This window comes from Bacillus sp. CR71 (assembly GCF_003429245.1).
GTDB lineage: Bacteria > Bacillota > Bacilli > Bacillales > Bacillaceae_G > Bacillus_A > Bacillus_A thuringiensis_S.
Genome location: NZ_CP031748.1, coordinates 2,474,694 through 2,694,193, shown reverse-complemented (window position 1 = coordinate 2,694,193; position 219,500 = coordinate 2,474,694). Strand labels below are relative to the sequence as shown.

The window sequence follows — 219,500 nt, the reverse complement described above, 5'->3', positions numbered from 1 at the left end:
TTTTTTTGTAAATGTGGAACAACTTTATTGTTTAGGTTGTCTATTAAGTATTACAGCATGAAGAAAGGAATAATTAGTATGAAAAATTACTAATAAGTCTATTTATAATTTTAATATGAGTCATTATACAGTTTAGTATTTCTAATGTAAGCAACAAAAAAATAGAGAGAAAAATAAGAAAGGCGATTTATCAATTACTGGGCTGTATCCTACCCCAAAAACAAAAATTTTATCTCTTGACAGTTATTTATGTAAATTCAGCTCGTATTTTTGAATGACATGACGATTTTATCTTATTCAGCCTTGTTTAAAATTACTTCCCTAACGAATAAATCCTACATCTTTTGCGAGCCTTTGAAGATCCAAAGCTCGATTGTTGTATTAGTAATCACTATATAAAATGCATATGTACAAAATTATATTCATAAAAACAGAGGTGTAAAATGAACATTATTTTCAATTTAATTGCTAGTTATGCGATTCCTACGATACTACTCACACTCTTGTTACTATTTGTATTTGTTTTTAGTTATTTTGTAGTATACAAAAAGATATGTAAAAGAGAAAAAAAACTAACTGTAAAACAAATTATATTGTTTGTTTTAATAACAGGATACTATTCCCTTGCATTATCAGCTACTTCACTTGGTCGTTCAGATGATATGGCCTTTGCAAGAACCATTGATTTTGATGTACTTAGTATTTATAAAAAAGCATGGAATACATTTTCATTTACTTCCTTTTTCCATATCATTGTGAATATAGGTATGCTTTTTCCTTTAGGAATTTTATTCCCTTTATTTAGTAAGGTTTTTCAAAAAACAAAATGGATGTTAATCATCTCAATTATAGCAAGTTTATTGATTGAAATTCTTGAATTTACACTGCAACGAGGAAGTATGGAACTAGCAGATTTACTTCATAATACTTTAGGCATGATGCTAGGATATTCTGTGTTAAACATAGTTCTTATATTTTTGAAAAAAAATGAAACAGATACAAAAATAATTAAATATTTATACCTTCCCATTACAGTAAGTTTCGTCGCACTCGGAATAATAATTTCGTATCAAATAAAGGAATTTGGAAATATGCCTATTGATCCCATTACAAAAAATGATATGTCTCAAGTTACTATAAAAACATCAATAGAGTTAAAAGACGCAGAGAAAAAAATGCCTGTTTACAAATATTACGGTACAAAAAAATCACATGTTCGAGATGTTGAGATTCTTTCTCCAAAGGAAGCATTTCAAAAACTGAAACAAGGAGAATTTGATTCTATTGGATCTTTCAAAGCAGGTGATACATTATTCATCACAAAATATAATATAGATTACTATACTGATACAAAAGGCTTCTCACAGCCTATATATGTTTTTAAAGTTCACTTAAATGATAGGGATAGTTGGTTTCAACCTATTTCCGCAAAGAAATAACGTAAATTTGGTTTTGTTGCAAAGATTTTTAAGAAATAAACAGAGACCTGAATGTATGAAGAAATATTATGAAGGGCATGAGGATTGGTATGAAAATGAGACGGAAGCAATTAAGCAACGATATGAGTGGTTAGAAGAAACTTGCCGACTTGAAATGAAATCGTTTGAAGAATTGCAATATAAACGAATTACTGGAACGGATGGAGAAAAAAGATTCATTAATGACATTGATGATTATTTTAAACATTATGGTATAGAAACTTATGATATGGATTGGGTAGAAAAAGAATGTGTAAACGTGACGTTCTTCTTCATTTTAGATGAAGCTAAACAGTATCAAAAATATTATCCTCATAATCTTGGGAAATCAAGAGTATCTTGTACAGCTCTCCTTATACCTAATTATAAATGTTTATGTTCAATCTTAGATTTCCTGCTTGTAGGAATAAAATGATCTTGAACAAAGTTTATATAAATAATCCTATAAACCATTGCAATATAAAATACTGCACAAAAGAAGATTAAAATGTATTTAAATGTCTTGTTTATATTGGTACCTTCCTAAAAGGAACTAATTTGGATTTTAATATTGTATGTAAAAAGGAAAGGATAGTTGAACAGGAGAGTATACCTGTTTACATCTATCCTTTTTTACAACAATATGACCACATTTACTACTACAACAAATTTTCATATAGTTATTGAACTATTTTTTGAATAACTAAATTAACCTCTTCGTTAACTTTAATTTCGAATAAATGGTCCCCTTCACCTTCAATTGGATCAACTACATCTTCATTAAAAGATTCAGCATGTTGTCTACCATGTCTATTAAACTAACAGTTTTTATTTTCCCTGATTCTTTTCCATACCTAAGGTACCCAAAAGTTCACTGGATTCCCGAGGCTACTATCCACATTTGTGTCTCTAAAAAGACTTTTTGTGCCACTAGACGTAACTGTAGATTCCTGAACAAGAAAAATCATGAAAATACACACAAAGTTAGATTATCATCCATTACATTACTGTTTTGCTTCGTTCAAATAGAAAAACTCGGAAGAACGCCACTTGTTCGATATCTCCTCAATGTGATAAGGTGTCGTTCTGCAGCATCCGCCTATTAAACGTGCACCTGCTTGGTACCATTCTTTAGATTGAATATCCAACGTGTTACATTGTTCATGACCATGCCATGTTTTTGTTTCTGGATTATAAGTTTCACCAGAGTTTGGATAAACAATAATTGGTTTTTTTGTGTTTGCCCTCAACTCTTGGATTGCACCAGTCACAACAGTTACGGGTGCACAATTGATGCCTATCGCTACAATTTGTTCACTTTTCTCAAAAACTCGTGCACACTCCGCTAGTTTCATACCTTCACTAATCTCTTTTTCATTTTTTAGCGAAAAGGAAAGCCACGCATATGTTTCTGGAAACTCACGCAATAATGTATCTAATACTCTTGCTTCTTGCAGGCAAGGGATCGTTTCAAATGCCAATAGATCTGCACCTGCTTCGATTAACGCAGACATTCTCGAACGGTGAAAGTCTGCTAATGTTTTATCTGTCACAACATAGTTGCCTACATACTCTGAACCATCTGCAAGGTAAGCTCCGTACGGACCAACTGATGCAACAACCAATGGTTTAGGCCTATTCGTTTGCGTATTTTCCTTCCAAAAATCATCTCTTGCCTTTCTTGCAAGTAACACCGTTTTCTTAATTAATTCCAAAGCTTCCTGTTCTTGTATTCCACGCGCGGAAAACCCACTAATAGTAGCTTGATAGCTTGCTGTTATGGCACAGTCTGCTCCAGCACGAAAATAGTCCGAATGCACCTGATAAATTAGTTCCGGGTTTTCTAGTAACACACGTGCCGACCAAAGGGGATCGTCCAAATTACATCCATGCGCCTCCAATTCAGTAGCTAATGCTCCGTCAAGAAGCATAATGGAATATTGGGATAAAATAGCATCAATTGGGTTGATTTTGTTCGACATAATCTACACCCCTCTTTTTTAGATTTTTTGTTAGATAATAACTTCCATAGCAAAACAAAATAAACGGTATGCCGCAATATAAGGCAATTCTCTGTGTTGGATCGAATGCAATTCCAATGCACGATGCCAGACAAAGGATAAAAGAAGCAATTGGTACTAATGGATATAGTGGTGTGCGATAAATCAAGTCCTTTTCAGAATTTCCTTCTTTCAAAAATTGTCTGCGAAATAGGAACTGAGAAGCGCTAATACTCATCCAAACTATAACTACTGCTAGACCGGAAATGGAAACAAGTACGATATAGACAGTATCTGGTGCCACAATACTTGAGAGCAAAGCCAAAGCTCCACCCATCATACTGAAAATGACGGCGTTGATTGGAACACCTTGCTTCGTCATTTTCCCAAAAATCGGGGATATCGTATTCTTATTAGCAAGCGACCAAAGCATTCTAGAAGAGGCATAAAGGCCTGAGTTTGCCGCAGATAAAATGGCTGTTAAGATAACGAAATTCATTATGTCAGCTGAATATGGCACACCAATTCGTTCTAGAACTGCAACAAAAGGGCTCTCTAATACCCCTGCATCGGAAATAGGCAATAACGTAGATAAAACAACAATCGTTCCTACAAAAAAGATGATCAATCTCCACAGAGTAGTTCGAATGGCCTTCGGTATCATTTTTTCTGGGTTCGCTGTTTCTCCAGCTGCAATGCCTATTAATTCTGTTCCCGAAAAAGCAAAATTAACCGCAAGCATGGTCATCATAATGGCCGTAGCACCATGAGGAAATAAACCGCCACTTGTAAAATTAGAAAAGAATGGTGCTGCTTTTGAATGAGTCATTGGAAGAAACCCTAGCATTGCTGCTACTCCTAAAACAATAAAAATCACAATAGCTATAACCTTTATCGATGAAAACCAAAATTCGGATTCGGCGAAAAATTTAACAGTCAGGACATTTAATACAAAGATCAAAATGGCAAAAAGAGCACTCCATACCCAAATATTAACCGATGGAAACCATCGCTTCATAAGTAATCCTGCGGCTGTAAATTCAGACCCTAAAGCAACAGTCCAAGTTAACCAATACAACCAGGCTACTGTATACCCTGTACCAGGTCCAATGTATTTAACTGCATAACTATGAAATGCGCCCGTTTCAGGCATATGTACGGAAAGCTCGCCTAAACATAGCATAACTAGATAAACTACTAGCGCACCAATCAGATAGGATAGAATTGTTCCAAACGGGCCAGCTTGTTGAATAGTGTAACCCGAGCTTAAGAATAAGCCAGTTCCAATCACCCCACCAAGTGATAGCATGACTAAATGACGTGCTTGCATTTTCCTTTGAAATTCTCTCCCATTTTTGTTCTCCATTTCTACTCTCCTTTAGTTACTATCCAGAAAAAACAAAAACGCACTCTAAAAAAGAGGGCGTTACTGACAAATAAAAACGGAAGCTCTCATCTATCAGGATTATCACCCGCTGGAATTAGCACAGTGTCTACTTAAGCAGACCTGTTGCTGAGGTTTCATAAGGCCAGTCCCTCCACCTCTCTGGATAAGAAATATTTTTTTATAACCTTATCAATCCATTTAATAACTGTCAAGATAATTCTGTTTTTTTGAAAAATATCTATTGTAGAAATACAAAAAATAGAGTATTACTATAACTGCAACCCACTCCTTCTCGGGTATTATTTAAAAATCGAACATACAAAACCTGATTTATTTATGATACGGTTCACAAGCACTTCCTCAAAATTTAATGCACTTCTAAATATCTTCTTACTTCTTTGGCTATGGGGTCACCATACATAACCATCAACTCAGGTGATTTTAATACCCTCAAATATCAAAAAAACGTTATCTTTTCTAAACAAGCTAAATTAGAATGGATGATGTTTTCTTATGAATCTCTCGATTCAAGATGAATTATTACCATTTGCAGAATAATTACAACGATATGTTACACCTGTATTCTTAGAAGAACTTGCAAGAGAAATAGGATTTATAAGGCGAAGACTTAAGTTTTCTGGATCAGAATTAGCTGCTATTTTCATTTGGATTAGTCAACGGGCGGCAAGTGATTCCTTGGTTCGATTATGAGTGGGCTTCATGCAGCGGCAGGGCTTAGCCCTGAGGGACTTAATAAAACTCCTGTTGAAGTTTCTAATTGACTACAAAGTTGAGTAATAGAGGTAGTAGCGGTTTGTTGATTTAACCATACACACAAATATAAAAAATGATGCCCATGGCACTTGCGTTCTCATTTCATTCCGCCTGCTTCCTATAGCTAATTGATTAAGTGTAGTGGGAAACATATATCGATATAAATCTTTAGCAAATAAAGACAACTTTTGTTTTTGATAAATATTTATAAAAAGCACGTCACCTTTTCTCATTAACATAAGTGAATAGTAACGTGCTTTTAACTTCAAGAATAGTCTAAATCCTTAAGTTGATGGATGTGGGGTACCACCACATGCCCATCAAGCTAAAAATGGATTTTCTATGAAATTCCATTTTTTTGTTGTGCCACTATTACCGTTTCTGTTTCGTTATCAGATAAGCTCAAATTTCTTCCGCATCTTAAAGTGGAACAAATTTATTACTTAAATTGTCTATTTAGTACCCTTTTTAAATATGAATATATTTCTTAAAGTGACTTCAATAATTTTAAGTAAATCAAAAGGAGAATTGAAAGGCAGGAGAATATAGCATGTCAGAAAATTATCGTTCTCGAGAGGAGCGACGACAAGTTAAAAAGAACAAACAGCCAGCAGCTAAAAAACAAAAACCAAAAGGCAAGACATCATTTTTTCGTAAGTTTTTAATTAGTTGTTTATTAGTTGGTATTGTAGGGTTAGTCACAGGGGTTGCTACTTTTTTCGTTATGATCAAAGATGCGCCAAAACTCGAGAAAGCAAAACTTGTTAATCCGTTATCCTCAAAAATTTATGATAAAGATGGGAAATTGATATATGAATATGGGAAAGAAAAACGAACGAATATTATGTATGGTCAAATTCCTAAGTTAGTAGAAAATGCGTTTTTAGCGACAGAAGATGCACGTTTTTACGAGCACAGTGGCGTAGATTTTAAAGGTACTGCACGTGCAGTTTTAGTCAGCCTAAAAGGGGATTACGGCTCTCAAGGTGGAAGTACGATTACGCAGCAAGTTATTAAAAATTATTTCTTATCGATGGAAAAAACGTCAAAGAGAAAGGCACAAGAAATATATTTAGCGTATAAGCTAGAACAACAGTATTCAAAACATGAAATTTTAGAAATGTATTTAAATAAAGTTTACTTAGGTAACCGTTCATACGGAATTGCAACAGCAGTACAAAATTACTATGGTAAGGAATTGAGAGATTTAACACTACCAGAAGTTGCAATGCTTGCTGGCTTAATGAAAGCGCCTAATAACTATGATCCAACGAAAGAACAAAATATCAAAAAAGCAACAGAAAGAAGAAATGTTGTACTTCAATTAATGAATCGACATGGTTATATTACAAAAAAGGAAATGGAAGACGCATCAAAAATTCCAGTAACAGAAGGACTTAAGAAAGCAACTGAACAAAAAGAAATGCCATATCCTGCTTTTATGGATGCGGTTGTGAAAGAAGTTGAAAAAGAAATGCCAGATGCAAATATTGGATCTGACGGTTTAGAAATTTATACAACATTAGATCCAAAGGCACAGGATTTTGCGGACAAGCTTTTAAATAGCGGTATTATTAATTATCCAAATGAGAAATTCCAAGGGGCTTTCACATTTATGGATACGAAAACAGGAGAAGTACGTGCAATTGGTAGTGGACGTGGTGAAAATAAAGCTGTTTTTAAAGGACATAATATTGCAATTGAATTAAATCGCTCAGCAGGTTCCACGATGAAACCAATTTTTGATTACGCTCCTGCAATTGAATATTTAAAATGGGCTACTTACCATCAAATTGATGACTCTCCATATAAGTATTCAACAGGACAAGAAGTTAGAAATGCAGATAGAAAGCATTTAGGACCAATTACAATGCGTGATGCATTGAAAACTTCCCGAAATATCCCGGCTATTAAAACTGCAAAAGAAGTAGGAATTAATAAATCAAAAGCTTTCTCTGAAAAGCTAGGTATTACATTTAATGTAGCACCGACCGAATCAACAGCGATTGGTACAAATGAAGCGTCACCAACTGAAATTGCAGGCGCTTATGCGGCATTTGGTAATGATGGTAAGTACACGAAACCACATTTTGTTAAGAAAATCGTTTATCCAGATGGTAAATCAAAAAGCTTTGAGCAAAAGCCAAAACGAGTTATGAAGGATTCTACAGCATATATGATTACTGATATGCTTCGTACTTTTGTTTCATCTGGATTGGGTACAGCAGCTAATATAGGTTCTTTAGATGTAGCCGGTAAAACAGGGACAACAAACTATTCTTTAGAACAAATAGCACAATATAATTTACCAGAAAGTGCTAATCGTGATAGTTGGTTTGCTGGTTATACACCACAATATACGATGGCTGTATGGACCGGATATACAAAGGATAGTAAAGATGATTATATTAGTAGTAAAAATACGAAAATAGCTCAATTGATTTTTAAAGAAATGATGAGTAAGTTTGCTACAGATAAATCGCAATTTAAAATGCCGAACAGTGTGGTTCAAGAAGATAGCGAATTACGTATTAAAGGTGAGAAGCGTGATACTTCTCCAAATGCGAAAATAGCCAATACGACTGAACAGCCAAATGAAAATAAGCAAAAAGAAAAGCAAAAGAAACAAGAAGAATTAAAGAAACCAGAAGATCAAAAGCAAAGTGAGCCAAACAACGGTAGTGGCGAAGGAAATACAAAACCGCCAAACAACGGTAGTGGCGAAGGAAATACAAAACCGCCAAACAACGGTAGTGGCGAAGGAAATACAAAGCCGCCAAACAACGGTAGTGGCGAAGGAAATACAAAGCCGCCAAACAGTGGTAGTGGCGAAGGAAATACAAAGCCACCAAACAATGGTAGTGGCGAAGGAAATACAAAGCCACCAAACAATGGGGAGGGTCATGGAACGCCAATGCAACCAAGTAATGATGGGAATTCAGGAGAGAATCCAGCCAATAATGGTTAATAAGTAATATGAAAATATTGTTGGTCCTTTGCAAATTTAAAAAAAGCATAAATATATTAGTAAATGAGGAACAACGTTTAGGAAGTAGCTAGTAGTCGTTGAAGTACATGGTAAGTCGAAAGGGTGAAGTCTCTTTATATAGTACCTTTTAAATGAAAAATGCGCTATTCTTTCTACAGAATTATAGGAAAGGATGGCATTTTTCTATGTATTTATCGATTCGAGATGAATTTCACTTCTTTGGTGAATCTCTACATATTCTTCAACAACTTGCAAACAAGACAGGTCGTTATATTAAACTACGTGCATTAAGCGAGGTAAACAATAATCCATGGACAAGTGCGGCTGAAATCAATTTATTTGGAGTGACTCAATGATATATTTGTAAGTAGCTATTTAAATCATTGATACACTATTTCAAAAGGTTATCATCTGCTGAGAGTTCCGTTCGGCATTTGATAACCTTTTTATCCTATACTAGTCAATATGTAAAAGAAAACCTCGGATTGATAAAATTCACTTTCTTAGTTTAATAGTGAAACCAGTTCGGTTTTATTTCGTATTCAAATCTTTCAATTACCTAAACTTGAATTTGCATAAAATTAGCTTGATAACGATACCACTGTATACATTATAAATTGCTAATTTTTACATAATTGTGTACAAAATTTCAAGTTTTATTTTGTCTATTTTTTCTGAATAATACATATTGACAAAATAATAGTAGCGATATAGAATTGGTTTTGTTCACTGGTGAACATTATGTATTTTTTTGTTTAGTATTATTTTTATTCACCATTTCTAACATCAAGATATTCTATCTCTTTTTTTTGTAGTTTGAAATATTATTGGTTACTTAAAATCAACAAAACGGTTTATATTGATAAAATTATTTAAAGGGATGATTGTATGACGAATGCTATAGCGGTAAGAAATGTACGAAAGTTTAGTTCTCAACCCTTATCTACTAATTGTGCCAAAACAAGAAAATCTAAAATAAGAAAATGATTTATCATAAAGAATTAATAGTATATAGAATGTACAGTTAAATTATTATCCATAATAAAATTATGGTAAATTAAAAGGTAGTTGTAATATATTGTTTCTTTTTTAGTTTTCAATAAGAGATATTAGATTTAGTTAAGTAATAAAAAAAGTGTAGAAAGGTTTTATTTCTACGCTTTTTTTATTTGATATCAAATTTATTGCTATTCTAAATTTTTTATATAAGATTTTACAGCTTGCAATAGAAATTCTTCCTGTCCCATACCTGCATCCGCTGCCATTTGCACTACTTTTTGCTTGAATTCATAATCTGCATGAAAAGTTAATGGCTCTACATTACTTTTAAAGTAAACTCCCTCTACATGTGGAAGAATAGTACCTGATTTCATATGAGAATATAAGTATTTAATCTCTTCTTGAAACTGTAATGGATCAACTTGTAATACGAAAGGTTTAATTTCTAATTTAATAGTATCAGATGAAATACTCAATCGCATATTTGTGACACCTAGCTCTTTGTAAAATAAATTTATTAGATTATAAGTAATGGAATTAAATAGCTGAGGTTTTTTAAATGAAAAAGATAAATACCCTCGTTTGGTAATTACAGCTTGTTTATGGAAAGGTTCAAAGGAGTAATTATGTTCCTTATAAGTGGATAGAGGGAAAATTTCTTCGTCTTCTGTAAGAATCTTGCCGTCTGCTCCATTGATTTCTATTACCCTAGCTATTTTTCCGGTATGTTGATGTGTTAATAATTGATATAAATATATCTCTTCTTGTTGAATCTTAGTAATGAATGTTTTTCGCTCTTTTGTTTTAGTTTTTTCATAATCAAGCATAAAAATCTCTAGCTCTTCTTCATCGATAAGATAGACTTGTTTTCCACGTTTTTCTACCATTGTCGCGGGTAATTTTCCAGATTTGATGTATGTAAAGATAGTAGATGGTGCAACATTAAGAATTTCAGCTACTTCTTTCGTGCTAAGGCCTTTAACCTCATTTTTATTTTTTAAACGTTCAATGTCCTCTAAATAGAAAATCTTACTACCAAATTGCTTCCAGTTATCTTTATATACACATTCTATAAATCCATCTTTTTCTTTTTTTAAAATTGTTTGTACCGTTACTCCCAATAAGTCGGCTGCCTCTTTTGTCGTTACAGTAGGTTTGGTAATGAACAATAAATCTTGTGTCATGCAAGGACACCTCCATAACTATTGTTTGCTAGTAATTTAGATATGTATATATCATAACAGAATATGACTTACATTTAAAATAAGAAATAGAATTTATCAAAGTTCTTATAAGATTTTATAGTTTAATAAAGTTTTATAGTTAATTTAACAGTATATAAGTTTTTAAAGGGAATTGGTTAATTATTAAACAACATCTATTCACTAAAAAATTATAAAAAAACATAAGTATAGGATAATAGAGAAGAATGTGGGATTCTTACAGAAAGAAAATGAATTATCATTTGTATAATGTATAGAAGTAAAATAAAATGGTAAGTAAGGTTAATAAAGATTGTTATATTCATAATCATCAATAGGAAGGGTGAATTCGAAAAATGGATAAACAAAATAAAAAAGAGAACTTACCTATAACAATGAATCAAAGTGAAGATATAGATACATATGTAGAAAATATAAGAGATATGGTTCCATTCCTGCATGATAGTCGTTATATAGATAAATTGGAAGAGAAGATGGAGGTTGCAGAAAAAGAGGGAAAGAGTAAATATACGTATTTAAGTGATCTGGAAGTCATTTATCATTTTGTACATTTACAAAAAGATATGGATGATAAGAAGAATAGAAAAGAGGATACGAAAAAGAGTTATGTTTCCGAAATCTTATCATTTTGTCAGTGCATGGTGCAACATGCAGAGGAGTTCGAATTGAATGGGGAAGAGGTACAGCAAAATGATTCGTTATTGAAAACATTACATCCTTGGCATATTCGTAAATATAATGCTTGGTTGAAGCAGGTAGAGAACGGTAGAAATGGGGATACTTACGCGGTCGCAACACTTGCAAAAAAATCAGTACTTATACGTTCTTTTTTAAAGCACCTTCATGTATTTGCTTATATTGAAAAACCTCTTCATGAAGAACTGCAGCGCGCAAATGTAAATGAACAGGACCGCCCAAACCGGGACCTATCCTATGATGAAGTGATGAAAATCTTAGGGTTTTATAAAGAGCAAGGGCATTTAGTAAACTATACAATTTTACTAGCTCTAGCAAGTACCGGTGCAAGAATTCAAGAATTGTGCACCGCGAGAGTGAAAGACTTACATTATGACGGAAAGTATTGGTTAAAAGTCACAGGAAAAGGGAATAAAGTACGTGAACTTTTCATTCCTGAGCATTTATTCCAATGTATTAGCGAAATGAGACGGAGAAGAGGATTCCAAACTGTATTGAATCGTGGAGATGAAAGTCCTGTATTTATCAATCAAAGAGGAAACTTTTATAATTCCAAAACGTTATCAAACCAGGTAACAGATATGATAAAAAAGACAAATTTAGATTTTCTACAGTATCGTGAAAATCCTGTAACGGCACATACATTCCGTCATGCTTTTGCAATCATGGCAGTTGAACAAGGAAATGCGGATCTATACCATTTAATGCAAACACTTGGGCATGAAAATATTCAAACAACAAAGATCTATTTAGAGAAGCATATGAAACGAAAGAATAACGTGGGGACTACATTTGCAGATATGTTGGTGTGAATTTTTAATATGAACAATTATTTAATTATGTCTTTTTTACATAATTAAATACACATTATTTAACGTGTAAGGAGGATTTAATTATAATAACTCAAGAATCTACACATTAAGAAATGACCTAGAAAAATCAATAAAGGTAGAGTCCTGGCGTTTATTTAGAGAAGAAATGAATGTGTTAGGAATTCAGGATTCAGATGTGTTTCAAATTCAGTTAGTGGAATATGGTAAAGAGAGAATGAAAAAGAGTTCTCCTAAAAATAATAGAAGAAAATAGTTTACTTACGTATAAATATCATAATTAAGCACATGTTATATACAAATATAGTGGAGGTGCAATTATGAATATTCAAAGACGCGAAAGTAACACAAATGAAATTCTTATCTCTGCTGCAGCAAGTGCTATTGAACAAATGAAGTATGAAATTGCCCGTGAATTAGGAGTCACACTAGGACCTGATACATCATCACGTGCAAATGGGTCTGTCGGTGGAGAAATTACAAAGCGCTTAGTTCGAATGGCTGAGGAACAATTATCAGGACAACACAGATTACATTAAGATAAAATAATAAAAGGAAAAAGGATCCCCTAAGACGAATCTTTTTCCTTTTATTTACACAAAATCTAAAAATAAGTTTTTAAAACATTAAAACGGGCACTCAGATTCATTTATAAGAGTTTTTATTTGTTATGACAATGAAATAAGTATAGAAATTAATTAAACCCTCTAAAAGTAACCTGAGATCTATTAAACGTTATTTTGCCTAAAATTTATATTTTTTATTGTTTTAATTTCATTTTTTCTTCAGCTATTTCTATAAGTGCTAAACCTAGTGCTGGACCAACTATCTTTAAAAGTATTCCCACAATTTTTATTTTCCTCATTATTATTCCCTCACATTCTATTATTTTTATAATTTTAATTCATTAATACCATCAAAAATTTCAGAGGCATATTCTTTAATTAATGAATACTCTTTGGCATGATAAATTTTATAAAATCTTTCATCTATATATTTAAATGTATTTAAATAGTATTCTAACTGTTCATCAAAGAATATTATAATTTCTTTGTAACCATTCACTGATGGCATACCTTCAAACATTTCAATATTCGTCTTACAATCAAGAAAATTAAATTCTAAAAAGTCAATAATTTGTACTATTTTATATCCCTTGAATGATTTCCTTTGATATTTTTTCTTCTCTGACTCACTTGCATTTTCACATATACCAAAGATTTCCCTCATAAAACATATAGTTTTGTTATCGGCACAATCAAGAGCTTGTGTTCTTAATATATTTTCTTTTCTAATTTGTCCTTCTTTAGTAGTTTCATCGATTTCTTCTAACAACCATTTAGCTTCTACTAATAAATTTGTCTCAGCTGCTCTTCTTGTCTCTATAAATAGTAGAAAATCTAAGATAGCGGATCCTTTCAATACACGTGTTCTTAGTTCGTTGTATTTAGGGTTATTAAACATAACATCGCCTCTCTATAAATAAATTGTAGAACGAAATATTGAAAAAAAAAAGAATTGGTTACTTTGGTAACCAATTCTTTGATATGAGAAACGAAAAGTAATGATAGTTCAATTGGAATTTTGCTACAATGGACTTTAAGAGAATACTTAAACCTGAGAACATGTAGGAAGAAAGCTTTGAATGGTGTGAAAAAATCGCTTGGAATAGGACTGAAAATGGAGGGACTAATTTGTTTACATCTCTTGTCTTCGATATTGATGGTACAATTTTAGATACTGAAAAAGCAATATTAAAATCGCTACAAAGGATTTTGAAAGAAGAATTAAATGAAGATTATACATTAGATGCGTTGGGCTTTGCATTGGGTATCCCTGGGAAGGAAGCTTTAAAAAAATTGAATGTGCCTAATATAGACGTTATCGATCCAAAATGGAGTAAAGCTGTATTAGATTATAATCATGAAGTTTCCGTGTTCAAGTCACTTGAAGATATCATTGGTATGTTGTCACTAAGTAATATAAAACTAGGTATTGTGACGTCGAAAACTAAACAGGAATTAATAGACGAATTTGAGCCATTTGGTTTAAGTAGTTATTTTGAATATACAATTTGCGCATGTGATACAGATAAGCATAAACCAGACCCTGAACCTTTATTGGGGTACGGCAACGATTCGTTACTTTTGGAGCCACTGAGGAAAAATATACTTTATAATCCTATTTTTATAGATTTTTGTATTCGGTAGTAACAAAAATGGACGTTTATGTTACAAATAGAACCACTAAGGCTGAATCCTAAATTCATCTATAAGTGATATGGAGTATTTTGTATTAACACCTCTTTTCGGAGGGCGAAATTATCCGAATTAGGAATAAATAGGGGGTTTCTGCTCAATTTCCCTTTTTCGAAGATGTGCAAAATACCTACATTAGATTTTTAAATTTGGGAGGGAAAATAGAGTGGGGCATGAAATAAGTTATTTGATTTCAGAAATGAATAAGCAAGGGATTTCAAATGAACATATAGAATCAATGAAAGAACGGATAATGCAAAGCTCAAAAAATTATGAATTTCATTACGATAAGGTAAATGAAAATAAAGAGCCTAGTCTTGTTGATGTAAATAAGATTAAAGGAATTGATACAGGATGGTGTACAGCAAATAGATCAATTTATGAACTGTTTTTTTCTGTATTAAGTGAATTTCCAACAAATAATCAAAGGCTTGATGGTCGAAAGATAGGCCAAAATATAAATAATCTTATAGAAAATGGGGTTCAATCCCAATATGATTTTTATGCAAATAAAATGGGAAACGAATCAATAGTTGACCTTCCTAGGTTTGTTCATTACATAGATGACGATATTTATTTTACGGTTTCTGATGCAACGCATAGAACAGTGAGTGCTATAATGTTTGATGCTCCTAAGATGATGGGATATGTCACTACTTATAAGAAAAATATTGTTAAATACAATAATTATTTAACACATAAAGATTCTGTATATAAGTGGAAAACTTTTTTAAATACAGAATTTAATCGCATCACAATAACCCGTACTCCTACAGATAAGTATAGTTATGATGGGGAATATGAGATTCGATTAAAAGAATTTCCTAAAAAACAATTATATTTTAAATTTAGTACTCCAATCGTTACAGAAACTTATGAAAATATAATTGATAACACTTTGTTTGAAGAAGAGAGAAACCATATCGAAGAATTAATACAAAAGTTGCAGCAGATAGAAAAGCGTTTATCTGAAAGTTCGATCGATATTGGGGTTTTGCCGTTATTACTACGTTTCATGAAGAAAATAAATTTCAACTTGGGATACTACCTTTTCTATGCGTTATATAAGAAAGCAGTGTATTTGGATATAGATGATCCATCTGATGTTACAAGATGGAAAATACACAAAATTATTCGCAATGAAGTTATGATTGACAATTTTCCGAGAAAATGATGTTTTTAATTAGTTTTACAAAATACACAAAATGTTAAACTCAAAAAAAACAGTTATTTCATGTGGGGTATGGCAACGATTACTTCTTTTTTGAGTCACTCATCATTTTTTTAACAAAAAGGTTTAAAGTCAATAATGTTACGAATTATTTTTGATACAGTATTTTGTTACAGCTAATTCAACAGTTAAGAAATTTATATTTTTAAATTTTCCTCAGTGGCTTCAAAAGTAACGAATCGTTGCCGCACCCCTTATGGATTTGGAACGAATGTTACGGGAAAATTAGATACATATGAACCTTTTGTTAATATGGCAATGGCTGCTAACCATATAAAAGTATGAGAACAATTAGTATTTTAAAGCTTCTAGGTTTATGGTCCAGTATAATTAAGTTGAAAAATCTCTAGTGGAGCAAAAGTAATACAGATATTTTTATAGTGATGAAATTCATTTTTGTTTTGAGCTCGACTGGTTTTGTTAGCTTAATAGTGTTACGTTTGTACTTTAATAATATGCTTCGTTAAAGTGCAGGGAAAAAGGAAGTGAAAAATATGGATAAATACACTGAAGAGCAATTTATATATTTTACAACTAAATTGAACCAATTGGAGTCTGTAAAAGAGAACCAGGAAACATATTGGTATGAATATAGAAAGTTACAAGACTGGTTGCAAGAACAGCAACTAAGTACTAGTTTTATTAGATGGGTTGAAGGGAGAATGAAGAAATAATTATTAATTTATTTTTTAGAAATATCCCTTATAGTATCATGATAAAACTGTATTTAATTAATAAATAGGGTAAGTGGGCATCCAGAGGGATGCTTTTTCTTTTGGCATAAAATCATACGCTTCTTCATAATAAGCCCCATAGCTTCAATTACAGCCTCTTTAATATTATCTGGAAGCTCATTTGGATTACTCCATCTCTCTACGTATAACTATAATTGGATACAATGTTTAACTATCATTGGGATTCCAGCTATTGCTCAAATGATTTTCTTTCTAATATTTAAAAATATTCATATGGGATACATACTTCACTTCAATTACAATTTAATCATTATACTTTTTAACTATATAGCTTCAATTTACCACTAAAAATAAAAGAAAAGGCACCCCTGCTGCAAGGTACCTTTTCTAAGGGGTATAACTCATTAACTAAGCGGCCGTTGGTTAAGTATACCGCCTAGACTATTACATGAGTTATGTTTTTATTATACATTGATCATATCAAAAATATTATCATTAGTGAAATTAACTTTTATTATTTTTTAATTTTAAAGCTGCCACCATAATAATTATGTTTATCAATTTTCATAACATCTACAAATAATCCTAGCTTATAAACTGATGTAATAAGTGTTACAAAGCTCCCATAAATATGCGCAGTACCAGAATCATAATTTGTTTTTTAACTTTGTGAGATAGTTTTAGAGACAAAAATAATAGAAATGGAAAAAGAAAGGATACAAGCAATCTATATACGTCCTAATGTAATGTATATATTGCATTTATTTTGTTTATAATTTAATATATAGAATATAAGATAAAAAAAGTAAAGATTACCTTTACAAACGGGGTGTATTTAATGTCAGTAAGCAAAATAAAAATTGCAAGAACAGAAAAGGGGCTAACTCAACAAGAATTAGCTGGGCTTGTAAATGTTACCCGACAAACAATTGGCCTTATTGAACTTAATAAATACAATCCATCTTTAAAGCTTTGTATTGATATAGCTAAATCACTCGATAAAACTTTAGATGAATTATTTTGGGAGGAAAAATAGAATGGAAAAATTTAAAAATTTGTTTTCACTCAGTACACATTCAGATGAAAGAATTAAACAAGTCGAAATGAAAATTTGGGCTCAATCTGGAATTGTGGTTTTATTGCTAGCCTTCTTAGATTTAATAATAAGGGGCGTATACTTACAAAGACCGTTTCTAGAATGGGCTACAGCTCTTGGTATCATTATCTGTTATATGGTATTCTTCTTTATTAGATCCATTTTAGCTGGTGTTTACGAACCAGAAATCGATAACAAGGAAAAATTAAAACAAAAATTAAAAGCTAAATTATCTTATACTCTTATTTTATCTTTTTCTGGTGTAGCCTACACTACATATCATAATCAATTACCTCAAGATATTGTTGGATGGATCTTAGTATGTATTAAGTTTATTCTACTTGTTACTATTTTGTTTGGTATTCAATATTTTATTACTGTATTAGCATGGAATAAATCCAATAAAATTTAATAAGTATAGACAAAAAAGCTTATCTTTTAATACATAATGATAAGCTTTTTATTATTTTCTTCATCTCTTTTTCGTTTTAGGGGATATTTTGTTTTGTCAGCTTGCTAGCGATGTGGCGCGCCCCTAAATGCTTTGAAAATCCGTATTGAATTAACACTAAAAAGAATCTATTTTGAAAAAAATTAATCATAATAGATTCCAATTTTCAAATTCTGATTGTAGATTTTATGAAAAAATTGATCAAAACACATGAATATATTAATTACAAAAGTTGACTTACTTGTACTAGAATTATTCTATTCTTCAAACCAAAACAGAGTCTCGATAGGCGCTTCTAAAACTTTTGCGATATCATAAGTAAGTTTGAATGAAGGGTTATATTTTCCGTTTTCGAGATTGCCAATTGTTTCTCTTCTAACCCCAACCTTATTAGCTAAATCTTCCTGAGACATATTTAACTTTACTCTATATTCTTTCATTCGAGTTTTAAGTGGCATCTTGCATTCCTTTCTTTTCCCTACGCTCAAATATTTCTAAGTTAATTAAGAAGGTACCTAATGGTGCAAAAACTGAAATAATAACAAGGAAACGGATTATATGTAGATTTTCAAAAATAAATATACTCAAAACTAGTATGATACCTAGCACCAATGCTACGAAAAAAGCTCTTGTAGCAGAGATGCGAACATGTAGTATAAAAAGCTCATCTGGTACCACTTTTGCATATGCAAAGAAGAAAAAGAAATTGAATAGGAGACCTGCCCACGTAATATCACCTAAAAATGAGAAAGGTGCCAAAAACCCTAAAAAACCGATAAATCCTAAATAAGCCATTTTATTTTTCATACAATCCTCCTACGTGATATATTTCGCTCTATATGTTAAAAATATATCACGTAGTTTTGCAAATTGAAAGGACTTACAACATTACAAATTTGTTTTAAATTGACAGTAAAACCACAAAAAGATACGTGAAATTGCCGCTAACAGCACCCTTCAAAAGAATCGTTATAACAAAAAACTCACAATATTGATACAATATCATTATTAAATGAAATCAAGAGAAAACAAAATATAAATTTAGGAGGAGAAATACTTTGGAAATAGATCAAATAAAAAATATCCTAAGAAAAAGAGCAACTATCTTTCAAACAGGAGGAAAAAGGCCCGATTTATCTATAAATGAAAGTTGGATTGGAAAGATTCACTATTCATTACCAAATGAAACTTACCCAATTGACCGCTATGGAGAAAAAATGTATGCGATCATGATGCTTAATTTAACTCAAATACCTTTTCTTCCAGAAGCAGTAAAAGATTTGAAAGCCATCGCAGTATTTCTCTCTCCAAACTTTGCTAAAGATTTGTCCAACTTATCGAGGAATTTTTGTATTAGAGAATATGATTCTTTAGAGGAACTAGTACCCAATGAGATGTCACTTACGTTTCCAAATCTAAAACCTTTTCCCTTAATCCCTAGATTAGTAACTGATGAGTTTCCACAATGGGATACGGAAGATTTTCCAAACAACATTCAAGATAGAATTTTAGAACTTGAAAACACAATTGATATTGAATACTACGAGGATATTTTTGAAGAAAATTATTACATACATAAATTAGGTGGCTATGCTTCTTTTGCCCAATCAGGCATCCAATGGCCGGCGGATTATGAATTTGTTTTTCAAATAACAGAAGATCCAAAAGCACATTTAAAGATGATTCATGGTGGCGGAATTTATTTTGCTAAAAATAGTACAACAAATGATTGGATTGCACACTGTGATTTCTTATAGGAATAAGAAATAAAGTAACGTTTTCTTATGTGAAATCTTGCTTAGCTTATATTCTCGTTAAAATGTTGGCGGTATGTCTATAAAACTACACACTTTAATGGATTAAAAGGAAAAAGAGAATTTACAATGAAGAAATATGTCAAATTAGAGGTGTCAGCTAGACCACCTAGTCTCATTGGTTAAAAGAACTTGAATAAAGTTCTTTTTTTATTTCTAATTAATGCCAATAGTGACACTTCATACCTAGAATCGTTTCCTTATCCCTATAATGGTTCTTTCATTAATAATACTCTAGTTAATAAATATCTTGAAAATAAATTGTTAAATTTATCAATTTGATAACCTAATCCCACAGAGTAGTAAAGGATGAACAATTAGACATGCTCATAATACGATCTACGTAAAAAGGCGAAAAGCCTATCTCTTGTGTTGATAAAGCTGTAGAAATATAAAACAGAATATTCTGTTTTATATTTCTACAACTTCAAGATATTTACATATTTAGGAAACAAAGTTATGTTTGTGATGATATACAATAAATGGAGGGAAGGGATCTTATTATGTTTAAAAAAGTAGCATTAGGGATTTCGTCGTTAGCAATCACTACATTTGTAAGTTTAGGAATGGCAACAGAGGCATCTGCTGGTCCTGCAGCACCATTGTCTTCCTTAAATGTTGTACAAGTAGAGTCTGAGCAAGGTGGGGTAGAGACAATCAATACTAATAGCTTTAGTACAACAAGGAACCATGGAGGAAGTTACCTATATATTTACACAAAAGAAATTGGATATGGACAAAATCCGATTGCAAAAATGAATGGTTCAGCAGTAAAGAGTGTTGGCTCAACTGTAATTGGCGGCAACCCAATTGTTGGTTGGTATTATAAGTGGGATGCATCTGGACATCAACAGGGGACATTTGAATATCAAAAAACCTCTATTAATTTCCCATTCAATACAATGCGCACTTCACTTTATATACAATAAATAACCAGGGGTAAATTATAGGAATAACTATTAAGGTACGAGTTCTAATGGGGTAGTTTATTCTTTGAATTGAATACTATTTCTATAATAATACTTTTCTATTGTTTTATGACTATGTTACCCATTTGTAAAAGTTCATAGTCATGATAGCTCTACGGATCTATATAAACATAGTTTTGGAGAATGGAAACCTTTAATTTTAAAAAAATACAGAATAAGAGGAGTTTTAGTATGAAAAAACAAAGTCTAGCTATAGCTACTATTCTATCATTAGGTTTAACTGTATTTGGTGGTACTACCTCTACATTTGCGATGACTGAGCCAAATGATAATGTGACGTTTCAATTTACATCAAAATATATAGGAAATATACCGTCAAAGCCCAAGGACTGTAATAATGTAGACAAATATAAGCTGTGTACAAACAAAGAAGAAGCTGATGCTTGGGGAAAAAAACAATTTAGTAAGTGGAGTAAAGAAGAGAAATCTGCCATAAGAGATTATACAAAAAATGCAAGGCCGTATAATGAATTCTTAAGAACGCATGCGGGTAAATTAGATTCTGATCTTACAATGAAGAAAAAAATTGAATCCTTAGATAAAGCATTAAATAGAAAAGAGGCAAAAATGAATGACAATATAAAAGTGTATCGAGGGGATGATGCATGGATTTTTGGAAAGGAGTATGATAATTCCATAATAAAAAATGGCAAGGTTGATAGGGAGAAATTCAAGGAAATACAAAAAAAATTCCAAGGAAAAACAATAACTGAGTTTGGATATATAAGTACTTCTATACTTATTGATGCCGGATATGCCAAAACAAGACCAGTTATGACAGAATTTAAGGTAGGCTCTGGGACTCATGGTGCTTATATGAATTCAGATGACTTGACTGCATATCCAGGGCAATACGAATTATTATTGCCAAGAAATACCGTCTATAAAATTGAAAAAATATATATAGCTATAGATAACAATACCCAAAAAGAACAAATAAAGGTGGAGGCTACAATTAAATAAATCTAATGAAGTTAAATTTTTAAAAATAAAGTGATTCAGAATAACTATATAAATCCGAATACGCAACGCATGTAAATAATCCAAATAAAAACCGTAAAGATTTCTAATCTTTACGGTTTTTATCATTTTAGCCAAGAAGACTCCTTCCTCAAGGAGCGTGAAGGGTTACAGCCCAGTGAGTAGGCGGGAGATGAATTGGCTTCGAACAAGGGATGGCAGGGATCCATCTTAATTGTTCGACATATATAAAATGTTACTTTGCTATCTATCGAATATATTTTAGATAAGTTTAATTTGATATTCTTGAAGCCAGCTATTCACTTGAAGTAGATAATCAATTAAACCTCTAGCCTCATTACCAGTAATGATTTCATCTGTACCTAGTGCAATTGCACGAACCTTTTCTACGTTAATAAGAGGTAGAATAGGAGAGGTATTATCGTTTAATACATCTAGCATCCATACACTAATTCCTTGTAAATAGGCGTTATCTTTTGTACTTGGATATGCACTTTTTTTACGATAACATACATCTGTGGGAAGAACAGTTTGGAAAGCTCGACGTAAAATTCCCTTTTCAATATTATCGATACTTTTTATTTCAAACGGTACATTCCAGAGATATTCAACCAGTCTATAATCACAAAATGGAACACGTACTTCAAAACCTGTCATCATGCTAGTACGATCTTTTCTCTCTAACATAAAAGGTAGGAATCGCGTAATAAACATATAAGACATTTGACGTTGTTTTGCTTGTAAATCATTTTCTCCTTCTAAAAAGGGTATTTCATTTACAGCTTCTTGAAAACGTTGTTTTTGATAGTTGATAGGATTTATTTTTGTTTTTAAGTCTTCTGATAAAATTTCTGTAATATAAGAATAGTTTACATTCCAAGGGAAAATATCCGCTTTTAAAAACTCTTCTTGATGGAACCAAGGATATCCAGAAAAAACTTCATCGGCTGATTCTCCTGAAAGGGCTACTGTAGCATCTTTTTTCATTTCTTTAAAGAGAAGATACAAAGATGTTTCAAATTCCCCAACACCTGGTAAGTCACGAGCCCTCATTGGAATTAATAAATGTTCAATGAGCTTTTCAGATCCTAATTCAAAAGAATGATGTTGTGTTCCAACATGCTCAGATACACGTTGTACCCAAGGTTCATCCCGATCACGGCGAAGAAAATCTTCTTCGAAATCTCGTTCTTCATTTGTAAAAGTTAGAGAATAAGTATGAAGTGTCTTTCCGATTTGTTTGAATTCATTTCCTGCTAATCCAGTTAAACCACTGGAATCTAAACCTCCTGATAACATTGTAACCACGGGTCTATCGGCAACTAATTGTCGTTTCACTGTATCCTCTAAAATAGATTGAATTGTATTAACTGTAGTATTTATATCATCTGTATGTGGTTTGCTTTCTAGCTTCCAGTATTGCTTACTTTCAGTTTTATTAGAAGTAAACAGAATGTAGTGTCCTCCGCGCACTTCATGTAAATCTTTAAATACTGCATGACCAGGTGTTCGCATTGGACCAAGGCAGAAGATTTCGGAAAGTCCTTCTGTATCCACTTCTGCTTGTACATTTGGATGAGAAAGTAATACTTTTATTTCAGATCCGAAGATAATCGAATTATCACGTTGTGCAAAAAAGAGTGGTTTCACCCCTAAATGATCACGGGCTAACATGAGTCGTTGTAATTTCTCGTCCCAAATACCAAAGGCGAAAATCCCGTTAAGGTGTTGTACACAATCTTCTCTCCATTCTAGATATGCGTGTAATAATACCTCGGTATCTGATTTTGTTTGAAATACATGGCCCAAATGCTCTAGTTCAATACGTAGCTCTTGGTAGTTATAAATTTCTCCATTAAATGTTAGTGAAACAGTTGTCTCCCCATCCTTATACAACATGGGTTGTAGACCACCTTGAGGATCAATTACAATAAGGCGACGATGACCAAAAGCTGCATGTTTAGAGAACCAAAATCCTTCTGCATCTGGTCCACGATGTATAATAGAATTTGTCATGTTTTTTAAAGTTTCTTTTTGTTTAGAAAGGTCCATTGACCAATCAACCCATCCCGCTATTCCGCACATATATAATACCTACTTTCCATTTGATTAGTAAACATCATAGTATTTCTATAAATTTTTTGTTTAGTAATAAGTTTTTAATCATATTAATAATGCTTATTTAAATGGTGCATATCCTGGATTTTTCGTTGTTTTTAGTTGCATTGCCTGCTATCTCTGGATACCAGCTAATAGGTGTATCAACAATTGCAAATATCCGTATTCCATAATCGTCTTACTCTAAAGTTGCTGATTTTGTCATCATAATAACAGCACCCTTTGAAACAGGATAAGCATAAGTACCTATTGATGCTAGAAAACTAAAAACAGAGGCAATATTAATAATTACACCATGAAGATGTAATTCACGCGTTTTTTAGCGGTGCCAATAATACCATAGGTTCCGCCGTGTTGATTGATATAAATGATACGATGGTAATCATCCAAGTCATGTTCTAAAACAGCAGTGGGATAGCCAATACCGGCATTGTTAAACATAATGAAAATTCTTTCAAAAGCTTGAACAGTTTTTTCTATTAATCACTCAGTTCCTTTAAACTTTGAAACAATTGTTTTTATAACAATCGATCCTCCAATATTTTCCTGGATGGCTATAGCGGTTGCATTACCTAGCTCCACATTAAAATTAGCTATTACAACTTGATTTCCTTTTGAGCAAACTTTTATGTAGTTTCTTTACCAATTCTTCTGTCTCAACCAGTGATAAAAGCGACTCTTCTCGGGTTTAGTGTTATCCATCTCCTTTATTTTTATATAATGAATGTTAAATGTGTTTATACAAAATTGTTATTAATTGAAAGATTAATAACAACTATCTGTATTGTAACTCTATTTATAATTCATTAAAATTTAGATATATTTACTAATAATTAAGTAAATCTTAATAAAGGGAGTATTAAGATGAATTTTGAACAAATGGAGTATATCGTAGCGGTAGCGAATACTGGATCATTTACCAAGGCTGCACTCCAGTCTCACGTTACTTTATCAGCAATTAGTCAATCTATTTCCTTGTTAGAAAATGAACTGGGAGTAAAACTCTTCGCACGTTCACGAGGGTTGGGGGCAGTTCCGACTTCCGAGGGGAAATCGATTATAAAAAAAGCTAGTGATATTCTACTGCAAGTAAAAGAATTGAAAGAAGAAGCGCAAATCTACAATCATACTTTAAACGGGGAGTTAAGAATTGCGACAATCCCTGGACCTATGCATGTACTAATAAATATAATTTCGACATTCAAAAAGGAGCATCCTTATGTAAATATAAAGGTTTATGAAAAAGATCATAAAAAAATACTAGAAGACCTTCAAAAAGGCGAGATTGATATTGGATTTATTGCATCATCAGAGAAGTTTAGAGAGAGGCACAATAATTTTACATTTAAAAAAATAATAGACGTTAAAATAGTTGTGGGAGTTAATAAAAATTCTCCACTCGCATTAGAGAAAATCCTTGTACCAGAACAGTTAGTAAATCAGGCTTTGGTTTTATATGATGATGAATACATTCGGGATAGCATTAATAAGTTATTTTCTAAGTATGGGAATGTGGATATATTATTCATCTCTAATAATACGCAAGCAATAGAAAATGCAGTGAAGCAAGAACTTGCTATTACAATTGGATTGGATTATTCATTCAAACATAATCTATTAAATAATCAAAAAGAAATGGTTTCTATTGTATTAGATGTACCTAACCTTGAGCCTCTTTCTTATGGATGGGTCCTTAGTAACGACAAGCAACCTTCAAACATACTATTGAGGTTCATTAATAAGCTTCAGTTTGAGTAGAAGATTGGTTTAAATTGCAATTCATTTAATATAAAATGCCCCCACTGATAGTTGTGGGGGTATTTGAAATTCTATTGTTTTAATGTTTATACTAGAAAGTTCTTACTTCATGCCATAAATAGTAGTTTTTTAAAATCATTCAACTTTATTTTCAAATCTTTACATTTTTCTCTTTCGTCATACTCAATGTAAGCTATGTGACCATCGGGGCGAATTAAAATGACAACTATATTTTTTAACTGAGAATCCTGTATTTCACCTACAACCACCTTTATGTGCGAATCAATGTTCATTTTATCTATTTCTTCTTTATAAGAAGGAGGTATTAATAAAATATATTTACTATCTTGCATCAATTCAAAGAGTTTATGAGTTTTCTTATTTTGAGAAGAAATAGTAAGATTTGTGCATCTTTTCCCTATCAATGGATTCCTTTCTTTCGTATGCATAGAGGAATATTTAACCCCTAAGCCACTTATTCTTTTAGCTAAATCTTGATTTACCTCTGGGTATGTGAGTAAATGCGAGAATAATTCTCTTAATTCTATACCTGCATTTGAAAAGTTTATCATTAATTGTTCTTGTGCTTGTACTTCCTTGAAAAATTGTCTTCCCACAGCATGTCGTTCAATATGATAACTTTCTAATAGGCTTTCATATTTTTTTTGTTTTATAGCGAGTCCCAATTTCCATCCTAAATTAAAAGCGTCTTGTAAGCCTACATTCAAACCTTGTCCTCCTGCAGGAAAATGGATATGCGCTGCATCACCTGCCAAGAATACACGTTTATGTTGATAAGTATTTGCTAGTTTGGTTGCATTTCCAAAACGAGAAAGCCATATTGAGCTTTTAATTTGAATATGTTCACCTGTAATACTATAAATACTATCTATAAGCTCTTTTTCTGTGACAGCAACATGAACAGGTATTGTCTGATTCTTAGGATCTACAATTGCAAAGCGAAATACATTAGGTGCAATAGGTACCATTATTAGTATCCCATTTATATTAGATGTAGAAAAAAATGGGTTATTTGGTACATCTTCTAAAATGACATCGCCTAATATAGCGGTAGTTGTTGTATCTGTTCCATTAAAAGGTATATGTGATAACTCACGAACTAGACTTCTTGCGCCATCACCGCCTACTACATATGGAACTTCTATTTTATATATTGTTTCTCCTTGTTCTATTTCTAGTTGTACGAATGTTTCATACTGTTTTAAATCTTTTAAAGTATGACCACGTTTAATGTCTACACCTAATTCTAACGCACGCTCTTCTAATATTTCTTCTGTAATAGATTGGGGAATAAAAAGTGTATATGGAAAATCGGTATCTAAATTTTTAAAGTTTAATCTTGTATCTAGGGCAGCAAAATGGCTTGTATCTAATTTCTTCCCTCTAGATAAAAAGCGATTTTCAATACCTCTCATAGCCATTAATTCTAAGGAGCGGGGGTGAAGTGTGAGTGCTCTAGAATTTCTTATCCGATTTAATCTTCTCTCTAAAACGACAACTTTTACACCTTGAATAGCTAATTCACATGCTGTCATAAGTCCAACCGGGCCACCGCCAACTACCGCTACATCATAATAATTTTCCATGTCATGCCCTCCATTTTTTTACGTAATTAAGAGCTAATATAAGAATTTGCACAATGGATTTGTAAACGATATCTATTGTGCAAATATAATTATACTCCATTTTAGTTTCCTCGGAAACTAAAATGAGATATCTTGAGATATTCCCTATATCAAACATTGGATATGAAGGTTAATTGGACTCAATATGAGAAAGATAATAAGGTAATCTATTTCTAATTATCTAAAAGAAAGGGGATGTGATTAAGATGAATAATACATATAATGAAAAGACGCATACAGCGATTAAACAATTATTAAAAAAGTTTTCACCAAAAGCTCCTGGCTTTGCATATATTGCTAGTTTTGATAGCGGAGTAACGTATAAAGGTACAGTTGGCTTAGCTTCTATAGAGGAAAATCTGCCGATAACCACAAAGAGCGTTTTTAATATCGCCTCAGTTTCTAAACAATTTACAGCGTTTTCTATATTGCTCTTAGAACAAGAGGGAAGATTGAGTTTAGATGATTCAATTGTAAAGTTTGTCCCTTTTATAGGAACATATGCTGAACCTGTAACATTGAGACATCTAATTCATCATACTGGTGGGCTAGTTGATTATATGGCATTGGCTGAAGCAGCAAATATTAAATTTACTGATACATTAACTGTGGAAGAATCACTAAAACACCTAAATGGTCATCAAATTGCAAGGTTCCCAGTGGGCACAAAATTTGAGTATAGCAATACAGGATATTTTTTATTATCACAAGTGGTAGAGAAGGTAAGTGGCAAGTCTCTACTTCAGTTTACAAAGGAGCGTATTTTTGATCCTTTACATATGAAAGACACAACAATTGTAGATTACTACCCAACTACTATACCAATTACTAGTGGGTATTCGAAGAATGAGCAAGGAACATATAAAATCTATGAAAGCCCTTGGGAACATACAGGTGATGGGGCAGTACATGCAACAGTTGAAGACCTGGTAAAGTGGGGAGAAAATCTAACTACAGGTACCGTTGGTGGAAAAGAACTTGTTAAAAAAATGAGCGAAATAGGTCCGGAAATTTCTCCAACTGGGGAGACGATTATTGATAATGAAGAGTATGCTTTTGGGCTAAGGCTTGCAGAAGGGTTTAACTGTCGATACTTGGAACATTCAGGTAGCTGGGCAGGTTATCGTTCATACTTCATGCGATTTCCAAAAGAATATTTGTCTGTTGTTGTACTAAGTAACTATGATGAATTTGACTCTAAAAAATATGCTAATGAAATAGCAGGAATTGTTTTAGAAAAGTAAAAAAATAGGGCTTAGAAGACAGTATCTAGATTAGGGTAACCTCACGTTGTTTTAGGTTTAATTGATTTTGAGAACGGAAGGCAAGCATAAGTTTATGCTTGCCTTTTTTCGTATTAAAATGAACATAAATATTTAAATAGAAAATACTAATTATGTGTGAAGTTAAAATTCAATTTTATATTATTTACAAAAATATTTATGAGGCATCTATTTTCTTATCTCATTAGGAGGACATGAAAGTCTATACTTATGTTAATTTCTTTCATTCTTATGTTGATGGGCATAGGAAGGGATTTCACAAATATAAAATAAGATTGACAACGCAAGATTACAAGTGTAATATTCAGTTACAGATTACAAACGTAATCCAAAGGAGGTGTAATATAAACTAATGAAAGAATTACCTAAAATTTCAGAAGCTGAGTTAGAAGTAATGAAAGTACTGTGGTCAAAATCTCCACAAACGGCAAATGAAGTGATTGAAGAGTTGGAGAAGAATATGGATTGGAAACCCAAAACGATTCGAACACTAATTAATCGATTAGTTCACAAAGAAGCAGTTGCTTACCATCAAGATAAAGGGCGAATGTACGCTTATTATCCTTTGGTTTCGCAAGATAGTTATTTACAAGTAGAAACAAAATCTTTGCTTAAACGTTTCTATGGTGCAGCATTTAAACCTTTACTGGTAAATTTCTTGAAAGAAGAAAAGCTGTCTTCAGAAGACATTAACGAGCTTAAACGTATCCTGGATGAGAAAACTGAGGAAAATCAGAGGAAGGATAGATGATAATGATAGAACTGTTTATAAATGTCTATCTGCCTCATTTTTTTGATTGGTTGATAGAGACCTCTATTATGGCTAGTATATTAGTGGTCCTAATCTTATGTATTAAGGTTTTGTTTAGAAATAAATTAACTCCACGTTGGCAATACATGCTATGGATGATATTAATTATAAGACTTATTTTACCCTGGTCGCCAGATAGTTCCTATAGTATTTATTCTGTTCTTACTTACAAGAATGATGATGCATTCCTTTCTAGCCAAAACCCCGTAGCTATTTTTCTTTCAAAAGAACACATGGAAGAATTGAAAGGTATAGACGATACAAAGGTTCTCACAAAAGAAGATACTTCTACCTCAAGTTCAACACAAACTGTTCAGGCAAACAAGATACAAACACACAGTAATGAAAAACAGGATGATGAGACGGTTCCATTCTATACAATCTGTATATACATTTGGCTTACTGGCGTTATCCTTCTAAGTGTTGCTACATTTATTATGAACAGGCGTTTATTACTTTACATAAAAAAACAACCTGTTATTACAGATGAAAAGATTGTCCAGATTTTTGAAGAGTGTAAGCAAACTATGTCTGTTCGACAAGAGATCCCTCTACTTGTATCTGGAAAGGTTTCCAGTCCAACAGTGTTCGAATTTATTCGGCCTAAGTTGCTGTTGTCAACTGTACATATGGAAATATTAGAAGAACAACAATTACGGTATATTTTTCATCATGAATTAGCTCACATCAAGCGAAGAGATGTTGGTGTGAACTGGCTAATGCATGGTTTACTCATTTTAAATTGGTTTAATCCTATTCTTTGGTATGCCTACTCATGTATGCGGGAAGATCAAGAACTAGCATGCGATGCATTAGCTCTTACATGTATTAATTCAGAGGAACAAATTGCGTATGGCCATACTATTATTAGCCTTTTGGAACATTATTCAGGTTATTATCAAGTACCCGGTATGGCGAATTTTAGTAAAAACAAAAGAATGTTAAAAAGGAGAATTCTAATGATTAAAAAATTCCAAAGAAAATCATATCGCTGGTCTGCGCTAGGAGCTGTGGCAGTTATTGCAGTATCATCTGTGTCCTTATTAAATGCTCGTGCTGATATGCCAACTAACTCTAAGAAACAACAAATAGAAGAGAAAAATAGTATGAAAGAATTAAAAACACAACCCGATAACTCTTTGCAGCAAATAGTTGAAAAAATGATTGGTACAAAAGAACAGGCAGAAGCAGAATTTTTAATTACCGAAGGAGAGTACAATATTTTCCTTACAGAACTTGGAGTGGCGCGAAAGCTGTTTACGAAAGAAGAATTTAAACGGTTTATTGAATTAGAAACAGAGTCATATACTTTGAGTAAAAAAATAAGGTTAGTGGGGAATCCTGACAAATTAGAGCCAGAGGAACAGAACAAATTTAAGGAAAATGAAAAAGAAATTGAACCATTTAGAAGGAAAATTTATTCGGATTTTAGATTAACTAAAAAGGAAGCACAGAAGTATCTTGATTTTCAAATTAAGACACCACCTGTTGTAGTAAATGAGTTTAAACTAGCTGGTGAAGAAGTTCAAACTTCGTTGTTTCCTGGTAGGAAGAATCCCGTTATTGTTTCTGAATATCACAGAGGAGATTCGTTGTCTTGGTATGTTGTGAATCAATCTGTAGTTAGAGATAAAGAAGAAAATCCATTTTACGGGATAATGGAAGAGAGTGAAAAGGTAACAAATTATAAATTAGAAGGTGCAAACATTACTTTTGCAGAATCGTCTGAAAGTAATACGAAGTATATGGAAGGAATTGTTCCTGCAAAAGGAAAGAATAGCGCTTATCAAGTCATATTACTTGCAAATGATGTTAGTAAAGAAGAATTAGAGAAAGTTATGCTGTCCTATATAAAATAAAAAATAGAGTCTAAGGATCCTGTTCCTGAGGCTCTATTTTTTATTTTAGAAAGAATCATTCTACGCGAATGTACAAAAAACTCTCTGTTTATTAATAGAATTACAATTAAAAATCATAATAAAGATGTATGTAGATATATATAACTAAAACAATTATCTTATAAAAAAGTATTCACTTTCTTGTCTAAAAAGTATCCATTTTCATGTCTTTGTACAAGAAACGAATGTAGCATAACAAACTACATATTTCTTTTCAATTTTTCAAAGTATTTTTTATTTAGGAGAATAATAATGAATTAACAAGTTAAAAATATATTGAATTAAGTAGGAAACAGGATGTAAGATGCTTAGGGGGAAAATTGAATACTACTTATAAGATCTGATTGATTATTAAAAGTCATATAAACAAGTACACTAGTGTAATACTGCTTTAGGAGGACGTGTGTAAGACTGAACTTCCCTTTAAAGATTGCAATGGTGCACTTCAAAATTCAAAGTATATAATCATGTCAGATAAAAGCACTTCCTATTGCACTTTTCATTGAAAGTTGTAATAGGAAGTGAAGATTACTTGAGAGTTGAAAAACATCGAGAAACTACATATTAAAGGAGCGAACAATGAAAAATCCAATTGAATTGATCACTCATCCACCATTTAACCCTATTCAAGATGAGCTCTATAACCCATTTGATTTACTTAAGGACTTTGATCCGCACAATCCGTTAAGTTTAGCTACAACACCTGATTTCCAGAGATATATATATTGTGTGCAACAAGGACGTACCACCATCTCAGACCCTTATGCGGCTATGATGGAAGCGATGCATGACACTTCCATTGGGAGGGGATTGAACGCATTTCTGAAAAGTGAGATGCAGGCAGGGCGGCATCCTTTCGCAATAATGGGAGGACATCGGGAGCCACGCGGCAGCAAGATATATCGCGAGGTTGCACGAATTGCTCAACTGCTTTCTGAATCTGGTTTTATCGTTGCTAGTGGAGGTGGACCAGGTTGCATGGAAGCGACCCATCTTGGTGCACTTTACGCAGGACGCCCAGCAGATTCACTTACTTCCACCATCAATAAATTGGCGGAAGGACCATATGCCAAATTGCTCAAGAACTCAAGGGCCAGATTACCCCACTCAATCGTAGTTTAGCTGTGCCAACTTGGCATTATGGTCATGAACCTTTTACGCCGTTTGCGACTCATGTCGCGAAATACTTCCTCAACAGCACAAGGGAGGACGTCCTTCTGGCACTCGCTTCATGCGGTATAGTTTATTCTGAAGGGCGGGGAGGTACTATCCAAGAAGTCTTCCAAGACGCAGCGCAAGTTTTTTACCGTGGCAAAGAAACTCCGATTACTTCAATGTTGTTTCTTGATAGCAAGTTTTGGACACTGCCGGAAGTCCCAGATGGCAAGATACACATGCAAGTGATGGATTTGCTTCAGCAACTCTTCGTAGCTACGGGGAACATGACGGAGGAGGAATTCAATCGCTATGTTCGCCTAGTCGATGATGCTAATGAAGCAGTAAACATAATCATTGAAAATGCGCCGTCCACCAGCCAAGTCGTTCAAAAACTTAAAAAGATTAACATCAACAGGATTAACCCAAACTCACGATAGAAAGAGTTGCAATATGGGGTCAAAAGTAGATTGAACAAATGATAGATTGAAAGTTTCCGATAAGGGCTCACCATACATGCCCACCGCCTCAAGTACCAAAAACGTCATCTTTTCTCAACAAGCTGGATGAGAAAAGATGACGTTTTTAATCCTCCGATTTAAAATGAATTCACTTCTATTTTTAAAATAAGTAGCTAGAGACATGGGATTTATAAAATAAATACGTAATTTTTTAGTCAAGAAATCCCTTAGTCCAATCATGTAGTAAATTTCAAGTAGCCACTGGTACTCTCCTTAGCTTTAAGAGCTTAAATTTTAAATTAACCCACATGTTCAGTAGGATTAAATATCATTTAGAAAAACTACAGGTTTAACAAAGTTTGAGCAAATGATAATAGGAAATTATTCTACCCAACAACTGTTGGATAAACAAGTCGTTTCCGCAGCTGGATTTATGCCACAGTTAATTGTAAATGGAGAAAAAATGATTACAGAAGGAGACGGTGGTTGGGGTTCGGCTCCAAGAAGTATTATGGCCCAAAAAGAAGATGGTACAATTATGTTTCTAGTTATTGACGGTAGACAGACGCATAGTATAGGAGCTACGTTAAAAGGGTGTCAAGATATTCTATATGAAAAAGGAGCTATAAATGCAATGGCAATGGATGGAGGTTCTTCTGCTACGCTATATTTAGGAGGCAAGGTTATAAACTCACCTTCTACATTATCTCATGAAGATCGTTATTTACCGAATGCTTGGGTGGTAACAGCAAATCCGAAACAGAAAATAAATATGACGATAGATGAGGAAAAAGTAAATCTCAAAACATTTAATGAAATTGATACGAATATATTAACGAATTTATAAATTTCTTAAATACTATTTAAGAAATATTGAAATTCGTAAAAAGAAATGAGGCTATCTTATTGCCTATGTTTTTATAGAGAAATTATTTAATAAGTTTGAAATGACTTTACAACAGAACTGAAAATTTATCAACATAATAAAAGAGCCTATTTTAAAAATAAAATAGGCTCTTTTATTAATTTTACTTATCGATTAGTTCATCTAGAGAAGCTCTTGCTTCTTGTTCAGACATGAAGAAAATTCTTCTTTCAATTGGTACACTTAAGTATTTGTTAGGGGCAAAGACTTCCTTTGTATGAGAATCTACTACCCACTTAGTTGGTGCTCTATGAGAAATTCTATTTCTAAATTCAAATGGCAATTCCTCTAATGGGGAATTAGGATTCCAGATACCTTGTTTTTGATTTTTTGCTTGTACCAAAACATTCTGATATTCACCAAAATGGCTTAAATTGGGGTAAATAAAATAAGTTACTGCATAACCTTTTCGTATCATTTCTTTATTAATATCTAGATCACTTTTATAAATATGAGCCAAAAGTCGACCGAATTGGTCTTTTGGTTCTGTTCCTAATTCTATTTTTATGGTTGTTCCAACTGGTAAGAGTTGAGATAAATAATTTGTAGCTGCATATGCATGTGATCCCTGATTTCTTCCTTGAAAATTTGTTTCTGGTGTATCAATAGATAATAACCTAACATTTCTTGATCCCAGAATAGGGTGGTTTAACCGAACGGTATCACCATCTACTACTTTTTGAACTTTTGCAGTATAAACTTGTGCGCTAACTGTTGGTAAATCTAACATGAAAATTATAGTTATAAACATAATAGCTATACTTTTTTGTAAAAACTTGTTCATAATTATTCCCTCCAATTAAAATATAGTCTGAATTAGTTTGTTACGGTTAATAATCTCTATACAATCAATAAGTTGCTAAAATAAGTTGATTCTAATTTGAATATTAATTCAATACAAAAATATCTTAATGTTTATTTTATATGCCCTGCAATGAAATATTACAAGCTGATACGAATGGAAATGATTTAACTTTTTAAAACGCTGAGGCAAATAAGGATAATAGGATTAGCATTTTTAAGTATGTGGCTAATACATCAGAATGGCCTAGGAGTATATTCTACCATCCAAAAGTTTTTATGAGATTTCTTTTATAGTAAGAGTAAGCTTTTAGATTAACTGCTATCTTAGCTTGAATAAAAATAAAAATATGACACATCCTATTGTTTGAATTCTTCAAGTTAACTATAAATTTTTGCACTTTCGCATCATAGCTTTGTGCAACAGGAGAAAGATAATTATGACAAGAAAAAAACATATAATCATTATTCATGGAAGATCTACAAAACCACAACAATCTATAAAGCAAACTTTAGTTAATAACGCTCTAATAAATGGAATCCAGCGAATAAATAAAAAAATGGCAAAAGCAATTGAAGTTGGTGATGTAAAAGTAACGGTTGTATACTATGGTGATATTTTAAACCAGATATTGGTGAAAAATAGACCGGAATTAAAAAAAGAACTTGTTTGGATTCCAGATAATTGGTATGTTCCAAATAATACTTACAACAAACCCTTACAAAAACTAATAAAACGACCCCTTGAAAAGCACACAAAAGAAGATTATGATCGATTAATTGAAAAACAAGAAATTATAAAATTTGGTGATGATTTAGCTACAATTGCGAGCCCCTTCTTATCTTTAATTGGAATAACTCAAAAAGTAATAAATAAACTCCTTCCAGATTTAGGTTCTTATCTAACTAGCAGGGTAGTAGGGTCGCAAATTCGTGAACGTTTGCAACCAATTTTAAGGGAATCTTTATTAGCAAATGATGATATTGCCTTAATATCACATAGCATGGGATGCATGGTTTCTTATGACGTTTTATGGAAGTTTTCTAGGATGAGTGAATATAAAGATTTGTGGGAGAAAAAAATTTCATTGTGGATGACATTAGGTAATCCATTAGGCGAGCCTGCAGTGAAAAAAAGTCTCTATGATTCAAACGAACCAAATGATGGAATGTACCCAACTAACATTATGAATTGGATTAATATTCGAGCTGTAGATGATTTTGTAGCACATGATGGTGACATAAAGGATGATTTTCATCAAATGCTTGAGAGGAATCTTCTTAGAAGTATTACAGATGAGCCTGAAATCTACACATTTTGGGTAGATGAGAAAGGGAAATGTAACCCCCATAAATTATATGGATATTTGAATCATCCTGTTGTATCAGAAAAAGTACTTGATTGGTTACAAAATTAGTTGTAAAAGTCTTGTGCTATTAAAGGTGAGATACGTAATTTATAAATCCTGAACCATTCAAGAAAAACAGTGTTAATCTTTTACCATCAGGGAAGAGTAATATATTCTTCTCAACACTTTCAAAAAAATTTTATAATTACTTGGTTATTAGCTAAAACGTTTAATTTTCAGTAGTTGTTTGTGTATGATTGCAAACTATTATTGGATAGCCTCGATTATTTGTATACCGTAATTGAGATTTCAAAGCTAAAAAGATAGCAACTCAATAATTATTTATATATTAAATTTTAATTTTTTCAAATGACACTTCCCGTTGCGCTTTCAATTTTGCAAAAATATAATTTTCTTTTTGAAATTTTGCAATAGAACCATTTCTAAGTGAAAAGTAATTACAAAAGAATTTTTTTTTGTTAATTGGATAATACTAAATGTAGTTTTGAATTGCGAAATCTTGATTTTATGAAAGGAAGAAAAAATGCCTACATTAAAAGAACAAGTTAAGCAAATATGTAATCGACTTTCTCCGCATGGTTGGGGGAAACTATTTTATGATAAACATGGATTGGATATTTCAGCTCAAGATTTAGAAGTGGAGTTACTAAGGGAGTTGAAAATTGACAGAACTGCTAGAGGGTTTGAAGATTTTGCCTATGAAGGAAGGAGAGGTATTGAACCAGGACAACCTGCAAGGAGTTTGCTTTATCATGCACTTGCTTCACCCAATGTGACTATAGGAGTAGATGGCTCGCAATTAGAAGTGTTTCCTACGTTAGCAGAACTTGAGATTATAGAGAACTATGTTTTTGGTATTAAGCCACCTTCTAAATCTGATCTTATTTCACGTGTAGGGGATGAATTAGCACTTGTAGTCTTTGCAACTGAATATCGACCTGCACCGGAAACTGTTCATCGCAAGCATGCAGATTTATGTTTTTCTCGTACTGGTGTGGCACGAGTTGGAACAGCAGCTCCTCTTTATCATCCACCAAATAGAGGCTTTCTTCCTTTTATAGAAGGAAATGATTTTGCCTTCCGTGTTTTACCTGCTCGTTATTCAGTTTATATCGCGGTTAAACGTTTAGGAAATGAAAATGAATTTGGTCCGATGCGTTTTAATAAACATCACGAGGAAGAAGAAAAGAATGACATGGAGAGAGAATTCTGGGTTCCTATTCATAAAGTTTTTAGTGGTACAGAATGTATCAAAGATTATGATTTACATGTAACTTTAGAAGCACATCATGTTAATGAAAAGTTATATCGCGTACATCAAGAATTAAACAAAAAGTACGATAATGAACCGGAGTATTATGAATATAATAACAAAACTTTCCCTTTTATAATTAAAGATGGAATCGCTGAATTTTCCGATGAAACTAATTTTGGTTCTAATGTCCTTGTACCCATTCCACATTCTAGGTTAGTAGAAATAGCGAAAGATAATGATAAGATATTTACTTTTAATGTTCCTAAAGAACTTGAAACTTTTTATGGAAGCTTGTTGATTAATAGTCATAATGGACGGCATCGTTCAGCACCTGAATATGTTCATGTTCATCATGCTATTGTGGATGGGAAACCTAAAAGTTTTAATGATATGGATTATGATGAAGTTAAAAGCATGAAAATCAATGGATACAATGCGCCATATTATATAGACTATACAGGAGATGGATGGATTGGGGCTGTATGCAAAGGATTAGATAATGAATTGCATACAGCGTATTCAGCTTATTCTTTGGTAACGGCACCAGATTTTTTCCCAAATTGTGATCAATGGGAACTGTTGGAGTGGGGACAATCACTTCCTAAGTCTTTGCAAAATTATCTTTGGGAAATAGACCCGTATACCTTGTCGGATAATAGAGTTGCGGCCAATCTTGAGTTGAAAGAAGCCAATTTTATAGAATCGGATGATACAATGACGGCAATCATATCTTTACCTTATGGGGAGCCTGCACAAGCCACAAATATTAATGTATTAAGAACAACTAGGCATTCCTATTTACCAGATGCGGCATCTGGTGTCTTTGCACCAGGATGGGATGTGAGTGTAGACCAAAGTGACCATGATGTAGAATTTCTTGCAGCTTATGGTCTTGGTAGTCCATTCCCTGAAGATTCAAAACTTTGTGCAGCACTTAGTACATTTTGGCCTGCAGTTGCTCCAGATGCAGCACGTACATTCGAACAACCATATCCTTCAGTCAGCCCTCTTACAGATGAAGAGATTGGACAAGTAGGAAATCTTCCTTGGGATGGAGTAATAGGACCTAAAGTCATTTCAAAGAATGGGGAAGAATTTATTGAATATCCTACAATGGAGTACGTAAATTATATTGATAATGCACTGGAAAATAAATTTACTCTGTCACTTACAGGTCTTGTTGATACTAAGGAATATGCAAATCGAGTGCTCAACATGGCATTTGTTTATAAATTTTTAGGGGTTAAGTTAGAAGGGTTAGATCGGAATACTTTACGTGGACGCAGAGAAATAACTAGAAGAAAAGGGGAATGGAGGGTTTTATCATTCCAAAAAGTTTCTTCTTCTAACGATGAATTAAAAACAGCTCAATCTCAGACTGGTACTATACTAACAGAAAATATCTATCGTTTTGAAATTTATAAAAATGATGCACAACCTATTATGGTGAATTCTGTGAAAGCTAGATTTAAAATTAAAGAAAAATCTATAATTTTTATTGATGAAAAAAATATCCTATTTAAAAAAGGAAACGAAAAGTGGGATTGCGAGAATGTTAAGTTCCTCTAATTATGACATTATTATTGTTGGAGGTGGTCCAGCTGGAGTTGCTGCTGCTATTTCCTGTATTCAAAAAGGGTTAAGCGTAGTTATAGTCGAGGGAGAAAAGTTTCCACGTTATCGACCAGGGGAAACACTTCATCCGGGAATTGAGCCTCTTTTAATGAAGTTAGGTGTTTGGGAGAAAATGAAAAAAATTGGACTTCTTCGTCATAAAGGAAATTGGATAAAGTGGGATAGCAAACTTTACTTCGCTCCCTTTGGTTCAGACGAGAATGGCCCATGGCATGGTATTCAAGTTTGGCGTGCCAATTTTGATGATATTTTATTAAAACATGCAATGTCTTTAGGGGTAAAGGTAATTCAGCCTTGTCATGCATTACGTCCAATTTTAAAGGAAAATCGTGTTATAGGTTTAGTAATCCCTAATAATGAGTTACGTGCATCATACCTGATAGATGCAACTGGGAGAAGACAATGGTTAGCTCAACAGTTGGGGCTCAAAATTGAAAAATATTCACCCCAACTTATTGCACGTTTTGGATATGTGCAAGGTAAATGTCCTCCTCGAGATGATGCACCAGCTATAATTGCAGACATTAAAGGTTGGACATGGACGGCTAAGGTTCGCCCTAAAGTCTACCAATGGACACGATTGTCTGTCGCTAAAGAAAGTTTAGAAAAAAGTTGGCTTCCTGAGGAATTCCAAGGACTTACTCCTCTAGGAAAATTGAGTGGAGCAGATGTGACGTGGAGAGCGACTACTCAACCTGGAGGACCAGGGTATTTCTTAGTTGGAGATGCTGCTACTGTACTTGATCCATCCTCTTCACATGGTGTTCTCAAAGCTATTATGAATGGGATGATGGTGGGATACTTGGCCACGAAAGTATTGAAAGAAAATCAAAACGAAGAAAGTATAATTCAAAGTTATAACCATTGGATATATAATTGGTTCATACACGATGTCGAAAAACTCAGGGAACTATACTCTCTTTGGCCTAACTTTGAGAATGATTATAAAAATAATGTAAAATCAAATATATAATCTTATATCATTAAAATTGCTGATAATCAGAATAATTTGTTGATTAGAGGGTTATTTAACCACCTGTGGCTTATAGAATTAAACCAATAGGTAGTTTAAGAAGTTTGATGGATCCATAATAGAGCTCTCAAAATAAAAAACTGCACATTTTAATCTAGACACGTTAATTTTCTCGTTTTAGATTATTTGTATGAGTTTGGGTCGTATCATAGGAGAATAAATTATTATACTTTAAATCCTATTTAAAGAACTTGAAAGGACATCTCATATGTGTCCTTTCAAGTTCTCTATAAAATGTAAAGGAAACTTAGTATAAACTAATTCTTTAGGTAAATATTATTTAATAATACATTCACTATTAAGAAAAATGTAATTGCAAGAGAAAATTAGCGTGTTTAACAAATTTGTAAATAAACATAAACCAAAGTTTATGGACTTATTGTATATTAGTTGTTGGGTGAACATAAACCTCATGTTTTTCAAGAATTCAGATACATCACGATAACTCAAAGAAAAATGATAATATCAACCAATTTCTACTAATATAAAGTTTTGAGTATAGAAAATAACACTAATATTCAAATTAATGGCAAAAGAACAGTTAAAGGGGATGGATTAATGGACGATTTTCTCAAGCAATTTACAGCAGTTAATCGCTATTCTATAGCGGAGGGATTTGAAGGCGGATTTCTCTCAGGTGATTCAACCAAATCTGAATTCTATTGGAACGTTGGGATAATGAGAATTAATAAAAATTCTGAAAGTATCGTACCTAAAGAAATAGAAGAAACAGATGCTTTTCGGCTTACTAATGTAGAAGACATGATTAAAAAGGTAAATCAACTCCCAGGAATAGGAGAGGAATTTATTGGTGCCATTCCTACTTTTGAACAAGGAACGCATAATGGAATAGTAACTAACGGTGTCATTTTCATTCGAGAAAATGCAGCAGATTTGATAAGTGTTCCTGTATTAACACTTAAAAATTATGCTCAAGATATCACAACTTCTGTAAAATCTAGGTTTTTCGCAGTAAATAGGTATTTGCATGATTTAGGCACACACCCAGGTGGTTTTCCTACTTTTAGTGAAGAATCATTATTGAATGATGAAGACTCAATTAACTTAATAGCTTTTAAAGAAGGATACTGTAGTCATGAAGGGATTCCAGATATACATTTTAATGCTCAATTTTACGAATATCATGATTTTACATGGGATAATGAATTTATTATTCGAAAGGCAATTAACGAGGTAATAAGGTCATTTTCAGCATCTCCTTTTCTAAAAGATGATGAAAAATTAGCTTTAACAGAAGCATTAAAAACCAATATGTTAATCTATCCAGAAACTGATCCTACTTTAAATGGAGGTGCTTTAGGAAACAAAATAACTCTCAATTTAAATACACTTCTAAGTAGTAATAATGGTTTTACGGAATTGTGTCGGACTACTATTCATGAATTTATGCACGTTGCTGGTTACAGCCACATTAATAAACTCAATTCATTTCAAAACTATGCAGGTTGTGGTTGTACAGGATTAACAGTAGGTGTTCCATTAGAAGCATTAAAGTATTGGACTAGTGTACCCTTAAAAGCAGAATGTACTTTTGGTAATGTACAGTCTGATCATATTTAAAGCTTATTTTATCATTGTCACAACTATGTATTTTCGAATTAATTCTTATATAACATTTTAATAATGTATTTTTATTAGTATCATTGCTATAAAATAATACCTCCACTAGGCGCTTTTTATTGTATTACTCACCTAGAAAGAAATTAATCTAATCTAAAAAAAATACGAATAATGACAATTACTTTACTTTTTACAGGTATATCAAGCAATAGAATTCAATTGGAGTTAAAATTTAGAAAATATGTTTGGAGTATTTCTAGTTATGAATTTCAAATAAAAAACAACCATGAGTGAATATGTATTTGATATTGAGAGGTATCTAATTAGTATACCTACTATTGCAGCTGCACCACATTTTAAAATTAAGTGTTAATCTATGAAAACGCTATTGAAAAATTAGTTCCTAAAAATCCTTAGGATTTTAGTTACACTTTAAGGGATGGCTTCCCGTTCAAAGTAAAAAATATAGTAGACCATAGTAGATTATGCTGAAAAAATGATAATCTGATAAATTTGGGGAAACGTACAATAGTAGAGCGTAATACACGAACTGTCTTAAAAATGTAGAATTCAATCAAGACTTTTATTTAATAGTCGGTGGCTATTGCAATTATTTATAGATATATGTGCTATTCTTAAGGAAAGTGATGCTTTTTTCAAATCCATAGAATTTTAAATCCCTCGTCATGGTTCAGGTACCTTGAAAAAAATTGAAAAAATTACTGCCTTATACAAATAAAACAGAAGTCGTAGACTGGACTCCTGTTCTTGACGTACAATAAGTTTTTAAAATTTTTCGTACGTATATACTAGATAGTCACAAACCCTCGTTTAGTTTGGAACTAAGATACTTTGCAATAGAATTAACTTATTTGTTTTCAACCAATTACTTTTTAACATCATGCTAAAGAATTACTTTTATAGTATATCTTTTTTTTACTAATGTGAATGATTCATACCTTCCCCCAGTTCTTCGTGCATTTTTATCATCATATTTTTGTTTATTTCCCATCTATGATTTTCTAAATCTTGTGAGGTTAACAACTTACCTTTACTCTTAGAAACGAAGGTTTCTGCATCTTTTTTGTTTTGAAAAGAAATCATGTTGTAAGCCATCGGTGTTGAAATATCCTTATCATAAACAAATGTTGCTTTTTCTAATTCAACCCAATCTTTTGAGTTGTAATCTCTTACAAATTTTGCTTGTAACTTATCCTCTTGATGTTGTTCCATCCATTTATACATACAACCAATTTCAGCAAATTTTATTGCTTTTCCATTTTCAAGAATTACTTCAGTTGCGAATTGATTATCTGTAACAGACATGTTGCAAATATCACATTTATCTTTTTTATCATCAATTGCCACTGGTTGTACCCCTTTTTTATCACAGCCAACCACTACCATTAAAAGCACAATAAAAAATGAAGTTACAAAACTTTTCGATTTCATTTTTATTACCTCCTTTTAACCTATAAAATTTGTATGTATTTCTAGAAATTTTTTTACTCAATACCCGATTTTCTATTTATTATATGAAAAATCTAGTTGCTGTTTCTTTTGTGATTTTCGTTATATAATTAATTTTTATCGAAAGTTTCAAAGTTTTATTTAACTTAAACCTCCTTCTTATAACTTTTTCAACTAGTATTTACTTTAATAATAATTTTTATACATTAATATTTAGCTTATCTAGTAACTACTTATGAAAGAAATTATCCAATTACAATATAAGATATTGTAATTGGATATAATATAAAATTTATAGTAGGGATACCACCACATGCCCATCAAGCTAACAAAATAAAATTTCTTTTAAAATAATATGCTATTCTTTCTGCAGAATAACAGGAAAGGATAACGTATTTTTTGCTTTATGGATAGTGTAAAATCTTAGCTTGACGGAGATGAAGTGGTGCCCATAGTAGGAAAGATATTTATTCTTATAGAAACACATAATAAAATTACTATATAAGAATTAATTTTTTAACAAACAATTACTATGAATTTTTAATAATTTAATTAAGATTATAATTTTTATTAACAACTCGTTTTTTTAATGTACTATAGAAAATGCAAATCATAATGAAAACCTCAGTTTCTTAATGTGTTAAATTCCATTTTACATTTACAAAACAACTCATATCATTCCATATATTGGATGTTTAAAAAACTCTTTTCTATAGAGAATAATCTACTGAGTTGATGTCGGCATTACTTTTTTAGATTAATCCAGGTTTTCTCAATTTGAAAAAGTCCCAACTGGTATTTGTAAAAAAATTAAGTAAAAGGAGAAGTACCTTATGCATACACGAAAGGAAATACGATCAATTACTCCTAGTGAATTGCTGGCTTTACGTCGAGCAATGATAGAATTACAACGCCGAGATGGACCGGGAAGTTATATTGACTTGGCAGGGTATCACGGTGTCTCAAAATGGAATTGTCAACATCAAAATGATTTATTTCTTCCGTGGCACAGAGCCTACTTACGAATCTTTGAACAAGCACTTCAAGAAATAGACTCGACAGTTGCTATTCCTTTCTGGGATTGGACATCGAGAGATTCTTTCAATCAAGGTATAGCTAATGCTCATTCAGATACTACTTTTGATAACAATGGAAACAACCAACCTAACCCACTTCTATCAGGTCCAATTGAAAGTCGTGTTCGCCAAACTTCCAGACTTACATCACATAATTTAAATCAATTAAGAAGTATTAATTTATCTGTAGAAGAGGCGATGGCAAAAAGTAATTATATTGAATTTAATAATTTGATTGAGGGGCCACATGGTAGTATTCATGTTTGGGTCGGCGGAGATATGGGCGCAATGGATTTTGCAGCTTATGATCCTATTTTTTGGTCTCATCATGCGACAGTAGATCGACAATGGGCAATTTGGCAAAAGTGTAATACAGAACAAAATTTGTCGGCTGAGTTACTGCAAAAGGTTCTTCCAGGATTTCCTGATTGGACAGTAGCCGATACATTAGACATTACATCTTCTAGGCTTGATTATACTTATGATGGTATAAGTTCAATACCTTGTTTACAAGGAGACAGAATTGCTACAAATAATATTATTGAACATGTACAAGGGGATAAACGTCGAATTGTAGTGGAGGTACAAGATATCGCTCGAGACAAAGAATCTTTTATGGTGGATATATTTGTACAAAAAGCTCCTACTGAAGAAGAAACAGGAGTTTTTGGTGGATCATTTGGTATTTTTGGTGTTGAGGATTCTTCTATTAATAATCATGAACATGGCCATGTTCATAGCCATCATCATCCAGTAAAGGGCACCCAGCGAGTAGATATTACTGATGCGATTGAAACACTGGGATTACAAACTGATCAGGAGATACGATCAATTGAATTAAGGCTTTTGGCTACTACCAAACTTGGTGATACAGTAGATCAATCAGCACTTCCAATTGGAAGTCTTAATTTGCAAATAATTGGATAAACACATCACTTAATAAGAAACAATAAATTACTGATAAACACGATTCAAATATTGAATACTTAATGAAATTTTGCGAGCTTAAACCCTTTGACATCTGTTTGAATTAGAGAAATGAAATTTCCGAATATTTTTGTAGCACTTAAATAAAAGTTAATATATAAATTAATTTAGATAAATGAGAGGTATAATAATGTCGTTTATATTAGAAAATTTACAGTTTAACACAGTTGCAGTTAATAACGAGGTTAATAAAATTACAATAAATACAAAATTGCCAAATGCAGCTTATGATTTAAAAATCCGTTTAATTACATTCCAAGATAAACAGGCTGAAATCTTAACAGAAGTTATTCAACCTTCGGATTCTGAAATTCCTACATTGCAAGTAATTACGGAAAAGGAATTAATTACTTTTATTGATAGTAAATATAATACAACAGTAAAAGTATTAGAAGGATTCTAATAAATGTAGTAAGACAAGAAAGTGAGTACTTTCTGACCGAAAATAAAATTATTCTTTACGATTTATTATTATTTTAACAAGCCTATTTATTTAATATAAAATTAAGGCATTTGAGTAATTATAATAAAATTGTTTAATAAAAAAATCAATAACAATTAATAAAAAATTCAGTAATTGTTTAATACTTAAAACAACTACCTTTCTATAATTTTGATAGGTAGTTGTTTTATTTCTAGCCACAAAAATGTATATCTTATAGTCCTTAAAAGGGATGTTAATCAGTTTCCTAATAAACCTTACCTTTAGTTAAATGTCCACTTTGGGGATTCACTTAATTAGAAAAGAGGTTTTTATATATTAAAGCAATCAGGGAAATGCATACATAGTGTATTAAAATAAAGTCGCGATATAATTTTATACTTTTTATTTCTCATTTTTTGTTTCAAATATTTACATCCGTTTCCATATTTCATCCATTTGGAATGGAACATAGGGAATTTAAACATGAACTTAAATTTAAATGTAATGAAACCCCTGAAGATTTAGATGAACATAGTGTGTCTGGATTGTCCACCTAGAGAGAACTACTATATAATTCATTTAAAAGGCATTAAATTCTCTATATGAAACATTATTAATCGATTCTGGAACATGTATGATTACACATTGTAGTGTCTGATTAGGATTAGATTTCGTAATGGCTGTAGTATCAAAAAATGAAATTAACGTTCTAAGAAACCTTGAAGATTATATTTTCCCCATCTTAATTAAAACAGCCACTTCTACAGTCAAACAATAGACAAGCTAATAAAAGGAGTAGTTATATTTATTTATATTAATAATTTATTGTAAAGTTTTATAAAGGTGATAAATTAATTTATTATTCGTAAATCTGAATTAATTAATATATAAATATAATGTTTGAAAACAATTTATTATTTACGATAGGGTTAAATTTACTTTTTTTCTATTAATTAAGTCAATTTTAAGACAAATAATATATAGAATATAAAGGCTTCTCCTATAAATAAAGCAAGTTCAGCAATTCTATATTGCTGAACTTGCTTTATTTATTTTCCCCTATTTTTCCTAAGCTATCTTTAATAGTTGTATCTCCAAGTTGTGTATATAGCAAAGCTGTATCTTGACTGGTATGCCCAAGTTGCTGCATTACTTGTAATGAATCTTTTTCTTCCATATATAATTTATTTGCCAACGTATGTCTTAATTTATGAGGAGACATTCTTTTTCCATAGGCTTTAGTATATTTTTCTACTATATCTTGGATAGCTCTAACTGAAAGAGGTTGTGCAGTATGTTTATATTTCGATAAAAACACATTTTTCAATTCTTTTCCTGGAGCATATTTGTTATCTCTGATTTCCATATACTTTTCAAGATCATTCAATGCAATTGGGGTAATCCATACAGAATCTTCTTTGTTTCCTTTTCGGATTACATCAATTAGTCTTTCTTTTAAGTTTATATCTTCCATACGAAGATCTGCCAATTCGCTTACTCGAATACCACTACCAAGAAAGAGGGAGAGGATGGCTACATCACGATCTTTATCTCTTAGGAAATAGAACAACTGATGTTTTGTTAAAGATTTTTCATGTTCATATTTAACGTAATTCAAAAATTCTTGATCGTCATCATTATGGAATATTTTAGATCTCATACGTTTTGCACGAGCATTTAATGTTTCTTTATCTTTATGTATTTCTATTTTAGCCATTACATTTCTATAAAAATAACATTCTCCATCTTCATTCTCTGATAGGGAGGTAAGGTACTTAAATAAAGACTTTAAGGCTGAAACTTTTCTATTAACAGAGGAATTCTGCATGTTTTGTTGTAATTTTAAGAATCTCATAAAGTTCTCAACATCTTTTTTCTTTAAATTCTCCAGATCAGAGAAGGATATGTCTTTAATAGGTTTTAATTCAATAATTTGTTCGGATAATAACCAATTAAAGAAGACTCTAAAATCATATACATAATTCAGTAGGGTGGAGGGAGAGGCATCATGCAATTCTTTGTACTCCACAAATTCTTCTATGTAAAAGGGCATTTCATTTAGATTCTCGTATAATTTTTTACGATGTACGGATTTTTGACGTTGCTTGCTGTAATCCATAAAAATCACCTCATATATACTATAACAGAAAAAACACACGAACACAAGTTCGCGTAAAATTCAATTTTTACACAAACTTATTTACATAATTAAATTATGAAATAATAAAATATACTCAAAATTGAATGGTATAGTGTAGTTAATCAAATAAAAATTATAGCTAACTAAGTGATAAATTTGTATAAAACCATAAAAATTAGTGTAAAAACTACATATAAATGTATGTAAAATAAAACAATTTTTATATATAAATTCATACAAAAAATCAATAAATGAAAACAGTTTAAAATTCGTTATCTAATATGAATTGGCTAATTTAATCATGAATATGAGGGATTAAATTAGATAAAAATAATAAAAAATCCTATATATTAAAAGATAATTTACTATAAAAATTTTTAACGAATAGTTTAGCATTTAATGGTTTCTATATAAAGCATGAATTATATAAAAACATACCAATATGCGGAGATTCATGCAGTTGAGCTCGAAATCCCTAAATACTGTATTATATTTTTATTTATCCATCTTATTGTTCGTAAAATTGGTATTTCGTGCGAACTTGGTGTTTGTTTGTAGAGTAAATAACCACCGCCCTTCTATTGTCGAATTTCACTGATTCCAATTAATCTCTCTTTATATTAAAAATACCCTATAGAATGATTTTTTTCATTTTCTATAGGGTATTTTTTTATATGGAATCTCTTATATTATATTGATTCTGTCTTATAAGAAACAAAAAAGTAAAGAAAAAAGCACATTTATATAATATAACTTCTTTTTTGAGATATTTTATTAAAGATCGCCATTTGTTCTAACTAGTTTGTCTTCAACAATTCTAACCATGGAACCATTTGCAACTTCATTTCTTATGTGATTACTATATTGAGTAATACTCCAGGAATAATTGTTGTAAGCAATCGTTCTACCAACTTCATTATTATATAGGTCCATTTCCTTATCAACCCCACTAGAATATTGCTCATGGGCATCTGTCCAAACTTTTGCTCTTGCAACACCAACATCACGACCTTTAATAGTACCTAATTCTTTAGCAAGAGCTGCATTCCAAAAAGAGTGCCTAAAAGCATCACCATTTCCTTGATAAAGTGTTAAGTTGCTGTAATATTTCTCTGAAGTTGTCTTTGCTAAAACGGAACAAGCCCCATAAGTTACAAATTCAAATGGATTTTTCTTGGCTAAATCAACCTCAGCATCAGTCAATGTTCCAAATCCAGGTATTTGAAGTGAATATGTGGAGCGAAATGATACTGATGGATTATTTTTAATCTTTTCCGCCACAATTTGATTTAATTCTTCTTCAGATTTGCTGTCAGCAATGTTTTTCACTGCTTTATATATATCATTTAAAGCAGATAGATTAATTGATTTGACTTCCTCATCAGTCAAGAATTCATTACTTTCTACGGTATCAATATAACTTAATACTTTTCCTTCTGTAGTTTTGTTAGACGAAATTGATTGTACTTTAGTTATATCCCCTTCATCTGCATACGAATTACTTGGGAGAACCCCAACACCTAATAATCCCATAGTTAATGCAGTGGCCACTAAACGTTTTAAGCTTTGACTTTTTCTCATATTATCCCCGAAACCTTCCTTACATTCAGATTCATATAAATTCAAATATTGATCTGAAAAAATTTTAATATTTTTATGTAAAACTTTATTTAAAAAGTTACACACTTAAGTGAAAACTAATGAAAGAATTTTACATTTTACAAAATCCTTTCATTTTTATATCTCATTTTAACATTTATACAACTTGTTTCCAATTGTATTTATGGAATTTTTTGAATATTAAAGACGAACAGAATCTCCATAACTACCTTTAGACCTTTCATTATTTTGATGTAAATATGCTAGTTTCTGGTGCAAAGATAAAATAAAAACCAGTAAAACACATATATTCCTAACAGAATTGCATTTTATGCTGCAAGTTCAAACAATTGATGCATAAATTCTTTCTGGTTTTGGATAGACTGGTCCCGTAAATCTATCTGTTCTTTTTTAATCATATGCATGGCTTCTACTCCAGAAAGAATGGATGTAGCTGTGTCAAAAGATTTAAGACCTAGCATAGAACGGATTCGCTTCTTTATAAAGCGATGATCTTGTTCTACTATGTTATTCAAGTACTTTTGTTGTCTAAGTCGCATATCGCTAGGTATGCTTTTTTCTTTTTTTAACTGCTCAATTGCTATCGGATAAGCTGGATTCTTATCGACTGTTATCACACGTGGCTTTGAAACATGAAAAGACCGCAAAGCTTTCTTGAAAAGCGCCTTGCAGCCTTATGATCTCTTGTTTTATTTAGACAAAAATCGATTGTGTTTCCGTTCGAATCAACAGCACGATACAGGTACATCCATTGACCTTTTACTTTGATAAATGTTTCATCGACTCTCCAATATACAGTATAATGGGATAGTTATTGTGTATTGGCATTAAGAGGAGCGTCCTGATTAAGCGCTTTTCTTTTTTTATAAAATAGCTCCAAATTACTTGGACACATTTACCAGTTTATTAAACACAAATATCATGTTAAAATCCCTTGTGAATACGACATAACTTAACTTGGTGAAGCCCTGTAATATTTCCTATGGGGCTTCTTTTTTTACAAGCAGTTATTTAATTACGCTGACTACCTTATTGTGCAAAATAACGATTTTGTTCACTTTTTTGATACATTTATAAAACATTCATATGTTATCTTCAGTAAGTTCTATTTCCTTTATAATATTTTCTGAAGTATACCAACGAACGAAGCCTAAAAAACTCTAATGAAGTGATGAAAAATTAGCATTCATAAACAATGAATACAGTTTAACTCTTCAATTCTATTTTCACAGATTCATATATTCTTCTAAAGTCAGTTTTTCCTTATATATATTTTCAGCAATATCTCCTACGTAGCGTACATGCCAAGGTTCATAAGCATATCCAGTAATATCTTCCTTACCTTTTGGGTAACGAATGATAAACCCTGCACGATGTGCGTTATCTTTTAGCCATTTGCCTGCCTTCGTATTTGCAAAGGCTAGCTCTAGTTCATTGTTCGCGCTTTTAGATGAAACATCCATTGTTAACCCTGTTTGATGTTCGCTATGCCCTGGCTTTGCAGAGAAGCGATCCGTATGCTCTTGCCCATTCTTTTTAACATTGCTGGCATACAGGCCTTTTTGATACTCATAGGAACGAAATCCTGACACAGCATTCAACTGTATACCATCTTGCTTAGCTAAAAAGAATAGTTTTTCTAACGCTTCCGCTGCTTCTTTACGAAGGTGACTCTTTTCTACCGTTCCACTAAATGAGAAGGGTACGTTTGGTACAACTAAATCCTCTGGCTTATAGTTTTCTGGTAAACCATATTCCTTATTTACTACAGCCTGTATACTTGAAAAAGAGCTTGCTATCTTACTTGAAGTCCCATTATGCTTATGCTTACTATTTTCTTCATTATTTATGGAGTCATGGTTTGTCTTATATGGTTCTTTACCAATAGATACATTAGTGTAAACGATAAAGATACCTAATATTACTACTATACAAGTTAAGGTTCCTACTAATTTAAGTCTCATCATTCATTTCCTTCCTGCAACACCTACTGTTATTCATTCATCATACTGTAACCATGTCAAATCCATATTAATTCCCTGTGAACTTTTCTTCATAGCATATTTCTTAATTGATTGATAGTATATCTTCCCGTACTTTTGACACCCTTAAAATATCAGTTCTATTCATACGTGTAGAAAAATAATCTAAAAATTTGTATAATAAGATAAGAAGTGTAGCATTCTATTATAGAAAGGTCTTGGTATAATGCTAGGTATTGATGTAAAAAAAACAAAAGAAGAGTTAATAATTTCATGGCAATTGGCGGAGGTTACAATCCCGTTACGTGAGGTGCTTGAGGTTACCGAAGATGCTACCTATGCGGGAGTTGAAGAACCAACTGCAATCCGTATTGGAACAGCATATGGGACAACTGACCGTATATTAATTAGAACTGTAAAACAAAATTATGTATTATTTACTACAAACAAAATTTCGATTTTAAAAGCTATTCTTGCTTAAACATGGTCATATAAATAGACTCAAACAAAGTTCGAATAAAGCAAAGGAGAGAAGTCATAGAATAGACTCCTCTCCTTTGCTTTAATTGAAATGAATATTATAATCCATACTCATTTCAGTATAGCTTTTATAACCTAAGAACATCTTTCTTTTTTGATTCTGATATTACTAATCAAATTAAGACCAAATCCACACATCATCATTATTTTGAGTGCTATTGTTTACCTCATGCACTTTTTCGATATGATCCACTGTGTTGTAATTAATAGAAATGCCGCCCCAGCCTACATACTCCATATCAATTTTCACTTTCTCACCTGTTTTAAACACTTGACCCTTTGTTAAGAACACGTCAATAACGTCTTTCTCTCCATTTTGTGATGGATACTCAACTACGACATATTTAGTCGCACTTTCTTCCATCGTACCTACTTCTGATACTTCACCAATTACATAATCAGGTGAGCCATTTTCTTTTAAATGCATACCTAATTTGTTTGTCGTATTCTCAACTTCTGTTGCAACCATATACTCCGTAAAGTTACGCATCATAGATCCAGTCGCTTTTACTTCGTCTCCTACTTTCACATTTGAAAGATTTTCTATATATACACTAACTGGTTCTGCGTATTGTTTAGATTTCACTACAATCACACCATGATCCACTTCTACTACGTGTCCTTCTAACGTCGAGAAATTCGTTTCAATAGAAGCTGCACTCGCTTTTGTTGCTTCTAATCCTGGTAGATTCGTTCCTGATAATGCTGCGAACCCTAAAGCACCTGCTAAGATTAATTTTTTCATACCCATTCGATAACATCTCCATTCATGATGATTGTATTTGTTTGATTGGTATCAACCAACCTGTAATCAGTATAGTTACACCTCGTGCGGAATTGCAACCATTTTAGGCATGCAATCTTGCATATCATTATCCCAGAATATAAAAATGAGAGCTCACGGGCTTTAATTTTAATTAATTTATTTTATTGTGAGAGCCTTTCTACATTTGAAATTATCAAAACCAAACTTTAAAAAAGTTAATGAATTAAAGGACATAATATATTAGTCATATATACTATGCCCTTTGTTATTCAACTAACGCACCCGTTAGCTTAATAAAATCACTACGTCTATTACTTCAAATCAGAGGATAACATTCCATATACAAGACTATCTGTCCATTCATTTTTACTCCAATAATCTTGTATGAAATGGGCTTCTTTTCTCATGCCTATTCGTTCACACAATTTTTGTGAAGCTATATTACGTGCATCAAGATTAGCTTGTATACGATGTACATTAAATTCATCAAATAATTTAAATACCAAACTACTTACTGCTTCAGTTGCCAAACCTTTCCCAGCTACTTCATTTGAAAAACAATAACCAATCTCAACAGTGTCTTTCATATCTGTGTACCATACGGAGAGATCACCTACTACATTAGTCTTGTATATGACTGCCAAACTTAAATTTGATTCTGTAGTGAGTACATTGTTTGCTAGCTTCTTATCAAATCTTTCCTTCATATCTTCCTGAGTCCACTTATTATGTAAAAGGTACTTACATGTATCATCATTATTATAAATAGCAAATACATCCTGTAAATCAGTACCCTTAAACGGTCTGATTATTAATCTTTCTGTTGTGATTTCCAAGTTAGTTCTCCTCCCTTACATTCATTCTACAAATCATTTTTTATAGTAATTAAAACTCCTTCTTAGATTTCATCTATTCAGTTGTCAATATTTTTTCTTAATTTAATACATTATTTAAATTTAAAAGGCAAACGAACGGTTACGACAGAATTTTAAATAGCCTTGCAACGATATAAATGTAGCAAGGCTATTATATTTTTATGTGAAAATTAAACTACTTTATTATGACTTTAAATATACACTTTCAACAAAATTATCAAAATAATGATCTTTCCTATATAAAACTGCCTCTATATTCGCAATTAGATTCTGCCCATGTAAAATATCAATTGGAAGTTAAAATATCTTTATTTTTCTTTTTTCCCTCCTTTCCAATGTCCCTTAACAGGAGTACCATCTGCTCTAGTATACCCTGGTACCCAAAATTCATTGTCATATGTTTTACCTTCAACGTTCCATCCTCCTTTTGTATGTTGTTTTTCTGTATTTGTAACATGTTCGGCTGCATGATCTATTGCTATATCCAACGTTTTAACTAAAGTGTCTGCAGATCCATTAGGTTTCTTTGTTTTGTTCGCTAATTTTTTTAGTATTAGTTTTGATCCAATCTGTAATAATGGAACCCCAACTTTTTTGAGAGGTTCTTCATGTTTTTTAATAAGTTCGTATCCTTTTCCAATTAAATGTGTGAAATAGTTTGATTTGTTTTCATTTGATTCTCTAATTAATTTAAAACTTGGCTTTAATTCCGCGTTATTCTCTAATGTACATTTATCTGTATATCCTTGAATTTTTTTTCATTTTGGTTATCAATTTGATTAATATTGATATTATTTGTTGTACTTATTCCTCTTTTTGATTCGCATTTAACAACTTCATTTAACTTTAAATCATTAAATGAGAGCGGATAAATCGATTTCCCCTTAATTTTATCCACTGATTTTTGAGCATTATTTAGCAATTGAAATACTTCTTTTCTACTTGTAGGAATATTAGATGTTCTTTTACTTGGTAATTCTTCTGTTGCTACATAATGTAAAAAATCATACGTGATTGTTGATAAATCAGTACTTGTAAACTCTGGTTGTAGGATTTTTTTATTTGGATATTCCTCTTGTAATTCTTGTTTTCTTTTCTTTTGCCTTTTATTTAATTTTGCTGAATTTTCTTCACTCAAGACGCCATATGCATCATAAAAAGCAATCTCTCTTTTCTCATCACATATACGTTTAAGCTGATTGAGCAGATAATCTGCACTACCTGTTTTTACGTCAGGACCTGGATAGCAATTGTAATTATCCCAAACCTTAACAATATGTAATAAATCGCATTTGGAGGTGGGATCCGGATTCACTATTGTCATCACAACATTTCCTTCATTTACAAAAGTATTGTAATTAAGAGCTATTATCCATTCTGTAAAAAAACCTTTCCACCTTGAATAACTAATCCCTTCATACTGGTTATTATGATTAAATTTAAATTTTAAAGTATCTAATGGTGAAAAGATTTGTGAGACTATCTCTTCAGCTCTTTTTTCAGTCAAATTATTTTGGTACTTTAACATTGCTACTTTAATAGCTTCTTTATATGGATCGGGTATAATAAATTGTTTAGTTAATAAAATACAAATTTGGTCTCTTTCTTCTTGAGATAAAATAGTGATTTCCTCTTTCATAATACCCCTGCTTTCAAGCTATCTAATCATAAAAATAAACCAATATCTAAATTAATATTGGTTTATTTATCCTATTTAATTATTAATTTTACAATCTCTACAATGAAAGAACAATAAATTATCTGTAAACAATGTAAAAATATATAATTTGAACTCCATACCTTCTCTCTATTGGTAATAAGAAGGTAGTAATACTGTATTAGTCCTCATTTCTTTCATGCATCTCTATTTTTTTATTTAGTAAATCTTTACCCCAAACTTGCATTGCTTCTAATACAGGTATAAACTTCTTACCTTGCTCTGATAGTGAATATTCTACTTTTGGTGGAACAACTTTATACACTCCTCTAAGTACTAGCTCGTCCTCTTCAAGCTCTCTTAATTGTCTAGTTAAGATTCCTTTTGAGATACCAGGTAACAGGCTACTAATCTTTTAAACTTATCACGTTCCCCTACATCCATTTCTAACTCTACTTCTTTTCCCACTGTCGCATACTTTGCGGTAAATGCTGCTCCTTCTAATCCGAATGGTTGGAGCCCTAGTCTTGGATGATGTACTTCAGGCGTATCAATCCATAGAAATCTCACATCCTCTACCTTACCGTTTGCTAACTTCACGCGAAACGTATCACCGTCGATCTGTTCCAGTATCGTAGCTTTGATGATCCTATTAGCGTTTTGTTTCTTTCTCTCCCCAGGTACTGGGTTCATCGCCTGCTCGGCCAATTCTGGATACTGTAGTTTTCCCGTAAACTCTTCTTTTTTTACAGGTACCGCTGCTTCATAACTATCCTCTTCTCTCTTATTTTGCTCTGTTTCGCTTCCTTTCTGCTGGTCTTTCTCCGCTACATTTCTTGTAACGGGAATTCCAGTGTCATATTTGCTACTACACCCTGTTACCAATCCTAAAATCATGCATAATGTAGAAATGAACCATAAAAATTTCTTTATCGTATGCCTCCCTCTCTTCTTGTTTTTCTTCCCTTACATCATAATGAGATTGGAATCAGTGTTTGAAAAACTATTGATTTCTATGATTGGACAAAGATTTATGTATAAATCCATTGCTTAACTCCTCTATTCTTTCAAACGGACTTTTTATGATATGTATGCAGGATTCACCCATACATATACCGAAACCCCAATAGGGAATCATTCCACTAATTACCATTCCTATTTCATACCATTACATTTTGGAGGTTAAACAGGATGAAAAAAAAGAAGTTACAAAAATCAGCATTTTCTTTTACCCTACTCTTTTCTTTAGGTATTTCTTCTTTTCCGCTTACAACAACCATTCATGCGGATACACAAGGGGTACAAACTGCAGAAAAGAAACAAGTCTCTTTAACGGAGCGTACGTCATTATTTTTTGACTATCTCCAGCAAGGTAAATATGCAGAAGCACTTCAGTTGACGTCTGCTGCTTTTCAATCCAAGTTTACGGCAAACATATTACAAAACTGGTGGACACAAAGTGGCGGGAGTATGATTACAAGCATGGGGACACCTGTTATTAAAGAACGAAACTTAGTCCACCAAACGGTTGAAATTCCAGGAGCTATCGAAGGAACTACTATTCCACTACTCCTTAAATTCACACCTGGTGGTAAAGTTGATGAAGTTGGCGTAAGGACGACACCAGATAAATCTTATACCATCCCGCATCCTAGCTATGACCAACCTGATTTCTACCAAGAACGCGAAATCGTCATTGGAAATGCTACATACCCGTTACCAGCCACATTAACGGTTCCAAAACATAAACCTGGCGAAAAAGTGCCTGTTGTTGTTCTTGTTCATGGTTCTGGTTCGCAAGATCGTGACAGTACAATTATGGGAACTAAAATCTTTAGAGACCTTGCAGCTGGTCTTTCATCAAGCGGTATCGCAGTGTTACGTTACGAGAAACGTTCCTTAGAACACGGTTTTAAAATGAGTGCAGAACCTGCTACATTAGACCGAGATACTACAGATGATGCCATATATGCAGCAAAATCAGCAGCGCAGCAGGAAGGCATTGACCCAGATAACATTTTTATTCTCGGACATAGCCAAGGAGCTGGCACCATGCCGCGCATACTAAGCAAAGCAACTTCATCACTTGTAAGAGGCAGTATTTTAATGGCACCTCCTGCACGTCCTTTTACTGACATGCTCCTTGATCAGTATCAGTACCTCGGGGCACCTAAGGAATATATTGATGAACTAAAAAAACAATTCGCTTATATCGAGGATCCTACTTTTGATCCAGTTCACCCACCAGCTGGTTATAATTATCCTTTTCCACATTTCATGTACGATGTGACTCGTTGGCGTCCAGTTGAAGAAGCGAAATCACGAAAAGAGCCATTACTGATTCTGCAAGGCGCACGTGATTATCAAGTAACTGTAAAAGACGAGTTTACGAGATGGCAAGAAGGGCTTTCAAGCCGCAGTAATGTTCAGTTCAAAGAATATCCGAAATTGAATCACATCTTCACGGAGGGCGACGGAGAATTCAGTCACCCTAGTGAATACGAAGTCCCTTCCAATGTTCCTGCGTATGTCATCCAGGACATAGTTACATGGGTCAATGAGACAAAGAAATAAGAAAACAACAAAAGCCATCATGCAATCATCATTGCGTGATGGCTTTTTTGATATTAAAACATGTCATATCAGAAATTAATCGCTTCTATAGTAATGTATGTATTATTTTTGAGGTTTTCTTGCAAGTAAGTACATCCTAGACTTGATATTTTTACAGCACTTATTTGCTTCATATCTTACTATTCCTGGTCCGTCAGTGCAACAATACAAGATTTATTTCGATATGTAAGAATGCATATTATTTCTCTTGGATGTTATGATATACTCTCTTTGTAAGCTGATACAAAATTTCTTTAGATTGGAAAACTAAAACCTCATTAACCCAAGTTGGGGGCGCCATTTGGCGTCTTTTTTTAGTTTTGCTCCATAGGCATTTTGCTTAGATATTGAAGTAACCCCAAAACAAAAAATAAGCTGACCTTTTGGAAATTTATGTATATCATTTTTGAATGCGGGAGTTCCATCTTTCAAAACTAACCTATTAAATAGGGTTAGATGTATAAACTATATTAATATCGGAATACTCTCGACTTGGGGTTACCGTAAATGCTTTCTCCTAATCATCCATATTGATAAATGACTTACTTCTGATCAATTTGCCTTTGTTGTTCTTCGTTTAAAAGGAGCTAGTTTTACATACGATAAAGCACTAAAAAACTGTGCACAAAAACCTGCATGGTAACAAGTTTTTGGCACAGTTCTATTATTTAATCCCTTTCATAAGTACCTGAATCTTTGGAGCCATGAAATATAAAATAACACTTAAAACAATGGATATTCCGCCAATTACACCGAAATAAATAATCTCTGTTTCAGGATTATATAATCGAACAAGCTGCGCATTGATAGCTTGTGCAGATGCACTCGTTAAGAACCATAAACTCATTGTTTGAGCAGAGAACGCTGCTGGTGCTAGCTTTGTAGTAATAGATAAGCCGACAGGTGATAAACAAAGTTCCCCGATTACGACTAGAAGGAAGCTAATGATTAACCAAATTGGGCTAACAAGGGATTCGGTACCATGGATATATGCAGGAATAATCATCACTAAGAATGATAAACCAGCAAATAATAAACCGATAGCAAATTTATTTGCTGTACTTGGTTGGCGTGAATTCAGCTTTACCCAAAGCCAAGCAAATACTGGTGCTAGTAAAACAATATATATAGGGTTTAAAGATTGGAACCATGAAGATTGAACCTCAAATCCTGCAAAGTTTAACTGCGTACGTTGATCAGCATAACTAGCTAAGATGATTGCTCCCTGCTCTTGAATCGCCCAAAACATTGTAGCAGCGATAAATAATGGTATGTAAGCAATTAAGCGAGATTTTTCAACTTCTGTCGTCTTTGGACTACGGTACATAAAGACAAAGTAGCCTGTTGGAATTAGAATACCTAAGATACTTACAAGTAAAGTAAATCGATCAATCGTTAAAATACCTGTTGGAATTGTTAACACACAAACTAGTGCAATTGCGATAATACCAATACTAAACTGTATAAGGACCTTTTTTCTTTCCTTGTCTGTTAAAGGATTTGGTACTTGCGTTCCTGCTAATCCTAGATTTTTCTTTTTCGTAAGAACATACATAATTAATCCAAATAGCATGCCAATTGCAGCCACACCAAAACCTAAGTGAAAGTTATACTTTTGACCGAGTGTTCCAATCACAAACGGAGATAATAGTGCTCCTAAATTAATACCCATATAGAAAATACTGAAACCTGAATCACGACGAGTATCTGTTTCACTATATAAATCACCAACAATACTAGATACATTCGGTTTTAATAACCCTGTTCCAAGTACTAAAAATACCATTGAGATAAATAGTGTACTAACCGTTCCTGGTAGAGCTAATATGAGATGACCGATCATTATTAAAACGCCACCCCAAAATATTGTTCTACTTGAACCTAATAGGCGGTCAGCAATCCACCCACCAATAATGCCTGACATGTAAACTAAAGAACCATAGATAGCCATAATGGATGCAGCTGTGGCGTGATCCATCCCTAAGCCACCTTTAGAAATGGAATAGTACATATAGTAAAGTAATATTGCTCTCATTCCGTAGTAAGAAAATCGCTCCCAAAATTCTGTAAAGAATAAAGTAAATAGTCCTTTGGGATGTCCAAAGAAACCATTTTGCGGAACGGTGCGAATAATATCGCTTTTGTTAAGCTTCTCCATAAAAATACACTCCTAATATACAGATGTAATGATGTTTATTAAGTATATAACAAAAAAAAGAAAATTTAAACAAATATCAATTAGTTAAATGATTAGATTTTTTAGAAAAAAAAAATTATATATTGTTTTTAATGTTGATTTCATTTAAATTATATAATATAGATATAATAATTCGAATGTTAATACTGTATAAATATAAATACAAATGTAGGAGGATTTACATATTGTCAATGAAAGTCATTACCATAGAAGATATTTATCAAGAAATATTGGATGGAAAACGGAAACGATTCCCTCCGAATACTTGGAAAGAAGATATGGATAATAAGCTCGCCCGCAGAGTAATCACATATTTATTACACAATATCTTAAAATGGGATAAGGAAGATATCAGAAAAAAATGGAACACTCAATTACTTGTAAAGTATAAATTACGAGGATTACTTAAACATAGATACGAAAATAGCCCTTTTAAAGCAATAAATGATTTATACCCAAGTGAGTTTAAAGAATGGGAGTTTGGTATGACTCCTTTAAATTTTTGGACGAAAGAAAAGGCATTAACGATTTTGAGATGGATGATTGAAGAAAAAAAAGGTTTATCGAACGAAAAGCTCCTACGCCTATACGGCAAAAAATGGTTGGAGAAAAACAAACTTAGTGCCCCTCTGGCTATGTACTGGAATAGTAGTCCGTTTGCAATGATTAACGACTTGTACCCTAGTCGTTTTAAAGAATGGGAATTTCTCATGACGCCCAATAACTTCTGGACAAACGAAAAAGCATTAGAAGCATTGAAATGGACCATTGAAGAAAAAGAAAAATTAACGCCCGAACAAATACTGGATGTATACAGTATAAAATGGCTAAAGACTCACAGATTAGCATCTCCATGTCAATTAATGTGGGGAAATAGTCCATTTAAAATGATAAACGACTTATATCCAGGTCGCTTTAAAGAATGGGAATTTAAAGTTACACCAGTTGGCTTTTGGTCCAAATGTAAAGCACTAGAAGCATTAAGATGGACCATTGAAGAGAAAGAAAAACTGGATGAAAAACAGCTATTAAACGTATTTAATCAACGATGGCTCATAAAACAAAAATTACGGACACCCTTACAACGCTATTGGAAAGGAAGCCCCTACGGGATGCTTATTGCTTTATATCCAAATCGTTTTTCTAAAGGTATGAAAGGGTATTGTAATAATTAAAGTGGAAATGTAAGTATGCAGAGACGCCCTTTGGTGTCTCTTTTTGAAATCCTATGTAAGTACATTCTTATGTGCCTATCGCTTTATTTATTGAAGAAAGTGAACCTATTATATTATTTCCCAATCCATCTCGTCAAAGCCATACCAAGAAACCCAGCACCCATCCCTATCAGCCACCCAGTTTGGGCGCTCCCAAACATAAATCCCACTCCCGCGCCAAGAAACGTACAGCCCACGAATACTAACCCTTCGGTGCCCCAGTTCATTCGTTCCATACTTCATCCCCACCCTTTCTTTACAACATATGCTATATGCAAGCTAAACTTTCTAGCTTATGAACTGTTCATTTTCTCGACTATAACTATATGTTTCATATCCATTACTTACAGGTCCGAATGTCCTTTTTACATCAATTCGTCACTTAACTTTATTGGTTACTTTTTTCATCTCATAGGAGATTATTTCTCAACACATAACACATGGAACAAAACTACCAGTAATAGTAATATAAAGGTACCTTCAGTTGTTAACTGTTGTTCCCTTTTTGAAAGTCCTGTCAAAATACAGGACTTTTTAAATTTACTTCCTACTAAATCGGCCTTTTCGTTAATATCCTTTCACCTTTACATTGGACAATTAAACGATATTGGTGGAGATTCACCAGATTTTAAGTTCCTCTTTCCTTATTAAACTACATGCTTAAATATGTGGTTTTCAACTTAGATTCGAATAACAAAATGTTCACTTTTTCGATACATTTATGAAACATTCTTATAATATATTAATTATATTCTTTTTATAAATCGCATCGTTCAGTAGAAAAGTTCTAGTCCCTTCTAGGACTTTTTCATCTGCAAATAGTATGTTTGTCAGTTCTTTCGCACATCATTGTATAGACAACTATATGATTAACTATTATAATAAAAAACGATTTTATGTAGTATCATATACGACTTTTTCTTTACTTTTAGGAATCTTACTCAATTGAAGGGTCATTTTTTTGTTCAAATAAAATATCTATATAGAGATAACGACATTCAAGTAAGTATTTGATAAATTTCGAAGAGGATATGCTGAAAAATAAAGATTGTATATCCTTTTCATTAATTTCTCTACCTGATAAACCTTACAAATTTGTAATACTATTGTCACCTTAATTGATAGTAAATTGGTTAATGTTGGTTTATTATACAGACTGTTGACCATATTTAATACAACATCATTGGTAGGTGTCACTTAATGGGAAGAAACTTATTACGCTATGGAATTATAAGTATAGCCTTTATTACCATCCCTATTGTATTTATACTTTTGGCGTCAGCTCATTTCATTCCAAAAGAATACAATGAGGAATGGCCAGAAGTAAAAAAGACTGCTGAACTAGTAACTATCGGTTACTTCAAAAAAGAAAGAAATCTCGATATTGTAATCGAAACAATTAAACCATCAGAAGAGTATAGAACACATGAAATTTATCTGCATGGACATGTCATAAACAATAAACATCAAAAAGTTTCTGTTATTGTTAATTTTAGTGATAACTATTCCATTAGAGATATAACTGAACATAGTCTTAAAATAAGGAGTATTTAACTTATGTTAAATGCTCTTTTTTGCTTAACACTTTTGGTCAATTAAATAATTACTTGGATTCTACAGTGGATCACTCTCCCTTTTTCAAGTAAATCGGCACTTCTAAAAAACAACTTCCTACGAACATTGATTTTTGTCGAAATAATTTTTAGAAAATTCTATTTTTAAGGAGGTTTTACAAAATCTTACACAGAATTAATCGTATACCGTATGAATTTGGTAATTTTTTACGATTTGTTTCATTTTATCTACCACGTTTAGACAAAATAGAAAAAACAAAGCAAAAAGGAGAGGTATAGTTTGAAAGGAAAACTTGGATTAACGATTGTAGGATTATCTGTCTTTAGTTTTGGTCTTTTTGGTGTAAACATTGGAGATGGCGGAGTTGTAAAAGCTGAACATGGAGAAACTTTTGCTCCGAAATTAGAGTCGCATGGGGATTCATGGGCTCCTGCTTATGATCACGGAAGACCTCCTATTTCATCATACAACAAAGGAGATACTTGGGCTTCTTCCTTTACAAATACACATGGGGAAGGAATGGCTCCTAAAAAAGAGACTCATGCAGATTTAATCGCTCCTTCGCTAGAATCTCATGGTCATACTGGTGGAGCTCCTGCTTTAAACCGTGGGGAAACACCTGTTCTGACACAAGATACGCATGGACATTATCCAGCTCCAAAACTAGAAGCAGATGGGGACCATGGCGGGGCTCCTTCTAATACAGAACCTGGCGAAGGTATCTAAGTTCCCAAAAGGCGATCAAATTAAATTTTAAATGAATCGTATACCAAAAGAAATCCATTTTACGTAACAAATATGATGTATACGCATGTTTTCTAATGTGATACACTGTACCCGAGAGAAATCTCTACTACATAAGTGGTTTTCAAGTCTAAAAAATACACCTATTAACTAGGTGTATTTTTATTTCTAACTCGTTTCTTTCTTCTCATCCTCTTTATGACTTCCCATTTTTCTATTGTATATACTTCGGGATTGTAGTCATGCAACATACGAAACGGATTGTTCTTCCAAAAATTATGTAAGGGCGTTAATTAGCCATTTGCAACAGCCCACTTCGTATCACATGTTACTAATACATCTTCCTCTGCCATCTTATATTTTTCCTTCAATAATATATGTAAAACCTCAAGCGCAGTTGATTTATTCCAATATCCTTCTCGCACTCTTAGGAATAATAAAGATATTTAATTTCATCTTCAGAAAAGTAATAACCTCCCATCAAACATTGTGATAGGAGATTATTACTTTTAGTTAACATAGATTTTTTGTTTAAATGTTATATCTGGGCTGTCTATACTCTCTGGTGTTATCTCAACAATATGGTTAACAATATATACACGTACCCCTTTACTATGTTCATACATACTATTTAATGTCATTTGTATAACTTCTCTTGTCCACATTTTTAAATTTTTATATAATATTTCACGTCTTTACTTATATGCGATTAAGATATATCGGAAATAGAAAAACAGCGTATTCGCTACCTATCCATATTTCTCGCCTCACAGTGATTCCTTTATATTATTTTATTATATTCTCCCCTTTTAAATCTATTTATTTATATGTATAATTATAAATAACAACTAACATTTTGAATCGAGGTGACAATCATGAGGAATTTTAGTTCATTATTGATCTCTACTATCTGTTCAACAATCCTTTTAGTTTGGAATGCCTTTTCTTTCTACACTGGATTCACAGCAGGACATATATACTACTGGGTTAACGGAATCATAGCCTTGGTTTTCCTTCTATTCTTTATCCTAAACATGCGAGATATTATCAAGAAAGACTACAGAACATCAGGAAAATAGGAGTTGATACTTATGTGGAAAAAGATTAATAATTATAAGTTTCATCTAAAAGATTTGAAATTTATGACTTGGCTATTCCCGATTATCGGTTTATTATACGCTTATGAATTCTTCTCTGGTTTAATGTTCTACCAGGAGGTTCGTTGGCTCAAGTTAATATGCATGGCAATAATGATTATAGGATTTATTGATATTAGAAAGAAGCTTAAAAACAAAGATTATAGAGCTGCTTGAATTTACAAACACTCTTGAACTCATTTTCAAATCATGGCATTATAGTTTCGAATCTCACTGAATTAAATCAACATCTAAAATAGTACATTAATAGAATTGTTTTTACTAGCTGTACATGCCTACCTGTGGCAATAGTCTCAGGTATTTTTTCGTTCATTGTATTTGTTTGTTTTGTTATCTTTCCTTAACAACAAATAAGACGCCGCCCAAATCAAGGCAGCGCCTACTATAATTCCTATACATTTAATCAAAATCATTTATCCTCACATTATTTATTTCTTTGCTTCCATACCCTATTCTCTTTACGAAAAGTATTCTTTCCATTCATGAAGTCAGCTGTGTTACCAGGAATGCTATATTTCTTATTCTTTTTCTTAGACTTCTTCTTCAGCCTTTTCTCTTCTTGGATAGCTTGCAAATCCACCTTCCATTGTTTCAACAAATCCTTTTCACGTCGCATCGAATTTGTACCCCTTGGTTTAAAATGTGAACCAGATAATTAGATTCTACCTATTCATATAGATATCCTCTAATCCAATGTACCAAGTTATGTTTTTCTTTTTAAATAGACCAACAATATATTAAAATATTCTATATATCCAAGGAGGTTTGTCATGCTCAACTTTCATAAAGAATTACCCCTATTAGGATTCTTTTTGTTTTTATACAGTTTTATTGGTATCATCTTTTTATTACTATTCCTGAGCGTGTAGTAACAATGCAATGCGTATACATATATGTTTAATGTGTAAATTCTATAAAAAAAGTAAAAAGCACCTCTGCTGGATGATTAATATATACTATATATTAATTAGGAGAAAACATTTGGTATAATATAAGTGTTTTATTATATGTGTTTTCTTCAAGCCGTCTTAGGAGGAAAGCAGTTTTTTATTTTTTCAATAGTACTTACTAACTATTTCTGTTAATATTTAGTTACCGATATGTGTATCAACCGGCCTGTGCTTCTGTACGGGCTTTTTTGATGCTTTCATGCTTCGTAATACCCAGGAACCTGTCTTAGTATTCGGGAATTCTACTAGATTCCCGAATACTAAGACAAACAAAAGCCTGCCCTATTAACTCTATAAAGACACCATTGCAAACATAATCCCTTATAGCTTCTATAGATTCTCAACTTTTCATAATATTTATGAGAGTTTTTTATATTCATATTTCCGTAAAATCTTTATATAACGTTTTAATATATTATGTGTTAAACTTAAAACATTCCAAGAAGTCCTTTACTTTTAGAATCGACAATTCTTCAATACCCTTAGTCTTGCCCTGCATCCCCTGCAGGGCTTTTATCATTTAGCTAGAATTGATAAAGCCTTTTGTAGATTTCTTCAACCTTATCTGTGCTGTTATTTATATCTCTAGCTCTTAAATTCTTTGTGAGCCACAAGATTTTCTTCCGTTCATATTCATCTCTCTGCTATTTATTCGTTATTTTCCATCCTTAATAATCCGTTTATTGATGCGTTCCATAACTTTATCCTTAGTTAGATTTTCAATAGCAACCTCTATTTTCCTAAAATTCAATCAAATCTTTATAAATTTCTAATGAGTATTAATTGATAGGAATCCCACAACATAAAATGGAATTTATTCTCAAAAGTTATTAATTATTCTATCTGTCAAACTATTAGTTTATCTCTTCTTCATATTTTAATTGTTTTTTGACCACGATCAAACAAATAAAATACACAAATAGGTAAGGAGCATTAGTATGATTATACAAGAAAAATTATCTTTTTCAGATCTAGATTCATTAGATTCAACTACAGACTCCATAATGGATGCGTTTAAAGATCTTTATGGAATACTTCCTGATGAAATTGCAGTAAATAATGAGACGTTTCCAATTCGTAATAAGCCTGCTATTACTGAACGTTATGGTCACGCTTGTTATAAAATGCTGGGCCCTTTTATATTTCGAGACCTTGAAGAACCTTCAATAAATGAAATAACCCTAAAGGAACAATTTGTATATAATCCTAATAATGAAGAAAAAGAGGTTGTAGTGACAATAAAAGAACAATGGGCCAATATACAATCTTGGACTTCGAAATCTATTACAGGTTTAACTTTAAAATCAGATCTTATTATTGCAGGTAAATTTCAATCGGGTAATGAATTTAATATTTCAACTTTTGTAGGCGAAAGTAATTCCAAATCAACTCATATCTCTCCTTCAATTGAACATTCTATTAAAGTGCCTCCAAATAGTAAAATCAAAATAGCAATGATAGGAACATTAATTACTGAGGTTCTACATTTCCAATCAATTATAACAGTACAAGGCATGTTTGGTGCATGTTTTCCACGTATGGTTCGTGGACATTATGTTGGGTTTAAAAGTGCCGGTCACATCCTAAATAAAACATTTGGAATAATGGAAGGATCTATTAACAATACAATACTTCAGGATATTGAAATGGATATTAAAGGAATAGAACCTTATTCCTATAAACAAAAAGTGATCAAATAGTAAAGTTGAAAAACAAAAAATATACTGTTTTTTGATTCTATATCATATATAGATCATTAGAATAAGGAAAGGGAAAAATTTATGGCTAATCGTACTTCAAAATCACTGAATGGGGGAAAATCAATTGTCAAACAAAAATGAGTTAAGTTTTTTCATTATTAGATTAGTATTAGGGTTAACTTTTTTTGCTCATGGACTCACAAAATTTCAAGATGGTATTCATAATACAGAAAATTTCTTCAACAGCCTAGGAATATTCGATTGGCTTGCATATCCAGTAGCAATTCTTGAACTAGTGGGTGGAATTTTAGTTATTCTAGGGCTTGGTACACGAATTATTTCAACCTTATTTTCTTTACTTATAGCCGGAGCTATTATTACTGTGAAATTTGATCAAGGATTTATAGGAGGGTATGAATTTGATTTATTATTATTGGCTGTTTCTTTATTTTTTGTAGTAAATAACAGCCAATCTATTTCATTAGATAAATTCCTATCGAATCGTAATAATAAACAACAACAAACTCTATAAACATAAAGTTTCTCCTTAACACGTAAATTTTTATTTTGCGAAGAAGCTTATTTATATGAATTACTCAATTTAGATCCGAAAAAAATAAAAAGAATCCCTTATATTTTGAAAAAGTTTTTTCAAAATATAAGGGATTTATAATTTACTTTTAAATTATTGTATAAAAGGACTTCAACTTTTGGTTACATAAATACCTTCTTATCTTTTTTAAAACGCTCTGTATGCATTTTCTCAGTTGTTAATACCACTTTCTGTGGAATCTTATATAATGGTAGTTTATCTTTACAGAACTCTCTTAATCGCTTTCTAAATTCATTTACACTTTCATTTGTACTTAATTTAACCACAGCCTTAACCATTTGCCCTGTGATTGCATTTTTTTCACCAACAACAGCAACCTCCTCTACTCCATCCATTAGCTGTATTACATTTTCAACTTCAGCTGGAAATACTTTTTCTCCGCCAATATTTATAATCTCTGATTTTCTTCCTAAAATTTTAATATAATCTCCATCTACTTCCACCATATCTCCTGTCATAAGCCAGCCATCTTGAGTAAATGGACTTGGAGCATTAATATAACCAATCATTGTAGACATTGATTTGATCTGCAACATTCCATCCACTACTCTTGATTCAATATTCTTATCGCTTAGTTTGATCCACAATGAATGATTCGATTTAGATTGTGAATATAAAACTCCATATTCTGACAATCCATACATTTGTGTAATTTTAACTTGAGGGAATATTTCGTTTATTTTACTTAGTGTAGCCTCAGGCATAACTTCTGATCCATAAGAAATGGTCTGCAAACTATTTAAATTATACTTTTTATAAACCTCACTCAGTATAAGTAGATTTATAAAAGTTGGTGATGCGGGTAAAGCTTGTACTTGATGTTTCTCAATCATGTTACATACACGATTAGGGGTACGATCATCAATAATTACCAAACACCCTAAGCTGGAAATAATTTGGAATATAGTATTAACTCCTCCAATGTGATCAAATAACATAAATGGTATAACACGTTTTGCACTCCTTGCGACACTGTACTTCTTTTGAAGTAATGTAAAATCATGAACAATTGCTTTACTGCTTCCGGTTGTACCAGATGAAAACAATACTAATCCTGGATGTTTTAACTTTTTCAGTTGTAATAATAATTCATTTTGAATGTAATCCCTTTGTATATTGATTATTTCAAAGCTTCCCCTTTCAACTTTAATTACATTTTCTAATTCAACTATTTCATAGTATTCTTTCTTCTTACTGTCAACCAATGAATTTAATATCGGTACTACAGTACATCCTAATTCAATAAGTGCTAAAAACATTGCTATAGAGTATGGAGAATAATCCGCTTCCAAAGAGACTATTGTATAATCCATCTTTCTATGTTCAATTAACTCCCTTGTATAAATCTTTATTTGATTTAGAAACCACTCATATGTGTAAGTTTTATCCTCCCAAACAATAGCTTCGCATCCTTTATTCATTTCAAATCTTTCAAATAAAAAATCAATATGCATACCTAACCTCCTTTTAAATTTTGTTATGTTAATGATTTTAATTGTTCCTGGCATTCTAAAATATACGCAACTAATGCTTCTATTGTTTTAAATGGGCTATTATGTTGTGACATTGTATCTAAATTCACCAAATCAACTGATAAACCCAATTCATCTTCTAAGCCTTGTTCAATACTTACCAATAAAGATACCAGCCCTAACGAATCTAAATACCCCTCCCAATCATAAAGATGTGCTTTCAAGCCTTTTTCAAGATCAATTTTATTTTCAAGATTTTCATTCACTTCTTCAACACAGCACAATACGATTTGAATAATCTTTTCTTTATTTGTATCTTCCAAGTAAATACACTCCTTTTTATAAATCATCTTTTTACTATGAAGATTTCCTTCCGGCAATTGTAGTAGTATATAACATGAGCACTTAATACCCTTATCCTTCTACTGATAAAGTTTGTAAGTATACGTAGTAGCCTTAATCTACTTCTCTCAATTATCTTTTCCCTATTAAGACTGAAGACTATAATTATGTTGCAGAAGAAATAAAATATTCTCATGTAAGACACACTCTCTATTAATAATATCCATCATTATCAAATTAAAAGATTCGAGATCACTTAAGTTACTATCTTTTTTTAATAATTTAATATGTGCAATCTTATACAGTCTTTCCCATGATTGTTTTATATCCATTAACTCACTAGTAATATGAATAAATTTATCTTTAAATAACTCGTTCATGTCTATAAGTAAGTCATATAAAAAATATCTACTCCATCTCATATCAAATAAACATTTCAAATACAAAGGAAACATATTTCTTTGTTTATGAAAATCTTCATTTATATTTTCTTTAAGTTCAAGGGCCGCAATCTTACCAAAATAATATATCTTATTGTTTTTTTGCATAACTAAACCCCGAACATACTCACTTGATATTTTTTTTAGTGTTCTCAAAAAAACATCTTTAAGATTTTCCATGCTTATTTTTTCCTGTATAATCACATCAATTGATGAGTAAGATGAAATTCTTTCTATACCTTTTGCTTGAGCCAATTCAGGTATAGCTTTTCCTCCTTTCCAAAAAGAATGAAACTCCTCCATTGATATCTCACCTATAAATTTATTAGGAACTGGATCTTGAACAAATACTCTATCTTCTGTAAGTTTGTTAATCGCGAGGTAATGGTCTGTAACATATTTATCCGTATGGACATCTATATGACTTTTTATAAATTTTGGGTTCAAATAATCATTACTATATGGTAGGAAAAAGGTGCTTCCTAAGGCAATAAATACTTCTTGACGATTCAAACATTCTTTTATATATTGAAGCCCCTTTTCGAAATTAGAATATACATGTTTCTCCATACGAAATGTTTGATTATATTCTAACAACTGTGTATATCTTGCTACAGAAGGTACCGATGTGATAGTATCCATACGAAATGCCGGTATACTATATAACTCTTCATTCGCTATTAAACTCATGTAACTAATGCTACCCATACTTTTTAATTTATCGTGAAGAATTGGTATATAGCATGAATAATAATAAGGGACATCAAAGGTTGGAATTAATTCTTTCATTTTCACTACAGCACTCACCCCACATTTATTTTTTACAGACCTATCCAGTTCTCAACAGTATAATTCAACTGTAAGTCCTTAGTAGCTTTAAATTTTCTATTTGGAATAGGTTGTCCTAATTTATCCACTTCAAAGAGCCTAAAGCCTCTTGAAAACTTAAATCTGCATGCAAGGTCTCTTGGTACTTTAAAATTCCCCGTAAAACGATTTTTTTCTATTCTATCTAGTATCATGCCTACACTCATATAGATTCGTTCACCAACTGGTGTATTTTCAGGTACTTCGACTGTTACAGAAACATCTACAAATTCTGATAATGTTTCTATTACCTTATATTTTTTAGGTGTCCCTTTTACACCTTGTGTTACAAAGGTAACTTCGGCTTCTCCTATTTTCTTAGGTATAATTGTTCCATCCCCCATAACCTCAAGCACGTCTGGTTTATCGACTACAAACACACCGTCTAAAACACTCATTTCAAAACCACTATCGTAGGTAACAATTGGATTAATTTTCACTTTCATTCCAGTTAATCCAACTACATCTCGCCCATCTAATGTAACATTAACTATATTACCAACATCTCCAAAGAAATATATTAATGGTAGATGCATACGTTCTCCCCAGTCTTTTTCAAAATGTGCACCATTTGGATCCTGATAAAAAATTAAATTATCTCCATATTTGTAACCGTTTTCCAATAAAGTTTCTGCAATATCCCTCACATGTTTTACCAAGAAAAAACCTTCCGCACTACCTATATCCATCCATATTTTCAAGTCTTTTTTTCCTTCATACATTTCATATAATTTTAATTCCGAATGATCATCTTCAACTTTCACAAAGAATGGAGATAACATCCCAATTTTCCCAAACACTTCAGGATTGCGGAAACCAATATTATAAGTTGATAAACCACCTGCTGATGACCCTATTAGAGCTGTATTTTCAGCATTAGTCAATGTTCTAAAATTTTCATCAATGTAAGGTTTCACCTCATTCATTATAAATTTTTCATATAATAACCCTGAGCATTTTATATGTTTATCTGGTGAGATGAAATGACAAAACTCATTATTTTCTATGATTCTTTTATGTGCTATACCTACTATTATTATCTCTTGAATTTTACCTTCATAAATTAGCATATCAGTCGTTTTGTGGACATTCCATGATTCATCATTTTTTATTACTGGCTCAAACAAGCGCTGCCCAGCATGCATATATAATACAGGATACTTTTGGTACGAATTGCTTTCATAACCAGGTGGTAAATATATGAATAGTTTCCTACTATTCTCAAGTATTTCAGAATGAAAATTTTCAATCGTAATCACTTTAGAAGCGCGTTCCATGGTAACCTCCAATTTTCTATTTTTCACTTTCATTAATACAGTTCTTTTCTAGTTTTTTTCTTTAAAACCGTACCCTTTATTAACTTTTTAGAGAATTTTTCAGTATAAGCTTTTGTTTTAGCTGACAGAATGAAATTCCCCAAATTTTAATTACAATTGTAAAAAAAGTAGACCCCTATAGTTAAGACTCCACCAAGATAGTTTTTTCTGCAGTTTGCCATTTTACAACTACTTCTCCAGTTCCAAAACTCGGGGTCCGAAACTTATGATTCTCTCCTCCTTCAATCAATAGTGTGTTATTGATCTTTCTAATAAATTTAAATTCAAGCAAGGTATCAGCCGGAACATTTATATCAAAATAACCCGTAGGAAATTGATACATTATTTGATTAAAAAATGGCCCTACTGCTTTGCAAGGATTCATATTTCCTAATGAATATGTGTTCCCCATTATAAAAACTTCATTCTCTGGTATTTCATATCCATTTTCAATAATAAATCGAATACAAACTTGCTTTGTATTGAAGACCTCTACATATTTATAGGTATTACTCCTAGTTCCTGTATCTGTTACAACATTAATTTCATATTTACCATCGTTCACTGCGGGAACTTTTACTTTTATACTAGTATGTGACCATGAAACAACTTCCCCCTCTTTTTCTTCAAATAATACTGATCCTTTTTTAGAAGTAAAGCCACATCCTTCAATACAAATTATTTGACCAACTGTTGTCATTTTATGTCCCACAGTTCCTATTAAAGGTATACTATTTACTCCTTTATGGTGCCAAACATGTACTGACCCAGGTCCAAGCCATAATGAATCTATATTATTATTTTCAACTCTAATTGCTTCACCATCTAAAAGGCCATCTAATATGTCCTTAAACTTTCTAGAAGGAAGAATTGTTTTAACATCTTTTATTTCATATCCTTCTGTTAAATTTCGATTCAACGCTATTAATACCACATCACTTCCAAAGTGCCTTTCATATACATAAATATCATCCGTTATATATCTTTCTTTGGTATTTCCATATGGAAGTGCATAATTTAAACTACGAAGCGAAGATAAAGATTGTATTATCTTAAAGTTATCTGTATCCACATCAAAAGATTCCATTTGACCACGATTGTTCGGATCTCCATTTCCAACCATATACTGCTCTGTACCGTAGTATACAGAAGGTATTCCCCTTGAAGTTAACAAGAATACTAATGATTGTTCTATTCTACGTTTACTTTGTCCATTAATGTGAAAACGGTCCATATCATGATTATCAATAAAAGTAACAAGATTATTTACATCATTATAAATTTGATATGTTTCTTCAATCATTTTGTGTAACCCATGCATGGAATCCATTCCATCTCGAAAAACTTCACGTACTTTATGAGCAAAACTAAAGTCTAATAAACTCATACCACTATTATTTGCAAAATGAACATTTCTATGGTCATACTCATTCGGATTGATATACCATTCACCAAAAATAAATACTGGTCTATAATTATAGATTGAATTTAGCCAACTTCTTTGCCAGCCATATGACATGTGTTTTACTGCGTCAACTCGTATACCATCTATCCCTTGGTCTAGCCATAGTTTAATAGCTTCTTTAAAATACATATCAATAGCTATATTTTGGTGATTTAGATCTGCAAGATCAAATAAATTACGATAAACTCCGTCTTCATATTCTTCAAAATCCGTTCCACCATTATGATGAAAATAATGATTGTAATCATTATCGTATCCACCAAGTAACAATCCATTATCATATAATCTACCATTTTCAGCATAGGTCGCATCATCATGTAATGCAGGCGAAGTGTGATTAGGTGCAAAATCCATAATAATTTTTATATCTTTTGCATGAGCGGTTGTTATTAAGGTTTGAAAGTCTTCAAATGTCCCAAAAAAAGGATTTGTTCTTTTAAAATCACGAGCCCAATAGCCATGATATGAAGTGCTTCCTACCAAATCATTTATTGGAGTAAAGATATTTTCTACCGGCTGAGATATCCATAATGACGTCACACCTAGTTCAGTAAAATAATTTGTATTTAATTTTTCAATAATCCCTATCCAATCTCCACCAAAGTATTTCTTTTTATTTTTCCTAGATTCATCGTATAATCCCCCTTTGGGATTATATGATGGGCATCCATTATGGAATCTGTCCGTTACAATTTGATATATTATATCCTTAGAAAAATTAACGTTGTTCCTATTCACCTGAAGCTTATCTTTTTCTTTCAAATGACAACCTCCATCCCATAGAAGCATTTACCAGCTATTTTTAAACGTCTAGCACTCTACCCTTAAGTACTATTTGAAAAATAGTTACAATATATTTCGCCTCCTAACTAGTAACTCATGTTTCGATTCAATTTTTCATACAAAATAATGTCTACAAGTGGGTTCTATATTTGTCCTATAAACTGTACCATTTGATTTATGTCGAAGTAAGGGAAAAAATGTCATTATATAGGGAGGATAAATATAGAAAATTCTTACATGGAATTATGCTTACAAAATATAGCCCAATAAAATACATAGACAAAACATTTTTTATTTGGTAATATTCACCTGAAAATATTTGGTAAAACTTTATACGGAGAGGAGTATTAAAAGTAAATACTAGATTATTAATAAAAATACTATTTATACTACTAATACCAATCTTATATTCCAAAATAAACTATAAAATATAAATATAGCTTCCGCTCTTACAAATATTAAAAACCTAGGGAAAAGCTGTAAAGAAATTTCAAAATAATCTGGAGAAATATTTTATTTATGAAAATCTTATATAAAAATTAAAACATTATTGTACAGTTAAAATGTTCCTCCTAAATGCTAATTAAAATTTTCTCTATAAATTAAAGATTTACTTCTACAAATTTGATAATGCTATTAGTAGATATTTTCTAGTAATTTAATTTCATAACAATTTAAATCAACTTACATTCTAAGATTTCTATGGTCAGTTTATATTGCGTTTTATTTTTCAAACATTTATATACTTAAATCCATTTCATACCTACCTTTATTACCTCAAAATAACAATATATTATATCAATATAGCTCTTTTGCAATTAGATTCCATTTCGTTAATCATCTAATTAACTTGATTACTAAATTTCACCACTATTAGTTTGCAAACAAATTTTTATAAATTAGATACTTAAATTTGTGAGGTGACAATACTATGCAACAACAGATCAAATTAGATTCCGCTCTTGCTGTTTCTTCGAAAAAGACATTATGGAAAAATCGTACATTTACTTTTGTATTTACAGGTTATACCTTATCAATGTTTGGAAATTCATTTCACAGTATTGCTTTAAACCTTTGGGTACTACAAGCAACAGGAAGTGCCAAATTAATGTCTACAATTGCCATAACTCATATGGTCATGAGCATGTTGTTTTCTTCCATTGCAGGTACTGTTGCAGATAGGGTAGATCGCAGAAAACTAATGTGGATAACAGATATAATAAGAAGTCTTTTAATACTAAGTATCGCATTTTGTATTGCTATACCCGGTACCCCCTTTATTCTTATTATTATCTTAACCGCTCTTACTTCTTGTGCAGGATTATTTCAGTCTCCTGCATTCCACGCTTCCTTAGTTGATATTGTAGGAAAAGACAAAGTTCAACAAGCTACTGGAGTATTAAATGTAGCAGATAATGTATCTCGTATTTCGGGGCTAGCAATAGGAGGAGTTGTAGTTGCAGCATTTGGTGGTAGCATTGCTATCTCAGTTGACGCAGTTACTTTTATGTTATCCGCTATTTTAGTGTTGTTAAGTGGAAAGTTTCCTAATTCTACAAAAAAAACAGGAATCAAAAATTCATTTCAGGAGGACCTTGTTGCAGGCTTCAAGTATATATGGCAGAACCCTTTTGCTAAATCTGTTATTATACTCTCGCCTACTTTAATCACATTTTTCACTGCTTCATTAATGCTTATTCAAGTAATGTCTGTAAAAGTGTGGAAGGCAAATCCGATTGAATTTGGGATAATTGAATCTAGCATTCCAATAGGTTATATGTTAGGCGCAGGCATTATTATCTTTTTTGATAATAAGTTACATCGACGGGGTTGGTGGATAATCCTTAGTATGGTTTTACTAGCTCCAATCTTTGTAGGGCTATCTTTTGCTCCATCTGTTCTTTATGCAGTACCATTAATTCTCCTCTTAGGAATACTTTTTTCATTTTGTACATTGCTTGTCAATGTGATTATTAAAGTTGAGGTAGATCCTGAGTTACAGGGAAGGACTTTTGGAACACTTGGTTCTCTTACGAGTATTGCATCACCAGTCGCTTTAGCAATCTCCTCATTTTTCGCTGACATATATGGTCCACCATTAATCTTATTAATAAATGGGGTCTTATTATTTATTTCAGGACTAATTGTACTGTTCTTTCTTAAATCAATTAGATCATATAAATGATTCTTTTTCGTTATAGAAAAACATTAAGTATCCAAACTTGAAAAATGCCGAAATTGTTAAGGATATCAACTCTTTCGGCATTTTTCCTATATCACTTAAGGAGAGATTTTATGCCAAAGAAAATACTTATACTCGGAACCTTTCTGATAGCGGCTAGCCTTTTAGGTTGCACAAATATAGAACACAAAGATACTCTCAACAAATTAGAAGCAACCGAAAAAGAACCAGTGGATGTAAAAGAAAAAGTTGCGCTTAAACATATGACAGCAGAAGAATATTTAAAGAACTATAATAAAATTAAGAGTAATTTATCAACACAAGGCATTGAAATTCTTCCATTTAATCTTGAACTAGAAAAGCAATCCAATACATATAGGTTTTATTACCCTAAAAAAGTAGATAACTCAGATCAAGATATGAAATGGGTAAGTGTCATGTTAGGAGAAAGCGGAAAAATAATTGATGGAATTATGTATACTGGCTATGTAGATATATCTACGATTAAAGCAATGATTCAAGCTACTAACATTACATGGACTAATGAATTAGATCAGTTAATTGGTTCAATTGGAAATGAAGATTTTTCAAAAACAGTGGAAATTGAAAAAGTGAAACTATCTGTTAAAGGTAATTCGAAAAATATTAAAGTTATGATAGATTCAATGAAATTAGATCCACCCCAATCTCTTTAACACAAATAAAGTCCCAATTTCCTATTCAATTTCTTTAGTTTTACACTCTATATGAATTTATTTAGCTTTTAATAATTAAGTCTAGCTATGAGACTATACAAAAGAAACGTCAGCGCTTTTAAAAAGCAACTGACGTTTCTTTTATTCTCTTACATTTTTATTAAAATCGGCATCAACAATTTGACTATAACTATGTCTATTCATTTAATTCTAACTTCCAAAACATTATTCTATAATTTCGAAAAGATTATTGCCATTATTACCACTTGGTAATATAAATTTCACATGTTGATCTGCTGGAATAGTTATGTAATAATATTGATCAGGTTTAGTTAATTTGGTTGTACTTTTCCAACTTCCTGAAGTCCAGTACGTTACTTGTGAATAAAATGCTAGTGGCGGAAATTTCTCTGGATCAGTTGACTTATCGTTTTCTGATATAATTTCAGGCTTAATTCTAATTTTCTTTCCTGCCGCATTTTTAAATTGAAAATCATAAACAATTCCATAGTTTCCTTCAAGCGTCGGGTTAGAATTTTCTAGATACCATATAGGTGCTTCGTATTCATTAATACCAACACGAGGTTGAGGATAGGCTTTATTTGTCTTTGAACCTACATAAAAGGCGCTTGTTGTGACATTATCAATAACAGCATACCTTTCATCGTAATTATAATTAGCAGTTGAAGTAGTTTTATTATAATTTTTAACCTGTGTTGTTTTTATAGGATCAAAAATTTCTGATTGGCTAGAGAACTGTCCATCTGGTTTTTTCTTTGAAACAAATTGACGTAGGGTTAATTTTGCGTTCGGAATAAACTTAATTTTTCCATTAACTGCAAAAGTATCTTCTACATCTTTTTCTAATATAAATACATGTCCATCTGCTGGAATAGTAATAACTTGATCATTGTTACTATTTCCATATTGAACTATAGTACTAGACGTAATGCCCATTATATCCCATGAACCATCAGAACTAACCGGATATGCTGCATTTACAGCACTATTTTTAATTCTTATAGTTTGCGGTTGACGATCTTCATTGTGTATAGCATATCCAAATTTCAATTGACCTCCAGTATAATTTCGATTAAAAAATTCAGCACTATACTCTTGATTTGCTTCTAATATTCTTTCATTTGTGTAGTAAGTATACTTACCAGATTCAAAGTTTGATCCCATATTTGGATTATCGTATACACTTTCTGGTGCATTTGTATATATGTACTTTGCCCCTCCTTGTTTATACTTTATTTGTGTAATCATAGAAGCCTCTACTCCTCCTGAACCAGTTACTCCTAAAAACAAAAGTGACGATAATAAAACTGAAGAAAAAACTTTTCTGTTCAAAAATACAGCTCCCTTCCATATATTACAACTAAATCTAGCATACGCTTTACATACAATAAATGTAAATGGAATGTGTAGCTGTTGTTATTGAGAAATACTGATCCAACAAAACATACTCTTAATGATTATATATAGTAACAACGAACTCTTATAAAGTGATCTGTCTCCTTTGTAAAAGACATTAAAAAACTATTTCTGTATTCAATAGTTTGACCTTTTTTGAATTCCATTGACATCTATAATAATTATGTATGTTATATATTTCTTAATCTCTTGTTTTAATTAAATAACAGATTCGCTATGCGAACCGAACAAACAATCTCTTATTTCTCCACGATTCTACAAATGTGCTTTAAATTTTAGACAACTTGAAACTGACCCGCCAATGTCATCTTTATTTGATGAGACCTTTTCTATTTTTAAATCGTAGTGCTTTTAATATAGTTTCTTTCATGATTTCGTTTCGATTTCTCTTTTGTTTCCGTTGTTCTTGAAATGAAATTGAAAATTAATTATAGTATCCCAAATGGTATATACAAGCTATTTCACACAAATGATTGACCACATTCCTTAAATTGTATTTAACCATTAATTTTTGAATTACCAATAATATTTTTCTTGGTTATTACATTAAAGTTAATATTATGATATATTTATATTCGGAATAATTATATCTTACATTTAAAGGGAGAATTTTAATGGATAACCTACTATTGAAAAAGGACTTAACAACGGATCAAATGGTTCTTGTTACTTCAGAGTTTGAGAAAAAGAAAAAATCAAAAGGACTTGCTTACCTAATTTGGTTTTTTCTAGGTGGACTTGGTGGTCACCGCTACTACGCACGTGACTTTGGTATGGCAATTGCCATGACACTGACTCTTGGCGGGCTTGGTTTCTGGGCTTTAATCGATGTTTTCTTTATTGGAAGCCGAATTGGTAAGAAAAATGAAATATTAGAACGTGAAATTATTATGAAAGTTAAAAAGATGACTGCTTCAAAACGTTTATCTTCATAAAAGACCTCCTTTAGGAGGTTTTTTATACAAACACTTCAATTTTACGTAACTCGTCCTTACTTCTCTTTTTATGTATTTTTATGTTTTAAGAAAATGACTCCACCAACTAGTAACAACAATGCTCCCACTGTAATAGACTTGACGCTTGTATAGAATTGATCACACAGATATTTCGATGTAAGATTTCATATTTAATTCAGATATATTGATATACACTAACAATGAACTACTCAACATTTTCATTTTAAGTTAGTATATCAAACCCTAACTACCTAAAGAACTCAAGTAAACGTATCTTATGTCATTTTAAAAAATACAAAAGTACCTTATATTTTATAAGGTACTTTTGTATTTTTTATTTTAGAATTCCTCGATTTAAACTGTAAAATTGAAATATAATACAGATTACGAACCGTTTTACACGTATCTCGGATGGACTTCAGAATCACATATTGTTATAACCACTGCTATTCTTCTCTAATTACATCTATTACGTTATCCTTTTTAATTTTCCGAAGCGGAATTAGTACCGATACATAACTAATCAACAGTGCAGTAATAAATGTGATAAAACTAGATTGATAAGGAATAATCCATTCAAAAGACACCGTATTTGACAGTGCTACATAAAGAATATACGACAGCATACAGCCGAAAAAGATCCCTTGTATACTTCCAAAGAAACCGTACAGGAGTCCTTCATATATAACCATCTTTTTCAAATCCTTTTGCGACATACCAATCGATTTTAAAGCAGCTAATTCTTTTCTTCTCATAATGATGCTGACTGTGATGGTATTTAAAATATTTACACAACCAATTAGTGTAATAACAGCTATAAATCCGTACCCTAATATTTTTATATAAAGTATATTGTCTGTATGGAAATTACTTTGAACAATATTATTTTTTACATCTATAGATGCATCTCCGCCCAGTTTCTTTTGTATATCTAAAATTGTAGCATCAGCCTGAGATTGATTCTCTAAATCAATTTCAAAACTTGTTAATTTTTGTGGAGATGGTGTAATATTTTCGGCTATTTGTTCACTAGTAATAAAAGTTATGGTATCCATCACTCTGCTCATATTAAAAATATCCAATTCTACAATTGCAGCTACTTTTAAAGTTTCTAGTTTTTCTTCATTGTAGGAGATTTCCTCTGTAGGTTTTCTTTCCTGCCGACTTGTTATTTGTATTTCATCCCCTACCTGAAAAGTACTTAGAGAACCTATATATTTTTTACTTGTATTCATATCATTTGATGCAGCTTGCTTTACTAAAATAACCTCTTTTTCACGATTTAATTTTGAAATATCAATTCTTCCACTAGTTACATTTTCAGCTAGTTTCTTTAAACTATTCTCATCGTATGCTTTTATTTGTGTTTCCATAATTTCTACAGTTTGATTATTGTATTTTACTTTATGATACAGCGATTCATTTCCTTGTAATTCTTTAATTTGTTTATTTTTTGGTACTTTCGTATAAAAATCATTTGCCTGATATTGCTTGTACAGATTCTCTACGTTATTAACTTTATAAATATTTCGACTCATACGATCTATGCTAGGCTTGTCTAAATTTGAATTAACCGTAACTGATATATCCGATTTTAGAGCTTGAATTTCCGGTTGTTTACGCTGAATGACAGTATCTATTAGAAACGTAAACGTGATATACAGTACACTACTTATAATAATAGACAAAATTGTAACTGTATATCTATTGGGATTCCTTTGGATATTTTTTAATGCCATACTTAACGGAAAAGATAGTGGTTTCTTTAATTTTGTTCTCTTTTTTTTCTTTATTTTTTCTTTTTTTATAGCTAATCGGCTACTTACGGCCAATAACGGTGAAATTCTACCTGCAAAAAAAGCAGGAAAATAGCTTGAAATATAAACAGTTATCAATGTAATTAAAGAACATACACATATAATTAACCAATCTAATTTAATTGTATATCCTATAGAGTTTTTAAGTACGTTTATCAATACTTGATTAAGTAAAAAGACTACTAATATACTGCACAAAATCCCAAAAAAGATAGCAATAATAGAAAGAAATGTTGCTTCTCTTATCACAATTTTCCTGATTTGTTTTTTTGTAGCCCCTATACTCCTCAATAGGCCAAACTGTTTCATTCGCTCTACTATACTAATTTGAAATGCATTATAAATAATAACAATTGTAGAAATCACAACAATCCCAATACTAATAGCGGCTGCCGCCATTATCTCCACACTAGGCTTTAAGGCTTTCTTTAATTGGTCATTCACTCTTATATTTTCTTTATTCGTCAATAATTTAAATTGATTTTCAACTTCATCAAAGTTTGCGTACTTATGCAATTCAATCAATACGCTACCTTCACCAACTTTGAACTTATTTTTATATGTCAATAATTGACCAGTTTTATTTTCCTGAGTACTACTAGACTTATTTAGCAAACCAACAAGTTTATATTTTTTTTCATGAATAGTAAACATACCGCCTAATTTAAGATTGGGACCGAAGTAAGGCAGCATCCATTTTTCCAAAACAGCCTCGTTTTCATTTGAAGGTAGCTTACCTTCTACAGGAATACTAGACTTTAACAGCTTCAATGCTTGACGATCTGCATACATATAAGAAACAGCTATCTCATCAACATGGAGCACCTCTCCTGGAGTTATGATGCCATAAGAAGATATATTCGGATTACTTTTTATCATATTGAAAAGCTTTTGATTATAATTTTCAACTGAAATATTTGCAGAACCCATAGAACCTTTTTTAGCATTTTCAATTCCCGAAGTGTATCCACTATTAAAAAAAAGTCCAATCGTTGTTATTAGCCCCAATGCTAAAATAATACCTGTTAATGTTAGCAGAGTACGTTTTATATTACTTCTGAGATATTTTTGACTTAACTGTTTGTAACTATGAATCAATACTCCTCCCCTCCACATTTTTCTTGATTTTGCACCAATTGTTTATCTGAAATAATTATGCCATCTGTAATGGTTATAATTCGATCAGAGTTTGATGCGATAGCAGGATCATGAGTAATTAAAATCACCGTCTGATTATATTTTTTAGCCGTTACTTTTAATAAATTCAGAACTTCTTTTGTATTTTTTGTATCTAGATTTCCGGTTGGTTCATCCGCTAAGATAATATCGGGTTTATTTATAAGAGATCTACCAATAGATACCCTTTGTTGTTGACCACCCGATAATTCAGAAGGCAAATGATCTCGTCTTTCATTTAACCCTAAAGTTCTTATAATTTCATCCAGGTAATGATCATCTACCTGTTCTTCATCCAATAGAGCTGGCAAAGCAATATTTTCTTGTACATTCAAGACAGGAATTAAATTAAAAAACTGAAATATAAAGCCAACTTTTCTTCGGCGAAAAATAGAGAGTTCATTATCTTTATAATTGTAGATATTTTCATCACCTATAAACACATTTCCCGAACTCGGACGATCCAGCCCTCCTAAAATATGCAATAAGGTACTTTTACCAGAACCTGATGCTCCAACTATGGTTACGAATTCTCCCCTATGAATGGAAAGATTAATTCCTTTTAACGCCTGTACTTGCGTTTCTCCCTCTCCATATGTTTTTACTACATTTTCTAATCTAACAACCTCCATACAACTCATCCTTTTCACAGATTAATTTTGAATCTCTACAAAATAGATTTTATCCTTATCGTACTCACCATTCTCGTCTTTCACTGCATACACTTTTGAAACGTATTCCACCACCTTATTTACCTTATTTTTATTTTTATAATCAAAATTTTCATTTGCAAACTGAATTAACGAAAGGCTTACTTCTTTTTCTTTTAATTGTTTATACGTTTCCTCATTAACAATTACTATCGGTGATGAAAAATAGCCAATCCAATTATTTTGTTCAATATGTTGAACAGGTATCATTTGTCCATTTAAATTTAAATTTCCATCCTTAACTTCCTCATCTTCCGCTTCTTTTCTATAAAATAAATTTTTTTCACTCGCTAATTCTTTTATTTCTTTTACTGAGGTTGAAGTTATTGAACTATCTTCTTTAGATAAGGGTGTTCTTACAATTCCTTTTTTTAAGAATTTTTCTGCTGTAGATTTTGTAATAACCGCGTATTGTTTCTTTCTAACAGATGACTTATCAAGTTCTTTGTCCATCTCTTCTTCGGTCATATTTTCTCCTTTTTCTTTCCATTCTTTCTTAATATCTTCTTTCTGTTCGGTAGTGAGTTCTTGTTTTATTAATTCTGTGACCAATTTATAACTATAATCTGCTGTTTGTACGTTTTGATCTTTATACAGATTTTTAACAGCAGATATATTTTCTTTCGATCCAGATACCATGATACCGTTTACTGGTTGTGAGGGACCATTTATATAACGATTTACAGCAAACCCTATACCTATAAAAATTGCTGTTACTGCTAGAAATCCTATTATCTTTTTCATTTTCTTCCTCCTCATATACTATGTTTAATCTGGGGTTAGAACAGTAGGTTTTTTCTTTATATAAACAGTGGCTAAAATGCTACAAGTCTTAATAAAGAATGATTACCTTCAGTATAGACGTCTTTAATTGTTAATTGAATAACGCTTGTCTTACTATATATACTTTAATCTTACAGTTTAGTAAGATTACTAAATCTAGCTTTTTATATACTCGTAACTCTGATCAAGATATACTTTAAAATTAAACGGCTTTTATACACTTATTTAAGTACACACATACTTTTCAAATTCTAAAAAATCCGCTACCATTCGGCTCTTATTCTCAATGATCTGTTTTTTAAAATTCATTTACATAATTAATGCGAATTCAAATTTCATTTAAGATTTTTGTATAAGATAACTTAAACAAAACATTACTGATTGTATAAAAACGTACAAATTCAACAAGACACTATTACAAGGTTTTTCAAAATATAAGCAAGTACATGTATGAATTACGTAAATATTCTGCTTTAAGTAATTGTTGTATCTCATTATATACTGAAAAGCTTTAAGCCAATTTAGGTATTATGCTTATACTCAGAAAAGCCTCTAAAAGTCCATTTCCATACTAAACTATTTTAAATTAGCCAATCAACGTGTAAAATAACTGTCATAATCTAAAATACTGCCATAATCAAAGACAAATGAGGAGAGATACTGTGGATAAAGTATTATTCGTTGAAGATGATAACGATCTAGGAATGGCTATTGAGTTTACTCTAAAAGGAGAAGGACTTGAGGTTATAAGGGTTTCTACTGTACAAGATGCAAAAGACCAATACGAAAATAATAAATTTGACTTAGCTATATTGGATGTTGGACTCCCAGATGGAAATGGGTATGATTTATGTACCTATCTTAAAAGAAAAGGTGATATACCTATTATTTTCCTCACAGCACTGGATGAGGAGGCAAATGTAGTAATGGGTCTTGATATTGGTGGAGATGATTATATAACAAAACCCTTCAGGGTAAAAGAGCTATTATCTAGAGTAAAAGTACAATTAAGAAAAAAAATTAAAACAGCTTCTAATACTATATTGAGGTCTGAAAATATACACCTTGAAGTTGAAGCGGCTAGAGCTTTCAAGCATGAGAAAAGTATAAATTTAACACATTTAGAATACAAACTCTTATTAACGTTAATGCTAAATCCTCATAAAGTGTTACAAAGAAATGAGATATTGAAAAAAATAGTAGATGAAAGTGAAGTGTTTTTCGATGAAAACACTCTTTCCGTTTATGTAAAAAGATTAAGAAGTAAAATTGAGGATATTCCCCAAAATCCTAACTATATAATCACACAAAGAGGTGTTGGATATTTTTGGAACAAAGACGTCAGTAAGGAGTAATTTAATGATAAATAGAGAAATAAAAATTAATATACTTACATTAGCATTAATCGCTTTTTTATTTATTATATATCAAGGTATCACAGTTCATATTCTATATGACCATTTAAAGAATGATTATATTACTATTTGGAGTGAAATTACCGGGAAACTAATTGCACAAAACCCAGAAAATGAATATGAAATAATACAAGCACTTACAAATGATACAGCGAATAAAAAAGAGTATTCCAGTGATGGAGAAATGCTATTAAATCAATATGGTCTATCTGCTGAATTAGACTCAAGACTTTTTCCTTATTTAAATAAACATATATCTCAAAACAATATATACATGTTCCTTGGAGCAATAGGGTTCAGCTTAATCCTAATTTTTCTAAATTACTTACAATATAAATCTTTTTTCTTAAAAATTAGAAATGTAACAGCTGCAGCGAATAAAATTATTGAAGGTGATTACACCATTGATATCAAGGAAAATAGAGAAGGAGATCTAGCTAAACTTGCTAATTCTTTTCATAAACTGAAAAATGTTATTAGAAAAAGTATGCATAATTTAACGGAAGAAAAACAATTTTTAATTCAAACTTTACAAGATATTTCTCATCAACTAAAAACACCACTCTCCACACTAACAGTGAACAATGATATCTTATTACAAGGTAAATTAAATGAACAGCAATATCATTTTTTACACAATAATGATGTTCAAATTTCAAGAATCAGCTTTTTAATACATAATTTATTAAAAGTTTCAAAAATAGATGCTAGGGCAATACTATTTGAAAAAGAAAACTCTGATATTATTGATACAATTTATGAGGTCATTGCTAGTTTGAACAGTAAATTAAATAAAAAAAATATGAACATACATTTAAAAACCAATGAAAAAATATCACTTTTCCATGACAGTATTTGGATGCAAGAAGCTTTATTAAATATTTTAAAGAATTCCATTGAACATTCAAATGATAATAGTTCTATTTATATTGAAGTCACAAACTCTCCTATTCATACTGAAATAATAATTCAAGATTTTGGTGAAGGTATTGCATCAGAAGATTTGCCATATATATTCGATAGATTTTACAAAACAAAAAATTCTAATAAAGAAGGCTCCATTGGAATTGGCTTAGCACTAGCGAAATCAATTATCGAAGCTCACGATGGATTTATTAAAGTAGAAAGTCAAAAACACTCATTCACAAAATTCACAATAACTTTTATGAAATATTAATAGTTCATAAAAGTTATTGTGAAACCCTAATCCTTGAGTATAATTTTTAAAAATTAATCATCTGTAAAAAAAAGAAATTCAATTAATTTTTCATAAATGACTGTAAAGAAATAACTTTTTCATTTTAGGGGTAATTAAAAATCTTAGCTTGATGGGCATAGAGTCACAATATCAGAAAAAGAAAACTGTGCGTTTGAACAGAATTCAGACTCAAAATATCCGATTTCTTGTACGCTAAGGGATCGGATAGTTATTTTACTGTTTTATATAGTGTACAATTTCTCGCTTACGAGGTCTGTGTAGCAACCAAACCAAATCTTACGTTAAGTATTAGTAGGCATCAAAAATAGTAATGACTAATCCAGATTAACATTGATCTGATTCACAATTAAATATACCAATACGTTAAATGTCTAAATAATACAAACGGTATTAAGAGAATTTCTAGTCTTTTCATACCGTTTTATATTTGTTTATAAGTTTCATATGAAATTCGTGGGAAGATGGTAGCGTTCCTGTTATAAATAAGATTCAAAAGTTACCATACCTGCCTTTTTAGGATTTAATTTATAAATACGGAATTCACCTTCTGTATCATCATTTAAATTCCTTTCTACTTTCTTCTCTGCTTTACGTTTCGCATCAGGGAAGTCCTTATCTATTCATCAAAAATCGGTTGCCATGTACTCAGTACGTCTATAATCATATCATTGGCTTTGTCGAATCCCTCAGGTAGTTTAATCATCTTACCTGCTTTAAACTCTTTATCTACCTGTCTGAAATCTGACTGTGTAAGTCCATATGTTTCAGTTGTACAACCTGCTATAACATAACAGGTAAGGTTAATGTTACAAGTATCTTTGCTTTCATTTTCTGCTACCCCTATAAAAAGCAGCAACTATACAGTTGCTGCATCTAAAATTTCTTTTTGTATTTCAACACGCTTAACTTGGTGGGGGGCTTTTGAAAGAATTGTAAAAGCATATCCTTCACTAAATAAGGTTTGTCCTTCCTGGATATCATAATTCTGCATTAGAATCCAACCACCAATTGTATCAACATCACTATCATTCATATGTAATCCTAACAAATCATTTATTTCACTAATACGCACTTTACCTTCTACGACAATATGATCATTATTCATTTTTTGAATTGGTGAAAGCTCATCTCCATCATATTCATCATGGATTTCGCCTACAATTTCTTCTAGTATATCCTCAATTGTTACCAAACCCGCTGTGCCGCCGTATTCATCATATAATACAGCCAATGGAATACGTTTCGTTTGCATTTTTAATAATAAATCATGTATTGGTATGGTTTCTATTGCTACAATTACTGGACGCGTATACGAGGAAATCTTTCACATTCACCATGCCAATGATTTCATCTTTGTCTTCTCCAAATACAGGGTAGCGTGTGTACTTTTCATTACGGATTATATTTATATGATCCGCTAAAGAATTCTCTACATGAAGCCCTATAATTTCTGTACGAGGGACCATTATTTCTTTTGCAATACGATTATCAAATTCAAAAATATTATTTACATATTTATATTCAGCTTGATTAATCTCTCCACGTTGATAACTTTCCGAAAGAATCAATCGTAATTCTTCTTCTGTATGTACGACATCATGCTCTGCTGCTGGTTTTAAACCAAATAGTCTTGTTATCATCCTTGCAGAGCCATTCAACAATCGAATAAACGGATACATGATTTTGTGGAACCAGATAAGCGGAGCTGAAAGCAATAAAGTAACCTTCTCAGCCTTTTGAATCGCAAATGTTTTGGGTGCTAATTCACCAACTACAACATGTAAGTACGTCATAAAAGTAAAAGCAATTCCTAAAGATAATACACCTGCAATGGAAGGGTTGATATTCCACTTATCAAATAAAGGATGTAAAAGTCTCTCAATGGTTGGTTCACCTAATGCCCCTAGTCCCATTGCTATCACTGTAATACCTAATTGACAAGCCGACAAATATTCATCCAGGTTTGACGTTACTTTCTTAACTGCCAACGCACCCTTCTTTCCTTCTAATACAAATTGATCAATCTTTGATCCTCTTACTTTTACAATAGCAAACTCAATTGCCACGAAAAACGCGGTACATGCGACTAAAACCGCTACCATAATTAAATTAAATATGTCCAACTAATCCCCTTAGTTTCGTAAAAACTAAAGGATTCACCTCCTAATATATTTTCACTTTCCCTACTTACTATTTATTAACTGCGTATAATATAAGATTGTTTACAATCTACATTCTCAAAATAATAAGAGGTACTCTAAGAAAATCGAGGTTATTTAGCCAACTATCCGAGTCAACGTCTGAGTCCAATACATATCCACCGCCTAAATTAAATTATCTATATGTTAGAATAAGTAATAAATTACAGTAAATACTTATATTTCAAATACCTAGAAAATGATTTAAAGAACTTCCCTCCCATCATTTTCTTCCTGTACTACCTAATATAGATAACACTGTTTATAACCTAAACACTCCCACTACATTAGGCCGCTCTCTCTTTCATTCTGCGTATTTTTAATTTATAAATATTTTTCAAAAACCACTTCATAAAAGAACGTAAGTTCGTGTATAATAAGAACTGATGTTCTTGTCGTTAGGAGGAATTATGATGTATGACTATTCAATTTTACCGAATAGAATCATTTTATGTGTTGATCTTCGAAGCTTTTATGCCTCAGTTAGTTGTATTAAATTGGGCTTAGACCCACTTCATACAAAATTAGCTGTAGTCGGTGATGTAAATAGGAATGGGTCCATTGTTTTAGCTGCAACTCCACCTTTAAAAGCAATGGGAGTAAAGAAGTTGGCAAGGTTATACGAGATTCCTCGGCAAAAAGATATCCTTATTGTGAATCCAATTATGGGAACCTATATTAAGTGCTCCAATTACATAACGAAGTTAGCTCTACACTATGTTCCTATTGAAGACTTTCATCAATACAGCATCGATGAATTTTTTATAGATATTACCGATAGCATCCATCTATTTGCCCGAAATCCACATGAATTTGCATTACAGTTTAAACGTGAAGTATATGAACATACACGAATTGAATGCACAATCGGAATTGGTCCTAACCTATTGATGAGTAAAGTCGCTTTAGATATTGAAGCAAAGCAAAATACAGACGGAATTGCTTATTGGAAATACGAAGATGTACCTACAAAATTATGGAGCATACGGCCACTTAGTAAGTTTTGGGGAATTTCACATAAAACTGAAACAAAGTTAAATCGAAAAGGAATACATTCAATTGGAGATTTAGCTAATTATCCTCTTAAATATTTAAAACAAAGCTTTGGCGTGATTGGAGAAGAATTACACTTACATAGCCATGGAATTGACTTTAGTCGCATTTCAGAAAAATATGTTCCTGCCACAACTTCTATTGGAAAAAGCCAAATTCTCATGCGTGACTACACAATAGAAGAATTTCCGATTATCCTGCTGGAACATACCGAAGAAGTTTGCTATCGATTAAGACAACAAAACAAACTTGCTCGAACCGTTCATTTCTCTGTTGGTTATAGCAAGAATAATGCAGGTGGCATTAGAAAAACACATAGTTTAAGCCGTCCTACAAATTTAACAATGGATATTTATCATATCTGTACATACTTTTTACATCAGCAATATACTGGTGAACCCATTCGTAGCATAAACATATCTTTAACAAACCTAATTCAAGAAGGGGAAGAACAAATTTCACTTTTTGATAATGTCACGCAACGAGAACAAGAAATAAAGCTAACGAAAGTAATGGATGAAATACGCACGAAATTTGGAAAGAATAGTATATTAAGAGGAATTTCGTATACAAATAATGCAACAGCTAGATGCAGAAACACACTATTAGGAGGACACAAAGCATGAACAACGCTAATATGCCAAAAGGCAGAGGAATGGTAAAATGGGCGCCGTTCGCAGCAATGCCAGAACAATTCGCCGGAATACGTGAAATAATCAAAGAGAAAAATAAAATAGCACGTCCTATTTTAACCTCTGAAGAAAAAGAACTTATTGAGAATATGCTTTTATGTTCCTTATTATCCGAAGAAGAAATACTAATTACATATTATGAAGACGGCTATTTTCTTACTAACTATATGACCATCATCGATATAGATCCGTTAAATAGCGCTATCATATGTACGGATGCTTTCTATAATAAGTTGACACTACAATTTTCGGATATACTTGATGTAAAATAGAATAGATTTAAACGTTTGGATTGTTATAAAGGAGTGTATAAAATGCAAGGGAATCAGATAAGAAAGAATACAGCAAGAACAGTTATTCATAACAATATAAATAGCTATCCCTATTTAAATATACCTATGATTATTAATGAGAATGATGGAATAACTTACGAGGTTTTAAGCGCTGGTTTTCATAATAATGATGCAGTAGCAATGATAACAACTGACGGTTTCACTACAACTAGGGTAAATACACCAATCGTAACAGTAAAAAACGATGATAGTAGTATCCAAGTATTCCGTTTACCTTTAGAATTGGATTATTGGGTGCTTTCATGTATGCGCGCTGCTTCAATAGGAAAAAATCCGTTCCCATGTAAAGTTGCTTTTGGAATTATAGACACAACATTTTATGTAGAATTCAAGTGAAAAGGAGCAATACTTTTTGCTCCTTTTCATTTCTAAACAGATGATATACACGCTAAGAAAAAATATAATAAACTGTCCATATGGACAGCTTATTTACATAATGATTACTTTCACCTTTCTAACTGTATACAATTAAATTATTTTCCCTTTATTTATGCCAATCATTAAAGCTACTGCTGGATCAATATTATTGTCAGCTGAACAGATACCCAAATCTACCACTAATAAAGGTGTCTTATCATTCCAGGTGTTTTCATATTTTTTAATTATTGGCTTTACCTTACTGTATAAGTATTTTCTTTTAGGGTCTGTTAATTGTCGATATTGTTTTAATACATTTGTCGGACTCATAATACTTCCAGACATCTCTATTAGCACATTTATTGCATTTATATTCATTATTTCCTCCTTTATTTATACTTTTCCCATAATAATGATACATCTTCAAAAATCACTTCATGATTGTTTAACAATTGTTGAACATCTTGTACTTCTTCTTTAGCAAAATAGTAATATTTAATTGATTTAAGTTTTAAGTTGTCATTTATACCCTGAAAAATATGAGTATCGTTATTAGGTGAAAATCCCACGATTTCTAATTCACCTTTTATCTCCTCGAACTCTTTAATTGGATAACTTTCCTTAAAATATAAATCTTTATTTTCTTTTTTTAGTTTAACCCCTTCAGCAATATTTCTTAACATGTGATTATCATGAGTAGCCCATTTGTCTACAGTCTCTTTTATTCCCTCATTGGTTGCATACGCGACTACCATCTTTTCAAAAGCTTGATTTGCAATCCTAGCCTCATTAATATTAGATTTTTTCAAATATCCACTATACGTAGTTAAAACATTAGAATATAAATAATAATATCTTTCATCTATATTAAAATCTTTAATTGGACTATCAGATAATTTATTTCTAAAAGATTCCTTATTGTATATTTCCTTTCTTACATTAAATGATCCATGTAAATAATTAACTTTTCTATTAGTGAAAACTTCTATGTTTTGGTCATAATTCGTGGTAAATAGATTATCAAACAAGTTAAAGAACGTTTTTAACTCTAGAGGAAAATTTTCATGGTTTTTATTAACCTTCCCACTATTAAAAATCGAATAAATAAAAAATACTTTTAAAGCCTCTCTAATATAATATCTATGAGGATTACCAATATTATTTTTATTACAAACTAAGTCATAAATTAAATAATAATCTTCAAATCCGATATCAGTTATATTAATACTTTCAAACACTTTATACCTTCTTTTAAAATCTTCCAGATGAAATCTTTCATAAGAACAAGTTGTGTAATTATCATATTTTCCATTTAATATCTCTCTAACTGCCATAAACAATCTACCAAGCAAAGATAGAAGATCTTCAGGCTCTTCAATTATAATATGCCTCGGAAAATCAGAATCGTAAGTTTTATTTATCGCTCTAATAATAATAGATTTATTTGTATTTTCTCCCCCACCATATTGAATATTAATCCCATTACCAAAAAGTAAAGTTTTAATAATTTTTCCTCCTCGTAAAATTTGATTTTATATTAACTGCTTATTTGAACTTAACCCATATTAAAATATTCTCATTTATATTATATAACATAGAAAATTAAGCTCATGGACTTTCAAACAAAAAACACCTCTTACAAGCATAATTGTGCCTTTTTTATTTTTTATGATATCAAAAGCAGAATTCAATAAGTTTATATCCCTTTTTCTTGATTAATTTAGTAAATAAATCCTTTTATTAAATTGACTTGTTTTTATATGACTACAAGTGTAGTATATAGAACATAAGATTACATTTGTAGTCATAGAAGGGAGAATATATATGAATCAACTACCAAAGGTATCAGAGGCAGAGTTAGAAGTTATGAAAGTATTTTGGAATACGACTCCACCGCTTACTGCTAAAGACGTAATTGAGCAACTTGAAAAACAAAACGATTGGAGCCCAAAAACAATTCGTACATTACTTAATAGGCTAGTACAAAAAAACGCCATTTCTTGTAATCAAGAGAATAAGAGAATGTATACATATGCGCCCTTAATTTCACAAGAGAATTATTTAGAAGAAGAGACACAATCATTTTTAAAAAGGTTTTATGGCGCCGCATTAAAACCTTTACTTGTCAATTTTATTAAAGAAGAAAAACTTTCTTCGGAAGACATTCATGAACTAAAACAAATTTTGGATGAAAAGAATGAGAAGAACAATAAGAAGGTGAAATGATTATGCTTGATATGTTTCAGCATATTTCTCTTTCAACAGTTTTTGATTGGATTATAAATACTTCTATTATGGCCAGTATATTAGTTGCCTTAATATTAAGTATAAAAATAGTACTTAGAAATAAATTAACAGCAAGATGGCACTATATCATGTGGTTTATTCTTATTGTGAGGTTAATTTTACCTTGGTCACCTGATAGTTCCTATAGTATCTATTCTTTACTTTTAACAGATTTTGAACCTTCATATTCTATGTTACAGCCAACATCTGAAGCAATTGCACCTAATAAGGAGATAGGGGAAACGGCTTTAAATATAACAGAGAACAATGAACAGCCTAATCTAGATGCGAAAGATAGTGCTAACCATGTAAGACAACCAGCAAAGGAATCTAAATCCTTGTATGAAATCCTTTCCTATATCTGGTTAGTGGGAGCTATTTGTTTTGCGTTAATTACAATAACTGTTAATAAAAACTTAACACTGTATTTGCAAAAACAACGTCCTATTACTGATAAAAGAGTTTTAGATATTCTGAATAGATGTAAAAGAGAAATGAATATACAAAAACAAATCCCTTTACTTTTTGCCGGAAAGCTGTCTAGTCCCACTCTTGTTGGAATTAGAAATCCAAAGATTTTACTTACAGAAAATCAAATCTCTACGCTAGATGATAATCAATTACGATTCATCTTTTATCATGAGTTAGCTCATTACAAAAGAAAAGATGTAAGAATAAATTGGATTATGCATCATTTATTAATTTTACATTGGTTTAATCCCATCCTTTGGTATGCCAGTAAATGTATGCGAGAAGATCAGGAAATTGCATGTGATGCGTTAGCACTTACATATGTAATTTCGGGAGATAAACTAGAATACGGGCTTACAATCATTGCGTTATTAGAGCATCATTCTAATTTGTATCCTATGCCAGGAGTAGCAAATTTAAGTAAAAATAAAAAAACTATAAAAAGGAGAATTTTAATGATAAAAAAATTTAATAAAAAATCATATCGTTGGTCAGCATTAGGAATGGCAGTTGTGATAGGGGTATCTGCATTTTCTCTAATTAATGCAAAAGCAGAAAAACCTGACACCGGAACCATTCAAAATGTATCTACTAAAACTGTACAAGAAAATAAACAGTTTGATAAAATTACATCTTACTTTGCTACAACGCAAGTATTACCAGAATGGGTAAAGCGTTCAGCAAAAGAGGGGCTTACAACTCCAGTTAATGAAAATATCTCAGATAAAGGAATAACCATTTCTTTTGATGAGCTATATACAGAAAAATCAAGATTATATCTTCATTTTAGAGTGGAAAATGAGGATGGAAGTTTAGTACCATATAAAGTAAAGAAACTAAAAAATCAAAAACAACTAGATTTTATATCTAATAATAAATTGGACTCTCTTGTGAATGAATTAAAAAATGAAGACTCACCTAGACATCAATTTGCTTTAAGCAATGATGATGTACTTCAACTTGTCGACTTTAATACAGAAGATGTTCTATATAGAATGACTGATGAATCAGAAGGATTCATTCAAATTTCTGGAGACAAATCTTATGAATTGCCAGATTCTATTAAAATAAAATTACAAATTGATAGAATTGGAGAAACAAAAGGCAATTGGAATCGAGAGTTTGAAATAAAAATTGATAAAGAAAAAGCTACAAAGTCTACTGAAATTATGAAAGAGGAATCACAAAAAAGAGGTACAAAAGGATAATACGTTTTTAGATGTATTATGGAATATCCTCTCGCATTAGAAAAACTTCCAAGGGCGAGAAACTTAATCAAGGGATCATCCTATTTAGAATGATCCCTTTTTATTTCATAACATCCGAATACGGAATAGTTGTTTCTATTTTTATTACTAAAACAAAGTGTTCTTTAACTTACTCTGGTAAATAATCTAGTAACTTAATCAAATCTTTTAAAAAGCCAGGACTAGCAAATTTCAACAAAGCAGGTACTTCCCTAAAATGGTTCTTAAGGCCAGCATCTATCTTCTTAGAATAGTCTTTTTCATCACCTATTAATAAATCTACGATAGTTGTTTTTAATGGATTACTTACTTTTCCCCACAAAAATTCCGCTTCCTGAAAATGTTTATTTATAAATACTTTCACCTGATTAATAAATGGATCATTCTTTTGTTGAATTGCTTCTTGTAATTGTTTCAATGACATATCTTCAACTTTTACCAGCTGATTTATGGAAACATCATTTGTATACTCTGCAGCATGAACACTTGTCCCCAAAACACCAAAACTACTGAAGCCAATTGCACTAGCTAATGTAACACCCACAAATTTTTTCATAATAACGGAATGATTAAATCGTTTCATCTTTTAAATGCCTCCTTAAATAATTATAGTAAAAAACCACTATGCAATTATCTGTAATATCAAAGATGCATTTCTCACAATTGTATTCCTTCAACTATATCGCTTATATTCAACTTATCATCATTAAAAAGAATTGTATATTGATAATATCCTTACAAAAAATTGCTAATGTTTAGTATAGATACTTTCTACTATTTTTATAGGAGAATAACATTCTTTTATGATTGAAGGAAAACAGCCAAAGAAATGGACAAAGAATACTTACTTTGTATATTTTTATATAATAGGAGGATATATACTTATTCATAAAAACAAAAAAAGAAGAGGGATATCTCCCTCTTCACCAATAAATTCAAACATATTTACAATTAAGGAAGGGCATACATTCATCAAGTGATGAAAGGAACAATAATAGTTCACCTAGTGAATTATAACATAAAATAGTTCCTGTTAATAGGTAATATTACCATTAATGGAATTGTTGTGACAACTTTGTTAAATATCTTAATATTAAAAGGCTTTATATGTATACAAATGGAATGTGGATAGTGTAGGGATAAAATATAAGGGGGATATATATTATGTTTAACAAAAAACAAAAATTAGTAACAACTGTAACAGCTTTAACATTAGGATGTGGATTTACTTTCGGATTAACACCAGCCTTTGCAGATTCTACTAAGATTTCTGCCAACAATACTCCTGTTCATTCTATTCAAAACCAAGAGCAAGAGCCTTTTACTGGATATATCATTTCAGTAGATAAGAATTACTTAGTGGTTGCTGCCACTTCTACAAAAGATGAAGCGCTCGCTTACCAAAATGATTGGTGGGAGCTAGTTTCTCAGAATAAAATTTTACGAGTTCCTCTTTCAGATGGGGAAAATTACACATTGGGTGAAAAATTAAACGTATATGCAGTTGGTTGGACTGCATCCTTACCACCAATAGCTGTTATGCCTACAATTGAAAAATTAGCCCAATAGACAATGCTTACAATTTTAAAGGACAACATCCTAATTAGGGTGTTGTCCTTTATTCAATAATATTCCGAATTACTGCCTATAGCGGAGAATGAAATCGCTATTTGTACCATTTAACTAAGTTCAATGTTGTGAATGATAGAAAAGATATATCCAATATATTAAAGGTAGTTTCTTCTGGGATCTTGCCAACGATTTATTAATTATAATAAAAGCAATCGCATAAAGAACGCTTTTATTATAATTTATTTGAAGTACAACTGTTTCCGCAGCCATCTTCAATTAACCAAGACTTTAGAAAATTTGTGGAAGAAAAATATTTCCCTCTATATAATGCATCTTCCTAGCCAAATGTTCCAAATAAACATATCTTGATTGATTGTAAGGTGACATTTTAACAAAAGACAATACAGAGATATCAACATAGGAGAGTAGTTTAAAAATACTTATATAAAGTTGTTACTACATATTCTAATTACTGTAATTTCGATGCATAAAACACATAAAAACGTCTCTAGCTCATTTAAAGCCTAGAGACGTTTTACGTTTTCTACTCATCTTTTGAATCATCCGCTTTTGGAGTTTCTACGTTTAATCGTTGATTTTTTAAATCAAAATAAGCATCTAATACATCTTTTCCGATTGCAGAGTTAATACCTGATTTATCATCTATAATCCATGGTACAACAACAGAAAATGCTACTTCTGGATTATCATATGGCGCATACCCCGCTAGTGTTAAATTATAACATTCTCTACGCGCTCCCTTTTCATCTCTACCTTTTTCACTCTCCCCGCCATATACGGTCTGTGCCGTACCAGTTTTACCAGCTGGTTTATAAGGAGCCTTTTTAAATGCCTTTACCCCAGTCCCATCTCCCTCTTGAAATACTCTTCTCAATCCTTCTTTTACTCTGTTAATATATTCTTCTTTCATATCCACTCTGTTTAAAACGACCGGTTCTATTGATTGCACCACTTTACCAATTTCATCTTTTTGTGCAGTTTGTTCTCTAATCTCTTGCACAATCTGTGGTTTCATACGGTACCCACCATTGGCAATTGTAGACATATACTGTGCAAGTTGAAGTGGCGTATACGTGTCATATTGTCCAATAGAAAAGTCTAATAAAAATCCCGGCTGATTATCTTTTCTGCCAATTTGTCCCGCTGTTTCATTTGGTAAGTCAATACCTGTTGGAACGCCTAAACCAAATTGTCTGAAATAATATCTCATTTTATCAAAGTATTCTTGTTTAATATCTAGTGAACTATTCCGTACATAATCCACACCTGCAATTTTTAGTGCCGTATTAAACATATAAATGTTAGAAGAAACTTGTAAAGCCCTTAAATCATCTAAGTCCCCAAAATCTTTCCAAGATCTCTTTTCTTTAGTTCCTTTAAACTTCATGGGCGCATCATGAAAGTTCGTACCAGGTTTAATAGCCTTCGTTTCGAATCCTGTCAACACTGTCGCACCTTTCACTGTTGATCCAAGCTCATATGAGCTGGTCATCGTACCTAAAGCGTAATCTTCCACTTCTGTTTTTCCGTCTTTTTCTACTAATTTTTTTCCTGCCATAGATAAGACTTGACCGTTTTTCGGGTTCATCATTACTACGAAAGCACGATCTAACATTGTTTCTGAGCCTTTATAAGATTTTAAGATTTTTTCAATACTTTCTTCTACCTTTTTTTGTAATTCTATGTCAATGGTTAACATTAAATTATTTCCACTTTTTCCTTTAGATACAGTTTCCGTTCTAATTGTATTTCCTTGCTTATCGGCAATGTTTCTTACTTCTTTTTGTGTACCATGAAGTACATCTTCATATTGCTGTTCAATGTAAGTTTTACCGACTCGGTCATTTCGACTATAATCACGCACTAAATAATAATCTAATCGCTCAATTGGTAACCCTCCATCAGCATTTGAAACATTTCCAAGTACCGAACGGAATAACCCATCATTGACATAGGAACGTTCCCAGTCAACTGAGACATCTACACCTGGGTAGCTTGCTAGATTTTCACTAATTACAGCATACTCCTTTTCACTTACATCTTTTTTTATAACTTGGGGTGTCATTCGATAACCTGATGTCATTTTGCTTTTAATAGCTAATACTTCAAGATCATTTTGAGTTAATTCTTGAAGATTCTTATCTGTAACACGCTTTCTTTTCAATTTTTCTATTTTACTATTTAACTCTTTGTCAGAAAGATCACCTTCTCTGAACTTATCTATATCTTTTTCAGACACTAAATCTTGAGCAAGTTTTGGATTTAGTTGCATCCAAAAATCCTTCTTATCCGTCTCAGTTAATTTATTTATGTCTTCTTGCGGCATTTCAATTATTTCTGCAAGTTTTCTCGCAGTATTTAACATATCTTCCGATTTAATACCTTTCATTTTCGTATATGTAATAGTACGTAAAGACTTATTATCAACTACTGCTTTCCCTTCTCGATCAAATATCTTTCCCCGTGGAACAGAAAGGCTAACGGTTGCGTTTTCTTTCTTCTCTACTTCATTCTTATAGGTTTCTCCATCGACAATTTGCACTTTACCTAACTGAATTATAAGAGCAGAAAACAATAAAAACACACCTAAAAATAAGAGGTTTAACCGAGTTGGCATTGGCTTACCACTTTTTATTTTTTGTTTTTTCATGTTGTAATCTCCTCCTTCCAATGACTACAAGTGTAATCTTACAAGCTGTATATTACACTTGTAGTCAAAATAAATCAAGCGAATATTATACATGGATTTATTTACTAAATAAAAAGAAAATAGGAAACAACTTGTTTTCATTGTAGCCCCTATTAACCTTCATGAAGGCTTGTAAGATGGATACTATCATATGTTCGAAGGCCTGAATCCTGAATTACCTCTTGCGCACGGGATGATATTACATTTGAATTTATTCAATATTGTTTTACAAAGCCAGTCAAGAGAGTGTTTAGTAAAAACTACCTAATTAAAAATTTGTTATACAAATCTTTAATGTAGTCGTAGAGATTTCAAAAAACACAATGATATATATTATCTTGGAAACCTGGCGACGTGCACAGCCTCCTAAAATCTGTTATTATAGTTACGTATAATTAATATTCTTAATATACAATTAAATATATGTATTTTCTATGAATGGAAGGGGATATAATATGTTAACTGAATTGCAAAAAAGTTTTTTCTCAAAATTAAAAATTCCACCAAAAGAAAATGTGGAATTTGAAGATTTGCATGCAATTCTTTTACAAATGGGGCACGTATTACCGTATGAAAATATAGGCATCATGGAAGGAAACATGCAAGATTTTTCTAGAGAGAATATTAAAGAGAAACTCCTTTTAAAGAATCGTGGCGGATTATGCTATGAGATTAATTCTTTATTATATTATTTTTTGTGTGATTGTGGATTTAATGTATATCGAGTAGCTGGAACTCTATATGATTCAAAAACAAAAAAGTGGAACCCTGATGATGGCCATGTACTCATCGTTTTACAGCACAAAAATGAAAAATATATAATAGATGCTGGTTTTGCGGCTTACCTTCCTTTACATCCTGTTCCTTTTCATGGTGACAGTGTAACTTCTGTGACGGGAGAATATCGTGTTCGTAAAAAAAACACAGAGAAAGGAACCCATGTATTTGAAATGAAAAAAGGAGAAAATGGAGAAACTTCTCATTTTCTTGATTCCGATCTTACTGATACCTGGTCTATCGGTTATGCTTTTTATCTAAACACCATTGATGAAAAGAAAGTGAATGCTATACAAAATATGGTTATAGAGCATCCAGAATCACCAGTAAATAAGGGAATTATTATATGCAAACTAATTGAAAATGGTCATATTGCACTTACTAAGCAAAGTTTTACAGAAACACAACTTGGAAATAAATCTAAAAAAGAAATAACAGAGAAACAATATTATCAGATACTTAAAGATAAATTTAATATTTTTTAGACAAATAACATGTAGAAAGTTAACTATAAGTTTTTATAGGAGTACCGTCACATGCCCATCAAGCTGAGATTTTAAGACACCCCTAGAATTAAAACTTCATTTTTTTGGAGTTAAAAGACAAATAAAAAAGGTCCTTAACAATTTGTTAAGGACTACGGAATAAAGCCGCAATTTGGGTTGAAACCCAATCAGTTTGTAGAAAATAAATTGCGATTATAATAGTAATTGTATTCCCAAAAGCAATGTTTCAAATGGATTTTAACACACCTGTAACTGTAATGGTATCAACAAAATGTGGATTGAATTACAAATAGTGGTTAGGAATATTAGGAAAATTTGATAAAATAATTAATTCTCATGAAGAAAAAGTATTAAGAAGTGCTTGTAGCGATAAACTTTTGGAGGAAGCACCGATAGCGGGTACTTTTTCCTTTGTTTTATAAAATTTATATAATAAAAGAGAATTTTACTAAGCAAACAATTAATAACTATAACTTATCTATCATATCTCACACATAGAATCATAACTAAAATATTTAAAACAAACGTTTGTTTAATTTTTCTATACCTAATTTCTTCATCACATAAATAAAAAGGATAAGAAAACCTCATTTACATATATTCAAAAATTATAGTTAGTTATAATATTGAATTCATTTTCTTATAGCTAATTAATCTTGAAATTGATTATATGTTATTCTGTAAGAATCCAAGTATTCTTGAAGAGCTTACTACGGTACAGTATAAAATAAAAAATTCTGTATATGCAGCAGCACTAATTGAAATCGCATTAGTTAAGATACTTCAGCTGGAGCAGGAAATATCAACGAACCAACAGAATATCAAAAATAACGAAAATGGAGATTCCAGTGAGCTTAATCAAACGTTGTTACAAAGTTTACTTGATACCATCGCAGCATTCAATCAGCGTTTAGACGAATTAGAAAAACAAAAAGAAGAACCAGCTGCTAATCAAAGACGCAGAAACATTCAAATTTATCGCGATCCTAAAGCTAAGGAAACTGCAAAAGATATTGTTTTACCAGAAATCACTTGGGAAACAAGCAAATTGTTAGAAACTTTCCTCCCTAACTGTATTGCTCATATAAAGAAAGATAATCCCCTTATTGCAAATAGGTTAGGAGAAATAATTCATGCTACTGGATCAAAGCACCATATTATATTCGTAATGGAAAATCCCCAACAAGTTGAGACATTATATAATCCATTAAATGATTCCATAGTTACTAAAACCATTTCACAATTACTCAGACGCACCATTAAGATAATTTACTTAGAAAAAAGTGAATGGGAAGAGATAAATACAAAAAAGGAAGTGTAAAAATCAATCGTGTCAAAGTACCATTTGGAAGAAAAAAGAAACCTAAACTCCCAGTTACAGATATTTCCGCCTTATCTTCTATGAAATTTGATCATCTATTGTATGTACTTAACGAACTAGCAAATAGATATACGTATCATAATAATCCCCCATATGACATTAGAACGTTTTATCAATTAATTGCATTCCATCTAGCAAATAAGTTAACGAAGCAGCAAACTTTTTCTAATATCGAATTAGATATCCTAAACGTTATACTTGAAAATAGGCACCTACCAATTGAGGAAAGAAAAAAATTAGGTGATTTTGTTTTATTAAAGGAAATTGATAAGCAAAACAATTCGAATGAATTTATTACCCAATTAACAGAAAATGACTTTCAATTAGTTGAGAACATTGCATATGTAAGGATAAATAACAACACTCAATGTAATTAAATACTTCATTATGGAAGAAAAATCAAAAAAGACCAACCCCTTAATAAATAAGGGGTTGGTCTTTTGGGAATTCTCTATAATCTCTTAATATATTCCTTTAAAATATATCAATTACTCATAATATTTATCATATTCCACTGCATATTTAGTTTTTAATTGTTCTATTAACTTCTCATTAAATGAAATTATATCAAGTACATCCTGATTTATATATAATAAATAATTGTCATTATAAAATGAGATATATGCTGATGGATGCCCTTGTGATACATTTTGACAGTATTTATATACATCCTGATAATTTAAATTTTTTATAGATGCAAAAATTGTTGAACTTGTAAAATTATCGTTTTTTATTAATGTTTCTTTCCAATTTCTAATTTTAGTAAATTTACCTAAGCCTGTTTTTTCATGAATTCTTTTACCATTTATAATATATCCACAGATAAAGGAAGAATTTATTTTTTCGTTTTGATTGAATAAATTATCCAAGATATTTTTTAATAATCGAGTGTTATTATTCACAAATAAATCCATATCGAATCTAATTCTATGATTCGAAGTTACTTGAAAAAAGGGAGTTTCTTCAGTATTTGTAAAATCTACTTTGAATTTATCCATAATTAGTTATTAATCTCCGATTCTTCTTAATTCTAAATCATAAGTTCCAGATCTAGTTTTCTTATTTCCAAGAGCTTTTACTGAATCAGCACCTTTAAAAGCTCCACCATTGTGGCCATCTTTGTCTCTAGTTATATATTTAGGTTTTCCTTTTTTGTTAAAATATACTCTTGCACCATGAGAGTAAAATTTTGTTTCTGCGTATCCCAATCTGCTTGCAACTACTTTAGCAAGAGGTTCAGAGTTTTTCATTAGAGTTCTAATAGCAGTTGGTCCATATTTTTTTATAGCTGCTTTTAGACCGCTTTTAACTATGAATGCAACAAGAACGGGAACCAAAGGAAGAGCAGATGCAGTTATTTCTTGTGTATCAATAGAATATTGTTCACCAGTTTCTTGATCCACAAAAATGGCTTTTAAATCTTCACCTTCTACATCAGTCACAAGAATTGAAAAACTCTTCTCTATTTCATTTCCATTCTCATCATTTAGTATTGCTTTAGCACTCATTTCACCTGTTTCAATATTATATTCCAATGTACTTTCCATTTGTACTTGATCAGTATCTAATATTGATTCAAAAGTGTCTACATTATCAACAACATTTTCAGTTATTTCAATTTGTTCGGATGATTCTATCCCTAAATCTTCCTTTACATCAACTTTAACTTCGGTATCTATTTTACTAGTTTCAGTGTTTTCGGTAACTTTTACAATTTCTTTTAATGCAGAATCATTTTCTTGCGCTGCATATACAAACCCTGTAGGTACATATGTAATGAAAAGCGCTGTAATTATACTGAAGATAAAATATTTTTTCATTAAATTCTCCACCTTATTCTTTTATTTGTACTAATCCCATCCCAAATTTTTCTTTCGCACCTAATTTTATTGCTCCAAAGCGTAGATCCTTTTCTATGTCTTTACTCCCATTTTGAAGCAATATAGAAACAATCCCTGTTGTATAAGCTGTTGCATAAGAAGTCCCGCTTTGCATTTCAACCTCTCCATGTATATTTAATACAGGTACATCTACGCCTGGTGCCACAAAATCAACCTTGCCTTGACCGGCATAAGCATATAATTTCATATCCTTATCAATAGCAGAAATAGATAATACTTCAGGGTATTTAGCAGGGTAATCAGTAGATAAGCCAATGGTATTTCCTGTAGCAGCAATAATTATTATCCCTTTATTTGATGCATTTCTTATCGCTTCCCTTAACTTAGGGTCATCTTTAGAAAAGCCAAAACTTAAATTGATAATATCAACACTTTGTTCAACACTCCAGTTTATCCCTGATATTATATCCGCTATTTTTCCACTACCCTTTTCATTTAAAACTTGAACATCATACAATTCAACAGCAGGATTAATTCCCACCACATTATTTTTACTTTTTGTAGAAGCAATGATACTTGCAATCATAGTTCCATGATCTAATATAGCCTCTGTCTCAAAAGTATTATTAAGCGCATTATAACTTTTCTTTACCTGGCCTTTAAGTCCCTTTATGTCCTGATTAATCCCACTATCTAAAACAGCTACTTTCACAGTTTTAGAACCCGCAATTTTGATTACATGTTCAGGAAATAACGTACAAACTGCCCAGTTTTTCTGGCAACTTTCCTCTGAGATAACATAATTATTAGATACTTTTTTAGTACATCCAAACATGATAAACAACACTAAAGCACATACAAATAATAATATTTTCTTTATAAACACCACTCCTTTTTAACGATCCCTTCAAAAAACGTCCCCTTGTAATGAAGAGGATTAATCAACACAAACTTAAAGTTCATATGACCCTTTAAATATTAAAGTCAATTGAATGTAATAAAAAGACTGTTTTTTACCAATATTTTCTGATATATTCAATGAGAACAGATACCAATATTTAACTTAGTTTAATATTTATATAATACAATACATATATTTTATAAAGATAAAATTACTTACTAACAGAAGCAATACGTATAGTATAAATCAACATAAAAAAGCAATAATTTCCTGTCACGAAAATATGATAGGAAATTATTGCTTTTATTTAAAATGACTTTATTACACATAAAATGATCTTTGGACAAAATTTAATTAATAAATGATATTATCTAAAAATCCTCTTTCCATGCTTCAAAAGCCCTATCAAAATATAGTTTTTCAGCTGTTTCATTACTTATTACTTCTGAAACAATATGATTTCCTTTTTCATCTCTAATGATTTTTATGAATTCTACTTCTTGAATATCACCTTCACTATCAGGGTTATCCAATAATATAAACCCTGATGTACCCTCAATTATAAGGTCACCAATGGCTGCTTCTTTAGTTTCTAAATAACCTGTTGTCCATTCTTCACCTTTATCTTTGTAATTAAAAATGCTAGTTGTCCATTGGTATTTAACTTCAGCTCTTATTGAAATCATCCTTTCTGATTGTACTAAAGTTTTGTAAATAAATTTGAAATTGATTATCCTATTATGAATTTATCTGTCACCCTTTATTTTATATATACTACTCTTTAGTTTAGGCTTCTTGTGTAACCGTACTTTAGTCCCATTAATATCTAAGTCAATTTTTTCTTCCTCTAAAGCCTCCATTTTCTCTCTATGTTCTTTTTCAATTTTATCTCTTTCTTCTTTTTTCTTAGTCGCTTTAGGACCAATTACGAATAGAATTAAGAATATACTCACTATGACAACAAAAGTAGTCACTAGTACCTCTCCCCCTTTGCCAAAACTTCGTACAACAAAATTCTTTTTAATGTCTAAGACTTAATTCAGAAAATTAGAGGAGAACGAGTGCTAGTATAATTACATCGAAAAACAATAGAAATTACCTGCACTATTCCCTCCTTCCCCTAGATAAACATAGATTATAAATGGCGCAACAAGGCAGGTACTATCAATGTCATTACAAATATAAAAATTGAACTATATCTCAAACTCGAACTCCATTTCCCATATTTCGGATGTTCAAATTTCTTATAAAGCATACCTAGTGCTAGGGATATTAAAAACATTAATACAGCTGTCCCTAAAATTATAGAAGTGATTAAACCCACCATATTACTTATAAAAGTTTGAAAGTCAAAAGAACGTGTTGTCAGCATTAACACCGGTAAAATCCTTATTAGTAGTATGAGAATGAAGGACCCTACTCCAAAATATATAGATCTTTTTTTCCACTTTATATGTTTAAACCATAAAGAAGCTCCAAAAACTAGTAATGATATTAAGATTACTACAGAAAGAATAAGGAAAATAACATCAAAGAATGCAGGCACACTCGCATGGACTGCACCATCTATTTTATCTCCCCCATCTTTTATTACATCACTGCCGCCATTAAACAAAGAACCAAACCAGTCTACAATCCAATCAGTCATCCAGGAAATATCGAATGGTAACTCTTCACTATTTGTTTGTGCAGGAGCAGCTGAGTTATACACCTCCAAATTATCCTCCTCCTTAATTGAAATTAAGCCATTTACTTTAAGTATATAAGCTTACCTAACCAAAACTAAGAAAATATCAAATCCTATCTTATTTTATTAGATAGAAATTCTCCTTCTTCAAATGTGTGCAAGACGATAATCCGACGGTAACAGTAAAAAGGATTTTCCTTTCTGCGCATAAACAGAAAAAAGAGCACCCTATCACTAACAATAGGTGTGCTCGTATTTATTTTCGTCTATTCCTTTTCTGACCAAATTTTCGCATTTGGTTCTAATAACCACTTGTGGTCTTCCTCCATGATACGATCATTCCATGGGTTATTCTCAAGATGTCGAATCATCCAACAAAAATACATTGCATATCCAGGCGCAGTTGCTTGCGGATGGTCTAGCTCACCCGGAATTGTAATAAAACTATTATGTACAACGCGATAAACATCCTCACCAACCATTGCACATCCAAATCCCTGTGGCTTGTTAAAGCGATAATAATATACCTCCGGTTGATCATGGTGATGCGGTGGATAACTGGACCATCTCCCTGGATAAGAAATAACTTCTCCTACAACCATATTCGAATATTCTGCATTGTTATAGTCAAAAATTGTACGAATAACACGCTGCGCTGTTCCCTCCCATACGCCTTCTCCAGCTACGACACTTTGACAATCATTTGGAGTATATAACTTTGACGCAAATTCTTGGTCATTATCTGTTTTTTGGACAAGCACTTCACTATCTAAAAGAGCAGTAATTGTAACCTTCACATTTTTAGATACATGTAAGCACCAAGGGTTTTCTTCAAACACAGACTGTCTTTGAATAACTTGTTCCATTCCTTCCCACTCTAAACGTATTGCCCCTTCCAGTAAAAGAACCGCTGTTTCATTCTTATTATCAAATAGCAACTCTTCTTTCCCATTAGACATCTTATATATGCCTATATCCATTAACATATCACTGCCTTGACCGTTCATTTCTGTTAATATATTATATCCTTCATTTAATTCACCTAATTTTCCTAACATGGCTTTCTCCCCCTTTTATTTAATGGCTACTCAATCATTCTCTACTTTTTTCCGCTAACTACATTCCGAGTTTCGTCTAACTATTACTGAAGAAAGCTTTTCTATTTATACTCTGTTTTCACTTCCGAATATTCGCATATGAATTTTAATATTTTCGTATGCAGCCTCAATAACATCCTGGTGGTACGTAAAGTAATCTGAATACGGATTATTTAGGACTGTATTGTTAACAGCAGTAATTACATTCTGAAATGTGGCTGTTGCTACATTAATTTTTCGAACACCATGTTGGATACATTGTTTGAAATCCTCTGGGCTAATGCCAGAACCGCCATGTAAAACGAGCGGGATATGAACTACCTCATTAATTTCCTGTAGACGGTCTAATCGTAAATCAGGATCTCCACTGTACATACCATGCGCATTTCCAATTGCAACAGCTAACGCATCTACGTCTGTTTCTTCTGCAAATCGTTTTGCTTCTGTAGTGCTTGTCAGCAACATTTCAATATCTTCTGATCCGTCATCACTACCACCTACTCTGCCAATCTCAGCCTCTACTGTCGCTCCGTACTGTTTCGCAAGCTCCACAACTTCTTTTGTCCTTTGGATATTCTCTTCTAACGGATAGTGAGAGCCATCAAACATAACCGAACTAAAACCAATTTCTAATGTCTCTTTAATCTTTTCAAATGTCATACCGTGATCAAAGTGAACTGCTACCGGGACAGTCGCTTTTTTCGCTGCAGCTACCATCAAAGGACCAATCATATGAATGGGCGAATGATTCAAACGAACTTCCGCAATTTGTAGAATGAGCGGGGAACGTAACTCTTCAGCTGCTTGAATAGCTCCCATTACCATTTCCATATTAGCGACACTAAAAGCTCCAACCCCATAATTCTCTTGATTTGCTTTAATTAAAATATCCTTCATTTGAACTAATGGCATTACATACTCCCCTATTTCAATATTATTTATTAAATGTAAAACCAACCGTCACGTCTTTTTACCCCTTTTGTAAGAAGACATGTTGATTACCATACCATTTACTTAGGGATAATCTTAATATGCTTAAATTACAAACCTGCTTTTTCTTGTATAAATTTTCGAGCTTTTAATGCGTATTCAAAAGGATTCGCTAAAGCTGGGTCTTGCTCTGCTTCTACCACAAACCATCCTTTATACTCAGAGTTCGCAAGGGTAGTAAACACTTCATCAAATACAATTACGCCATCTCCAGGAACTGTAAATGCACCATTCTTCACTGCCTGTAAGAAGCTTAAATTGTTTTCCTTTACAGCATCTACTACTTCCTGGCGAATATCTTTTAAATGTACATGTTTAATGCGAGGTAAATATTTTTTCAAAATATACAGTGGCTCTTCTCCTGAAAAAGCAAGATGACCTGTATCAAAAAGAAGGGATACAAGCTCTGGATTCGTCATATCCATTAACTTTTCAATTTCTGCCGTTGTTTGAACACCCGTACCCATATGGTGATGGTATACAATATGTAGCCCCTTTTCCTGAGCTAATTTACCGAGGTGATGTAACCCATCCGCTAGCTTTTCCCACTCTTCTTCTGTAAAAACAGGCTTATTTTTAAATAGTGGTGCATCCATTAAACCTTGAATACTATGCCCTTGCTCTGAAACAACGATGACTTTTGCACCCATATCATGTAAGAAATCCCTATGCTTAATAAATTCTTCTACCGTCTCTTCAATCGGATTCGTTGTTAAAAACGTACTAAACCATGCACTAGCAATCTCCAAGTTTCGTAATTCCAAAGATTTTTTTAATACAACTGTATTTCTCGGGTATTTATTCCCTACTTCACTTCCATTAAATCCAGCTAGTGCCATCTCACTAATACATTGTTCAAACGTATTTTCTGCTCCTAGCTCCGGCATATCATCATTTGTCCAAGCAATTGGTGCAATTCCAAGTTTAATTGCATTTTCTTTGAACATCCCCTTGTCTCTCCTCTTTACAAAATGTGATAGAATTTCGCCAAATTCTCTTAACTGGTCATTAAAAAGAGAGCTTCCTAATCAATATGCATGTAGATAAAAAGCTCTCTTTGTGCTCTAATCTAATAAGACCTTGCCTGTTGCAAGTTGCTTATTTTATCCTCGTACGCAGCTTGTACACTTTGACTATTAGATACCTCTGCAACACCTACATGCCACCATGAATCGTATCCATTTGTCATTGTTTTTGGTAATACTTTAATATCAATTAATGTAGAAACTGTTTGTTTTTTCGCATCCTTAAGCGCTTCCTGTAATTGTTCCATTGATGTAACTTGATACGTTTTTACGCCATATCCAGCCGCGCTAGCTGCAAAATTTATTTTCATAATAGCCCCGTTTAATTTACGAGTTTCCTGGTTTCGGTAACGAAACTCTGTTCCGAAGCTCCCCATTCCATTACCCATTTGTAAGTTATTAATGCAGCCAAATCCAGAGTTATCAAACAATAAAACATTAATTTTTTTGTTTTCTTGAAGACTTGTGACAAGCTCAGAATGTAGCATTTGGTAACTTCCATCCCCTACCATTGCATATACTTCCTTCGATGGTTCAGCTAGCTTTGCACCAAGCGCGCCGGCAACCTCATAACCCATACAAGAGTATCCATACTCCATGTGATATGTATTAGGTTTTCTAGGTGCCCACATTCTTTGTAAATCACCTGGAAGACTTCCTGCTGCACCAACAATAATCGAATCTTCGTCAAGTAATGTATTGATTTGTCCAATGACGGCAGTCTGTGTTAATTCTGTACCAAGTGCGTCTACATACTCATTTAAATTCTCATCGAAATGACCTTCAACTTCCGGCGTGAAACCTTGACCTGTAAAGCGAATATTATGTAGACGTGCTAATTCTGTTTCCCAAGCCTCTTTTGCATCAGTGATTTCTACTGTGTAACTAGATTGATACTCAATTGCTTGCAGTTCATCTATTAGAGCAAGAAGTCCTTCTTTTGCATCCCCTATAACCTTCAATGCATCAAGTTTGTTCGCATGGAATTCCGAAATGTTGATGTTTAAAAACTCAACCTCTTTATTCTGGAACAATTGCTTAGATGCCGTTGTAAAATCAGTAAATCTTGTTCCAATTCCAATAACAAGATCGGCTTCCTTTGCAATTGTATTGGCTGCTACATTTCCAGTTACCCCAATGCCGCCAAGATTATATGGATGATTGCTTTCTATCGCGCTTTTCCCAGCTTGCGTTTCTCCAAATGGAATGCGGAATGCCTCAGCAAACTGTTTCAGTTCCTCTGCCGCTTCTGCGTATCTTACACCGCCACCGCAAATCATAATTGGCTTTTTCTTTCTCTTAATCATTTCAACCGCATCCGCCAAACTGACTTTTGTAGGTAGACGACGTTCAATACGATGAACACGCTTTTGGAAGAAGTAACTTGGAAAATCCCAAGCTTCCCCTTGGACATCTTGTGGTAAACAAATTGTTACAGCTCCTGTGTCTGCCGGATTCGTTAAAACACGCATGGCTTGAATCATAGCTGTCATCAACTGTTCAGGACGGTTCACACGGTCCCAATACTTACTTACCGCACGAAAAGCATCATTCGTAGAAATAGATAAGTCATGCGTTTGTTCAATTTGTTGAAGAACAGGATCAGGTTGTCTCGTTGCAAATACATCACCTGGAAGTAGTAAAACAGGAATATTATTTGCAGAAGCTGTTGCAGCAGAGGTAATCATATTTGCTGATCCAGGACCAACAGAAGAAGTACATGCCATAATTTGTTTTCTGTGTTTTTGTTTTGCAAAGGCCATCGCAGCATTTGCCATCCCTTGTTCATTTCTCCCTTGATATACTTCTAATTCCCCTGCGTCTTCTTCTAAAGCTTGACCTAGGCCTACTACATTCCCATGACCAAAAATCGTAAAGATTCCCTTAATAAATTTTTGTTGCTTTCCATCAAACTCTACGTATTGCTGATTCAAAAATTTCACCAAAGCTTGCGCCGTCGTCATTCTAACAGTTTGCATATTGTTTGCTCCTTTCTATCTCTATCAGTCATTCTGCATATGAAAAAGGAGTATCAGGAATTTGATAGACTCCTAATACTTCCTTCTTATGTTTTACTACTTCCGTTACTTTCGCTTACAAGCACCTAGAGAGATTCTACTTCTCTCTTCATGATTACTTTTCCCAACGAGATGTAAGCATTTTCTTTCTCGTATAAAACTCAACGCCGTCAGTACCGTTCGCATGAAGATCTCCATAGAAAGAATCTTTCCAGCCAGAGAACGGGAAGAATGCCATCGGTGCTGGAACCCCAACATTCACACCTAACATACCTGATTCAATTGTTTCACGGAATTGACGTACACTTGCTCCGCTATCTGTATAAATGCAAGCACCATTTGCAAAGCGAGATTCATTCGCAATTTCAATCGCTTCATCTAATGATTTCACACGAACAATGGATAAAACAGGAGCAAAAATCTCATCTTGCCAGATTTTCATTTCTTTTGTAACATGGTCAAAAATTGTTGGACCAACGAAGTAGCCAGCTCCTTTTACAGCTGTGTCTTCGCGTCCATCACGAACTAATGTAGCGCCCTGTTCTACACCTGAATCGATGTAACCAATTGTACGCTCTTTATGGTTATGACGAATAACTGGGCCTAAAAATACATCTTCATCAAGACCATTACCAATCACAATTTTATGTGCTTCTTCTACTAGTCTTCCAACTAATTGATCTGCAATTTCTTCTTCTACTGTAACAACAGAAGCAGCCATACAACGCTCACCAGCTGAACCGAATGCAGCACTAATAATTTGCTTTGTTGCTAGCTCAAGATTCGCATCATTTAATACAATGGAATGGTTTTTCGCACCCGCTAATGCTTGAACGCGTTTTAAGTTTTCTGTTCCTTTTTTGTATACATATTCTGCGACAGGCTGAGAACCTACAAATGAAATTGCCTTCACTAATTTATGTTCCAGAAGACCATTTACTACATCGTGTGCACCATTTACGATATTTAATACACCTTTAGGTAAACCAGCTTCTGCAGCTAATTCTGCTAATCTTGCTGCTAGAAGTGGTGTACGCTCTGAAGGTTTTAACACAAATGTATTACCGCAAGCAATCGCAAGTGGGAACATCCAGCATGGAACCATCATTGGGAAGTTAAAAGGTGTAATCCCGCCTATAACACCAATTGGGTAACGATACATACCAGACTCAATACCTGTCGCAATATCAGGAAGCTGTTTTCCCATCATTAATGTAGGAGCACCTGCAGCAAACTCCACGCACTCAATACCACGAAGAACTTCACCGTAAGCTTCGTTATAGCTTTTTCCGTTTTCAATCGTAATAAGTTTCGCTAACTCTTCCCAGTTATCTACTAATAATTGTTGATATTTAAATAGAATACGAGCACGTTTTGGCACAGCTGTTTTGGACCAAGATTTGAATGCTTCATTTGCTGCTAATACAGCTTGTTCAACATCTACTTTTGTTGAAAGTGGTACCTGGGCGATTACTTCCCCTGTTGCTGGATTATATACAGCTTCCATCTTAGTTGAAATAGATTCTATCCATTCGCCGCCAATGTAGTTTTTTACAATTTGTGCTGTTTGTACTGTCATATTCATTCTCTCCCTTTTATGTAATGTAGAAGCGTACATAAGATACGCACTTACTTGATTACTCATTTATGATGTTTTTATACAATTTCCTCAGCCGTTTCCATGAATGCTGAAATCTCTGCCCTTGTTGGCATTGCATCAGAACAGCTATGTTTTGAAATAACGATCGAAGCAGAAGCGCCTCCTAATCGCATCGCTTGAGGAATCTCAAGTCCTTGCATTAGGCCATAAATAAACGCAGAAGCATACGAGTCGCCAGCTCCAAACGTCTTTAATACCTTTGTTTTAAAGATACCGCCACGGTGTGATTGGCCGTCTCTCGTATAAGCGATTGAACCATCCCCGCCGTGCTTAATTACGACAATTTTCGCATGATGAGAAAACCATCTTTCAGCCGTAACTTGGTCATTAGATTGTTCATAGTTTAATAGTTTTTCCATCATATCGAACTCTTCACGCGTTCCAATAATGACATCAGACTTTTCAGCCGCTAGATTATAATACACTGCCGTTTCAGCTTCTGACTGCCATGTATAAGGGCGGTAATCCACATCAAAAAATACGACTACATCATGCTTACGCGCATATCCTAGCGCTAAAAATACCGCCTCGCGAGAAGGACTTTTCGCTAATGCTGTTCCTGAAATTAAGAGAGCTTTGGATTGTTTAATATAGTCCTCAGAAACTTCTGTTGGATCAAGATTTAAATCTGCGACATTGTCGCGGTACATTAAAATACTGCAATCTTCAGGGCTTTTAATTTCTGTGAAAGCTAAACCTGTCACTGCACCAGTACGATCAATACATATCTGATCTGTATTAATATTGTTATCCTTTAGGTACCCTGTAATAAAACGGCCCATTTGATCATCGGACACTTTACCGATAAATCCTGTTTGTAAGCCAAGACGCGCCGCACCAATTGCGATATTCGCAGGAGATCCCCCCACATACTTAGTAAACGTTCTTGTTTCTTCCATAGGACGTTGTGTTTCATTGGCATTTAAATCAACGCATAAACGTCCAACTGCAATTAGGTCTAATGGACAATCTTCTTTAAAAATAAGTGGATTCATTGTTTCTACCTCCCATGCTTTATGAAAGAGTGAATGATATGGTTCATATTTTTTATAAACCTACTATTCATAACTCTTTATCTATCTAAAAGTAAGCGCTCTCTTTATTGATTTAATGCAGGCTGTTTATGTTCAATTTGAACAGGTTTTCCTGTTAGTAATGATTCCTTCGCAGCTTTCGCAATTCTTTCTGCCTGTAACCCATCATTACCACTGCAAATAACAGCTTGTCCTTCTATAATTGACTTTGTAAATTGTGTTACTTCTTCAATGTAAGCCTGCGTGTAGCGCTCTAAGAAGAAATAAAGCGGCTTATCTTTTACAACACCTTCTGTTTTTGAAACTTGTACTGTTGTCGGGCAACAATTATCCGCAGCGACCGCGCCTTTTTCACCAAACACTTCAACACGCTGGTCATATCCATATACAGCTTGGCGGCTATTATCAATTACGCCTAAAGCTCCATTCGCAAATTTCAATGTGACTATTGCTGTATCAACATCATTTACTTCCTGAATGGATGGATCAATTAATGTTGTGCCATATGCAAATACTTCAACGACTTCACTATTCATCACATAACGAGCCATATCAAAATCATGAATCATCATATCCATAAACAATCCGCCTGAAGAGCGAACATACTCTATACTTGGTGGTTGTGGATCGCGTGACGTAATTTTTAAAATATGCGGTTGTCCTACTTCTCCTTGTTGAATAAGATCATAGACTTTCCTGAAGTTAGGATCGAAACGACGATTAAAACCTACTTGAAGAGATACCCCTTGTTCTTTTACTACTTCTAATGCATCTAATGTTTCTTCTACTGAGAAACTAACAGGTTTTTCGCAGAAAATATGTTTTTTCGCAAGAGCCGCTTCTTTTATAATTTGCGCATGTGTATTTGTTGGTGAACAAATAAAGACAGCATGAATTTCTGGATCTGCTAATAAATCCTGATAGTTTGTAGTCAGAGTGGATATCCCTTTATCCTCGGCCCACTTTTCTAGATGACTAATCACAACATCTGAAACCGCTTTAATTTTTACTTGTGGCATAAGCTGCAAGTTATCGACATGCAGTTTCCCAATTCGTCCAGCCCCAATAATTCCAATCGTTAAAACATTCATATGATTTCTCCCTCTTTATTTAAATTTAAGAAAAAAATGAAAGTCTATAAGGTTTAGCCTAATAATTTTAGTTAAGCGCTTTCCCCATTTTTCTTCATTATACACACTTGATTCTAAATTGAAAACATTTTTATTTTTTTGAATACTTACCTTTTCATCCGAATTTTAAATTCCTTCAATAAACGTATTACATAAAAATAAAGAATAATAATTAGAAATAAATAATCTAAAAAGCTATAAATATATTCTTTTAAAATACTGATATAACAAAGAATACCAAGCCTTTTAAATAGTAACCCCCATCTATAAGGTATTTCTTTCTTTTCATACTCACTATTATTTTATTGTCCAATAAGTAAATAGAATGCCTCTATAAAAGAAAGTTGTAAATTGTCAAAAAATTAAATTGACGACCCCACAATGTAAGCGTATACTTTTTTTATCAAAAAGAATTAAGCGCTTAACCAAAAAATAACTTATCGGTGGTGGGAGAATGAACGCAATGAGTTCACACAAAACATTTATGGACAAGATTGGTATTCCTTCTAATTTAACTTGGGGATACATAGGGATTATTGTTTTTATGATTGGGGATGGTTTAGAACAAGGATGGTTATCCCCTTATCTCGTTGAAAAAGGACTAACACTAGAACACGCTGCTTTTCTGTTTACTATTTACGGGATTACTGTATCTGCTTCTTCTTGGTTTTCAGGGGTATTTGTACAAATGTGGGGACCAAGAAAAGTCATGACGTTTGGTTTAGTATCATTCATTTTAGGTTCAATCGGATTCATCGGTATAGGAATTCAACATATGAATTATCCCGTAATATTAATTTGCTATGCCCTACGAGGGTTTGGTTATCCCTTATTTGCCTATTCTTTCCTAGTTTGGGTATCTTACAGTACTCCTCAGCAAATGCTTTCAAGAGCAGTTGGCTGGTTCTGGTTCGTATTCCAGCTAGGGCTTAGTGTTATAGGAGCCTTTTATTCTAGTTATATGGTTCCGAAAATCGGAGAAATTGCTACATTATGGAGCGCTTTAATTTTTGTTGTCGTTGGGGGATTATTCTCAATTGTTGTAAATAAGGACAGATTTAAAGCACAAACCGTAAGCGCTAACAAATCAAGCGAATTACTAAAAGGCATTACCATCGCATTTGAAAATCCTAAAGTTGGTATAGGTGGTATTGTTAAAATTATAAACTCGGCCGCTCAGTTTGGATTTGTTGTTTTCCTGCCTACTTATATGATGAAATATAATTTTACGATGACTGAATGGCTTCAAATTTGGGGTACTCTATTCTTTGTAAATATGGTATTTAATATTATTTTTGGTATTGTTGGAGACAAGTTTGGCTGGGTAAATACGATTAAATGGTTCGGAGGAGTCGGTTGCGGAATTGTAACTCTTGCACTCTATTATGTACCACAAATGGTAGGACATAATTATTGGGCTATATTATTTGTTGCATGTTGCTACGGAGCAACTCTTTCCGGTTATGTACCTCTTACAGCATTAATCCCATCTTTATCTCCTGAAAACAAAGGAGCGGCAATGTCTGTCTTAAATTTAGGTTCAGGATTATCGGCATTCGTTGGTCCATTAGTAGTAACTGCATTCATCGGTCCATTAGGGGTAGGCGGCGTTATGTGGATCTTTGCCGGCTTGTACTTCTTTGGCGCATTTTTAACTCATTTCCTTACTATTCCAAAGGAAAATGAGATGAAGCAGGATTTAAATACGAAAAGCGGTGAACAATTCTCTGTATAAATCCTAAATATAAAAGAAGGTCATCATAACTGTATATGGTTAAAATGACCTTCTTTTTGTTACATTCAAGTAGGATATCGAAAATGCTATCATGTAATATCCTTTACTGAGGATCGCTCTACTAACTGAGGAATAATTGTAATTTTTTGCTTAGCATGTTCCTTCATTTCCATCGTTTTTAAGAGTTGTTCAAACGTACAGGCTGCCATTTGTGTAATTGGCTGTTCAATCGTCGTTAACCCTGGATCTGCAATCTCAGCATAAATTGTATTATCAAATCCGATAATTGATAAATCTTCCGGAATTGAAAGTCCTTGTTTTCTTGCTTCATTCATAAGGCATATAGCAATTAAATCAGTACAAGCGAAAACAGCTGTAGGTCTGTTAGGCAAATTAAGTAACTCTTTACTTGCACGTTTGCTATCTTCCACTGTCGAATAGCAGCTAATGATAGCATCATCATCTAATAGGATACCTGAATCTGTAAGAGCCTGCTTGAAACCATTTAGTCTCCCTAAGCTACTTTTTCTATCCTTCTCCATCATAATTGTTAAAGATGTATGGCCTTTCTGCGTTAGATAATTCCCAGCTAGATAGCCTCCCCTCATATCATCAGTTGTCACAACATGAGTCGTAATGGAAGGATGATCTACGGTAAATAAGACAAGTGGTAAATCTCGATTTACGATTTTTTTAACAAGTTTATAATCATTTAGTTCCGTTGCAATAATAATGCCATCTACTTGCTTTTTAAATAGTAAATCAATGTATTCGTGCTCACGCTTTGTTTGATGGTCTGTACTACATAAAATGAGTGTATACCCTGATTCTCGTGCACTATTTTCAAAAGCTCTTGCTACTTCAGCAAAAAATGGGTTTGAGATATCTGGGACAAGTACCCCAATCGTATATGTTTTTTTACCTGTTAACGCTGCTGCTACACTACTTGGCTGATAATCTAATTCGTCCATTACCTGGTTTACTTTGTTTATTGTTTTTTCACTAATACGCCCTGTTTGATTAATTACCTTAGATACAGTCGCTATTGATACACCTGCTTTTTCCGCAACATCATAAATTGTTGGTTTCACTTTAATTGTCCCTTCTTAATCATCTTTTTCTATATTTTATCATAAATATATTTTGCTTCTTGGTACACAAATGGAATTCTTTTAAAATTTGTAAGTATTTCTATCTTATAGCGTAACGCTTCATACTTACGAGCTAATCAACCTTGATAAAGCACCGGTAGAAAAGTATTTGACTAATTTGATTATTAGACATTTAATATCCACATGCAAGACACTACAATATTACTCATAAAATTATGTAATACAATTGACTACATCTTAAGTCGCTAAAAAGAATTATCTCCTTTATTTTTTATCGTCACCCTTCCATAGTACCTCCATATGTTGTATAGAGATATCTCCTTCTACATTTCATTGATGCCTCTTTCAAGTCCTAATACACACCTTAAAAAGAGCACTTTTAAAAAGTGCTCTTTTTACTTTGCATGTCACTCATCCTACAATGAAGTAAGATCTTAACTTATGAATAATTTATTGAACCCCTGCTAATAATATAAATAAATTGGTAATAGCCAATCTGTATCCATAATGAATCTCTAATTTTCTTGAATTCTCCCTGAGGCAAGGCGGCTATTTTTTATAGCTGCCTTTCTTGTATGAATTTTGAACTACCCCCACTTTCACTTTGTTTAGAAGTGAGGGATTCCTAAGTAAAGAGTTCTATCGAACTCTAATTGATTAGGCTAACCCCGCAGTCCTTGCGGTTAGAAGCCTTATCGCTTCATTCTTTATATTGATACTTGCGTTAATATCCCTATCATGGTGTATACGACAAGAAGGACAGTCCCATTCACGTAGGTTTAAATTTTTAACGTCTTTATTTTGATATCCACAACAAGAACATAATTGGCTGGAAGCAAATGTTTTCGATACGACAATGACTTGTTTGCCATACCATTTTGCTTTATATTCCAACATAGTTCGAAATTGTGACCATGATACCTCACTAATTGCTTTTGCTAACTTATGATTCTTTAACATATTCGATACTTGCAAATCCTCTATACCGATAACATCGTGGTTTTTGATGATTTCGGTTGAGATTTTGTCCAAGTAATCTTTTCTAGCATTTGATATGTATTCATGAATTCTAGCTACCTTGACTCGTTGTTTATTCCACCGAGAAGATCCTTTCATTCTTCTAGAAAGAACACGCTGTGCTTTCGCCAACTTATCTTCTAATGATCGGAAAAACTTCGGATTTTTATAGGGTTTTCCATCTGACAAAATAGCGAAATCTTTTAGTCCTACATCTATTCCAATGTAAGAATGTGTTTTCGGAAGTTCTTGTACTTCTGTTTCAACTAATAGTGACACAAAATATCTGCCAGAAGGGCTTCGTCTAACAGTGGCACTTACAATACGTCCCTCTACTTCACGACTTTTGGCACATCGAACAAGGCCTAGTTTCGGCAACTTTATTTTGTTCCCTACAACGGCAATATTTTCATTTGTTTGTTTTGTGGTATAAGATTGTACGTTGTTCTTCTTAGATTTAAAGCGCGGGGCGCTGTTTTGTTTTTTGAAAAAGCGCGTATAAGCATCCGCAAGGTTGCGAACAGACGACTGAATCGCAATACTATCCACTTCTTTGAGCCAAACAAAATCTTTCTTCATGGCAGGGAGTTTGGCAGAGCATGTACCATAGGTCAAGCCTTGCCCTGTCTCTTTGTATGCGTGATCCCATAAGGATAGGAAATGATTGAATACAAAGCGGGAACAACCAATCGTTTTGTTGATTAGAATTGCTTGTGCTTGATTTGGATAGATACGAAACTTATAGGCTTTATTAATCATCATTTCATTCACCTCCATTTCGGTATATAACTATTATAAACCAAACGTACATTCGATAGGTAGTAAAGTAACACTTTCTATATGTCGAACAATTAAGATGGCTTCCTGCCATCCCTTGTTCGAAGCCAATTCATCTCCCACCTACTCCTGGGCTGTTGCCCTTCACACACTCCTTGAGGAAGGAATCTTCTTGGCTAAAATGATAAATATATGCACATACTATTAACGGAAGGCTTGAATCATTGTCATTGAAAATGTTCAGCACTTCCGCTCCTTAAGAGAACAGTCTACGCAACTGTTCTCTTTCCTATTTCCTTTTTTCACGCATATAATCTGACAAGCATTATTAACTCTAACTCTCCTACAATCAATCGCATTGCAACATTTTCAATATTCCCTCAACAAATTCTCAATATTTTTCATGGACAACAGCACACTTTCTCAACGGTTTTAATATCTTAATATTAGATACTCAAAGGAGGTGTTGAAAAATGACTTGGTTCATTATTTTAGGATTTATGCTTATTTTAATAATAAGCGGTTTTCATGCACATAGTATTCATATCGTTTTCAAAATAGGTTCAGATACAAAAGCTGTGCCAAGTTGGTCTTTCGTTAATAAAATAAACTTCCAAACATTAAAAGAATTAATAAAAGGACTAAATAAGGATAAACTTAAAATCCTTACAATAGGAGAACTTGTTATTCCTTTAAGTTTCTTTAATAGATTATTTAGCAAAACATTAATTTTTCTATTCCTATTCTTTTACTCTCAATACTTAAACTAACGTAATTTAAGATCAGTTAAAGAATAACAATCACTAATCTTAGCAAGCCAACATTATTCAATCACCTATGATGAACTGGCCCCAAAGAGTTAAACAAAAATTAAGCGACCATCTGAATGTGAGTCCGGTATTGTACTGGACTCATTCCTTTTAACTGTACTTTGATTCTTTTGCGATTGTAATGACCTAGATAATTATCTAATACTATCTTAATATGTTCCATACTTTCAAATTTCATAAGATAAATTACTTTTGCTTTGTCTTGTTCTGCAATTCCATCTCTTTTTGAACGAAGTCCTTTAACTTTTTTAAATAATCTATTTCCATACGTAAACATTCATTTTCACCTTTTAATGCCTCTATAGCCCCTTCAATAGCTGCATTATCTAACTTTGATTTTGTATTTGTAATTCCCATAGCTGGATCCCCTTTCTTCTTTTATATAGGAAATCCATGTCTTATAAATCATATATTTCCCTTCATCTACGGACTATTTCAATGAATTCCTTAAGACAAACGATTCATTTATTTCCTTAGATCCCACTATATTCATTCCATATTTTTCTCTCCTAAATGAATCATAGTACATATTATCCTCAATACATTTATAGGTTTTTATAGGATTTTTAACAAAATCTTCTTACATTTAAATAGACATACTACTTTAATCTGTCAACTCCACCTATATTGATAAATACGAAAAAACAAATCTATTTGACGTTTCGATGACTTCTAACAGGAAAATATATACATTAAATGAAACCTGATATATCTTTAGTTTGTAAGTTGTAGTTAGTTGGCCAACTTTCCATACAATTTAATAATTTAAAATATGGGGGATCTAAAATGAATCAAGTATTAAGAAAAAGTAAGAAAAAAATGATGTATCTAGTTGGTTCACTTCTAATGTCTCTATCAATGTTTTCAACTACTAGTTTTGCAGCTACAGAAGGTGCTGTAAAAAGTGTTACAAATAGTACCTATACTGGGATTGCAGCTGATATAAATCTACCAAAATCAGTTGTTATTAAAGATGGGTATGTGAATTGGTATTTAGGTATTGGAGCATCTAAAGTTGAGGGTGGTATTTCAAAAACACCAAGTGGATATAAAGTATTTCTTAATTCAGGATATAATGAATCAGGTCAAAACAGTAAGTATTGGAACACACAATATGATACATCAATTAAAGATGGTGATCGGGTAAACCTTAAAATAATTAATAACGGAAATGGTACGGTTACTATGTATGTAAATGGAAGCCCTAGATATGCAAATCAGCCTGTATATGGCTCATTTTCTCAATACGAACCAGTAAAAATGGTTCAGGGTGTTGAAGATGCTGGACGTAATTCTTTTAGCCAGGCTAGCTTTTCAAACGTACTTCTAAGAGCAGATACATCTGGATCTACCTACAAAAGTTGGAACGTTTCAATTTCTTCCTCATTTTCAAGACACGGTACTTATGGTAACAATTTCATAGTTTATTCCCAAGTACCCTTAAGCGCAAGTCTACGCTAAAGGTGTTATATGCATAATAATGTTTTTGTGAAAAAAAGTAGTTGCACTTGCAACTACTTTTTTTATATAGGGTCCATTGTAATAGATATTCTTTCCAATATAAATACCATCTTCAACTTTTTCAAAAAACAAGCTGTTTATCTAAATGTTATGTACAAAAAAGCGTAGAAATTTTTAATTTCTACGCTTTTTATAAGTTAAACAATTCATTTACTATTACAATTCTTCAAATTCATCAATTTCACCTTTACGCTTTAAAAATAGTTCCATATCTTTATTCTCTCTTTCTATTAAACCAAGAGCATGTGTATCATCCAAGGCTAACTCTTTATATCCCCATATATAATCTATAGTTGTATCTTTGACATGTCTGTGTTCTCCACAATACCATTCTATAGGTTGTAACGCATCGGATATTTTAAATAATTCTGCTGGATACCATGATGGCATATTTTCACGTTCTCCTAAAATTAAATATGTCAACTCACCACTTTGTAACTTACATATGCCATAAACAATATACTTCTTTTTAATAACTAAGTTAAATATTTCCTCGGTTTCCTTTGCTAGATAATCTCCAGTGTTGTACAAACAAGTTACTTTCATAATAAACGCCCCTTATTTTTTATCTTTAAATTTAAAATCATCAAATTCACCAGTTTTTGTATTTTTAACATAATGCATTTCCACACCATTTACATTATGGGCCATTTTGACCCATTCGTCTTCCTTAGACCATTTAGGATCTGTCATAGGTACCCTTATTTCCTTATCTTGAGGATTTGATTTAACTTCCTTCATTGCTAGTTGCACTTCTTTTTTCAAAATAGGATTTCTATGTAAATGGAAGTCCTAGATATGTAATCAACCTGCATATGGTGCATTTTCTCATAATGAAAAAAATATTATTTTCTTATGTAAAATTACCTCAAACACCTTCCATATTTACATTTCCCACTTATACCTTACTAGTTCGTATGAGTTTCTACTTTGGGCAAATATTTCATAAAAAACAAGAAACCACCCATTTGGATGGCCTTTAAATTTACTAGTTTTAATATTTTTCTGCTACTAAAATATAATCAAAGTTATTATCTTCATTCCCTCTTACCGATGAACTTACTTCAATTTGAATGATAAATTATTAAATCAAGATTTATTATTATGCAAAATTACATTTCAATTGTAGTTGATAATCATTCTTAATGTAACTATAATGATTACACGTTGGGTGATATAAGAAAGTTATTTACGAATTAAACCTAACTACACATTTAAATACAATCGGAATGGAGATGTTATAAGGTATGAAAAAAATCATTTTAGCTGGTGCATTAGGAATTGCAGCTCTTGCAGGCACAAATCTACCAGGATTAGAAGTAACAAAAGCAAGTGCAGCTTCTATCGAGTCAAATTTATCAACAATTGAAGGGCGTGTAGTTGAGGTTACTGATAATGTTATCTCTGTTGAGTCAACAAAGTATTCAGAACCTATTAGTATCTATTTAAACTCTACACCAAATGTAAAAGTTGGTGATCAAATAAAAGCTACTGGTGCAATGATGCGTAATTTTACGGACTATATGATTGCAGAGTCAATTGAAAAGGTTCAAGGTACTGATACATTACACCAGGGAAGTTATTTAAAACATGTTTTTGCATACGAATATGAAATAGGACATGTTACAAAAGTAGATAAGTTTAAATCTGGAATAGAAGAATATAATTATGTAATTGTTCAATATACTGGAAATGACGGAAGTAAACGTAATGTTACAGTTTATTTAACACACGGGCAGAAATTTAATGTAGGTGAAAAGGTTAAAGTTCATATGGCGAACGCTGAAAGAAGTAATGAGTGGTCGATAACAGATGAGATTGAAAAAGTTAATGATTCTCAAGCATTAACTGATGATCGATGGATTTGGTCTTAATATAAAATTGTATTTTTTCTCTTATTGAAAAGAATTTTTTGTCATGGTTAATTTCTTCTGTTAGTAATATGAAGAATTGAAATATTATCCAACCAACTAAATGTATAAACCTTTTAATCGAAAAGAACTTGTAGACAAAACTACAAGTTCTTTTTACTTTTCCAAATAATAAGAGAAAGTAAACAAATATTCAAAACTTCATATTTATAAACCAATCTGTTCAAAATCGATGGTATATTCTATAGCAATATTGGTTCTTTAATGGTTGGTAAAAACTCGATACTCATAGCATAATTTAATAACAAATTGATATACTCTTGATTCGGTTCTAAACAATGTACATTCTTTAAGTATCCTTGCGTGTATAAACAAGATGGTATAGCTACTGATAGCTCTTCTACAGATTCTAATAAAGGCATTATGAGCTCTAAAGCTTTCTGTTCATCAGTAGTTAGATTCGTATTAAAAAACTTCTCTATATACTTTTCTTGTTTCGTTAACATAATATCGTATCCAAAATCTTGTAAAACATTTATAAATTGGTCCCATTTAAGTTGATTGGGATTACAAATATGCATGGTTTTATTTACTGTATTGGCCTTATAGGATAATTCAGTAATAGCTAAACTTCCATAGTCTACAGGCGTTAAATCTACATACGTATTGATTTCAGGCGCTACGCTAGATAGGCATACCCCTTTTAATAATCTATAAAATGCATTTTCATTTATATTGTATTGAAATTTACCTGTTTTAGAATTACCCACTAAATTCCCCACACGATATATCGTGGCACGAACTCCTTTTTCCATTGCTTCTCTGACCATTTTCTCGCCTTGAAACTTACTTTCTAAGTACACATTATCTAAATTTTGCCCTCTATCAAAATTAGACTCAAAGAATTCAAATTCTTTTGGATCGCTTTCAGCCTGACCTACTACACTTAAAGTCGATATATAATGAAAACGTGCATTTGTGTTCTTAGCTAATTCCAATAAGTATTTTGTAGACTGAACATTTACCTTTTGAAAATGCTCACGTTCTCCATAGTGTCTAACTTCTCCACCACAATGTATAATTGACTCTACCCTATTCTTTAAATGATCCAATTGCTTTGAATCTAGACCTAGATTCATCAAGGATAAATCTCCTTCAATTAATTCTACTCTCTCCTTCAACTTTTGGAGGATTTCTTTACCAAAATAAAAATCCATTCTTTCTTTTAACTTTGCACCAATTACTTGATCCTCATTTTTTCTTACTAAACAGTAAATAGTCGTAGATGGCAACTGTAATAACCTTTCTAAAATATGTGCTCCTAAATATCCTGTTGCCCCTGTAAGGAAAACTGTTTTTGGATAGTTCACCATATCTAACTCACATTCTTCTAATTTAGTTCTTTCATAAACAGAAGTCGTTTTCGTTTCATTTTCCATACATGCTACACTCATATTTTTCTCTTTCTTGGACGACATATCTTCCATCTCTTCAATATGAGAGGCTAATTTTTTTATTGTTCTATACTTAAAGAAATCTTGAATTTTCAAGTTAGGGTATAACGGTTTTAATTTGACTAATGCCGGCATAACTTTTAAAGAATGTCCACCCAAATTAAAGAAATCATCTTTTAAACCTATAGATTTTACGTTTAGAACTTCAGACCATACCTTTGCAATGTTTTTTTGCACTTTAGTTTGAGGTTTAAGTTTACACTCATCATTTTGCTCATAATCAAACTCTATTTCTGGTAGTTTTTCAAAATCAATTTTCCCATTCGCCGTTATTGGTATTTCTAACACATGAGAGTAATATTTAGGGATCATATATTCTGGCAATACATTTGATAAATGTAAAACTAGCTTATTTTTCTCTATCCCTATACCGTCCACTGTTTTATAATAAGCTTGCAGTAACATTCCATCTTTCGTTTGTGTTACCACAGCCTGACCTATCCCCTCAAGTTGTAACATTGCATCTTCTATTTCTCCTAATTCAATCCTGTGCCCTCTAATTTTAACCTGCTTATCTTTTCTTCCCATAAATTCTATATTTCCATTTGGTAACCATCTTGCTAAATCACCAGTTCGGTATAATCTTTTGCTATTGTCTTCTGAAAATGGTTTTGAAATAAATGCCTGTTTTGTTTTCTCTTCCTGCTTCCAATACCCTTGGGCCAATCCTACACTTTCAATATATAATTCACCCATGCCCCCTACCGGACAATGTTGCATATATGAATTCAATATATGAACCTTTGTATTAGAAATTGGAATACCAATCGGTATGCTTCCTAAAAGATTATCTTCATCTTCTAAGACTGGTATGAAATAATACATTGCTGAGACAGTTGCTTCAGTAGGGCCATACTCATTTACCAGCTGTAATTGGTTTTTAAAAGTATTTTGCCAACTTCTAATGGCATTTGTTGATGCAGCTTCCCCTCCCATTATTATAAATCTTAAAGAACGTATCTTTTTGCTATCCAGTTTAGTTAATGAAGTCGATAATTCATTGAAAAATACTGTTGGTATGTCAGAAATAGTTGCTTGTGTTTCTTGAATGGCTTGAGCATATGCGACAGTTGAATAGCGCTGTTCATCACTTAATAAATATAGTTCCGCCCCATTTAACAAGGTAGAAAAAATTTCCGATACAGAAGAATCAAAACTATGGGAATAAAACTGTGTTACTTTATCATTTGGAGAAATCTCAAATACTTCATTTCTCCATTCAACTAAATTTAATACTCCTTTATGCGTTAATAATGTACCTTTTGGTTTTCCTGTTGATCCTGAAGTATAAATTACATATGCCAAGTCATCTGGTTTATTTAAAATTGTCACATCATCATTTATAGTCGTACGATATATATCCCCTATTATTGAAACCTTATAATCACTTAAATTCAAATGACTTTTGTATTTGTTACTCGTTATAATTCTACATGCCTCACTGTCACGAACTATATAATTTATTCTATCCTCAGGGTATTTTACATCGATGGGTATATAGGCAGCACCAGCTTTTAATATTCCAAGCATTGAAACGATACTATTCATACTTCTATCTAAAAATATGGCTACCTTATCACCTCTTTTTATACCTTTTTCGAGTAAATGTTGAGCTACTTGATTAGAGCTCATATTTAATTGCCTATATGTTAAAGATTCCGTTGCAGTCGCTATAGCAATCCGATCGGGTTGTTTATCTACTTGCATATAGAATTGCTCTTGTATATTTTGAAAATAAGGATATGGTCTTTCTGTATGATTTACCTTTTTATATAGAGATTCTTCTTCCTGTGATAGAAATGAAAGATTCTCATACGCTACTGTTCGTTGATGAATAAATGCATCCAGTATAGTAAGTAAATTTTGAGTAAACCTATTAATTGACTCTTCCTTGAAAAGATTAATATCATACTCAAATGAAATCCCTACATAATCCAATCCTTCTTCAACAGCTAAAGAAATGTCAAACTTACTAATATCTTGTTTATTAGGTAACAATTGAAGCTTGTACGCATCCTGTTGCTGCAGAATATCTTTCTGATAACTAAACATAGTAGAAAAGATCGGGTTATTTCCAAAGCTTCTATCAGGATTTATTTGTTCAATTACTTTATCAAATGGGTACGATTGGTTTTGGAAAGAATTCAAACATTTTTCTCTCACTACTTGTAATAGCTGTGTTAAATTTTTCACATCATTTAATTGTGTTCTAATCGCTAAGGTATTTACAAAAAATCCTTGTATTTGTTCAAATTCTTGATGATTCCTTCCAACCACCGGTGTACCTACAATAATATCTTTTTGATCCGTGAGATAATGTAACAATTGAATATACGCTGCCAAACATAGCATATACATAGAAACATTCTCTTGTTCACATACTTGTTTCAAAGATGCTTTCATTTTATTATCTAACTTCATTTCAAATACTGTACCTTTATTTGTACTTTGATGATTTCTACTAAAATCTAAAGGAAGATTTAGCATAGGAAGAGGCGCTGTAAGTTCGGCCATCCAATAAGATTTTTCCGTATCCCACTGACCTAAATTTAACTGCTCCTGTTCCCACTTAGCATAATCTACATATCGATTAGAGATAGTTGGCAACTCGGGATTTCTACGTTTAGCAAAGGCACTATATACCTTCATTAATTCATCTAATAAATTCCTTACACTCCACTCATCTGTAATAATGTGATGTAAATTGATATATAAATAAGACTTTCTCTTATTCAGATTAAAAATCCTAATCCTAAAAAGAGGGCCCTTTTCTAAATCAAATGGAGTACGATCCGTTTGATTTATTGTTGTACGTATATATTCTTGTTGTTCTTTTTTAGACATGTGTTCAATCTCATCGTGAATCAGGTCAATCGCTATTGAGTTTAAGATGACTTGTCTAGGCTCCCCATTTCTTTCAATAAACACTGTTCGCAGCATCTCGTGTCGTTCAACTAAAAATCTTATGGTGTCTTGTAAAATATCTTTTTTCAAACTCGGCTCAATATATATGTGTAGCGGTGTATCATATACTCTATTAATGGCGTTATATTTATTTAAAAACCAGATTCTTTTTTGAGCACTTGATAACTGATAACTTTCCCGATCTGCAACTTTTAATATTTGTATCTTCTGTTCTTCCCTATCATGATTTACATCCATTAATTTATCGATGTAAGCAGATAGACTAGCAATAGTTGTATGCTCAAAAATATCTCTAATTTCAATTTTTAGATGAAACTCTTTTTGAATTTGATTTAACACTTGCACAGCAATTAATGAATGTCCCCCAAGTTTAAAAAAGTCATCATCTCTGCCGATTCTATATTTCTCTAAATTTAAAATCTCTGCCCATGTTTTTGCCAACCTTTTTTCTGTTTCACTTATCGGTGGTACATATTGCTTCTGCATGTTTTCAAGTAAATATGGGATCTGTAATTCTAATTTTTTTCTATCTAGTTTCCCGCTTGGTGATACAGGAAAACTTTCAAGGTGAAATATATAATTTGGCATCATAAAATCTGGTAAACTTTCACTTAAGAATGTTTTTAATGCCTCTTGTTTTAATTCTGTATTGTCTTTAGATAAATAAAAACTAACGATTTTGTCGTTTTGATAAGTGAATACTACAGCATCTCTCACCTCTGGATGTTTAAATAATGTTCCTTCGATTTCATCAAGCTCAATTCGATACCCACGTATTTTTACTTGATTATCTTTCCTTCCGATAAATTCTAAATTTCCATTTGGTAAAAGACGGACTAAATCCCCAGTACGATACATCTTTTTATCATGATTATAGGATTCACCAAAAGAAATAAACGACTCTTCTGTTTTTTCCTTTTGATTTAAATATCCGTTGGCAACTCCATCACCGCCAATAAATAACTCACCTACTACACCTGACGGACATAATGTATTGAACGGACTTACCACGAAAACTTCACTATTAGCAATTGGTTTACCTATTGGAATATTAGAAATTTCTTTTTGCATCTCACCATTTACTTCATACATGGTTGCACATACAGTAGTTTCAGTAGGACCATATGCATTAAGAACTGGAATCTTTAACCCTAGTTTACTTTGCCATTTACGAACTGATTCAGCAGGTAAGGTTTCCCCTCCCACAAATAAACGTTTTACAGAATTTAATTTAAGTAACATTTCTTTTGGCATATCAGCTATTAATTTAAAAAACGCAGTTGGTAAAACCACATTTGTAATACCATTCTTTTGACTTACATTTATAAATTCCTCTGCTGAACGTTTTTCGATTTCAGAAATTAAATGCATTCTTCCTCCACATAGCAAAATCGGAAATATTTCCATAATGGAGGCGTCAAAAATGATCGTTGCAAATTGTAAAAACACATCTTCTTTTCCTAAATGAAATGTATTGATTACTGAATATGATAAATTAACTACGCCTTTATGTGGTACAACGACTCCCTTTGGCAAACCTGTTGAACCTGACGTGTAGATAATATAAGCTGCATCTTCTACGGTATGTGTAGACGCAATATTTTCTATAGAATTAGCGTAATGAAAATCTTCTAGATAAATTGTATGAATCGCAAACCGTTCAACCAAATCCCTGTATTCTTTCTTCGTAATAATCATTTTACTTTCGCTATCTTTTAAGATGTATTCTATTCTTTTTTCAGGAAACTTTGGATCAATTGGTACATAAACTCCACCTGATTTTAGGATACCTAGAATCCATACAATGATATCAATCTCTCTTTCCATAGTAATACTTACACGTTGTCCCTTTTTTATATCATTTTCACGTAAATAATTCGCAATTTTGTTGGACCTTTGCTGCAATTCACAATAGCTAATAGATTTATCCCCCATTGAAATCGCTATTTGATTTGGCGATTTTAATGCTTGTAGATCGATTAATTGATCTAGTGTTTTTGAATTAGGATATGTAAGAGCATTTGAGTTCATATCTTTGTATAGACGATGATCTTTCTCTAAAAGCAAATCCAATGAATGGATAGGCTCGTTCACATTCTTCATTAGTTTTTGTAACAAATATATATATCTTTCAACTAAATCATTCATACTATCTGGTTTATATAAGGCGGAGTTATAGTCAACCTCAATTTTATTCTCTGTTTCCCCTTCATATCTCATTATTCTCCATGTCATGTTAAAAGGATTTACTCTTTTACAATCTGTTAAAACTGTGGACTCAATATCGGGAATTTTCAATTGAGGTATCCTTACCGTATTAAATGCTGTTGAATAAATCATATTATGATGTGTATTATTATTTAGATTTAAATCTCTTACTATATGTGAATATGGATTATGTTTATACTTAATAGCCAAATGAACAGATTTATTCACCTTGTTAAGTATTCTCTTAAATGTATCACCTTTTTCTATTGTTATACGTATAGGTAATGTATTAACAAAATAACCAAAAGCATTCCCTTCTTCCGTTTGTGGTCTAGTATTAATTGGAATACCTACAATAATTTCTTCAGCATTTGTCATTTGATGAAGTAAGGTACAATAAGTACTTAACATTACTCGATAAATACTTATATTATTTTTTTTAGCAAAACATTGTATTTGATAAAACAGATCGGCATCAATATTCTTGCTTATATTTTCGTTCGTATATATCGGTTCATTCATTTTATTAATAGTAGCAGGAAACTCTGTAGGAGGTAATTCACCTTGTAAATAATCTTTCCAATAGGATGATCCTTCTCTATATATTGCACTGTCAATAAAACCTTCCTCAAATTCTACAAGGCTCTTATAAGGAGATTCTAATACTAAACCCGTATTTTCTTGAAGTAATTCACAATACGTACGAGACAATTGTTGGATAAAAATTCCTAAACTACATCCATCATAAATAATGTGATGAAAAATCATATGTAAAATAAATTCATCTTCACACAATTTAATGATGTGGAATTTAAACAAAGGCCCTTCTTCTAAATTAAATTTCTCATTCACAATAGAGTCTAAAAATTTTTTAAAAATAAATTTTTGTTTTGTGTTTTTAAAAGCAGTTAAATCCTTAATTGGTGTATCAAAATCTATACTCTTTTGAATGAATTGTTTAATTTTTTCGTCCCTCTTAATAAATAGTGTACGTAGCGCCGGATGAGATTGCACTATTAAAGTAAGCGCTTTCCTTAAGGTCTCTATTTGAAGACTTCCTTTTAGCTTTATGATGATGGGTTCATTGTTCATTCCTTTTTCTAATTCCATTTGATGAGCTATCCATAATGCTTCTTGCCCTACTGTTGCATCAAATTCTTCTACAATTTCATATTGCTTTTGTATTTCTTTCATATGAATTTCTCCTTTTATAAATATTTAAAAGCGGATAATATTTACATTTACAACTATATGTACAGATTCTGCGATTTGTAAATATATATATTCCGACTAAATTCAACATTTAATTCACTTAATGTATAGTTATTAAAATTATGAATAAAATTCATATCTATGCCGTAAAAGTTTATACTTTTATTCAATTCAAGCATAAAAAATCATTTCACTAATAATTCTAATTTCTTTTTATACAGTAATCTTACATATTTTATTAAAGGAAATAGCCTAATTTATACTCCGAAAATAAATTCAAGAATATTCCAACTGGCCACTATATATACTTCTAATAAAATAAACTGTAAAGGAGGAGTCCGTACATAATGGAATATAGATTATTAGGTAACACGGGATTAATAGTCTCAGAGGTAGGGTTCGGTTCTTGGGCAATTGGTGGAGATGAATGGGGAACAGTAAAAGATAATGAATCCATTGATGCAATTGAGAAAGCAATCGACTTAGGGGTTAATTTTATTGACACTGCTGACGTTTATGGACTAGGTCATAGTGAAACACTCGTTGCAAAAGCTATAAATAATCGCAGGAAAGATATAATCCTTTCTACAAAAGGTGGTTTAATTGGTCATCATTATGACCCCAATCAACCAGCCGTTTATGGAGATCCTCAAAAGATCATTGATGCGTTTGAGGCTAGTTTACTACGACTTAAAACGGATTATATAGATGTGTACTTTTGTCATATTTGGTGGGATAAACCTGAAGAAACAGAAGCCTTTCTACAAGCTTTCCAAACCTTAAAAAAATCTGGAAAAGTGAGAGCTGTTGGCGTTTCTACTAATGATTTAGATTATATAAAACATTTTAATCAGAATAATGATTTAGATGTCGTACAATTCGATTATAGTATTTTGAATAAAGAACCTGAAAAAGATATTCTTCCTTATATTGAAAAACATAATTTAGGTGCTGTGATAAGAGGTCCACTTAAGATGGGAATTTTAACTGGGAAATTTAATCATGAAACTCAATTTCCAGACGATGATTTAAGAAAAGATTGGCCAAAAGAAAAGTGGTTTAAAGATAGCTTAAACACAGTAGAGAAATTACGTTCACTTTTACGTTCAAATCGAAATTTAGCGCAAGTTGCTTTACGTTATGTTTTAAGTCACGCAGCCGTTTCAGTTGCTATTCCTGGTGCAAAAAATTCTACTCAGGTTGAAGAAAATTCTTCACACTTAACTCGTCCATTATTATTAGATAATGAAATTGAATTCATTAAAAAGCTTTGATCAGATCATTATTCACCTACAAAAATTATGCTGATTCTTCTACCAAATCCATACTACTACTTCTTCTCAACTAGAACATATTTTTAACACTTCCACCCTATTTTTTTCTCTTTCTCCAATAATATCTACAGTTTATAAGGTAGTTGAGCTCTTATATTCAACTACCTTATAATATTTCTACATTAGAGTAAATTATCTACTACATTAGTTGAATACATGCTAGGGCAACATCCAAACCGAATAAACAATTAATTCAGAAATATTTTTAGAAACTTCATTATCTCAAAATTACTTTTTTAAAATAAATCAAAAAATTTTTCTTTACTTTAAATTCCATAGTTCATATAATCTTCTATGGAATTACATTTTTTTCTAAATAGCTCCTCATTTCTAAGTGTTCGAAAGGGCAATTACAAATTATTATACCCTTATGTTTAACCAAGTAAAATAAAAATCCAGTTTTTTACAAGGAGAAGTGACTGCATGCAAGATATTTTAAAATTATTTCCGAGCGTTGACGGAAATGAAGAAAAACAACAACTTTTATTAGAATCTATGCAGAAAATAATTAAAAATCTTGACCGATTAAAAAATGAAGAGCGAGCTACTTTAGGTAAATGTGAGGAAAAATCCGAAGGATACTACAATGGCTTAATTCACCAAAGTCATATTCCACTAGCTGGAATCACTATGTCTGAGGTTATAGAAGAGCTAAACCAATTTATGAATGGTCATCCTTATCCAAATAAATATTACTTGTCTAACGCTGTACCACTACCAAGTATACCTTCACTATTAGGTGTAATAACCATGGCCCTTTTAAATGGTAATGGTGTTTGGGATGTATATGGTCCAGGGGCAGCTGAAGCAGAAGTAAAAGTTGTATCCATGCTTTCAAAACTGATTGGTTATAATCCGCATAATAGCGGTGGTTATACAACATGGGGTGGACAAGGATGCGTATTTTCGAGCTTGCGCTTAGCAATTTCTAAACAATTCCCATCAGCAAAAGAACATGGCGCTCCACAAAATGTATATTGCTTTGCTTCTGAAAATGCACATTATAGTTTATTAAAGTCAGCTGAAGCAACTGGCATCGGATCAAATCACTTAATAAAAGTGAAAACTGATCCATATACAAATTCTATGGATATAGAAGATTTAGAGAATAAAATGATACAGGTTATTAAAAATGGCGGTATCCCCCTCTATATTCTAGCTACTATGGGGTCAACAGATACATTTACCATTGATGATATAAAAAGAATTAAAGAGAGCGCTGAAACAATACAGAAAAAATATAAATTAAAGCCTATTTATATCCATGCTGATTCTGCAATGGGCGGATTCTATAGCTTCTTTAATAATTATAATTTTGAAGAAAATCCACTCTCATTTGAACCTAATGTAAAAAATGCCTTACAATACGTACAAGATAAAATGCAATATATGTCCCTTGCAGATAGTGTATGTTTTGATTTTCATAAATTAGGACAAACACCTTATGCTTCAAGTATTTTAATCGTAAAAAATCATACTGATTTACAACTGATGGACATTGAACAAGATGACACACCTTATCTTGGTAATAGGTCATATGGAAGTTATCATACAGGCTATACCTTAGAATGTTCACGAGCTGGTAGTGCTATTCCCATGTATATCAATCTATTAGCCTTTGGAATTGAAGGATATCAAAAATTATTAGCAAATTATATTCGTGTAAATCTATTATTTAGAGAGAAGTTGCGCAAGGCCCTGCCTCAAGTCGCAATCACAAATGATTTTACATTTGGGCCAATTACAACTTTCCGTTTCTATATGAATGGAGATGGCCAAGAAAATTGGGAAAAAGAACGAATAGGCCTTGCAACAAAGGAAGAAATTGAGGATACAAACCGATTAAATATAGAACTATTTAATTACCTAGGAAAAAATCGCGATCAAGTATTTTTTGGTGATACAACTCGTTCTTGTGTAGTAGATGTAATAAACAGTTATGATAGAAATCCGATTTCTACATTAAAATTCTTTTCTATCTCTCCATATACAACTGTTGAATGTATAGATGAGATCGTAGAATTTCTTTATGAACATATTTCGATTGCTACTAAACAGATTCATTCATATGTTTCATAACCATATTTGTTAGCGCTTTAATAGTTAAACTTAACTAGATGAAATAAAATTTTTAATCCTTTTAATTACTATTCACTATATCAGGAAAGAGGAAAAACATATGAATATAGAGCTACTTGATACACACCACGTGAAAGATGCAGCACATTTACTTGCACATTCTTTTGTGAAGAATGAACCTCTTGTAAGCAGTTTACAAATTCCTTTTGCTCCTTTTCACAAAATGTGCGAAGAAATGATGAAACAAGCTGTATCTCAAGCTATGTCATTTGTAGCAATAGAAAATTTTCAAATTGTTGGAGTTCTTTTAACAAAAAAAGTAACCCAGCCACTAATAGATACAGAGAAAGCGATTGAACTATGCCCGCAAATGGAACCTATTTTTCAACTTTTAGATACATTAGAGACAGAATCTATTGAGTTTTCTCATTTAGATAAAGAAAAATTGGTCTATCTAGATATGGGCGCTTGTCATCCAGATTGGATGGGAAGTGGGATAATCACCACCCTTCTTTCACATGCCATTCAAGAGATAAGTAAAAAAGATTTTGATTTTATTGCTGCTTGTACAAATAAAATTTCTCAAAAAATCCTAAAAAAACTGTGTACGACCTATGAAATGAATGAAATAGTGTATAGTAATTTTCTTTATAAGGAAGCATACCCATTTGCTAACACAACAACTTCCTTAGCAGCTCAATTACTATATATACCTCAATCCCAATTCGTCATCAAGGCTATATAAATTTGTGAAGAAGACTAGCTGTACTTTTGTACAGCTGCTTTTTTATATAGAGTAAATTAGTAATAGATATTCTTACATAAGTGATACCTTTTACAATTTAACTTCTTCGAATTCAATAGCCACTTTCTCAGCATGCCTTATTTCTCTGCTTAGCCTACCTAAAGATCCCCTTCTATTTATTTCAACATGTTTCATCATGCTTTAATTTCATATGCTCCATTATTTCATCTATACAAGTAACTTAAATACTTTTCCCTATTCTAATGTCTAATCTTTTACTTTTTAAGTAACGAGTGATACACATCTTCCCACTCTTAAATACTTTAAAATTTATTACCTAATAGCCCCTTAACAATCCCTGTAATTCTTACAATTCTCTTTCATTTTGTTTATCTATTCATTTATCCCCCATATCCTATATCTACCTAATCTTCCCCAAAGAATCCAATGTAAAATTTATGATAAAAGGAAACAACCGTATCATATGTAGATTATTTAAGGGAAAAGAGTGAGAATTACTGGATTTCTCTTTCTTTTCATCCTTTTTAGAAGCTCTTTAAAGTCTAATTCTATTACATTCCTGCTAGGTAACATGTCTACTAATCATTAACAATTTGTATAGCTATATAAAGACTCTACTAAACCATTAAAGGAATCTCCTTTCCCCTATCGAATTATTGTAGAGGAAAGGAGAGGAATACATGGAAATTCTGGGATTAGATCCTCGCGCATTAGCGACTTTAGGTGCACTTGAATACACCAATCGTCGCAATAAATTAATCGAAGACTCGGAGAGTAACATATACGAGTGTAAAGAAATAAAAGAAATACTTCAATCACTCCCTAAAGAGAAGCAGATTGAGGTTCTTGAGAATCAAGCTCACTTTGAAGCTGTGGCAAAGATGATTGAACAAAACAATTTAATTCTTTTAGAACAGATGAAAGCTCTACAGCTAATTCAGAAATAACAAACTTATGATTAATTAATTCTACATATGCTTCTATATATAATGTCTCTTTATCTATACTACCAGCCTCTGTTTTTACAGGGGCTTTTGTTATGCGTTGATTCATATTTTGAATTTGAATGGTTTCTTTCACATGTATGAATAGATCTTCTAACAAACCTGATGTAGACTCTAATTCCTGCTTTTCAATTTCCTCTGTGACGGCACTGATAAATTCCCATAGTACTTTTGCACCTAGTAGTTCTGCTAAACGTTTTTCACGCATTTCAAATGTTTTCATGTTCATATTAAACACTTCCCTTCTCTAATATTTTTTTAAAAATAAGTAATAATTTATTTCGTTTTAGGAAAACAATATAGAAATTAAATTCTCCCTCTCGAAATTACACGTATCGTGACACTAATCTTCAAAAAAAAGAGTCCAATCAAAATTTAGTACGTTAGCTATATTCTTTGCGACAGGAACACTTGGATTTCTTTCACCACTTTCAATCATTGCATACATACTTCTAGATATTCTTGCCTTATATGCAATACAATCTTGTGTTTTCTCTTTATTTTTACGTTTTTCTAATAACCAAAACCTCATTATTTCCTCCTTTCATTGTCACAAAATGTGTAATTAATAATTATACTACACAATAACAAGTATGAAATCAACGTTTTTTACACATTTCGTGTACTTTGTTAAATGTTACATATTGTGACGTTATAATTGATATAGAAAACACCTAAAAGGAGGTAGCATATGTTTGGCACTAGACTACACACTCTTCGAAAAGAACGCAAACTGCGTCAAGAAGACATGGCAAATCAACTAGGGATTGCTCGAACTACATATGCAATGTATGAACAAGGAAATCGAGAACCTGATTATAATACATTGATAAAATTAGCGACTTTCTTTGAAGTATCAATTGATTACCTCCTCGGTACAACTGAAATGAGACAAGTTACAGACATACAAGATCCTGAGCTTTATCAATGGTTTGAAGATATAAAAAATGCGACTCCTCAAAAGCGAGAGGAATTAAAGAAGTTTTGGGAATTTATAATACAGAAGGAAGATTAATATATCAAAAAGACCGCCATCTTAATAAGGTTGCGGTCGCTGGTTCGAACCCAAACGAGATTATACCGTCCCCTCCTTGATATTCAAGATGGATTCTTATGTATAACAATGGAACAGCTCTTTTAAGGGGGAAAATTCCATTTGACTTAAGATTCTTTTCGATATTTAACTAATACTTGTTCTAAACGTTTACGTTCACCTTAGGCGCATTCTTTTCTAAAGCTATTTCCATTGCTTTGAGAACAAGTTGTACATTCAAATCTTCAATCCCCGCATTATTCCCTTCAGCCACAAATGGTTTACTAACTCCAAAGTTTGCTCGTTGAATGCTATTGGATTTTCTTCTACTACTTTTCTATCACTTGAGCAGCTTACTACTTCTTTTTCCTTCATATCAAAAGCCTTTAAGGTAATTTTGCTCGCTTTAGGTTAGAGCTATCTTGTTAGTTTATTAGGCATAGATCCTTTTTTCTTATCCTATATTTCTGACCTTTTAATCTGTCCATTTCCACGAATCACATATTATGAATATATTTATAAATCAACCTTACAAATAAAAAAGAATAAGAAGATCTATGCGAATAAACGCTTTAGAATCTTCCTATTCCTCCATACACACCCTTAAAAATAGTTAGCTTATTGCTTTGTATTAGATAATCCCCTTTTTCAATAAACTTACATAACTATTATCTCCAATGATGACATGATCTAAAAGAGGTATACCAATAATGTTTCCACACTTCTTTAATCTCTTAGTTACTTCAACATCTTCATGAGACTCCATACTATGTCCTGATGGATGGTTATGAAAACATATGATTGAAGATGCATTGTTTAATATTGCTGTGCGGAACGTCTCGCGTGGATGGACTAACGATGAATCGACAGTTCCTTCAAACACAATGCTACATCCAATAATTTCATTCTTTGTATTTAAGTTAAATACACCAAAAATTTCATTCGGTCTTGATTCTATATCGAATATAATCTGTGCAAAGCGTACAGCATCCGCTGGACAAGTGATTTTCTTTTTCTCAATATCATAAATACGATTACTGTCTTTTACCAGCTTTACAGATTGAACCATAATTTTCTTACCCATGTCCTTCTCCTTTCGAAATAAAAAAGACGAGACTGCTCCTCTCATCTTTTTTCAACTTCTTTTGTATTTTGAAATTCAAAATTCTTATTTCCCCACTACAATTCTTAATAATTTAAGATAATCTATCACATCCTTGTTAGTTGATTACTTGTCCTATTCCTACAACGCAAAAAAACCTTCCAGGAATACATTCATATTACAAATTAGCGTATATGTTTTATACACTTCCTTGTAATGAATCGTAAACCCGAAAGGTTTGTGGTTATTTAGGAATGATTAAAAAGGAAAAATTTTCTTGAACTTATTATATAATAAGTTCATTTCTATTTCAATTAAAACAAACTAAATATTCATACTTTTCCAAAGGAGATTTGATTTCTATATTAAAAGACACCCATATTCAATTGAGTGTCTTTACAAAATTATTTAACTTGTTTTTGTAGAATTTCTTTTAATTCTCGCACAGTCTCGGAAAATTCATCAATTCTTATCGTACACATTTCGATAGTTTTTTCAGTATCAATAACTTCCCACACAGGATGAACAGCTTCTATCTCCTGTTTAGGATACAGCAATATGCACCTTTTAACTTCCTTATAAGCCGTGACATACGCATACATTTGATAAATGTCACTCTGAACATAACTACTTCTTCCATTATTTGTTGCACTTTTCCACTTCGTATCCATGATTATCACATTATCAATCACAAAATCCGGTTTTAATAAAATATTCTGGCGTCCACTCTTCTTATTACGTAATAACCTCTTCTCTGCATGTTGAATGATTATTTTATTATTACCAATAGCCTCTTGTAGTGCTACTTCAATATATTTTTCAAACAACATATTCATTTGAAATAAGAAAGAGAACGATGATGCTCCACGCCCTTTACTATAAATCGTTGCTCGCTCAACAATTAGCTTAGCAAATAAAGCAGCTTGACGAAAACGTTCATTCTGTCGGTTAAATGTAATGCTTTTTATTTCCTTCTCTGTAAAATGTACTACATCCACAGGTTCTAAGTAGCCTAAACAGCGCTCAAGATAAAGTTTTAAAGTATGTATTTTTGTATGCTTTTTTACAATGAGCAATGCACATTTAAATAGCTGGTTTAGAGGGTTATTTTCCGTATATTCATCAAATGCACAATATGCTTTTGTTTTTTGAAATACATTCTTATAAATGTGTTTACTAAGCTCGAGTTTGCCACGCAGTGTATTTAAATTTTCTTCATGACGTTCGTATGTTTTAAAAGTCCCTTTTCTGAGTTCACTCAGCAAACGAGTAAGAAATGTAGCAAGAAATGCCGTAAGCAGTTCTCCTCTATCCTCACCATTTAATACTTCCTCATAAAATGAAACTGGCAAAAACCCTGTAATCGAAAGCATTCCTAGTAATGCCTTTCGATCGTCAATAGGTGTAAGTTTTATTTTTGGAATAATTTCATACCGCACGTCCGAACATTGTATCACGCCAACATAATTAATAAAGCGCATTCGTTTGTACTTCTGATCAATCACTTGGTCATTTGGATATTTCTCTTCAATATACCGTATAAGCTCATCAAATTGTTCTGCTGTAACGTCATTTTCTGTAATCCAGTCATACGCCTCACGCACTATAATTGTCTTATTCATAAATCGCTATTAGCTCTTGTGCTGTTAATTTTCGTTTTACTCGGTACAGTGCAGGAATATAAATAGACGGCTTTTGTTTAAACAGTTCATTTACATTAACCTCTTCTTTATAAACAATATATTGATCTTCCTTTGAACTTCCTATTCCACCCAAAACAAGACCGATTTTTTCCCAATCATCATAAAAATACTCTTGTAAAAGTGGAATGATTTTCGTTTGAAAAATAGCTATAACTTCATTATCTGTTTTCGCGTTTATAAAATACGCATGCCCAATCATATGATCCCGATCGTACAGCACTTCAATCCGCCTATTAATAACAGAAAGCATTTCAGCAAGATCAATTTCATCACCAATCGATTCAAGAAGATCCGTATTTGGCATGATTTCTTCAAACACAAAGCGGCGACGTAACGCTGTATCAAGCAAAGCTATGGAGCGGTCAGCCGTATTCATCGTCCCTATTACATATAAATTGGGTGGTAAGGTAAACTTCTCTTTTGAATAAGGTAGTTCAACAATCAATTCATTACTTTGTGTTAAACGCTTATCCTCTTCCAGTAACGTTAACAGCTCACCAAAAATCTTAGAAATATTGCCTCGGTTCATTTCATCAATAATTACAATATGTTTTTTCGCATTCGAATAATCAAACGAACTGTTTTCCAACAATGCCTTTTGAATAATTGCCTTTTTTCCTTCTACTTCAACTTCCATTTTTTCTTCGTCTTCTACTGTATCTTCCATTTTTTCTAATATCCAATTTAGTACAGACCAATATCTCGTCTGATTACACCCACCAATCGCCTCACGAACAAACATAATATTATTCTTCCAATCAATATCATGCTCCTGAATATAGCGATAAAGGCTTAGTAAACGATTCTTTGAAACTATTGAACTAGTTTTTACATCTTCACTCGTTACAACGATATTGTTTTGCTCTGAAATGTATGAAATGAAATTTGTCGTCCCTGTTTTTGATTCAAATTGAATATTATTCTTCAAACCATTTTCAACCAGGTAATCATAAAGTTGCTCAAAACGAACTTCATTCGAAAACTCCTGACTTGTACTTTGAATTCCTTCATACATAGCTTCAAGTGCCGATTTTTTCAAAATACCATCCGTTGGCACAAAATTCCCTTTTCCATCAGATTTCAAGCCTTCTATAAAATCTTCATATCCATATGACTGATGGAACGTTACAAGATGAATTTGTCCTTCTTTTGTTAAACGTGAAAACTCTTGTTGCAATGCTTCTCGTCCATCTGCCTTCAGTTCCTCATATATTCTTTTATCGATTAATTCAAGAGCACGTTCAACAATTTGATATGTTTTCCCTGTTCCAGGTGGACCAAAAAATACATAGTTTCTTGGATCTGTATCTAATACTTCACTAAATACTTGGGACGTATCACTTATTTCCTTTCCTTGCATAAATACTAAGTTAATTACACTCTTATTTTTCACTTCATTTAATGTACTACGATATCCTCCGTAACCTATGAACTCTCTCTTCAGTATTAATCCACTCAACAGGAAGTAGATGTCCATACTCTTCAGAGAATTCATAACCATCAATAGTATCTTTAGTAATTTTTCCAACAGCACTAACTCGTAACACTGATCTTGTCTTCCCATCAACCTTACGAGTAAATGTCGTTTTTAAAGCAACAAGGTCTCCTTCTTTCATTTTTAAAAATTGCTTTAATGCTTTTTGTCCTGCTGATGTTTCTTCTTTCTCATCAATGATATCCTCAATATTTTCTTCTTCTAGTAGAGATGATAAATCCTCATGTAAAAAGCCTATCGCTATGCAGTTGCTTTTCAATAAAAAATCTTGAATGGAACGATCTTTTCCATATGTATGTCCAGCTAACCAATAGTTTGTATTCTTATCAAGCGATTTATCCCGCTTAGAAAATGTATCCCAGATAAATCTTGAAATTTTTTCATTGGACCAATCTAAAAAAACATTTTCTTTCTTAATAGCCTGCAACACTGCATGATTCAACTCAATTGCATTCTGCGGAGTAAGCAATTCATCTTTTATATGTAATTCCTTTCCTAGCTCAATCAATATTGGTGGTGAATAAATGTTAAAAAATTTATCTGGAACATAAATATTTAAAATTTTTAGCAACACCATATTATAAATTGGTAAATTCAATGTAACAATTTCAGAAATACGGTCTTCCTTTGCAAGTCGAATCGCTTCATAAATCCCCTCTTTTAGAGCTCTAAATTCTTCCTGCAACTGTTCATCTTTTAATACCAATTTTTGTTTACCGTAACCCTTACAGTACTCACCAGTTTTAGCACGATAAATACCAAATTTAGCAGCATTTGCTCCCCCAATACCACCTAGGATATTTTTCTGTTCAAGCCAGTAGTTAAAACAATCTTTAGTTTTAGTATTGGCATATTCCTCTATCGTAAGATTTCTTAAGGATTCTAATGGAAAACGTTTTACGAATTCTTGGCGTCCTGATTCTTTTTCAGCAAGCAAAGAAATATCGGGTTCATAATGAGTAGCCTTTTGGGTCACTATTTGAAGCTTCATATTGGAAATTACCCCCATTTAATTTTATAGATTAATTATAGAATATGAGGAGAAAAGAAGGAAGTAATTGGGTACAGATTAATAGGTTTTGTGGATTAGGTTTGAAAATTGAAAAGTAGTTACCTCCCATAACTTAGTTAGAAGAGCGCCACCTTGACAGGGTTTATAGACGGGTTATCAATTATAGCCTTGAAAAACGTTGATATATGTATACTGTTAAACATAAAAAATTAACATTAGGTTCCACTCAAATATTGATTGAAACCCAACACTCCGTTAAATCTGAAATTCAGAATACAAGGGGTGTTTTTTATTGTCTTTAGGATATTTTAACGAAAAAGAAAATGTGCGGAAACGACAACCACATAAGCGAAAAGCTGAAAGAATTACAAAGGAAAATACAGTTGAACGATTATTCGAAAGGTTTCTTGAAGTTAAAGTTAAACAGAACCTGCGACCAAAATCTTTAAATCAATTCGTCCTTATGTTCAACAGTATTAAAGCTTTTCATAACGAAAAAAGTACGAAAGCATTTTATCTGTCAGATATAACAACAAACTTTATTTCTGATTGGGTTGGTTGGCTGAAGAATGAATATGTACGTTATGATGGACATGCTTATATGCCCAAAACATCTCAAACTGTTGGTCTTTCAGATGAAACAATTGCTACAAGAATAAAACGGCTAAAAACTTTTATCAATTGGTGTCTAAAAGAAGCTTTAATAAAACAAGACCCATTTATCAAGTTTGAAGGTTTCCGTAAAGATAGCAAAGAGATTGATATTCTCACAAAAGACGAATTGAATCGTTTATTGAAAGTTGCAAAATCATATTCTAATAAAAGTTACAAACATTTTCGAGATTACGTATTATTGCACCTTCTCATTGATGGAATGTTTCGTATAACCGAAGCTTTGTTGTTAAGCCCGTTAGACATAGACCATGATAATAAAACTACGATTATACGTTCCAACAATGCGAAAAGCCGAAAAGCTCGTGTAGTCCCGTTATCTAATAAGACCTATCGCCTTCTCATGCAATTATTAGACGAGAATGAAGCATTTGAAGGTAAAGTCGATGATTTAATTTTCTTGTCACTGAGTGGTCGTATGTTAAGCAAAAATAACGTGCTTCGTGACATGCGAAAATATGCAGTAGAAGCTGGAATTACAAAGCGTTTTTATTTGCATTTGATACGTCACTCAGCTGCTACTCATTACCTTTCCACAGGCGACATTGAATCCTTACGAAAAATTCTTGGACACAGTGATTTAAGAATGGTACTTCATTACGCACACATGGCTGATAACACTGTTCAAGAAAAACATGCCAAAAGTGGATTTTTCGGTTCAGATAATATAATAAGTAGAAAACGAAATAATAAGCGAAAATAAAAATTGAGCACAGTTGATTAAGCTGTGCTTTCTTTTTTCAAGTCATCATCCACTTACAGAATCTACAATGTTATAAAATATAAGTTTTATACAATTTTCTATAGCAGAAAAATGCGATTTTTTCATCAAAAACGTGCAATTTCCTATAGATTTTTTCATAAAAACGTATAAAAAATGACGTAAAAATCGCATGTTTTTTATCCAAGTTTGGGATGGGAATCCATCAGTGGTGCGGTTCTATGCAATTTTCCATGTTTAAAAAACGTCATTTTTCTGAAATTCTAAAAGATGGGGAACAGTTTTTTAGTATTCTCCCACCTCCCTGTCCTTTTACCCTCCTAACTTTTTTTCTTTTTCGACAGGGGGCTATAATTTCATTTCTTGCTATTCTTGCATTTCTATATTTTCCATATTTTTTATTTATACTATATATATACATTTCTCGAGCTCAACTTTCTGCTCTAAATCTTATATTCTGCCCAATCCTTCAATAGATTTCGCATTCTCTCTGAAGGTATGTAACAATTCATCGGTTTTCCCTTGCGAATACAACCACGGAATATAAACTGAATTAAATCACTTACCGCTAATAAATCCTCATCTACATGAACATTTCTTGTTGTGAAAAATTGTTTATCATTCGGGTTCATAAAGCGATTAAACATGTATACCATTGATTCACATTCAGCATAATCATTTGTTGCTCGTGCATTGAATGATACGAAATTATCCTTTGAGCGGTCATCTTTCTTATTGTATTTACATTTTGGATTCTTTAATATTGGAGCATACTTCTTTTTGGTTGTCCAAAAGATTTTGTTATTATCAGTAGGACAAATATTACGCAAATAATTGTTTGCATTATTTTTAAGTTACTTTAAATCTTCTTCCGAAGCATTATCAAACCATGTAGATGATAATTGATTGCGTCTTTGTCTGTTTGTTAACTTTTCTCGAGAATCATAATTGGAGTTCATTTTGCTAATAGATTTACCATTTTGATAATCTTCATATATATTTAATGAATCATACATTTCTTTCCTTGGTTCTTTCATTTTGTCGTAAGGAACAATTGAATATCTATATTCAATTTTGTTCACACTGAATTTTTCGTATTGTACATTGTGCATATCGTAATACGATTTTTGAATTTGTCCATCGAACAAATACGTTAAAATATATACTTCATCGAATGATTCAAATGCTTTTATGTTCATTGTCCAATAAAATGCTTTCTCTTGCAAAATGAATAAATTTTCATTTTCCGCAATGATTTTAATATCACGGAATCTATCATCCTTGTCTTGTCCATATTCATCATCTAACCAAGTAACTTTCCCAAGTTCATCTACTTCAATAACATTCCATTTCAATAAATATTCAATATCTTTATGACTGACATTGATTGCTTCTAGTACATTCGCAACTTCATCCATAATTAATGTATATCCTTCTTGCTCAATTTCATCTAAAGTATCCGTATCCAATCGTTTAAATAATTCATGAGTTGTAACAATGGATTTCCCCAGTTCTACAAGCATTTTGAAATGCTCAATTTTTGACCCTTTTCCTTGTTGTGCATTCGGTTGAAAGAAATCCGCTTTAGTTGAATTGCTAACACGTTCTACTTCATTAAGAAATGGTGTCACGTAAATATATTTTTTATCGGAAGTTTCACCGAATCCATTTACCTTCTCGGAGTCGTTTATCATTTGAATTGCCCATGATGTTTTACCAGCACCACAGATGGCATCTATTATTTTGATTTTTGTTGTATTATTGTTCATTGTCTCTGATTCCTCCCAAAAGTTGATAATAGTATTATATTGACTATTTCAAATTTGTAAGGCTGGATTGGGCTGAAACTTTAAATAATTTACGTTAGCACAAAATGATGGCGAAAGTGTGAGAGCGTTGACCAAAGAACCATTAGTACCAACGGTTTGCTGAGTTTTCCTTATAAGAAGATATAGTATATTTGTGAGAATGAAAAACAAAAGAAAAGAAGAGGAACCTGAGCACGCCAGTGGGAAGGTGATGATGAAGGCGTGCCTGAATCATCGTTTTTTCGTAGCGGTTGTAAGTAATGTTATAAATTATATCGCTACTCAAAACCCTGATGGTGAAGGCAAGCCTTCCCCATCGCCCTCATTCGCTCCGCTTCTTCAGGCAGCGATGTTGTTTTCCTCTTGTGGGGTTAGTTGTTGAATTATCAATATACATTCCAGCGTCATTTGTGCTTGAGAGCAATTTTGGCTAGAGATAGAATATACGAAACCACACATCGAACACATATAACTTACTTTATAAACAAATGTAAATAGCTCAAAGTCCGCTTGGCTCTAAGGCTCAACACTTTATACTTGGCTGCCAATTTTTTTGGTGTTATGATGATAAAATTAGAGAAAGTAGGTGATTAATATGCAGAAGCAACATCTAAGAAATATTGTCGAAACACTTAAAGAGAACTTAGGTACAGCGACACAAGAAGGAAATTTTTTCTTTTGGCGTTACCTGGAGCAAATATGTGATGAAGGTGATGAAGAGTTATATATACTGCGAGATCTACCATTATTAGCAATGGTGCTGAAAGAGAAAGATGCTATACCATTAACAGATTATTTCAACTTATTCGATTATCAAGCCACATGCGAATTGAAACGACTACTAATGTAATTGAGAAAGAGAAAATAATTGAATATTAATATTCAAAAATGACCTTGGATGGGCAGTCGCTCGGTAGTGCAACTCATACGCCTTTTGTTTTCTGAATATTCAGTTATATTTTTCACAGGATTATGCTCAATGATGCACAAATAAAATTTTAGGAGGCAATTATGATAAATTTTGATGAAATATCAAGAAGTGTTAAACGAAAATTCATTAAGGAGGAAGTGTTAACTACGCCCGAGGCAATTGAAGTCCTTGGTATATCCCGTGCTAGATTGAGTCACATGGTTAAAAGCGGTAAAATCACACCTGTTAAAAAGTTAGGGTGTGTATCCCTGTTCCTCAAATATGATGTAATTGCTAAGCGAGAAGAACTTGAACTGCTTCGTGCCAAATACCGTCCATATGAGAATTGACCTGATGCAAACTGTATTTGCGTTAGATCTGCTACACACTTTATGTGTAACAGCTTCAGATAATTTAAAATGCTCGGTGAACCTGCAGATTTCAGAAGTGTAAAGTTTGCACTTCTAATTTATCAGAATTTGTCGAGATAAACGTTTGAAATTTATAAATAACAAATTGCTAAAAGGGAGAGATAAAAATGCCAAAACTTAAAAATATTTACAAGAAAACTCTAGCGATTGAATTAATAAAAATGGGACATGACCATCATCATACAATGCGTAACCGCTCTAATCCCAAATATCAAATATATGTGCTGGTGGAAACACCTGAAATGATAAGAGATTTGTTATACATCGTTGAACGTGATGAAAGATTGTATCAAGAAAGGCATGGGAAATGAAAGAACGAATAGAGACGATTTTGTTATTTCTGTCAGTAATTCTGCTAATGATAATGTTTATGTATCAGGTGTACAATAATTTATTCACTAAAGATGCTGAAACGATACGGATGGAGAAAGAACGTGAAGAAAGACGGATTCAACGTGAAGAATGGTTGAAAAATAAGAAGTAATAGGTACTCGGTAGCCAGCCGAGTACCTATTTTATTATTTCAAGGGTACATATAATACATGTCTCCTTAAAGGTTCGGAATACTGTTCCGAACCTCCAAGGGTACGAACAATGTTTGTAGCCCTGTAACTAGCGGTTAATGTGCTCGTTATTCATTTTCTATAGTAAGTAAAAGACCTTCTTCAACTTTTCTTAATTTAATTTTTTCTAAAGTATCCGCACTTTCTAAATTCAAAACAACATCACTGATGTCACCAAGATTTACTGTTAATGAATCACCATCTACAGGATGTGAAGTTATAATGCGATATTCTTTTTGTGATTTAAAAAAGTTTCTTTTATAAAAGAATGCTTGTGTAATATCTTTTTCATAATCTTCTTCTTTGAAAGGCGATTCTGTATGTTCATCAAAATATTTGACACGACCACGATAAGCATGAATATTTTTTTCTAGCAGAGCATTGTGCAATCTATCAAAAAATTCATGTTCATTTGTTATTAATACTGGTATTCTACCAGGAAATTCTTTTTTCAGATGTTCTATTATTTCAACTTTTATTTTATCTGTATTCTCATCAATGTGTTCCATATCTTCTTCAAGAATACCAGTAAAACAAGTTAATTGAAATTGACGTACTTCTTCATATGTTTTAGCAAAGAATCCTTTAGTGACATTTAATTTGTGCATTTGCCCACCTGGGAGCCCAATGCTAATTTCCCCTTTTGTCGGGTCAAAATGTCGAAAATGAGACCCTTCATGTTTATCGCCAATCCCTTTATTGCCGTGCTTTTTTTCTAAGTCGATAAAATAACCTGTATTACAAAAATATAAATCTCCATTTAAGAACATTTGAACATGCTCAGGTCTAAAAAATTTGATTAACATTACCGTACCCCTTTTTCTTTCCGATTTATGCCATAGTTTCTTTGCTGTACTTTATACTGATTTGGAATTTTCCTGCTTGTATTTTCCCAAGATTATAAGCTATATCTCTAATATTTCCGATATTTAATAGTATGTTGTTATCTTGAGGTTTTTTGAGAATATAACGAAATTCTTTTTGGAATTCAAAAAATTTGCGTTTATAAAGGAGCTTTCTTGCTGGATTTGATTCTACTTCTTCTAATGACAATGGATGAGATTCGGTTTCATCATCATAATATGTAACTTTCCCACGCATTCTGCTTAAATCTTCTCTTTTACAAGCTCTATCCATTCTTTCGATAAATTCATCCATATCTGTAAAAACAATTAAATCTCTGCCAGCAAATTGTTCCGATAATTTTTTTACTACTTCTGATTTTAAAGTTAATGTATTTTGTTTTTCATTTATATCGAAATCATTTTTAAAAGAAAGCATGGTAAAACAGCATATTGGACAATCTTTTAAATTGCTATGCGTGTGTCGAACAATGCCTTTTTCAAAGCTAAGGGGCAGCTCTTCTCCATCCTCAGTAATGATAAAGGCGTGATCTTCTTGTGGATTCATTATTCGACTCCATACTCCTTCTCGTTTGTCACCAATACCTTTGTCAATTTGCTTTTCTTCTAAATCTATAAAATTCCTATTTCTAGAAAAATAAAAATCTCCATCTAACATATTTTCTGCATATTGGCTTTCTACACATTTCAATAATATAAAAATATCTTGTCCTTCAGTCAAATAACATTCCTCCTATGTATGAATATTTAATTTATTCCATTATATCACAAATAACAGAATATACGTTCTATTATTGTGATGTATTTTATTTATAATATTTGAAGGAAATTATCACCATTTGTCGAATGAGTATCCTATGAATTAAAGGAGGCATTATAATGGCTGAAGAAACATTGGTAGTAACAGATGAAATTTTAGAACGTTATAAAACAGAAATAATATTAAAAGCTAAATGGACTCATGACTCAATTATGGAAGCATACTCCACTTGGGACGCTATCCAAAAAGGTAAATATGATGGAAAAGCTGAAGAAGTTATCCGAAAATTTGTTGCAGGTATTACAAATGCAATGTCAATTGTAAGGATTCTTAATGTTGCAGGTGCCAAAAACAAAATATATGCTGAAAAAAGAGTTGAGGCTATTAAAAATAAGTGGCCCAACCTTCCTGAAGCGCCTCAGGGGTTAAAACAAATTAGAAACGATCTTGAACATTTTGAAGAAAGATTAGATACATGGGCTTTTACTTCTTCTACACATTCTATCGTTGATTTAAATTTAGGACTTTCTAAAGAAGGTTTTTGGGCTTTTGGTGGTTCATTGGGAGCAGGAGAAAAAGAGTTTCTTAGAAATGTTGATGAAAAAAACAATTTCTTATTCTGGAATCATGAAGTACAGATCGATGACGTATTACAATGGGTCATCGACATCAATAAGCAAATTGGAGAATAAAAAGCATCCTTAAGGATGCTTTTTATTTTCACTTACACATGAAAAACATTTCCTTTACTACTAAAACGAATCAAATGAATCTATTTCACGAGTTATATATGTTCCCAATATTTCCTATTACATACAACAAAACCACGCCCAATGATGAGCGTGGTTCGTTTACTTGTATTTAATTTTCACCGTAGGTTGTTCATCGCCTTTTGCATACGTCCATTCAATTCGCTCAATGTCACAACTTTTCGAAGAAGTTTTTCCTGTCATCTGTATTTCTTTTCAATATAATACTAGTACACGTGTATTGGAGGAATGAACATGATAGATAAAAAGAAACACAGGCTATATTCTACATGGAAAAATATGATGGCTAGATGTTATGTAAAAAGCCATCCAAATTATAAATATTACGGTGCTAAAGGTGTGACCGTTGTTGAACGATGGCACACCTTCGATAATTTTATATATGATATTGATAACATCATGCCAAATGTTCATCTATTATATAACTCTGATTATCAATTAGATAAGGATAAAAAAGGTGGAATGCTATATTCCCTTAAGAATTGCAGTATTATATCTACTGAAGAAAATAAAAAAATAGCATATACAAAACAACAGCGCAGAATTATTGCAATTAACAAAACTGATGAAATCTCATTTCATTCAGTTTCAGAGGCGAGTCGGGCTCTCAATATTAAACGTCCCACTCTTATCAATTATTTAAAAAATGGGAAGCAACATCCTACAGGCTTTCACTTTAAATATTACAATTAAAAACTGTTGTAAGGTTTCACTCATTTCTGTATAATTAATTTAACAGAATTTTCGGAGATGTTGGTACATCAACGTTAGTTGGGATCCCGTAGCTCAGCAGGGAGAGCGCCACCTTGACAGGGTGGAGGTCGCCGGTTCGAACCCAGTCGGGATCATAAGAATAAAAAGTCCTCAAATCCTATGAATATAAGATTTGAAGACTTTTTATTTTTCAACTTCTGTATTAATTTATATATCACTGGTCACCTATTCATGGCTTGTCAGCTATATACCCTAATCCAAAGATAAAAATGGACTTTAACACACCCTCAAGCTTACGCTTTAATTGTTGAAGAAATTAAACAATCAAGTAGGTCTTTAAATATTAAAACCTCTCTTACTCACCAAATTCAGACTGGAATTTTTTATTTTCTACAACTATTATTACTGAGTCCATTTCATGCATTCTTTTATAGTACTCCTCCAAATTTTGTATCATACTATATTGATTATCATCTGTAATACTTTTGAGACCTGTTAATTCCTTTGTTAACGGAGCATAGCATGCATGTTTATCACCTGCTGTTTCCTCCTTAATTAATTCTACTCCTCTCAAAGGATTGTAAGGAACGACATGAGATGATCTTAACAAATTTCTTAAATCATGAAAGTATTCATTCTCTGCATTTAACTCTTTACTTTGTTCTAAACAAAATTCCGTTAGATAATCAATTGTAGTCTGTACTGGAATGCGAGCCGAAATAACGTACTTTTCGCCATATCTCGTATCCTCAATTATGTATTTGTTTTCTCTGGCTTCTTTTAAATGTTCACTAGATAACCAGAACAACCCTAAAACATTGTACTGCTGATCTTGTTTTTCTACGAATGCACAAACTAGATATCCATTTTCTTTACTAGTAATTAAATCAAAATCGTTTTTACTTATATAAAAATCCTTCTTAGCGTATTTTACAAATCCTCTTCCACCTTCCTCTTTTTCTACATAGTCTCTTGGAGTTACATTTACTGTCTTTATTTGTAAAGCCCATGTTTTAATCTCAGAATCTTGATTTCGACTGTAACGATATTGGTTGGTAACTAAAATATCAAATCCAAAATCAACTTCCATTTTCGTAGCTTCGTATTGCATTGTATAAAATTGAGCTATTACATAATGTTCTCCTCCAAATCCATAATATATATTATCTTTGTTTAAGTTATACATATTATCACTTCCATATTTAGTAATATAATGACCATCTTCCATAAATATAACAATAAAAATAGTACCCTCATGGATACTATTTTCACTTCTTTTAATAAGTTATAAATTACATTTTATCTTAACTATTTTTAAAAATATTTTCATAATGCCATCTTAAGTACTCTTCTTTTGGAGGTGAAAAAGAAGGCTTTTTTATTTTCTTTCCATTAAACTTCATAAGTATTTCTTTTAAGATAATATCAGATTCAATAAACTTAGAAACCTCTATTGTTAAATCAGGATGAATTGCAATATACCCTTGATCAAAAGCTTTATCGAATAAAACAGATAAACAAATCCCATTTTGAGGATCAAGTCTAGTATTCTTATTTTCTGACCAAGGTATAATATGAGAACCTATCAAAAATTCTTTTATTGTCATCCCAGTTATTGCACATTCATACCCATAATTCTTTTTCACTTCATTAGAGAAGGTACTTTGACCACTTCTTTTCTTACTAGTTCCAATCCTATCATCAACAAAATAATTTTTATTCTGTATCTTTTGTACAAATTCAACTCTATCCGTAATGTTCTCAAGTTCTATCTTCGTATGTTCTTTTCCAGCATAAGCTTTCTTTATGATATTCCGAAAATCTTTCTCTTTAATCTGCGTAATTCCATATTGATGGAAAAAATATGCCCATGTTTCCCCTCTTTGCTTAAACTCCCATTCAAATTTTTCGAGGTCAGTTTTTGATAAATAAGGTTCAAATGATATTGCTTTATCTATTATGCCACGTACTCTATCTTGTCCAATGTTTTTAATTTCTTTAATCCTACCAGCCCCAAAAAAATAAAAGCTATTTCTTATTTCAGATACCGACTGAGGCCTTCTATAAATAAACAGATCGCCAGCGTTAACCTTACCATATTTGCTAGGAGACCAATCATAAGAAACAAAGTCCACATCCCCATAACCAGTGGCAGTACCTTTTGTATCTAAAATAAAAAAATTAGTATCTGTGCTACCCAGATCTTCTTTATAATAATCAAGAATATCTTTCATCAAACACACTCCTCCTCCAACAACATATAACATTAAATCTTAACATACAATTAATAAATTATATCACGTTTAGTCAAATTGTATTTCTCAATTCTAAGACCTTCACAAACTCTCTGGTCACATATTGATCACTCTACCATAAAGTTGTTCATTTACTACCGCGCTCCGCTTGCTGCCCTCTACAAAATAATTTAGGACGTTGTCCTAAATCATTTCGTAAAGGATACAATTCAAATATTTATTCCACGACTTTCGTTCAAACAATAAATCATTTTATAATAATATTACGTTATATTTTCGCTTTTTTAATTCACTCTCTTTCCAGCCATTAAACTCATAATAAAAAAGTTCAGGATCATATTCCCTAAGATCATACATAGATTCGGCATCTAAACGTTTATATAAATCTAAATGAAACCAAGCATATTTCTTCTTAATAGGATATAAAGGATATCCCATAATAAAAGCAAATTCTTCCCAATCAATTAAATTATTTTTATTACCACAACACATTTTTACATCTTCACATCTATAAACACTCTCACACTTCGTACAATAGCAATAAGACATCAATAATCTCCTTCTAATGCTTTTGTTCTATCGTTGCTTCATTCTTAAATAAACTCTTGAAAATCCGAATTAGATTCCCACTTCTGATCACTTACTAATTCTATGAAATAACGTATTACTTCCACATTATTTTTATTACGGATGAATCCAATAGGGTCATTATCCTTCAACAATTCAGCAATTGAATTAAGTAAAAGAAAAGCAATTTTTTCGTTGATTAAAAAGTCCTCTGTATCTTTTTGAATAAACCCTATAGGCAACTCATCAATCAAAAGTTTTATGGCCTTAATATCTGATTTCCATCCTTCATTTTGAATGTCATCATCTTGAATAACAACCCTTATATCTTTGCCTTCAATAAAATTAATTGGCGTATTTTGTTTTAATAAACCATTTAAAATATTTTTCTTATCCAACTTTGATTCAGTCCATCTCTTTGCAATTCTAGTAGTAACCTCTAAACTATCATGGTTATTTAAAGCTCCCACTGAAATCAGTAAACCAGCAATTTGATCTAATAGCTGTTCTGTATTCCCTATTTTCACTTTTTTTCTTATAATGGGAGAAAAATTTTGTGTTAAATCTGCTTTTTGAACGAAAATCCACCTAGGATCTAGCGGCCACCTAGTTTTATTTTTATCTGATAATGGAACCTTAAGGGTTAACCATTCCATTGTTAAGTAAGACCAAATGTTATTTTCCTTTAGAATAAAATCTTCTATAGAGCTAACTCCAAATTCTTTTAGACATTTTCTTCTAATTTGAAATTCAACCCTCCATACAGATTTTATTTCATCCCATAAATGTTCTTTCCACAAATCATAAAACCAAAGTTTTTGAGATTTTTTCACTTCAAGTGTTTTATTATATATACGTGCCAACAATGGATCGCCACGCCCTATTGTAAAACCACTAAATTCACTTCCATTGTAATATTCATCATTTACAAAATGATTTACTTTCCCTCTTGCTCTAGTTACTACTTTTTCCAAATCATATCTAGTAAAAGGAGTTTCATCACTATCTACACATACATCAATCCTTGATAACTTTGTATCTGTTATAGAGATTCCAAAACCACTTAACCAATTAAAAAACTCTTTAACAGCCTTTTCAAAGCCAAGTGACCATAAATAAGATGCAAGAAACCGGACCTTAATCGGTGACGTATTTTTTACTTGCTTATCCATAAAGTACATTAGAAAATCATTACATGATACCTTATAGGAATAGAAAGGAATCCCATTTCTATGTACTTTTAAACTAATTCCGTTTATTTCAACTTCATACTCTTTGGATTCTTCTTGAGCTTTAGATTTTAATAAAGCTAGCATATCTAATGTGCTTTTAAAAGATTGAAAATAGTCAAAGACTTCAACTCCAAATTCAACTGTATCAATACCTTTAATAATCAATATATGTTCCTCCTTACCTGATTTTGTAATTAGAACCCCGCATGTTATATGGTTGCGGAGTTCTTAATCAATAAAAACTCCCAATCTTGATATACAACCTATACAGGCCCCTGCTAGCCAGACGGCCAGTCCTTTAGGAGGCCTGGCCTTTCTAGCTAGCAACAGCCTGGCAGGATTTGCTTGCATTTCCAAATCAAGACCTAGCCAATCTCCATCTCTGTATCGACTTCACCTATACAAAACCTTTTTCAAATTTCTATAATTCAATTAAAATAAACCTTTTATTGAATTATTCATTTTTCTAACCGCTTTAAATATTTTTTAATCTCATCTAAAAAACTATGTGCACTAATACAAAGTATCATTTATAACGGATTCCGTTAGTTTTACATAAAAAATATAGAAAAAAATAAAATGTAACGGATTTAATTAAATTATACTAACGTAATTCGTTAATTTCAACCGTTTTTATATATTTTTCTCAAAATCCGTTAATAATGCTAAAATAACTATAGACATAACAAGGAATGGAGCGAACATTATTTATGAAAGAGAAGCAAATACTTGAGAAGTTTTCAATTGGATCTCAAATCAAATCACTGAGAAAAGAAAGAAAATGGACACAACAACAACTTGCAGAAAATATTAATGTTTCTTCTCAAGTAATATCAAACTGGGAAAGAGGGTATACCACTCCTACAGCTAAAGATGTTGCAATGCTTGCAAGAGCTTTTAATGTTGATACAAATATGATTCTGACTGGTCATAGTGATGAAGCTATAACTAACTATCTTACAGGGACAATGGCAATTAGTACATTAGTTCAAAACTTTGCAGACGCTTATGGATACGAACTAGTAGCTCAATTTTTTGACAATCGTTTAGATATTGAAGACCTGTTGAATTCTGATATGAAGATTACATTTAATAATCAAGTACTTACAAAAGATGACAAACAAAAATTAATACATTTAATTAAAATATTATTTCAGCAGTAACTTAGTTCTGTCATTCACAATATAAACTAATCTCTAAAACATAATAAAGGTCATAGACATTTTTCTACTTCAATCGTCTATGACCTTTATTAGCATTAACTAGATCTAAATTGTCAAATACTCTACATTAAACGTATCTTATGCTTACCTCTTTAACATTTTTTAATGTCTTTGTATGCATCTTCAAGCATTTAATAGGGATCCTCTTCTATCTCTGAACCCTTCACTATGAACAATTAGATTTTTGCCCCATTCATCTCCATTAATCTTCCATACCCTCTAGTTTAGAATCAAAAAGTTGAAATTTTGATAGAAATAATTGAAAAAGACTAATTATTAAAACCACTTTTCTGCAAATTTATTTTTTAAGAATTCAACAAAATCATCTATAATCTGTAAATAAAGGATCACATCTTCTTCAGATAAAGTGATAAACTTTCCTGTATAATTGTATTCTTTATTAAATTTTTCGTCTGTTCTTCCTAGCCTGTGAATTATTAAATGACGAGTATCATGAATTTTATGTATGTGTTTAACGCTATAGTTAATACTCTCAATAGAGGTATTAAAATTATTAAAATCTATATTAAAGGTCTTCTTATAATACTTTTTAACTTCATTAAAGCCTTGGCGATGAAGGTTACCTACTTTTTCTTCTATGAAACTTTCTTCTAGCTCTTCCATACCTTTAGATAAAAATTCAGAAACCTGAAATTCAATAGTTTTTTTTGGCTCATAAAAACATGTTTTATCATGGTAAAAGGAAGTTCTAATAACATCTAGTAAAAAATTTTCTAGTATAGAAATAATTCGGGTTAAAGTCATTTCTTCTAAAAAATCAACATAGGCTTTCATATATTTTCTTTTAAGTGTATGAGGATTATTTTCAATTAAGTGTGATTCCTTATAATAAATTTTGTTCAGTTTTTTGAAAGGTAAATTCTGCTCAATTATATCTTGTTCAATTATTTCTGCGGTTGAATTATAGGAATACAAACTAGCTAAGTACCATCTCATTAGCCTTTTATAATCTAATTCATATTTTCTAAAGGGTTTAAAAAATTCTTTTTCATTCATAAACAGTTCTCCTCTAAATTTACTTTATATTAAATCTTAAAAACCAAATACCTTAATAACTATTATGAAGACAAATTGAAAAATTTCAATCCCGCTATAAAATACTATATTCAAACATTAATCAATTCAAAAATCATAATTTCAAAATGGCACACATAAAAATTCATACAATTATCGTGTTGATATTTTTATAAGGTGCGTCGTATACTTTTGTTCAAAGAAATATGTCTTTAAAATAATTAACATAAAAAACTAAACGTTTGTTAGGAATATATGTTTAATAATTTAACAATCATAGTAAAACTATAAAAAGGAGCCTACATTTAATGGCTCCCTTTTTATGTTCCGTTTATTTAATTATTTTAAATATACAGTAGTTTTAATCTGATTTTTTTGAAAATTACATCGATAATTTGTTCAGTATTCAACGCTTTTAATATTCCACGATACCCATCAAAGCCCCATACCTCTTTTTTACTATCTTTCACATAATAGAAAGTATATCTCATATCATCACTAAGTATACATTCAACCGCAACTCTTCCATTTTCAAGTTCTCTTATGGGCCAAATTATAGCCTTCACTTCCTCTTCTTTCAATTCCTTTTCTGCCACTTTATCCACCCCTAAATTAAATAAAAATGATAATGCACATACACAAAAAAGAATAACTAATTATACGTTCCATTCTCCACCGATTTCAAGTATATAGTAAATACTTTATTTTACTATACAACACATGGTCACCTAAATGGTCACAAATTAAAAATAATTGCAGGAAACTATACATCATAAAAACAGATGATATATTCACTAAAATAAAGCTATGTTAAACGATAGGATACTAGCAAGCACTGACGTTTTTTCATTGTTCTATCTTGACAGGGTGGAGGTCGTTGGTTCGAATCCAGTCGGGATCATACGAGAAACTCCTTGAATGTCAAGGGGCTTTTATTTTATACTTCTCAATTCTAAGGCCATCAAAAACTCTCTGGTCACCCTACCATGAAGTTGTTCATTCACTACTGTGCTTCGCTTGCTGTCCTCTACACCTTAACTCATAAAGTGCATATCAATAGTCCTTAACATTGTAGAAAGTTCTTACAATCAATAACAATGATATTGATTTTTATAGCAAAAAACTAAGTGCCCTCAATTATTAGGTCACTTAGTTTAAGCATATATGAGTAGAAATATTAAATATAGTCCTCTATATCATATCAAGCTCTCTTAATAAGAGCATTCCTGAAATATCGTCTTTCAGAATTTCCCTTGAGGAACTTATTTTTCTATTTGGGTTAAATAAATGAAGCTCTATACGATTAAATCTATTATTATTTTTATTTATTACAAAATTCTTTAAGCTAGGATTGATATCTATAGGAAAAGCTATAATTTGACGATATTCTTCATTAATATAAGCTTCCACATTTATTATTAATTTATTATGTTTTTTTAATGCAAAAGGTGCAATACGTAATGAATTCGTACCTTTATAAAGAAGTAATATTTCTTCTTTTATTTCCGCATATAAAGATAAAACGTTTAGACCTGAAGGATATTCTTTCAAATATACATTTTTACTTATCTCTATTTCCCCATAATTTTTTTGCATATGATCTTTTAAAATCTCTTCAATCAATAAAAATACTGGTGTAAATACTGTTAAATCTACTTCTTTAAATACTTCATTTTCAATACATTTAGTAAAATTACTTTTACTTAAGGCAATATTTATACCATTTTGAGCTATTTTTGAAAAATCTATTTCTTGCTCTTCGTACTTCATAATTCTTTCATCCAAAATACGTATATCACTATGTTCTTTTTTTATCTTTGTAGCATATAAATTAGGAAGTAGAAGATGTTTTTTCGTAATTTTATCGAATTCTTTTACCATATATAGTCTTCGGCCATTATTATCTTTTCTAAATAAATCCTTGTCCAAATAATAGTGTTCAATACTAATATTAGGTGTGTTTTTACGATGTTCTGGTACTGGCAATAACATAGAATAGACGTTATTTCCATGATAGAGCACTTCCTTATTTCCAAATTCATTATTAATCTCATCAACATCTCTATCAAAAATAAATATTTTACAATACTCATTTTCCAATAGTGCATGATAGTCACGAATTTTTTTTAAAGTAAAATTGCCCATGTCTGTTTTTTGATCGTATTCAAAAAATGATATATCCAACTCACTAAACATATTGTTTTCATTTAACTTCTTCAGGGAGTGTTTTAAATGTTTCCAATCCGTTTGACCTTCGGTAATAATTATATTACTCCTTGGATTAGTTAACTCTTCTAATCTTACATTTAAAATAGGAAGATATTTTTTTATAAATACTTCTATAATTCCATCTGAAGAATTCATTTTAAAAAGGATTTCATCTTCATTAAAGGAACATTCTGTTTGTAAAATATTTTTTTTGTTTAAAAACAATCTATCCTCATCTTCATTGCCATAGAAGAATAAGTTATTATCAAAAATATCAAAATTTTTTAATTTAAATTTAAAGTAAGCACAATTATCATTGTCATTTGAAGCAAATGACACCATCTTTACATAAATCCAATTATCTTCAAATCCTTTTAATATTTTTAGACCTAAATTTAAGTCAATAATTTTCAATCGAATATCGTGTTGCACCTTCATTCCCCCAAATAAGTTAAAATTACCGCCCATTTATTCACTTACTGAATATCGAAATATTCTTTTCTTATTATACAAAGAAATGAAAAATGGCATAAAAACCTAATGTTATATCCATCTTCGTTAAACAACTTTATTTGTTCTTAAATGAATTTATTGTCACTTCACAATATACTCTCTTTTGTTGTTTTGATAAACTGCATTAAAATTGCAGTACCTGTGAAATTCAGTACAATACTTGTACCAAGTGAAACTGCCCATGATACAGTTGGTAACGATACTGTTAATGATAGCAGTAAGAATGTAATACCTACTGAAACAAAAGTAAGACCAAAGACATCTTGTTCAATCTAAACACCTCCATTTTAATTATATTTTAACAGTATTTACCTTATAGTTACAAAATATATTTTATTATATAAAAATCTAAATATACGAGACGCAAGCCAATGCCCATAGACAATATATTTGTTTACCTTTCGAAGTTCATTTAGATTAACCATATATTCCTTTATAAGTTAAATTATTTCTTGGAAAGTTATGTTGTAAATCTTCGTAATATCTTGGTTTGTCATCTTATCAGATAAATATTTTGTCAACTGTTCTTTTGTTAAAAGCAATTTAATCCCTCCTGATATTACTTATATAGAGATTACGACGGACGTAAAATGAAAATTAACATTTTTTAATCCTCATAATAATCAGTACAATCAATAAAGGAAATTCTTATCAAACAAATTAAGAAGCGATTATTTTTGGAGATGGAATGATAAAATGCAGAAGGACTTATTATGAAATTGAGATTACTGCTAAGGATGTAGTAGAAGCTATCCAAATTTTGAGTAATGAAGAAAAATGGATGTTATTGGATATTTCATATGATGAATACTACAATCTAATAGATAAAAAAGGAATTCATGTAGACTATTGAGGTGAAAAGTAACTTTAATAATCTCAAATTATATCAAAAGCCCTCTAACGCTCACTGTTGATTTTTATAAAGATCAAATACAAATCATCAACTTAACTTCTAAAAGTCTATACGATTCAATCTGAGAACTTTCTTGATAACATAAATAAAAAGGGAAATCATATCTGTAAAAATACACTGATACGATTTCCCTTTTTTTCTATTAAAAATGAAATTGATATTTTATTGTGAATTTATTTTAAATCTTAAAAACAATCATCTAAACAGCAAATTAATTAGAGTTTTATAGACCTTCATATAACTAATTAATTAGTGACGCATTTAAATATTTATATTTTTTTACTAACTTGTTTTTGATATAGTTTGATTAGATGCTTTACTCTTTCCACGTCCGAATTAAATGCTGTTTTTCTATACAAAATTTCAATTGCTTTATCCAACCTCTCATGTAACAACTGTAGATCGGTTGGCATAATTCTACCATATAAATCCCGAAGACTATTTCCTTCCTTGAAGTATTTTTCTCTTGTATCTAATATTTGTTTAGATAAATTTTTAATCTTTTCTTGATCTTTATCATTAACATTTGGTATTGGGAAAGTATTGTAACAAAGGGTATTAGAATACCTAAAATCTGATTTTAGCTTCCCTGCAACCAGATTAATCCATACAGTGTGCATTTTAGATTCTAGGAAACCAAACAATAATAAAGAAGCATTAGCTACCTGATAAGCAGCATCACTAACAATTACACTTGAATCAAAATAGCCCATTGGAACGTAATCTCTTGCGCCTGAACTCGTTCTAGGAACAATCAGTACATCTTGTTTCCAATACCTATCACGCTTAAATACCAGAGGTGTTTTGCTTAATTTTCTATCCTCTTCAGCAACAGTCAGCCTGAACTCCTTCACGTTTTCTACACGTTTTTGTATATCAGGCATTTTCGTTAGTAATTTAAACGGAATATCTTTAGTGTAAATAATAAACCTTTTATGCTTATTAGGTTCAAGCAGTTCCTGGCTGCCAAAGTAAGGGTGAATATAGCTTACCATCTCAGGGTATTTTTTAATGATTTCATCTTTTCCATCTTCCGAGACTATGTATTGTTGATTGTCTAAAGGAAGACTTCCCAAAGTCATTGGTGGATAACCCGAAACTTGAGTTCTAGTATTAGGATCTATTAATAAAAATTGCTCATCAATTAGATACTCATTAATAGAATTTACACCATTAATAATAGGAGCATCTTTCATGTTTGGATAGGTATATAAATGTTTTTCTTTTGAATTATGCATTGAGAAACCGATTATAACTACCATAACATTTGCTTCATTATCCCAAACAAAAGTCTGATGGGCAAAATTTATATTGATGTTTAAAGTTCGCAGCTCTCTCCACAACAATGTCGCTTGAATTCCTTGTGCAATGGAATTTGTTGAAACTAAAGCGGATTTTATATTTGGATTTTCATTCATTAATCTAGCTGACTTAATAAACCAGCCAGCAACAAAGTCCAAATTTTTAATGCCCTTCATTTTAGGGGCGATTTTACTTAATGTTTCTTTATTTTCTTTAGTCATTTTTTTTGAGCCTAAAAACGGAGGGTTTCCTAAAATGTAATCCAATTCATCCGTTGGAATAATTTCTTGCCAATCTACTTCTAGTGCATCAGCATTTACTACGTTCGCCCCCGCATGCAATGGTAATCGTAAGAATAATCGTCCGAATAATTCACTGGCTTCAACATTCATCAAATGATCCATAAGCCATAAGCCAACTTTAGCAATAGAAACAGCGTAAGGTACAATCTCTATTCCGTAGAACTGTGCTACCTCAACTTTAATTAATTCATTAATATCAAGTACCATTTGTCCCTGAACAATCTCATCAATAACCTCATGTTCTAATCTTCTTAGTTCACGATATGCAACGATAAGAAAGTTTCCTGAACCACACGCCGGATCGAGGAATTTCAAGTTTGATAGTTTATCATGAAACTCTTTTAATCTACTTTCACGCCCATGTTTCAATGTGCAAAGGTGCTCAAATTCCTTTTTTAGATCTTCTAAGAATAAACTATTGATAACCTTCATGATGTTGATTTCAGATGTATAGTGCGCTCCTAAATTATGTCTACGAGTATCATCCATAGCTGCTTCAAACATAGAACCAAAGATTACTGGTGAGATTCGGCTCCAATCAAGTTTTGAAGTTTCAATCAAGTGCGTTCGTATTTCTGTGGTTAATGGTAATCCAGTAAGTTGAGGATGTTCAAATAAGCCACCATTGATATAAGGAAAATTTTTTAATACATCAGCTTGAAAACGCTCATTTTCAGGGGTGTTTAAGACTTGGAACAGAACAGCTAAACGATCTACAAGATCGCTCCCATCTTCTCTAGTTTCGTTCATCAAATAATTTGTAAACTGATTTTGCTGGAAAATACCGCTATCATCTGCGAATAAACAGAATATAATACGTGTCATAAGTAAATCTGCATAGTTACGTGGATACTTGGATTCTAGTAACTTTTTATGAAGAGCTTCCATCATCTTAGCGGCTTGCTCATTTACAGGGTTTTTTGGAATTTCTACGTTTATTTGTTTCCCTACTAAAAAACCAAATAACTCTATATATTTCGGCAAATCTGTTACAGAGAACTCCCATACATCATCACTAGCGAGATCATATAAACGAATACGATTAAAATTACAAAGCATCACATATTTTGGTAAGTCCTCATTAGATAAATTCATCACATAACGATAAGCTTGTGACTTAGCTTTATCCAAGTCTTTGTCCCTTGACTTCATTTCTATTAATAATGTTCCGTTTAGCAAGTGGTCAACAAATTTAGTGTTCCCATCTATATTTACACGCCACTCGAAACCTAACTTAATTTTTTGATATGGCACTCCAAATGTTTCTAAAAAATCTCTTACCCACATTTGAGCTTGTTGTTTTTCATCACTATCATTTTCATGTTCTTTAACAAATGCCAATGCTTTATTTAATAATTCACTTCTACTTTCTTTAATCATTAAAATCCCCTCCGTATAGTTCACCAATTGACTCGAAACTCTTTTTCATTATTAATCATTTATGGTCCACTTTATTATATATTGTACACATATTTCATCGTTATATAAATGAAAATAGATTAAACAGATGTAAAGATGCTTATTATTAAATCAGCAACTATAAAAAACAACTTTTTATCTTTTTTAGATATGATTCAGTTGCCCTTTACTTTTCAATTCCTCTAACTCATTCATTATTTTTTTTGCAATAATTTCAGCTTATTCGAAACTCTCAGCATCGACATCAATAAGCTTGCCAAGAAAAATAAAATTTAATTTCTTAAACATTAAAAACTCCCTGCATATTCTTCGACCATTTTCAATAATTTCTTGTTGTTTTTTTAGATTGCTTTCTTTCTTCCTCATCAACAAGCAATACTTTCCACGAGGAAGAATTTCGTCCATTTTCGCATCAATAGTAAAAACAATGTATGCCACTGGATCGAGTGATTCTGGATTTATAAACATAATTTCGAGCGCTTCTTTTTGACTTGAATTCCTAGCCTATCTAATTAATTTCTTTTCTTTTTCAAACAATATTTAATACCTTCTAATAATCCATTGATAAAAGATTCGCCTTCTTCATTAGGTTGAATATTAGAAACATCATTGCTTACTACTGCCATTAATTCTCTACAACTAAAAGGGGCAAGCTGAAGATTTTCAAGCTTAGTAATCAATATATTCAGTAGAGTATTTCGTTGCTGGAGCATGGGATTAGGAATTGTTTTGATTGCTCCTTCTCATGTTTCCAATCTCTGTTACATTCCATTTTGAGAAATAACTTTCTCAGATTCATTCAACAAATCTAGGGTATTTGCAATTTATATTAGACCAAGTTTATCAATCCCAACCAAATGAATTGCACCAAGATTTTCAATTTCTTTAATCAAGATTTTATAGATTTGCTCATTCCGTAAGAAGAAACCTTTGGAATGCATGTTTTATTTAATAGAGATTGTCCTGAATTAAATAACGTGTCTACATTTCCAAATCGTTTATCTACCATATATATTTATGTATACCATATTTATCAATGATATCTTGTGGTGCTTCAATATACGGTTTACCTATAGGGTTTACTTTTGAGATACATAATTGGTTAACCCTTTCACCGTAACCCATACAATATAAACAAGTGATAATATTCGTAAGATCTTCTTCTCTTCCTTCCGAATCCCTTTAAGATTCTCCCTATATCTAATTTCACCAGTAATTGCATTACTTACTTTTAAAAGGTTCAATATCCTAAGATAATTTCCCACAGAATCATCCCAAATCCCCTCATACGGGTCATCAAATAGTTTTGGAACACTAAATAAAAGTCCTAATATTGTATTTTCATGTTCCCAACTGTAATTAAAAACATCTTGTAAAATCGCATTTACCTAACTCCTAATGCTTTGTTTCTTGTTGATTCAAAAGATATTTAATAACATCTTTTGTTGTATAGTTCGATAATTGATGGTAACGAAAAAGCACGTCACTTAGCAGAGTAGGCAGAACGTGCTTAGATTTATATGTTACCGTTTTTGCATTTTCATTTTTCACTGTTTTTCTCGGTAATATGTGAAACATTCCTATACGTTTACCATTATCAAATAGTTCAAGGAGATCAAATGCGATTATTTCTTCATCTTTTAAATCATTTAAAGGTAATGAAAAAGCAGCCGTCCATATTGAATTGACTGCTGCTCATAACTAATTTTAAAAGCCTTTTCTAAATACGTTTTTAACTGTAATTGTTTATTGTAGACTTTTATATATTTCAATGTATCACCTACTTTCCATATTTAAAGAAAAATATAAAGAGCCCCAAAGGACTCTTTCAAGTTAACTTTTTCTCTTTAGAAATAGTTTAAAATTGTAGACACTTAAAAACTTAACAGCTAACTAACGTTATCCTTTAATCCACATATTTAAATCTAATCCCCATTCAGATCCTAATTTCCTCTTAAAATTGCTAAGAGCAATAGCAATCCCAACACTAGTTAACATACAACTACATAGTTTAGTTTCTTCCCACACTTTTGAGAACATATGTAAATTAGGTGCTATAACCTGTAAGTTTTCTTTAAATATCTGATCTTCGTTCTCTGATGAAGCAGGAACCAAGTCTGGGTATTCTTTCATAAGGCCATATATATAATTTGCTGTCCCAAAACTTATTGAGATACACCCTGAATATTGTAGATGTTGAAAGGAAAATTCATCATCCGGTACATCACTTGCGAATTGCATCATTATATCATTTAATTGTTCTATCCGAAAAACCGAACCAACTGAAACATAGTGTGCAAGAAACAGAACTGTTAATACATCGATTTGTTTAAGTGTTAACTTAGGAATTATGCCTAGAGCTTCATTGTACACTATTTTTACTAGCGTCTCTTCCTGAGCTACAGTTCTGTCTACCAACACGTCAATTAATAAATCGGCTATCTCTTTGTCCCCGCGTCTAGCGTAACTTTTTTGTGCTTCGTAAATAACGAATCGTAAATCTGGATCCTCTGTATTATTCAAAAATTCCGAGTTTTCTTTCACTAAACGTTGTAAGTACTTAGTAAGTATCTGTTCAGCACGCTCATTAATTATTGTTTCAACTTTTTCTCCTAAATCATAAAAGTTACTCTTAAATATATTCATAACAACTCTTTCAACTTCCGAATAACTAAGACCCTGCTGATTTACGATTACTTTTGAACCTTGAATATTGTTAGAGTTATCACCGGCTGTTAATTCTTGTCTATCGTTCATTTTTTTCACCAAATGTAACCTTTACATCCCTACCACCCTGGATATTGGTAGAGTTATCACCTGAATTAATACTTTGAATATTTTTAGCATCCTTTCTTTTTTTTAAAAATATTCCTCCTACAGTTGAAATCACTAAAACTCCTATTCCACTAAAAATCCATTCTATATGTTCCACCATATATTCCTCCATAACAAAATAAGATATGTCTCCTATTCTAGATAGTAAAGGATAAACATACCATTGTCTAATAATCATTTCAAAATTTGCTATCTGATTAAGGGGTATTTTTCATGAAATAATATTTTACTGCCGCATTAGTTACACTCATGGTCAAGTTGAGGCGGGTCAGACAGCTAATGATTTTTGCCTGTTGGTTACATCTCACCTTCTTCACAATAATCACATAAATATTTAACTCCAATTAGACAAACTTCAAAAGTTTATCCCATTCTGTCCAATGATGAAATGTTTGTCCCTTGTTATTTTTTGTGACGCCCAGAGAAGTCCTCCATATCTTACTTATAACTTTTATTTTGAAATACAAGAAAATAATTCATTTTTTTACTCCCCATATATTAAATTGGAAACTTATCTTATCAATATTTAAGTAACTGTTTATATTCAAATAAGATATTATCAAATCTAGTACTCTTTTTCACATAAAACATCTAAATTATTCCTTATTGTTTTTTATGGTACTTCATTTCATGCACAAAATAATCTAAATCATATTGTCATCGATAATAACGAAGTAACAAATTCGAAATTAGGGCTTAGTGAAGCAATTGCTGTGAATGGGAATGTAGATTCTTTTGAAGTTACCAATAACAAAGTACATGATAACAACAACATCGGAATTGTTCTGATTGGACATGAAGGAGTATCTTCAGTATCTTCAGTAGCTACTTTAGATCAAGCGCGGAATGGAGTCGTTCTTAATAACATTGTTCATTACAATTCATCAATTAATAATACTAGTTATAATGAATATTCAGCTGATGGTATTTACTTGGATGGCGGAAAAGAAATAATCATGGAGCAAAATCAAAGCTATGAAAACGACCTGGGGATTGAAGTAACTAGCGAACATGCCGGAAAAAGCGCTAGCCAAATTACCGTTAGAGAGAATACGATTTCCAATAATATCATGAGTGGCATTGCAATTGGTGGATATGACAGTCAGCAAGGATATGCTGAAAATAACTTTATAGTTATTTAATGAAACTGTGTGTTAACTATTGCTACCTGCCTCATTACGTTTACCATTTATATACACTTTAAACAATTCACCCAATTAATTCGCCGTTGAATTTAATTTAGATATGAATATATATGTATATAAGGGGAATTTGTACAAGCTATAGTACGTTTCTTACAACAAATTACTCTTCAAAATTTTGAAAAGGAGGATTTATTTTGTCCTGTCCATCATTTAGTAGAGCGATAAATTATATGGTAGGGACTCATCCTGTTGGAATCACGAGTGGTGATTTTAATGGAGATGGAAAGCTTGATTTAGCCGTTGCAAATAACAGTTTTATATCAATTCTTCTGGGAGCTGGAAATGGTACGTTTCTGTCTGCAATGAATATTCACATCGGGGAATCTCCATTATTAGGAATCCTTGCTGCTGACTTTAACGGGGATGGAAAGTTAGACCTAGCAGTAACAAACGACACACCTAGTAACGTTGTCTCGATTTTGTTAGGAAACGGAGACGGCACTTTCCAGTCTCCAACAAATTACATTACGGGAACAAGTCCTGGACAATTTGTTGCTGCTGATTTTAACGGAGATGGAATTTTAAGATTTAGCTGTTACAAATACTCTTTCCAGTAATGTTTCCATCTTTTTAGGGAATGGAGATGGCACTTTCCAACCTTCAACTTTTTATCCGGCTGGAGACGCTCCTATAGCAATCACGACAGGTGATTTTAATGGAGATGGAAAGCTTGATCTCGCCGTTACTGATGTTAATGTAGGTGCGAATAATGTATCCGTTTTGCTAGGAAACGGAGATGGCACTTTCCAATCTCCATCAAGTCTTCCAGTAGGACAAACACCAGTAGGAATCGCTTCGGCTGATTTTAACGGTGATGGAAAGCTTGATCTTGTGGTCGCAAACGAATTTAGCCAAAACATTTCGGTCTTATTAGGGAACGGAGATGGCACATTTCAGTCAGCAGTAAATTATCCCGTAGGAACAGTAGGAAGTTTTCCTTTATTTGTTACAGTAGCTGACTTTAATAACGATGGCCTTCTCGATCTTGCAGTTGGAAACCTTGGCACAAACAATATTTCGGTCTTATTGGGGAACGGAGATGGCACTTTCCAGGCTGCAGTGAATTTTGAAGTAGGACAAAGTCCTGAAGTAATTATAGCGGCTGATTTTAACAATGATGGTGCCATCGATATCGCTGTCCCAAATTATGAATCTAATAATGTATCAGTATTACTAAACAACTGTTTCTCAAGTTGTGGTCAACAACATTCTCAACAAGTTTGTTACGTTCTTCAATTCAATATTTCCACAGAGAAATTCTCCACGACAGTAACTTGTGAGTCTTGCAATCAATCAGTTACATTTAACCCTACAACAGGAAATCTGACTATCACACTACCATTTACAGTTACTTATACAGTTACAATCACAAACACTTTCGAATTAGATTGTAGTCTCATAAGTGTACAGGCAAATTTCTAAATAACAAAGGGAAAAGAATCCTGGTAACTAATCAAGGATTCTTTTCCCTCCAGCTATATTTAACCTATATAAAAAAGAAAGAATCTACAAGACTCTCTTTCCTTTTGCTAACTTGCCGTCATCACGCAGTCTTTTTGTTATCACTTTACACAATTACAAACTTCATCCCCACTTTAAATAAACTATTGTGGCAAGGATAAGAAGTACCGCCCACATATATATTGCCCCTCCAGACTTTTCACTAGCACCACCTTCTATAACCGTTAGACTTACACCACCCTTTGTTTTCGTAACGGATTTTTGACCCAAATGATAATCTCTTGAAACGATAGTAGCCTTTACAGAATTTCTTTTAAAATACCCATCGCTCAACCCCATTTCACTTGGTGATAACTTATTTTGTATAACTAATTCATACTGTTCCTCACTTACTTTACAATGCTCTGCCTCTTCTCGATATCCCCTAGCCAAACAAAAATCGATTGAATATTCTCTTGCATCCCTCTCAACTTCACAATTTAAGTATTCTCGCGCGGAGCTGTAAGTTGTATTAAAGTATAGATCCGGAAAATATATATACTGATAAGCATGCCTCATCTCATGAGAAAGAATCGAGAGTAAATAATAATGATCAACTATATCGACATGATTCCTGTCAGCATGATAAAAGCCCCCAAAACCACCATCTAACGCATACCCCCTCGGATATATTTTAACTGTTGGATAAACCTTTAAATTTCTCGCAATAATGTCATAATTTTTATATAGCGTCTTTATAGTAAAAGCATCCAATTGACCTACAATTTGAATTTTCAATTGCCCATTACCTGTATTATTGAGGCCATTTAAATTATTAAATTTGAAACTCGTATTATTTTTTTGTAATTCAATGAATCGATTGGACACGATAATTAACCCCTCTTTATATATACGTAATCAAAAACATATAGTTTTAATTACGTTCAAAAAATCTAAATATGCATAATTTCATCTGTATAAAATTATATAATGATATATATCCTACCAAATTATCCCCCTCATTACAAAGCAGCTTAAAAATAACGTCGCTAAAGTATACAGCCCTTTTATAGAAAAACCTTGAAACCCTTACAGCGTAACGAGGTTTTCAATCGTTATTTGCATCTATGTATCTTTGCATTTCTCTTAACGCTTCTTCCGCTGAATCGTACCAACTTTCGGACGGATTTACTGGCAAATGCTTTTTTTCATCAACAACATCATATTCTTGAAGAATATCAATTGCATTCTGTTTTCCTGCTAGTAGAGTTTTATTCGCATGTACACCACCAAGCATATGAGATTCTTCATTACCATCCTTTATACATATATTCATGCGATTTCCCATTCAAAAAGATCTGATTTTACCCTCTTATGGGTATATCGGCTCTTTATTATTTAAAACGCGTAAGGTATCTAAACTTGTTTAATTTATGTAATTTTTCTTGATGATATCTTTTACATTATTGATAAGGAGCGCAAGGAAGAAAACTGCTAGGATACCATTTATCCAGTAATATGTATTTCCAGAGTTAAATTTATTATAAAAAGAATAGACATTAAAATATAATAGACCCGCTGAAAGGACGGTAGAGATTACTAACATACCAAAACTTTTCACGATGCTCACCTCAATTTCGAACATTTTGATTTTTATTACAATTATACATAAAATGGGGGGATTAAAATGTATGTAGTATCCATCGTTATCAAGTTAACAATACATTCTTCCTCAAAACAAAAATAACGACTAAATACACACTTCGTTGCTACTTCAGAACCTTAGATTGATTGACATGCGCCATTACCTATAAAAGACCTAAATACTCTAACGCATTCAAAGTTTTATATCTCGAGGAAATGGAGTTCCCCTGATTGATAAGTATATCTAAATAAATTAAAATATAGATTGTATAAGGGGGGAATTGTTGTGAAAAAAGTTATGGCAACATTTTTAGGTTTGTTAATTGTAGCAAGTGGGTGCAGCTCCAAAATGTATGATGAGCAAGTTGATTTAGGTAAAAAGGCCATAGAAAAAGGGGAATATGCAGATGCTGTTAACTCTTTCGAAAAGGCTGCAAAGGATAAATCAACAGATGACATTCAGAAATACATTCGATTAGCAAATGATATGAAAGACAGCGCTACTGCATTAAAAGAAGAAAAATACGAAGTGGCAATTGCAAATGCTGAAAAAGTTACGAAAGAAAAAACGGATGATAAAATATTCAAATCTGCAAAAGAACAAGCGGATAAAATCATCAAAACGGCTAAGAGTTCTCAAGAACAAAAAGAATCAACAAAGAAAGAAATTCAATCGGGGAAAGATTTATTAAACCAACAAAAATATGATGAAGCCTATCAAGCTTTCAAAACAATAGCTGATAGAAAAGAATCACCACAACTTGTAAGTGAAGCAACAACATTAATGAATGAAGCGATTACAGCGAAGAAACAACATGAAGATGAACAAGAAAAAATAAGAAAAGAGAAAGCAGAAAAAGAACAAGCTGCGCAAGAAAAGAAAAAAGCGGAACAAGAACAACAAAAAACAAAAGAAGAAACTAAGAAACAACAAGACACAGTCGCAGATACAGGTGAAATAACTGAACACGAAGCTGAAGGTCTTGTACGACGACAATTTAATTTCTCATCAGATATAGTAGTACAATATAATAACGACGATGAGAATGGTAATTTTGTTATCCAAGTGTATGAAGATCATCCCGACCATACGGCTACATTAGGATGGTTTACTGTAAATCCAAAGACAAAAAAAGTTACTAAAATGCAATTATAAAATTGAACAAAGAGAAACATTCGAATAAAAGACTTCTATTACTTTACAGTGAAATAGAGGTCTTTTTCATTACAATATGAATATTGTCAACTCATGTGCTCCCTCTCCCTTTTTATTGTCCCTGATTCCACTTGGTATTCCTCGTGGTCTTGATTTAGGTATCTGGGCTGGAAAAAGGAATTTTGCTTGTCTATACAAATTAAATTTTGATTTTTTACAAGTTTTATTTGGAAGGTCATTTACCTTACCATATGGAATGACTCAATAGGTGATGGTAATGATCATTTTGAAAAGTAACATTAGAGAACTATTAAAAAGCAATGGAATAAAAGGAAATTGGATTGTACAGCAATTAAATATAAGCCAGAATCAAATGATTAATTATGTAACTGTCAAATTTTATCCTCCAGTAGTCAAAATATTTGAGTTAGCAAAAATATTTAATTGTAGAGTCGATAATTTATACGAGGTACAAGAAAAAGACCCTGCTAATTAATTACTAGCAGGGTTTAGCACGTATTGAGGTAACGGATGTCTCTCAATAGATTCCATATACATTTCAGCCAATCTCGATCCATCAATTAATCGTACATTTAGTTCTTCAGCATACAGCCTTGCATTTTTCGAAAAACCGCCTGTCGATACAACATAACCACCTTTTGCCCCTTTTTTCGCGATGTACTATGCACCAGGGCAATTGTTTTATAGGACATGTCGCTACACAAACACTTCACCTGACCAAGATATAATTCACCGTTTACCATATGTTGAAAGTCTACACCATAGTCACCTATAGTTACCGTTACTAATGCAGAACCACCATAATACTTTTCAATTACATCAACAACAAAAACTTCAAATTCCAACAGTGTTTGACGTATAAATACTGATGAGCACTTTTCATTTTCTAATGGCTTCATAAATCAATAATAAAGCCCCATTGCTAAAGTACGTTTAAACTCTTCATCTTTATTAAAACGCGTGATGAACTGGTATAAATGATGGTCTTTTCTTCTTTTGTAGACATACCATGAAATGTAAAGTACTCCTATTATGATTAGAAAAACATATAACATAGTCACACCTCCATTGAGATTGTGTTTCTTACAAAACTTACTTTTATCAATAAACTTTATGTAAAATCCCCTTTCAACATCTGATATACTAAATGTTGAATTTACAGTACATAGGGGGATAAAAATGGCAAAGTCAGCAAATGAGAAAGAAGAGAAAAAACGCCGAGGGTGCGGATGCTTTGGGTGTTTAGGCATTATTATTTTATTAATTATTTTAATAGGTTCTTGTGCCAAAGGTTCAGATGATGATAAAACTGAAAAAGCCACTACTGTTACTAAGCAAGAGGAATCCAAAAAATCAGAGGAAGTAAAAGAAGAAGAGAAAAAACAACAAGAAGAGCAAAAGAAAGAAAAAACTGAACAAAAAAAACAGCAAGAACTTCAAAAGCAACAAGAAGCTGAACAAAAAAGACAACAAGAACTTCAGAAGCAGCAAGAAGAACAGCAAAAACAACAAGAGTTAAAGAAACAACAAGAACAACAAAATCAAAATAAACAAAAAGAAGCAACTCCTCACCAGAAAACAAATCAAGCATCAGAACAGAATGGTACTTGTAATATTAAAGGTAATAAGAATAGTAAAGGCGAGAAGATTTATCACATGCCTGGTCAACAGTTTTATGATAAAACAAATGCTGAGGAAATGTTCTGTTCAGCAGCTGAAGCACAAGCTGCAGGATATAGAGCATCAAAAAGATAGCACTAAAAAAACCGTCTCTATTTGAGATGGTTTTTTCTATTCACTTCTTCCCTCCTCACTATCTACACAAACCCCATGTTACTGTCCAAGCCTGACTCCCACTCTTCGCATAGCATGAACTAAAAAGAAGGTTCATGCTTAATATGTCAAACTATTATTACGATTTTTCACTATCCCCCGTTCAGCAACAACCACTCTGCACCCCAGATAATATTTCTATAGCGTAATTCTTGGCTTCTTTAAAGAACAACACCGTGACCTCTATTTCTTTTCTGCCCCAAAAATTAATCTACAAAAAACACAAATATAATATCAAATTACTTTTAGATTTCGAACTCATTCTTATTCTTTCTCTCCTTTATTTTTATGTTATTCATTAATTCTTATCCACCTATTGAGAACTATAACAAACACATATATTATAATATGAATATTTTAAGGGTAAATTTAACCATTTATTGTTATAATTATATCGGTAAGAACTTTCTTGAAATATCCCCATTAATAATATCTAAATAATATAATTACTAAATGTAGAGATGAGAATGAGAGAATGGATTGTTTATATTGCTAATATTACTTGAAAACTATGTTGGTGGTGTTTTGTTTGAAAGAGAAATGAAATAATGAATTTTATAAAAAAGGTATAAGCATGTGGACATTACTATTTAAGCCAATATGGATAAGCTCTACTCTTTTTGTAATAATTCAGGTATATACTTTTATATCCTTTGTGATCTTTTCTTTCTATGGTTTAGATAATACAAATGAAATGACACTCTGGTATATGTGCTTTTTAATTATTTGGGAGATAATTTTACTTTTTATTTTTGGTATTTATATTGTTAGAACAGGTAAAGAAAAGTTTTTCAAACTATATACGATAGAATTATATGATGAAGAATGGAATATTTTTAGATGTATCTTTTTGAAGGAATTTTTATTTCATAAAGAAATTTTGTCTATTAAAAAAGAGGATTTAGGAAAAAACAAAAACACATTAGATTTTTGTATAGATAGATTAGAAAGCAGGCTAGAAATAAAAAACTAGATTTATAACAATTTTTATCATATAGTGCTGTATTTATAACCTTTATGGTTCCAGCCTGGACAGGCTTTAATACTTGGTTTTCCACTCAATATTATAATAAAAATAACCATCCTATGGCTTTTGGACACGCAACAGCTTACTTAGTTGTTATATTTAGTAGCATTGCTACAGTTCTTTCATTTATATATTCTATATATATTAAAAAATTGCAGTAAGGTTAAAATAAAATTTACATTACTATTTATTTAAAGGAGAAATTTATTTTGAAATCAATTTTACCAGGTTACTATAAAATGACTGAAGCAGAAGAAAATAAATTATGGGATACATCTATATTTGTATTTGATGCAAATGTCCTACTTGGATTTTATGCAACTCGTGACAAATATAGAGAAACTATATTTAATTCTCTTGAACAGATACAAGATAGGCTATGGATTCCTTACCAAGTTGCTCAAGAATTTGAAAAGAATAGAATTAAAGTAATAAAAGAACAGATTGCAAATTATACTAAAATAAAAATGATACCTGAAACTCTAAATAGAACATTTAAAAAAAATATGGATAATCTGGAGTTCCACCCCTCTGGGAAATTCTATGAAATAACGCAAGTTTATGAAGAATTTCATAATAAATTCGAAAAAAAATTAAAAAAGATTAATATAGATTTAAACAAAGAAAAAAAGGAATATTCAGAGCTCGAGAGATTTGATACAATTCGAGAAAAAATCGGGAAATTATTCAAAAATAATATTGGGCGACCATATAAATTTCATGAAATATTATCTATTGTTGAAGAAGGTAAATTACGATATCAAAGTAAAATTCCACCTGGATATAAAGACCTTGAAGATAAAAACGGAGTAGATGCATTTGGAGATTTAATACTATGGTATCAAATCTTAGAATTTATTAATAACGAAAAACGTAATGTTATTTTTATAACTAATGATGTAAAAGAAGACTGGTGGAACTTAAGCAATCAGAAAAAGATTGTATCTCCTAGAAGTGAGTTAATAAATGAGATTTATTGTTACTGCGGAGTCCAAGGTTACATCTATACATTTGATGATTTTTTCGAAAAATTAAACATTAAGATATTGAATAAAAAACCTGAAGAATTTGAAAAAGAATTACAAGAGCTAAGGAACATTAGATCCATGCAAAATGTGGAGGTATTTGATTATTATTCTATTAAAGAATTGGCTACAAGATTTATTACTACTAAAGAAAAAGAGAAGAATCTATTAATAACTCAAAGTAGTGTTCCTACTAATAGAATTTCAACTGTTCAAAATATAAGAGAGAAATTTAATCATTACTTTATAACCTCTGAAATTAAAGTTTGGATCAATTTTATTAATCAACTTTGTTTTTCTATTTTTAAAAGAGCGGATGATGTTGAATGTATATATGTTGGTGAAATCGTTATTCATTTTCATGATAATGACACAACGGAAATGTTCGTTCACTTATCCAATGAAAAAATATTACATCCAAATGGTAACATCGACGAAGTCTTTGATAATTTGGTAAAACATTTATATGAAAAATATAGTGGTTAACTCAAAAGAAAATTATATTATATAAGTACCAAATTTTCTTTTAATAAAATAATTAACCTAATTTTCAATTCCCTTGAAGCTAAGCGGTTAGAAGATTCTAACCGCTTAGCTTCAACTTTTCACAACGTTTTGAGTCGCACTTTAAAAATACTATTGTAACAATGTTATCCATCATCTAAGTTTCCTTCTACACCATATAACACAACGTTATATATAATACTCATACATAAAGTCCCCCATTTTTTATTTATAATTATGTATACTAATCCACTTAATGCAAATAATATATATCTATATTATTAAATATCACATAAATTACAGAATAAATTTTCAAGACGATTCACTACAAACTTTCAAGCAAATGTATATTTTATATTAAATTAAAAAGAACCCATTTTGAAAACAGATTAATCAAAATAGGTTCATCAATTAAAGAATGAAATAAACGCTTTATAAAAGTTTAATTATTTTTAAAATGATTCCCTTCAAGAAAATATGACAAAATAGCATATAATAAGAAATAATATTATTATGAATTTCCTATTTAAGAATGCGAAATTATTTTACACACATGAAACTTTAATTTAAAGGGTAGTTCTATAGATTTCATATTTCCTACCAAAAATATGATTGACTTTCAAAAATCGAAAAAATTACCACCACTTGAAATAAACATACCTTCTTAAACTACAATCTTTGAAAGCTCAAGCTCCCTTTCAATAGCATTCATAATACCTTTAAACTTCTCAAAATACATCGGAATCCATTCTTTCAATATACAATAAACTATCAATAGAACTAGATCTATAAGAATTTAGATTTTCTTCTCTAAAACACGCTTGGTAAAAGTTATTCACGCATTTTACTAATTCTTTTCCATCAAGACAAGGATTGAATAATTTTAGAGTTTAACTTTAAATTCCTTTTCCTTAACACTCACTTTATCACCATTTTTATAGAACTCGTTTACAATAAATATATTATCGGTTGGTGTTTGAATTAATAACTCGATTTTACTTTTTCCGTCTAAAATATACTTCTCTAAGTTTATTTTATATTTATTTTTATATTTAGAGTTCTTTATACTTATTTTATAATTATTATTATCTAATTCTTCTTTAATTTTATCAATATCTAAGGTATGTAACTCTGAATTCTTACCTTTAAAAACTTCAATAGAGCTACCATAACTCTCTATTTCTTTAGCTTGAATATTAATCTTGTTATTAGGATCAGCATCCCTATTAATACGTACTTGAATTTTTATCTTATCAATATTATTTATTTCTAATTCAACCGGCATTTGTTTTGTATTATTAAATTTAACTTTAGCAGACTTTTCTTGTCCAAAAGATACAAGAGTGATCGACATGCCGCATATAAAAAGTAAAAAGGCTATATATGCAAAAAAACTATACGGTATATATTTATTTATTTTACTTTCTAATACATTGGTCAAGTTAACTAGTTTATCACGCGCATTATTATTTATTCGTATTATAAATATGCTTGCTAGAATTACAATTGAAAATGCACCCAGTATCCACTTCCAAAAACTAACATCTTCCGAAAATTCTGTGATCATTAATATTAAAAATATAAATATTATAATATTAAAACTGTATTTTAAATTCTTAAATATATCCTTAAAACCTTCGTCAGCCCTTTTAAGCGCTCGCACTTGAAGATCTATTTCATCATAAGAAATAAAAGATTTTGTTTCAAAATAAATATACTTAATTACTGAAAGCATCATTGCAATTATTACTGTCATAATAGATATTGCTATAACATGTTCAAGGTTAAAAATTGTTTTCGTATATGCACTTTCGGAAAAAAGTTTATACCATATTTTACTCCCCTCTTGTAATATAAACCAGGCACCACCAAAAAGTGTAATTGTAACAGCTAATCGAGTCGCCCGGTCCTTAAACTCATTATTATCCATTTATTTCTCTCCTTCAAAATGTATATATTTATCTTAATATAAAAATTAATTTATGTAAATTTAAGAATTATATAAAATCCCCGAATTAACATAAATTCAATTTATTGTTATTAATATGGATCATGGACAGTTGATTAGGTTTTTGTAATTATAATTTAATTACAGAAGAAACGGCCCCCTCCTTCTCAAGTGTCATCCATCTTCATACGATTTTCTATTGATAACTTTCTTTATTTTCTAAGATAGCTAAGCAAATTCATTATTTATCTATTTCTAAAATATTTATGTTTTATAAATAATCCCTGCGTAAAAAATAAAAACGTCAATAAAAGCTTACGGAACAATACCCCCCAAGATAAAAAAAGATATAGAACATTTGCATTTCAACTATCTTTATAAATACCAAAATCCAAAGAAACTAGCCAACAAAAAATAGGGATTATGGAGGTGGAATTCATAAAAAAAGAGAGCCTTATTTTTGGCTCTCAAAACCTTTATCACTGCCTTTTTCAAATAAATCCTTTAAAAATTCTGGGATTCCTGTTTCAAGCTCTACTTTGTTATAATCCATATCAAGATCTTTCTTTAATTGATTATATTCCTTAACAAAAGTTATAACTAATCGCTTTGTATACTCCTCTCTTTTTCTTGACGCTTCTTTCAAGTCATCGGCTTCTCTTTGAGTTCTCTCTTCTTTATCTGATACACTCTTTATTATAGACCTTGTACTGCTGATAAAGTATGTATAATCATGAATAGCATTTAGTAAATCATTACTAGCATACGCAGAATTTTTTAAAGTAAACTCTATCATATAATCATTATTTATTTTCCCTTCTTCTCCCGCACTACCAAAATAAATTCTCTTACCCTTGCTAACTGCATTAAGAAGTCCAGCTGCTCCAAGTCTAGAAATAATGATCGTATATAATGGAGCATACAAATTTTTAAATCTTTCTTCTTTCCATTTCTTTTTTGCCTTCCATGGATCAATAATAAAATGAAGAACTACAAATGTCAGTATCGCTACAATTGCTGGAATTGTAATCTTTGTATCTAACCAACCTGTCATAAAAAACATCCTCTCCAATATTTAAACTAGACATCCCAAAACTTAAATACAAAAAAAAAGAGACTATCCTCCTCTTTAACTATATTCTAGATTTACACGTTCCATTTACAACATTCACTCACGTAGAAGAAGCCAGAGAACGAGCGTCAGTTACTTTATGCCAATACCGCAAAAACTTTCATTATCTTATCCAGTATTTAAACAAAAAATATATAACACCTGATTTATCTACTGTTTATTATAATATTATAATATAGATATAGAATGTAAGCAAAACTGACTATCAACTTCATACTTATAAAGGGAAGACAAAAGTGAAATCATTATGCATATCAGGACTTTACACCTTAGTCTTTGCTTGCAATAATGAAGATCTGCCTATTTTTATCATCTTAACATTCCTCAATATATATCTAACGTTACTCCAGCAACTAGCTTATAAACGATACTATTATTTTTAAGAATTTTCACATTAAATAAATGCTTAACTACTACCTTTTTAATCTTACATCCTTTCCACATGCGTATACCAGTAATTATCCTATAAAAATTTTCGAAAAATAAGAATGCATAGAAAAGTAAACTATATAGCTTATATCTAAGAGATATAGTATTTACCTTACTTTCATAAAGGATAAGAAGCAAAATTTATAAAAAGCAAACATAAAGATGATCACTCTAATATGAGCAAATGCATTCCCGTATTCTTAGGATTAAATAAGCTGCTACTTTTAAATATTTAGGCTTTTATTTTAGTTTATACAATTCTTTATATCGTCATTTCCTCTTTATATAATTTTAATTATTATACACGGAGGGTAAATATGAAAAATATGCAGACACGTAATAACTACTCTTTAAAAAAGTAAGAGTTTCAATTAGACAGACTCAGAGAGTTAAATAAATTATCCCTGTACCTTTTTTATCCTGAACTTATTCGTACAGAATATTTCGTGAGGTTCCTACAAGAAATTCCAGATAGTTTCAATAGTTATTATTTAGAGCGAGGATGGATCGTATTTAATTCAATGGATAATGAAATAAGTAGTAAATGAATTTAAAAAGTTTTTTCTTTCCGTTAGATAGTGTGAAATTTGTTATGTCCATTTCTAAGTTCTTAATAGTATCTAACCTCCTAACACCTCAAGCATTTTTAAAGATTGCTGGCATCAGCGTTTCTAGCAAATTGATATACCTCGAAGTACTGGTATAACAATTTCTTATTCCCTAGTGTTTTCTTATGAGTTATAATTTTAAAAATTTGAGCACCAAGCATAGCACGCAAAGGCCCCTTGTGTTTATCTGTATACAAAAAATAAAAATGAGACAATTACGGTTCTCTTTTTGTTAACACTTAAAAAACTTAAGACGAGAGATATTTCCCCTCGTCAGTTTTTCTAAAATTCTTGTTCCCTTAGACTTTTTTCTTACCATCCTATGCTTCGATAAGTTATAACAGCTTGGTTACGAACAATAGAGTTCTCGTCGTTTAGTGCCTTTTTAATGATTGGAATACTGTAACTTTGGTCAGCCCATTGACTTTTAGCAAGTTCCTGCAATAATCTTTTCCTTACATCAAATCTATTACTCTCAATTAAGGAAAGTAATTCTGCTGAAATCGAATTTAATAAGATATGATCTACACTGAAAATAGCATCTAGTAATACTGAAGGCTCTCTTCCATTCTTAATCTCTTGAATCAGTTTCTTCATTTCCTCTAAAGAGGTGGAGAGAAAATAAGCTAGTGCTTCCAAGCCAACCTTTTGTACATCCAAGCGGGGATGCTTAGAAAAATACTTCCTTTTTTCTAAGGAGAGAATTTTACATTTTTTTAATAAGGTAATTAGCTCCGGTAAAGGGCTTTGAGGAACCACATGACATTTGGGACAAGAGGAACCAACAACTCTTATTTCGTCAGTATTACACAAAACACCATGCTCGTCCCAAAATTTTGCTATTTTAAATATCATTTCTTCATCATATGCACCGCCCATTTTAAGCATAACTTCCGCAACTTTCTGAACTATAATTGGTTCGTCGTCGTTAATACCATTCATTAAAGCGGTACTAACTAATTCATTGTTTTTTGCTTGATAAAAGTCAGATAGGGATCCATATAAATAATGTAGACCTTTCGTCCGCTTTCCTTTTAAGCGTTCCAAAATAGCATTAATAGCATTCTCTCCTAAAATAGATTCTGCTATTATTGTAAAGTAAAATAAACTTTCTCCTTCCGCCTCCATAAATGCTTCATAAAATGAAGACATTATTTCAGATTTTTCAAAGCAATTTACTAATAAAAGAGAAGCATTACTAGCAATTGCATGGGAAGGATAACTTAAGGACTTAATTAATAGATTCTTATTTAAAATAGATTCTGCTCTTTCCCAGTTAGGTTCATGTATTAGTACATCTGGGAGCATAGAAAGTAATAATCTATCATTTTTAACATTACTTAATACCCACTGAGCCTCATTATAGATATTCTCTTCTACTATTTCATGTACGAGTAACATACCTTTTATAACTTCATCGACGGCAGACAGCTGTATTCCATCCACCAATGGGTTTAAATCGAAAGTAGGGTTTTCCCCCAATTGCATATTACGGTAAATTTTACCAATTTCAAACAAAGGTTCCCCTTCACTAAAACACCATTCTTGTCTATCGGGAATTTGCCTTAATATAGAAGCAAGTAATGCACGTTCTCCTTCGTACATTTTTAGTAAATCCCTATGAAAATCAAATTGATCCAGACTACTTTTAAATTTTCGATTCAATATTTTTAGCAGGTCAAGTCTGCGCATACCTTGAAGCTTTTCTGAAAAATCAAAATAGAATTCCCCACTAAAACCTCCCTCTCCTAATGCCTCAACTACTTCTACTAATTCCTTGTTATCCGAAGTCTCATTTTTTAAAAGCTGCTCCATGGCTAGCTCAATAACCTTATTCCATACCCTCCACCCAGTTGGTATTTTAAATTTTTCTAGGGGAGTGATAGATTCCTTCGGCTTTAATGCAATTAAAGTTAAAACCGTAGATCCATCAATTATAAATTGTCTTGTAAGCAGGGCTAATTTATATGCGACAAGCTTCGTCCACTCCTGTTCATGCTGTAAAAGAGGGTTCACAAGGATTAACGTCCAATCAGGCTCTTGTTGAGCTATACCTTCTAATCCTTCCCCAGCCTCATAACATAACATGGAAATGGGTGAACTAATAGTATTAATGGCTTTCTCAGCGACTTTTTTATTTAAGTCCGAAAGAGTTGGTACTTCTGCTAAAATTGCAGCTGCGAATGCTATATCATTATATAAGTCAAGCTTACCATTTGTATTTCCCATGATAGTTTCAACGAAAAGACTAGCACACCCTGATCCACCAGCTAAAAGCAAGGTCTCGCGCCAAATTGGAATATGCATCCTTTCTAAAAGGAACTCTCGCTGCTTTTCCTCTGGTAAACTAGAAATATATTTTCCTGCCGTATACTCTCCTAAGGTTAAGTGGATAAAAGTATAACCATTCTCATACCCAACCTGAAGATGCTCTAATACCCCAATATCCACCCAAAACTGTAAACAGTTAGTTGCTATTTCTTTAGCTTTTAAAGGCATGACACCAAGCTCTTCTTCTATAAAAAAAGATAGTTTTTGTAATATCTCCTTCTTAGATCTTCCTCCCTTACCATCAAGTACATTTTGAAGAATCCACCCAATCCATTCTATAGAACGCATTGCTATCTGTTCATTAAGTTGTTTCTCTTTTACCCTGTCTGATTGTCTGATCCATTCCTCAAGGATTTTACTATATAACTCAGCACGGTACTTACCAAAAGACTTCCCTGAAACTAACAACTGAATTAAAAAGTTTAATAATAATGGGCTTCGAGCTGCCACACTAACCATTTTATTATTTTCTAATTGCTGCTTGAAACTAGTATGCATTTCTGCTGCTTTTCTCTCATCATCATTTAAGATATTTAAAAGTTTTAAGGAATACGCTTTAATTTCCCTTTCATCTAACGGTAATATCTCAACATGATGAAAAGAATTAAATTGAGCAGATTCATATCCCACCGGACGGGTTGTCACGACCACTCGGGTATCCTGTCTATCAATTGACCATTCAAACAACGATTGACTTACTCTTCTTCGAATTGGTTCACATTCATCTAAACCATCGGCAATAAGAATAATCTTAGGTCCTATCTCCGACTTTAGTAACTCTTTATCTCCAGCATACCCATCAAGCGCAACAGACCATAACGCATCCTCAAAAGATCTTCCCAGTTCCATTTCCTTTGCCACATGTGGAAGACGGACATACAATACCCTCTCACCTTTAGCTGTCAATCTATTCACCGCTCGTCGGACAAGAGTACTTTTCCCAGAACCTGGTCCTCCAATAAGGATGACCCTTTTACCTAACTCAGTGACTTCCTGGGCATTTTTTTTTGGATTACGATGATGCGAAAGACGTTCCCATTCGTGATATTTGGTAATCTCCATCTCCAATGATTCGTTAATGATACCATTTGACTCATCTATTACGTGCAAACTCGCCCAGGCATGCTCAATGGAAAGTGGTACATTAGTACCTGGAACAATAAATGTTTCTGTACGCTTCTTTAACCAATTAAGGTACCTGCTTATCTCTCTTTCTGCAGTATTTAATGGTGAATTCCCATCTGATAGTAGTAGCTCCTTTTTCTCCCTCCTTTCTCTATCTACCTCGAAAAAAAGTTTATTATGCTGCTTAAGTTCCCATTTTCCATTTCTAGGATCATATTCATAGGGGATTTGCTCACAAGTTCTAGATTCCTTATTAACCTTTAATATTGAAAAATTGTTTCTGTATCTTTCTCCTGCATATGTTGCTCCTCCTATCACCGAGTAAGCACGGTTAAATATTCTTGAAGGCTCTTCAATAGCCGCATGAACATGACCTGATAAAATCAGATGTGTTCTTTGTGACAAATACCTGTAGGTACCTGGACGTTCATATGTATTTTGTTCCGCATCATTTAACCATTCCTTTGGATGATGCACTACAGCAATTGTTATTGGACCATTATCATAGTCAGAAGGATTAATAAGTTGTTCCTTGGATTGCATAAGCTCTAGCTGTGGTAACCCCAACCATAATTCCCCCCTATCTTCATTCCCCCTACAAAACCATGCACTATTAAGTACAACAAATTTAATTCCGTGTATTTCCCTTTGGCCCACCAAGTTAAATTCCTTAGATCCCATGGATAATTTTGTGATTTCCATACCTTCACAAAATCTCTCAAATGCCTCAAAAGGACGGATAAAGTTTTCTAAATGCTCTACTGACAACCACTCATCTGCTTGAGCTGCATTTTGGGGCGGGCTCATTCCCATTGTTTTATTCCTATTAATATCATGGTTACCCGCACAAACTACGAGATTTTCTTTTCCAACATTTAAAACATTCAATAAATTAGATATCCACTCATTTGCTATTGAATATGCTGATTCCTTTCCTTGCCAAGCTATATCACCCGATATAACTACAATATGCGGCCGATCCCCATCCTTTAAATTAGATAATGTTTTAATCATTTCCTTCAAAGCATTATCCCTCTGCGCTTTCTTTGTTTCATCCTTTTCTGACTCCATTCCAAAGTGGAGATCAGAAATATGTAAAATATTAATCTCTTTTAACATATTTTCCTCCCAAGTATTCTTTCTATAAACAAGCCAGCTATCCAAAATTTTTATATTTACAAACTATCGATAATCTTATAAAAAATTATAATTTATATATACCTTTGGTCACAAGGAAAAACGAAGATAGCTTTGATTTATTATTTACAATTTATTCTTAATTGATTTCAGTAATATTATAAATATCCCGAGTATCTTGTATTACTTTAACCATACTAAAATAATTAAATACAACAAATACTCTCTATAGCTTTTCTTTTAGCATTGTATATTTCATTATTATTTTATCAGTATATACAATACCCAAACTAACTTAATACATATTATAATGAAATTATAGAAAGGTGGGTATAAGGGAGATGGAAATTCTAGATATTTTAGACAAAATATCATGGACCTCTTGTTTCATTCTATGAATATACATACTTCTTAAATAAAACAAAGATGACACAAGTAAACCCAACTAACTAGTTGGATTACTCAAAGAACAATATCCATCTCCCCTTATCAATATGTCAAAAACTTCATTGATTTTAAATACTGTTTGTTTGTTTTTAGCTATTCATTACTTTATTGTTACCGACTTTTCTAATTTAAAAATGTTAGACACCATCTACTTAATAGTTATTGTTTTATGGATTTTGGCCGTTACCATTTCAAATTTCATGAAATTCAAAAAATAGCAGGAGGAAAAATAAATGAGCACTTACCACGATCGCTACATCTACCCATCTATTTTTGATTTTTCTAATGAACAAGTCATTGCTACATTCCCTGACTTAGCAGATTGTCATGCTAATAGTACTAACTATGAAGATGCTTTTGAAATGGCTAAAAAGACATTAGCAACTCATCTATATGAAATAGAAGAAAATAAAGGCGCTATTCCGCCCACTTCTATTCAAACTACAGATAATCAAATTATTAGCTTAATAGAAGTATGGATGCCACCATTCCATAGTGAAATTGAAAATAAAGCAGTAAAGAAAACATAACTTTTCCTCATTGGCTTGATAAAATGGGAAAAGCTAATAATGTAAACTACTCTCAAGTGTTGCAAGATGCACTAAAAAAACATTTAGGTATTCATGAAAATAAGAACGTATAAAAGAGATGAATTATCTTCATCTCTTATTTCTTTACTATAAAAAAGAAATAACCCTCTAACATGAACGGCTATTTCTCTTTATATGAACTATTTTTACTAGTCTATACTGTTTTTTCTTTATGAATAATTTTCTTTTAAAATGCATTTTCATTTCTAGATACTACTTAAATCTTTTAGGGCACGTTCCACATTTATCGTATATTCAGACCTACGCAACAATAAAAACACTTTCAAAAAATATGGGAATTCCTCATATTCTTTTGCTGTAACTTCTATTCTTTTCAAAACAATAGGTTTCATCTTTTCTCTATCAAAACTATTAATTTCACAAGTAATTTTCGGTACATCATTATATATATACTCAACAGAGAAGAGGATTAATTCATTAAATTCATCTGATTCTATATAGAATTCAGCACCTACACAGGAACTTCGATAAATTATTATAGAATCTAGAACTGATACAAAAGCAACAGTTAAATCAAAGTACGTCTCAATTTCTGTTATCTTTGGTATCTCATAACTGTGTTCTAACTTATTTCTTATTCCATTGAGTCTAGTAAGTGAACGAGAGTTAAAAACGCCTGACTTACTGAAAAACTCCATTTTTTTATTGAAACCTAAATTACTTTTTTTCACAATCTTAGATAATCCTAAAACCTGCAAACACATATCCATTTGGCACTCTATTGCTCTTTTCAAATGAGATATACAATTAATTAAATGAATCTTATTCATATGATCTTGTTCATTACTGATTTGCTCTAATTCATATTCGGCAAACTTAATGAAATCATGAGAGTCTAAATCATAATCTGGAATATCAGATTCATTAAAACTAAACGATGAATTCTCCATAACTGGAAAGTAATTCATCAGGATTCCCCTTAGTTCTGCTGATTTTTTTAATGTATTAACTACCACTCAACTTTTCCCCTCCCTCAAATCAAAACTCATTTAATCATTCATTATAAGAACGATGTATACTTCTTAATGATTCTAATTCTTTTTTCTTCTCTTCAATATCTTCACGTAGAAATAAACTCACTCGTTCCATCTTCTTAAATGGCACAATTTTACCATTTATAATCATTTTACTAATTCCCGCTTTATTAATCCCTAAAACATCCATTTCCTCTGGTGTCGTTAATACTTCATCATGTAAAAAAGAAAGCAGTTGCTCTTTATCTTCAAACTTGTACACTCTATTCACCTCTTTTTTCTTTAAAAATCCCATAGAGTCGCAATAACGTATTTATTATATAAAAGACCAAAATAATAATTAACAAAATATCCAAAATCGTTTTAAAAATACTCATTTCAACTGAATTTCGAAAATAGGTAAAGTAACACAGTGTAATGAAAATAATTAAGAAGCTTGTTGAATTGCTTGTTTTCTTCATATTGTTTACAAATTGGCAAGTTGTTATAATGTGTATAGAAGGGAGAAGGTGGGCTTCTCTCTTCTGCTCAAAATCATTTTTGTTTACGTCTGGCTGGGCGTTTTCATTTGGTTTTGAGCTTTTTTACTTTTCGTAGATGACTAGGACTTTTTCGATGATTGTTAGTGTTGTAAGTATCATTCCTAGTATCAGTGTTAACTTTGCCAGTTTCTATCCCCCTTTCATTCTTTCTATATTTATTAGACCACTCCTATTCACTTAGGCAAATAGATACTATGCATATATTAGTTATTTTTTTGTTTTTTTATCAATTTGAATTCTAATATTCATTTGAGCTTTATATTGTTTACTTAGAGAATATAGTTCTCTCACCACTTGTCCCATAATTTCATTCTCTCCTTAAAAATATATCTACAGTTAATTCACAGAGAAGTCACCCATTTTTACAGATGGCCCCCTGATTAATTACAAGATTAGACTTTCTCACGTAATCCTTCTAATTCTTTTTTCTTTGCTTCAGCATCCGCGCGTAAAAATAAACTAACCTTGTCCAACTTCTTTAAGGATTCAAATTTCTCTCTTTAATTAATTGATTCATTTACGCATGCTTTAAACCTAATATTTCATTTGTAATGCTTTCATATAATCCTCTTTTTTCTCAAGAGTCTTTTTTGCATTTTCAGCCGTTAATACATAATCTACTACAATATTTCGTAATAATTCCTTCTTAACATTTGGCAGCTGAATTGTTATATCTTCCACGCTACTCTTATTATTTTCAATTGTTTTATTAAATTCTTGGACACTTTTTGCAAGATCCGCTAATTTTTCCATATGTGCGGGATTATTTACATCCAAAAAGATATTACTTCTAAAAACTGCTGTAACATATTTCTTTGAATTTTTCTTTTCTATTTCTGCTTCAGCCTTTTTATCGAAAACAGCATCTCCTGTATACATTTGTTCAAACGTAAATATATCATTATTCCCTTTTCCAGCATAATATGTATTGAATTTTTCTTTTAAATCATTCGCTTCTTTTTTTATTTTATAATTATCATTCACTACTTTTGGAGAGACTTGTCCATCGAATGATAATTGAAATTGTAAATACGGTTTATCTACTTGCTGTACATGGGCTATTCGTACATCTGGTCCCATTATATCCTTACCGTTTTCAATTGTTTCAACTTGATCTAGTTTAACAGAAAGACCATACTCTGATTTTGTATAATTTTGTGCTTTTTGTTCAATTTCTTCATTCGATATATCACATGATATTAGTAGTAGTAAACTAATCATCATGCTATATGTTACTTTTTTTATTTTCATATGGTAGCCCCTCTTATTTTCACTTTATATACACAAATGCTAATATAGATTTAGAACAAAGTCACGAAGTTTCACAGAAAGAAGAACAATTTCGAATAAGTTTGCTATATGTATAAAATTAAAAGGTTTACATATATTCTACTACTTCTTAAGGAGGCATTTATCTTGAACTATGGCTGGGCTGGAACTATTGAACAATTTAAAGAATTAGATTTAAGATCATTCATTAAACAATTGCAATATCATGTCTATAAAACTAATGCAAATGATCCCAAACTTGCTTCTCAAAAGAGAGCATGGATTGATAGTTACAATAAGCTACAAGATTTATTTAATCGATTTCCTAATTTAGATGCATCACTTATTTTTGAATATGAGATTTTACGCGGAGGTGGCCGTCGTCCAGATATACTTTTATTAATCAATGGCTATTTGATAGTCATCGAATGTAAAAGTTATAATCACGTTTCACCTTCTGAATACATTCAAACATCACTTTATATGCGTGATCTCCAGCATTATCACTCAGCTATTCAACAATCTAACATGCAAGTCATAGGTATTCTACTGCTTACAAACTATGAAGGTGAACAATGGGAATTCCAAAAAGATTATCAAGTAACCCTTTCAACAGTTGATGGATTGGAAATTATTATTAACCGAATATTAGATAAAACTGAAGTACAAACTTTGACGATAGAGGAAATAATCAATGGTTTCTATGAACCTTCACCTTCTATGCTAGAAGCTGCTCGTTCCATTTTACATAATGAACCACTCCCTGATATTAAAGCAATATCAAGCAGTAATTTTCCAAAAGTACAACAAACTATACGAACAATTATTCAAGAAGCACAAAATACAAATACCCATCACTTAATCTTAGTATCTGGTGAGCCAGGAGCAGGTAAAACATATTTGGGTCTGACCATTGCACATGAAATGAAAAATGCAGTTTATTTATCTGGTAACGGGCCATTAGTAGACGTATTACAAGATACGTTAAAAAATAGAACGTTCGTACAAGGCCTATATGGATATAAAATGGATTTTCTCGAAAAGAAAACCATTCCAAAAGAACAAATTATCATTTTTGATGAAGCACAACGAGCATGGGATACCAAAAAAGTCGACCAATCACTCACTCGAAGAAAGCGAGAAGCCCAACACTTAAGTGAACCCGATATTATAATGAATATTACGACACATAATAAGCCGTGGAGTGTAACAATTGGCTTAATTGGGGAAGGTCAAGAGATCTATTCTGGGGAAGAAGGCGGTCTCCCTCTGTGGAATACTGCGATCGCTGAAAAAAACGTGACTGTTCATTCTAAATACCCTAATTCTGTATTCACAAATGCATTACATTATAAAACTCATTCTCAGCTACATTTAAATTCATCTTTCCGTGCTCATGCAGCTTTAAAATACTATGAAATTATTAATACTTTATTAGATATTAATTTTGAACAAACGAAACAGCTTATTCATAACCTACCGAAGGAACATTATCAGCTTTTTATTACGCGTGATTTAGACAAAGCAAAAATTACTTTAAATCAGCTTTATCAGGATGATACAAAAACAGTTGGTGTCGTCTGTGCTGGTGGCGCTGATCGTCAAAAAGAAGTCCCTGTTCTACCACGAGATGAACGATATGAAAGGCCTAGTAAAATCGCTCAATACTTTAACTATCCAGGGTCTCAATACTATTGTAAAAACCTTAACTACAGCGCAACTGAATTTCAAACACAAGGACTTGAACTAGATATGGCACTCGTTCATTGGGATGATGATCTTTATCTACAAAATGGGGCTTGGAAAGGACAACACTATCAATGGGGTGTCGAAGATCCATTCCAAATTAAACTCAATGCATATAGAGTTATTTTAACAAGAGGGCGAGATGGAACAATTATTTACATACCACCAAAACCTATTCTAGATGAGACTTGGAACTTACTTTAAAATCAATTAAAAATCCCTGAATTAATGTTTTAAAACCTATAATAAGAGACTATATTCAAGATTCCCTCAGAATATAGTCTCTTATTTTTCTATTTCACAGCAACCGGGATATCAGTCTTACATGGCTTAAAACAATTGCAAGAAAGCGTTGCCTCAAACGTCTAGTATTTTTAGGGAATTGCAACTAAAGAAGTTGCTGATTCTTTTATTTCTCTAAAAATTTAATCGCTTTGCGGTACTTCTCCAATCGTTTTAGGTCTTTATCTGTTATTCTAGCAAGTCTTGAGCGATCAGAATTATGTTTTAAGTCTGCAAGTTTAACTGTACGGGCAAGAGAATTTTCTTTCACTCTGCTCAGATACTCAAAATAAGGTGTGTATTTCTCTTTTGTCAGTACCTGCACTGCCTCAACTACGTTATGAGGTATACCAGCATTTAATAAATCAGCAGCTGTTATCTCAGTATCTTCAAGAACATCATGCAAATAAGCAGTAGCCTTCTCTTCTGTCGTATTTACAAAGCTAGCAACTGCCTCAGGGTGTTTGATATAATCCATACCTGCTTTATCTACTTGTCCAGCATGGGCTTTTTTGGCTATCTCATAAACTATCTTTATATAATTAGGTAACATCGCAAAAACTCCCTTTCTTTAAACAAAATCTCCCCCTCTAGCAAGCTGTACTAAAAGTGGAGGAGGAAAATATTGATATAAGCCCTTAGCAAATCACTGGAGTTCATCTTGAAACAAAAAATTTATAAAAAATGCCATCCTCTCTGTATATTTCTACAAAAAGAATAGCATTTTTTGGTTATACGGATACAATTTTATATTAATTTGAATTACGCCCTTTTCCCTTACTGGTATTTATTATATTAATGAAGAAAATTAGTCCGCAGATAAAGAATAGAAAAGGAGGGACCCATGTTCTAAAATTAACAAGACTTATAATAAGCATTATAATGCAAAGGATACAACCTATAATATCAATGCTAAAAGATAACTTTCCCTTTATTGTTTTCATATATAACTATTCCCTTCCAGATGCCATCTTTAATTTATAATTCTCAATATAATAATAACATACGTTTCGACTTTAACTATTTTTTACATTTGATTAATCATGTTGGTTCTGGTGCAACAAATGCTGTTATTGTGTGTACTCGGGTAGCAAGATAGCAATAACCTCTGAAATTAAAATTAAATCTGAACAGATTGAAGAATCCACTACAAAAAATCTAACGAAGCAAAAATAAACAAAATATAGATTTGAATTATATTTCTCAACAACCAAAATTACTTAATGTGGTAAAAAATAATCAGGTTGGCACCCAATACCATATTACGATGGTTCCAGTCGCAGGAAGGCACCTTTAGGTGTCTTTTTTTTGTTTGAAACACATTCTGCCAAAATACCTGTATCTTTGTTAATTTACGACTCATATAAACCAACAAACTTCGTATATATAATTTGTTACCCTAAATGGGTTGAAAATACGAACAGTTATAGGAGGATTTTGTGAATGGTAAAAACAGCTTGTGTAAGTATTATTACTGGAATGCTTTTAATATGTTCAACAGGATGTGCCACTCAAACTGATTCTATTACAGCTAAAACTCAATCAATAGATGATGGCACATATACAACAAAAGAGATCACAGACGCATTTCCTGTAGGAACACCCATAACTACTTACATTCGAAAAGAAGAAAAACTGAACGTAAAACATCTCACCAGTATTACACTTACAGATGGTGGCATCGGTAGAGTTTTGGAAGCAACAGATGGTTTTGTTGTCGTATGTGGGAATGAAAAAGGAATTTTTGATGTGTTAATATTTAAAAACATGGAAGATGTAAAGAAATATGAACAGAATTTAAAGCGATAATCAATATCCATCTTATGCCTTTACACAGACATTGTCCTTCTTGTACTTGCTATAACTCTATGTACAGTATAATTGCATCATAAGTAATCACACGTTATAATAGTCACCTAATTACATATCAAGAGGTGCAGAAAATGAATAAAACAGAATTAACAAAAATAGTAGCAGAAAAAGCTGAACTTACACAAAAAGATGCTGCTGCAGCAACACAAGCGTTATTAGATACAATAACAAATGCGTTAGCAGACGGAGAGAAAGTACAGATTCTTGGCTTTGGTACATTTGAAGTACGTGAAAGATCTGCACGTACAGGACGTAACCCACAAACAGGTGAAGAAATGCAAATCGCGGCTTCAAAAGCACCTGCTTTTAAGGCTGGAAAAGAATTAAAAGAGGCAGTGAAATAAGTATACATATTGAAAAGGGTTCTGATATTTATATTAAGACCCTTTCAATAGCCTTTTTGTTCATAAATCAAAAAAGTATCATCCAACATATATTAGAAGATACCTCCTTTCCTACCTACTCACTGGGCTGTGATCCTTCACGCTCCTTGAGGAAGGGGTCTTCTTGGAAAAATGATAAAAAGAAACATATACCTGCAGAAAATAAGAGGTTATGTTTCTTTTTTGATATAGTGTGTAAAATATAAAAAATTAGAGTATATCTAATACAAATATTCATTGATTTGTACTACCTTTTCCTCATTTAACATTAGAAATTGAAATGGATGAGAACAGATTTGGAGCGCTATTCTCAAAAGCTAGTGTAAAGGAAGGGATTAGTTCATGTATTCTTTCTTGCATTGGTTTCTTATCTACTTCTCCAAGTTCGTTCAAAAGTTCATTCTCTTCTGAAGACCCATCTCTATTGATTAACATCCTTAACATATCTGAGTTAATGATTTCATAAGGCGAATGAACTAACCCATTCATCATTATATATTTTTGGAGCATGGATGAATTACCCTCATTTGCTTGCTTTACAGCTTGTTTAAGATATAAATCAAAATATTTCTGTGCAAATTTCACACCTTTTAGTGGAACGGCTCCTACATGTTCAACACCTTTCCAACGCAAATCCGCAATTGAACTCAGCCACCATGCCGGCTCAATAGCTTGTTGCATACGTTGCAGCACTTTGCGTTCGAATCCAGGTTTATAAGTAGAATGTTCTTTTAAACAAGTATCTAACATTTCAGCTTCAATGGCGGCTACGGTCATCCCTTGTCCGTAAATAGGATCAAAGTTACAAAAAGCATCACCTAACACTAATAATCCAGATGGCCAATTTTCCATTTGTTCAAAATGTTGACGAGTTGACTCCTGCGCTCTAAATCCTCTTGGGACACTAATTGGTTCTAACTCCTTGATTAACTCCCCCATCATAGGGGTAACTAATGAATCCAGTTCTTTTTCATATTCTTTTGAATTGGTTGGTGGATAGTGCAAACCTCCAGCAACAAATAGAAGCGCTTGAGCTATGTTATCTTCAATATATAATAACCCTACAGCACCAACGTTTTTAGCAGGATCTCCTTCAGAAATTGCACTCAATTTCTCTTTGATATGCGGGGGTACTTTATAATATCTCGTGCTATATCCAAAATTCACCTTTAAACGTTCTGGTTCTGGAACATCATATCCTATAGATGTAAGCCATTTATTGAGTTTCGATTGACGACCACATGTGTCCACTACCAAATCGGTTAACACAGTTCGCTTTGTTTTTAATTCGTCTCGTTCTTGAATATGAATTCCAATAACACGCTTGTGATCAGACGAAGCTAAAAGGCCTGTGACTGCTTGCCTTGAATAAAAATGTACATTAGGAATTTCTTGCACACGTTGGCGGATTGTCCATTCTAACAATGCTCGACTGCTCGCTGCACCTTTTCGCTCTATAACTAGTTCAAGTGCCCCATACGGAGAAAATCGAATCATTTTATCATTCTTGATATTATGGGCCCCTAGATTTAATAAATCATCAACATATCCAGGAAAGAAACGATTCATAATGATTTCTCCGCGTGGTAATACACGATGAGGATGAAAGTCTTGGGGTGTACCTGGACGTTCAGATGGTTTTTGGGGTAATTCATCTTTTTCAACAACTATCACTGTCTCAAAATAACTGGAAAGCACGCGTGCAGTAAGCAAGCCTGCAATACCAGCTCCAATCACGAGTGCCTTTTTTCTTTTTGGCTGTTGATATAATAATTGATTATCCATCAATAATCTCTCCTCTTCCTAAAAAATATATTTGTCCAGCATAAAACTATTAAAACTTTTCCAGAAATCAGAATAAACAAATGATGATTCTTCATTATTTCAGTACGGAGCCCGTTGCTATAATCGTTCATATAGGGAAACAAAAACAGATACATTTCAAAACACTACAATTCCCCCTATTACAAGTGAGAAATAATTAACGTGACCAGTAGAATTGTAGTATCTGATAGCACTGGTCTTGAATAGTTTGTTTTTTCTGTTATAAATGTGTCAGTAAACCCAGCACATTTATCGTTATACTTTCAAACTCAGTCCTCTTAAAATATATATGTTTATATTTTTTAGATATACGATTTTAAATCCTTCTGAAATCCCAATAGACAAATGCCCCTTATCATTCCATTACAGAATTCACCCTAAAATAGTAATCTGTTGAAAAACTCATTTTAACGAACAAATGCCTTAATTAGATCACTTTATTATCTTTATCTTTGCAAAGATATTACAATTTTAAATACGTTTTTCAATCCTTTGAATTCAGCTAAACAATTCATTTAAATAACAAGATTTTACTGCATGATAGAAAACCTAAAGCAATGTTGGTATTTCCTTTCATTATGCCCATATTGGATTTGCACCCAACTTTCATCTTATAAAAATCAAGATGGTTCAAGTTAGAGAAAGGATACTCAAATGAGTATCCTTTTTTAACAAGATATAGGTTCATATAACCTGTATCACTGCTCACCGTTTATATTAGTTCTTTTTAAATACTTCTTTATTCCCCCTTTAATATTTTTTATAATTTGCCCCTTAAATGTATCACTTTTGTTATCCTTGTAAATATTTAGTGTTTTTAGAAATATTTATTTGATTTTTAGTAATATTAGGATTCTATTTTATCAAATAAAAACTAGAGGGTTTGAGAAGAGTATGTAATAATGCATAATAAATCAATCGGATATTATGATATACTTTCAAAGAGCTGATACAAAATTTCTTTAGATTGGAAAACTAGAGTTTTATCTACCTAATTGTGGGGACGCCTTATGGCGTCTTTTCTTTTTTATTATAAAGAAACCCCTAAGCATTCATATGCTTAAGGGTTTATCGATTGAAAGGTAGTGCTGTTTGGAATTCCTTAAATTAAGAACAAAGCGGGATTACTCCTAAACCAATTAATAAAGCTGCAGCAAACGCTGGAATTGGCGCAGGAATCTCGATACCTTCTACAACTAAAAAGTATTGTCCATTTACTACTTTAAAACAAACTAATTGCATGGCTAATCCTCCCTTCTGTTAGGATTAATATATTATATTAATTAATTTCATTATTGATATAATTAAATAGTTTGTTTTTAGAAAATTTGCAAAGTTTTTTATTTTGGGTATTATAAAATCCTTAAGTTGTTGAGCATGTAGCAGTACCCCTACTAAAATACTTGCTTTTAAATCATTTTCTCTATATTATATTTATATGATAATATAGAGAAAATAACATATGAAGAGGGTTCAAATTTATTAGTAAGATTTAAATCCTTTTCCAAGATAAAAAGATTTTACCAAAACATAAGATAACTTATGCTTGTCTTATAAAAACACATTTTTTATCATTAGAATTCTGTTTTCAATATAAATGGAAACTTGTGAATAGAAGTTTATTTACTTTCAATGACAGGAGTTAGTGTTCGCAACATAGAGAAACAAGGCACTATACAAAGTAATCTGACAAACCTGGGAGGTATTGTATGTAGTTTGTTCATCTCCAGGTATAATAAAAGAGCCTTACCTCTCTAGGCAAGACTCTACTAGTTTAATTGTATACTATTTATATGATAACTAAAAAACAGAAAACATATAACACCAAATAGCAGCACCCTATTATTCCTCCTACAGCTAATACCTGTTTAACCCAACTCTTAAATTTTTGATTACTGTAAATCGCTTGCACTCTTTCCATATTTCCTCCTATCAAGGAGAACCCTTAAAGACTCTCATCTCGCTATAGTACCATTAAAAAATGAAAAATAGAGGTCTAATGTATAAATATGCAATATTGCATACAAAAATGTATCGTTATTATTGTAAACGCTTACTATAATAACCTTATAAAGATTCACCACATCTTAAATCGAACTCCTCATTATCATCACCAAAACGCATTAAACCAATTTCCTCGTAATTCTTTGCTAAGCAATAAATGATATCTTCCCTAGCGAATCTGTCGTATGGAATGACATACACCATAATCCCACCTTCTTGTAAATAAATGAACAAAAAGTTTTAGCTCATTAGAAGCATATCATCAAAAAAAAGGTGGAGTCCTTAATACAACTCCACCTTTTTTGATGATAACGAATCATTTAATTATTTAACAGTATGTTTTTAAAGCCTCTATATTTTAGGAAACTTTCCAATAAAACCGTACTTCCCTATTTTTTTGAAGAAACAGGATCCATTTTTAATGTTTTTATTCCTTCTTTTAATGTAAACGCATCTGCTCTTAATGTTTTCCAGCTGTCTTTGGCTGCATTCAGATTAGGTTTTAAGAATTTAAATTTATTTTGATCTGCTTTTTGGGATGCTTTATCAATATGATTAAGTACTCCTGAATATTGAGAATCTAAATCATGCCATTGTGCTGACATATAGGTGAGAGCATTAATAGCTGATCCAATTGCATTTTGCATTTCAGCAATATTATTATACGCAACTCCAACTACACGATTCAATGTTATTTTATAGTCTACCGTTTGGCGCAATTGCGCTAATAGCGGTTCTAGCGTACTTAAATTATTTCTTGCTACCCCTATCATTACACCTCCAGCAATCCATGTAGGGATTGAGGGAACTGATACAGTTATTATTCCATCCGATTCTACTTGTTTAAAATGTCTTACTTGCTCTAAAACATCATTTAGGCGTTTTTCATCTTCATCTATTCCAGATGCTTGATTTTTTAAAATCGATTGCAAGATATCTTTATGACCTCCAAATGCTCGGACATCTTCTCCAATACTATCTCTTAACTTAGCTAGTTCTTGTATTAAATTCTGTGTATATGCTTGGTTTTTTTTAATCTCCCCTTGTAAATCTGTAATACCTTCTTTTAATGTATCTGCATCTCCTTCATTAATTGCTTCTACTAATGTATCGTAATAATTGTCAAATGTAGTATCATACTCTACAATTCCTGTAAGAGTATCTAAAAGTTGTTTTTTTATGTGCGCATCCCATTTTGTAGCATGCTCTCTTGCATTCTTTTGATCTTGTACAATTTGACTAGGTAGATTTGTATATCCTTTAATATCAATTCCTTCAAAATTAACATCTGGATTATTAATTAACAAATAAGAGTAATCATTCATGGATTTTGCAAATACCCCAGCATCATGCAAAGCTTTTTTCATCTTTTCGCTGTTTACAGAAAGTGATATATCTTCCGTACTCGTTTGTTCTATTTTACTTTCACTTGCAAAAGCAGCTACTGGAGAAACTACAGTAGTTGTTGTCAGGGTTAAAAACGTTGATACAGCAAGTAGTTTATATGGAAAATTATTATTCACTTTAATTCCTCCTATTAATATATATTAATTTTTAGTTTGTTTTTTCTTGTTTAAAAGCAATGTCTTTTGAAATGAATTCTGCGTCCTTATGAATATCATTCCAACTTTGTTTTGCAGCTTTTAAATCGTCAGGTATTAACGAAAGTTTATGTTCTTGCATTTGGTCGATATTATCATATAAATCTTTATAATTAGCCCCCATTTTATTCCATTGTTGCTGAATACTTGTTAGAGACATTATTGCTTGATCCACTGTCTGATACAAATATGTTAGAGTGTCTTTCGTATTAGTAAGTGAAATAACCGCTTGATTAGCCAAATCAGCTTTCATACTTAATTCTCCAATTTTATTCGAAATTTCATTATAAGAATTCATATGATTAGATGCCTCAACACCAGCTGCTGTTCCTAAACCGATACCAGCGGCTCCTAGAGCTGTAAGACCACCAACAACAGCTGGTGTAGCTGTACCACCAGTCACAACAATTACTACCGCTCCTGCAATCGTTCCAATAATTAAAATAGCTGCTCCTAATCCACCACCAATTGACCAGGCTAATACATTATCAAAATGTGATTTCTGTGTAGAACGTAAATTCTCAATTTCGGCCTGAAGTTGTGGGACTAACGCTTGTTTTCCCGCTAATATAGCCGTCAATCCTCCCTGTCCATCTGGACCACCAACATTATTTTTAAAATCTACAGTATTTGTATACAACTTTGTTTTGAAAGCCTCTAACATCTTAATGACTTCCGTAACTTCATTTGAATTTGTATGAATTGTATCGATTAAATCCCCTATTCCTTCTTTAAGGCTCACCTTATCTTTCTTTTTTACAGTATCTACTAATGTGTCGTAGTAATTTTGAAATTGCTCATCATAATTTACAATATTACGTGCTGTTTTTTGAATGTTTGGCTTCGCTGTATCTAACCAGTAATTTGCATTGATTCGTGACAGTTCCTGATTCAGGTGAATATTTTTAATTAATTCTCCTCCTCCTGAACCTAAATCAATGTTGGATAAATTTACATTCGGTTGCTTAATCATAGTTTTTGCGTACAAATCCATTACAAGAATATGAGACCCTGTTGCAGCCAACGCTTTCTTTAATCCTTCAGGTCCTAACGCATAATTTTCTATTTTCTGTTCTTGAGCTGTCTGTTCTTGTGCAAGTGCATGAATAGTACTACCATTTGTAGCAGTTATAACCGTTGCTAAAGTAGCTAAGGTTATGACTTTAAATGGAAATTTCATCATTTGATTCTCCTCCTTATTTTCCGTTTCGTTATAATTTTTTCAATAAACCTAATTTCTTAATATCAAAATTTATAAACTTGTTCTTCAAGTTGAGTTGTTACACTTTTTAATCGTCTTAATGTATCTTTTTGAGACTGAGTGTTATTGATATCAACTTCAGTCGATAATTTTGTAATACTATTATTTATTAAATCCAAATCCTCTTTGTAACGTTTCATTAGCTCAATTTCTCCATCTACTTGGTTAGCAAATGTATGCAAGTCATTTTGCATGAAAAGAATCATTGATTTTTGTAAATCTGCTACTGTTAATTTAGTTGTTAAGTCATATAATTTCTGATTTTGTTTCTCTAAATCATTTAAATATGCTCGTTGCTCAGCTGTTAGTTTATTAATTTCAGCAAAAGTATTATATGTTTTTTTTATTTTTTCAGGATCAATTACTTTCATAAGATCATACTCTTTCGTTTTTGTAACTGCAGCTGCAGCGATTTCACCTTTTTTACTTTTCTCTATTGTTTCACGTGCTTCTTTTTTTGCAGCCTCAATTTCTATAGCTGATTTTCCCTTTTCTTTTGCTTCTTGCTCTGCTTTCTTCTCTGCGTCTACAATGGCATTGTTTATTTCTTTTCCTTTGTTATACGCTACTACTGCTGTTTGAGCAGCCTGTTCAATAATATCTTTCGATAAACTATAAATTTCTTGGAATACCTTTAGCCCTTGTTCATTTAAAGCTCCTGGTAATAATGCTATTTGCTGTAAATCATTTTGAATTGATTTTTTTGTATCTAGCATTTCATTTTTTAACTTATCTATTTTTCCTGTTCCCTCTGAATTAAGGACAATTTGTGCTTTTACCACATCAGTATCAAGATTTTTCAACTTCTTATCTACCTGTATTTTTAGATCTGTTAACTCATTAATTTGACGTTGCACACTTTCTTGGTTTGTTATGGTCATATCTTGAAGGACTTCCAGTCTATCTGTAAACCCTTCTTTATCTTCCTTATTATCTACAAATCCTTTTAATGTTGGATAATAACTATTAAATTTAGTTACAAATCCTTTACTTTTTGAATTTAATAGAATTAATTTAGGATAAAGTTCGGATGACCACTCTTTCATATCTTGTTTAATTAGAAATTGATTTGTATTTAAAGATGGAACTTCTTCAAGCTGTACATTCGGACTTGCTAAAGCTCCATCAATAAAGGTTTGTGTTAACTTGGAGTGTGCACCTATTTTTCGTAATGCTGAGGAAATATCTACATTATCTTGTTTTGTTTCTGCCTGAACGATTGGCGTTGCTAGAGTATTGATAGGAATAGTCGCCCCGGTAACAATTGATGTTATTAAAAATCCTGTCATAATTTTATTCTTCATTCCTTACACCTCTTCACTATTGTTTTTTTACAAGTTTTAGTCGTAAATGTTGTACAACCTAACGTTAGAATTTCTTCACACACACTTGAGGATAGAAGTTTTTTCAAAAGAGTAATTGCATCTCGTTTTTTATTTATTTTTGATAGAATATAAGGTCCTTACTTCCCCCCCATTTTAATCACTATGCTTTTCATAAGTAAACTAGAAAATTGCACATCTTATATTTGATTTTTCTGACATTAAATTTTTTATTTTTTTCTAATTATACTTAAAAAGTTTTCATACTATTATAACTTCATGAAGTGAAATAATTTTACTACTATAATTAAACATAAAATTTGTCGATATCATTAAATCTTAATAAATATCATACAAAAAAATGTTTTCACTATAACTTTATGGGATTTTATGTATTATGTACTTTATATGAATATGTACAATTGCATACTCATATAGAGTACTATCCTTCAATAACATACAAGGTAGTCACTATACATTCCTATCAACTTAAGGGTTTTTACTCCCCCAAGTGTAAAAAAGTTTTTATTTCTAAAATTTAACTAGAAAAGATGATGTTTTTTATCTATCTTTCAATTTAAATTGAATTACAACTATTTTTTATAGTTTGTTCGAACTGGAGAATACAACCAAATTAATTTAGATAATATAGTGACGAAGTTTTTTCTCAGAAAGAAGGAACTGATTCTAAAAATGATATAACTTTATTGCTACTCAACATTTCCTTAATCGATCTTTTAGTTCAGATCTTCTTTTCACTATAAAAACATCCCTTTAGGTAAACAGATCCCAAGGAACAAAACATCGCAATTTTTTTAAACATCGAGACTCTATTCAAAACATTACGTCTCTCTCGTAAGCAATGTAACTTTATATAGATTTTATCGATTCTGGAACGTGATTGACTTTGTCCTAATCAAGTTAAATTTTTTACTGAAACAAGATATAAATCGTCAGTTTTAACTATATAGTTGAGAAGGAATGCATAAAAAAGGAGGAAAATAATAATGAAATATCAAACAATATTTCCATCGTTAAAAAAATCCTGTTTTATCTTAATACTCTCTTTCATTATATTAATTCTTGCACTTCCAGCACCAACTTTTGCACAATCCAATAACAATGTTACATCTGGAACAGATTACTATGTATCTCCGGCAGGAAGTGACCTCAACTCCGGCACATTAAATCAGCCTTTCGCTACCATTCAAAAGGCTGCTAACATCGCCACAGAAGGAAGCACAATCTACATAAGAGGCGGAGTTTATAACCAAAAGGTACGTGTAACTCATTCTGGAGCCTCAGGAGCACCGATTACTTTTCAAAATTACCAGAATGAAAAGGTAATTCTCGATGGTTCTAAAGTCAAGTTAGAGGATGACGGATTATTTACCATAGAAGATAAAAATTATATTCAGGTAAACGGGTTAGAATTTCGCAATTTAAAATCAACGAAAGTTAGCGAAACCCCTATCGGTATTTATATTACCGGAACAGGGAGTAATATCGAGATTAGAAATAATTATATCCATCACATTGAAGCAAATGTAAAGAATGGAAACGCACACGGGATTGCTGTCTATGGTACTTCATCTAATGCACAAAATAATTTAAATCATATTGTCATTGATAATAACGAAGTAGCAAATTTGAAATTAGGACTAAGTGAAGCAATTGCTGTGAATGGGAATGTAGATTCCTTTGAAGTTACCGATAACAAAGTACATGATAACAACAACATCGGAATTGTTCTGATTGGACATGAAGGCGTATCTCCAGTAGCTGCTTTAGATCAAGCACGAAACGGAATTGTTCGTAACAATATCGTTCATCACAATTCATCCTTCAATAATACTAGTTATAATGAATATTCAGCTGATGGTATTTACGTGGATGGTGGGAAGGAAATTATTATTGAGCAAAATCAGAGCTATGAAAACAACCTCGGTATTGAAGTAGCTATCGAACATGCGGGAAAAAGTGCAAGTCAAATTACAGTTAGAGATAATACAATATCTAACAATATTATGAGTGGCATTGCACTTGGTGGATATGACAGTCAGCAAGGTTATGCCGAAAATAACACAATTACAAATAACATTATTTATAAAAATGACACAAGAGATCAAGAGAGTGGGCAAATCGAATTAAATTACGATACTCGCAACAACGTAATTACCAATAACCACATCTATGCAAGCAATAGCCCTATTTTTATTAGCAATAATTTTAATAAAAACACCGGAAACAAACTTGATTACAATCATTACTATAGTGAATTCGATCAAAATAATGGCTTATGGCAATGGAAAAGAAAAACGTATAAAGGATTTTCAACTTTTCAAGCAAGTATGAATCAAGAAGGAAATGAACAACATAGTGTATTTAGCAAATTATCCCCTTCGTTCAAACTAATTTCAAAATAAAACAAATCTACTAAAACTTCTCTATTTCCATCCAGTATCTCTCCCGTGTGAAAATTATACAAAAAACAAAAGGTTGTAGTTTCATTGAAACTACAACCTTTTTATTTTCCAAACTCATTACAATTAAATTATAACAAAGTACTATTAGTGATGATCTCCATCTGCAAATCTTGTAAACTCCGTATTATGCTGTTTTTCTACAGATGTTTGTACGCCCAAAGTTAAAGTTAATATCGTTATCATTCCCATTAAAATAGTCATTGTTTTTTTCATTTCAAAGCCTCCTTATCAACTGCTTTTTTTCTCGCCTGTGTACTTAAATAAAAATACTTACTAGCATTAGAGTGATTATCTTCTTGATAAAACTTAATCGCTAACTCTTCCATAGACTCTTGCATGTACATGTATAACTCTTCTCTCTCAAAATACTTAACTCCTTCTAATACTACTTTTTCAAACTTTTCAGCAGGAGCATCTCCATTCAGCGCTTCTAAAATCATAAAACGATGCTGATATTCCTCAAGTTTCAATTCATTACAGATTTCCAATCCTTTTTCAATAAGTTCTCTTGCTATTTCATGTTCCTTAAGTTTATAATGCTCCTTCGCTTTAACAAAGATAGCTTTATAATGTTTAGGCTTCTTCTCAACCACTTCAGAGAGATAACGAATTGCTAATTCAGAAAGATTTTGACTTGCATATAATAGACCAAAGTTGTGTCTAACCATTAAAATATAATAGTCTTCATCAATCTTTTGAAATTGATTCATTGCGGCTGCAAAATGTTCTTCAGCTAGTCCCCACTCCTTTAAATGGGTACAGGCCAAACCTAATAGGTTTTCACAAAAAGCAATGTTTGTTTCACATCCATTAAATTTACGGTAAATCTCTTGTGCCTTACTAACATACTTAATTGCTAAAAGTCCTTGAAATATATCATAATAAAACGAACCTAATTTGTAATAGAATTCAGCCTTTTCCAATTCATCAGATATATTCTCCAAAAAAACTTCTGCCTTACCAAAATATTCGCTCGCTTCATTATATTTACCTGTTACACTCCTATGAATAGCTTTAAAAAAATAATAATAATAAGATAAAAGCTCATCCTCTGGTATTTCGAAAGTCTCTATCTTTTCAAAGCTTTGTTCAGATAAGCTTACATTATCCACTAAATAACTATATCGAAACTCGAGAAGAGAATAATATAGTAGTAACTTCTTAGCTTCTAATGAATCCCATTCATCCTCTTTTAATTCCTGAATCAGGCTATCCATTTGCTCTTTCATACGGTGTGCTTTAGAAATGTTTCTTGAACGAATTTCAACATACCAATTATTCAATAACTTTGTAACTTGTTCGCTACCCATAATTACCGACATATAAATCCCCCTCACCCATATTATGTATATCCATTCAATTCTACCAGAATATTCCGTCTATATGGATACCACCTTCAATTCTGATATTTCTAAATAAAAGATTAATTATTCAGAATATATTATTTTGCATAATTAAAATAAATAACCCTCAATTTAGGAATGCATTATCAATGGTTGTATCATTTTGTAGAGAATTTCATATAAAGATAAATTAAATAGATGTTGGAGTTAATTGAAGAAAAAATCATATGAGGGTTTATACGAAGTAATAGGATTTAATTACAATCAATAAAAGCAGAACCTTGCGAGGATTCTGCTTTTATTGTTCTTATCTCACATATACATATGCTTGATTAGCAGTGACATATTACGTTTTGCCTTTACTTCTGTGTAATTTGTATGGATAGATTAAATTCAACATATAGTAGATAAATATCTAATTAATAATTTAATAACTACTTTTTCTCAATAATATCAATTGATACTTTATTATTATTAGTATAGATTTTTGCAAATTCAGTAGCATTACTAATAGGATTAACAGGTTTGTTATCTATTAAAATATCACTAAATGTAGCCCTATATTGGGTATTTACTTTAATATTTTTCGTTTGACTATCATCTTTTACTGCAATTGTAGATAACGCTTTCCAATTGTTAACTTTACTAATATTAGTATTCTTGATTTCAGAAATTAATCTTCCTGTATAGCCTTTTCCGTTTGTTCCCCAGTAGGTTGCCCTAGTGTTGCCATTTAAGTTTTTATAAATCGTAAGTTGGACTTCAGTTCCTGGTTTAAAGCCATTCAAGTTCGTAAACTCATCTTTCCCCTCAATATAAATAGGGTATTTATCTTCACCTACTTTCATATAGGGTTTCCAAACATTATATGTTTCACTATACAAAAATCCAATATCTGATTCCACCGAACCAGAAAAACCAGAATAAATATAAAGTTCGCCACCTTTCGCTTTAAGAGTTCCATTACTATTTTTGATTTCTGGTAATGTTACTTTTGTAGTTAAAACTGAGCCTGTACTATTTAAGATTGAACGGCCACCAATTCCTTTTTTAATCGGTTCCGCTTGAAGCGCATTCATATATGAATGCGCTCTCATTTCATCGGCATTGGCTTGAGTTGTACCAATTCCTCCCAATCCACTAATTACCATCCCACTTACTAACGCAACACCCATTATTTTTCTGAATTTACCCATTATAATTCCTCCCCTTAATTTTATATATTACAATTCAAATATATCATACATTTTATTCCATGGGATTATATAACATTTTTATAAAATTCAGACTAATTATTAAGAAAATTCAATCTTTAATTGAGTTTTCTGTTCAATAAAAATGTTTTATTAACCAAATAGAACCGAATTCAAATAAACTTCTTTAGATAATAAAGTCCATTTCAATTGAAATGGACTTTGAAACATTATATAAGAAAGCTTCTGATCGATTTTTCATTACCAGAATTCGGAATCGCCTTTTAACTTATAATACTGCATGCCAACATGTAAAGTAGAACAAATTCATCATAGTTTTCCTTTATCAATAGTCCAAAAGGTAAGATATCTATTTTAATTTCAATGTATTTCCAATCTCTTATATATTTTATTTTTTCATTTCCATAAATCCAGCATATTTTAGTTCAAATTGATGTTCATTTGGCTTAGAAGATTCTAATTTAATGAACTGATATTCTAGTTGAACTACCCCACTTCAAACAGTCCGTTAGGACGTTAAGTGGCGGGTAGTTCACTTACATAGAAATAAAAAAAGCCGCCCAACTGAAATGAACCCAAAAAGTTAGACAAAGAATTTAAGCAGCTGATGGAATGCGAGTCCGGTATTGAACTGGACTCATTCCATTTAACTTTGTTTTAATTCTTTTGTGATTATAATAATGAATATAATTATCTAATTCTATCTTAAAATGTTCCATGCTCTCGAATTCTTCAAGATACGATAATTCAGACTTTAATAAGCCAAAGAAGTTTTCTATGACCGCATTATCTAAACAATTCCCCTTACGGGACATACTTTGAACAACCCCATGCTCTTTTAGCGATTGTTGATATCGCTTCATTTGGTAGTGCCACCCTTGATCTGAATGAAGGATAGGGGTTTCCCCATTGTTTAAACATTTAAAGGCCTTATCTATCATTCTAGAAACGAGAGAATATGCAGGCTTATCTTCTATATTGTAAGCTATAATCTCTCCTTTATATAAGTCTAAAACAGGCGATAAATACAACCTTTTACCATGCAAATGAAATTCAGTCACATCTGTTACCCATTTTTCATTAGGTTTTGATGCGTGGAATTGACGTTTCAAAATGTTAGGAGCGAATTTCCCTACAGTTCCCCGATATGAACGGTATTTTTTCATTCGTACAAGACATTTCAATCCGATAGAATTCATCAAACGACGGACTGTTTTATGATTTAATAAACATCCTCTATTTTGTAATTCTAATGTAATACGACGATAGCCATATCTACCGTGATGTTCATCAAAGATTTCTTTTATCAGTTCTTTAGCTTTCTCGTATTTGTCTGGACGATTCATTTGTTTAATCCAATAATAGTATGTACTCCGAGCGATACCAGCGACTTTCACAAGATCGATGATCTTGTATTTGTGCCTTAATTCATAAATCACTTTTGCTTTGTCTTGTTCTGTAATTTTGTCTTGTTCTGAATTAAGGCATTTAACTTTTTTAAATAATCAATTTCCATAAGTAACCGTTCATTTTCTGCTTGTAATGCCTCTATAGACCCTTCAACGACTTTATGATTTAATTTTGGTCTTATATTTTTTATTTCCATAGCTGGACGTCCTCTTTTCTTTGTAAGCAAGGAATCCACGCCATTTAAATCATATGCTTCTTTCCACCTACGAACTGTTTCATAAGATGGAATATTAAAAATAGCTGCTGTTTCTCTAATAGATGTCCCTTGTTTATCCATATAATTAAGTACATCCAGTTTATCCTGAAGGGAATAGCTTGTATAGCGTTTTTCAAAAGCTTTTTCACCTACTGCTTTATATTGCTTAACCCACTGTTGTATTACACTTGGATGAATTTTTATAGACCTCGCAAGTCTTTTCACTCCATCACTGCCATCTAAATATCGTCTTACTACCTCTAATTTTTCTTCTGGTGAAAATTTAACCATAAAAAAGTACACCTCCAATTGTCTTTCGTGTCTAACAATTGGGGTGCACATCAACAGGACGGCTTATGTTTTATTTCAAATACTCGTACCACCAGTTTCTTTCGTCCATCCAAGCTGTAATCTTATCAAGCTCACCATTTGGTAACACTTCGGTTTGCAAGTATGCTAAACCAGTTAATGGATTAGAAATAACTTGTCCTTTAGTTCCACGCTCATTCATAGCATATAGAGCTTCTTGAACCAATGAAATACCAAAACCACCAGATTTAACATATTGATAACCGCCATTAGCAACAGATTGTTTTGATTGTTTCTCTCCGGTAAACCAATCCAGGGTATTGTCACCTTGCAATAAATTAATATCCACTTTCCCAATACCATCAATATAACCATTATCGGTATATTGCCAAATGTCACAAGGATAGGATGGTTTCTTCTGTGGACTACCGTCATTTGTTCCGTATCGTGGTAACCAAATAAAATCAGCTTGCACACTTTGTAAATTATAGTCACCGTACATATGATGTGCTACATAAAATCCTACTTTCCAACCTGCAGCTTTACATGTATCAATAAAAGCTTGTGATGCTTTAGCTAAATCACTAAGGTTACCTTTGCTTTTCATTGACTTTACTGTGTCATCTTCCACATCTAGTACAAGGAATTTAGCATTAGGATTTACCCTTGCTAAGAAATCCTTAGCTTCTACAATTGCATCTGCTACTGATACGAAACATCCATAAGCATATGCAGCATGTGGAATACCGTATTGTTCTGATTTTGCTACATGTTCATTATACAAATGATCTACTAGATTTGAACCATATTGTACCCTAGCAATTACTAAGTTTAATTGTGTTGCTGCTACATCCCAATTAATACTTCCATTCCATTTTGAAATATCTACAATGTGTCCCATTACTGAACATCTCCTTCAAATAGTTTTTATTTAATTCCTGTTACGTCTTTAGAAATAGCTCTAAAAGTTTTTGCCTATTCTTCAATAACTTCCTGGTTCTTTTGAATAACAGCTTGGTACTACTCTTCACGCTGTTCATTCTTTTTTTGTGTAGGAAAAAGCATCCACACAATTAATGCTGCGCATGCTCCCTGTTGAATAACTGAAATAAAATCTCGATAAACAAAAAGAGCACCTCAATTGAGACTGCTCCTTTTGCTATCATTTTTTATTTTTGTCTTTATTTAACTTTTTTCTTTTCTAGAGTTTGATCTTCTAATTTTCGCTTCAATTTCAGAAGATACACTTTCTAACAACCAAGTAGGAATCCATTTATCCCACCCAATCCGTACACAATTGGCTGTAAAGCTATTAAAAATATGATAAATTAAACCACCCGTTACCATAAAATAGAAAAACTCTGGTAGTTTAAATGCAATATCAAATAAATGTGCTAAAGAAGGTAATAAAAAAAGCACCACAGTTCGTGCAATGCCTTCAATTCCATATTGTGATGAATACGTACCATCTAATTTTGAAGCCTTACTACCAGTTATCCAATCTAATACAACTACCCATACCAAAATGATAACCCAAATTAAATTAGATTTACCATATAAAAAATTAAATATAGTTCCCAATCCCCCACTAATTACAGAAGCGACTTTAAATTGGGTGGTATTAATAACATCCAGTACATTTAACGTTTTTACAAGTTCATGAATTCGTTCCAAAATTTCACCCCCCTTTTTACATTTCAAAGCAAAATAAAAAAGCCTGCTTTGGCACGCTATCGTATAAAAGATTTACATATTCATTTTCTTCCACGCATACTCTAGTGGTTCATTTCGTGGCGGTTTCATTACTTCTTTTTCAGAAGTTCCTCCCTTATTTTGAGATAAGTTATGCATAACGCCTCGACGAATAGAGATTTGCCTAATACCTGTTCGTATCCAATCATCGGGATTTAAAATACCCCCTTGATGTGTTAGGAGTTGCCTAACGCCTGTATGTGAAAAATCGATTGGATTAACAATATCCCCTTGACGATGTGTATTGATTTCACGTATTCCCTCATGATATAGCGTTGTTGGAGATATGATTATACCCTGATGTGTATTAATTTCGCGTGATACCGTACGGTATAGATTTGTTGGAGATATGATCATACCTTGAAGTACTGCCATATACTTACCTCCTACTTATTCAATTCGTAAAGCTACATAGTAATCACTAAATGAATTAAATTGATTAGATATAGGGGCCGACGTGTAAAATAATTTGTACTTATGAATTTCCCCATTTTCAACAACCTCTGTAATATCACCATAAATAAAACCGCTACCTTTATAGATGTAAAAGCCATCGTACTTCCCTCTAAATCCTTCACGACTATCTCCCATGTATAAAGGAGTGAAAACTATCTTTCCTTCATTAGAGGGTGCCTTTAGAAAGACTTTATCCCAATAAAATGTAGAGTTTGTATCAGAATATGAAACGGTACCTAAAAATTTACTTCTATCAGTTATATGTGTAGCTGTTTGACTGCGAGAGCCGCAGCTTAACATAACACTGAACGGACATGAATAAGGTGAAAATAATTCCGGTTGATAGTATTCCTCTGGCAGACCTATAAAACCAATCACTGTCTTGCCTTTGTGAGATGGGATTTCATCATCATTTGCATATACACAATAAATGACAGTATCTTTATCGACGTATAGATATAGGTCAACCATATATTTTTCATAATTTAAAGCAATTGCCCCACTAGAATAATTTGCTTTCCCTTGATGGAATACTAAAGAGAACCAAACTTCTTCTCCAGTTCCACTCCCACCCTCTTTATCATAACCTCTGATTAGTCTGTAACTACCATCTGTATATTTCACATTCGGTTCTCTTATGTCATACGAACTTGATAATGAAGAATTTTTTGCAAGCGTATCATAAGGACGCAGCTCAATATAATTGTTTTTGGTTCCATCATTACCTGTAGAATACATAACAAAAATATTATTCTTATCCGGTTTGTCAGCATTTAATTGCTGCCATCCAGCCTTTTTCATTTCATCGATAATCTTCATAAAGACTTCTCTGCGCTCTAGTCTGTGTAACCTACAAATTTTATTTGTCATTTTATATGTTCCTCCTTAATTTAAACGTATTGCTTTCATAGAAACATTAAAAGTAGAGGTTGCTACGCCCTATTTTCTATATAAAGATGTACCTTGTTTGTATGATCTTTATCCTCACAAGGAATAGCCAAAATATCATATGTTCTTTTTTCTGATAAGCTTTTATAGACTTGATTCCCATTCTCTTTTTGATCGTACATAAATAACATTGCTTCAACGTTTGAATCATTTGTAACTTGAATCGTACGAATATCGTATTTGTTACACCCTACATCCAGTGGCGTATATAGAACTTTCCCTGGTTCAATTGTAATTTGTATACTCCTCTCAATAAAATTTGTAATTATTTTACTTACTATATGTTCGCTTTTTCCATGGTGATTCTAATGGTTCTTTTCTTGGTAAATTCTGCTCATAAATTTCTTCTTTTGATAAAAATGAGTTCTGCAAAAAGAATCCTTCTGTATCCCTGGGGGTTACTCGAACACCACCAAGGTAGAAAAACCGTACAAAGTAATCACCTGCCTCATTAAGCATACTCATTGCTTCACCATCACCATACCATACTGCCGGAAATTCACTCATCGTATTATTCTGAGATAATTTGTCACCAGAATAATAAGTTGTAAGAACAAACTCACTCGCTCTATGAAGATATATTTTTGAATAGTTATTTTGAACTAACAAAGGAGTGAAATACTGAGCTTTAAATACCTCCATTGATATCCCCCTACCCTATTCTAATTGCTATGTTAGTACCAAAAAATGAACCTGTAGATTTATAATTAGAGTCACTACCAAAATATCCAGAAGGATGAACTATATACAAATAACGTTCTATATTATTCTCAGTGGTCACCTCAATAATATCACCATTTACTATTTTACCATTAGAAGGACATATCTTTATAAATCCTAATTTACCTCTAAATCCTTCCGTTGGTATATTTAAATAAAAGTCCGTAAGATACATCATACCTTCGGGTCCTGGACTTATCCCCATATAGTCGAACCTTGCATAATATGGACTATTATTAGTAATAACATTTGCAGGTTTATCCATTATGATATACGGATAATTATCCGCCCCCCATTTTGAATCAACGTTGTAATAAGAAGTCGATGACGCAGCATGAATAACAAATGAGTAACTTGGTTCATTCCTCTCTTCCAAGTAAGACTCTTCTGGTATTCCAAAAAAGTTAATATGAGGTTGAATAACTTGCCCCCATGCCTGATAACTTGATCCCCCTGGCTTATACGTAGTAAAATCATTATTATCAGGTACGGTTACAAATATTACTCGATCCAAATCACAATAATAGTAGTAATCTACTTTAATATCAGAACGCATAGAGATATATCCAGACGAGGAAGTGGTAGGATATCTACCATTGAAAAAATTAAATCTTTGATAGCCAGAACCCCCTATCCCAGTTTTCTTCTCGTCATCCCAGTTTGTAAAGTATCGATATAAACAGTTTGACCCATAGGTCCCTCTTCTTATATCGTAGCTAACATTATCAAATACGTTAGTACCTTCATATGGAATAAATTCAATATACATAGGTGTATTTCCTAAACTACCTTTTGAGTGAAGGACTACACTACCGTCAGCCGACACCTTAATGCCTTCATTCATAACTTTCCAACCTACGTCCTTCATTATATTAATAAATGTATCAAATAACCCAGCTTTTGTCGTTGAACCCTTTGTAAAAATAGCTTCCATTTTATATCACCTCATTCTACTCGAATTGCTACTGCTTGTGTAGGGAACGATGTATAGGTCTGATCAGCCGCTCCCAGTGTTGTATAGCGATATCTTTGAACTTCGCTATTAATCGTAATTTGAATAATATCACCATCAAGCATCCCACCCGGCGGTAATGCGTATACTCTCCCTAGCCGTGCACGCATTCCGATATTGTTACCATAACTAATAAATATTTCACTTAAACAAAACTTATTATCTAGGTTTGGTGACATTTGAGGTATTAAACTGTTTACAGAATGTGGTTGGCTTGTTAAAGTAGCTAATTCTGGTAGATTTTTCGGATTGTCTACAACCCGAATACGCTTAGAACCAATCGTTGTCCCAGCATGACCACTATTAGCATAAATTCCACCTGAAAATGGTTTAGTGTAGTTTCGTTGAGCTTCCTCCACAAACGACTGTTCAGGAAAGCCAAAGTACATAATAGTATTTTCTTTTCCTGTATATTTAAATGGTAAAATAACAAAGATAACACAATCCTTATCTGCATAGTAATAATAATCAATATCCCAGTTTAACTCGTAACCTGCACGATTGTAGCTACTTCCATTTTGCCACGTATCATATCTCCGCCCTGGGAAGAATGCTAATGTATCCCATTGGTCTCCACTACGGAAACTTATAGAGTTGCTTGCAGGATCTTTGGTAACACAGCCTAATTTAAAAACTCCATCTGCATATGTTGTCTTTCGAATATCTGCAGCAGTTGCGAAACCATCCTCCCAACATAAATTAATAGCAAAATGCCTGTTGCCATTTTTACCGTTTGTGTACAAAACGGGATATGAAGTTGGCGTATCTTCGTTATGGTATATCCAACCTGCATTTTTCATAATATTAATTAACGTTTCGAATAATTCAGATTTCTTGCAAGTTCCTTTTGTAAAAATAGCTTTTGTCATAAATTATCCTCCTCACTGTTTCTATTGATAACCCAAAACTACTTGTATATATAATACTTACTTTATACTAACGTCGTTACTTTTAATACCACAGTATACAACGAAGGAACATTACTAAAATTTTCAATAAATAGGTGACAAGACTTTGTTTGATCTTTATCGTCACAAGGAATATTGATTATATCGTATGTTCTTTTTTCTTTAATACTGCTGTACTGAATTTGCCCATCTTTTTGTTTATCAAAAATTGTACACTCATAATCATTATTTGCTGTATTTTCAATAAAGATTGTCCTAAGTTCATACTTGTTTATACCTAGTTCAATAGGTATATACTTCTTTTCATTACTATTAATCTCAACCTTTACTTTTTTTTCGATCAGCTTTGGAAGAATATTTTCTGTTTGTTCTTCTTGCTTATAATATCGATTTACGACCATTGATGTTCCCATCTTTTCACCCCCAACTACTCATGTTCAAGATGTATTTGAAATTGTAATGGAGCAAGCCCAACATAATCTGTTCCCTTTGTTACTTTTAACCAAAACTTTATTGTTTTTTCTGGATTTACATAAGGAATATTGATACTATCTTGATATTGACCTGGTTTACCATTACTGTCTAACGCAAGATCCGCCCATGACCATCCAAATTTATCTTCATATTGAGCAATGCTTAAATTCACATTATTCGCTCGTGCAACTGAAGGATTCACAAGTTCTAGCATAATTTCTGATTTCCCTGATATCATATCTGGCAATCGAGTTTGTGCTAATGTTGAAAGCTCCTCACCTGAAAATTTAATTTCTAAATTAGATCCGAATCCATATACATCTCCACCATAAAATGTAGTCTTAATAACACCCAATTCTTTACCTTCTACATTTGTCAAAATAACTTTACCTGTAAATTCTAGTGACGGGAGAGTAATTTGAATACCAGTGTTATACCCTGTATTTCCATTGAAAATAATTACCCCAAATTCATCTTCCATCTGCACACTTATATTCGGCGCTATATTAGCAATGGTTAACTTTCTTCCTCTTGTAGCAATAATGGAATCGATATCAAGATTTATAAATTTTGAATTCGATCCTTTTTTTAATACAACACCAAACTTACTACAGTTCATTCTATCTGAGTCATAAAAATTAAAACCTTCGCCATAATCAGAAAAAAACGTCCAATCTTCATTATCTTTGCACGCCATCCACTTCAATTCAGTTGTTTCTCGAGTACCATCTTCTGTTTCTAAGAACTCGATATTCTCCTCACCGTTTTTCCAAACGATAATACCGCCTTTGTCATCTTCATGGGTTGGCGTATAATCAGCAGATACTTCAAATGCAAATTCTTTCTCATTTGGAAGGTCTGCAAGTAATAATGTGTCACGCGAAACATTGTGTAGCATTCTAAAATATCCTTTTCGATCAATTAAAGAATAGCTACCGACAGGAGATGCAATCCATCTGGAATCGAACGTATCAAAATCATCCTTATAGATTAAACCACTTCTTATTTGATATGGTTTTAATTTCTCATCAGGTAGTTTTAATAGTGTTGCATCTTCTTCTAAGTCAATAGCATCGATACTGATGTATTTCCCTGACAACTCAATAACGTGAATCATATCTTCAAGGTTTTTCTTTTCATATGCAAACGTTTGATATTGCATACCTTCTCCTGAAAGTTTAAGGATTTCCTTTTGGCCATCGATTTTCAATTCAATGTCTTCCGGATAAGATGGACTTGTCATACTAATTAATCGAAACTTAGTACCCTTGAATAAAAATCTAGCTGATATGGTGCTATCGTTATTGTCTTCCTTACTCTTCCAATGATGAGTATTATTGTAGCAACTAACATCAGCTTCAGTTGTTTTCCAGAAACCGTTGTATTCAATATTCTTATGAGTATCATCGAAACGTACCCAACCAGGTTCCGGCTCAACTAACTTGTCACCTAATCTAGCAAGTAAGTATCCGTCAGCGTCAATATCAATGGAATCTAATGACATAGCTTTACCAATCACTTTTACAGTATGCTTGCCACGGTCTAAACCTATTTTCTCGTAACGTATGACTTGGTTACCTGAAGGACTATTGTAAACCATAGTTTCTTCTTTACCATCAATAAGTACTTTAGAAGTTGCATCGTAACCACTGTCGCCATAAGCTAGGAGTCTAAGTTTAGTACCTATGAACTCAAATTCGAAACTCGTGTCAAGTTTCTTGTCGAGATTGTAATGAGTTGTCTTGTTGTAATGATCCTCATTACCAATAGCCGTTTTCCAGTTACCGATATAACGAATTAATGGATCAGTATCATCAATACGTTTCCAACCTTTTTCCGGTTCATTCAGAGCAGTTCCTACACCAGGTCGTGAAACAAGACTACCAGTGTCATCAATATCAATAGCATCCATACGGAAGTCATATTCTAAAGCACCGGGTTGATTTGTAATAACTGTTACCGTTACATCGTGCTCAATATCTTCTAAACCGAGTTTCTCATATTTCAAGACTTGGTTTGTATCTTGTGGTGCAATAGCGTCAAAATACTCTTCCGGTAAGTCATCAATTTTTACTCTGATTCTATCTGAATAATATTGATTAGTAGCACAACCAACAATGAGTCGTAACTTAGTGCCTTTAAATCTGAATACCATACTTGCATTTTTACCCTTTTTAGCACAAGTACTTTTTCCGCCATAAGCACCGTTATAGGCTACGTTTTTACTCCAGTTAGCATCATACTGAATGTATGTGGAGTTGTCATCGTAACGTTTCCATCCGTAGTTTGGATAAGTTGAAATATCACCAATACTTACAGGTAGTCTATCAATGTGTCCAGTAGCGTCGATATCAACACCAATAAATTGAGGGTCCCAACCTTCATGAGTTCCACCGTTGACTGTTACCACGTGATATCCTTCATCTAGGTTAAGTACTTCACAAGCAATTTTAGCTGGTCCAGATACAGGGAACATATTAACAGGATACTTCACTCCTTCAATTAATACGTGACCAAGTTGTTCTTCATTTGAGCCTAAGTTAGACGAATAAATCAATCTAAATTTTGTACCGAAGAATCTAAATTGAATTTTATCAAACGAGTATTTGATTGGCGGTGTTTGACTTTGGTAATCCATACCACCAGTATAATCGAAATACATATTCTCCTTCGTAAAACGTTGCCAACCTGATTCTGGTGTAGCTAAGAAATCTCCAACTGTTATTGGTGGTTTTTCAATATAGCCATCTGCATCAATGTCAATTGCATCAATATTAAGTCGATAAGTGCCTTTAGTTCCACACTGAATTCTAACTCTATGCTTCCCTTTAATTAAGCCTAACTTCTCATATGCAAGACCCTGATTAACAATAGCAAGTGCTACCTCACTATATTTTTCAGTGACACCATCAATTGTAATTGATATATCGTCTGAGCGATAAGATGCAACATCGAATCGAGTAATGATTCGTAGTTGAGTTCCGTAGAAATCAAATTCAACTGCACCTTTAGAGTCATTGTCTTTTACATAATGATAAGTACCATTATACCAGTCAGAAGATGAGCCTTTTTCCCAAGTACCTTGATATTTAAGTAACGAGTCGGTTCCATCAAGGCGTTTCCAACCTGCCTCTGGCTGTTTTAGTTGGTCCCCAATCTTAACTGATGGCTTACCTCCAATTGAACCAGGTTCATCAATGTCGATAGCATCAAGGTTTATAAATTTACCTTTTATTTCAACAGTATGCAATTTATTTGATAAACCTAACTTCTCGTATATTA

Annotated in this window: 179 protein-coding genes, 1 tRNA gene, 19 pseudogenes and 1 riboswitch (1 of these 200 only partly in view); of the genes and pseudogenes, 83 read left to right on the top strand and 116 right to left on the bottom strand. The window is 32.1% G+C overall.

The features are described 5' to 3' along the window. The first annotated feature begins 443 nt into the window (after nt 1–443). Nucleotides 444–1,439 (top strand): VanZ family protein, encoded by a 996-nt coding sequence (locus tag DOS87_RS13435; RefSeq protein ID WP_208730356.1) that lies wholly within the window; start codon nt 444–446, stop codon nt 1,437–1,439. A gap of 55 nt (nt 1,440–1,494) precedes the next feature. Then, nucleotides 1,495–1,893: a hypothetical protein gene (locus DOS87_RS13430; protein WP_208730355.1), complete on the top strand. Its 399-nt coding sequence runs from the start codon at nt 1,495–1,497 to the stop codon at nt 1,891–1,893. Between the two features lie 568 nt (nt 1,894–2,461). Here DOS87_RS13430 and mmuM read toward each other — a convergent pair. Together mmuM and mmuP are read right to left on the bottom strand one after the other, a co-directional pair. Next, on the bottom strand, nt 2,462–3,439 hold the full coding sequence (gene mmuM / locus DOS87_RS13425; RefSeq protein ID WP_208730354.1) for a homocysteine S-methyltransferase: 978 nt from the start codon (nt 3,437–3,439) through the stop codon (nt 2,462–2,464). Then, nucleotides 3,414–4,823, bottom strand: coding sequence for an S-methylmethionine permease (gene mmuP / locus DOS87_RS13420; protein WP_208730353.1), 1,410 nt, complete (start codon nt 4,821–4,823; stop codon nt 3,414–3,416). Before mmuP ends, mmuM begins: the two co-directional genes overlap by 26 nt. 83 nt (nt 4,824–4,906) lie before the next feature. Next, nucleotides 4,907–5,014: riboswitch (SAM riboswitch) on the bottom strand. 343 nt (nt 5,015–5,357) lie between these two features. On the opposite strand from mmuP, the pseudogene DOS87_RS13415 reads away from it, so the two are divergent. Further along, a pseudogene (locus DOS87_RS13415) lies at nt 5,358–5,602 on the top strand (IS4 family transposase); the annotation flags it as partial. Here the strand turns inward: DOS87_RS13415 and DOS87_RS13410 are convergent. Beyond that, nucleotides 5,578–5,827: pseudogene (locus DOS87_RS13410) on the bottom strand (IS4 family transposase); the annotation flags it as partial. The pseudogenes DOS87_RS13415 and DOS87_RS13410 sit on opposite strands and share 25 nt — an antisense overlap. A 341-nt stretch (nt 5,828–6,168) precedes the next feature. Here DOS87_RS13410 and DOS87_RS13405 point away from each other — a divergent pair. Together DOS87_RS13405 and DOS87_RS13400 are read left to right on the top strand one after the other, a co-directional pair. After that, on the top strand, nt 6,169–8,586 hold the full coding sequence (locus DOS87_RS13405; protein WP_208730352.1) for a transglycosylase domain-containing protein: 2,418 nt from the start codon (nt 6,169–6,171) through the stop codon (nt 8,584–8,586). 206 nt (nt 8,587–8,792) lie between these two features. Continuing rightward, nucleotides 8,793–8,963 carry a hypothetical protein gene (locus DOS87_RS13400; protein ID WP_000281390.1) on the top strand — a complete coding sequence of 57 codons (171 nt, stop codon included), beginning with the start codon at nt 8,793–8,795 and terminating at the stop codon, nt 8,961–8,963. Nucleotides 8,964–9,794: 831 nt separating this feature from the next. Here DOS87_RS13400 and DOS87_RS13395 read toward each other — a convergent pair. Continuing rightward, nucleotides 9,795–10,790, bottom strand: coding sequence for a helix-turn-helix domain-containing protein (locus tag DOS87_RS13395; protein ID WP_000189802.1), 996 nt, complete (start codon nt 10,788–10,790; stop codon nt 9,795–9,797). Nucleotides 10,791–11,164: 374 nt separating this feature from the next. Here DOS87_RS13395 and DOS87_RS13390 point away from each other — a divergent pair, with 374 nt between their 5' ends. Together DOS87_RS13390 and DOS87_RS13385 are read left to right on the top strand one after the other, a co-directional pair. Further along, nucleotides 11,165–12,337, top strand: coding sequence for a tyrosine-type recombinase/integrase (locus DOS87_RS13390; RefSeq protein ID WP_208730351.1), 1,173 nt, complete (start codon nt 11,165–11,167; stop codon nt 12,335–12,337). Between the two features lie 338 nt (nt 12,338–12,675). Further along, nucleotides 12,676–12,894, top strand: coding sequence for an alpha/beta-type small acid-soluble spore protein (locus DOS87_RS13385; RefSeq protein WP_001025787.1), 219 nt, complete (start codon nt 12,676–12,678; stop codon nt 12,892–12,894). A gap of 352 nt (nt 12,895–13,246) precedes the next feature. Here the strand turns inward: DOS87_RS13385 and DOS87_RS13380 are convergent, their stop codons facing one another. Continuing rightward, nucleotides 13,247–13,819 (bottom strand): hypothetical protein, encoded by a 573-nt coding sequence (locus DOS87_RS13380; RefSeq protein ID WP_208730350.1) that lies wholly within the window; start codon nt 13,817–13,819, stop codon nt 13,247–13,249. Between the two features lie 230 nt (nt 13,820–14,049). On the opposite strand from DOS87_RS13380, the pseudogene DOS87_RS13375 reads away from it, so the two are divergent. From DOS87_RS13375 to DOS87_RS30510, 4 genes and pseudogenes are all read left to right on the top strand, one after another. Further along, nucleotides 14,050–14,478: pseudogene (locus tag DOS87_RS13375) on the top strand (HAD hydrolase-like protein); the annotation flags it as partial. A gap of 301 nt (nt 14,479–14,779) precedes the next feature. Next, the gene (locus DOS87_RS13370) at nt 14,780–15,787 is read left to right on the top strand and encodes a hypothetical protein (RefSeq protein ID WP_208730349.1); all 1,008 of its coding nucleotides are present in this window, start codon (nt 14,780–14,782) and stop codon (nt 15,785–15,787) included. Nucleotides 15,788–16,338: 551 nt separating this feature from the next. After that, nucleotides 16,339–16,518, top strand: a complete 180-nt coding sequence (locus DOS87_RS13365) for a hypothetical protein (protein WP_208730348.1) — start codon at nt 16,339–16,341, stop codon at nt 16,516–16,518. Nucleotides 16,519–16,614: 96 nt separating this feature from the next. After that, nucleotides 16,615–16,887, top strand: a pseudogene (locus DOS87_RS30510) (hypothetical protein); the annotation flags it as partial. Between the two features lie 166 nt (nt 16,888–17,053). On the opposite strand, the pseudogene DOS87_RS13360 reads toward DOS87_RS30510, so the two are convergent. After that, nucleotides 17,054–17,188 (bottom strand): annotated as a pseudogene (locus tag DOS87_RS13360) (DUF5065 family protein); the annotation flags it as partial. A gap of 189 nt (nt 17,189–17,377) precedes the next feature. Here DOS87_RS13360 and DOS87_RS30180 point away from each other — a divergent pair. Beyond that, complete coding sequence (locus tag DOS87_RS30180) at nt 17,378–17,575, top strand: helix-turn-helix transcriptional regulator (protein WP_000116560.1); 198 nt, start codon at nt 17,378–17,380, stop codon at nt 17,573–17,575. 1 nt (nt 17,576) lies between these two features. Then, a complete protein-coding gene (locus tag DOS87_RS13355) occupies nt 17,577–18,047 on the top strand; it encodes a DUF6773 family protein (RefSeq protein ID WP_261795677.1) in 471 nt (156 codons plus the stop codon). Between the two features lie 296 nt (nt 18,048–18,343). Here DOS87_RS13355 and DOS87_RS13350 read toward each other — a convergent pair whose 3' ends face one another. Next, nucleotides 18,344–18,544 carry a helix-turn-helix transcriptional regulator gene (locus tag DOS87_RS13350; RefSeq protein ID WP_001128814.1) on the bottom strand — a complete coding sequence of 67 codons (201 nt, stop codon included), beginning with the start codon at nt 18,542–18,544 and terminating at the stop codon, nt 18,344–18,346. Beyond that, nucleotides 18,534–18,893: a DUF3796 domain-containing protein gene (locus DOS87_RS13345; protein ID WP_000791799.1), complete on the bottom strand. Its 360-nt coding sequence runs from the start codon at nt 18,891–18,893 to the stop codon at nt 18,534–18,536. Before DOS87_RS13345 ends, DOS87_RS13350 begins: the two co-directional genes overlap by 11 nt. Nucleotides 18,894–19,144: 251 nt before the next feature. Between DOS87_RS13345 and DOS87_RS13340 the strand changes: the two genes are divergently transcribed. The 3 genes from DOS87_RS13340 to DOS87_RS13330 all read left to right on the top strand — a co-directional run bounded on the left by DOS87_RS13340 (nt 19,145) and on the right by DOS87_RS13330 (nt 21,852). Beyond that, nucleotides 19,145–19,843, top strand: a complete 699-nt coding sequence (locus DOS87_RS13340) for a DUF1963 domain-containing protein (protein WP_000401864.1) — start codon at nt 19,145–19,147, stop codon at nt 19,841–19,843. Between the two features lie 560 nt (nt 19,844–20,403). Continuing rightward, entirely contained in the window at nt 20,404–20,829 is a 426-nt protein-coding gene (locus DOS87_RS13335; RefSeq protein ID WP_208730347.1) for a DUF4879 domain-containing protein, read from the top strand. A gap of 231 nt (nt 20,830–21,060) precedes the next feature. Continuing rightward, nucleotides 21,061–21,852 (top strand): ADP-ribosyltransferase, encoded by a 792-nt coding sequence (locus DOS87_RS13330; RefSeq protein ID WP_000744855.1) that lies wholly within the window; start codon nt 21,061–21,063, stop codon nt 21,850–21,852. A 279-nt stretch (nt 21,853–22,131) separates the two neighbouring features. Here the strand turns inward: DOS87_RS13330 and asnB are convergent, their stop codons facing one another. Then, on the bottom strand, nt 22,132–23,955 hold the full coding sequence (gene asnB, locus DOS87_RS13325) for an asparagine synthase (glutamine-hydrolyzing) (RefSeq protein ID WP_184121640.1): 1,824 nt from the start codon (nt 23,953–23,955) through the stop codon (nt 22,132–22,134). A 211-nt stretch (nt 23,956–24,166) separates the two neighbouring features. After that, entirely contained in the window at nt 24,167–24,274 is a 108-nt protein-coding gene (locus DOS87_RS30610) for a hypothetical protein (protein ID WP_369126851.1), read from the bottom strand. A gap of 578 nt (nt 24,275–24,852) precedes the next feature. Here DOS87_RS30610 and DOS87_RS13315 point away from each other — a divergent pair. Further along, the gene (locus DOS87_RS13315) at nt 24,853–25,746 is read left to right on the top strand and encodes a LysR family transcriptional regulator (RefSeq protein WP_001008615.1); all 894 of its coding nucleotides are present in this window, start codon (nt 24,853–24,855) and stop codon (nt 25,744–25,746) included. Between the two features lie 107 nt (nt 25,747–25,853). On the opposite strand, the gene DOS87_RS13310 is transcribed toward DOS87_RS13315, so the two are convergent. Then, nucleotides 25,854–27,353 carry an FAD-dependent oxidoreductase gene (locus tag DOS87_RS13310; protein ID WP_208730346.1) on the bottom strand — a complete coding sequence of 500 codons (1,500 nt, stop codon included), beginning with the start codon at nt 27,351–27,353 and terminating at the stop codon, nt 25,854–25,856. A 245-nt stretch (nt 27,354–27,598) separates the two neighbouring features. Between DOS87_RS13310 and DOS87_RS13305 the strand changes: the two genes are divergently transcribed. From DOS87_RS13305 to DOS87_RS13285, 6 genes and pseudogenes are all read left to right on the top strand, one after another. Continuing rightward, nucleotides 27,599–28,636, top strand: a complete 1,038-nt coding sequence (locus tag DOS87_RS13305) for a serine hydrolase domain-containing protein (protein ID WP_097854131.1) — start codon at nt 27,599–27,601, stop codon at nt 28,634–28,636. Between the two features lie 391 nt (nt 28,637–29,027). Beyond that, nucleotides 29,028–29,426 carry a BlaI/MecI/CopY family transcriptional regulator gene (locus DOS87_RS13300; protein ID WP_097854132.1) on the top strand — a complete coding sequence of 133 codons (399 nt, stop codon included), beginning with the start codon at nt 29,028–29,030 and terminating at the stop codon, nt 29,424–29,426. A gap of 2 nt (nt 29,427–29,428) precedes the next feature. Continuing rightward, on the top strand, nt 29,429–31,345 hold the full coding sequence (locus tag DOS87_RS13295) for a M56 family metallopeptidase (RefSeq protein WP_208730345.1): 1,917 nt from the start codon (nt 29,429–29,431) through the stop codon (nt 31,343–31,345). 618 nt (nt 31,346–31,963) lie between these two features. Then, complete coding sequence (locus tag DOS87_RS30175; RefSeq protein WP_261795676.1) at nt 31,964–32,506, top strand: hypothetical protein; 543 nt, start codon at nt 31,964–31,966, stop codon at nt 32,504–32,506. A gap of 2 nt (nt 32,507–32,508) precedes the next feature. Continuing rightward, a complete protein-coding gene (locus DOS87_RS30170; protein WP_225988595.1) occupies nt 32,509–32,979 on the top strand; it encodes a hypothetical protein in 471 nt (156 codons plus the stop codon). A 364-nt stretch (nt 32,980–33,343) separates the two neighbouring features. Next, nucleotides 33,344–33,847 (top strand): annotated as a pseudogene (locus DOS87_RS13285) (phosphodiester glycosidase family protein); the annotation flags it as partial. 181 nt (nt 33,848–34,028) lie between these two features. On the opposite strand, the gene DOS87_RS13280 reads toward DOS87_RS13285, so the two are convergent. Further along, entirely contained in the window at nt 34,029–34,709 is a 681-nt protein-coding gene (locus tag DOS87_RS13280; protein WP_071729500.1) for a thermonuclease family protein, read from the bottom strand. 457 nt (nt 34,710–35,166) lie between these two features. Between DOS87_RS13280 and DOS87_RS13275 the strand changes: the two genes are divergently transcribed. The 4 genes from DOS87_RS13275 to DOS87_RS13260 all read left to right on the top strand — a co-directional run bounded on the left by DOS87_RS13275 (nt 35,167) and on the right by DOS87_RS13260 (nt 41,600). Next, nucleotides 35,167–36,144 (top strand): hypothetical protein, encoded by a 978-nt coding sequence (locus DOS87_RS13275; protein WP_071729502.1) that lies wholly within the window; start codon nt 35,167–35,169, stop codon nt 36,142–36,144. A 475-nt stretch (nt 36,145–36,619) separates the two neighbouring features. After that, nucleotides 36,620–38,920, top strand: coding sequence for a hypothetical protein (locus tag DOS87_RS13270; RefSeq protein WP_071729504.1), 2,301 nt, complete (start codon nt 36,620–36,622; stop codon nt 38,918–38,920). Beyond that, the gene (locus DOS87_RS13265) at nt 38,904–39,959 is read left to right on the top strand and encodes an NAD(P)/FAD-dependent oxidoreductase (RefSeq protein ID WP_071729506.1); all 1,056 of its coding nucleotides are present in this window, start codon (nt 38,904–38,906) and stop codon (nt 39,957–39,959) included. The genes DOS87_RS13270 and DOS87_RS13265 overlap by 17 nt, the downstream gene beginning before the upstream one ends. A gap of 618 nt (nt 39,960–40,577) precedes the next feature. Continuing rightward, nucleotides 40,578–41,600 carry a hypothetical protein gene (locus DOS87_RS13260; protein WP_184121632.1) on the top strand — a complete coding sequence of 341 codons (1,023 nt, stop codon included), beginning with the start codon at nt 40,578–40,580 and terminating at the stop codon, nt 41,598–41,600. 939 nt (nt 41,601–42,539) lie between these two features. Here DOS87_RS13260 and DOS87_RS13255 read toward each other — a convergent pair. Continuing rightward, nucleotides 42,540–43,052, bottom strand: a complete 513-nt coding sequence (locus tag DOS87_RS13255) for a nitrous oxide reductase accessory protein NosL (protein ID WP_071729510.1) — start codon at nt 43,050–43,052, stop codon at nt 42,540–42,542. An 851-nt stretch (nt 43,053–43,903) separates the two neighbouring features. Between DOS87_RS13255 and DOS87_RS13250 the strand changes: the two genes are divergently transcribed. Continuing rightward, nucleotides 43,904–45,073 carry a tyrosinase family protein gene (locus DOS87_RS13250; RefSeq protein WP_071729512.1) on the top strand — a complete coding sequence of 390 codons (1,170 nt, stop codon included), beginning with the start codon at nt 43,904–43,906 and terminating at the stop codon, nt 45,071–45,073. A 190-nt stretch (nt 45,074–45,263) separates the two neighbouring features. Next, nucleotides 45,264–45,536 carry a hypothetical protein gene (locus DOS87_RS13245; RefSeq protein WP_071729514.1) on the top strand — a complete coding sequence of 91 codons (273 nt, stop codon included), beginning with the start codon at nt 45,264–45,266 and terminating at the stop codon, nt 45,534–45,536. A 1,066-nt stretch (nt 45,537–46,602) separates the two neighbouring features. Here DOS87_RS13245 and xerS read toward each other — a convergent pair. The 4 genes and pseudogenes from xerS to DOS87_RS13225 form a co-directional block, all read right to left on the bottom strand. Further along, on the bottom strand, nt 46,603–47,676 hold the full coding sequence (xerS, locus tag DOS87_RS13240) for a tyrosine recombinase XerS (protein ID WP_151527168.1): 1,074 nt from the start codon (nt 47,674–47,676) through the stop codon (nt 46,603–46,605). A gap of 795 nt (nt 47,677–48,471) precedes the next feature. Continuing rightward, nucleotides 48,472–49,278: a DUF6973 domain-containing protein gene (locus tag DOS87_RS13235; RefSeq protein ID WP_208730344.1), complete on the bottom strand. Its 807-nt coding sequence runs from the start codon at nt 49,276–49,278 to the stop codon at nt 48,472–48,474. Nucleotides 49,279–49,625: 347 nt separating this feature from the next. Further along, nucleotides 49,626–50,107 (bottom strand): annotated as a pseudogene (locus DOS87_RS13230) (IS6 family transposase); the annotation flags it as partial. Between the two features lie 436 nt (nt 50,108–50,543). Further along, a complete protein-coding gene (locus tag DOS87_RS13225; protein WP_208730381.1) occupies nt 50,544–51,281 on the bottom strand; it encodes a M15 family metallopeptidase in 738 nt (245 codons plus the stop codon). Between the two features lie 244 nt (nt 51,282–51,525). On the opposite strand from DOS87_RS13225, the gene DOS87_RS13220 reads away from it, so the two are divergent. After that, entirely contained in the window at nt 51,526–51,780 is a 255-nt protein-coding gene (locus tag DOS87_RS13220; RefSeq protein WP_184121628.1) for a SunI/YnzG family protein, read from the top strand. Nucleotides 51,781–51,957: 177 nt separating this feature from the next. Here DOS87_RS13220 and DOS87_RS13215 read toward each other — a convergent pair whose 3' ends face one another. From DOS87_RS13215 to DOS87_RS13195, 6 genes and pseudogenes are all read right to left on the bottom strand, one after another. Further along, on the bottom strand, nt 51,958–52,590 hold the full coding sequence (locus DOS87_RS13215; protein WP_184121626.1) for a hypothetical protein: 633 nt from the start codon (nt 52,588–52,590) through the stop codon (nt 51,958–51,960). A gap of 326 nt (nt 52,591–52,916) precedes the next feature. Further along, nucleotides 52,917–53,441, bottom strand: a complete 525-nt coding sequence (locus DOS87_RS13210) for a GNAT family N-acetyltransferase (RefSeq protein ID WP_098852672.1) — start codon at nt 53,439–53,441, stop codon at nt 52,917–52,919. A 347-nt stretch (nt 53,442–53,788) separates the two neighbouring features. Further along, a complete protein-coding gene (locus tag DOS87_RS30165) occupies nt 53,789–53,968 on the bottom strand; it encodes a hypothetical protein (protein ID WP_261795674.1) in 180 nt (59 codons plus the stop codon). 233 nt (nt 53,969–54,201) lie between these two features. After that, the gene (locus DOS87_RS13205; protein WP_261795672.1) at nt 54,202–55,119 is read right to left on the bottom strand and encodes a hypothetical protein; all 918 of its coding nucleotides are present in this window, start codon (nt 55,117–55,119) and stop codon (nt 54,202–54,204) included. 199 nt (nt 55,120–55,318) lie between these two features. Further along, nucleotides 55,319–55,540, bottom strand: a pseudogene (locus tag DOS87_RS13200) (winged helix-turn-helix transcriptional regulator); the annotation flags it as partial. Continuing rightward, complete coding sequence (locus tag DOS87_RS13195; RefSeq protein WP_261795689.1) at nt 55,510–55,830, bottom strand: thermonuclease family protein; 321 nt, start codon at nt 55,828–55,830, stop codon at nt 55,510–55,512. The pseudogene DOS87_RS13200 and the gene DOS87_RS13195, both read right to left, overlap by 31 nt. A gap of 498 nt (nt 55,831–56,328) precedes the next feature. On the opposite strand from DOS87_RS13195, the gene DOS87_RS13190 reads away from it, so the two are divergent. Continuing rightward, on the top strand, nt 56,329–57,711 hold the full coding sequence (locus tag DOS87_RS13190; protein WP_208730343.1) for an alpha/beta hydrolase family protein: 1,383 nt from the start codon (nt 56,329–56,331) through the stop codon (nt 57,709–57,711). Between the two features lie 703 nt (nt 57,712–58,414). Here DOS87_RS13190 and DOS87_RS13185 read toward each other — a convergent pair. After that, entirely contained in the window at nt 58,415–59,908 is a 1,494-nt protein-coding gene (locus tag DOS87_RS13185; RefSeq protein ID WP_071715014.1) for a peptide MFS transporter, read from the bottom strand. Between the two features lie 176 nt (nt 59,909–60,084). On the opposite strand from DOS87_RS13185, the gene DOS87_RS13180 reads away from it, so the two are divergent. After that, nucleotides 60,085–61,122 carry a DUF4046 domain-containing protein gene (locus DOS87_RS13180; protein ID WP_395939007.1) on the top strand — a complete coding sequence of 346 codons (1,038 nt, stop codon included), beginning with the start codon at nt 60,085–60,087 and terminating at the stop codon, nt 61,120–61,122. Nucleotides 61,123–61,235: 113 nt separating this feature from the next. Here the strand turns inward: DOS87_RS13180 and DOS87_RS30160 are convergent, their stop codons facing one another. After that, nucleotides 61,236–61,358, bottom strand: coding sequence for a hypothetical protein (locus DOS87_RS30160; RefSeq protein WP_255285307.1), 123 nt, complete (start codon nt 61,356–61,358; stop codon nt 61,236–61,238). A gap of 1,003 nt (nt 61,359–62,361) precedes the next feature. On the opposite strand from DOS87_RS30160, the gene DOS87_RS13175 reads away from it, so the two are divergent. From DOS87_RS13175 to DOS87_RS13165, 4 genes are all read left to right on the top strand, one after another. Next, nucleotides 62,362–62,715, top strand: coding sequence for a phosphoglycolate phosphatase (locus tag DOS87_RS13175; protein WP_088070564.1), 354 nt, complete (start codon nt 62,362–62,364; stop codon nt 62,713–62,715). A 300-nt stretch (nt 62,716–63,015) separates the two neighbouring features. Then, entirely contained in the window at nt 63,016–63,462 is a 447-nt protein-coding gene (locus tag DOS87_RS13170; protein ID WP_184121618.1) for a hypothetical protein, read from the top strand. An 893-nt stretch (nt 63,463–64,355) separates the two neighbouring features. After that, nucleotides 64,356–64,559 carry a hypothetical protein gene (locus DOS87_RS30155; RefSeq protein WP_151527333.1) on the top strand — a complete coding sequence of 68 codons (204 nt, stop codon included), beginning with the start codon at nt 64,356–64,358 and terminating at the stop codon, nt 64,557–64,559. Between the two features lie 12 nt (nt 64,560–64,571). Further along, nucleotides 64,572–64,793: a hypothetical protein gene (locus DOS87_RS13165; protein WP_097996848.1), complete on the top strand. Its 222-nt coding sequence runs from the start codon at nt 64,572–64,574 to the stop codon at nt 64,791–64,793. Nucleotides 64,794–65,061: 268 nt separating this feature from the next. Here the strand turns inward: DOS87_RS13165 and DOS87_RS13160 are convergent, their stop codons facing one another. Beyond that, nucleotides 65,062–65,253, bottom strand: coding sequence for a hypothetical protein (locus DOS87_RS13160; RefSeq protein WP_151527332.1), 192 nt, complete (start codon nt 65,251–65,253; stop codon nt 65,062–65,064). Between the two features lie 1,272 nt (nt 65,254–66,525). On the opposite strand from DOS87_RS13160, the gene DOS87_RS13155 reads away from it, so the two are divergent. Next, a complete protein-coding gene (locus DOS87_RS13155; protein WP_151527331.1) occupies nt 66,526–67,287 on the top strand; it encodes a hydralysin-2 in 762 nt (253 codons plus the stop codon). A 124-nt stretch (nt 67,288–67,411) separates the two neighbouring features. Then, the gene (locus tag DOS87_RS13150) at nt 67,412–67,819 is read left to right on the top strand and encodes a DoxX family protein (RefSeq protein ID WP_184121616.1); all 408 of its coding nucleotides are present in this window, start codon (nt 67,412–67,414) and stop codon (nt 67,817–67,819) included. A 182-nt stretch (nt 67,820–68,001) separates the two neighbouring features. On the opposite strand, the gene DOS87_RS13145 is transcribed toward DOS87_RS13150, so the two are convergent. From DOS87_RS13145 to DOS87_RS13125, 5 genes are all read right to left on the bottom strand, one after another. Further along, nucleotides 68,002–69,354 (bottom strand): ANL family adenylate-forming protein, encoded by a 1,353-nt coding sequence (locus tag DOS87_RS13145; RefSeq protein ID WP_184121614.1) that lies wholly within the window; start codon nt 69,352–69,354, stop codon nt 68,002–68,004. A gap of 23 nt (nt 69,355–69,377) precedes the next feature. Further along, nucleotides 69,378–69,695 carry a hypothetical protein gene (locus DOS87_RS13140; protein ID WP_000390267.1) on the bottom strand — a complete coding sequence of 106 codons (318 nt, stop codon included), beginning with the start codon at nt 69,693–69,695 and terminating at the stop codon, nt 69,378–69,380. 165 nt (nt 69,696–69,860) lie between these two features. Beyond that, the gene (locus DOS87_RS13135; RefSeq protein ID WP_151527328.1) at nt 69,861–70,949 is read right to left on the bottom strand and encodes a cysteine peptidase family C39 domain-containing protein; all 1,089 of its coding nucleotides are present in this window, start codon (nt 70,947–70,949) and stop codon (nt 69,861–69,863) included. Between the two features lie 26 nt (nt 70,950–70,975). Further along, a complete protein-coding gene (locus DOS87_RS13130; protein WP_208730342.1) occupies nt 70,976–72,298 on the bottom strand; it encodes an alpha/beta hydrolase in 1,323 nt (440 codons plus the stop codon). A 181-nt stretch (nt 72,299–72,479) separates the two neighbouring features. Next, entirely contained in the window at nt 72,480–74,564 is a 2,085-nt protein-coding gene (locus DOS87_RS13125; protein ID WP_151527326.1) for an alpha-amylase family glycosyl hydrolase, read from the bottom strand. Nucleotides 74,565–75,516: 952 nt separating this feature from the next. Here DOS87_RS13125 and DOS87_RS13120 point away from each other — a divergent pair. Both DOS87_RS13120 and DOS87_RS13115 read left to right on the top strand, forming a co-directional pair. Further along, the gene (locus DOS87_RS13120) at nt 75,517–76,770 is read left to right on the top strand and encodes an MFS transporter (RefSeq protein ID WP_151527325.1); all 1,254 of its coding nucleotides are present in this window, start codon (nt 75,517–75,519) and stop codon (nt 76,768–76,770) included. 110 nt (nt 76,771–76,880) lie between these two features. After that, complete coding sequence (locus tag DOS87_RS13115; protein WP_151527324.1) at nt 76,881–77,462, top strand: hypothetical protein; 582 nt, start codon at nt 76,881–76,883, stop codon at nt 77,460–77,462. 225 nt (nt 77,463–77,687) lie between these two features. Here DOS87_RS13115 and DOS87_RS13110 read toward each other — a convergent pair whose 3' ends face one another. Both DOS87_RS13110 and DOS87_RS30605 read right to left on the bottom strand, forming a co-directional pair. Next, the gene (locus DOS87_RS13110; RefSeq protein ID WP_184121610.1) at nt 77,688–78,815 is read right to left on the bottom strand and encodes a copper amine oxidase; all 1,128 of its coding nucleotides are present in this window, start codon (nt 78,813–78,815) and stop codon (nt 77,688–77,690) included. Between the two features lie 326 nt (nt 78,816–79,141). After that, nucleotides 79,142–79,401, bottom strand: a pseudogene (locus DOS87_RS30605) (IS3 family transposase); the annotation flags it as partial. A gap of 112 nt (nt 79,402–79,513) precedes the next feature. Here DOS87_RS30605 and DOS87_RS13105 point away from each other — a divergent pair. Next, nucleotides 79,514–79,834, top strand: a complete 321-nt coding sequence (locus tag DOS87_RS13105) for a TM2 domain-containing protein (protein ID WP_016090621.1) — start codon at nt 79,514–79,516, stop codon at nt 79,832–79,834. A 467-nt stretch (nt 79,835–80,301) separates the two neighbouring features. Here the strand turns inward: DOS87_RS13105 and DOS87_RS13100 are convergent, their stop codons facing one another. The 3 genes from DOS87_RS13100 to DOS87_RS13090 are packed head-to-tail and all read right to left on the bottom strand — an operon-like array spanning nt 80,302 to nt 84,302. Further along, entirely contained in the window at nt 80,302–82,770 is a 2,469-nt protein-coding gene (locus DOS87_RS13100; RefSeq protein ID WP_184121608.1) for an ABC transporter permease, read from the bottom strand. Further along, a complete protein-coding gene (locus DOS87_RS13095) occupies nt 82,767–83,480 on the bottom strand; it encodes an ABC transporter ATP-binding protein (protein ID WP_088068278.1) in 714 nt (237 codons plus the stop codon). The genes DOS87_RS13100 and DOS87_RS13095 overlap by 4 nt, the downstream gene beginning before the upstream one ends. Nucleotides 83,481–83,501: 21 nt before the next feature. After that, nucleotides 83,502–84,302 carry a lipoprotein BA_5634 family protein gene (locus DOS87_RS13090; protein ID WP_000720122.1) on the bottom strand — a complete coding sequence of 267 codons (801 nt, stop codon included), beginning with the start codon at nt 84,300–84,302 and terminating at the stop codon, nt 83,502–83,504. A 701-nt stretch (nt 84,303–85,003) separates the two neighbouring features. Between DOS87_RS13090 and DOS87_RS13085 the strand changes: the two genes are divergently transcribed. Both DOS87_RS13085 and DOS87_RS13080 read left to right on the top strand, forming a co-directional pair. Then, nucleotides 85,004–85,696, top strand: a complete 693-nt coding sequence (locus DOS87_RS13085; RefSeq protein ID WP_065230006.1) for a response regulator transcription factor — start codon at nt 85,004–85,006, stop codon at nt 85,694–85,696. A gap of 4 nt (nt 85,697–85,700) precedes the next feature. Further along, a complete protein-coding gene (locus DOS87_RS13080; RefSeq protein ID WP_000610351.1) occupies nt 85,701–86,933 on the top strand; it encodes a sensor histidine kinase in 1,233 nt (410 codons plus the stop codon). Between the two features lie 898 nt (nt 86,934–87,831). On the opposite strand, the pseudogene DOS87_RS13075 reads toward DOS87_RS13080, so the two are convergent. Continuing rightward, nucleotides 87,832–89,098: pseudogene (locus DOS87_RS13075) on the bottom strand (hemolysin family protein). A gap of 488 nt (nt 89,099–89,586) precedes the next feature. Between DOS87_RS13075 and DOS87_RS13070 the strand changes: the two are divergent. The 3 genes from DOS87_RS13070 to DOS87_RS13060 are packed head-to-tail and all read left to right on the top strand — an operon-like array spanning nt 89,587 to nt 91,607. Continuing rightward, entirely contained in the window at nt 89,587–90,852 is a 1,266-nt protein-coding gene (locus tag DOS87_RS13070; RefSeq protein ID WP_208730341.1) for a Y-family DNA polymerase, read from the top strand. Further along, a complete protein-coding gene (locus DOS87_RS13065) occupies nt 90,849–91,190 on the top strand; it encodes a YolD-like family protein (RefSeq protein ID WP_001057796.1) in 342 nt (113 codons plus the stop codon). Before DOS87_RS13070 ends, DOS87_RS13065 begins: the two co-directional genes overlap by 4 nt. A 42-nt stretch (nt 91,191–91,232) precedes the next feature. Further along, nucleotides 91,233–91,607 (top strand): hypothetical protein, encoded by a 375-nt coding sequence (locus tag DOS87_RS13060; protein WP_208730340.1) that lies wholly within the window; start codon nt 91,233–91,235, stop codon nt 91,605–91,607. 132 nt (nt 91,608–91,739) lie between these two features. On the opposite strand, the gene DOS87_RS13055 is transcribed toward DOS87_RS13060, so the two are convergent. Continuing rightward, on the bottom strand, nt 91,740–92,006 hold the full coding sequence (locus DOS87_RS13055; RefSeq protein WP_098643060.1) for a hypothetical protein: 267 nt from the start codon (nt 92,004–92,006) through the stop codon (nt 91,740–91,742). 11 nt (nt 92,007–92,017) lie between these two features. After that, the gene (locus tag DOS87_RS13050; RefSeq protein WP_221448840.1) at nt 92,018–92,962 is read right to left on the bottom strand and encodes a hypothetical protein; all 945 of its coding nucleotides are present in this window, start codon (nt 92,960–92,962) and stop codon (nt 92,018–92,020) included. 490 nt (nt 92,963–93,452) lie between these two features. On the opposite strand from DOS87_RS13050, the gene DOS87_RS13045 reads away from it, so the two are divergent. Further along, nucleotides 93,453–93,854 (top strand): BlaI/MecI/CopY family transcriptional regulator, encoded by a 402-nt coding sequence (locus DOS87_RS13045; protein ID WP_150190715.1) that lies wholly within the window; start codon nt 93,453–93,455, stop codon nt 93,852–93,854. Nucleotides 93,855–93,856: 2 nt separating this feature from the next. Further along, entirely contained in the window at nt 93,857–95,593 is a 1,737-nt protein-coding gene (locus tag DOS87_RS13040; RefSeq protein WP_184121825.1) for a M56 family metallopeptidase, read from the top strand. Between the two features lie 169 nt (nt 95,594–95,762). On the opposite strand, the gene DOS87_RS13035 is transcribed toward DOS87_RS13040, so the two are convergent. Then, nucleotides 95,763–96,215 carry a hypothetical protein gene (locus DOS87_RS13035; protein ID WP_184121827.1) on the bottom strand — a complete coding sequence of 151 codons (453 nt, stop codon included), beginning with the start codon at nt 96,213–96,215 and terminating at the stop codon, nt 95,763–95,765. Nucleotides 96,216–96,796: 581 nt separating this feature from the next. On the opposite strand from DOS87_RS13035, the gene DOS87_RS13030 reads away from it, so the two are divergent. Beyond that, nucleotides 96,797–97,201: a DUF3221 domain-containing protein gene (locus DOS87_RS13030; RefSeq protein WP_184121829.1), complete on the top strand. Its 405-nt coding sequence runs from the start codon at nt 96,797–96,799 to the stop codon at nt 97,199–97,201. A gap of 547 nt (nt 97,202–97,748) precedes the next feature. On the opposite strand, the gene DOS87_RS13025 is transcribed toward DOS87_RS13030, so the two are convergent. Then, on the bottom strand, nt 97,749–99,875 hold the full coding sequence (locus DOS87_RS13025; protein WP_208730339.1) for a peptidoglycan D,D-transpeptidase FtsI family protein: 2,127 nt from the start codon (nt 99,873–99,875) through the stop codon (nt 97,749–97,751). A gap of 130 nt (nt 99,876–100,005) precedes the next feature. Between DOS87_RS13025 and DOS87_RS30150 the strand changes: the two are divergent. The 4 genes and pseudogenes from DOS87_RS30150 to DOS87_RS13010 all read left to right on the top strand — a co-directional run. Next, nucleotides 100,006–100,193 (top strand): annotated as a pseudogene (locus DOS87_RS30150) (spore photoproduct lyase family protein); the annotation flags it as partial. Between the two features lie 176 nt (nt 100,194–100,369). Further along, nucleotides 100,370–101,176 carry an arylamine N-acetyltransferase family protein gene (locus DOS87_RS13020; protein WP_208730338.1) on the top strand — a complete coding sequence of 269 codons (807 nt, stop codon included), beginning with the start codon at nt 100,370–100,372 and terminating at the stop codon, nt 101,174–101,176. Between the two features lie 691 nt (nt 101,177–101,867). Beyond that, nucleotides 101,868–102,518, top strand: coding sequence for a hypothetical protein (locus tag DOS87_RS13015; RefSeq protein ID WP_261795671.1), 651 nt, complete (start codon nt 101,868–101,870; stop codon nt 102,516–102,518). A gap of 2 nt (nt 102,519–102,520) precedes the next feature. Next, the gene (locus DOS87_RS13010) at nt 102,521–102,955 is read left to right on the top strand and encodes a hypothetical protein (protein WP_184121864.1); all 435 of its coding nucleotides are present in this window, start codon (nt 102,521–102,523) and stop codon (nt 102,953–102,955) included. A gap of 111 nt (nt 102,956–103,066) precedes the next feature. On the opposite strand, the gene DOS87_RS13005 is transcribed toward DOS87_RS13010, so the two are convergent. The 13 genes from DOS87_RS13005 to iolG form a co-directional block, all read right to left on the bottom strand. Continuing rightward, complete coding sequence (locus DOS87_RS13005; protein ID WP_184121835.1) at nt 103,067–103,576, bottom strand: hypothetical protein; 510 nt, start codon at nt 103,574–103,576, stop codon at nt 103,067–103,069. Between the two features lie 9 nt (nt 103,577–103,585). Then, nucleotides 103,586–104,398 (bottom strand): SAR2788 family putative toxin, encoded by an 813-nt coding sequence (locus DOS87_RS13000; protein WP_184121837.1) that lies wholly within the window; start codon nt 104,396–104,398, stop codon nt 103,586–103,588. 13 nt (nt 104,399–104,411) lie between these two features. After that, on the bottom strand, nt 104,412–105,305 hold the full coding sequence (locus DOS87_RS12995; protein WP_184121839.1) for a S8 family serine peptidase: 894 nt from the start codon (nt 105,303–105,305) through the stop codon (nt 104,412–104,414). A gap of 386 nt (nt 105,306–105,691) precedes the next feature. Beyond that, a complete protein-coding gene (locus DOS87_RS12990; protein ID WP_221448842.1) occupies nt 105,692–106,006 on the bottom strand; it encodes a hypothetical protein in 315 nt (104 codons plus the stop codon). Between the two features lie 60 nt (nt 106,007–106,066). Further along, nucleotides 106,067–106,294: a hypothetical protein gene (locus DOS87_RS12985; protein WP_208730337.1), complete on the bottom strand. Its 228-nt coding sequence runs from the start codon at nt 106,292–106,294 to the stop codon at nt 106,067–106,069. 161 nt (nt 106,295–106,455) lie between these two features. Continuing rightward, complete coding sequence (locus tag DOS87_RS12980) at nt 106,456–107,055, bottom strand: hypothetical protein (protein WP_184121867.1); 600 nt, start codon at nt 107,053–107,055, stop codon at nt 106,456–106,458. Between the two features lie 218 nt (nt 107,056–107,273). Then, on the bottom strand, nt 107,274–108,065 hold the full coding sequence (locus DOS87_RS12975; RefSeq protein WP_208730336.1) for a 5-deoxy-glucuronate isomerase: 792 nt from the start codon (nt 108,063–108,065) through the stop codon (nt 107,274–107,276). Nucleotides 108,066–108,170: 105 nt separating this feature from the next. Next, nucleotides 108,171–109,016: a class II fructose-bisphosphate aldolase gene (locus DOS87_RS12970; protein WP_208730335.1), complete on the bottom strand. Its 846-nt coding sequence runs from the start codon at nt 109,014–109,016 to the stop codon at nt 108,171–108,173. A gap of 128 nt (nt 109,017–109,144) precedes the next feature. Next, nucleotides 109,145–110,041: a myo-inosose-2 dehydratase gene (gene iolE / locus DOS87_RS12965; protein ID WP_184121848.1), complete on the bottom strand. Its 897-nt coding sequence runs from the start codon at nt 110,039–110,041 to the stop codon at nt 109,145–109,147. Between the two features lie 122 nt (nt 110,042–110,163). Beyond that, the gene (gene iolD, locus DOS87_RS12960) at nt 110,164–112,098 is read right to left on the bottom strand and encodes a 3D-(3,5/4)-trihydroxycyclohexane-1,2-dione acylhydrolase (decyclizing) (protein WP_208730334.1); all 1,935 of its coding nucleotides are present in this window, start codon (nt 112,096–112,098) and stop codon (nt 110,164–110,166) included. Nucleotides 112,099–112,252: 154 nt separating this feature from the next. Continuing rightward, nucleotides 112,253–113,716 (bottom strand): CoA-acylating methylmalonate-semialdehyde dehydrogenase, encoded by a 1,464-nt coding sequence (locus tag DOS87_RS12955; RefSeq protein ID WP_098672594.1) that lies wholly within the window; start codon nt 113,714–113,716, stop codon nt 112,253–112,255. Between the two features lie 77 nt (nt 113,717–113,793). Continuing rightward, nucleotides 113,794–114,792 carry a 5-dehydro-2-deoxygluconokinase gene (gene iolC, locus DOS87_RS12950; protein ID WP_208730333.1) on the bottom strand — a complete coding sequence of 333 codons (999 nt, stop codon included), beginning with the start codon at nt 114,790–114,792 and terminating at the stop codon, nt 113,794–113,796. A gap of 104 nt (nt 114,793–114,896) precedes the next feature. After that, the gene (iolG, locus tag DOS87_RS12945) at nt 114,897–115,922 is read right to left on the bottom strand and encodes an inositol 2-dehydrogenase (RefSeq protein WP_208730332.1); all 1,026 of its coding nucleotides are present in this window, start codon (nt 115,920–115,922) and stop codon (nt 114,897–114,899) included. Between the two features lie 493 nt (nt 115,923–116,415). On the opposite strand from iolG, the gene DOS87_RS12940 reads away from it, so the two are divergent. Continuing rightward, nucleotides 116,416–117,696: an MFS transporter gene (locus DOS87_RS12940; RefSeq protein ID WP_208730331.1), complete on the top strand. Its 1,281-nt coding sequence runs from the start codon at nt 116,416–116,418 to the stop codon at nt 117,694–117,696. Nucleotides 117,697–117,785: 89 nt separating this feature from the next. On the opposite strand, the gene DOS87_RS12935 is transcribed toward DOS87_RS12940, so the two are convergent. Both DOS87_RS12935 and tnpB read right to left on the bottom strand, forming a co-directional pair. Next, complete coding sequence (locus tag DOS87_RS12935) at nt 117,786–118,787, bottom strand: LacI family DNA-binding transcriptional regulator (RefSeq protein ID WP_071730367.1); 1,002 nt, start codon at nt 118,785–118,787, stop codon at nt 117,786–117,788. Nucleotides 118,788–119,465: 678 nt separating this feature from the next. Further along, a complete protein-coding gene (tnpB, locus tag DOS87_RS12930) occupies nt 119,466–120,587 on the bottom strand; it encodes an IS200/IS605 family element RNA-guided endonuclease TnpB (RefSeq protein ID WP_078386330.1) in 1,122 nt (373 codons plus the stop codon). A 488-nt stretch (nt 120,588–121,075) separates the two neighbouring features. Between tnpB and DOS87_RS12925 the strand changes: the two genes are divergently transcribed. Beyond that, entirely contained in the window at nt 121,076–121,372 is a 297-nt protein-coding gene (locus DOS87_RS12925) for a hypothetical protein (protein ID WP_050844914.1), read from the top strand. 100 nt (nt 121,373–121,472) lie between these two features. On the opposite strand, the gene DOS87_RS12920 is transcribed toward DOS87_RS12925, so the two are convergent. After that, nucleotides 121,473–121,595 carry an IS3 family transposase gene (locus DOS87_RS12920; protein ID WP_170966131.1) on the bottom strand — a complete coding sequence of 41 codons (123 nt, stop codon included), beginning with the start codon at nt 121,593–121,595 and terminating at the stop codon, nt 121,473–121,475. A gap of 23 nt (nt 121,596–121,618) precedes the next feature. Then, nucleotides 121,619–121,789 carry a hypothetical protein gene (locus DOS87_RS12915; protein ID WP_170966130.1) on the bottom strand — a complete coding sequence of 57 codons (171 nt, stop codon included), beginning with the start codon at nt 121,787–121,789 and terminating at the stop codon, nt 121,619–121,621. Nucleotides 121,790–122,218: 429 nt separating this feature from the next. On the opposite strand from DOS87_RS12915, the gene DOS87_RS12910 reads away from it, so the two are divergent. Next, the gene (locus DOS87_RS12910) at nt 122,219–122,893 is read left to right on the top strand and encodes a hypothetical protein (RefSeq protein ID WP_086391295.1); all 675 of its coding nucleotides are present in this window, start codon (nt 122,219–122,221) and stop codon (nt 122,891–122,893) included. Between the two features lie 216 nt (nt 122,894–123,109). Here DOS87_RS12910 and DOS87_RS12905 read toward each other — a convergent pair whose 3' ends face one another. Beyond that, entirely contained in the window at nt 123,110–123,499 is a 390-nt protein-coding gene (locus DOS87_RS12905; RefSeq protein WP_086391294.1) for a hypothetical protein, read from the bottom strand. Nucleotides 123,500–123,511: 12 nt separating this feature from the next. Further along, nucleotides 123,512–123,718 carry a hypothetical protein gene (locus DOS87_RS12900; RefSeq protein WP_241669944.1) on the bottom strand — a complete coding sequence of 69 codons (207 nt, stop codon included), beginning with the start codon at nt 123,716–123,718 and terminating at the stop codon, nt 123,512–123,514. Nucleotides 123,719–124,200: 482 nt separating this feature from the next. Here DOS87_RS12900 and DOS87_RS12895 point away from each other — a divergent pair, with 482 nt between their 5' ends. Beyond that, the gene (locus DOS87_RS12895) at nt 124,201–124,827 is read left to right on the top strand and encodes a F0F1 ATP synthase subunit alpha (RefSeq protein WP_000720470.1); all 627 of its coding nucleotides are present in this window, start codon (nt 124,201–124,203) and stop codon (nt 124,825–124,827) included. 239 nt (nt 124,828–125,066) lie between these two features. On the opposite strand, the gene DOS87_RS12890 is transcribed toward DOS87_RS12895, so the two are convergent. After that, entirely contained in the window at nt 125,067–132,665 is a 7,599-nt protein-coding gene (locus DOS87_RS12890) for a non-ribosomal peptide synthetase (RefSeq protein ID WP_208730330.1), read from the bottom strand. Nucleotides 132,666–133,030: 365 nt separating this feature from the next. On the opposite strand from DOS87_RS12890, the gene DOS87_RS12885 reads away from it, so the two are divergent. The 3 genes from DOS87_RS12885 (at nt 133,031) to DOS87_RS12875 (ending at nt 136,841) form a co-directional block, all read left to right on the top strand. Beyond that, a complete protein-coding gene (locus tag DOS87_RS12885; protein ID WP_137070341.1) occupies nt 133,031–133,957 on the top strand; it encodes an aldo/keto reductase in 927 nt (308 codons plus the stop codon). Nucleotides 133,958–134,440: 483 nt separating this feature from the next. Next, entirely contained in the window at nt 134,441–136,096 is a 1,656-nt protein-coding gene (locus DOS87_RS12880; RefSeq protein ID WP_208730329.1) for a pyridoxal phosphate-dependent decarboxylase family protein, read from the top strand. 100 nt (nt 136,097–136,196) lie between these two features. Then, the gene (locus DOS87_RS12875; RefSeq protein ID WP_208730328.1) at nt 136,197–136,841 is read left to right on the top strand and encodes a GNAT family N-acetyltransferase; all 645 of its coding nucleotides are present in this window, start codon (nt 136,197–136,199) and stop codon (nt 136,839–136,841) included. 843 nt (nt 136,842–137,684) lie between these two features. Here the strand turns inward: DOS87_RS12875 and DOS87_RS12870 are convergent. Both DOS87_RS12870 and DOS87_RS12865 read right to left on the bottom strand, forming a co-directional pair. Further along, nucleotides 137,685–138,095: a hypothetical protein gene (locus DOS87_RS12870; RefSeq protein ID WP_208730327.1), complete on the bottom strand. Its 411-nt coding sequence runs from the start codon at nt 138,093–138,095 to the stop codon at nt 137,685–137,687. A gap of 114 nt (nt 138,096–138,209) precedes the next feature. Then, nucleotides 138,210–138,398 (bottom strand): helix-turn-helix transcriptional regulator, encoded by a 189-nt coding sequence (locus DOS87_RS12865; protein WP_098330979.1) that lies wholly within the window; start codon nt 138,396–138,398, stop codon nt 138,210–138,212. A 159-nt stretch (nt 138,399–138,557) separates the two neighbouring features. Between DOS87_RS12865 and DOS87_RS12860 the strand changes: the two genes are divergently transcribed. Then, entirely contained in the window at nt 138,558–138,881 is a 324-nt protein-coding gene (locus DOS87_RS12860; RefSeq protein WP_000468121.1) for a helix-turn-helix domain-containing protein, read from the top strand. A gap of 193 nt (nt 138,882–139,074) precedes the next feature. Here DOS87_RS12860 and DOS87_RS30145 read toward each other — a convergent pair. The 5 genes and pseudogenes from DOS87_RS30145 to DOS87_RS30135 all read right to left on the bottom strand — a co-directional run. After that, nucleotides 139,075–139,268 (bottom strand): annotated as a pseudogene (locus tag DOS87_RS30145) (replication protein); the annotation flags it as partial. Nucleotides 139,269–139,530: 262 nt separating this feature from the next. Beyond that, a complete protein-coding gene (locus tag DOS87_RS12855) occupies nt 139,531–139,983 on the bottom strand; it encodes a JAB domain-containing protein (RefSeq protein WP_097814354.1) in 453 nt (150 codons plus the stop codon). Between the two features lie 422 nt (nt 139,984–140,405). After that, nucleotides 140,406–141,623 carry an McrC family protein gene (locus tag DOS87_RS12850; protein ID WP_208730326.1) on the bottom strand — a complete coding sequence of 406 codons (1,218 nt, stop codon included), beginning with the start codon at nt 141,621–141,623 and terminating at the stop codon, nt 140,406–140,408. Further along, a complete protein-coding gene (locus DOS87_RS30140; protein WP_261795670.1) occupies nt 141,616–143,163 on the bottom strand; it encodes an McrB family protein in 1,548 nt (515 codons plus the stop codon). Before DOS87_RS30140 ends, DOS87_RS12850 begins: the two co-directional genes overlap by 8 nt. Next, nucleotides 143,111–144,190, bottom strand: coding sequence for a hypothetical protein (locus DOS87_RS30135; protein WP_261795669.1), 1,080 nt, complete (start codon nt 144,188–144,190; stop codon nt 143,111–143,113). Before DOS87_RS30135 ends, DOS87_RS30140 begins: the two co-directional genes overlap by 53 nt. Before the next feature lie 313 nt (nt 144,191–144,503). Between DOS87_RS30135 and DOS87_RS12840 the strand changes: the two genes are divergently transcribed. Further along, nucleotides 144,504–145,586 carry a tyrosine-type recombinase/integrase gene (locus DOS87_RS12840; RefSeq protein ID WP_208730325.1) on the top strand — a complete coding sequence of 361 codons (1,083 nt, stop codon included), beginning with the start codon at nt 144,504–144,506 and terminating at the stop codon, nt 145,584–145,586. A gap of 461 nt (nt 145,587–146,047) precedes the next feature. Here the strand turns inward: DOS87_RS12840 and DOS87_RS30130 are convergent, their stop codons facing one another. Both DOS87_RS30130 and DOS87_RS12835 read right to left on the bottom strand, forming a co-directional pair. Then, nucleotides 146,048–146,434 carry a hypothetical protein gene (locus DOS87_RS30130; RefSeq protein WP_261795668.1) on the bottom strand — a complete coding sequence of 129 codons (387 nt, stop codon included), beginning with the start codon at nt 146,432–146,434 and terminating at the stop codon, nt 146,048–146,050. A 24-nt stretch (nt 146,435–146,458) separates the two neighbouring features. Further along, entirely contained in the window at nt 146,459–147,373 is a 915-nt protein-coding gene (locus tag DOS87_RS12835) for a hypothetical protein (RefSeq protein ID WP_261795667.1), read from the bottom strand. A gap of 634 nt (nt 147,374–148,007) precedes the next feature. On the opposite strand from DOS87_RS12835, the gene DOS87_RS12830 reads away from it, so the two are divergent. The 4 genes from DOS87_RS12830 to DOS87_RS12815 all read left to right on the top strand — a co-directional run bounded on the left by DOS87_RS12830 (nt 148,008) and on the right by DOS87_RS12815 (nt 149,237). Further along, nucleotides 148,008–148,262 (top strand): hypothetical protein, encoded by a 255-nt coding sequence (locus tag DOS87_RS12830; protein WP_208730324.1) that lies wholly within the window; start codon nt 148,008–148,010, stop codon nt 148,260–148,262. A 161-nt stretch (nt 148,263–148,423) separates the two neighbouring features. Continuing rightward, nucleotides 148,424–148,672, top strand: a complete 249-nt coding sequence (locus DOS87_RS12825; protein ID WP_208730323.1) for a helix-turn-helix domain-containing protein — start codon at nt 148,424–148,426, stop codon at nt 148,670–148,672. A gap of 188 nt (nt 148,673–148,860) precedes the next feature. Further along, a complete protein-coding gene (locus DOS87_RS12820) occupies nt 148,861–149,064 on the top strand; it encodes a hypothetical protein (protein WP_208730322.1) in 204 nt (67 codons plus the stop codon). Continuing rightward, nucleotides 149,061–149,237 carry a hypothetical protein gene (locus DOS87_RS12815; RefSeq protein WP_208730321.1) on the top strand — a complete coding sequence of 59 codons (177 nt, stop codon included), beginning with the start codon at nt 149,061–149,063 and terminating at the stop codon, nt 149,235–149,237. Before DOS87_RS12820 ends, DOS87_RS12815 begins: the two co-directional genes overlap by 4 nt. A 147-nt stretch (nt 149,238–149,384) precedes the next feature. On the opposite strand, the gene DOS87_RS12810 is transcribed toward DOS87_RS12815, so the two are convergent. Together DOS87_RS12810 and DOS87_RS12805 are read right to left on the bottom strand one after the other, a co-directional pair. After that, nucleotides 149,385–150,122: a hypothetical protein gene (locus DOS87_RS12810; protein ID WP_208730320.1), complete on the bottom strand. Its 738-nt coding sequence runs from the start codon at nt 150,120–150,122 to the stop codon at nt 149,385–149,387. Nucleotides 150,123–150,147: 25 nt separating this feature from the next. After that, entirely contained in the window at nt 150,148–150,900 is a 753-nt protein-coding gene (locus tag DOS87_RS12805; protein ID WP_208730319.1) for a hypothetical protein, read from the bottom strand. A gap of 158 nt (nt 150,901–151,058) precedes the next feature. On the opposite strand from DOS87_RS12805, the gene DOS87_RS12800 reads away from it, so the two are divergent. From DOS87_RS12800 to DOS87_RS12790, 3 genes are all read left to right on the top strand, one after another. After that, the gene (locus DOS87_RS12800) at nt 151,059–151,631 is read left to right on the top strand and encodes a hypothetical protein (RefSeq protein ID WP_208730318.1); all 573 of its coding nucleotides are present in this window, start codon (nt 151,059–151,061) and stop codon (nt 151,629–151,631) included. 312 nt (nt 151,632–151,943) lie between these two features. Then, a complete protein-coding gene (locus tag DOS87_RS12795) occupies nt 151,944–152,402 on the top strand; it encodes an NUMOD1 domain-containing DNA-binding protein (protein WP_208730317.1) in 459 nt (152 codons plus the stop codon). A gap of 82 nt (nt 152,403–152,484) precedes the next feature. Continuing rightward, nucleotides 152,485–152,557, top strand: a tRNA-Val gene (locus tag DOS87_RS12790). Between the two features lie 221 nt (nt 152,558–152,778). Here the strand turns inward: DOS87_RS12790 and DOS87_RS12785 are convergent. The 4 genes from DOS87_RS12785 to DOS87_RS12765 all read right to left on the bottom strand — a co-directional run bounded on the left by DOS87_RS12785 (nt 152,779) and on the right by DOS87_RS12765 (nt 156,642). After that, nucleotides 152,779–153,609: a hypothetical protein gene (locus tag DOS87_RS12785; protein ID WP_208730316.1), complete on the bottom strand. Its 831-nt coding sequence runs from the start codon at nt 153,607–153,609 to the stop codon at nt 152,779–152,781. A 118-nt stretch (nt 153,610–153,727) separates the two neighbouring features. Further along, nucleotides 153,728–154,657, bottom strand: coding sequence for an HNH endonuclease (locus DOS87_RS12780; RefSeq protein WP_261795688.1), 930 nt, complete (start codon nt 154,655–154,657; stop codon nt 153,728–153,730). A 273-nt stretch (nt 154,658–154,930) separates the two neighbouring features. Beyond that, a complete protein-coding gene (locus tag DOS87_RS12775) occupies nt 154,931–155,227 on the bottom strand; it encodes an aldehyde dehydrogenase (RefSeq protein ID WP_261795666.1) in 297 nt (98 codons plus the stop codon). A gap of 44 nt (nt 155,228–155,271) precedes the next feature. Continuing rightward, nucleotides 155,272–156,642 carry a replication initiation factor gene (locus tag DOS87_RS12765; RefSeq protein WP_261795665.1) on the bottom strand — a complete coding sequence of 457 codons (1,371 nt, stop codon included), beginning with the start codon at nt 156,640–156,642 and terminating at the stop codon, nt 155,272–155,274. A gap of 545 nt (nt 156,643–157,187) precedes the next feature. Between DOS87_RS12765 and DOS87_RS12760 the strand changes: the two genes are divergently transcribed. After that, nucleotides 157,188–157,640, top strand: a complete 453-nt coding sequence (locus tag DOS87_RS12760; RefSeq protein WP_261795664.1) for a helix-turn-helix domain-containing protein — start codon at nt 157,188–157,190, stop codon at nt 157,638–157,640. 336 nt (nt 157,641–157,976) lie between these two features. On the opposite strand, the gene DOS87_RS12755 is transcribed toward DOS87_RS12760, so the two are convergent. The 8 genes from DOS87_RS12755 to DOS87_RS12720 form a co-directional block, all read right to left on the bottom strand. Beyond that, a complete protein-coding gene (locus DOS87_RS12755; RefSeq protein ID WP_208730313.1) occupies nt 157,977–158,717 on the bottom strand; it encodes a hypothetical protein in 741 nt (246 codons plus the stop codon). Between the two features lie 362 nt (nt 158,718–159,079). After that, on the bottom strand, nt 159,080–159,331 hold the full coding sequence (locus tag DOS87_RS12750) for a hypothetical protein (RefSeq protein ID WP_208730312.1): 252 nt from the start codon (nt 159,329–159,331) through the stop codon (nt 159,080–159,082). 595 nt (nt 159,332–159,926) lie between these two features. Next, nucleotides 159,927–161,375 (bottom strand): hypothetical protein, encoded by a 1,449-nt coding sequence (locus DOS87_RS12745; RefSeq protein WP_208730311.1) that lies wholly within the window; start codon nt 161,373–161,375, stop codon nt 159,927–159,929. A 1,263-nt stretch (nt 161,376–162,638) separates the two neighbouring features. Then, entirely contained in the window at nt 162,639–165,353 is a 2,715-nt protein-coding gene (locus DOS87_RS12740; protein ID WP_208730310.1) for a DNA methyltransferase, read from the bottom strand. A 258-nt stretch (nt 165,354–165,611) separates the two neighbouring features. Beyond that, a complete protein-coding gene (locus tag DOS87_RS12735) occupies nt 165,612–165,860 on the bottom strand; it encodes a hypothetical protein (RefSeq protein ID WP_208730309.1) in 249 nt (82 codons plus the stop codon). 927 nt (nt 165,861–166,787) lie between these two features. Next, a complete protein-coding gene (locus tag DOS87_RS30125) occupies nt 166,788–167,018 on the bottom strand; it encodes a hypothetical protein (protein ID WP_261795687.1) in 231 nt (76 codons plus the stop codon). Between the two features lie 273 nt (nt 167,019–167,291). Beyond that, nucleotides 167,292–168,149, bottom strand: coding sequence for an LPO_1073/Vpar_1526 family protein (locus tag DOS87_RS12725; protein ID WP_208730308.1), 858 nt, complete (start codon nt 168,147–168,149; stop codon nt 167,292–167,294). Then, on the bottom strand, nt 168,139–168,327 hold the full coding sequence (locus DOS87_RS12720) for a hypothetical protein (RefSeq protein ID WP_261795663.1): 189 nt from the start codon (nt 168,325–168,327) through the stop codon (nt 168,139–168,141). The genes DOS87_RS12725 and DOS87_RS12720 overlap by 11 nt, the downstream gene beginning before the upstream one ends. A 505-nt stretch (nt 168,328–168,832) precedes the next feature. Here DOS87_RS12720 and DOS87_RS12715 point away from each other — a divergent pair. From DOS87_RS12715 to DOS87_RS12705, 4 genes and pseudogenes are all read left to right on the top strand, one after another. After that, a pseudogene (locus DOS87_RS12715) lies at nt 168,833–169,360 on the top strand (right-handed parallel beta-helix repeat-containing protein); the annotation flags it as partial. Nucleotides 169,361–169,566: 206 nt separating this feature from the next. Further along, nucleotides 169,567–169,989, top strand: coding sequence for an FG-GAP repeat domain-containing protein (locus DOS87_RS12710; RefSeq protein WP_208730307.1), 423 nt, complete (start codon nt 169,567–169,569; stop codon nt 169,987–169,989). Nucleotides 169,990–169,996: 7 nt separating this feature from the next. Continuing rightward, nucleotides 169,997–170,113, top strand: a pseudogene (locus DOS87_RS30600) (FG-GAP repeat domain-containing protein); the annotation flags it as partial. A gap of 39 nt (nt 170,114–170,152) precedes the next feature. Further along, nucleotides 170,153–170,854 (top strand): FG-GAP repeat domain-containing protein, encoded by a 702-nt coding sequence (locus DOS87_RS12705; protein WP_395938976.1) that lies wholly within the window; start codon nt 170,153–170,155, stop codon nt 170,852–170,854. Between the two features lie 162 nt (nt 170,855–171,016). Here the strand turns inward: DOS87_RS12705 and DOS87_RS12700 are convergent, their stop codons facing one another. From DOS87_RS12700 to DOS87_RS12690, 3 genes are all read right to left on the bottom strand, one after another. Then, a complete protein-coding gene (locus DOS87_RS12700) occupies nt 171,017–171,760 on the bottom strand; it encodes a hypothetical protein (RefSeq protein ID WP_208730306.1) in 744 nt (247 codons plus the stop codon). A gap of 220 nt (nt 171,761–171,980) precedes the next feature. Next, nucleotides 171,981–172,208, bottom strand: coding sequence for a hypothetical protein (locus DOS87_RS12695; protein WP_208730305.1), 228 nt, complete (start codon nt 172,206–172,208; stop codon nt 171,981–171,983). Nucleotides 172,209–172,298: 90 nt separating this feature from the next. Then, nucleotides 172,299–172,493, bottom strand: coding sequence for a hypothetical protein (locus DOS87_RS12690; protein ID WP_208730304.1), 195 nt, complete (start codon nt 172,491–172,493; stop codon nt 172,299–172,301). 309 nt (nt 172,494–172,802) lie between these two features. On the opposite strand from DOS87_RS12690, the gene DOS87_RS12685 reads away from it, so the two are divergent. Beyond that, on the top strand, nt 172,803–173,672 hold the full coding sequence (locus tag DOS87_RS12685; protein WP_208730303.1) for a flotillin family protein: 870 nt from the start codon (nt 172,803–172,805) through the stop codon (nt 173,670–173,672). Between the two features lie 492 nt (nt 173,673–174,164). Here DOS87_RS12685 and DOS87_RS12675 read toward each other — a convergent pair. Further along, a pseudogene (locus tag DOS87_RS12675) lies at nt 174,165–174,748 on the bottom strand (restriction endonuclease). A 124-nt stretch (nt 174,749–174,872) separates the two neighbouring features. On the opposite strand from DOS87_RS12675, the gene DOS87_RS12670 reads away from it, so the two are divergent. From DOS87_RS12670 to DOS87_RS12660, 3 genes are all read left to right on the top strand, one after another. Then, nucleotides 174,873–175,448: a sunset domain-containing protein gene (locus DOS87_RS12670; RefSeq protein WP_208730301.1), complete on the top strand. Its 576-nt coding sequence runs from the start codon at nt 174,873–174,875 to the stop codon at nt 175,446–175,448. Nucleotides 175,449–176,100: 652 nt separating this feature from the next. Continuing rightward, on the top strand, nt 176,101–176,499 hold the full coding sequence (locus DOS87_RS12665) for a hypothetical protein (RefSeq protein ID WP_208730300.1): 399 nt from the start codon (nt 176,101–176,103) through the stop codon (nt 176,497–176,499). Nucleotides 176,500–176,762: 263 nt separating this feature from the next. Continuing rightward, nucleotides 176,763–178,064: a PIN-like domain-containing protein gene (locus DOS87_RS12660; RefSeq protein WP_208730299.1), complete on the top strand. Its 1,302-nt coding sequence runs from the start codon at nt 176,763–176,765 to the stop codon at nt 178,062–178,064. A gap of 901 nt (nt 178,065–178,965) precedes the next feature. Here DOS87_RS12660 and DOS87_RS12655 read toward each other — a convergent pair. The 3 genes from DOS87_RS12655 to DOS87_RS12645 all read right to left on the bottom strand — a co-directional run bounded on the left by DOS87_RS12655 (nt 178,966) and on the right by DOS87_RS12645 (nt 186,774). After that, complete coding sequence (locus DOS87_RS12655; RefSeq protein ID WP_208730298.1) at nt 178,966–180,012, bottom strand: hypothetical protein; 1,047 nt, start codon at nt 180,010–180,012, stop codon at nt 178,966–178,968. 472 nt (nt 180,013–180,484) lie between these two features. Beyond that, nucleotides 180,485–181,084, bottom strand: coding sequence for a hypothetical protein (locus tag DOS87_RS12650; RefSeq protein ID WP_208730297.1), 600 nt, complete (start codon nt 181,082–181,084; stop codon nt 180,485–180,487). 1,427 nt (nt 181,085–182,511) lie between these two features. Further along, nucleotides 182,512–186,774 (bottom strand): metallophosphoesterase, encoded by a 4,263-nt coding sequence (locus DOS87_RS12645; RefSeq protein WP_208730296.1) that lies wholly within the window; start codon nt 186,772–186,774, stop codon nt 182,512–182,514. Nucleotides 186,775–187,472: 698 nt separating this feature from the next. Here DOS87_RS12645 and DOS87_RS12640 point away from each other — a divergent pair. Next, nucleotides 187,473–187,882 (top strand): annotated as a pseudogene (locus DOS87_RS12640) (type II toxin-antitoxin system HicB family antitoxin). 153 nt (nt 187,883–188,035) lie between these two features. Here the strand turns inward: DOS87_RS12640 and DOS87_RS12635 are convergent. The 3 genes from DOS87_RS12635 to DOS87_RS12625 form a co-directional block, all read right to left on the bottom strand. Continuing rightward, on the bottom strand, nt 188,036–188,806 hold the full coding sequence (locus tag DOS87_RS12635) for a hypothetical protein (protein ID WP_098282840.1): 771 nt from the start codon (nt 188,804–188,806) through the stop codon (nt 188,036–188,038). Between the two features lie 37 nt (nt 188,807–188,843). Further along, a complete protein-coding gene (locus tag DOS87_RS12630) occupies nt 188,844–189,119 on the bottom strand; it encodes a helix-turn-helix domain-containing protein (protein ID WP_098282839.1) in 276 nt (91 codons plus the stop codon). A gap of 781 nt (nt 189,120–189,900) precedes the next feature. Continuing rightward, complete coding sequence (locus DOS87_RS12625) at nt 189,901–190,617, bottom strand: hypothetical protein (RefSeq protein WP_208730295.1); 717 nt, start codon at nt 190,615–190,617, stop codon at nt 189,901–189,903. 165 nt (nt 190,618–190,782) lie between these two features. Here DOS87_RS12625 and DOS87_RS12620 point away from each other — a divergent pair, with 165 nt between their 5' ends. Beyond that, nucleotides 190,783–192,585, top strand: a complete 1,803-nt coding sequence (locus tag DOS87_RS12620) for a DNA/RNA helicase domain-containing protein (protein WP_208730294.1) — start codon at nt 190,783–190,785, stop codon at nt 192,583–192,585. Nucleotides 192,586–192,790: 205 nt separating this feature from the next. Here DOS87_RS12620 and DOS87_RS12615 read toward each other — a convergent pair whose 3' ends face one another. Then, nucleotides 192,791–193,216, bottom strand: a complete 426-nt coding sequence (locus DOS87_RS12615) for an HD domain-containing protein (protein ID WP_208730293.1) — start codon at nt 193,214–193,216, stop codon at nt 192,791–192,793. Nucleotides 193,217–194,106: 890 nt separating this feature from the next. Here DOS87_RS12615 and DOS87_RS12610 point away from each other — a divergent pair. Both DOS87_RS12610 and DOS87_RS12605 read left to right on the top strand, forming a co-directional pair. Then, nucleotides 194,107–194,472 (top strand): hypothetical protein, encoded by a 366-nt coding sequence (locus tag DOS87_RS12610; protein ID WP_208730292.1) that lies wholly within the window; start codon nt 194,107–194,109, stop codon nt 194,470–194,472. 134 nt (nt 194,473–194,606) lie between these two features. Beyond that, nucleotides 194,607–194,879, top strand: a complete 273-nt coding sequence (locus tag DOS87_RS12605; protein WP_050845355.1) for an HU family DNA-binding protein — start codon at nt 194,607–194,609, stop codon at nt 194,877–194,879. A 297-nt stretch (nt 194,880–195,176) separates the two neighbouring features. Here the strand turns inward: DOS87_RS12605 and DOS87_RS12600 are convergent, their stop codons facing one another. The 6 genes and pseudogenes from DOS87_RS12600 to DOS87_RS12580 form a co-directional block, all read right to left on the bottom strand. Next, nucleotides 195,177–196,703 carry an FAD-dependent oxidoreductase gene (locus DOS87_RS12600; protein ID WP_208730291.1) on the bottom strand — a complete coding sequence of 509 codons (1,527 nt, stop codon included), beginning with the start codon at nt 196,701–196,703 and terminating at the stop codon, nt 195,177–195,179. A 1,146-nt stretch (nt 196,704–197,849) separates the two neighbouring features. Beyond that, nucleotides 197,850–197,984, bottom strand: coding sequence for a hypothetical protein (locus DOS87_RS30120; protein WP_001177696.1), 135 nt, complete (start codon nt 197,982–197,984; stop codon nt 197,850–197,852). Between the two features lie 849 nt (nt 197,985–198,833). Continuing rightward, nucleotides 198,834–198,971 (bottom strand): annotated as a pseudogene (locus tag DOS87_RS12595) (DUF6094 domain-containing protein); the annotation flags it as partial. A gap of 164 nt (nt 198,972–199,135) precedes the next feature. After that, nucleotides 199,136–200,269: a hemolysin BL binding component B gene (locus DOS87_RS12590; protein ID WP_208730289.1), complete on the bottom strand. Its 1,134-nt coding sequence runs from the start codon at nt 200,267–200,269 to the stop codon at nt 199,136–199,138. A gap of 31 nt (nt 200,270–200,300) precedes the next feature. Then, complete coding sequence (locus DOS87_RS12585) at nt 200,301–201,530, bottom strand: hemolysin BL lytic component L1 (RefSeq protein ID WP_098522429.1); 1,230 nt, start codon at nt 201,528–201,530, stop codon at nt 200,301–200,303. A gap of 62 nt (nt 201,531–201,592) precedes the next feature. Continuing rightward, on the bottom strand, nt 201,593–202,912 hold the full coding sequence (locus tag DOS87_RS12580) for a hemolysin BL lytic component L2 (protein ID WP_208730288.1): 1,320 nt from the start codon (nt 202,910–202,912) through the stop codon (nt 201,593–201,595). Nucleotides 202,913–203,937: 1,025 nt separating this feature from the next. On the opposite strand from DOS87_RS12580, the gene DOS87_RS12575 reads away from it, so the two are divergent. Beyond that, nucleotides 203,938–205,356 (top strand): right-handed parallel beta-helix repeat-containing protein, encoded by a 1,419-nt coding sequence (locus DOS87_RS12575; protein WP_208730287.1) that lies wholly within the window; start codon nt 203,938–203,940, stop codon nt 205,354–205,356. A gap of 144 nt (nt 205,357–205,500) precedes the next feature. Here the strand turns inward: DOS87_RS12575 and DOS87_RS29880 are convergent, their stop codons facing one another. The 15 genes and pseudogenes from DOS87_RS29880 to DOS87_RS12510 all read right to left on the bottom strand — a co-directional run. Then, complete coding sequence (locus DOS87_RS29880; RefSeq protein ID WP_017657325.1) at nt 205,501–205,629, bottom strand: hypothetical protein; 129 nt, start codon at nt 205,627–205,629, stop codon at nt 205,501–205,503. After that, nucleotides 205,626–206,738 carry a response regulator aspartate phosphatase gene (locus DOS87_RS12570; RefSeq protein WP_048538722.1) on the bottom strand — a complete coding sequence of 371 codons (1,113 nt, stop codon included), beginning with the start codon at nt 206,736–206,738 and terminating at the stop codon, nt 205,626–205,628. The genes DOS87_RS29880 and DOS87_RS12570 overlap by 4 nt, the downstream gene beginning before the upstream one ends. Before the next feature lie 455 nt (nt 206,739–207,193). After that, entirely contained in the window at nt 207,194–207,955 is a 762-nt protein-coding gene (locus tag DOS87_RS12565) for a YrpD family protein (protein WP_098330951.1), read from the bottom strand. Nucleotides 207,956–208,569: 614 nt separating this feature from the next. After that, nucleotides 208,570–209,930 (bottom strand): IS3 family transposase gene (locus tag DOS87_RS12560; RefSeq protein ID WP_395938967.1). Its coding sequence is split into 2 segments (ribosomal slippage): nt 208,570–209,474 and nt 209,474–209,930, totalling 1,362 coding nucleotides; the frame shifts between segments, so codons are not numbered across the junction. Between the two features lie 70 nt (nt 209,931–210,000). Continuing rightward, nucleotides 210,001–210,849 (bottom strand): GH25 family lysozyme, encoded by an 849-nt coding sequence (locus DOS87_RS12555; RefSeq protein ID WP_000509872.1) that lies wholly within the window; start codon nt 210,847–210,849, stop codon nt 210,001–210,003. 26 nt (nt 210,850–210,875) lie between these two features. Beyond that, a pseudogene (locus DOS87_RS12550) lies at nt 210,876–211,058 on the bottom strand (BhlA/UviB family holin-like peptide). A 75-nt stretch (nt 211,059–211,133) separates the two neighbouring features. Next, on the bottom strand, nt 211,134–211,622 hold the full coding sequence (locus DOS87_RS12545; RefSeq protein WP_000439594.1) for a phage holin family protein: 489 nt from the start codon (nt 211,620–211,622) through the stop codon (nt 211,134–211,136). Between the two features lie 72 nt (nt 211,623–211,694). Then, on the bottom strand, nt 211,695–212,075 hold the full coding sequence (locus DOS87_RS12540) for a hypothetical protein (RefSeq protein ID WP_000279752.1): 381 nt from the start codon (nt 212,073–212,075) through the stop codon (nt 211,695–211,697). 15 nt (nt 212,076–212,090) lie between these two features. Next, on the bottom strand, nt 212,091–213,026 hold the full coding sequence (locus DOS87_RS12535; RefSeq protein WP_000182370.1) for a hypothetical protein: 936 nt from the start codon (nt 213,024–213,026) through the stop codon (nt 212,091–212,093). 15 nt (nt 213,027–213,041) lie between these two features. Continuing rightward, nucleotides 213,042–213,385: pseudogene (locus tag DOS87_RS30505) on the bottom strand (hypothetical protein). After that, the gene (locus tag DOS87_RS12530; RefSeq protein ID WP_000451643.1) at nt 213,375–213,746 is read right to left on the bottom strand and encodes a hypothetical protein; all 372 of its coding nucleotides are present in this window, start codon (nt 213,744–213,746) and stop codon (nt 213,375–213,377) included. The pseudogene DOS87_RS30505 and the gene DOS87_RS12530 overlap by 11 nt, the downstream one beginning before the upstream one ends. 10 nt (nt 213,747–213,756) lie before the next feature. Beyond that, nucleotides 213,757–214,758 (bottom strand): hypothetical protein, encoded by a 1,002-nt coding sequence (locus tag DOS87_RS12525; protein ID WP_208730285.1) that lies wholly within the window; start codon nt 214,756–214,758, stop codon nt 213,757–213,759. A gap of 11 nt (nt 214,759–214,769) precedes the next feature. After that, complete coding sequence (locus DOS87_RS12520; protein WP_208730284.1) at nt 214,770–215,705, bottom strand: hypothetical protein; 936 nt, start codon at nt 215,703–215,705, stop codon at nt 214,770–214,772. 62 nt (nt 215,706–215,767) lie between these two features. Next, the gene (locus DOS87_RS12515) at nt 215,768–216,157 is read right to left on the bottom strand and encodes a hypothetical protein (protein WP_098818646.1); all 390 of its coding nucleotides are present in this window, start codon (nt 216,155–216,157) and stop codon (nt 215,768–215,770) included. 14 nt (nt 216,158–216,171) lie between these two features. Further along, nucleotides 216,172–219,500, bottom strand: the 3' portion of a protein-coding gene (locus DOS87_RS12510) for a hypothetical protein (RefSeq protein WP_208730283.1). It continues 3,823 nt past the right edge of the window; 3,329 of the gene's 7,152 nt are visible here — the last part of the coding sequence; its start codon lies off the right edge, out of view — the gene reads right to left on this strand; its stop codon occupies nt 216,172–216,174.

What these genes read in the sequence shown, in the direction of transcription:
- DOS87_RS12760 (WP_261795664.1), top strand. Translation starts at nt 157,188, where the DNA reads ATGAAAGAGAAGCAAATACTTGAGAAGTTTTCAATTGGATCTCAAATC.
- DOS87_RS30120 (WP_001177696.1), bottom strand. Translation starts at nt 197,984, where the DNA reads ATGCAATTAGTTTGTTTTAAAGTAGTAAATGGACAATACTTTTTAGTT.
- DOS87_RS12895 (WP_000720470.1), top strand. Translation starts at nt 124,201, where the DNA reads ATGAAAAAAATCATTTTAGCTGGTGCATTAGGAATTGCAGCTCTTGCA.
- DOS87_RS12865 (WP_098330979.1), bottom strand. Translation starts at nt 138,398, where the DNA reads ATGAGGTTTTGGTTATTAGAAAAACGTAAAAATAAAGAGAAAACACAA.
- DOS87_RS12535 (WP_000182370.1), bottom strand. Translation starts at nt 213,026, where the DNA reads ATGACAAATAAAATTTGTAGGTTACACAGACTAGAGCGCAGAGAAGTC.
- DOS87_RS13040 (WP_184121825.1), top strand. Translation starts at nt 93,857, where the DNA reads ATGCTTGATATGTTTCAGCATATTTCTCTTTCAACAGTTTTTGATTGG.
- DOS87_RS12990 (WP_221448842.1), bottom strand. Translation starts at nt 106,006, where the DNA reads ATGATTTCAATAAGAGCTGAAGTTAAATACCAATGGACAACTAGCATT.
- DOS87_RS12725 (WP_208730308.1), bottom strand. Translation starts at nt 168,149, where the DNA reads ATGAACGATAGACAAGAATTAACAGCCGGTGATAACTCTAACAATATT.
- DOS87_RS12600 (WP_208730291.1), bottom strand. Translation starts at nt 196,703, where the DNA reads ATGGATAATCAATTATTATATCAACAGCCAAAAAGAAAAAAGGCACTC.
- DOS87_RS30180 (WP_000116560.1), top strand. Translation starts at nt 17,378, where the DNA reads ATGTCAGTAAGCAAAATAAAAATTGCAAGAACAGAAAAGGGGCTAACT.
- DOS87_RS12940 (WP_208730331.1), top strand. Translation starts at nt 116,416, where the DNA reads ATGAACGCAATGAGTTCACACAAAACATTTATGGACAAGATTGGTATT.
- DOS87_RS13165 (WP_097996848.1), top strand. Translation starts at nt 64,572, where the DNA reads ATGTGGAAAAAGATTAATAATTATAAGTTTCATCTAAAAGATTTGAAA.
- DOS87_RS13225 (WP_208730381.1), bottom strand. Translation starts at nt 51,281, where the DNA reads ATGAGACTTAAATTAGTAGGAACCTTAACTTGTATAGTAGTAATATTA.
- DOS87_RS12515 (WP_098818646.1), bottom strand. Translation starts at nt 216,157, where the DNA reads ATGGGAACATCAATGGTCGTAAATCGATATTATAAGCAAGAAGAACAA.
- iolG (WP_208730332.1), bottom strand. Translation starts at nt 115,922, where the DNA reads ATGAATGTTTTAACGATTGGAATTATTGGGGCTGGACGAATTGGGAAA.
- DOS87_RS13395 (WP_000189802.1), bottom strand. Translation starts at nt 10,790, where the DNA reads ATGACACAAGATTTATTGTTCATTACCAAACCTACTGTAACGACAAAA.
- DOS87_RS12665 (WP_208730300.1), top strand. Translation starts at nt 176,101, where the DNA reads ATGTGGACATTACTATTTAAGCCAATATGGATAAGCTCTACTCTTTTT.
- DOS87_RS12695 (WP_208730305.1), bottom strand. Translation starts at nt 172,208, where the DNA reads ATGAATATATGTATAAAGGATGGTAATGAAGAATCTCATATGCTTGGT.
- DOS87_RS13070 (WP_208730341.1), top strand. Translation starts at nt 89,587, where the DNA reads ATGTATGACTATTCAATTTTACCGAATAGAATCATTTTATGTGTTGAT.
- DOS87_RS12585 (WP_098522429.1), bottom strand. Translation starts at nt 201,530, where the DNA reads ATGATGAAATTTCCATTTAAAGTCATAACCTTAGCTACTTTAGCAACG.
- DOS87_RS12810 (WP_208730320.1), bottom strand. Translation starts at nt 150,122, where the DNA reads ATGTTAATCAAATTTTTTAGACCTGAGCATGTTCAAATGTTCTTAAAT.
- DOS87_RS13350 (WP_001128814.1), bottom strand. Translation starts at nt 18,544, where the DNA reads ATGCCACTTAAAACTCGAATGAAAGAATATAGAGTAAAGTTAAATATG.
- DOS87_RS13235 (WP_208730344.1), bottom strand. Translation starts at nt 49,278, where the DNA reads ATGAGAAAAAGTCAAAGCTTAAAACGTTTAGTGGCCACTGCATTAACT.
- mmuM (WP_208730354.1), bottom strand. Translation starts at nt 3,439, where the DNA reads ATGTCGAACAAAATCAACCCAATTGATGCTATTTTATCCCAATATTCC.
- DOS87_RS12670 (WP_208730301.1), top strand. Translation starts at nt 174,873, where the DNA reads ATGGCAAAGTCAGCAAATGAGAAAGAAGAGAAAAAACGCCGAGGGTGC.
- DOS87_RS13380 (WP_208730350.1), bottom strand. Translation starts at nt 13,819, where the DNA reads ATGTTTAATAACCCTAAATACAACGAACTAAGAACACGTGTATTGAAA.
- DOS87_RS30175 (WP_261795676.1), top strand. Translation starts at nt 31,964, where the DNA reads ATGAAAAATCCAATTGAATTGATCACTCATCCACCATTTAACCCTATT.
- DOS87_RS13355 (WP_261795677.1), top strand. Translation starts at nt 17,577, where the DNA reads ATGGAAAAATTTAAAAATTTGTTTTCACTCAGTACACATTCAGATGAA.
- DOS87_RS13265 (WP_071729506.1), top strand. Translation starts at nt 38,904, where the DNA reads ATGTTAAGTTCCTCTAATTATGACATTATTATTGTTGGAGGTGGTCCA.
- DOS87_RS13160 (WP_151527332.1), bottom strand. Translation starts at nt 65,253, where the DNA reads ATGCGACGTGAAAAGGATTTGTTGAAACAATGGAAGGTGGATTTGCAA.
- DOS87_RS13185 (WP_071715014.1), bottom strand. Translation starts at nt 59,908, where the DNA reads ATGGAGAAGCTTAACAAAAGCGATATTATTCGCACCGTTCCGCAAAAT.
- iolE (WP_184121848.1), bottom strand. Translation starts at nt 110,041, where the DNA reads ATGTTCAAAGAAAATGCAATTAAACTTGGAATTGCACCAATTGCTTGG.
- DOS87_RS30135 (WP_261795669.1), bottom strand. Translation starts at nt 144,190, where the DNA reads ATGAAGCTTCAAATAGTGACCCAAAAGGCTACTCATTATGAACCCGAT.
- DOS87_RS12870 (WP_208730327.1), bottom strand. Translation starts at nt 138,095, where the DNA reads ATGAACATGAAAACATTTGAAATGCGTGAAAAACGTTTAGCAGAACTA.
- DOS87_RS12830 (WP_208730324.1), top strand. Translation starts at nt 148,008, where the DNA reads ATGCAGAAGCAACATCTAAGAAATATTGTCGAAACACTTAAAGAGAAC.
- DOS87_RS12630 (WP_098282839.1), bottom strand. Translation starts at nt 189,119, where the DNA reads ATGGGATTTTTAAAGAAAAAAGAGGTGAATAGAGTGTACAAGTTTGAA.
- DOS87_RS13300 (WP_097854132.1), top strand. Translation starts at nt 29,028, where the DNA reads ATGAAAGAATTACCTAAAATTTCAGAAGCTGAGTTAGAAGTAATGAAA.
- DOS87_RS13205 (WP_261795672.1), bottom strand. Translation starts at nt 55,119, where the DNA reads ATGAAAGAGGAAATCACTATTTTATCTCAAGAAGAAAGAGACCAAATT.
- DOS87_RS12540 (WP_000279752.1), bottom strand. Translation starts at nt 212,075, where the DNA reads ATGGCAGTACTTCAAGGTATGATCATATCTCCAACAAATCTATACCGT.
- DOS87_RS13270 (WP_071729504.1), top strand. Translation starts at nt 36,620, where the DNA reads ATGCCTACATTAAAAGAACAAGTTAAGCAAATATGTAATCGACTTTCT.
- DOS87_RS12860 (WP_000468121.1), top strand. Translation starts at nt 138,558, where the DNA reads ATGTTTGGCACTAGACTACACACTCTTCGAAAAGAACGCAAACTGCGT.
- DOS87_RS12885 (WP_137070341.1), top strand. Translation starts at nt 133,031, where the DNA reads ATGGAATATAGATTATTAGGTAACACGGGATTAATAGTCTCAGAGGTA.
- DOS87_RS13245 (WP_071729514.1), top strand. Translation starts at nt 45,264, where the DNA reads ATGTCGTTTATATTAGAAAATTTACAGTTTAACACAGTTGCAGTTAAT.
- DOS87_RS12905 (WP_086391294.1), bottom strand. Translation starts at nt 123,499, where the DNA reads ATGAAAGTAACTTGTTTGTACAACACTGGAGATTATCTAGCAAAGGAA.
- DOS87_RS12910 (WP_086391295.1), top strand. Translation starts at nt 122,219, where the DNA reads ATGAATCAAGTATTAAGAAAAAGTAAGAAAAAAATGATGTATCTAGTT.
- DOS87_RS13030 (WP_184121829.1), top strand. Translation starts at nt 96,797, where the DNA reads ATGTTTAACAAAAAACAAAAATTAGTAACAACTGTAACAGCTTTAACA.
- DOS87_RS12525 (WP_208730285.1), bottom strand. Translation starts at nt 214,758, where the DNA reads ATGGAAGCTATTTTTACAAAGGGTTCAACGACAAAAGCTGGGTTATTT.
- DOS87_RS13090 (WP_000720122.1), bottom strand. Translation starts at nt 84,302, where the DNA reads ATGAAAAAGATAATAGGATTTCTAGCAGTAACAGCAATTTTTATAGGT.
- DOS87_RS12800 (WP_208730318.1), top strand. Translation starts at nt 151,059, where the DNA reads ATGGCTGAAGAAACATTGGTAGTAACAGATGAAATTTTAGAACGTTAT.
- DOS87_RS13155 (WP_151527331.1), top strand. Translation starts at nt 66,526, where the DNA reads ATGATTATACAAGAAAAATTATCTTTTTCAGATCTAGATTCATTAGAT.
- DOS87_RS12615 (WP_208730293.1), bottom strand. Translation starts at nt 193,216, where the DNA reads ATGTTACCTAATTATATAAAGATAGTTTATGAGATAGCCAAAAAAGCC.
- DOS87_RS13015 (WP_261795671.1), top strand. Translation starts at nt 101,868, where the DNA reads ATGTTATTCTGTAAGAATCCAAGTATTCTTGAAGAGCTTACTACGGTA.
- DOS87_RS13175 (WP_088070564.1), top strand. Translation starts at nt 62,362, where the DNA reads ATGGGAAGAAACTTATTACGCTATGGAATTATAAGTATAGCCTTTATT.
- DOS87_RS13250 (WP_071729512.1), top strand. Translation starts at nt 43,904, where the DNA reads ATGCATACACGAAAGGAAATACGATCAATTACTCCTAGTGAATTGCTG.
- DOS87_RS13055 (WP_098643060.1), bottom strand. Translation starts at nt 92,006, where the DNA reads ATGAATATAAATGCAATAAATGTGCTAATAGAGATGTCTGGAAGTATT.
- DOS87_RS12570 (WP_048538722.1), bottom strand. Translation starts at nt 206,738, where the DNA reads ATGTCGGTAATTATGGGTAGCGAACAAGTTACAAAGTTATTGAATAAT.
- DOS87_RS29880 (WP_017657325.1), bottom strand. Translation starts at nt 205,629, where the DNA reads ATGAAAAAAACAATGACTATTTTAATGGGAATGATAACGATATTAACT.
- DOS87_RS12795 (WP_208730317.1), top strand. Translation starts at nt 151,944, where the DNA reads ATGATAGATAAAAAGAAACACAGGCTATATTCTACATGGAAAAATATG.
- DOS87_RS12755 (WP_208730313.1), bottom strand. Translation starts at nt 158,717, where the DNA reads ATGAATGAAAAAGAATTTTTTAAACCCTTTAGAAAATATGAATTAGAT.
- DOS87_RS13080 (WP_000610351.1), top strand. Translation starts at nt 85,701, where the DNA reads ATGATAAATAGAGAAATAAAAATTAATATACTTACATTAGCATTAATC.
- DOS87_RS12820 (WP_208730322.1), top strand. Translation starts at nt 148,861, where the DNA reads ATGCCAAAACTTAAAAATATTTACAAGAAAACTCTAGCGATTGAATTA.
- DOS87_RS12605 (WP_050845355.1), top strand. Translation starts at nt 194,607, where the DNA reads ATGAATAAAACAGAATTAACAAAAATAGTAGCAGAAAAAGCTGAACTT.
- DOS87_RS12925 (WP_050844914.1), top strand. Translation starts at nt 121,076, where the DNA reads ATGACTTGGTTCATTATTTTAGGATTTATGCTTATTTTAATAATAAGC.
- iolD (WP_208730334.1), bottom strand. Translation starts at nt 112,098, where the DNA reads ATGCAAACTGTTAGAATGACGACGGCGCAAGCTTTGGTGAAATTTTTG.
- asnB (WP_184121640.1), bottom strand. Translation starts at nt 23,955, where the DNA reads ATGTGCGGAATAGCGGGATGGGTTGATTGGTCAATGGACCTTTCTAAA.
- DOS87_RS12850 (WP_208730326.1), bottom strand. Translation starts at nt 141,623, where the DNA reads ATGAATAAGACAATTATAGTGCGTGAGGCGTATGACTGGATTACAGAA.
- DOS87_RS30155 (WP_151527333.1), top strand. Translation starts at nt 64,356, where the DNA reads ATGAGGAATTTTAGTTCATTATTGATCTCTACTATCTGTTCAACAATC.
- DOS87_RS13060 (WP_208730340.1), top strand. Translation starts at nt 91,233, where the DNA reads ATGCAAGGGAATCAGATAAGAAAGAATACAGCAAGAACAGTTATTCAT.
- DOS87_RS13345 (WP_000791799.1), bottom strand. Translation starts at nt 18,893, where the DNA reads ATGAAAAATAAAATGGCTTATTTAGGATTTATCGGTTTTTTAGGGTTT.
- DOS87_RS12575 (WP_208730287.1), top strand. Translation starts at nt 203,938, where the DNA reads ATGAAATATCAAACAATATTTCCATCGTTAAAAAAATCCTGTTTTATC.
- DOS87_RS13195 (WP_261795689.1), bottom strand. Translation starts at nt 55,830, where the DNA reads ATGAACCCAGTACCTGGGGAGAGAAAGAAACAAAACGCTAATAGGATC.
- DOS87_RS13115 (WP_151527324.1), top strand. Translation starts at nt 76,881, where the DNA reads ATGCCAAAGAAAATACTTATACTCGGAACCTTTCTGATAGCGGCTAGC.
- DOS87_RS13315 (WP_001008615.1), top strand. Translation starts at nt 24,853, where the DNA reads ATGAATTTTGAACAAATGGAGTATATCGTAGCGGTAGCGAATACTGGA.
- DOS87_RS13020 (WP_208730338.1), top strand. Translation starts at nt 100,370, where the DNA reads ATGTTAACTGAATTGCAAAAAAGTTTTTTCTCAAAATTAAAAATTCCA.
- DOS87_RS12880 (WP_208730329.1), top strand. Translation starts at nt 134,441, where the DNA reads ATGCAAGATATTTTAAAATTATTTCCGAGCGTTGACGGAAATGAAGAA.
- DOS87_RS13145 (WP_184121614.1), bottom strand. Translation starts at nt 69,354, where the DNA reads ATGCATATTGATTTTTTATTTGAAAGATTTGAAATGAATAAAGGATGC.
- DOS87_RS12645 (WP_208730296.1), bottom strand. Translation starts at nt 186,774, where the DNA reads ATGTTAAAAGAGATTAATATTTTACATATTTCTGATCTCCACTTTGGA.
- DOS87_RS12920 (WP_170966131.1), bottom strand. Translation starts at nt 121,595, where the DNA reads ATGGAACATATTAAGATAGTATTAGATAATTATCTAGGTCATTACAAT.
- DOS87_RS12735 (WP_208730309.1), bottom strand. Translation starts at nt 165,860, where the DNA reads ATGTTTATAAATCCAGAATCACTCGATCCAGTGGCATACATTGTTTTT.
- DOS87_RS13310 (WP_208730346.1), bottom strand. Translation starts at nt 27,353, where the DNA reads ATGGAAAATTATTATGATGTAGCGGTAGTTGGCGGTGGCCCGGTTGGA.
- DOS87_RS13260 (WP_184121632.1), top strand. Translation starts at nt 40,578, where the DNA reads ATGGACGATTTTCTCAAGCAATTTACAGCAGTTAATCGCTATTCTATA.
- DOS87_RS13120 (WP_151527325.1), top strand. Translation starts at nt 75,517, where the DNA reads ATGCAACAACAGATCAAATTAGATTCCGCTCTTGCTGTTTCTTCGAAA.
- DOS87_RS13045 (WP_150190715.1), top strand. Translation starts at nt 93,453, where the DNA reads ATGAATCAACTACCAAAGGTATCAGAGGCAGAGTTAGAAGTTATGAAA.
- DOS87_RS13215 (WP_184121626.1), bottom strand. Translation starts at nt 52,590, where the DNA reads ATGGGTATGAAAAAATTAATCTTAGCAGGTGCTTTAGGGTTCGCAGCA.
- DOS87_RS13280 (WP_071729500.1), bottom strand. Translation starts at nt 34,709, where the DNA reads ATGAACAAGTTTTTACAAAAAAGTATAGCTATTATGTTTATAACTATA.
- DOS87_RS13335 (WP_208730347.1), top strand. Translation starts at nt 20,404, where the DNA reads ATGTTTAAAAAAGTAGCATTAGGGATTTCGTCGTTAGCAATCACTACA.
- DOS87_RS13130 (WP_208730342.1), bottom strand. Translation starts at nt 72,298, where the DNA reads ATGGAACGCGCTTCTAAAGTGATTACGATTGAAAATTTTCATTCTGAA.
- DOS87_RS13330 (WP_000744855.1), top strand. Translation starts at nt 21,061, where the DNA reads ATGAAAAAACAAAGTCTAGCTATAGCTACTATTCTATCATTAGGTTTA.
- DOS87_RS12915 (WP_170966130.1), bottom strand. Translation starts at nt 121,789, where the DNA reads ATGGGAATTACAAATACAAAATCAAAGTTAGATAATGCAGCTATTGAA.
- DOS87_RS12835 (WP_261795667.1), bottom strand. Translation starts at nt 147,373, where the DNA reads ATGAACAATAATACAACAAAAATCAAAATAATAGATGCCATCTGTGGT.
- DOS87_RS12530 (WP_000451643.1), bottom strand. Translation starts at nt 213,746, where the DNA reads ATGGAGGTATTTAAAGCTCAGTATTTCACTCCTTTGTTAGTTCAAAAT.
- DOS87_RS12775 (WP_261795666.1), bottom strand. Translation starts at nt 155,227, where the DNA reads ATGTCTTATTGCTATTGTACGAAGTGTGAGAGTGTTTATAGATGTGAA.
- DOS87_RS12580 (WP_208730288.1), bottom strand. Translation starts at nt 202,912, where the DNA reads ATGAAGAATAAAATTATGACAGGATTTTTAATAACATCAATTGTTACC.
- DOS87_RS12740 (WP_208730310.1), bottom strand. Translation starts at nt 165,353, where the DNA reads ATGATTAAAGAAAGTAGAAGTGAATTATTAAATAAAGCATTGGCATTT.
- DOS87_RS13025 (WP_208730339.1), bottom strand. Translation starts at nt 99,875, where the DNA reads ATGAAAAAACAAAAAATAAAAAGTGGTAAGCCAATGCCAACTCGGTTA.
- DOS87_RS13065 (WP_001057796.1), top strand. Translation starts at nt 90,849, where the DNA reads ATGAACAACGCTAATATGCCAAAAGGCAGAGGAATGGTAAAATGGGCG.
- DOS87_RS12520 (WP_208730284.1), bottom strand. Translation starts at nt 215,705, where the DNA reads ATGACAAAAGCTATTTTTACAAAAGGAACTTGCAAGAAATCTGAATTA.
- DOS87_RS12720 (WP_261795663.1), bottom strand. Translation starts at nt 168,327, where the DNA reads ATGGTGGAACATATAGAATGGATTTTTAGTGGAATAGGAGTTTTAGTG.
- tnpB (WP_078386330.1), bottom strand. Translation starts at nt 120,587, where the DNA reads ATGATGATTAATAAAGCCTATAAGTTTCGTATCTATCCAAATCAAGCA.
- DOS87_RS12565 (WP_098330951.1), bottom strand. Translation starts at nt 207,955, where the DNA reads ATGGGTAAATTCAGAAAAATAATGGGTGTTGCGTTAGTAAGTGGGATG.
- DOS87_RS12610 (WP_208730292.1), top strand. Translation starts at nt 194,107, where the DNA reads ATGGTAAAAACAGCTTGTGTAAGTATTATTACTGGAATGCTTTTAATA.
- DOS87_RS12975 (WP_208730336.1), bottom strand. Translation starts at nt 108,065, where the DNA reads ATGTTAGGAAAATTAGGTGAATTAAATGAAGGATATAATATATTAACA.
- DOS87_RS13050 (WP_221448840.1), bottom strand. Translation starts at nt 92,962, where the DNA reads ATGGCAGTTAGAGAGATATTAAATGGAAAATATGATAATTACACAACT.
- DOS87_RS12825 (WP_208730323.1), top strand. Translation starts at nt 148,424, where the DNA reads ATGATAAATTTTGATGAAATATCAAGAAGTGTTAAACGAAAATTCATT.
- DOS87_RS12855 (WP_097814354.1), bottom strand. Translation starts at nt 139,983, where the DNA reads ATGGGTAAGAAAATTATGGTTCAATCTGTAAAGCTGGTAAAAGACAGT.
- DOS87_RS13190 (WP_208730343.1), top strand. Translation starts at nt 56,329, where the DNA reads ATGAAAAAAAAGAAGTTACAAAAATCAGCATTTTCTTTTACCCTACTC.
- DOS87_RS12875 (WP_208730328.1), top strand. Translation starts at nt 136,197, where the DNA reads ATGAATATAGAGCTACTTGATACACACCACGTGAAAGATGCAGCACAT.
- DOS87_RS13275 (WP_071729502.1), top strand. Translation starts at nt 35,167, where the DNA reads ATGACAAGAAAAAAACATATAATCATTATTCATGGAAGATCTACAAAA.
- DOS87_RS12555 (WP_000509872.1), bottom strand. Translation starts at nt 210,849, where the DNA reads ATGGGACACATTGTAGATATTTCAAAATGGAATGGAAGTATTAATTGG.
- iolC (WP_208730333.1), bottom strand. Translation starts at nt 114,792, where the DNA reads ATGAATCCACTTATTTTTAAAGAAGATTGTCCATTAGACCTAATTGCA.
- DOS87_RS13365 (WP_208730348.1), top strand. Translation starts at nt 16,339, where the DNA reads ATGGATAAATACACTGAAGAGCAATTTATATATTTTACAACTAAATTG.
- DOS87_RS13005 (WP_184121835.1), bottom strand. Translation starts at nt 103,576, where the DNA reads ATGGATAAATTCAAAGTAGATTTTACAAATACTGAAGAAACTCCCTTT.
- mmuP (WP_208730353.1), bottom strand. Translation starts at nt 4,823, where the DNA reads ATGGAGAACAAAAATGGGAGAGAATTTCAAAGGAAAATGCAAGCACGT.
- DOS87_RS13400 (WP_000281390.1), top strand. Translation starts at nt 8,793, where the DNA reads ATGTATTTATCGATTCGAGATGAATTTCACTTCTTTGGTGAATCTCTA.
- DOS87_RS13000 (WP_184121837.1), bottom strand. Translation starts at nt 104,398, where the DNA reads ATGAAAAAATATTTTATCTTCAGTATAATTACAGCGCTTTTCATTACA.
- DOS87_RS13295 (WP_208730345.1), top strand. Translation starts at nt 29,429, where the DNA reads ATGATAGAACTGTTTATAAATGTCTATCTGCCTCATTTTTTTGATTGG.
- DOS87_RS12780 (WP_261795688.1), bottom strand. Translation starts at nt 154,657, where the DNA reads ATGAAAGATATTCTTGATTATTATAAAGAAGATCTGGGTAGCACAGAT.
- DOS87_RS12655 (WP_208730298.1), bottom strand. Translation starts at nt 180,012, where the DNA reads ATGGATAATAATGAGTTTAAGGACCGGGCGACTCGATTAGCTGTTACA.
- DOS87_RS13385 (WP_001025787.1), top strand. Translation starts at nt 12,676, where the DNA reads ATGAATATTCAAAGACGCGAAAGTAACACAAATGAAATTCTTATCTCT.
- DOS87_RS12970 (WP_208730335.1), bottom strand. Translation starts at nt 109,016, where the DNA reads ATGCCATTAGTTCAAATGAAGGATATTTTAATTAAAGCAAATCAAGAG.
- DOS87_RS13390 (WP_208730351.1), top strand. Translation starts at nt 11,165, where the DNA reads ATGGATAAACAAAATAAAAAAGAGAACTTACCTATAACAATGAATCAA.
- DOS87_RS13220 (WP_184121628.1), top strand. Translation starts at nt 51,526, where the DNA reads ATGCTAGGTATTGATGTAAAAAAAACAAAAGAAGAGTTAATAATTTCA.
- DOS87_RS12650 (WP_208730297.1), bottom strand. Translation starts at nt 181,084, where the DNA reads ATGACAGGTTGGTTAGATACAAAGATTACAATTCCAGCAATTGTAGCG.
- DOS87_RS13095 (WP_088068278.1), bottom strand. Translation starts at nt 83,480, where the DNA reads ATGGAGGTTGTTAGATTAGAAAATGTAGTAAAAACATATGGAGAGGGA.
- DOS87_RS13255 (WP_071729510.1), bottom strand. Translation starts at nt 43,052, where the DNA reads ATGAAATCGAAAAGTTTTGTAACTTCATTTTTTATTGTGCTTTTAATG.
- DOS87_RS13435 (WP_208730356.1), top strand. Translation starts at nt 444, where the DNA reads ATGAACATTATTTTCAATTTAATTGCTAGTTATGCGATTCCTACGATA.
- DOS87_RS13305 (WP_097854131.1), top strand. Translation starts at nt 27,599, where the DNA reads ATGAATAATACATATAATGAAAAGACGCATACAGCGATTAAACAATTA.
- DOS87_RS13105 (WP_016090621.1), top strand. Translation starts at nt 79,514, where the DNA reads ATGGATAACCTACTATTGAAAAAGGACTTAACAACGGATCAAATGGTT.
- DOS87_RS13430 (WP_208730355.1), top strand. Translation starts at nt 1,495, where the DNA reads ATGAAGAAATATTATGAAGGGCATGAGGATTGGTATGAAAATGAGACG.
- DOS87_RS13405 (WP_208730352.1), top strand. Translation starts at nt 6,169, where the DNA reads ATGTCAGAAAATTATCGTTCTCGAGAGGAGCGACGACAAGTTAAAAAG.
- DOS87_RS12625 (WP_208730295.1), bottom strand. Translation starts at nt 190,617, where the DNA reads ATGAAAATAAAAAAAGTAACATATAGCATGATGATTAGTTTACTACTA.
- DOS87_RS12890 (WP_208730330.1), bottom strand. Translation starts at nt 132,665, where the DNA reads ATGAAAGAAATACAAAAGCAATATGAAATTGTAGAAGAATTTGATGCA.
- DOS87_RS12785 (WP_208730316.1), bottom strand. Translation starts at nt 153,609, where the DNA reads ATGTATAACTTAAACAAAGATAATATATATTATGGATTTGGAGGAGAA.
- DOS87_RS13180 (WP_395939007.1), top strand. Translation starts at nt 60,085, where the DNA reads ATGTTAATACTGTATAAATATAAATACAAATGTAGGAGGATTTACATA.
- DOS87_RS12815 (WP_208730321.1), top strand. Translation starts at nt 149,061, where the DNA reads ATGAAAGAACGAATAGAGACGATTTTGTTATTTCTGTCAGTAATTCTG.
- DOS87_RS12955 (WP_098672594.1), bottom strand. Translation starts at nt 113,716, where the DNA reads ATGACAGTACAAACAGCACAAATTGTAAAAAACTACATTGGCGGCGAA.
- DOS87_RS13035 (WP_184121827.1), bottom strand. Translation starts at nt 96,215, where the DNA reads ATGAAACGATTTAATCATTCCGTTATTATGAAAAAATTTGTGGGTGTT.
- xerS (WP_151527168.1), bottom strand. Translation starts at nt 47,676, where the DNA reads ATGGATTACAGCAAGCAACGTCAAAAATCCGTACATCGTAAAAAATTA.